Annotated in this window: 146 protein-coding genes and 2 pseudogenes (2 of these 148 only partly in view); 65 read left to right on the top strand and 83 right to left on the bottom strand. The window is 57.9% G+C overall.

Annotated elements, in window-relative coordinates; all coding sequences use genetic code 11:
- The 3 genes in view from HFP54_RS16280 to HFP54_RS16270 are tightly spaced (at most 54 nt apart) and all read left to right on the top strand, a layout consistent with a single transcriptional unit that may run on beyond the window.
- A protein-coding gene (locus HFP54_RS16280; RefSeq protein ID WP_168565919.1) for a prenyltransferase/squalene oxidase repeat-containing protein crosses the window boundary here: on the top strand, positions 1-549 show its end. Its footprint begins 1584 nt before the window's first position; only the last 549 of its 2133 coding nucleotides appear in the window; its start codon lies off the left edge, out of view; its stop codon occupies positions 547-549.
- Positions 550-603: 54 nt separating this feature from the next.
- Positions 604-2757: a DUF116 domain-containing protein gene (locus HFP54_RS16275; RefSeq protein WP_168565918.1), complete on the top strand. Its 2154-nt coding sequence runs from the start codon at positions 604-606 to the stop codon at positions 2755-2757.
- A 12-nt stretch (positions 2758-2769) separates the two neighbouring features.
- A complete protein-coding gene (locus HFP54_RS16270; protein ID WP_235951893.1) occupies positions 2770-3372 on the top strand; it encodes a hypothetical protein in 603 nt (200 codons plus the stop codon).
- A gap of 13 nt (positions 3373-3385) precedes the next feature.
- Here HFP54_RS16270 and HFP54_RS16265 read toward each other — a convergent pair whose 3' ends face one another.
- Together HFP54_RS16265 and HFP54_RS25700 are read right to left on the bottom strand one after the other, a co-directional pair.
- Complete coding sequence (locus HFP54_RS16265) at positions 3386-3595, bottom strand: hypothetical protein (protein WP_168565917.1); 210 nt, start codon at positions 3593-3595, stop codon at positions 3386-3388.
- Positions 3569-3981, bottom strand: a pseudogene (locus tag HFP54_RS25700) (transposase); the annotation flags it as partial. The gene HFP54_RS16265 and the pseudogene HFP54_RS25700, both read right to left, overlap by 27 nt.
- A gap of 140 nt (positions 3982-4121) precedes the next feature.
- On the opposite strand from HFP54_RS25700, the gene HFP54_RS16255 reads away from it, so the two are divergent.
- Positions 4122-4523, top strand: coding sequence for an integrase core domain-containing protein (locus HFP54_RS16255; protein ID WP_168565915.1), 402 nt, complete (start codon positions 4122-4124; stop codon positions 4521-4523).
- 210 nt (positions 4524-4733) lie between these two features.
- Here HFP54_RS16255 and HFP54_RS16250 read toward each other — a convergent pair whose 3' ends face one another.
- Both HFP54_RS16250 and HFP54_RS16245 read right to left on the bottom strand, forming a co-directional pair.
- On the bottom strand, positions 4734-6374 hold the full coding sequence (locus HFP54_RS16250; RefSeq protein WP_168565914.1) for a hypothetical protein: 1641 nt from the start codon (positions 6372-6374) through the stop codon (positions 4734-4736).
- The gene (locus HFP54_RS16245; protein WP_168565913.1) at positions 6371-7993 is read right to left on the bottom strand and encodes a YopA family protein; all 1623 of its coding nucleotides are present in this window, start codon (positions 7991-7993) and stop codon (positions 6371-6373) included. The genes HFP54_RS16250 and HFP54_RS16245 overlap by 4 nt, the downstream gene beginning before the upstream one ends.
- 541 nt (positions 7994-8534) lie before the next feature.
- On the opposite strand from HFP54_RS16245, the gene HFP54_RS16240 reads away from it, so the two are divergent.
- Positions 8535-9026, top strand: a complete 492-nt coding sequence (locus HFP54_RS16240; protein ID WP_146413382.1) for a thioredoxin family protein — start codon at positions 8535-8537, stop codon at positions 9024-9026.
- A 31-nt stretch (positions 9027-9057) separates the two neighbouring features.
- On the opposite strand, the pseudogene HFP54_RS25695 reads toward HFP54_RS16240, so the two are convergent.
- The 8 genes and pseudogenes from HFP54_RS25695 to HFP54_RS16205 form a co-directional block, all read right to left on the bottom strand.
- Positions 9058-9558 (bottom strand): annotated as a pseudogene (locus HFP54_RS25695) (ISL3 family transposase).
- A gap of 405 nt (positions 9559-9963) precedes the next feature.
- Positions 9964-10128 carry a transposase family protein gene (locus HFP54_RS26440; protein ID WP_197136973.1) on the bottom strand — a complete coding sequence of 55 codons (165 nt, stop codon included), beginning with the start codon at positions 10126-10128 and terminating at the stop codon, positions 9964-9966.
- 308 nt (positions 10129-10436) lie between these two features.
- On the bottom strand, positions 10437-13430 hold the full coding sequence (locus HFP54_RS16230) for a DUF4838 domain-containing protein (protein ID WP_168565912.1): 2994 nt from the start codon (positions 13428-13430) through the stop codon (positions 10437-10439).
- A 251-nt stretch (positions 13431-13681) separates the two neighbouring features.
- A complete protein-coding gene (locus tag HFP54_RS16225) occupies positions 13682-14023 on the bottom strand; it encodes a transposase (RefSeq protein WP_168565911.1) in 342 nt (113 codons plus the stop codon).
- A 36-nt stretch (positions 14024-14059) separates the two neighbouring features.
- Positions 14060-14167: a transposase gene (locus tag HFP54_RS25980; RefSeq protein ID WP_168565910.1), complete on the bottom strand. Its 108-nt coding sequence runs from the start codon at positions 14165-14167 to the stop codon at positions 14060-14062.
- Between the two features lie 341 nt (positions 14168-14508).
- Positions 14509-15534 (bottom strand): DUF6807 family protein, encoded by a 1026-nt coding sequence (locus HFP54_RS16215; RefSeq protein WP_235951891.1) that lies wholly within the window; start codon positions 15532-15534, stop codon positions 14509-14511.
- A gap of 154 nt (positions 15535-15688) precedes the next feature.
- Entirely contained in the window at positions 15689-16999 is a 1311-nt protein-coding gene (locus HFP54_RS16210; protein WP_168565909.1) for a Gfo/Idh/MocA family protein, read from the bottom strand.
- Between the two features lie 117 nt (positions 17000-17116).
- Positions 17117-17965, bottom strand: coding sequence for a sugar phosphate isomerase/epimerase family protein (locus HFP54_RS16205; protein WP_168565908.1), 849 nt, complete (start codon positions 17963-17965; stop codon positions 17117-17119).
- Between the two features lie 222 nt (positions 17966-18187).
- Here HFP54_RS16205 and HFP54_RS16200 point away from each other — a divergent pair, with 222 nt between their 5' ends.
- The 3 genes from HFP54_RS16200 (at position 18188) to HFP54_RS16190 (ending at position 21361) form a co-directional block, all read left to right on the top strand.
- On the top strand, positions 18188-19396 hold the full coding sequence (locus HFP54_RS16200; RefSeq protein WP_168565907.1) for an AraC family transcriptional regulator: 1209 nt from the start codon (positions 18188-18190) through the stop codon (positions 19394-19396).
- A gap of 28 nt (positions 19397-19424) precedes the next feature.
- Positions 19425-20414 (top strand): DUF6807 domain-containing protein, encoded by a 990-nt coding sequence (locus tag HFP54_RS16195; protein ID WP_168565906.1) that lies wholly within the window; start codon positions 19425-19427, stop codon positions 20412-20414.
- A 215-nt stretch (positions 20415-20629) separates the two neighbouring features.
- The gene (locus HFP54_RS16190) at positions 20630-21361 is read left to right on the top strand and encodes a haloacid dehalogenase type II (RefSeq protein ID WP_390657584.1); all 732 of its coding nucleotides are present in this window, start codon (positions 20630-20632) and stop codon (positions 21359-21361) included.
- Positions 21362-21410: 49 nt separating this feature from the next.
- Here HFP54_RS16190 and HFP54_RS16185 read toward each other — a convergent pair whose 3' ends face one another.
- The 6 genes from HFP54_RS16185 to HFP54_RS16160 form a co-directional block, all read right to left on the bottom strand.
- A complete protein-coding gene (locus HFP54_RS16185; RefSeq protein WP_235951887.1) occupies positions 21411-22211 on the bottom strand; it encodes an SDR family NAD(P)-dependent oxidoreductase in 801 nt (266 codons plus the stop codon).
- The gene (locus HFP54_RS16180; RefSeq protein WP_235951885.1) at positions 22208-24094 is read right to left on the bottom strand and encodes an alkaline phosphatase D family protein; all 1887 of its coding nucleotides are present in this window, start codon (positions 24092-24094) and stop codon (positions 22208-22210) included. The genes HFP54_RS16185 and HFP54_RS16180 overlap by 4 nt, the downstream gene beginning before the upstream one ends.
- 534 nt (positions 24095-24628) lie before the next feature.
- On the bottom strand, positions 24629-26122 hold the full coding sequence (locus HFP54_RS16175) for a DUF1501 domain-containing protein (RefSeq protein WP_146413371.1): 1494 nt from the start codon (positions 26120-26122) through the stop codon (positions 24629-24631).
- Positions 26123-26127: 5 nt separating this feature from the next.
- Positions 26128-29043 (bottom strand): PSD1 and planctomycete cytochrome C domain-containing protein, encoded by a 2916-nt coding sequence (locus HFP54_RS16170; RefSeq protein WP_168565905.1) that lies wholly within the window; start codon positions 29041-29043, stop codon positions 26128-26130.
- Positions 29044-29192: 149 nt separating this feature from the next.
- Complete coding sequence (locus tag HFP54_RS16165) at positions 29193-31553, bottom strand: DUF4347 domain-containing protein (protein ID WP_168565904.1); 2361 nt, start codon at positions 31551-31553, stop codon at positions 29193-29195.
- A gap of 287 nt (positions 31554-31840) precedes the next feature.
- Complete coding sequence (locus HFP54_RS16160) at positions 31841-32617, bottom strand: class I SAM-dependent methyltransferase (protein WP_168565903.1); 777 nt, start codon at positions 32615-32617, stop codon at positions 31841-31843.
- A gap of 654 nt (positions 32618-33271) precedes the next feature.
- Between HFP54_RS16160 and cimA the strand changes: the two genes are divergently transcribed.
- From cimA to HFP54_RS16140, 4 genes are all read left to right on the top strand, one after another.
- Positions 33272-34927 carry a citramalate synthase gene (gene cimA, locus HFP54_RS16155; protein WP_168565902.1) on the top strand — a complete coding sequence of 552 codons (1656 nt, stop codon included), beginning with the start codon at positions 33272-33274 and terminating at the stop codon, positions 34925-34927.
- Positions 34928-35061: 134 nt separating this feature from the next.
- Positions 35062-38151: a valine--tRNA ligase gene (locus HFP54_RS16150; RefSeq protein WP_168565901.1), complete on the top strand. Its 3090-nt coding sequence runs from the start codon at positions 35062-35064 to the stop codon at positions 38149-38151.
- Between the two features lie 326 nt (positions 38152-38477).
- Positions 38478-41294, top strand: coding sequence for a PQQ-like beta-propeller repeat protein (locus HFP54_RS16145; RefSeq protein ID WP_168565900.1), 2817 nt, complete (start codon positions 38478-38480; stop codon positions 41292-41294).
- Positions 41295-41509: 215 nt separating this feature from the next.
- Positions 41510-42361, top strand: a complete 852-nt coding sequence (locus tag HFP54_RS16140) for a hypothetical protein (RefSeq protein ID WP_146413364.1) — start codon at positions 41510-41512, stop codon at positions 42359-42361.
- A gap of 279 nt (positions 42362-42640) precedes the next feature.
- Here the strand turns inward: HFP54_RS16140 and HFP54_RS16135 are convergent, their stop codons facing one another.
- The 14 genes from HFP54_RS16135 to HFP54_RS16070 all read right to left on the bottom strand — a co-directional run bounded on the left by HFP54_RS16135 (position 42641) and on the right by HFP54_RS16070 (position 56064).
- Positions 42641-43417 carry a C-GCAxxG-C-C family protein gene (locus tag HFP54_RS16135; protein ID WP_168565899.1) on the bottom strand — a complete coding sequence of 259 codons (777 nt, stop codon included), beginning with the start codon at positions 43415-43417 and terminating at the stop codon, positions 42641-42643.
- Positions 43418-43428: 11 nt separating this feature from the next.
- Positions 43429-44193, bottom strand: a complete 765-nt coding sequence (locus HFP54_RS16130; protein ID WP_168565898.1) for an aromatic aminobenezylarsenical efflux permease ArsG family transporter — start codon at positions 44191-44193, stop codon at positions 43429-43431.
- A 5-nt stretch (positions 44194-44198) separates the two neighbouring features.
- The gene (locus tag HFP54_RS16125) at positions 44199-44621 is read right to left on the bottom strand and encodes a nitrophenyl compound nitroreductase subunit ArsF family protein (protein WP_168565897.1); all 423 of its coding nucleotides are present in this window, start codon (positions 44619-44621) and stop codon (positions 44199-44201) included.
- Positions 44622-44691: 70 nt separating this feature from the next.
- Positions 44692-45318, bottom strand: a complete 627-nt coding sequence (locus HFP54_RS16120) for a nitrophenyl compound nitroreductase subunit ArsF family protein (RefSeq protein ID WP_168565896.1) — start codon at positions 45316-45318, stop codon at positions 44692-44694.
- A 40-nt stretch (positions 45319-45358) separates the two neighbouring features.
- Complete coding sequence (locus tag HFP54_RS16115; protein WP_168565895.1) at positions 45359-45592, bottom strand: thioredoxin family protein; 234 nt, start codon at positions 45590-45592, stop codon at positions 45359-45361.
- Between the two features lie 50 nt (positions 45593-45642).
- Positions 45643-46971 carry a permease gene (locus HFP54_RS16110; protein ID WP_168565894.1) on the bottom strand — a complete coding sequence of 443 codons (1329 nt, stop codon included), beginning with the start codon at positions 46969-46971 and terminating at the stop codon, positions 45643-45645.
- A gap of 177 nt (positions 46972-47148) precedes the next feature.
- Positions 47149-47475, bottom strand: coding sequence for an ArsR/SmtB family transcription factor (locus HFP54_RS16105; protein WP_168565893.1), 327 nt, complete (start codon positions 47473-47475; stop codon positions 47149-47151).
- 181 nt (positions 47476-47656) lie between these two features.
- Positions 47657-47968: a hemin uptake protein HemP gene (gene hemP, locus HFP54_RS16100; protein ID WP_168565892.1), complete on the bottom strand. Its 312-nt coding sequence runs from the start codon at positions 47966-47968 to the stop codon at positions 47657-47659.
- A gap of 355 nt (positions 47969-48323) precedes the next feature.
- On the bottom strand, positions 48324-49094 hold the full coding sequence (locus HFP54_RS16095) for a 3-keto-disaccharide hydrolase (RefSeq protein WP_168565891.1): 771 nt from the start codon (positions 49092-49094) through the stop codon (positions 48324-48326).
- Between the two features lie 219 nt (positions 49095-49313).
- Positions 49314-50729, bottom strand: a complete 1416-nt coding sequence (locus HFP54_RS16090; RefSeq protein WP_168565990.1) for a metal ABC transporter permease — start codon at positions 50727-50729, stop codon at positions 49314-49316.
- A gap of 8 nt (positions 50730-50737) precedes the next feature.
- Entirely contained in the window at positions 50738-52258 is a 1521-nt protein-coding gene (locus HFP54_RS16085; protein WP_315853911.1) for a metal ABC transporter permease, read from the bottom strand.
- 91 nt (positions 52259-52349) lie between these two features.
- A complete protein-coding gene (locus HFP54_RS16080; protein ID WP_168565889.1) occupies positions 52350-53207 on the bottom strand; it encodes a metal ABC transporter ATP-binding protein in 858 nt (285 codons plus the stop codon).
- Positions 53204-54238, bottom strand: a complete 1035-nt coding sequence (locus tag HFP54_RS16075; RefSeq protein WP_168565888.1) for a metal ABC transporter solute-binding protein, Zn/Mn family — start codon at positions 54236-54238, stop codon at positions 53204-53206. Before HFP54_RS16075 ends, HFP54_RS16080 begins: the two co-directional genes overlap by 4 nt.
- 2 nt (positions 54239-54240) lie before the next feature.
- Entirely contained in the window at positions 54241-56064 is a 1824-nt protein-coding gene (locus HFP54_RS16070) for a phospho-sugar mutase (RefSeq protein ID WP_168565887.1), read from the bottom strand.
- Positions 56065-56411: 347 nt separating this feature from the next.
- Between HFP54_RS16070 and glmM the strand changes: the two genes are divergently transcribed.
- Together glmM and HFP54_RS16060 are read left to right on the top strand one after the other, a co-directional pair.
- Positions 56412-57761 (top strand): phosphoglucosamine mutase, encoded by a 1350-nt coding sequence (gene glmM / locus HFP54_RS16065; RefSeq protein WP_168565886.1) that lies wholly within the window; start codon positions 56412-56414, stop codon positions 57759-57761.
- A 400-nt stretch (positions 57762-58161) separates the two neighbouring features.
- Positions 58162-59514 carry a hypothetical protein gene (locus tag HFP54_RS16060; protein WP_206036243.1) on the top strand — a complete coding sequence of 451 codons (1353 nt, stop codon included), beginning with the start codon at positions 58162-58164 and terminating at the stop codon, positions 59512-59514.
- 56 nt (positions 59515-59570) lie between these two features.
- On the opposite strand, the gene HFP54_RS25975 is transcribed toward HFP54_RS16060, so the two are convergent.
- Positions 59571-59699 carry a hypothetical protein gene (locus tag HFP54_RS25975; RefSeq protein ID WP_261346938.1) on the bottom strand — a complete coding sequence of 43 codons (129 nt, stop codon included), beginning with the start codon at positions 59697-59699 and terminating at the stop codon, positions 59571-59573.
- A gap of 250 nt (positions 59700-59949) precedes the next feature.
- Here HFP54_RS25975 and HFP54_RS16055 point away from each other — a divergent pair, with 250 nt between their 5' ends.
- Entirely contained in the window at positions 59950-62355 is a 2406-nt protein-coding gene (locus tag HFP54_RS16055) for a dockerin type I domain-containing protein (RefSeq protein WP_168565884.1), read from the top strand.
- 109 nt (positions 62356-62464) lie between these two features.
- Here HFP54_RS16055 and HFP54_RS16050 read toward each other — a convergent pair whose 3' ends face one another.
- Together HFP54_RS16050 and HFP54_RS16045 are read right to left on the bottom strand one after the other, a co-directional pair.
- Positions 62465-62998, bottom strand: a complete 534-nt coding sequence (locus HFP54_RS16050) for a hypothetical protein (protein WP_168565883.1) — start codon at positions 62996-62998, stop codon at positions 62465-62467.
- Between the two features lie 254 nt (positions 62999-63252).
- Positions 63253-64317, bottom strand: coding sequence for an acyl-CoA desaturase (locus HFP54_RS16045; RefSeq protein WP_146413346.1), 1065 nt, complete (start codon positions 64315-64317; stop codon positions 63253-63255).
- 465 nt (positions 64318-64782) lie between these two features.
- Between HFP54_RS16045 and smc the strand changes: the two genes are divergently transcribed.
- A complete protein-coding gene (gene smc / locus HFP54_RS16040; protein ID WP_168565882.1) occupies positions 64783-68406 on the top strand; it encodes a chromosome segregation protein SMC in 3624 nt (1207 codons plus the stop codon).
- Between the two features lie 126 nt (positions 68407-68532).
- Here the strand turns inward: smc and HFP54_RS16035 are convergent, their stop codons facing one another.
- The 4 genes from HFP54_RS16035 to HFP54_RS16020 form a co-directional block, all read right to left on the bottom strand.
- A complete protein-coding gene (locus HFP54_RS16035; RefSeq protein ID WP_168565881.1) occupies positions 68533-69495 on the bottom strand; it encodes a hypothetical protein in 963 nt (320 codons plus the stop codon).
- 332 nt (positions 69496-69827) lie between these two features.
- Entirely contained in the window at positions 69828-70229 is a 402-nt protein-coding gene (locus tag HFP54_RS16030; RefSeq protein ID WP_168565880.1) for an ester cyclase, read from the bottom strand.
- Positions 70230-70334: 105 nt separating this feature from the next.
- Positions 70335-71792, bottom strand: a complete 1458-nt coding sequence (locus tag HFP54_RS16025) for a DUF1501 domain-containing protein (protein WP_235951883.1) — start codon at positions 71790-71792, stop codon at positions 70335-70337.
- Entirely contained in the window at positions 71789-75082 is a 3294-nt protein-coding gene (locus HFP54_RS16020) for a DUF1553 domain-containing protein (RefSeq protein ID WP_168565878.1), read from the bottom strand. The genes HFP54_RS16025 and HFP54_RS16020 overlap by 4 nt, the downstream gene beginning before the upstream one ends.
- 180 nt (positions 75083-75262) lie before the next feature.
- Here HFP54_RS16020 and HFP54_RS16015 point away from each other — a divergent pair, with 180 nt between their 5' ends.
- Positions 75263-76036 (top strand): AraC family transcriptional regulator, encoded by a 774-nt coding sequence (locus HFP54_RS16015; protein WP_146413340.1) that lies wholly within the window; start codon positions 75263-75265, stop codon positions 76034-76036.
- 12 nt (positions 76037-76048) lie between these two features.
- Here HFP54_RS16015 and HFP54_RS16010 read toward each other — a convergent pair whose 3' ends face one another.
- The 3 genes from HFP54_RS16010 to HFP54_RS16000 all read right to left on the bottom strand — a co-directional run bounded on the left by HFP54_RS16010 (position 76049) and on the right by HFP54_RS16000 (position 82717).
- On the bottom strand, positions 76049-77575 hold the full coding sequence (locus tag HFP54_RS16010; protein WP_168565877.1) for a DoxX family protein: 1527 nt from the start codon (positions 77573-77575) through the stop codon (positions 76049-76051).
- 551 nt (positions 77576-78126) lie between these two features.
- Positions 78127-81378 carry a protein kinase domain-containing protein gene (locus HFP54_RS16005; protein WP_168565876.1) on the bottom strand — a complete coding sequence of 1084 codons (3252 nt, stop codon included), beginning with the start codon at positions 81376-81378 and terminating at the stop codon, positions 78127-78129.
- Between the two features lie 55 nt (positions 81379-81433).
- Entirely contained in the window at positions 81434-82717 is a 1284-nt protein-coding gene (locus HFP54_RS16000) for a DUF8689 domain-containing protein (RefSeq protein ID WP_146414354.1), read from the bottom strand.
- A gap of 275 nt (positions 82718-82992) precedes the next feature.
- Here HFP54_RS16000 and HFP54_RS15995 point away from each other — a divergent pair, with 275 nt between their 5' ends.
- From HFP54_RS15995 to HFP54_RS15980, 4 genes are all read left to right on the top strand, one after another.
- Positions 82993-84114 (top strand): EAL domain-containing protein, encoded by a 1122-nt coding sequence (locus tag HFP54_RS15995; protein ID WP_146413337.1) that lies wholly within the window; start codon positions 82993-82995, stop codon positions 84112-84114.
- Positions 84115-84469: 355 nt separating this feature from the next.
- A complete protein-coding gene (locus HFP54_RS15990) occupies positions 84470-86020 on the top strand; it encodes a sialate O-acetylesterase (RefSeq protein ID WP_235951881.1) in 1551 nt (516 codons plus the stop codon).
- A 219-nt stretch (positions 86021-86239) separates the two neighbouring features.
- Positions 86240-86842 (top strand): CDP-diacylglycerol--glycerol-3-phosphate 3-phosphatidyltransferase, encoded by a 603-nt coding sequence (gene pgsA, locus HFP54_RS15985; RefSeq protein WP_168565875.1) that lies wholly within the window; start codon positions 86240-86242, stop codon positions 86840-86842.
- Entirely contained in the window at positions 86842-87948 is a 1107-nt protein-coding gene (locus HFP54_RS15980; protein ID WP_168565874.1) for a CPBP family intramembrane glutamic endopeptidase, read from the top strand. The genes pgsA and HFP54_RS15980 overlap by 1 nt, the downstream gene beginning before the upstream one ends.
- 68 nt (positions 87949-88016) lie before the next feature.
- On the opposite strand, the gene aroB is transcribed toward HFP54_RS15980, so the two are convergent.
- Entirely contained in the window at positions 88017-89180 is a 1164-nt protein-coding gene (gene aroB / locus HFP54_RS15975; RefSeq protein ID WP_168565873.1) for a 3-dehydroquinate synthase, read from the bottom strand.
- Positions 89181-89420: 240 nt separating this feature from the next.
- Here aroB and HFP54_RS15970 point away from each other — a divergent pair, with 240 nt between their 5' ends.
- Positions 89421-90020 carry a hypothetical protein gene (locus HFP54_RS15970; RefSeq protein ID WP_206036242.1) on the top strand — a complete coding sequence of 200 codons (600 nt, stop codon included), beginning with the start codon at positions 89421-89423 and terminating at the stop codon, positions 90018-90020.
- A 36-nt stretch (positions 90021-90056) separates the two neighbouring features.
- On the opposite strand, the gene HFP54_RS15965 is transcribed toward HFP54_RS15970, so the two are convergent.
- Positions 90057-91322: a nickel-dependent putative hexonate epimerase gene (locus HFP54_RS15965; protein ID WP_168565872.1), complete on the bottom strand. Its 1266-nt coding sequence runs from the start codon at positions 91320-91322 to the stop codon at positions 90057-90059.
- Between the two features lie 105 nt (positions 91323-91427).
- Here HFP54_RS15965 and HFP54_RS15960 point away from each other — a divergent pair, with 105 nt between their 5' ends.
- The 3 genes from HFP54_RS15960 to ilvE are packed head-to-tail and all read left to right on the top strand — an operon-like array spanning position 91428 to position 93619.
- Entirely contained in the window at positions 91428-91895 is a 468-nt protein-coding gene (locus tag HFP54_RS15960) for a 3-hydroxyacyl-ACP dehydratase FabZ family protein (RefSeq protein WP_146413333.1), read from the top strand.
- Positions 91888-92718 (top strand): enoyl-ACP reductase FabI, encoded by an 831-nt coding sequence (locus HFP54_RS15955; protein WP_231604608.1) that lies wholly within the window; start codon positions 91888-91890, stop codon positions 92716-92718. Before HFP54_RS15960 ends, HFP54_RS15955 begins: the two co-directional genes overlap by 8 nt.
- A gap of 40 nt (positions 92719-92758) precedes the next feature.
- Complete coding sequence (gene ilvE / locus HFP54_RS15950; RefSeq protein WP_168565871.1) at positions 92759-93619, top strand: branched-chain-amino-acid transaminase; 861 nt, start codon at positions 92759-92761, stop codon at positions 93617-93619.
- Positions 93620-93633: 14 nt separating this feature from the next.
- Here ilvE and mnmL read toward each other — a convergent pair whose 3' ends face one another.
- The gene (mnmL, locus tag HFP54_RS15945) at positions 93634-94719 is read right to left on the bottom strand and encodes a tRNA modification radical SAM protein MnmL/YtqA (protein WP_315853910.1); all 1086 of its coding nucleotides are present in this window, start codon (positions 94717-94719) and stop codon (positions 93634-93636) included.
- 127 nt (positions 94720-94846) lie between these two features.
- Between mnmL and HFP54_RS15940 the strand changes: the two genes are divergently transcribed.
- The 8 genes from HFP54_RS15940 to hemW all read left to right on the top strand — a co-directional run bounded on the left by HFP54_RS15940 (position 94847) and on the right by hemW (position 103658).
- Entirely contained in the window at positions 94847-95302 is a 456-nt protein-coding gene (locus HFP54_RS15940) for an FHA domain-containing protein (protein WP_145298911.1), read from the top strand.
- Positions 95303-95581: 279 nt separating this feature from the next.
- Positions 95582-95902, top strand: a complete 321-nt coding sequence (locus tag HFP54_RS15935) for a Dabb family protein (RefSeq protein WP_146413330.1) — start codon at positions 95582-95584, stop codon at positions 95900-95902.
- 86 nt (positions 95903-95988) lie between these two features.
- On the top strand, positions 95989-96549 hold the full coding sequence (gene tsaE / locus HFP54_RS15930) for a tRNA (adenosine(37)-N6)-threonylcarbamoyltransferase complex ATPase subunit type 1 TsaE (RefSeq protein ID WP_206036240.1): 561 nt from the start codon (positions 95989-95991) through the stop codon (positions 96547-96549).
- Between the two features lie 66 nt (positions 96550-96615).
- The gene (locus tag HFP54_RS15925; RefSeq protein WP_168565869.1) at positions 96616-97752 is read left to right on the top strand and encodes a phosphotransferase; all 1137 of its coding nucleotides are present in this window, start codon (positions 96616-96618) and stop codon (positions 97750-97752) included.
- 103 nt (positions 97753-97855) lie between these two features.
- On the top strand, positions 97856-100042 hold the full coding sequence (locus HFP54_RS26215) for a protein-disulfide reductase DsbD family protein (protein ID WP_315853909.1): 2187 nt from the start codon (positions 97856-97858) through the stop codon (positions 100040-100042).
- 88 nt (positions 100043-100130) lie between these two features.
- Positions 100131-101513: a tRNA modification GTPase gene (locus HFP54_RS15915; RefSeq protein WP_168565868.1), complete on the top strand. Its 1383-nt coding sequence runs from the start codon at positions 100131-100133 to the stop codon at positions 101511-101513.
- Positions 101514-101667: 154 nt separating this feature from the next.
- Positions 101668-102507 carry an MBL fold metallo-hydrolase gene (locus HFP54_RS15910; protein ID WP_146413327.1) on the top strand — a complete coding sequence of 280 codons (840 nt, stop codon included), beginning with the start codon at positions 101668-101670 and terminating at the stop codon, positions 102505-102507.
- 5 nt (positions 102508-102512) lie between these two features.
- Complete coding sequence (hemW, locus tag HFP54_RS15905; RefSeq protein ID WP_168565867.1) at positions 102513-103658, top strand: radical SAM family heme chaperone HemW; 1146 nt, start codon at positions 102513-102515, stop codon at positions 103656-103658.
- Here hemW and HFP54_RS15900 read toward each other — a convergent pair.
- A complete protein-coding gene (locus tag HFP54_RS15900; protein ID WP_235951879.1) occupies positions 103644-105023 on the bottom strand; it encodes a CCA tRNA nucleotidyltransferase in 1380 nt (459 codons plus the stop codon). The two genes, hemW and HFP54_RS15900, sit on opposite strands and share 15 nt — an antisense overlap.
- A 121-nt stretch (positions 105024-105144) precedes the next feature.
- Between HFP54_RS15900 and HFP54_RS15895 the strand changes: the two genes are divergently transcribed.
- Entirely contained in the window at positions 105145-105594 is a 450-nt protein-coding gene (locus tag HFP54_RS15895; RefSeq protein WP_146413326.1) for an NUDIX hydrolase, read from the top strand.
- Positions 105595-105658: 64 nt separating this feature from the next.
- Here the strand turns inward: HFP54_RS15895 and HFP54_RS15890 are convergent, their stop codons facing one another.
- Entirely contained in the window at positions 105659-106063 is a 405-nt protein-coding gene (locus HFP54_RS15890) for a hypothetical protein (protein WP_168565866.1), read from the bottom strand.
- A gap of 63 nt (positions 106064-106126) precedes the next feature.
- On the opposite strand from HFP54_RS15890, the gene HFP54_RS15885 reads away from it, so the two are divergent.
- From HFP54_RS15885 to HFP54_RS15865, 5 genes are all read left to right on the top strand, one after another.
- Positions 106127-109585 (top strand): PVC-type heme-binding CxxCH protein, encoded by a 3459-nt coding sequence (locus HFP54_RS15885; protein ID WP_235951877.1) that lies wholly within the window; start codon positions 106127-106129, stop codon positions 109583-109585.
- A gap of 407 nt (positions 109586-109992) precedes the next feature.
- Positions 109993-110325, top strand: coding sequence for a hypothetical protein (locus tag HFP54_RS15880; protein ID WP_146413324.1), 333 nt, complete (start codon positions 109993-109995; stop codon positions 110323-110325).
- 388 nt (positions 110326-110713) lie between these two features.
- Positions 110714-111025 carry a hypothetical protein gene (locus tag HFP54_RS15875; RefSeq protein WP_168565865.1) on the top strand — a complete coding sequence of 104 codons (312 nt, stop codon included), beginning with the start codon at positions 110714-110716 and terminating at the stop codon, positions 111023-111025.
- A 494-nt stretch (positions 111026-111519) separates the two neighbouring features.
- The gene (locus HFP54_RS15870) at positions 111520-112533 is read left to right on the top strand and encodes a DUF1559 domain-containing protein (protein WP_146413322.1); all 1014 of its coding nucleotides are present in this window, start codon (positions 111520-111522) and stop codon (positions 112531-112533) included.
- A 10-nt stretch (positions 112534-112543) separates the two neighbouring features.
- Positions 112544-113020, top strand: a complete 477-nt coding sequence (locus HFP54_RS15865) for a peptidase associated/transthyretin-like domain-containing protein (protein ID WP_235951875.1) — start codon at positions 112544-112546, stop codon at positions 113018-113020.
- A gap of 24 nt (positions 113021-113044) precedes the next feature.
- Here the strand turns inward: HFP54_RS15865 and larC are convergent, their stop codons facing one another.
- Entirely contained in the window at positions 113045-114259 is a 1215-nt protein-coding gene (gene larC / locus HFP54_RS15860) for a nickel pincer cofactor biosynthesis protein LarC (RefSeq protein WP_168565864.1), read from the bottom strand.
- 276 nt (positions 114260-114535) lie between these two features.
- Positions 114536-115387 (bottom strand): glycosyltransferase family 2 protein, encoded by an 852-nt coding sequence (locus HFP54_RS15855; RefSeq protein ID WP_206036239.1) that lies wholly within the window; start codon positions 115385-115387, stop codon positions 114536-114538.
- A gap of 415 nt (positions 115388-115802) precedes the next feature.
- Between HFP54_RS15855 and HFP54_RS15850 the strand changes: the two genes are divergently transcribed.
- The 5 genes from HFP54_RS15850 to HFP54_RS15830 all read left to right on the top strand — a co-directional run bounded on the left by HFP54_RS15850 (position 115803) and on the right by HFP54_RS15830 (position 123803).
- Complete coding sequence (locus HFP54_RS15850) at positions 115803-117656, top strand: cation:proton antiporter (protein WP_168565863.1); 1854 nt, start codon at positions 115803-115805, stop codon at positions 117654-117656.
- Entirely contained in the window at positions 117653-118321 is a 669-nt protein-coding gene (locus HFP54_RS15845; RefSeq protein WP_146413319.1) for a hypothetical protein, read from the top strand. The genes HFP54_RS15850 and HFP54_RS15845 overlap by 4 nt, the downstream gene beginning before the upstream one ends.
- Positions 118322-118458: 137 nt before the next feature.
- A complete protein-coding gene (locus HFP54_RS15840) occupies positions 118459-119802 on the top strand; it encodes a protein kinase domain-containing protein (RefSeq protein WP_168565862.1) in 1344 nt (447 codons plus the stop codon).
- A 427-nt stretch (positions 119803-120229) separates the two neighbouring features.
- A complete protein-coding gene (ligA, locus tag HFP54_RS15835; RefSeq protein WP_168565861.1) occupies positions 120230-122308 on the top strand; it encodes an NAD-dependent DNA ligase LigA in 2079 nt (692 codons plus the stop codon).
- 190 nt (positions 122309-122498) lie between these two features.
- On the top strand, positions 122499-123803 hold the full coding sequence (locus HFP54_RS15830) for a GspE/PulE family protein (RefSeq protein WP_197136898.1): 1305 nt from the start codon (positions 122499-122501) through the stop codon (positions 123801-123803).
- Positions 123804-123836: 33 nt separating this feature from the next.
- Here HFP54_RS15830 and HFP54_RS15825 read toward each other — a convergent pair whose 3' ends face one another.
- From HFP54_RS15825 to ychF, 3 genes are all read right to left on the bottom strand, one after another.
- Positions 123837-124199, bottom strand: a complete 363-nt coding sequence (locus HFP54_RS15825) for an amidohydrolase (RefSeq protein ID WP_168565860.1) — start codon at positions 124197-124199, stop codon at positions 123837-123839.
- Positions 124200-124223: 24 nt separating this feature from the next.
- Entirely contained in the window at positions 124224-124853 is a 630-nt protein-coding gene (locus tag HFP54_RS15820; RefSeq protein ID WP_168565859.1) for a DMT family transporter, read from the bottom strand.
- 85 nt (positions 124854-124938) lie between these two features.
- Entirely contained in the window at positions 124939-126030 is a 1092-nt protein-coding gene (gene ychF, locus HFP54_RS15815) for a redox-regulated ATPase YchF (RefSeq protein ID WP_146413313.1), read from the bottom strand.
- A gap of 260 nt (positions 126031-126290) precedes the next feature.
- Between ychF and HFP54_RS15810 the strand changes: the two genes are divergently transcribed.
- Positions 126291-127163 carry a hypothetical protein gene (locus HFP54_RS15810; RefSeq protein ID WP_168565858.1) on the top strand — a complete coding sequence of 291 codons (873 nt, stop codon included), beginning with the start codon at positions 126291-126293 and terminating at the stop codon, positions 127161-127163.
- 45 nt (positions 127164-127208) lie between these two features.
- Here HFP54_RS15810 and rlmN read toward each other — a convergent pair whose 3' ends face one another.
- On the bottom strand, positions 127209-128285 hold the full coding sequence (rlmN, locus tag HFP54_RS15805) for a dual-specificity RNA methyltransferase RlmN (protein ID WP_315853915.1): 1077 nt from the start codon (positions 128283-128285) through the stop codon (positions 127209-127211).
- 174 nt (positions 128286-128459) lie between these two features.
- Here rlmN and HFP54_RS15800 point away from each other — a divergent pair, with 174 nt between their 5' ends.
- Together HFP54_RS15800 and HFP54_RS15795 are read left to right on the top strand one after the other, a co-directional pair.
- Positions 128460-129641, top strand: a complete 1182-nt coding sequence (locus HFP54_RS15800; RefSeq protein ID WP_146413310.1) for a M20/M25/M40 family metallo-hydrolase — start codon at positions 128460-128462, stop codon at positions 129639-129641.
- Between the two features lie 50 nt (positions 129642-129691).
- The gene (locus HFP54_RS15795) at positions 129692-129940 is read left to right on the top strand and encodes a (2Fe-2S)-binding protein (RefSeq protein ID WP_146413309.1); all 249 of its coding nucleotides are present in this window, start codon (positions 129692-129694) and stop codon (positions 129938-129940) included.
- Between the two features lie 62 nt (positions 129941-130002).
- On the opposite strand, the gene HFP54_RS15790 is transcribed toward HFP54_RS15795, so the two are convergent.
- The 3 genes from HFP54_RS15790 to HFP54_RS15780 all read right to left on the bottom strand — a co-directional run bounded on the left by HFP54_RS15790 (position 130003) and on the right by HFP54_RS15780 (position 136511).
- The gene (locus HFP54_RS15790) at positions 130003-134277 is read right to left on the bottom strand and encodes a sulfatase-like hydrolase/transferase (RefSeq protein WP_168565856.1); all 4275 of its coding nucleotides are present in this window, start codon (positions 134275-134277) and stop codon (positions 130003-130005) included.
- A 146-nt stretch (positions 134278-134423) separates the two neighbouring features.
- Positions 134424-135107: a nitroreductase family protein gene (locus tag HFP54_RS15785; RefSeq protein ID WP_168565855.1), complete on the bottom strand. Its 684-nt coding sequence runs from the start codon at positions 135105-135107 to the stop codon at positions 134424-134426.
- A gap of 45 nt (positions 135108-135152) precedes the next feature.
- Positions 135153-136511 (bottom strand): BamB-related PQQ repeat family beta-propellar protein, encoded by a 1359-nt coding sequence (locus HFP54_RS15780; RefSeq protein ID WP_168565854.1) that lies wholly within the window; start codon positions 136509-136511, stop codon positions 135153-135155.
- Between the two features lie 398 nt (positions 136512-136909).
- Here HFP54_RS15780 and HFP54_RS15775 point away from each other — a divergent pair, with 398 nt between their 5' ends.
- The 4 genes from HFP54_RS15775 (at position 136910) to HFP54_RS15760 (ending at position 140887) form a co-directional block, all read left to right on the top strand.
- Positions 136910-137641: a PEP-CTERM sorting domain-containing protein gene (locus HFP54_RS15775; protein WP_168565853.1), complete on the top strand. Its 732-nt coding sequence runs from the start codon at positions 136910-136912 to the stop codon at positions 137639-137641.
- 51 nt (positions 137642-137692) lie between these two features.
- Positions 137693-138706: a DUF1559 family PulG-like putative transporter gene (locus HFP54_RS15770; protein ID WP_168565852.1), complete on the top strand. Its 1014-nt coding sequence runs from the start codon at positions 137693-137695 to the stop codon at positions 138704-138706.
- The gene (locus HFP54_RS15765; RefSeq protein ID WP_168565851.1) at positions 138700-139125 is read left to right on the top strand and encodes a hydroxyisourate hydrolase; all 426 of its coding nucleotides are present in this window, start codon (positions 138700-138702) and stop codon (positions 139123-139125) included. Before HFP54_RS15770 ends, HFP54_RS15765 begins: the two co-directional genes overlap by 7 nt.
- A 145-nt stretch (positions 139126-139270) precedes the next feature.
- Positions 139271-140887, top strand: a complete 1617-nt coding sequence (locus tag HFP54_RS15760) for a tRNA wybutosine-synthesizing protein 4 beta-propeller domain-containing protein (protein WP_235951871.1) — start codon at positions 139271-139273, stop codon at positions 140885-140887.
- Positions 140888-141054: 167 nt separating this feature from the next.
- On the opposite strand, the gene HFP54_RS15755 is transcribed toward HFP54_RS15760, so the two are convergent.
- Positions 141055-141438, bottom strand: a complete 384-nt coding sequence (locus tag HFP54_RS15755) for a carboxypeptidase-like regulatory domain-containing protein (RefSeq protein WP_168565849.1) — start codon at positions 141436-141438, stop codon at positions 141055-141057.
- 1370 nt (positions 141439-142808) lie between these two features.
- On the opposite strand from HFP54_RS15755, the gene HFP54_RS15750 reads away from it, so the two are divergent.
- Positions 142809-144695 carry a sulfatase-like hydrolase/transferase gene (locus HFP54_RS15750; RefSeq protein ID WP_168565848.1) on the top strand — a complete coding sequence of 629 codons (1887 nt, stop codon included), beginning with the start codon at positions 142809-142811 and terminating at the stop codon, positions 144693-144695.
- 168 nt (positions 144696-144863) lie between these two features.
- A complete protein-coding gene (locus HFP54_RS15745) occupies positions 144864-145472 on the top strand; it encodes a trimeric intracellular cation channel family protein (protein WP_146413300.1) in 609 nt (202 codons plus the stop codon).
- Between the two features lie 3 nt (positions 145473-145475).
- Here HFP54_RS15745 and HFP54_RS15740 read toward each other — a convergent pair whose 3' ends face one another.
- Positions 145476-146783, bottom strand: a complete 1308-nt coding sequence (locus HFP54_RS15740; RefSeq protein WP_235951869.1) for a glycoside hydrolase family 117 protein — start codon at positions 146781-146783, stop codon at positions 145476-145478.
- 268 nt (positions 146784-147051) lie between these two features.
- On the opposite strand from HFP54_RS15740, the gene HFP54_RS15735 reads away from it, so the two are divergent.
- From HFP54_RS15735 to HFP54_RS15720, 4 genes are all read left to right on the top strand, one after another.
- Positions 147052-148446, top strand: a complete 1395-nt coding sequence (locus tag HFP54_RS15735; protein WP_168565847.1) for a sulfatase-like hydrolase/transferase — start codon at positions 147052-147054, stop codon at positions 148444-148446.
- A gap of 63 nt (positions 148447-148509) precedes the next feature.
- A complete protein-coding gene (locus tag HFP54_RS15730; RefSeq protein WP_168565846.1) occupies positions 148510-150654 on the top strand; it encodes a DUF1549 and DUF1553 domain-containing protein in 2145 nt (714 codons plus the stop codon).
- Positions 150655-150668: 14 nt separating this feature from the next.
- Positions 150669-151997, top strand: coding sequence for a DUF1501 domain-containing protein (locus tag HFP54_RS15725; RefSeq protein WP_168565845.1), 1329 nt, complete (start codon positions 150669-150671; stop codon positions 151995-151997).
- Complete coding sequence (locus HFP54_RS15720) at positions 151994-152953, top strand: WD40 repeat domain-containing protein (RefSeq protein ID WP_168565844.1); 960 nt, start codon at positions 151994-151996, stop codon at positions 152951-152953. The genes HFP54_RS15725 and HFP54_RS15720 overlap by 4 nt, the downstream gene beginning before the upstream one ends.
- A 25-nt stretch (positions 152954-152978) precedes the next feature.
- Here HFP54_RS15720 and HFP54_RS15715 read toward each other — a convergent pair whose 3' ends face one another.
- From HFP54_RS15715 to HFP54_RS15695, 5 genes are all read right to left on the bottom strand, one after another.
- Positions 152979-153893 (bottom strand): SDR family oxidoreductase, encoded by a 915-nt coding sequence (locus tag HFP54_RS15715; RefSeq protein ID WP_168565843.1) that lies wholly within the window; start codon positions 153891-153893, stop codon positions 152979-152981.
- 100 nt (positions 153894-153993) lie between these two features.
- Positions 153994-154962 carry a galactofuranose ABC transporter, permease protein YjfF gene (yjfF, locus tag HFP54_RS15710; RefSeq protein WP_168565842.1) on the bottom strand — a complete coding sequence of 323 codons (969 nt, stop codon included), beginning with the start codon at positions 154960-154962 and terminating at the stop codon, positions 153994-153996.
- Complete coding sequence (locus tag HFP54_RS15705; protein ID WP_168565841.1) at positions 154959-155978, bottom strand: ABC transporter permease; 1020 nt, start codon at positions 155976-155978, stop codon at positions 154959-154961. The genes yjfF and HFP54_RS15705 overlap by 4 nt, the downstream gene beginning before the upstream one ends.
- Positions 155965-157512, bottom strand: a complete 1548-nt coding sequence (locus HFP54_RS15700) for a sugar ABC transporter ATP-binding protein (RefSeq protein WP_168565840.1) — start codon at positions 157510-157512, stop codon at positions 155965-155967. The genes HFP54_RS15705 and HFP54_RS15700 overlap by 14 nt, the downstream gene beginning before the upstream one ends.
- A gap of 25 nt (positions 157513-157537) precedes the next feature.
- Entirely contained in the window at positions 157538-158518 is a 981-nt protein-coding gene (locus tag HFP54_RS15695) for an ABC transporter substrate-binding protein (RefSeq protein WP_168565839.1), read from the bottom strand.
- A gap of 342 nt (positions 158519-158860) precedes the next feature.
- Here HFP54_RS15695 and bioA point away from each other — a divergent pair, with 342 nt between their 5' ends.
- Positions 158861-160156, top strand: coding sequence for an adenosylmethionine--8-amino-7-oxononanoate transaminase (gene bioA / locus HFP54_RS15690; RefSeq protein ID WP_235951867.1), 1296 nt, complete (start codon positions 158861-158863; stop codon positions 160154-160156).
- A gap of 35 nt (positions 160157-160191) precedes the next feature.
- Here bioA and HFP54_RS15685 read toward each other — a convergent pair whose 3' ends face one another.
- The 9 genes from HFP54_RS15685 to HFP54_RS15645 form a co-directional block, all read right to left on the bottom strand.
- On the bottom strand, positions 160192-161112 hold the full coding sequence (locus HFP54_RS15685; protein ID WP_168565838.1) for a sugar phosphate isomerase/epimerase family protein: 921 nt from the start codon (positions 161110-161112) through the stop codon (positions 160192-160194).
- A gap of 870 nt (positions 161113-161982) precedes the next feature.
- The gene (locus HFP54_RS15680; protein WP_146413288.1) at positions 161983-162483 is read right to left on the bottom strand and encodes a DUF6960 family protein; all 501 of its coding nucleotides are present in this window, start codon (positions 162481-162483) and stop codon (positions 161983-161985) included.
- A 125-nt stretch (positions 162484-162608) separates the two neighbouring features.
- Positions 162609-163640, bottom strand: coding sequence for a DUF4272 domain-containing protein (locus HFP54_RS15675; RefSeq protein ID WP_168565837.1), 1032 nt, complete (start codon positions 163638-163640; stop codon positions 162609-162611).
- Between the two features lie 6 nt (positions 163641-163646).
- Complete coding sequence (gene phoU, locus HFP54_RS15670) at positions 163647-164375, bottom strand: phosphate signaling complex protein PhoU (protein WP_168565836.1); 729 nt, start codon at positions 164373-164375, stop codon at positions 163647-163649.
- Positions 164376-164492: 117 nt separating this feature from the next.
- Positions 164493-165287 carry a phosphate ABC transporter ATP-binding protein PstB gene (pstB, locus tag HFP54_RS15665; RefSeq protein WP_197137644.1) on the bottom strand — a complete coding sequence of 265 codons (795 nt, stop codon included), beginning with the start codon at positions 165285-165287 and terminating at the stop codon, positions 164493-164495.
- Between the two features lie 59 nt (positions 165288-165346).
- Entirely contained in the window at positions 165347-166576 is a 1230-nt protein-coding gene (locus HFP54_RS15660; RefSeq protein ID WP_390657580.1) for a PstA family ABC transporter permease, read from the bottom strand.
- A 23-nt stretch (positions 166577-166599) separates the two neighbouring features.
- Positions 166600-167550, bottom strand: a complete 951-nt coding sequence (gene pstC / locus HFP54_RS15655) for a phosphate ABC transporter permease subunit PstC (RefSeq protein WP_145299058.1) — start codon at positions 167548-167550, stop codon at positions 166600-166602.
- Between the two features lie 52 nt (positions 167551-167602).
- Entirely contained in the window at positions 167603-168670 is a 1068-nt protein-coding gene (locus HFP54_RS15650) for a PstS family phosphate ABC transporter substrate-binding protein (protein ID WP_146413284.1), read from the bottom strand.
- Positions 168671-168945: 275 nt separating this feature from the next.
- On the bottom strand, positions 168946-169461 hold the full coding sequence (locus tag HFP54_RS15645; protein WP_231604607.1) for an acyl-CoA thioesterase: 516 nt from the start codon (positions 169459-169461) through the stop codon (positions 168946-168948).
- 204 nt (positions 169462-169665) lie between these two features.
- On the opposite strand from HFP54_RS15645, the gene HFP54_RS15640 reads away from it, so the two are divergent.
- Complete coding sequence (locus HFP54_RS15640) at positions 169666-170346, top strand: DOMON domain-containing protein (protein ID WP_197136850.1); 681 nt, start codon at positions 169666-169668, stop codon at positions 170344-170346.
- Entirely contained in the window at positions 170343-170525 is a 183-nt protein-coding gene (locus tag HFP54_RS15635) for a hypothetical protein (RefSeq protein ID WP_168565834.1), read from the top strand. Before HFP54_RS15640 ends, HFP54_RS15635 begins: the two co-directional genes overlap by 4 nt.
- Before the next feature lie 27 nt (positions 170526-170552).
- Here HFP54_RS15635 and HFP54_RS15630 read toward each other — a convergent pair whose 3' ends face one another.
- From HFP54_RS15630 to HFP54_RS15585, 10 genes are all read right to left on the bottom strand, one after another.
- Positions 170553-171530, bottom strand: coding sequence for a sugar phosphate isomerase/epimerase family protein (locus HFP54_RS15630; RefSeq protein ID WP_197136849.1), 978 nt, complete (start codon positions 171528-171530; stop codon positions 170553-170555).
- Positions 171531-171647: 117 nt separating this feature from the next.
- Positions 171648-173849 carry a sulfatase-like hydrolase/transferase gene (locus HFP54_RS15625; protein ID WP_168565833.1) on the bottom strand — a complete coding sequence of 734 codons (2202 nt, stop codon included), beginning with the start codon at positions 173847-173849 and terminating at the stop codon, positions 171648-171650.
- Between the two features lie 587 nt (positions 173850-174436).
- On the bottom strand, positions 174437-174958 hold the full coding sequence (locus tag HFP54_RS15620; RefSeq protein WP_168565832.1) for a transposase: 522 nt from the start codon (positions 174956-174958) through the stop codon (positions 174437-174439).
- Between the two features lie 551 nt (positions 174959-175509).
- Positions 175510-177375 (bottom strand): sulfatase-like hydrolase/transferase, encoded by a 1866-nt coding sequence (locus tag HFP54_RS15615; protein ID WP_315853908.1) that lies wholly within the window; start codon positions 177373-177375, stop codon positions 175510-175512.
- Positions 177376-177736: 361 nt separating this feature from the next.
- On the bottom strand, positions 177737-179512 hold the full coding sequence (locus HFP54_RS15610) for an ArnT family glycosyltransferase (protein WP_146413280.1): 1776 nt from the start codon (positions 179510-179512) through the stop codon (positions 177737-177739).
- On the bottom strand, positions 179509-180450 hold the full coding sequence (locus HFP54_RS15605) for a DUF1559 domain-containing protein (RefSeq protein WP_168565978.1): 942 nt from the start codon (positions 180448-180450) through the stop codon (positions 179509-179511). Before HFP54_RS15605 ends, HFP54_RS15610 begins: the two co-directional genes overlap by 4 nt.
- Positions 180447-181508, bottom strand: a complete 1062-nt coding sequence (locus tag HFP54_RS15600) for a hypothetical protein (RefSeq protein WP_168565831.1) — start codon at positions 181506-181508, stop codon at positions 180447-180449. Before HFP54_RS15600 ends, HFP54_RS15605 begins: the two co-directional genes overlap by 4 nt.
- A gap of 473 nt (positions 181509-181981) precedes the next feature.
- On the bottom strand, positions 181982-183070 hold the full coding sequence (locus HFP54_RS15595; protein ID WP_168565830.1) for a hypothetical protein: 1089 nt from the start codon (positions 183068-183070) through the stop codon (positions 181982-181984).
- A 205-nt stretch (positions 183071-183275) separates the two neighbouring features.
- On the bottom strand, positions 183276-201617 hold the full coding sequence (locus tag HFP54_RS15590; RefSeq protein ID WP_168565829.1) for a tandem-95 repeat protein: 18342 nt from the start codon (positions 201615-201617) through the stop codon (positions 183276-183278).
- 119 nt (positions 201618-201736) lie between these two features.
- Positions 201737-220615 carry a S8 family serine peptidase gene (locus tag HFP54_RS15585; protein WP_168565828.1) on the bottom strand — a complete coding sequence of 6293 codons (18879 nt, stop codon included), beginning with the start codon at positions 220613-220615 and terminating at the stop codon, positions 201737-201739.
- Between the two features lie 711 nt (positions 220616-221326).
- Here HFP54_RS15585 and HFP54_RS15580 point away from each other — a divergent pair.
- The 5 genes from HFP54_RS15580 to HFP54_RS15560 all read left to right on the top strand — a co-directional run bounded on the left by HFP54_RS15580 (position 221327) and on the right by HFP54_RS15560 (position 228968).
- Positions 221327-221896, top strand: coding sequence for a rhodanese-like domain-containing protein (locus tag HFP54_RS15580; RefSeq protein WP_168565827.1), 570 nt, complete (start codon positions 221327-221329; stop codon positions 221894-221896).
- A gap of 229 nt (positions 221897-222125) precedes the next feature.
- A complete protein-coding gene (locus HFP54_RS15575) occupies positions 222126-223673 on the top strand; it encodes a sulfatase family protein (protein ID WP_168565826.1) in 1548 nt (515 codons plus the stop codon).
- Positions 223674-224083: 410 nt separating this feature from the next.
- Positions 224084-224734 (top strand): sigma-70 family RNA polymerase sigma factor, encoded by a 651-nt coding sequence (locus HFP54_RS15570; protein WP_145299087.1) that lies wholly within the window; start codon positions 224084-224086, stop codon positions 224732-224734.
- 95 nt (positions 224735-224829) lie between these two features.
- Positions 224830-227481 (top strand): serine/threonine-protein kinase, encoded by a 2652-nt coding sequence (locus tag HFP54_RS15565; RefSeq protein WP_168565825.1) that lies wholly within the window; start codon positions 224830-224832, stop codon positions 227479-227481.
- Positions 227478-228968 (top strand): hypothetical protein, encoded by a 1491-nt coding sequence (locus HFP54_RS15560; protein WP_168565824.1) that lies wholly within the window; start codon positions 227478-227480, stop codon positions 228966-228968. Before HFP54_RS15565 ends, HFP54_RS15560 begins: the two co-directional genes overlap by 4 nt.
- 65 nt (positions 228969-229033) lie before the next feature.
- Here HFP54_RS15560 and HFP54_RS15555 read toward each other — a convergent pair whose 3' ends face one another.
- Positions 229034-230686: the 3' portion of an alpha-amylase family glycosyl hydrolase gene (locus tag HFP54_RS15555; protein WP_235951865.1), read on the bottom strand. It continues 258 nt past the right edge of the window; 1653 of the gene's 1911 nt are visible here — the last part of the coding sequence; its start codon lies off the right edge, out of view; the stop codon is at positions 229034-229036.

Here is a 230686-nt window from a genome sequence, read left to right as displayed (position 1 = left end):
GCCGAACCGAACCGGCCCACGACGCCGCGGATGGGGCTGAAAGAATTGACGTCGATGCTTGCCAAAGGCACCCGTTGGCTGATCGACCACCAGAACGCCGATGGAGGCTGGGGGGGCGGCAAATCCGTCGGCCGTTATAACGCAACCGATTGGAACCATCGCGGCGACGGGAGATCGGTCCGGCGTGACGTCACCGATTCGACCGTGCCGGGGGCCGTCGAAAGTTCGGTCGAGGAAACCGCCCAGGCCGTCGAAGCCCTCGGACGGGTGCTGATGCAGACCGCCGAAATCGGTCAAGACGGCGAACCACGGCAATCCGCTGGAATTGACCGCAAAGCTTGCCTGGCCGCGATCACCCGCGGCGCCGGTTTCCTGGTGGACCGATGGCGGGCCGACACGACGCCGGAGCCCTGGCCGATCGGCTTCTATTTTGCAAAGCTTTGGTACCACGAGCGACTGTATCCGATCGTTTTCAGCATCGCGGCGTTGGCGACTTTCCTGCGATCAATTGCCCCGGATTCATCGGAAATGGGCCGCAAGCCGGGCTAGGCCTCGATAGAATGGTCGCACCCGGCGAAGCCTGTTTCAGGTCGCCGTACATGAATGACCCGCCATCAAACACCGGCCAAGGTTCCCGAATCTTCGACCGCCCGCCTGTCACCCACGATCACCGCACCGATCAACATCCGCGGTTTGTCCACGTCGGACGCGGTCGGCGCACCACCGGATCGCCCGCCATCGGGTTGGCAGACGATTCGCCCCGATGATCATTTGGTTTTCGCTTCCAGAGTTCACCAACAAAAGGAAATCGGTTTGTCCACAGGACTCCGCCCCAGCGAAGTATCTGGAGCCGCGACGACCAGTCCGGTTGCTCCGTCGAACGAGCCCAAAGGCCGGCGAAAAACCAGTCATTTGAAAGAAGTCCCGCCGACGTTGGAATTGCGGGAAAGCTTGCGTGCGCGCTGTGCGGAGGTTGCTGCCCGGTTGCCACGCGACGTGCCGCTGTCCAAAGACGAAATGGAACGCGTCGCCCGACAAACGTTGCTAGAAGCCGACCTGCCGGAATCCTACGTCGGCTGGATGATGGTCATGCTTAGCAGCGAATTTTGGCGGGACCAGTTGGCATCGGTCCCACCGGAACGCCGACTGTTTCTGCTGCCGCACTGCTTGAAACACGCCGAAGGCTGTCCGGCGGATTACGACCAGTTCGGCATGAATTGTAAAGAATGTGGGGCCTGCAGCATCGCGGATTTCCGCGGACTTGCCGAAGACATGGGCTATCGTGTGTTGGTCGCCGAAGGTTCACCGGTGGTGATGAAAATCATCGTCGGCGGCTATGTCGACGCGGTCATCGGTGTGGCCTGCTTGAACGTTTTGGAAAAGGCGATCGATAAAGTCTTGTTGGCCGGGATCCCGTGCATGGCGGTTCCGCTGTTGTCCAGCGATTGCCGGAACACCAAAGTCGACGAACCGTGGGTCGATGCGATGATTCGCACGCCCTATCAACCGGCCAAGGCAAAGACACGCAGCTATGTGCACTTGATGCGTGCGGCCAGCGAATTGTGTGGTCCCGAATCGTTGAACCAGTTGGCCCCCCGCTTGCGCGGCGACTTGAGCCTGGGCGAACAGGCGGTCAGCCGTGAACAAGTTCAAACGATCGACCCGATCGCCGCGACCGAACACATCGCGTACGACTTTTTGCATCGCGGCGGTAAACACTCGCGTCCCTTCATCACGTTGGCTTCCTACGACGCGATGACCGGCGGCAAATTGACCGAGGCCGCCGACCACGATGACGTCGATGCCGATGATTTGCCAAGCGATGCGCAGCGAACGCTGAATTCGATCCCCGAAGCCGTTCGACGCGCCGCACTATGTATCGAAACCTTTCACAAAGCCAGCTTGGTCCACGACGACATCGAAGACGATGATGCGTATCGATACGGCCAGTTGGCCGTGCACCGACGGTTCGGACTGTCGACGGCAATCAACGTCGGCGACTATCTGATCGGCTTGGGCTATCGACTGCTCAGCCGACGCGGCAACGATGACTCCGATGCATCGATCGATGACGCGGCACGATTGGACGTGCTGGACAACTTGGCCGCCGCACACACGCGGTTGTCCGAAGGCCAGGGTGCCGAATTGCTGTGGCGGGACACGATGGACCGCAGCCTGGAACCGATCGATGCGTTGAAGGTTTATGCCCTGAAGACTTCACCCGCGTTCGAAGCCGCCCTGTTCAGCGGAATCCGCTTGGCCGGCGATGCCACCGAGTATGTCGAACCAATCCGCAGGTTTTGCCGAAACCTGGGCGTCGCTTTTCAGATTCTGAATGACATCGGCGATTTCAGCGACCCGGACAACAAGGTCGTCGGTGGCGGCGACGTGTTGGGCGGCCGCCCGACGTTGCTGTACGCATTGGCACTGCAATCACTGGATGACCGCGATTCGCGGCGGCTGATGGAACTGGCCACTCCGCGGGAAGACGCGACGGAGAAAGAAAATTCCGAACGTCTTGCCGAAATCCGGCGGCTTTACCATCGCGGTGACGTTTTCAGTACTGCGATGACGCTGGTCGACAAGCACCAAGCACGTGCCGAACAGGTCGCCGATGAAATCAGCCCTGACTCGTTACGCCGTTTGTTGTATTTCTTGGTCGATACGGTTTTGCAGCGGCCCGATTTGCCGTCACCCGACGTCGTATCGTTGGGCTCGCTGCCCGTCACCGCATCCGGAAACGTTTCCACGACCTGATTGGGTGTTTGCATGACCAACGGTACCGCCACACCGGACGACGATTCCAATTCCGCGGGTCGGTCCGCTTGCCCGACCATCGAGCTGACCGAGTTACTGGCGGAGTTCTACGACTTGGATGCTGTGGGTTCACAGCTGGGCGACTTCAGCAATGCCGACACGATTCCCGAACCCTACAACGGGATCCTGAATCACTGCGAACACATGACCGAGACGGTGGAGGCCTATCACGGCGAACCCGTCGATGTTCATGTGCAGCGTTGCCACAAACGCGACAATTGGTATTGCCGCGAGATCCTGTTGGCCACGCGTCAAAGCCATCGCATCGCGCTGTACGGAATCGTTCGTCTGCGGATCGATGCGTTGCAACCAGAATGCTGGCGTCGTATCGAAGAACAGTCCACGCCGCTGGGCAAGGTGCTGATCGAACACAACGTGCACCGTGACGTCCAATTGTGCCAACTGTGGAAAGTCCAAGCGGGCCCGTGCCTTTCAACGATGATGCGGACCCAAGTGGGCGACACCATGTACGGTCGCACCGCGTTGATCTTCTACAACGGTGAACCCGCGATCCAATTGCTGGAAATCGCCGGTGCGGCACTGCCCGAATCATAAGCCGCGATGCGTCTTAGACCGCGATGCGACGAGGGGCCTGCCAGAACCCAACGTCCACCGCGACGGCACCGCCGACCATCGGACCGAGCACGATCTCTTCCGCCGCGGGAAACTCCCGATCGTTTGCCTTGTCAACGATCGCGTTGTCCGCCGATTCGAACTTATCGAATGTCTCACCTCCCGCCGACACAAATCCGACCAACTCAAGAATTCTTTTCGTCAACCGCGCGCCTTCATCCTTGGGTTGCCCTACCTATCGCTGGCTCGATCGCGGCTGATCGAGCACGTTGCACGCACGACGCTCCGAGACGGAGAACTTCCGCTAGAGCGTCTGCACAGCATCGCGACGCGATTGAGGGCTGGTCAATTTCCCTGGGTGATTTCCTTGAGCATTTGGATATCCAACGCCTGATCGCCGCTGATCTTCTTGAGTCAACGGTTCTCTTCTTCAAGCTTCTTGAGTCGCCTGGCTTCCTCGCTGTTGATCCCACCGTTCTGGCTGCGCCAGCGTGACAACGTCGCCTCGCTTACCTCCAGCGATTGCAGAACCTCGCCGACAGTCCTGCCGGCCGCCAGCATCGCATCGGCATCGCGCAGCTTCTTGACGATCTATTCGGGTGAGTGTCGTTTTCGCTTCTTCATTGAAAGTCCTTTCGCCAATCATGGCTGATGAGCTTTCGTAACGCCTGGTACAGCTTTTAGGGAGCATTCCAGGTCGAAAGTTCACCGGCGACGATTTGGTGGCGCTGTTGAGCGACCTATTCGTCAGCCGCGGCATCCCGTCGTTCATCCGCAGCGACAATGGCCCGGAGTTCATCAGCAAGGCGGTCCGCTCCTTTCTGGACTTCATTGAGGTGGGGACTTCCTACATCGAACCGGGCAGTCCCTGGCAGAACGGCTACGTCGAAAGCTTCCACAGCAGGCTTCGCGATGAGTGTTTATCGTGCGAGCTGTTCAGCTGCTTGTCCGAGGCACAGTCGATCATTGAGTCATGGCGTCAAACGTACAACCATCGACGTCCGCACAGCGGCATCGGTGGCATGGCCCCAGCGGATTTTGCTTCACAGTGGGCTACTTCCGCTTCGTTCGCTGCGCTCCCTTCGCGGAAGCAGCCCACTGTGGAATCTTTTAACCAACCCGTACTCGCATAACCGTGGATCAGGAAATGGGGGCATTCCATTCCTGCTCGACGTCCGAATCTGAGAATACAGAACGCTTTAAGACTTAATGATAGTTCGAGTGATCGCAAGAAGCGTCGGCCGATGAAACCGGATGCACTCAATAGACGGTGGAGTCCGCCCTTGCGGCGTTCTTGGTAAATCCGAATTCAAAGAAAAATGACAATGGAAGCTGTCGTAGATTCAGTGATGCCAGCTCGTTGTATCTCGCGAGTCTTGCACCGCCAAGCTGTCAACCAGTGGTCGAATGCCATACCAAGTCAAGGTTTTCCCTGCGACTTCGTGTTGCGTTGGAACAGTGTCGAAGTGCTTGCCCTCGATTGGAAGATAGGCTCGCGATTCCAGCCAGTCGCAGGTCGGCGCGATTCCGCGTGTCCGGAGAGAGTCAATCAAATGCGAGGCTCTGACAACGGGAGTTGACACATCTTGGACGTTCCCGGTGCCGATTGAGTTTTGGCTGACCACGGCGAAGCTGATTCGATACTCAGCATCAATATCGAGCAGTTGACAGAACTCACTCTCGTGACTGGCCGCATACTCTCGCAGAATTTTGATTTGGCTCACGCCTTTCGCGATCTCGCTGGAACGATCAATGATTTCTCGTGGCTCTGCGGGCTGGATGAACGACTTGAGTTCCAAAATCAAAGCGATCTTCGATGCTGAATCGACAAGCACAAGATCGAAGTCCGGTAGGTCAGGACGACCTGGCACGTTTCCACTCCAGAAACGCAAGAACAACGAACTGAGTTCATCTCGGAGCATACGGTCAAGTAGCTTGGAACGGTCTTCGCTCATTCCGCTATAGGCATCCCGCGCAGACGGTACGCGATTGGCAAGTACACAGAAGTTGCGTTCGATATCCAAATTTATCCATAGTGCTGGTGAAATCGCCAGTTTTTCGTTGCTAAGCGACAGCAACGGTTGCAACGCCGGATCAAGACTTTTCTGACCAGACGAACCGTAGGTGAGCGTTTCGAGAATGTCATAGACCGTGTCGCTTTCAAACGCCGTATAGCGGCAGAGTCGCGAGACAAGATCATCCCTACCCTCGACAAAAACGGAATCACGTAATCCAAGCACTTCGCAACCCTTGTATGCCGCAGCTGATCTCGCCATTTGATGAATCATTGCGATAGCACGAATGCATGACGTGACATCATAAAATTGCCCTAATGTGAATCTAGGAAACTTCCATCCTTGCGGTAGTTTCGTTGCGGATGAAGTGATGGGCAACATCGTCTCACGTGCGAATTCAACTAATCCCGGTGTGAGCGAATAAGAAAACCGATCGCGTTTAACTCGAACCATTACGGCAATGCGATCAAACAGGCTTTGCGGATCAGTTTGCTCACAGAGCGTACCTTCATCGGTCAGATGATCGTAGGCTTCACATTGCATATTCTCAGTCCAGCCGCTGTGGACGAGTTCGGCTCCGTTTGCGGAGAGGTTGAGGAAACCGGCCCTCGCAAAAATGTAGACGGTTTCAAACGGTTCGTATTCGTCAGCCAGCTTTGATAAATCCCAAGCTGCCGCGTATCGTTGTTCGTTGTGTTCACGGCTCAGGTGACCATTCGGATTGCAATTCTCCCAAATCCATCTGATTGGGTATTTCATTGTATTGACGAGCCGATCTGCAAACATTGCAGATCGTTTCGGCCCTTGCGGGTTTTGGTTAAGCTCCTTGAACAGCATGTCCTCACAGAATGCCAGATACGTCCAAATCGCGAGGTCGCGACTGCATTTCATCAGTGGATTGCTCAGGCACGCAGAATCAATCGTTTCTTCGATGAGTGCGACCTCCGGATCAAGTTCAATTCGACTCATGACTCTGTGCCCGGCGTTGCTGACGAACCGCTGGTCGGCGCAGATGGCATTGACCAGGGCACATGTCTTACTTCGCCACCTTTCCATCCACCACTGACAAGTCGGCTTGAAAACTCACCATTGAAATCAAACAGGTATAGCAAAATCAGCTCCAAGTAGTACATGGCTAGAACCCATGCCTGATATTGAGCTTGGGGATCCGTCCGGTCGAGCCGTTTCCGACTGTTGGGACTTGGATGAACGTAGGCATTACGCAATAAGGCCAGTGCATCCGACGCGTCCTGACAGTTCTCACCCTTCGCAAACGATTTGAACGAAGCCAGTTCGGTTGGAATCTGCAACGGTATTTTGGCTTGAGAAAGCAAGAGACGCAGTTTGTCTGAAGCATTGATTTTGTCGTAACCGTTCGACGACAGCGACTTCAAATCTTCAACGAGGAGCGTCCATCCGAGAGTTTCAAACGCAATGTGGGCCAGCACCACGCCGTTCTCGATAGATACACCGGATGAGGTGGCAGTTAGATACCAATAGATGACATCGCGAATCGACTTTTGCCAAACAACATCCTCGAATCTCTGCATGAAACCGGGAAAGCAGTCGGACAGATTGTTGTCGACTGCATCGCTAAACCAATTTCGGATATCACGATATCCGTCAACCTTCGGCATTTTCCAGATGTGCGAGACCTGGGAACCCTCGTCGTCCAAGCCAACGACAATCGACACGCCACAACGCTGACCACGCGCAAATGAAGCAAAATTGTCCAACGCCTCAATCAGGTCTTTGGTGTCCTTCAATTTGAATGGTGCCGCATCATTCCTCGAGATACGAGCCACATGGGTTATCGCGTGCCCTCTAGTCGCTTTGAGCTGTTTTTTTGAATCTCCGGCGTAAACCTCATCGAGATGCACCGTCCACTCCCGTGAAAGCAACTCCGCCCGGCCGCAGAATGCAGCCAAATCGTTCTTGATGACGTCGCCTTTGAAAAAACAGAAGTTGACCAAGTGCGCAATTGCACTCGTGACCGGAATTTCATCGCCACAACTCCATTCCGAGACGCTCCCTGATACAGGAATGCGATCCTCCATTGACATAACGGCGGTTGACTCTGGATGGACATCCACAAAAACTCCAGGCCAGCAGTCTACCATTTCGATTGCAGCATCGTTATCCAGAAAGTCGAATCCGGACCGCGCGACGACCGTTGTATGAAACCGAATCGCTGGATAGGGTAACCAACTCATTTCAACTCGGCCTTCTCCATCCATAACCTTTCCATGAGAGCGAAAGTGCAGCTTTCCCTCATACAACGTCACGGCTGCATTAACGGTACGCGTTGGAACGAGGGCTTCAACAGCGTCGGGATAATCTTTGAACTGGTTGTCGTGCATTTGTGGATTTGGTTTCAAAGTCCTGCAGGCGATTGGTTGACTGAAAAAGACATCGTGCGCCAAGTTGAGGTTCGCACTGAAACGCGCCGACGAAAGCTGCATTGAAGCACGACATGTCACAGCAATGGACAGATCATCCAAGTCGATGTTTGGTTCATCCATTTTGCCTGGTGCATGCCACTTGCGGAAGCCGAGGCCAGCGCCAGCAGATTGAGGTACGAGTGACACAGGCATCACTGCCCTATGACGACAACTAGGATTATTTCGCTCAAGCTGGCTAACCCCAACGAAGCCTGGAGGACTTTGAGAACGCACCATGGTTTTCGATCAGCAAGTTGCCTGAAGTACTCATTTAGCTTCGGTGAGCGCGTCCAGCGGCTTTGGTCTTTGTTGACGCCTCTGTCGCTACCGTCGTGGATACCGGCGCCGATGTTGCCTATAGACGCTAAGAAGAATATGGGCGAGAAAATGTACGCGGAGTTTTTGCGTGTCTTGGACGGCAGTATCATGCTCCGGTGGCCGACACCGGTGTCCCCAGTTTTGGACAGCCACGGCGGAACGATGCTCCAAGTCTCGTTGCCTGCTTCCGATTCGCCCGCCATTCTCCCTCGCAAATGGGTGGAGTGCGGCAAAGCTTTGGTCGCTGAACTGCGGGCGAATATGGACCCGCAGTGGACGAAAGATTTTTTTTGCAAATCGGTGTCGGGCTGCGAAGAGAAATCGCGGGTGTCAGGTAGAGGACTTACCCGACCGTCAATCGAGAACATTCATGAGCGATACCGAACCTGACCTTCCATCCGTTGAGACGATGGCCCCGCGCCCGCAGCCAAAGCCGCTGTTTCATTTTTGGCGTTGCTTCTGGCTGACATTTCTTGTGGCGTCGCTGGGCTATGCTTGGCATTGCTTCTACGTTCCCGCGAACGAGATCGCTTGGGCAACTGACTACGCCTCGGCGAAGCAGCAAGCGGCCAAGGCTGACAAACCGATTCTTCTCTATTTCACTGCCAACTGGTGTGTTCCCTGCCGCGTCATGAAGCGTCAAGTTTGGGCCGATTCGCAGGTGAAGGAATTGGTCAATGCGGAGTTCGTCCCCGTGGCGATCGACGTGGGCGATCCGGAAAACGCTGAGGTCATGGCGGCTTACGCCATTCAAGGTCCGCCGGTCACCATCGTTTGCGACTCACAAGGGAAAGCGTTGGATTGGCGAGCAGGACGAATCAGCAAACCGGTCTTCCTCGAATTGCTTGATTCGTCGCATTAGCTGGGAGGGAGAAGAAAAGGTCCATCCGAGTTTATTGTGGGTAGAGATCGAGTCCGCCGCAGTAGAAATAGATTGCTGTTTTGAAATTCTCACGATTGCGGTAACCGCCAACGCGGCGTTTGATCGACATGATCTTGCTGTTGATTCCTTCGGCGACGGCGTTGGTGATTTCGTGCGTGCAGTAGCTCACGACGTTGGCTTATCGCTCCTTGATGATTCGGGCAACCTTCTTCAGCGGATCCAATTTTGTAGGAATGACGCGTCGATACCAATCATGGAAAAACTCCGTTGCAGTTCCGGCGTCTCCGTGGTGCCAAAGGTCGCGAAGCATTTCTTTGTATGACCAGGCCTTGCCAGTCTCGAGTTCTTGCTTGTAGACCCGATTTAATCGTACTTTTTGGTCCTCGGTCAGATTCTCCTGGCTGGTCAGCCAAAGATAGCGAGTACCGGTCAAACGACCGTCACCTTCTTGTTTTAGCTGACGGTGATCGCCACGACGAACCTTGTCGACTGCTTCACTTGCCAACTTCATGACATGGAAGCGATCGTGAACGATCTTGGTCTAGGCCAGAGGAATATTCTGCTTGGCACTTTTGACGAAGGCCGCACTCATGTCCATCGCGATCGCCTCGACCGACTCGCTTGCTGTGGAGAAAGCTGAGAAAAACAGGCGTTTCCGATCTCGGTGTCATTTCCATCGGAGATTACCTCGACGGTGCTGCGGTCGAGATCGTAGATCAGTGTGATGTAGTTCTATCCTTTGCGGAATGCTTTCTCGTCGATCCCGATTCGTGGCATCGGCTCTCGCGTCTTGCGTGCCTTGCCACGAGCGACCGCCTTTTCAAGGATGTGCCACGTTTCGTCCCAACTCGTTCGCAGGATGCTCTGCGCGCCCTTGACGGTTCGGCTAGCCAAGCGGACATCAATCGCGAATCGTTCAAAGAACGATTGTAAATCGACTGTATTTCTCTGCCCAAGGTAAGCGCGGTTGTTTGACTCCGTGTTCGGAGTATTTCATGCGAGGAGGTTGGGCATGCAGGATTGTCCGGAATTGCATTGTGTCCAGATGTCTCCAACGACGCGTCCCCGTGTGGTCATACACTGCACATGGCTTTCCGCATTCGGGGCACTCAAAGGTCGTGTCGTGCTTTCCGGATGCTCGACAAACACATCAACTTGCTGGGATTCGGTGTCCTGCTTGACGTTCGCGACGAACCACGGTTCTTCAAGACCGAGAATCTGGCGGTAGAATTCTGTTTCCCGCATCGGTGTTTTCCTTGCCGGAAAATTCTACCGACCCCACAGACTTCCCGGATGGACCTTTTCTTCTCCCATGGCAGTCGGTCTGCCAATCGCGATCTGCCTGCCATCCGGCGAAGTGCAGGTAGGCTCCCGCGATCGCGCGCCCCTCTACAAATCCTCCAATCGCACTTCGTCCAACCAATATTCGCCCGCTCGGCCAAAAAATATCGTCAGGCGTACGCGAGCGGTCTCGGGCGGCGTCGTGAACACGTGAGGCGTCACACGCCATTGATCCGGATCCTGAAGTGCCGCGGTGCCGTCCCACGAATAGCCGGTTGTTGGCGTGACGGATTTTCCGGATTCGTCTTCAAAGATGACTCGCGTGCGAGGCGCCTTGTCTGTGGCCCCGGGACCATGACCGGTGACGTGGTTGTAGTGCGTGATCAGCGCCCGATACCCCGTCTCGCCCGTGACATCCGCCCGCAGAGTCACCGATCCAAGGCTGCCCTCAGGCACCGTGATGTGCGCCGCCTTGTTCCCGGCATAAACACGGTCTTTGACAATTTCTACGTTCCCGCTGGCATTCAATGTCTGATGAGTTTTTTCGCCGCGGACGTCGTCCATGGTGCCGTAGGCGAACGCCGGAACGCTAGACGCTTCAGCGAAGTCCAACGGCGCAAACCGACTGCGAACATGATAACCTCCGAACGTTGGACAGACGGCAGTGTACTGGTCGGGATGAACATTGCCCCGACGCGTCCGGCAAATGTTCATACGCCAAGTACCGTCCTGCCGGCCCGCCCCCAATGCTTCCAGGGGGATCGCAAACTCAGCCGACCACGCTTTGTCTGTGATGCCAACCTCGGCCTTCGCTTGAGAATCCCAAGCCAGATCGGACTCACCGGAATTACCCTCGGGATACCTTGCGTCAAACACACCCCCGCCAGCTCCCAATGTTAATTGGTAGTACGTCTCGCCGCCTGGAGGTTGCAGGAACACTTCGACCGTATCGCCATCAAACACGTCGCCCGAATCACGTTCAGTGCTGTCTGCCAATAGCTTTTTGCAATCTTCTTCTCGTCCGTCCACGAACACGAAAAGGTGCGTGTCATCGAACGCGACCCGGGCTCTTGCGCCTAGGTCGGTGGACGCGGCGTTCTCGGTCATCAAAAAATAGTGCAGCGGTGCCTGCTGCCACACGGCATCATCACCCACCCCATCGACCGTCGGAGTTTCTTTCGCCCTGATAGAGATGAACCGCAACGGCTTTTGCGCCTGCGTGAGTTGAAAGTATGCTCCCCCAGGGGTGACGATGGCGGTCTGGTCTTGGTCACGCGCCTCGATAGATCTCGACAGCGTTGGGGCAAATTCCGCAATTCTGGTCTTGGCCGACTCCCGCAACTCCACCGCTTGCTTGAGCATTTGCACATCCGCAGGATTGAATTGGCCCTGCACACTCATACGGCCCGCTGCCACGAACCCCCGCACCGTGCCCAAGAGCAAGTCATGCTGAGCGACGAGCCGTTCCAGCCGTCGACGCTGCAGATCAGAGAGCTTCCGCTGTTTCGCCTGATCGATAAGTGCACTCGCTTGGTCCAAAATCGGCCAATACGCGGCGAATATTCGATAGCCTCGAGGCTTCTGCTGAGTCACCACGGGCTCGTCGGTGTCGATGCCCTCCAAGTGGACCTTGCGCAGACGTCGTTCCAAAAGATGATAGTATTGAACAACATCGGGGCCCGCCGGGCCATAGAGACCATGGTAATACGTCCGCTCCAATGTCGGAACGTCAGCATCTTTGTCCCACATCAGTTTGGCCATTACATAATGCCCGGCTCCGAGTTGCTCATAGCTTTGCCCCATGTACTCATATGCGCCGTACAGGCCAATCGCGTGTTCGGCTTTGAGTTTCTCGCCAAGGTGGGCTGTCACCGGAGCTATCAAGTTCAAGGAGGAACGTGAATAGTAGGGGATGTCATACTTAACGAAGTTCTTGGTCAAGGCCAGCCATCGCTTCTCGTGCTCATGCTCTGCCTCCCAGCCCCGCCCCTGATTTTCGGCGCTGTTGGTGGCGTGGGACAGCCAGAGATTGGGGTGTACTTTTTCTCTCTGCGGCGAATGCTTGTAGTAACTGTACACATGCGTTGCCAGCAACTTATCAGGGTGCACCCTCGCAACACGCTCCGCGATCGCATTGAAAAACACCAGCAAGCGATCCGTCAACACAGGCTTCTCCGGATCGTCGGCCAGCATCTCTCCACCATCAAGCGCCCGGCACGCCTCACACTCACAAAACCCGCCCCCGTCATTGGGCGAGATAGAAAACATCGTCTTGGTCGGATTCTTATTGAAATATTCAATCGCCGCGTTGGCAAAGATCTCAATGACCTGCTCGTTACTCGTGCAGACCTGCCCGCCGTTGTGCCCCAGGTAGTGGCTTGTCTGCCGCTTACCGTCCACTAGAGCAAAATACTCCGGATGCTCCGCTGCGTATTTTTCGACGGGCAAAATTCTGAACCACGCATGTCCGTATCTCGTGTCACGAATGGAGCCCAGACGCAAGTGTCGTCCGAACAGTTTGTACTCATGGCCTTCGGGGCCGTAGGCTAGCTTTCGGTAGTGCCAATCCGGCGCGTCCGTGATATCCAGATCCGGAAGGACAATCTCGTCCCGGTGCGGGACCACGGTGCCCAACTCGCTGTGCCACGCGAACAACACGCCGACATGCCTTTCTAGCAACTCATAGACCCCGTTTATCGTGCCACATTGAACCGGGTAGTTGCTGCTGATGATCTGAGGGGTCCCGTGAGTATCCGCGCCGACGATGTGGATGTCCCGCCCAACGGTTCTTAGATGAAAGCCTTCGGGCTGGAGATCGTCAGGCGTGATCCCCAACGCCTTCGAAGCCGGGTTCGCGCCGACAAAGACGCGCCCTTTCTCCGGGCTAGCTGCCTTCACGATCGGCAAAGCGACCCCCGTGGACTTCCGAATAAACTCTTGCAACTCACTGGCGGCTAACCGAACGACCGGGCCGGGGTTCGGCCCCTGCACAATCTCGTAATCGCTGGCATGATCCCGGACAAGCACGATCTCTGCCCACGCCTGCCCGGCAAAAGTCCATGCAATTCCAAGAAGTACGGCGGCCTTGGTGGTGTAGCTCATCGTTTCGAAAATTGAAGAGTGGGGATAGCGTTTCCTGATCGGCCGTGATCCAAAGCAACCGGTCCGGACAATACTAATACCTATCAATCCCATGATTCCCCCAAGACGGTTCGGCCGCAGCTCGCAGCCTGATCCGCGATGTGTCCGGATTCGTTGAAACCACCAACATTGTCAGCCAAGGCAAAAACAATGTGCCAGGCTGGCGGCTCCTCTTCAGCACAGTCGCTTTAGTGCTCTGGTGCAGCGAAATTTTAGGGTAGCGGATGCGAATCGATGTGCGCGTTGAGCGAATGATTATGATACTTATTGTCTGCCCAAATCGTCTGCAAACGCGGCTGCGCCGAACGGTCAAGTTGCGGGATGACCGACCTCGCCGCCATGGCATCATCGACGCTCGCAAGCGTGACGCTGACAGCCATCAGCAGGCCAAGCGTATCGACCACGATGTTCCGCTTTCGCCCCGTGATTTTCTTGCCGCCGTCGTATCCGCGGCCTTCACGTGCCTGCGTGCTGGGAACCGTTTTGGAATTGAGGCTACCGGCACTGGCGAACTCATCTCGCTCAGTCGAATCGGCTCGGCGGACCAACTTCACGACATGGGCGTTCAAACGATCCAACCTGCCTTCGTCTCACCACCGTTTGAAGTAATCGTAGACCGTGCTCTTGGGCAACAGGTCATGCGGCAGCATGTCCCACTGACATCCGGTGCGGGCTTGGTACTGAATCGTGTTATACACCCTCTCGCAGATCAACTTGACGAGGTTGGCCGAGATGACTTGGCGGTGTCAATCGCACAGGCTCGGGGCCAATGAATTGCCATTGTTCGTCGGAAATGTCAGATTTATAAGCCCGTCGTTCGGTATTCATCGCGATCCACTCCGTTGCGGCGAAATCCAGATTGTCCGCTTTTACGGCGTTTCCGCCATCAGGCATCTCGGATAGTTTCTCATTCGATGAGTCCAGGATTCTGCAAGTCTGTGGATTCAAACTTGTCAGATGTCTCATTTCCCCTGAAGTGCTACACCACCACCCTGTGCCCTTAACCCCGTGACCATCCACCGTCATTCAAGTTGGGTGATTACAACCGACCATCGCAATAATCTTGGTATCGTTGGTCGACTCGGCCACTTTGCGAATCACCGTGATGGACCAAAAGGCCGACACGCTGATCGTAGGATTCTCCCTTGGCAATCGTGAACGTTGTCGCATGAAAGGCTTTGGGCGCACGTGGCCCCCAAGTCCCATAGTCACGCGTCAGCCAACGGTGCGGCGGGCCGGTGGATGGATGCAAAAAACAAGCCAAACCTTCGCGATCACCACCGTCCACTGGTGCGTGGTAATCGACCCAATTTGCGATTTGTTTATCAGTGCCCTCTTGGTTGATGCCGCCTTCGCTGTTGACGATACGACCACCGCCCGATTCCACGTTGAATGAGTCATTCATGCGAATGTAGGGAATCGCATAATGCGACGTGTCCCGCTTGACGGTGACATCGCCGTAAGCCGCCGTCAGTTGAAACGCGAAATCCAAGAAGTATTCGCCATTACCCAGCGCACGTACACGATACTGACGATGTTCGTCCAGAACCGGCGTTGAACCGTGATACCACGTCAGCTTCTCGCTGAACGTCGCGTTGTTCCCATCGATTTCCAAATCACCGAACGACACGTGTGTGACGCGATCCCGAAACGGAGCGACAGCACGCTTTGCGTCAGGTGATGCTTTCACGCCGGAGTACAGCGCGTTGTAGACGTCGGCGTGCTCGGATTGGCCGGACAACTGCACATGCTTTTCGCCAACCCAGAACGATCGGTGATGCGGATACGGATCCGTCATCTTCACCGTCATCGGGCGACCGCTAGCACTGCAGAAGGGATCAAAGTGTGGCAGATCCACCGAATCGTCATAGCAATAGACGATCTTGGGTTCACCATCGACACGAATGGTCAGACGTCCCGCTTGGTCATCGATCGATACCGCGACACGTGCCTTTGCGGTGGTCGCCGGATCTTCGGAAAGGGCTTTGCCGACACTTAGGGTGCCCGACAGGCATGTCGCGGCCATCATCACCATCAACCAGCGTTCACAGATACGCCGCATCATCGTTTCCATTTCGCCGCGATCAAGAATGAACAGGAACCGCCGGATTCCAACCCATCCCACCGATCGCGTCTGTGGGAGTTGTGGGAATAGAAGACACCGTCGTGAAGATTGCCCGATCGACAATCACGCGTCACACGCAAATGCGATGATCGTGTCAGACCGTCGGCCACTCAAAGCCTTTTCGCATGGGCCGGGTCAACATTCCGTTGGCTTCGTCGTCACCGACGAACTGTTCCGCATCCGGATCCCATTTCAAATTGCGTCCCAACAAGCGCCCAATGTTCAACAAGTGGCAAATGGTGGCGCTTCGGTGTCCGATTTCGACGTCCGCCACCGGCTGTTTGCCAGAGACACAACAATCCAACCAGTTGCCGACATGCGAACGACTCTGGCGCGGATCGTTCTTCAGCAATTCTTCGGCCATTTCCGACGGGTTGGAAGCCAGGCGTCCACGGAAGACTTCCATCTTCGCCTTCTCGCCGACAAAGATCCCGCCTCCGCGATTGCCCTTGTCCAAGTGGACCGTGATTCCATTGGCGAATCGATAAGCCAATTTTGGCGTTGAACAAAGTTCGTTGCCACGAACATTGGATTCCGGCTCGGAATAGGTCGGCAATTCCAAGGCCGGACCATCGACTAAGATTTCCGTTGGCCCGGTGTGGTCCAGCCCCAACGCCGATTGGATTTGATCGAAACCGTGAGTTCCCCAGCCCGTCATTTCGCCACCGCTGTAGGGACGAAAAGAAAGCCAGCCTGGATTTCCGCGCGGAACATACAGTTCTTTGTGGTACGGCACCATCTCGGTGGGTCCACACCACATGTTCCAGTCCAGCCCCGACGGAACCGGTTGGGCGGGCAGATCGCACAACCAGGGACTTTCGTAATTCGCCGCGTGAACCTCTTTGACTTTTCCGATGCCACCGTTGCGGATGAATTCACAACCGATGAAGTTTTCTCGTTGCGACCTTTGATGCGATCCGACTTGAAACGTGATGCCCGTTCGCCGGGCCGCTTTCACCATCAAACGGCCTTCGGGAATCGTCAGCGTCAGCGGCTTTTCGGCATAAATATGTTTTCCGGCCAAGGCCGCGTTGATGCAAACGTTGGCTCGCCAGTGTTCCGGGGTCGCCGTCAAGATTGCGTCCACATCCGAACGATCCAGAACTTCGCGATAGTCCTGGGACACCTCCGATGCATTGTGTTGCTTGGCGATCGATTCCGCACGCGGTCGATTCACATCGCACACGCAAACCACGTCCGTTCGAGGGTCTTTCGCCGCGGCGCTAAAGATAGCCGAACCCTGACGCCCAACACCGACACCCGCAATCGCAATGCGATCGTTCGCACCGGGGCGATCTCCCTGGGCCAACGCCGAACGCGGAATGATGGTGGGGACGGCAAACACCGTCGACGCCGCCGCAGCCTTCTTCATGAAACCGCGGCGGGATTGTTTGGCTTTGGACATCACGAACTCCGTGGGTGACCGATGGTGGGATGGGATGGGGTGGGAAGGTTAGTGATCGGCCGCCGAATCGCTGCGTTACCGACATCGCCGTGACGCAACTGAACCTTGGCCACTGATTCACACGGTGACAGGCTCCGTTTCGCTGATGACCGAACGCAAGTGCTCGATGCTGCGTTCCGCCTGATCCAGCGTCCCGCATTCAACGCTCAACACAATGTCCTGCGGTACCGATTGGCAAGTCTTCACGATCCGTTTCCAGTCGATGACGCCTTCGCCACAAGCGCATCCGACGGCCGTTCCCATGACCTTGCCTCGCTCCGCATCGGACTGTTCGACACTAATGTCCTTGGCATGCACGTGGATCACGCGATCCTTGATTCGCTCGATCCACTCATGAGGATCTTCACCGCCCAAGTAGGCGTTTCCGGTGTCAAAGTTGGCACCCAAGTTGGGTGAATCGACCAAGTTCAAACAGCGATCGTACAAGTCCGGCTTCAGCGAATACGTCTGATGCATTTCAAAGCCGATCTTAATATCACGGCGTTCACAGACCTTCAACGCTTCCATCAACGAATATCGGATCAGCACAAAGTCTTCTTCCATGGTGGTCCATGGTTGTTTGTGCCCTTCGTGCGTGTTGATGATCGGTGCGCCGGCTTCCTTGGCAAACCTTGCCGCCTGCTTGAGATACTCGACCGCGATCTCGGGCTTCGATGCCTGGCTGTGCGATGACAGGGCCGACAGTTTCAGCCCATGCTTTTCGACCATATCGCGAACGCGAAACGGATCGTCCAACATCGAAACACTGTGGAAGTAACGCGCTTCGCTTAGCAGTTCACGGCCCCAATGGACCATCGGTTCGATGTACTCGTACCCCAGATCCGCAGCAAACTCCACGCCCCATTCGAAGGACTTGTGCGATGTCCGGACGGCTTCCAAATTGAGGCCGATTCCTACCTTTCCCATAAACCTTTGTCCCTTTGATGTCGCCTTTGGAAGGCATGTGTTTTTTGGGGCGATGGACACGCCGGCAACGACGCCGGGCCGACGTGGTGACAGCGATCAAACTGTCGACGCGTCCGATCATATCCGTGCTGCTGGCCCGATGCACTGACGGAACTTGCCATATTTCTGGTAGTTTTTTATCACAGGGCCCCGGCGGACATTTTCATCGAATACGCTTCGAACATGGCACAGCAGAAACACGTTCTATTGCTCGTCGAAACTTCGCGAGTCTTCGGTCGCGGCGTGATCGAAGGCATTTCGCGATTCGCCAAAGAACAGGCCGATTGGATCTTCCACTTCCAAGATCGTGGCATCCTGGAAGGCCTGTCGCCATGGCTGCGCAATTGGAAAGGCGACGGGATCATCACGCGTAGTGCCGTTCGATCACTGGCAAAAGAGTTCGACCGTCTGAAATGCCCCGTGGTCGAGTTACTGGGCGACGGACAAACCTTGATCAGCGAAGTCCGCACCGATGAAATGATCACGGCGGAGCATGCGATCGACCATCTGATCAAGCAGGGCTATCCACACGTCGCCTTTTACAGCCATTCCAATTCATGGTGGTCCGACGCACGCTTGAAAGCGTTCGAAACGATCGTCCGACAACGTGGACTAAGCGGTCATGTCTATCCGGGCGCTTTCAAGGGTGACCGCCAGCCCTACCCGCCATGGAAGCCCGCCTATGAAAAGCCCACCCTGCAGTGGCTGGACCAGTTGCCAAAGCCCGTCGGCATTTGGGCGGTCGCTGATTCACAGGCCGTCCGATTATTGGAATCGTGCTGGCAGATCGATTTGCGCGTTCCGGTGGACGTGGGGATCTTGGGCACATCGAACGACGAATTGGTTTGCCGTCTGCTTTCCCCTTCGCTGTCCAGTATCGATTTGGATGCATCCCAGATCGGGTATCACGCCGCCGCGCTGCTGGACCAAAAGATGAACCGGCCGACGCCCAAACGCTCCGGATCGAAGAAACACCCAAAGCCGCGGTTCATTCCACCGGGCGGGGTCGTTTCGCGTGGTTCCACCAATCCGATTGCCATCCATGATCCGGAACTTGCCATGGCCATGCAGATCATCGCACGTGACGCGATGCATGGCTTGACCGTCGAACAGTTGGCCCAGGAAATGTACGTGTCACGAAGCACGTTGGAACGGCGTTTCCGGGCCTATTTCAAACATTCCCCGGCACACGAAATCAATCAAACACGCGTTGAGCGTGCGAAAACACTGTTGCGTGACACCGCTTTGCCTGTGCATGCGGTCTCGGACAAGGTCGGCTTTGCTTCGCCTGAAAATTTCGTTCGTTTCTTCCGTCGAATCGTTGGCAAAACGCCGCGACAGTATCGGCTGCAATTCTTCCACAACATCACCCGTGACGTCGCCACGGACTGATCTTCCCCGTAACCACCAAACGATCTTGATGTTTACACCAATCACTCCGTCGTCCGTCACACGGTATTCGCATAGCGTCGGTACCGCATTGATACTACTTTTCTTATCTGCGGGCCTTTCCATCACCGAACAGCCAATTCTTTTTGGTCAAGACGTTTCGCAGGATGCCTTTCAGTGGCAAAGAACCGAAACCACGTTATCGCTGCACGCGGATGACGAAACGGTATGGAAATTCTGTTGGGGATCAGACGCCAGTAAACCTTACTTTCATCCGATCGCCGTTGGCGGAAGAACCCTGACCTGGAATCAGCCCGCCGATCACATTTGGCACCACGGATTGTGGTTCAGTTGGAAATACATCAATGGCGTAAACTATTGGGAATTGGATCGCGAATCCGGATTGCCCGCTGGAAGAACCGTTTGGGAATCCCCAGATGTTGAGACACACAACGATGGGTCGGCAACCATTCGGATGCAATTGCGGTATCAGCAAGGCGATGCCCCGGTCACGGTGCTGACCGAAGATCGAAAGATCCAGGTATCCGCACCTTCGGCCGATGGATCGTTCACCATCGATTGGCAATCGACTTTTCGCGCAACGATCGATGTGACGTTGGATAGGACACCGCCGCAAAAGAACTATGGCGGATACGCCGGTCTGTCCGTTCGGTTTGCAAAGGACTTAACGAACCGAAACGCAATTGGAGTTGCCGGACCTTTGAAATTCGATGACAACAACCGACATCGTGGTCACGGCAAAGCGGTCGATTACCAAGGCACCATTGACGGAACCGCCGTCGGCTTGGCGGTCCTGGACCATCCCGACAACCCCCGCCACCCGACGCCGTGGTACATCGTGCGTTCCGGCCAGATGGGCTATATCAATGCGTCGTTACTGCACGACAGTCCGTTAAAGATGAAGAAGGGTGAACATCTGACATTGCGGTATCGATTGATCGCGCACCTTGAAAATTGGACCAACGGGCAACTACGTGCGGCCTGCGCTCAGTGGCGGTAAACCGACGGCTTTGGACATCGCCAACCATACCACTGGCGATCGCGTGATGATGGCTGTTGGTGGCGACGATCGCCCCATTCGGTGGCGGACATCTTTGGCACGAAATTTTCAGCATGGCCGTCGACGAAGTTCCGCCGCACTTTGGATTCGCCCAATCCCCATCATTTGACCACATGCTAAATCCACGCCAGTCGATCGTTGTCACTTCGGCTCTGATGCTGTTATTGCCGATTGCCAAACCCATCTTTGCCGACCCACCGAAGGCAGAATCAATGTCGCGCCCCACCGTTCTGATCTTTGACGTCAATGAAACGTTGCTGGACTTGAAACCGCTCAAAACGTCGGTGGGATCCGTGCTTAACGGGCGGGAAGATTTATTGCCGCTGTGGTTTTCAACGATGCTGCATTACTCGTTGGTTGAAAACTCGATCGACCAGTATCACAGCTTTGGCGACATCGGCGTTGCGGCCCTGCAAATGGTGGCCAATCGTGAGGGGATCTCTCTGTCGCCCGAACAGGCCCGCGAAGCCATCGTTCCGGTGATCCGATCGTTGCCGGCGCATCCAGATGTGATCGAAGGGCTGCGAGCGTTGAAAAAACAGGGCTATCGATTGGTCAGCTTGACCAATTCGTCGACCGCTGGGGCCGAAGCTCAGCTACAAAACGCCGGGCTGACGGACTTATTTGAAAAGCGATACAGCGTTGAGGCGGTCCGCAAGTTCAAGCCGGATGGTGCCACCTACCGAATGGTTCTGGATGACATGGGCGTGGCTCCTTCGGATGCCATGATGGTCGCCGCTCATGCCTGGGACCTCGCAGGCGCCGATCACGTGGGACTACAGACCGCCTTCATCGCTCGCCCCGGCGCATCGCTGTATCCGAATGCGAACAAGCCAGACGTCATCGTTGATAATCTACATGAACTGGCGAATCGATTGGCTCGGTGAAGACGGTCCGTATCTGCGAAGCCGGCTGAGAGTTTTGCACCAGCGTTCTCTACTGAAACCGACGTGAAAACCCACCGTTGACGTTGATCGTTTGGCCGGTAACGAATGTGTGTCGTGCGGTGGCGAGGTAACGGACCGCGTCGGCGACATCTTGAGGGGTTCCCCAACGTTGCATCAACGACTGTTCCCGGGCCCGGCGGTCCCAGTATTCGCTGGTGCTGTCGCCCCAGCTGGTGCGAATCCATCCAGGAGCCACAGTATTGACGCGAATTTTCGGCGCAACTTGCTGGGCCAGACTATTGGCAAACGCACGCACGGCAGCTTTGACAGGACCAAACATCTGCCCCGCATCCATCTCCATTCCCTCAATCGCTTGATCCCAACTGATGAAAGTTAGCGATGGCGGAGGGTTGCCGGTTTGCTTCTGCAACCGGTCGATGACGTGTCGCGACAAGCGAGCCGTGCCGACAACTTCAACGCGCAGCAAACGTTCCAGCTTTTCCTGAAACGTCCACTGGGCCGCATCGCCGGTCAGCACATCGACGCCCGCGTTGTTGACCCACGTGTCGACATGACCGAGACGTTGAAAGGCTTCCTGGGCAAAACGATCGATATCGTCATCGTGTGCGAAATCCGCGGACAGGCACAAAGCATCGGCCCCTGCGGATCGAACCATGTCCGCCGTTTCGTCGGCCCCCGGCTCGTTGGTGCGATAGTGCACCAGCACGCGTGCGGCCCCCGCGGCGGCCAAGTCGATCGCGATGGATCGCCCGATGCCCGATGAAGCACCGGTAACGACCACATTCGTTCCTTGCATGGGAAGCAATGCGTCACGATCACTGCCGGTCATCGGTCCACCGAGATGGCTTCGGCATAGGACAATTCACCGGTCCAACCGTCGTAGTATTGGAACACGACCTGTGGATGCGGATACGCCACCAAGCGTTTGTCGCCACGCTGGACCGGCATGTTGAACACGTTGTTGATTTGGACCACACAGTAGTGCGGGTACAATCGCTGTAATCGAGGAACGTCTGCCAGAATGTAGCTGCTCCAGCGGATATCGCATTCACGCGGTCCGAACTTGAACTTGCCGGTCGCCGGACGATCACTTTCATCCAATTCCGGCACGTGATTGACGCTGTTGTGCGGCCCGCAACAAAACTCCCAAATGTCATCGGTGATCTTGATGGCAAAGCTGTTGTGCAAGTCTCCGGTCATGACGAAGACTTTCTTACCCAGGTCTGACCAAGCATCGATCAGCCTTTCACGTTCGTCAAAAAATCCAGTCCAAGCTTCTTCCTTGTTCGCGGCATCAGCTTCGAAGCCGCCCGCGCCGCTGTGCGGAATCATGAATGGAACGGTGGAAACAACAAAGAAGAAGTCCGCGTCGCTGGAACGCATCGAATCGATCAGCCACTGGTATTGGTCGTCGCCCAACATGGACACCCCCGCCTTTCCACGATCGGTCACATCGTGCATGTCACGGTTTCCCCGCGTGTCCAGCAGATAGAAATCGCAGTTTCCGACGCGAAAGCTGCCATAGCTGCGACGTCCGATCGAATAGCTGACGCGTGGATCATCGACCTTGGCCGGCATGTGCAAACGCAGCGTGTGTTTGTCGATCACCTCAGCGATGTCGTAGACGTACGAATTTTGGTTGCCCGAATCATCGTCGAATTGCATGTCATTCACGCCGGCCGCTGCGGTGCCCCAATGCACGTGCAAATTGCCCATCTGATCCAGCGGCAACGCTGTGAAATCCGCTTCGGGATCGACCAGTCGGTCGCTGCCCGCCTTCATTGAAGCAAACCCGAAGTGGACGGGGTGATCAAACGCCATCGGGTTGGCCCAGCCTAGGTAGTTCATCCAGGCCTTGGTACCGATATCCCGAAACACCGTCCGGCGGTGACGTTTGCCCGGCTGGCCACTGCCCCAGATGTCGTTGACCAATTCGTGGTCATCAAAGGTGAAATAGCTGGGAACATGACGGTGCCACTTCGCCAGTTCGACACCGCGTGAAAGATAAAGCTTGTAGTTTTCCCAAACCCCGGTGATCGTCGGCATCACTTCAGTGACTTTGGGGTGCTGCGGTGCACCTTGAACCAGTCGCCAAGCCTCGGCCGGATAGTCACGAAGTTCTTCGTACAACCAGTCGCCGTTCATGATGTGAAAGTGAACGTCGTCGGCCCAATCCCGATTCAGATGCTCGTAGGTCGGCGTGCGGTGCCCGATACCGTGCAACGGATTTTGATTCGCACAAGAACCGATCTGGAATCGAAAATTGAACAAACCGTCCGGGTTGTATTGCTGGTTCCGTGATGCATCGGCGCTGGGCAACGTTCGAAATGATCCGGGCAAACCATGGGGGCGATCGTTTACGACCAATTGATAGTGATAGCGCGTGTCTGGCTTCAAACCATCCACGGTCACTGAACCCGTATTGTCATCTTCCAATCGTGTTGTGGCCGGCCGACTTACCATCGTTAAATGATTTGGGTCTTTACCAAAACGCACGACAAACTGGCCGGGATCCGAGGTGCGGCCCCAAACACGAACGCGATCGTGCCGCACGTGCCCCAACATGGGACCGTGAGTCAAGCGGATCGGATCGCGAGCACGCGCGTCGGCAAAATCAGTGTCTTCCGCGGACAAACGTTGCGCAGGTATGACGGCGCCGAACCAAAGCGTACCGATAAGCAATGCGACCGCGCGCATCGAAGTGGATGCCATGACTGTCTGGTGGGCTGAGGCGATGAAGTAGAAGCGTCGGAGCGGGCTGGGGCGACGTCGGCAGATCAAGGTCAACCGACATGGCAACGCGGATCATTGTAAACCCGCATCTTCGCACAAGCGACACGGCGTTGAACGGCGGTGACTTTGTCGATCGCTCACCCGCTGCGTCATTCACCGCAAGTTGACAATGTGATCTGCAAGCGAAAAGCGGCTGTCATGTTTCTCTAGTCAGCGGCGAGGCGCTAGCCGCCGGTACCGGATTCCTGGACCGGCGGCTAGCGCCTTGCCGCTCAAGATATATGCACCGGCGGCTAGCGTCTTACCGCTCACGGAGGACACATCGGCGGTTGGCGCCCCGCCGCACAAAATAAACATACCGGCCGCTAGCGCCTTGCCGCTCACTTGAGAAACACCGGCGGCTAGCGCCTTGCCGCTCAAGATATATGCACCGGCGGCTAGCGCCTTGCCGCTGAAAAGGGACACATCGGCGGTTGGCGTTGTGGCGGTCGATAGACAGGTCGACGGGTCGGACTAGGCGACGATGTCGTGGATGACTTTCGCCGGCTTCACGCCTGTCAAACGTTGATCGAGCCCCTTGAAACGCACACTCATCGAATGGTGATCAAATCCCAGCAGATGTAGCAGCGTGGCATGAAAGTCGCGCAAGTGGACCGGGTTTTCCGCCGCCGTGTAACCAACCGGATCCGTTTCACCATAGGTCATACCGCTGCGCACACCCGCGCCGGCCATCCACATCGTGAAAGCTTCCGGGTTGTGATCGCGGCCGACGAAGGTCATTTCGCCACCGCCACGATTCTCTCGCATGGGTGTCCGTCCAAATTCGCCGCCCCAGATGACCAGTGTTTCATCCATCAAGCCACGTTGCTTCAAATCTGCCAACAACGCCGCAATCGGCTTGTCGGTCTGCTGACACTTGTCTTGAAAGCCATGGTTCAGCGCTTCGGACTTGGCCGCACCGTGCGAGTCCCAACCCCAGTCGAACAGTTGGACATAGCGGACCCCTTGTTCGACCAAACGTCTCGCCAGCAAGCAATTGTTGGCAAACGATTCTTTGTCGGGATCGGCACCGTAAGCCTCCAGGGTAGCCGCCGTTTCGCTGCGCAGATTCATCACCTCCGGTGCAGCCGCTTGCATCCGATAGGCCATTTCGTACTGCGCGATGCGGGTGACCGTTTCCGGATCACCGAACCGTTGCAACGACTGGCGGTTCATGTCCTCCAGTGCATCCAAAACTCGTCGTCGGGATTGACGCGTCACGCCTTCGGGATTCGCCGCACACAATACCGGTTCGCCTTGACTGCGGCACTGGACGCCTTGATAAACCGATGGCAAAAAACCGGATCCCCACAACGCTTTGCCGACACGAGGCAATCGTCCACCGGACAACAGCACGATGAAACCGGGAAGGTCGGCGTTTTCGCTGCCCAGTCCCCAAGTCACCCAGGATCCGATCGACGGCGAACCCATCGGCGCCGCACCGGTGTGCACCATCAACTGGGCCGGACCGTGGTTGAACTGTTCGGTCTGCATCGTTTTGATCAAACACAGATCGTCGGCATGTTTGGCCAAGTGCGGCAGCCGATCACTGACCCAAGTGCCGCTGTCGCCGTGCCGAGCAAACGGATACTGCGGCCCTAGCATCATGGGGCGACCGTTGATGAAGGCGAATCGTTTTCCTTCCAAGAAGGAATCGGGGCACGGCTTGCCATTAAGCCGATCTAAATCCGGTTTGTAATCGAACAGTTCCAGCTGGCTGGGCGCGCCCACCATGTGCAAATAGATCACGCGTTTGACCTTCGCCGGCTTCGGCGGTTCCAGCGGGCTAAGCGGATTGTCGGGCGCGTGATTGATTTGAATCTTCGACGGATTTGCCTGCGACGTTGCGGCCTGACTGGCCATCCAGATCGCACCCAAGCCGATGGGACAATCCATCAAGAAACGCCGTCGCGTCACGTCGTCGATGCGACGACGTTGAAATGTCTGGGAAAGGTTTTCGCGTTGCATCGTCATTACTTGTTGGTAATCTCGTCCAGATTCAACAGCACGGTGGCCACATCGATCATCGCCGCTTCGGCATCGCCGCCATCCGCCAACACTGCTTCGTACAAGCGAACCAAACGGCCACGTTCATCGCGATCGGGCGGGCGCGTGGTCACCGCTTCGAAACCCCAAGCAATTTGGTCTGATGTTGGTCGATTCAGATGTCGCATGGAGCGTGCCAATGCGCTGGCACATTCAACAAAGGTATCGTCATTCAGCGTGACCAATGCTTGCAGCGGAGTGTTGCTGCGTAGGCGTCGTGGCGTACAAAATTCTCGCGACGGTGCATCGAATGTCGCAAACATGGGATACGGGATGCTACGTTTGGTATACGTGTAGATCGAACGCCGATAACGATCACCGCTGTTGACCGGTGCAGTGTCCCATTTGTCACCACCCTGAAACGGTTTCCACACGCCTTCGGGGATCGGCGGATGAACCGGTGCGCCGCCAATTTCGTTGGACAACAGACCGCTGGCGGCCAGTGCGGCGTCACGGACCATTTCCGCCGTCATGCGGAATCGCGGTCCGCGTGCCAAATAACGATTCGCGGCATCCTCGGCCCGCCGGTCGTCGCTGCAGTTGGCCGATTGACGATACGTTGCCGACAACACAATGTCACGCACCAATGGCTTCAGCGACCAATCGTCGCTGCCGCGAAACCGAGACGCCAGATATTCAAGCAATTCCGGATGCGTCGGCGGATCACCGCTGCTGCCGAAATCCTCCTCCGTGGCCACCAACCCCATTCCGAACAGCCGCGCCCAAACACGATTGACAAAGACACGTGGCGTCAGCGGATTTTCATCGCTGACCAGCCACCGGGCCAAGTCCATACGATCGGCCGGACCGCCATCGGAGGCCGTGTTCAAGTCCGGCAGTACCGCTGGAACATCTGGCTGAACCCGTTGCCCCTTGGTCAAAAACAACCCGCGATCGAACACGTGGGTCGGACGTTTCAAATGATCCGGACGTTCCGCCAGGACGGGAATCCCAACACTGGGTATTTGCTGTCGCTGACTGATCCGATGATTCAGATCGCGGTGAAGTTGCAGTAATTCTGGATCATTCAAACGATCGGAAATCGTCGGATCACCCGACAGATCCAACCGCCCGCGTCGGCTGACCAATGGGAACGCGGCCAACAATTGGACGTTGTGTTTCAGACGCACCTCGATCCGCGCGTCGCTTTCCAGCTTGACGGGCTGTTCCAATATCAGTGCGACACGTCGCGAATGGTGAATCCGACTGTAGGCTGCGAAGCCCTGTTTGCTTTTGTCATTCAGCGAATCACTGGGACGCATGAAAGGATCCGGATCATCGACCACCAGCCTTTCGATCGGCAGTTCCGTTGCCTTGCCCTCCGCGTCGATGGAACGGACCTTGATCGACGACAGCACGAACCCCCATTCCGAATCGGCCAAACCGCTTTCGGGATCACGCGGCCGCAGCGTCAGCCGGATCGCCGACAATGCATCCATGGCGTCATCCGGCTGGGCGGTCAATGTAATTGTCGTACCGCTGGAAAGCGTATCGACCGTCACGAACTCCTGTCCCGCTGCGGCACGCGGGTCGTCTTGGACGATGACCTCGGTTTGCTTGTCGGCCGTTGCATCGAATTGCACCGGAGCCCGCCAGTCGATCACGTCGTCGTTCAGGATTGCTGATTCGGCCTGGAAAATTTGCTTCCGAAGCGATTCGATCTGGCGATCCAATTTGCCCGCCCGACTTTCATCGGTCTCGTCCAGCGGCACCTGCAACAGCGGATAATCTTCGTTCAAGTCACAGTCGGCCGTGTTGTTGAAGAACGCGACGAACTGGTAATACTCCTCGTGCTGAATCGGATCGTACGGGTGACTGTGACACTGAACGCAACCGAAGGTGATGCCTTGCCAAGTTTGCCAAACCGTATTGACGCGATCCAGCACCGCCGCGACACGAAATTCCTCGTCGTCCGTACCACCTTCTTCATTCGTTTGCGTCAAACGATGCGCCGCGGTGGCCAAGCGATCGTCGATCGACGGCTGATCGACCAAATCGCCCGCAATTTGCTTGATGGTAAATTCGTCAAACGGCATGTCGGCATTGATCGATCGCACCACCCAATCGCGATACTTCCAAATCCGACGACGTCCATCCAGCCCCAGCCCGCGTGAATCGGCGTAGCGAATCTGATCCAACCAAGCCGACGCCCAGCGTTCGCCGAAACGGGGATCCGACAGCAAGCGATCGACTTCCATGGCGTACGCGGCTTCGCCGAAACGATCCACTTCATCCAAAAACCGGCGACGATCGGCGACCGAAGGCGGGATTCCGGTTAGATCAAACGTCACGCGTCGTAGCCACAGTGACGGATCTGCAGCTTCGTTGGGTTTCCAGCCGATTGCTTCCAATTGGGACAAGACATACGCGTCGATTTCGTTGTTGCACCAATCGGGATCATCGGCGGAGGGCGCCGATGGCCGACGCACCGGTTGATAGGCCCATGGCAACGCCCAATTCGCACCCTGTTGAATCCAGGTTCGCACCAACTGTTTTTCGTTGTCGGACAGCGGGGCCCCGTGTTCCGGTGGCGGCATCACGTAGTCGGGATCATCGGATTCGATGCGTTCGACCATCATCGAATCATCAGGCTGTCCCGGTTCGAAGGCCCAAATGGCGGCCTCGCGACTGGCAAAGGACAGATCGGCGGCCGCTTTGACCCCGCCATGACAGCCGGCACAGTGCTCGTTCAACAAAGGCCGAATCTGTTTGGCAAAATCGACCTTCGATGAAACTTCAGAGCGTGATGGCGGCGTGGCCGAATCGTCGGGATTCGAATCCGCCGCGAAACCGACGTAGGGACAGAGAGCGACAACCAGGAATCGCAGAATCGTTCGCAGCATGCGCGATTGGAATCGGGGCAAGACGGGACGGGGCGGGGAATCAAGGGGATCGCCACTAGGTAATACCGAGCAGCGTGTTCTCCAGTCTAACCGCACCACGGGCCCGTCGTCGAACATCCGACGAAGCCGAAAATTTCGGCCCCGTCGACTCAGGCGATGACTTCAAATGTTCCCAGCGTTCCGGGAATATTCAGGTTATCGCCACCGTCAATCACGTAGTCCCCCGTGATGGACACCGTGTAAAAACCCGGCAATACCACATAATCGTCGCGGAACCCCAGCAATTCAAACAGCGTCCGTGGATCGGGTCCCGGTCCACCGGCGATCCCACGCGTCGGAACGATTTGGCCGGAACTGTCGGTCACTTGAACGACACCAAAATTGTCGGGGACGAACCGGATTTCCGATTCCGTGTCGCTGGATCGCAGCACAAATTCCGGTGGGCCGTCAGTCAACGAAAGTTGCGTGGTCAGCAATTCCACCGCCGGTGGCGTTACGTCATCGGGGTTGTCCGGCCCATCCTGGATCTCCAGACGGAAAGTGCCCAGGTCCGCCGCTTCGCTAAGATTGCCCGCACCGTCGATTAGGTATCCACGTCCCGCGGTGACGGTGTAGACGCCTTCGACAAACCCATCGGGTCCGGGTTCAATTTCGCGAACCACGAACACGCCTTCGCCTGGCAGATCGCCACCAGTGAAGGTCACCGATCGCTCAAACTGTCGGCCGTTTGGATCGGTCACGACTAATTGACGGTTATCGTTGACGCGAACCGATCCCGTCCCCGGTTGGGCAAACGAATCATCGGTCAAGTTCAACACGAATGACGGTGTGTTGCGACCGTTGTAGGTGAAGGTTTGCCCCGCCGGCAAACTAGCCACTGGCGGTGTGGTGTCGTCCGACGTGCTGATGCGGCGGACGCGGAATTCATCGACCACGACTTCTTCGACGCCCGCTGTTTCCGAATCGCTCATCCAAATCCAAAAGGTGGCTGACCTCGTCCCCTCCGGTGCACTGCTTGGCAACTGATACGTCTCGCTTGCGCCCGACGGCATGGTGATGAAGAACTCGCCGATTTCATTGTAATTTTCGTCAAAGTAATCCACGCCGAACGTGACATTCCGTTCGTCTGCGTCACCGCTGCGGCTGATCGACAAATCGATCTCAATCGTTTCGAAACCGTCGACTTGGAACTCCGTCCACACCGCCGTTTCTTGGCTGCCCAAAATCACGAGGTCATCGTTCAGGGTATCGAGCGACAGTTCCACTCCACCGCCATCGCTGCGCCATTCGGAATCCGCAAATATCACTGGTTCTGGCGACGGTGGACCGGCGTACTGAAAGAATCCGTCGGTGTGCAGCACATCGCCACGCCCAAAACCTGAAACGATTCCATCGCCGGGCAACCAAGTCCCGCTGCTGAAGGTGGAACTGGATTCCGATTCGATCGACACGCCATCAATGATCACCTTGTCGACCTTTAGGTTTCGATCGAATCCTTGATCGGGCAGGTACAAATCGTTGGTAAAGCGAACTTGAACACGTGACGGATCGATCGCACCGACATAGCCGCTGGTATCAAAGTGGTAGGACTGCATCTCGGTCGTGGCCACCCAGGAAGCTACGACTTCGCCGTCGACCAACAGTTCAAAGATCTCTTCGCCCGTTGAACCGGCCGCTTCCACCGTGATCGCCGATTCCGAGGAATCGGCCAAGCTGTATCGATAACGGGATTGGACATCGCGGGTCACGATCAATTCAGATTCGATCGCCCCGATCTGGCGTTCCAAAACCCAGTCGGCCGATGCGTCCGGATCGCTCGAAAACCCCGTCACATCGTCGGATGCCGAAACGTCACAACCGGCAAGTGACGCCATGGTTCGGATTAAATGCAAACCATCATCGCCGGCCGCCGATCGACATCCGTAAACCAGGACATCGGCGCCAGCGGCAAACGCATCGTTCCACTGACGCAATTGATCCGCATGGTCCCGCAACTGATTCGCGTCGACACGCTGGTCGCCCAGTCGCAACACGCCCACGTCGCCATGAGTGATCAGGTGCACCGTCCTGACATCGCGGCGACCCGATAGTGCCGTGGTCACTTGGTCGATCAGCGAAGCCTGAGAATCCAACAGTTGGATTTCCGCGGAAGGATCGACATCGGCCAACAGCAGATCGATGTCGGCAACGTCATCAGCAACCAACACCAACGTCTCGCAGACTTCACGCGACGCCGAATCAGGGCAGGGCGTCTGTGCGATGGTGGCGGCGGGTGCTTGCGGCGCCGCGACGGCGATTCCTGCATCGGCCGCCAGCATCAATCGAGGTTCCAGATTGCTGACCGACCAACCGAGAGGCTGTTGATATTCCGCCGCCACTCGACCGCATCGTCCGTCGCCGCGGGCTAGGATCGCATCGGAAAGATTCTTCCGTGCTGGTTTTTTCTGCGCGGGCGGCTCTTGGCGAGGGTTCGTGTTGGCGGTGAACCGACGCAACGGCGAGAACGACATGATGCAAGCCTCGGAGAATCAAATAACGTCAAACCACAACAAAACATTGCCCGCGGAAAGCTTGCGGCAATCAAGCAAGCCGACCGCCGATCTTAGCCGGATGCTAATCGGTGGCCGGGACGCGTTGGGATGAAGATTCGCACAATGGGTCGATTCCCGTGGCTTCGGCTGATTTCCGCGATCGAACTGATGACGAAGTCGCCGACTCTTGGCTGCCATGGGCGGGATTTCGATCGATCGCAAGCCGTCCCGATCTAGCATCGTTTCCAAAACTTTGCCCGCGGCGTTCACCCACCATCGCCGGGGCGACGGAAACGCAGGAAGTAGTTCTCCTCGAACTCAGGAATCTCGACCTCTTCGACGAATTCGAACCCCGCGTCTTCGATCTCGCTACGGAAGACCTCTTTGCCAGCACGGACGTGATCCAACAGCCACGGACGTGATTCGCCGGGGATCCGATTGAAATCGATGATCACAAATTGCCCGCCGGGGCGAACGGCGCGGAAAATCGAATACAGCGACTGGCTGGGAAATTCGAAATGGTGATAAACGTCGCAAACGAACAGCACGTCGACGCTGTTGGGCGGAAGCCGCACGTCGTCTTGGCCGGACAGCACCGCCGTCGCGTTGCTCAGCGATTTCAATTCGATCAGCCTTTCGACCCGTTCCAAAAATTTCGGTGCGATGTCCGTGGCAAACACCCAACCGTCCTTGCCGACGGCTTCGCTGAACGGTTCGACGAACAATCCCGTCCCGGTGCCCACGTCGGCGATCCGATCCCCGGGTTTCAGCCCGATCGCATCGACGATGCTTTGTCGTGCGCGAAAGATCTCACGCGATTCCGCTTCGAAGCGATCGACGAAGGACTGGACATCCAAGTCTTTGCTCAAAAACGACTTGTTAATGCCAGGCTTGACACTTTTTGTGGGTGCGTCGGCGGTGGCCACCGGTTCCGAGGAATCGGTGGTGACGTCGGATTGGGCAACGGCGGGGACGGCAAAAACGGCGACCAGTGCCGCACCGACGAAGCCGCGGTGGCAATAATTTCGGCCAAAGGTGAACATGAGATACCCGGGGATGGTCATTGGGTGGGTGAAGCAAACGACGATGGCATGACAATGACGTTACCCCGACGTCGATCCGCCGTGGTGCGACCGTCGGTCGCGATGCCAGCGTCGGAAACGCCCAGTTTATCACCTGCGATTGCCCGCACGTGACGCGATCGACCGGTCAAACGGCCACGATCGACGGAGTGTCGTGGGATTCACGACGCGGGTGTCCGGACGATCATTGACACCCACGCGGCAATGCTTATCTTTTCCGCATCGAACGAAAGTCCTTTGATTACCAGCGAGTTTTCACGCGTGTTTCGCAGCGTCCTGATTATTCGCCGCGTCACCGGCCTGATTTGCCGGCAGTGACGCGGGGTTCAACGACACCGACCCGAACGGCCGATGTGGCCGCAACGGTTGGAATTTCGTTCATACGAATTCAGCTGATTGACCCCCACGGCCCTAGGTTGCTTTGGGGGTTTTTTCGTAGGCTTACCCCCCAGCGGCGATCACCCGCGGGCTGGTCAGGCACAGGCTGGGACACGACGTCGCGGCTCGACCGAAACGATCCGTTCACCGCAAAAAACCTACGCACCACCATTTCCGCAACTTCGGCCGGCCGACCGGCTGGGACCGAAATCCACGAAACACCGCACAGGCTTTCTGATGAACGCGACGACCGGCCAGCCGATCTTGATGTACGACACCACGCTGCGTGACGGCAGCCAGGGGGAAGGCGTCAGTTTTTCGCTGCAAGACAAGATCAATGTGACGCGTCGCCTGGCCGAAATGGGCATCGATTTTGTCGAAGGCGGTTATCCGCTGTCCAACGAAAAGGACGTCGCGTTCTTTCAACAGATCCGGGACATCGATTTGGGCGGCACCAAGGTCTGTGCGTTCGGGATGACCCGACGTCGGGGAATGAAGGCGGCCGACGACCCCGGAATGAAGGCACTGGTCGCGGCCCAGACACCCTGCATCACGCTGGTCGGCAAGACTTGGGACTATCACGCGACGGAGGTATTGCGTGTCAGCCTGGAGGAAAACTTGGCGATGATCGGCGAGAGCGCCGAATTTCTGGGTCGCCACAGCGATGTGATCTACGACGCCGAACACTTCTTTGACGGCTACAACGCCAACCCGGACTACGCGATCGAAACGCTGCGGGCCGCCGCCGCATCCGGTGCCAAGTGGATGGTGTTGTGCGACACCAACGGGGGCACCCTGCCCGAACAAATCGCGGCGGTCACCAAAACAGCGATCGAAAAACTGGCGGATTTCGACGTGCGGTTTGGAATCCACTGTCACAACGACGGCGACTTGGCGACCGCCAATTCGCTGGCGGCGGTCGATGCGGGGGCCCTGCAGGTCCAAGGAACCATCAACGGAATCGGCGAACGCTGTGGCAACGCCGACCTGGTCGCCGTGGTGTCAAACCTGGCCCTGAAGAAGTCGGGATACGAAGTCCTGGGCGGCCGGTCGCTGAAGCATCTGACCGAACTGAGTCGTTATGTCTATGAAACCGCCAACCTGCAGTGGCGAAATGGCCAGCCGTTTGTCGGGCAAAGTGCGTTCGCTCACAAAGGCGGCATGCATGTTCATGCGATCAACAAAGCGGCGTTGACCTACGAACACATCGACCCGGCATTGGTCGGCAACGAACGTCGAATCCTGATCAGCGAATTGTCGGGCCGCAGCAACATCGCCGCGGTCGCGGAGCAACACAACATCGCCGATGACCGTGAAGCGATGGACAAGATCCTTGCGGAAGTGGTCCGCTTGGAAAACGAAGGCTTCCAGTTTGAAAACGCCGGCGCTTCATTCGATCTGCTGGTTAAACGTGTCACCGGTTCCTTCACGCCCCACTTTGACACGATCAAGTACCGCGTCGTCGCCGGTGACCGTGACAGCCGCAGCCACACCGTGTTCGCCGAAGCGATCATCAAGCTGATGGTCGGCGACGTGTTGTGGTTCGACGCGGCCGAAGGCCACGGTCCGGTCAACGCGTTGGATGCCGCACTGCGAAAGGCTCTGCAAGGCACGTATCCTTGTCTGACGGAAATGCACCTGATCGATTACAAAGTCCGCGTGGTCGATTCCGGCGCCGGCACCGCCGCGTCGATCCGTGTGAACATCGAAAGCAGCGACGGTAACGAGTCTTGGGGCACGATCGGCGTCAGCGAAAACATCATCGAAGCCAGCTACAACGCCCTGGTCGACGCCGTCGAATACAAGCTGCACAAAGAAAATGTGCCGCAACCGGTCGCCGATGCCGATTCCAACGATCAAGCCGACCTGGCCGAAAGTGCTTCGGCAAACTGATCCGTTTCTCCGATTCTTTCGACTGCCTCAATTGCGGCTCGGCTCCGAAGCGTTTGCCCGGGCGATCCCCGCACCGAACCTGAATTGTCCTACCGACACCCCGGTCACCCTGTCCACCTTTCACCGACATCACGATGACAATCCCCACACGATTCGATCATGCCAACGCGGCCGATCAGATTTCACAAGCCTGGGAATCGGCAAAGTGTGGCCACGCCACGGTCAATCCGGACAAACCGCCGTTTACGATCGTCATTCCGCCGCCCAATGTGACCGGCGCGTTGCACCTGGGGCACGGGCTGAACAACACGCTGCAAGACATCGTGATTCGTGCCAAGCGAATGCAGGGCTTTGAAACCTTGTGGATGCCCGGCACCGACCATGCCGGGATCGCCACACAAGCGGTCGTCGAACGGCGATTGAAAGAACAGGAAAACAAAACCAGGCATGACCTGGGCCGCGAAGCGTTGGTCGACCGAATTTGGCAATGGAAAGACCAGTACGAAAATCGGATTTTGTCGCAACTGAAACGGATGGGCTGCAGTTGCGATTGGCAGCGGACCCGATTCACGCTGGACGACACGTGCGCCGCGGCCGTGCGGGCGACGTTCTTTGATCTGTTTTCACAACAGAAGATTTATCGCGGAAAGCGACTGGTCAATTGGGACACGTTCCTGCAAACCGCCGTCAGCGATGACGAGGTGTTCAACGAAACTCGCAAAGGCCATTTCTGGCACTTCAGTTATCCCGTCATCGATCCCAAGCCCGGTGAACCGGACCAAGTGACGATCGCGACCACACGCCCGGAAACCATGCTGGGCGATACCGCGGTGGCCGTGCACCCGGATCCGGCCGCCGCGTTGGACAAAGTGGAGGCCGAGCTGCAGGAAAAACGAAAGGCTGCACCGGAGAAGGAGTGGCCACAGATCGACGCCCAACTGGAACAATTGCAAGAACGTCGCAAGACGATGCTGCCGCAATTGATCAAGCTGCGCGACATGGCGGTAGCCGGACGGATGCTAAAATTGCCGTTGATGGATCGCGAAATCCCGTTGGTCGCCGATCCATGGGCCAAACCGGAACTCGGATCCGGATGCGTGAAGATCACGCCGGCACACGACCCGAACGATTACGAAGTCGGGATCCGGCAAGACTTGCCGATGATCAACATCCTGAATCCCGACGGCACGATGAACAGCCTGACGGGCAAGTACGAGGGTCTGACGATCCCGAAGGCCCGCAAGGCGGTGGTCGAAGACTTGGATGCGCTGGGTTTGTTGGGCGACATCGAAGACCGCGATATTGAGTTGCCCCACAGTGATCGCAGCAAGACGCCGATCGAACCCTATTTGGCCGATCAATGGTTTGTCGCCATGGATCAGTTGGCCCAGTCGGCGATGGACGCGGTGACCGACCAGCGTGTCAAGATTCTGCCGTCACGATACAGCAAGGGCTACCTTGATTGGCTCAGCGAGAAACGTGACTGGCCCGTCAGCCGCCAGCTTTGGTGGGGACACCGTATTCCCGTCTGGTCAATCGTCGGTTTGGATCAAGCCGACGCGAAGAAGATCCACGAAAAGCTGGAAGCCATGGCGGCCGAAGATGCCGGCCGTCTTAGCGTGCGTGTCGACCAGGCCGACGATGCGACCTTTGGCGTGTTCGCCTGTTTGCGTAACGAAGACGACCCATGGGAATCGACACTGGAATCGATGGGGCTTTCACGCGATCCGGACGTGCTGGACACATGGTTCAGCAGCGCGTTGTGGCCGCACAGCACATTGGGATGGCCGGAAAAGACGCCGGAACTGGACTACTTTTATCCCACCAGCACTCTGATCACATCACGTGACATCATCACTCTTTGGGTGGCCCGCATGGTGCTGATGGGTCTGAACAACGTCGGCGAAGTCCCGTTCAAGGAAGTCTACATTCACCCCAAAATCTTGGACGGGCAGGGCGAAACGATGTCCAAGTCCAAGGGCAACGGCGTGGACCCGATCGATGTGATCGACAAGTTTGGTCCCGACGCCCTGCGATACGGACTGGCACGTCTGGCCACCGAGACGCAAGACGTTCGTATGCCGGTGCAGTACGAATGCCCGCATTGTGAAAAGCTGATCGACCAGACCAAGAAGAATCGGTCGCTGCCTGTGGTGGCATGCCCGGCCTGTGACAAATCGTTTTCGACCCAATGGGCGGAAACCGACGAAGACAAGGCGCACCCACGCGGGGCGGTGGTCAGCGAGCGTTTTGAAACGGCGCGGAACTTCGTCAACAAGCTCTGGAATGCGGCCCGTTTCGTGTTGATGAACATGGACGGATACCAGCCCAACTATGTTCGCATCGCGACCTTGCCGCTGGAGGACAAATGGTTGCTCAGCCGGCTGGCCACGGTGACCCGGCAAGTCAGCGACGGCATTGAAAACTATCAGTTCGCTGAGACGTCTCGGATCCTGTACGACTTTGCCTGGGACGAATTCTGCAGCTTCTACGTTGAAATCGCCAAGCCGCGTTTGTCCGACCCCGACCAGCGTGACACGGTCCAGGCGATGATGGCACACGGCCTGGACACGCTGCTGCGTCTGCTGCACCCGACGATGCCGTTTGTCACCGAATCGATTTGGAGCTTCTTGAATGTGGCCGCCGGTCATCGCGGCGTCCCTCATCCCGCCGACCCGGGCAAGTTTCTGATGCAAGCGGCGTGGCCCGACGCCGACGAAAGTCACTATGACGAAGCGATCGAACGTCAGTTCAACGAGTTTCAGCAAGTGGTCGGTGCGGTCCGCCAGATCCGTGCCAGCCAGAACATCGCGCCTCGCGAAACGGTTCCGGTGTCCATCCGTTGCACCGAGTCGTCGCAAGAGTTGTTGCAACCGATGGCCGACTACTTTGGTCAGCTTTGTGGCGCCGATGTCACCGCGTTGGGTCCGGATGCCAAGCCCTTTGATGTCGACGCGCCGCTGAATCTGCCGTCGATCGACATCGACGTTCACGTGGACTTGGACAAGTTCATCGACGTCGACAAGGAATTGTCACGTTTGGAAAAACTGCTCGGCCAGATCGTCAAACAGATATCGGGCAAAGAAAGCAAACTGTCCAACGAGAATTTCGTCTCACGAGCTCCCGAGCAAGTCGTGGCCAAAGAACGAGAATCACTTGACGACTTGCGCAAGCAACTAGCCGTTGTCGAAGGCGACATCCAGCGTCTGAAATCACGCGGCTAAACATCGTCGCCTTTCGCTCCCGCGCGAGTGACGCAACTGCCAACAGCAACCACGCCACGAAAGCGGCCCCATCGTCGCCTTTCGCTCCCGCGAAAGTAGCGAAACAGCCAACAGAAACCACGCCACGAAAGCGGCTCCATCGTCGCCTTTCGCTCCCGCGAAAGTAGCGAAACAGCCAACACGATCCGCTCCGCCAATTGAGCGTCACCAACCCTCCTGCGGCAAAAGAGCACCGAAATAACTGGCAGATTGCCCGGCTGATCACAACCGCGGCGGGAATATAACGGTGTCCAAACATCGCCCGTTTTCCCGCCCGCCATGGTCCCATGCCCCAGCCCCTCCACACATCTCTCATTCGCTTGCTTTTCCTGCCGGCGTGTCTGATCGCAATCATCGGCAGTCAAGACCTGTCCGCCGGCGATGCGATCACCAGCGTCGACACCGGCCGAACGATCACCAAGGTCCGATCCGCTCACCATCGCGACGGCCCACGAATCATCGCCAGCACGTACGAAGGCGATGTGATTGCCGTCGATCATCAGGGCGACGTGATCTGGACCTGTCCATTGTCCGGTGTGATGAACCACGATCTGTGGGTTGCGGACCTGGACGGTGACGGCAACGACGAGGCCTTGGCCGCCAACGCCGATGGACACGTCTACTGCATCAGTGACGACGGGCAGCTTCGCTGGCGATTCAAAGCCAACGACGCGCCGATGTATTCAGTCTGTGTGATTCGACACCAGGGAAAGCCGGTCGTTGTCTGCGGCGGATTTGACAATCAAGTCCGTTATCTTTCGTCTACCGGCGAACTGCTGGACACCCTGCATTCGTCGACCTATTCGATCGCCAAACCTTGGGGAAAAGACCCAAGCAAGCCGCGTCCGCCGGCCAAGCTGCACGTCGCCAATTTCTTGCGACCGGTCATCAATCCCGATGACCCGGCCAATGATCGATTGTTGATCCATGGAACAATGAACGGCATGCAGGATCGCGGTGCGTTCTATTTGTTCAAGCCGTTTGCGTCACAGCCCAAATGGTTGATCCGTTCGCCGTCGCCCACGGTGGTCGGTCATGTCCAAGTCATTCCCGCCGACGATAAAACGCCACCGCGGATCTTGGTCGGGACGTCGGGACACAGCAGCAACATGGCCGTGTCCATTTTGACCACCGAAACCGATCACCAACAAACGTGGCAGATTCCTCGCCGGCATCCAAAGATTGATTCTTTCGGCTATCGCGTGGTCCAGCCGATGGTGATCGACGCCGACGCTAGCGACCTCGTGATTTTGGTGGGAAACACATTGGTGCGGATCTCCGCTGACTTGGATGAAACCCAATCACGTCTGTACCAAGCCGATTACAGCTTTCACGACGCGTGGATGGATCATTCCAACGGCCAACTGATTCTGGCCAGCGCGCAGAGCGGCGGAAGCTGTATCCATTTGATCGATGTCAGCCAACCCGGTTGGGAACAAGTTTTCCAGCAGATCGCACCACCGGGAAAGATCCAAGCCATCTTGGATGGATCAAAGGCTATCTGTGAACAACTGACCCATTTCCGTCGGCCCGCTTGGGAACGCGAACCGTTGCCGGTGTATTTGATGACCGAATCACGCACCGGTGTCGAATCCACCATCGATCAATTACAGGCTTCTTACCCCAGCCCCGTCTTTCTGAACGGCCACCATACCGGACAGGCTGAAACGTTTGACCGTTCCAGCATCCCCAGCGAAAAGTATCGCAATCGACGCGATCGCCGACGCAAGTACTCGTTGTCGCAACAGCAAGCGTTGGATGAATTCATTCCGCTGTATGACAATCATCCGGGCATCGCATTCTGGGGCGGACACGGGAACGATCCGTTTATGTTTCAACCGGACACGATGATGAAGGTCATCGATGCGGCGGGTGGCAAAAAGACCGTGCTGATCTATCCCGAATTGGAGGATCACAGCGATGAATTCGCCGCGGTGACCGAACATTTGATCTATCCGCTGGCGGCACACGCACAACCCCGCAACGCCAATCTGTTTCTTCGCTGCAAGCACAATTTTTGGAACGGCAGCATTTATCAGCCGGCATGGGATCGGCTTCGAAGCGGTGAATTTGCCGACGTCTTTGTGCCTGCGATGGAAGAAACCAGCGACAAGTCGATGGAGATCAGCCTGGCATCACGACTGGGCATGTGGACCAGCGGGGCGGTCAATCAATGGGGTGCACGAAGCGTTCCCGACAACACCAGTTTTGATCGATCACGCCAGCATTCGCACCAACGGCTGCCCAACCATTTTCTGCGAAACATGGTTTACAACATCAGCCTGGGTGCAACCTATATCAATAACTTTGCCGTCGATCAGGAATACATGAGCCTGTTGTGGGAAATGATCGCCAAAGGTGCCTTGTATGTTCCCAAGCGGGACGAAATCGTCAGTTTCAACCCGGTGCACCTGAGCATGGTGTCGCCCGACCACGAATTTTTAAACGAAGGCAACAACGTCAAGTGGTGCACATTTTATGACGCCGACATCGAAGCCACCCGCAAGATGGTCTTCAGTCGACTGAACGGCACTTGGCCCGGCGCCCCCAATACGCCATGGGATTTTTCAACCTATGCCGCCGGTGTTAAAGACCGCCGGTTGAACTTTTTGCCGCCTTATCCCAACGGCCTGGTATTGATCACACCGCCGCAAGATGCGTCAGACGCACCGCTACCGCGCGGAAAGCTGATCGAACACCTGCATCCAATTTATCGTGATGCCATGCAAGAAATCCGGACCAATGGTAAATCGTATCTTGATCGCAATGGTCGGCCGACATTGGCGGCGGATCAACACGCCGATGTCGTCGCGGACAAGATTCGAACCGCAGCCGATCAGCTTCCGTTGACGGTCGACGGGCCGGTCGCTTGGGTCGCGGCCGAATCGTCGCCCACTCATCTACGGTTGACCATCGTCGATGGCGGTTACTTGAACCCCGATGACCAAGTCGCTACGGTCCGTTTCCATCGCGCCGATCCGGTGCGTGTCACCGATTTGCTGACCGGGCAAGTGATCGACGGGACGGATGATCCCACGTTGTCCGTGAAGGTTCCTTGTGGTTTGTTCCGGCTGCTGGACGTGCAGTTAAAGAACCCGCTGTAAATCGGAACCAGCCGGCGTGATCCCTTCAATCCCGTTCTGCGGCATGCACAGCCGTGCCGGCGGCGTCCCCCTTCATTTCGGCTATCAACCGGGCGTTCCCCCACCGGCCGACTCGACTATCATCTTGGTTGGTCGACGGCGCCCACGTGGCGTTCGTTCTTTTCCGCCTCGTCGCGGATGATGATTCTGCCACTGATCTGGATTGATTCGCTGAAATGCCCATTCGCTTGAAATGTTCGTGCGGCAAGGTGCTGTCGGTGAAAGACGAAATGGCGGGCAAAGCGGTCAAATGCCCGGCATGTAGCAAGCCGATTCGCGTCCCCAAGCCGAAAGCGGCCGCGGCGCCGGCGGCACCCGAGGCACAATCGGAGTTGGACGATCTGTTCAGCGAAGAAGGCTTCGATCGTGTGGTCGCAGCCGCATGTCCCGCCTGCGGCGTGGAGATGAAGGCCGGTGCGGTGCTTTGCACCAAGTGTGGTTTTAACAAACAGACCGGCGAGTACATCGAAGGACACAAGGTTGCCGGTGTCGACGTCGACCTGGGAACGCTGCAGCTGCAGATGGCCGAAGAATCGATGGGCCGCGACAGGCAGACGCAGGACGAAATGCTGAAGCGATCGGGGATGCCCTGGTGGATGCTATTGGTCGTGCTGTTTGTCGTCGGCAGTGGTGCGACGCTGGCCGTGCTGACCGTCAACGCTGCCAACCGCGAAGACGATTCGCTGAACTTCAGTCCGATGAAGACGTTCTTGGCACTGGTCGCCGCACTGTTTTTCATCCTAGGCGGAATGGCGTATTTGTCGATTGTCATCAACGCATTCAAGAAATCCGCCAAGGATGGGCTGCTAACCCTGTTCATTCCCGTCTTGTACATGTTCGTATTCGCCATCCAGACCCGAGGCGAGAATCTGAAACGCTTCTTCCTGGCGTTGATCGCATTCGGACTGGGCGGATATTTGGCGTATCGTGCCGACCGCTACGTGCCCAGCAAGAAGAAGGCGAATGATTCCGGCAACACCGTCGTGACCCAGCGGATCGAAGATCCTTGGATGCCACGGATCTTATAGCATCCGTCTTTTGACGCTTGACCAATTGTTTGACCGGCGTCCAAACCACAAGGCATCGGCCCCTCACGATCCGCCGCTGTTTCTTGACGTTCGCTTCCAGCGAAGACGTTGTCGCTACACATTGGCGTCGAAATGATTATCGGCCGACGACCAATCGTCGGTGTGGTCATCGGCATGCGACGCGCTGGTCCAACCATTGAGGCTTATCAAGCGGCGATTCAATCCTTCCACGATGGACGCTGCGCACAACACGTGGCGACCGCGGGTGGCGGTGAAGCCTTACGGATGACCGTCGCTCAGATCGTGGCACGCGGCACAGTCCATTTTCACTCGTGCGTTGCTCATGTCATCCGGCCCATGACATTCCATACAGGAGGATCCATTGGTCTGACGCACGGCCAGAATCTCCGATCGCTGAGATTCATGGTTCAACATTTGGGCCACCCTCATGGCACCATCCGCCGCCAATCGTCGACATCGTTCCTTTCGGTCCAGACTGTCGATCGGACAGCCACTTTCACGACACCAACGAGACGTCGAAATGTGGCACAGCACGGATCCGGAAACACAAGCCACCGCCTGGTCCGCCCATTGCGGTTCGTTGGGCTCGAACATCGGCAAAACGCTGGATTCATACCAACCCGCCAGATCGGAAATCATTGCGGCACGTTCCTCCTTTGGTCTTTCGCTATGGAAAAGGCCGATCAACGCACACGCGCCGTTGACGACGCCACAGAGTGATCCGTACCCGCCAACACCGCCTTCGCCAAACCGCATCATTGCAATTGGAAAACCGTCATACGGGGATCCAAATCGATCAGCCAACGTGCCGACCACGCTGCCAACCACCGCATACATGCAACCGCCCTCCGGATAGATTCGATAGGCTCGGTCGCCGACCTCCCGAGCGTCCAACGGCGAATACGCCCACCCCGAAGTCGACGCGATGGCAGCGGGCAACGATTCCAATTGCATCGGGTCCCCAGCCACACCCATGGCGGTTCCTGTTAACAATCCCAACGACGACAATACGGTGCGTCGCGATACATTGGACATGATGATGATCCTTAAACCGAGACAGTTGAAACCTCAAAGACGTATGCGAGCGAAAAATAGACGCCCAGCAAAATGAACAGCCATCCGGTGCCCTTACGGGCCCACCATTCCATCTGCGTCAGCACTTGAAACGTCTTTCCGACCGTCTTCGCACTGAACGCCAACAAAAAGGCCAACACCAGAACGGGAAACGCGGTTCCGATTCCATAAACCAGTGGCAAGAGCAATGCACCACCCGGCAAGCTTTCCTGAGGCAACTCAATTCCCACGTTCGACGTGACACTGGATATCGCTCCAGAATCCGCACCGAACGTCAGTGCTAACAACCCAAAAAACCAAGCGGCGGACGTTGGGCAAAAGGAAATCGCGAACAAAATCCCGAGCGGAAAAGCCGCCCAGATCCCCATGGCATCCACTCGCTTTTGCAGTTTGTCGCTCATCATGCCGCCTCCGAATGAGACGACCACGACACCGGAAAGCAACATGCCTAAAACAAGGAACACGGGTCCCAACGCAAAATGCATGTACTTCTGCAACCATAAGGAAACCGTTGGCATCGAAAGGCTGCCCAGCGCCAACACACCGGCCAAAACGATGTACAACAGGCACCGCCCAAGTGTGTACAACAAGCCGGCATGAATCACGTGGCGTGAATCATCAACCTTGCTTCCGATATAAGAAATCGCTGCGATGTTCGTTGCCAGCGGACAGGGACTGATCGAGGTCAGAAACCCCAAATACAACGCGGCAACGGTGTAGGTCAGAAAGACAATCATCTTGGTCAATCCATGTAGTCTTTGACATTGGATTGAACGTACGCTGTGAACTTGTTTTTGACGCGCACAAGACTCCAGATCTTGTTCAAGTCTTTGTATTGCCTGACCTTGTCCGACCTGATCTGTGCCACGATCAACGCCGGTCCCTTGACGTTGTACGCTTGGGCAAGTCCAGCGTTTTCCTTCTTTTCATAGTCAATCATCCGAAACTCCACCGTTCCATCCGCCATCTGCTTGGCGAAACCTTTGGTAACCGCTTGTTCCGAATAACCGCCCATCATTTTGCAAGTCGGACAACGTTGGGTGCGGTGGAAGTACATCGCGATCACTCGATCCGATTGCAATTTCACCGGTGTCTGGGACATCGCGTTATGCGTGCCCCACGAAGAGATGACCAGCAGGCCAACGACTAAACCGTTTCGACTCATTTCGTAACACTCCGTGATCGATGATCGCATCGCCGTTTCCCACTGGGCGATATCGCGATGCGATCGGGTTTCAAGATTCTGTTTTCTTGGTTTCCATATCGGGCAATGGAATCTCCACCGCCTGTTCGAGAACTGGCGTTTCCATCGGATTGGATAGCATTCTTTCGACTTGATTGACGATCAATTGCTCGAATCCGTCGGTGTCACCGACCCGCCCCCAGACTTCATCCAAGCGTTTCCAGTCGACGATTTCACCGTTCTGATACTTTGCCAAAACGACAACCGGCATCATGATTTCGAATCGATCAGCCCACTCGGCATTATCGGGATCTTCATAGTTCAGCGTTTTCCAAACAACGTCGCCGTCGTCCAACTGCGTCGCAAAGCTGTGCTTCAACACCTTTCGTGTTTGTTCTTCGATTGCACGACACGTCACGCAGCGTGTGTTGCTGAAGAAGTAGTGCACCACCAAAGCGTCGGTGGTCACCAAGGCGTTTGAACTTTGAGTTGCCGCCACCGGCAATCGGGCTCCATCGGCATCGGCCAATTGAAGTGTTTCCAACTGATCGGCGATCCGCGTCAATTGCTGTTCGATTCGTCCGGCGGCCTGGTTGTCCAGCGATCGAGCGATCAGCATGACCAGAGTCGCCGCGAAAAAGGAAATCACACACACGCCAAGTGCATTTTTCAGATCCATCGGTCTACCGTTTCGTCAAATGGCATCTTTTATCCAACGATCAAGCCAATAGCTTTGCGATCTCGTCGGGTGAAGGAACTTTGCCGACGACTTTCACTTCGCCGTTGATCGCCAGTGCAGGTGTCATCATCACACCGAAGCTGGTGATCTTTGTAATGTCGGTAACCTTTTCGACTTTGGCGTCTGCATTCGATTGCACGACCGCCTGTTCAACGTTCTTTTTCAAGCAATCGCACTTCGAACACCCCGTACCCAAGATTTGAATCAACTTCATTTCCGATCTCTCCAAATGTGAATGAAACGACAAAACAAACAGGTGTTGGCTTACACAAAGAACCACCCGAAAATCATTCCGACGATCGTGCTCATCAGAACGGTCAATACGACAAACGCGATGGTCTTCTTTCCGCCGATGACGCTGTAGATCACTGCAATACTGGGCAGCGACAACGCCGGTCCGGCCAACAATAGTGACAACGCCGGGCCGCGCCCCATGCCTAAACCCAATAGAGCCTCCAGGATCGGGACTTCGGTCAGAGTGGCGAAATACCACATGCCGCCGATCATCGATGCGACCAAGTTGGCGCGAAAACTGTCGCCACCGACCCAACTGGCAACGATGTGTTCAGGAATCAGGGCTCCAATGAATCCTGTTGCCAAAACGCCGCCGAAAAGCAGCGGGATGATGGACTTTGAAAAGCTCCATGTCTCATTCATCCACGCGGCAATCTCATCGGCATCGAACCACGCCCCAACCATGACCAAGGTTGCAACGAACAGCGTCGCGGCGAAGTACCAGCGGTGGTGATAGACCCATGCAACCCATTGGTAGCTGGCTGGGGTCAGATCGGTTTCTGATTCGATCTGGTCAATGTTCAAAACCAGCTTCGTACCTTTGGGATGATCGCCAAGCGGTTGTTCCAGCTGGACACGATAAGTTTCGCTGGTCCGAATCAGCACCGACACGGTCATCTGTCGGCCATCGGTTGTATTGATCACTGTTTGACTGGGGTTGGCCCAATCGCTGAATACCAAGAACAGAATCATGCTGGCGAAGAACAGGACCGTTTGCCAGCCTTTGCGTTTGGCCGGCGGCGGATCAGGAAGCTGCATCGCCGCGGCGCTACGCTTCTGTTCATCGGTGCGAAAGATCACCGCCATGATCAGGCCGATCACGATTGCGAACACAATCGACCCCACGACGCGGGCAAGGCCCAGATCCAACCCCAGCACACGTGCGGTCAGAAAGATCGCCATCACGTTGATTGCCGGTCCGGCGTACAAGAATGCGGATGCAGGGCCCAAGCCCGCGCCGACGCGATAGATTCCCGCAAACATCGGCAGCACGCTGCATGAACACACGGCAAGCACGGTGCCGGAGGTGGAAGCCACGCCGTACGCCTCTACTTTATTTGCCTTCGGCCCCAGATGCCGCAGCACGGCTTCCTTGCGAAAGAATGTGGCGATTGCACCGGCGATGAACATGGCAGGCACGACGCAGGCCAACGTGTGATAGCGGACGTACCACTGCAACATATAGAACGCTTCGTGCATCGCGTTCTGCACTTCCGGGCTGGTGAAGTTCACGAAATAGGCGAACAGGAACACACCCACCAACGCCGCTAAGATTCCCAGTTGTTTTCGGTCCATCATTCCAATCCTACGGCAACCCGCACACAATTTGCCATTTGGCGTTTTATGCAAATACAGGAGACAAAGAAACGGGCGACACGCCGGACGCCCCATTTTTCAATTCGAATTCAATCGCTGCTTTGTTAGCTTGATGAACCAACGCGAAGCCGATGGCGACGGTCAAAAACCATCCCGTTGCTACGCCTTCAATGCAGCCTGTTGTTGTTTCACGTTGTTGTTCAAGACGTTTTCCACACACTCGGTAAAGCCGGTCAGGCAGCATACCGTCGAACGATAGAAAACCATCTGCCCGCGCTTTTCGGTACCGACCAATCCGGCGTTCTTCAGAACGGACAGGTGCCGTGAGACGGTCGACATGTCAAACCCGACGACTTCGGTCAGGTCACACACGCACCGTTCTTCGTGCACCGCAAGTTCGTCCATGATCTTCAACCGCGCCGGATGGGCCAGCGCTTTGAACACCTGAGCGCGGGCTTCGTATTTGGCAATTTCTTTCTTCTTCATGACCGTATTCCTATCGACCAACATTACTTGGCAGTTTAGCCAAATACGCAATCCTCATCAACGCAACTTTGCCCGGCTTTCGCAGGCTGCGACACTTTGTACATCGCGCAAACATGCGGCGAAGTAACCCGTCAAATCGGCGTCGCGATCAGACGACGACGCGCCGACGTTGCACCGAAGCCTACTTGTGCAGAATCAGCTTGTTGTTGCGTGTCCGCTTCAACGTGTAAACCTCATCCTGCAGACAGATGAAGACCTGATTGCAACCACCGGCAAGTTCGGCGAAGTCCAGAACGTGGCAATTGCCGCCATGGGACTGCAACGCGGCACGGCCGGAACTGGGCACCGGCGGCTTCGAACTGCAAGACGCACAGACGTCATCGCTGTCGGATTGATTCCCATACCGAGCCTTCGTCGGACAGGGCTCGCCCGTCGCGTCACTTTTCAGCGGCAGCGACACGGGTCGTTTCGGCTGTTCGGTCGGCTCGTTCATTGACATTGTTCACCCTGCGGCCATAAATCCCTGCCGCTATTGAGAATCGCTTGCAACAAGCGTGAATGATGTGGCGATTTATGTCAATGCGGGCTGTGAAAAAACTTTCGATCGCGGGATCGCGGTTGGCATCGCGTTTTGCGGCAAACTGCCGCTGAATCTCCAGGCCGCTTTGACGGGTCCAGCGAATAGGCCGCCTGTCGGAGACGCCTGCTCTGCACTTCGCGCACGAAAAAAACGGCGATGGTCTCGAGATGTCTCGAAACCATCGCCGTTTACGATGAACTAGGTGCGTCCGGGCCGCGGCAGCGCTTTTCCCGCCCGCGACCTGACCGCCACTGGGCGACGCTGGGGTCTAGAACTGGGCCAATCGGACGTCTTTGAATTCCGTCCACATTGGCTTCCCGCCGTGAAGCTGAAGAGCCAAAACGCCTTCGGACAAGGCCTTTTCGGGATGCTTGTCGGTGAAGTCCAACACCAGACGGCCGTTCAGGTAGTGTTTGATGTTGTTGCCTTTGGCGATGATGACGACGTCGTTCCAGTCGTCGACCTTCATCAGTTCTTTGAACCCGGCTTGGTCGATCAGATCGTCACGCAACACCTTTTTGCCGTCGGCATCCCAGACGGCGACTTCGCCGACCATGCACATGCGTTTCCGGCTGCCTTTTTCGTCGTAGATGAAGCTGGGAACGTTCGGAAAGTCTTCTTCGTTGCGGACTTCGTGCTGATAGCCTTTGACGACCCAATCATTGGTGGCCTGCTTGCCTTCGGTGACCCGAGTCGACCGGTACTGGATCCCGGAATTGTTCGTCACGCTGCAGCGGAACGACAAACGCAATTCGAAATCGCCAACATTGCCGCCTTCCCAGATCAAGAACGTGTTGCCCTTGGAGGGATTTTCGGGGGTGGTCTCGCCGTGGATCACTCCGTCGCGGACGGACCACAATCGAGAATCGCCATCCCAGCCGGACAGATCTTCTCCGTTGAAAATCGGCTTCAGCTCGGGCGACGGCGATGGGGCGGCGGTGTCATCGGCCGATGCGACGGTGAAATGGGTAACGGTGACGGCGGCCAAAGCCACGGCAAGGCCGGCAAAAATGCGGCGGCGGGAAATCGAAAGGACCATCAGGCAGGTTGCTCCTGGAGATGCAAAAGGAAGGGGTGGGGCAGTACCAAAAGGTGTGCTTTACGGCGGAATCAGAATGCCATCCGCCGGGCAGGGACAGCAGCAGTATGATCGCCCGAGCCGGCCGGCTCAATCAGCCAAGCTGACGCACTGATCCGAAACACCAGATCGCAGCCGTCCCGGCGATGGCCGCCGGCAACGCCGCGTCGCCAAGCCTAGCTACTCGTTCGAACGCATCCGATCGTCGGAGGTCCGATCGTTACGATTCTGGCTTTCGGCCTCAGCCGGCTCTTCACCACGATCTTCGGCTTCGACCCGTTCATCGGGAATTTCTGCACCGTGTGGGTCCAGGGTTGGTCGGTCCGTTTCGTCATCCAAACGTGACCGCAGTTCCAGATCCGTGAAGTGTTCCAGACGCTCCGCCTTGTCGTGGATTCTTTCCTGGTCCAATCCCGCTCGTTCGACCAAGTACTGTTCCCACAAACGGTGCGAACGCACCAGCTGTTGGGCTCGCGAACGACCGGAATCCGTCAGACGAAACGAGTCGCCGTCACGCGATACTTGTCCGTTGATCCGCAAAATCGTCGTGGCCAAGTGCAACGGCAATTTGCCGGTCAACAGATTGGCCGCCAGTTCACCCGCACCGGCAGCATCCACCGTTTGCCGTTCCCCCAATCGAAACAAATACGCACAAACATCGTCGCACAAGATTCGCAACGCCAACAACCGACGACGCACCAAACGGACCAGGATGCCGTGTCGCGGTCCGAACAACGCGGCGGCGGCCAACAAAACGCCGGCGGACACCGCCATCATGCCGGCGGTCGATGTGCTGCGGTAACCAAAACCTGCGGGAACCGCGATCGCACCGATGTGCCCCGACACCGCGCTGATGATCGCCAACACGGTGCTGATCGCGATCATTCGTCCCAGCCGATCGGTCAATAGGAACGCGGCCGCCGGCGGAACGACAAACATGGCGACAACCAAGATGTTTCCGACGCTTTCAAAACTGGCCACCGCCGTCACGGCTACCAATACCATCAACACGTAGTGGATCAGGGTCGAACTGAACCCCATGGTCGTGGACAGTCCCGGGTCAAACGAACTGACCTTCAGCTCTTTGTAAAAGAACAGCAAGAACGCCAGGTTGACCAACATCACGACAGCAAGCACGACCACCGCACGAGGGATCGACCCGAAAACAGTGTCCAAGCGATCCAGCGGCGTCAGTTCGATGGCCCCATACAACACGCATCCCGGATCCAGATCCACGTGATCGGCGGCCTGAACGACCAAGATCAAGCCTAACGCGAACAACGATGTGAACACCACGCCCATCGATGCGCCTTCATCCACGCTGCCGGCTCGGCGTATCCATTCGGTGAACAAAGCAGTCAGGACGCCCACGATCACCGCGCCCAAAAACATCGGCACGCTGGAACGACTGTCGCTGATGAAAAATGCGACCGCCAAACCGGGCAAAACCGCATGGGTAACCGCGTCGCCAAGCAGGCTCATGCGCCGTAACACCAAGAAGTTGCCCAACAGCGCGCAGGACACGGCGCAAAGCACGCCGGCGACAATGATCCAGCCGTCCAGTTCCCACGTCAGCGTGTTCAGCGGTTCGATCATGTCACGAATCACGGCGACGTCTCCCGCGAATCGGAGACGGAATCATCCACGCTAATCTTTGCACCGGAGCCGGTGGCTTCAGCGCCGCCGTGGTCCAAACGGTGCGGGCTTTCGGGAACCTGCACACGACTGGGCGAATGTTGCAGAAGATCTTCCAGTTCCGCGACCACTTCGGGTTCCAACACGTGTTCGATCGCATCGGCGTCGCGATCAACGCGTCCCGGTGCGATGTCCGCGTAATTGATCAGATACAGTTCCCACAGGCGGTGCTGACGCGTCAGCCGAGCCGCCTCATTGACCCCGGCTCGCGTCAATCGGACGTGCTGGTCGCGGTCACGGAACCGAACCAAATCGTCGTCTTGGGCACGATCAATCGTGCGTTCCAATTGCCGCGGCGTCCAACTGCGGACCGGCAACAGCGTTTGCATCGACAGAAATTCACGGAATCGATCGGGAACCCCCGACGCATCACGTTCCAAGGTTTCGTAAATCGCCCGCAACAAATGCTGGCGTTCAATTTTGCGGTTCAAGCGCAAACGTCGCAGCGTCCGTCCCAGGATGCCCTTCTGTGGCCCCAGGAACATGCTGAAAGCAAAGAATGCCGTGCAAACCAGGACAATCATCGCGCCCGATGGCAGCTTGGAAAACAACGCACTCATCGCAGCGCCGATGATTCCGCTGATCGCGCCCAACGTCGCCGCGATCAACGTCATCGGGGCCATCCGCTGAGTCCAAAACCGCGCGGCCGCAGCGGGGATGACCAACAACGCAATCATCAAGACCAATCCGACCGCTTGCAGACCAACGATCGAAACGGCGACGACCAGCGACATCAACGCGATGTCCAGCAACAACACGGGCAACCCACGTGAAGCGGCAAAAGATTCGTCGAAGCACAACAGCTTGAATTCTTTGAACAGCAACACGCACAGCGTGACCGCGACACCGGAAGCCGCGATGATCCACTTTGCATCGGCCAAACCCATCGATGCGGTTTTGCCATAGATGAAGGCTTCCAACCCGGCGGCGTGTCCCGTCTGAGTCTGCTGCACGATCCCCAACAGCGCGATGCCGGCGCCGAAGAAAACACTCAGCACGATCCCCAGCGCGGCGTCTTCATGCAATCGAGTCAGATTACGTATCAACAGGATCACGGCCACACCGATCAGGCCGCTGATCGTCGCGCCGAACAACAACGTGGGCAGCGACTTTCCATCCAAACCGGCCGCGCTGGCAATCAAAAACGCCAACGCGATCCCCGGCAAACTGGCGTGACTGATCGCATCGCCCAGCAAGGCACGCCCGCGCAGCAACGTAAAACTGCCGACAAGCCCGCCGGCGCAACCCAGCACCGCGGTACCCAAAATCACCACACGGCTGTTGTAATCGCGAAAGGTCAGAACGCGTTGCCACTGCGACCAGGTCGGCCAAGTCACACTGCGATCGGTCAACGTCGACGTGCCTTCGGCGCCAAAAGCTGTCGGTCCAGACGCGACCGATATCAGCAACACCAAAATCACCAAACCCACGGCCGCCGAATTGAACGGACGTCTGAGAAACCCACGTAGAAAACCACCGATAAACATATTCTTGATGAAGTCGCGAAACGTCGCCGACGAATCACAGACTGCGTTCCCTTCGCCGCATCGCTTCGGTGACTTCGTCCAACAGCGTCAGACGTCCGCCATAAGTCTTTTGAAGATTCTCCGACGTGAACACTTCGTCGACCGGACCATGGGCAACCACGCGCATGTTCAACAGAACGACGTAGTCGAAAAAGTCCGCCACGGTTTGCAAATCGTGATGGATGACGACCACCGTCTTTTGCAACGCCTTCATCTGTCGCAAGATCTCAACAATCGCTCGCTCGGTGGCCGCATCGACCGCCGCGAACGGTTCGTCCATCAAATACAGATCCGCGTTTTGGACCAACGCGCGAGCCAAGAAGGTCCGTTGTTGTTGTCCGCCGGACAGTTGACTGATTTGACGTTTCGCCAAATGCGGGATGCCGACTTGTTCCAGTGCATCCATCGCCGCCCGACGATGTTTTTTGCGTACCGGCATGCACCAGCCGATTTGCCGGTACAGCCCCATCGTGACGACCTCCAACGCATCCACTGGAAAATCCCAGTCGACCGTTTCGCGCTGGGGAACGTAACCGACGCGACTACGCTGATGCTTGTAAGTGTCACCGAACACGCGAACTCGGCCCGACGCGCGTGGCACCAGGTCCATGATCGCCTTCAACAACGTGCTCTTACCCGCCCCGTTTGGACCGATCACGCCGACCAGCGATCCGGCGGGCAGATCAAACCCCACATCCCAGATGACCGGTTTGCGGTGATACGCCACGGTCAGGTCATCCACCGACAAGGGAACCGACGTGTCGGCGGTCACCGCAGTACCGCTGGATGACGTTCCATTTGAAGATGATGCGCCGGACGACGCTGCGTTGACGGTGGAACCGGTGGCGGTCATGACGATGGGTGTTCTTTGACGGAGTTCAATTTGCCCTGCATTCCCGATTCTGGTGCCTGGCCGCCTAACGCACGCGCGACGGTCGTCACGTTGTGATCCAGCATGCCAACGTAGGTTCCTTCGTAAGTCCCTTGCGGCCCCATTGCATCGGAAAACAAAACGCCGCCCAACCGAATCTCGAACCCCTGTGCGGCGGCACCTTCGATCAAGGCCTTGATGTTTTTGGGCGACACACTGCTTTCGGTAAACACCGCCTGTACTTTCCGCTGCACCAACAAATCGACCAATTCATTGATCTGCTGCAGGCCCGCTTCCGATTCGGTCGAAAGGCCTTGCACGCCCAAGACTTCCAAATCGTAGGCACGACCAAAATAGTTGAACGCATCGTGTGATGTGATCATCACCCGGCTTTCCCTGGGAATCGTCGCCAAGGTTTCCTTGGCATACTGGTGCAATTCTTCCAATTCCGACTGATACGCCGACGCATTTTGCCGGAACGCTTCGGCATCGTCGCCCGAAAATTCGGCCAAGGCTTCCGCGACAACGTCGACGCACTGCGACCAAGCGGACGCGTCCATCCACACGTGTGGATCGGCATGCCCCGCAGCGTCATCTGGCATCAACAAGTATTCCTTGTCGATCCTCTCGGTGACCGCATAAACGGGCTTGCTGCGTCCGACCTGGACCAGGGTGTCCGCCAGTTTTCCTTCCAGCATCAATCCGGAATAAAAGATCAGGTCACCCGACATGATCAACGCCACGTCGTCACGCGACGGATTGTACAAGTGCGGGTCAACGCCGGCACCGATCACCTGGACCACGTCAACGCGATCCCCGCCGACCGCACGGGCCAAGTCAGCCACCATGCCCGTCGTCGCAATGACACGGATCATTGCACCGGAGCCGGTCGTTTTCGATTGACTGTCAGACGGTTTACCGCACCCAATCCAACAAGTGATGAACACCAAAAAACCGATACCCAAGCATCGCGGCGGTGCATTAACGGTGTGCGGCGTGCGTCGCGATGACATCGCTAGACCTTCTGTGCGAAAGCACGGATGTCGGCTTCCAGACTGGCGACGCGTTCATCCAAGGTCTTACCCGCTTGGTCCAAGTCTTGGGACTGTTCGGGCGAAAGACGCGTGAACATATAGAACTTCACTTTCGGCTCGGTGCCGCTGGGACGCACCGCGACATAGTTTCCTTCGTCGGCCAAGTCCATGATGATCAGATTGCCGTTCGGGCCGGCCAGCGGGCTGGTGCTGCCGTCGGCAATGCTGGTCGTCGTGTTCGCTTGGTAATCACGCACCGCGGCCACATCGATCGAGGCCAACGATTTCGGCGGGTCGTTGCGGAATGCGGCCATCAGCCGCTGCATCGCAGCCATGCCTTCGCTGCCTTCCATGAACACGTTGACCAGACTTTCGCGGTGCAACCCATGTTGGCGGTACAGATCATTCAAGTACTCGTGCATCGACTTTCCGGCCGCTTTCAATTCCGCCGCCAGTTCGCTGATCAACATGCAGGCAACGGCACCGTCTTTATCACGGCAATATTGTCCGACCAGATAGCCGTGCGATTCTTCGGTGCCGAACAGAAAATCATCGGGGCCTTCGCGATCCACGACTTCGGCGATGTACTTGAATCCGACCAACAGATCGCCTTCACAGCGAACGTCGAACGATGCGGCAATGCGACGAATCAGCTCCGTCGTCACCAACGTTTTGATCACGTACTTTTGTGGATTCAGCTTGCCCGCTTCCTTGGCTTTGGAAAGCACGAACTGGGTCAGAATTGCACCGATCTGGTTGCCATTGAAGGTCGCCCATTCGCCTTGGACGTCCGTGGTCAGCGGCGCCGCCACGCCCAAACGGTCGCAATCCGGGTCGGTCGCCAGTACGACATCAAATCCGCCAGCCTTTGCCGCTTCGATCGGCTTTTCAAACACGGCCGTGTTTTCCGGGTTGGACACGTGTCCCGGGACGTTCGGAAAATCGCCGCTGGGTTCGGCGTGCGGTTCATACACCGTCACATCATCGAAGCCGTCGCGTTTCAACAATGGAACGACAGCCGCCGCGCCCACACCATGCAGCGGTGAATACAGAATTTTGGCATCCCGCGGGCCTTTGAACCGGCACGCCGCAGCGGCGTCGATGAATTTCGTATCGATTTCGTCGGTGATGATTTCCACACGACCATCGGCCAACGCTTCATCGAACGGCGCGACGCGGATGTCTTGGCACGACATCACCTTGTCGATGATCGCCTTGTCGTGAGGCGGCAAGACTTGACCGCCAGTCGACCAATACACCTTCACCGCGTTGTCACTGGGCGGATTGTGGCTGGCGGTCACCATGATGCCGCAATCACAGTTCTTTTCGCGAACCGCAAACGACAACTGAGGCGTGGCTCGATAGTCGTCCAAGAAGTAGACCTTGAATCCCGCGGCCACCATGATGCCGGCGCACAGTTCGGCAAAGTGACGTGATTTGTGTCGCGTGTCATAAGCGATCGCACACGACAGGTCATCGCCGCCGACATGTTGGACGACATAGTCCGCCAGACCTTGGGCACTTTCGCCGATGGTTCGGTCGTTAATGGCGTTGCTCCCGATTTCGTACATCCGGCCGCGACGGCCACCGGTGCCGAAGGGAATGATGGTCCAGAACACGTCGTCCAGCTTTTGCCACTTTTCATCGCGGATGTGTTGGGCCACGACGTCGCGATAATCGGCATAGCGATCTTCGGTCAACCAAGCGGTGATGTTTTGGACCGCCGATTCGGTCAGCTTGCCGTCTTTTTGCGCCTTGTCGATCGCTTGCAGCAATTCGGGCTGATTCGTCTCTGTCGTGCTCATGTTTCGGAAAAATCGGTGGCGTGGAAGATATCGACGGGGCGGAGAGAGAGGTGTTTCCGACGCGAAGGTTGGGGGAACGGGTCGAACGCTCCGGATTCTATTTGTTTTGCGGGGGCTTTCGCAACGAGGCAGCGATCGGCCCCGATACAGCACCATGCTTCGGCCGGACCACCAAATACGTTCATAACGGAGCACTGGCGTACCGAACGGCAACCTCGCGGGGTATCAATTTCACGGTGGCGGTTGTCGGCAAACGTTTCGGCGATTTCAATTGGCGAAAACTTGGCCGACGGTTTCATCCGAACCCAGCCATCTTCTCAGCTCCTTCCTGGTTTTTTAGCGGACAAATGGCCGACCTTATCATCAGCGTCAGCGGACTGCGTGGCATCATCGGCGAAAACTTGACGCCCGAGGTCGCGGTGCGGTATGTCGCCGCGTTTGCCGCACAATTGCCGCCGGGCCCGGTGGTCGTCGGTCGCGACGGCCGTGACAGTGGGCCGATGATGAAATCGGCCATCATGGCGGCGCTTGCGGCCAGCGGTCGCCAATGCATCGATGCCGACGTCTGTGCGACGCCCACGATCGGCGTTCTGGTCAAGGCACGGGGTGCGGCGGGCGGTGTTCAAATCAGCGCCAGCCATAACCCGCCCGCATACAACGGCATCAAGCTGTTTGGTGGTGACGGACGCGTTTTAGATGCCAGCAAGGGTGCCGCGGTTCGCCAAGCCTACCTAGATGGCCGATCCGCCTTCGTTTCCCACGACGCCTTGGGCGAGATCACCGTCGACGAAAATCCGCATGCCGATCACTTGGCTGCGGTCTTGGCGACGATCGACCGCGATCGCATTGCCGCCGCAAAGCATCGCGTGCTGCTGGATAGCAACCACGGGGCCGGCGGCGTGCTGGGCGAGCGTTTGTTGAAGGAACTCGGGTGCGACGTGGTGTCACTGGGCGCAACGCCCGACGGCCAGTTCGAACACACGCCGGAACCGACCGAAACGAACTTGCGTGACGTTGCCAAAGCCGTGAAGGAATACGGATGCAGCGTTGGGTTTTGCCAAGACCCTGATGCGGATCGCCTGGCCTTGGTCGATGCCGATGGCCGCTATGTCGGCGAAGAATACACGTTGGCGTTGTGCGTCCAGCGTGCGATGAATCAACCCGATCTGCGTGGCGCGATCGTCATCAACGGCGCGACCAGCGGGATGAGCGAACGAATCGCCGCCGCGGCCGACCAGCCGTGTTTCCGCAGCGCCGTCGGCGAAGCCAATGTGGCCGACATGATGATTGCAAAGAATGCGACGTATGGCGGCGAAGGAAACGGGGGCCCGATTGACCCGCGTGTGGGATACGTCCGCGACAGCTTTGTGGCGATGGCCCAAGTTTTGGATCTGATGACCACGACCGACCAGACGCTGGCCGAATTGGTCGACCAGATTCCACGGCTACACATCCACAAGTCAAAAGCGGAAGTGTCTGCGGACCGTTTGCCAGAACTGTTCGATGCATTGATCGAGCTGCACGGCGATGCCGAAGCCAGCACCGGCGACGGTTTGCGACTGGCTTGGCGGGACAAATGGCTGCTGGTCCGTGGCAGCAACACCGAACCGATCGTCCGCATGATCGCCGAAGCCGAATCCGAGACGACGGCGCAGCAGCTGTGCCAGTCCGCAGCCGATCTGTTGCAGAAACCCTGAATCTGTTCCCCACCGTAACACCGTAGGTCGCGCTGTGCGTGAGCGGCCCCAGACCGGAAAAGACCTCCGTCCCCTTAAAGCGATTCATACGACACCGAAGTCGATCGCTCGCTCATTGAGGCCTGTTGCGGTGGAGCCTGGGCGTGATGTACGGGACCAACGGAAGGGGCGGTGCCTGGAAACCTGAGGAGGCCAAGCCCGAAAAAGACCTCCGTCCCCTTAAGCCGAGCCTGACCGACCAGCGGGCAGCGTGAATGGTGCCTGCGGATGCATCTGAAAACTGGCGCTGCCTTGCGGTCAGGAGTTTCAGTATTCTTCCAAGCGACTGGCGTCCTGTTTTGATAAATGCATCCTTTGAATCCCCGAGTCCTGCGTCGTGTTTTTTAGGCCGAAAGCGAATTTGTCAGATTCCGCGAAGTCGCGGCTCGAGTTTTGCCTGCAGCAGATCGCAGAATGCATCGGTTTCGATCGGTTCACATTGCCGGTGCTGAGCCGAGAGACGTTGTTTCAGGTGTACGAGGCCGAGCGAACGCCGCAACAGGTGGTTGCATTCGTTGGCAAACACTTGGGGCATGATGTCGAGGGGATTCAGGTTCGCTTTGGGTTGCCGCAGGCACCAAGCACGGGAGGCGGATGTTGTGGTGGGGGTTCATGCAGCGGACCCAGCGAATTGCCGGGCCGATACGACGCGACCAACCGATCGATCACACTTGATCAGCAGATCGACAACGATCCCGCCCTAGGAATCGCCACACTGATCCACGGCGTCGTTTGCGATCTGCTTTCACAGAACAAATTCGCTGGGGCACACTTGCCCGAACTGGTTGATTTGGCCGTCGTGGGAACGGGGCTGGGCATGATTCGAAACAGCATCAGCCTGGTTGCCAAACATCCAAATTCTTGGGATTCAACGCAGTGGGAACTTAGCCCAAGACCTTTCTTGGATGGCCCTTCAATTGCCTACACCAATGCGATCGCCGCGTGGGTTCGTCAGGAGCCGTCGCCAGCCTGGGCCAAGGAACTGCCCGGCGATCTCAAACGGCCGATGCAAAAGTCGTTGAAGTTCTTGTTGAAAACCAACGACTGCTTTTTTCAACCAAGGTTGAAACAAACGCTGCTGTCGCAAACGCAGAGTGAATGGTGGCAGCTGGCCGCCAGCCCGACAACATCCAACCAGGTGATCGCGCTTCGGCACTTGCAATCGTCCGTCATGCCGGATGATGAACAGGAATCCTTGATCCTGGACAAACTGCGGTCGCCGTCCGCTGCGATCACACTCAATGCAATCGCCGCAGTTGAACGCATGGCGGCACAGGAACCTTCGATTGCCGGTGAAGCGATCGTGACTGAATTGCGCACGCTGACAGATCATCGCGACGATGAAGTTCGCGCGAAAAGCATGTGCGCGCTTGCTGGACTCGGTGCATTGGACGAAGCAACCGTCGAGACGGCAACGGACATGCTGGATGACCATCAAAAGCACCTCGTCTTCGCCGGCTTGTTCGCGCTGTGCACCCGCGACTCGGTGTCGGAAGAATCGGTACAAGCAGTGGACCGCTGTTTCGTTCGACTGTTGCGAGCTTGCGACTACGACTTCGCTGACTTGATTACGGCCGGTTACCGGCGTTGGCTGACTGATCCTGAATCCCACTTGCAGGATTTGTTTCAGAACAGCCCCGAGCACCTAACCATTGCCTTGGAAACGCTGCAAAACGTCCCACAACGACTCGTTCCACTTGGCCGCATCGCCTGACGAACCGATTTCCGTCCGCTCAGTGGCTTTGTCATGCGGAGCATGACCTACAAGACTCAGCCGTAGGTCACGCTGTGCGTGACGGGATCTTTTCCGCCGATCTCGATCGCGTCGTCCCTGTCGTGCCGAGCAGGACCTGCGGGCAAGCCGTCGCTGGATGCGCCAGCATTCAGTGGCTTTGTCATGCGAAGCATGACCTACATGACTCAGTGTCCCGTCATGCGGAGCTTGACCGATACAGTTCGATCGGGCGATTTTCTAGCTTTTCCCGACACGGGCGGTTGGTTTACGCTGGTCTCGGGTGAACATTCGACCGTCGGCATCGGTAATCTTCTGGCCCGCAAGTTGCTACCAAACCTGCGTCGATGGTTCGTTGCCACACCGACGGCCGATTCGCCCCTATTCCTTCTTTTCGCATGTTGGAAGCTCGATCTGATGACATGGACCCGTCGCCATCGCAGAAAACGCAGCACAAAACGACGGCCGCTGAGCGTCCAGCCGCTGGAGATGCGGCGTCTGATGGTGGCCGAGGGCAGCCCGTTTGCGTTCACCAAGTCGGTGGATACCGCGGGACTGTCCGGTTCGATTTCCGCGCAGATCGATTGGGGCGACGGCACCACATCGACCGCTGCCGTGTCCGGGGGTACGTCGACCGGCCCGCTGAAGATCCGCTTCGATTATCGCTACGACACCGGTGGGTTCTTCACATCTTCACGGCGAAGCCTGCTGCAAACGGCCGCCGACGCACTGGTCAAACGACTGACCGACGATCTGACCGCGATCCGACCATCGGGCACCAACAAATGGACTGCCAAATTCACACACCCCGGTAACGGATCCAACGCGACGCTGAACAACCTGAGCGTCAACGCCAACGAGATCTTGATCTTCGTCGGCGCCCGTGACCTTCCCGGTGCATCGATCGGTTTGGGAGCGTCCGGCGGCTGGAGTGCGTCGGGATCTCAAGCTTGGCTGAACACGGTCCGCGGCCGAGGTGAATCGGGTGCACTGAATACGTCGGCGCCGACCGACTTTGGCCCCTGGGGCGGATCGGTTTCGTTCGACAACCGAGCATCGTGGTACTTCGGCGCCGACCCGGACGGTTTGAAATCGACCCAGAACGATTTTCTAAGCGTGGCCACTCATGAATTGGCGCACGTTTTGGGATTCGGAACCGCATCCAGTTTCCAACGATTGCTCGGTGGCGTCGGTTTCGGCGGTGCGAAAGCCAAAGCCGTTTATGGCCAAGGTGGCAACGTCCCCATGGCCGACGCGGGACATTTTCGTGGCGATTTGGTCAGCGACGGACAGCAACCGTTGATGAGCAACACCATCGTCATGGGCACACGGAAACTGATGACTCCCCTGGACTTTGCGGCCATGGACGACATGGGCTGGGGCGTGCACAGCACCAAAGGCACCATTTCGGCCAGTCATGACTATGGCGATGACGGGTCGTACCCGGTCAGCATCGTGATGCAGGGCAGTGGTGCGGGCGAAAAGATGTACGAACGGTCCGCGACGGTCACCAACGTCGCCCCCGATTTGACCGTCGTCGGTAACCAAACGATTCTGGTCGACAAGTCGCTGTCGCTGACGGACCTGGGCAAGATCAGCGATCCTGGTTTCCGAAACACCAAGGCATCGCCGGCGACCAACGAAACATTCACTTACACCGTCGATTGGGGCGACAACACGACGCCGACGACGGGCACGGCGACGATCGATCAATACGGCAACGCCAACCGAGTAACGTTGGCCAGCTTCAACGGCAGCCACGTTTACAAATCGACGGGGAACTACACCGTGACGGTCACCGTTACCGACGATGACGGAGGCAACGACAGCGCGTCGTTCCGCGTCAGCGTCACCGCACCGCCACAGTTGATTCTGGCGCTGGACCAAACGACGATCGCCGAAAACGCGGGAACGGGGGCGACGCAATTGCGAGTCAGTCGTCCGGCATCGGCAACCGGGTCGGCTGTCACTGTGTCGCTACAATCCGATGCATCGGAGATTTCCATCCCCGCTCAGGTCACCATCGTTGCCGGTGAGACCACGACCGTGGTACCGATCGATGCGGTCGACGACCAATTGTTGGATGGAACGCAGATGGCCCCGATTCGAGCCACCGCCGCCGATTACTTGGCCGCATCGATCGATTTGGCGGTGACCGATGCCGAAGCGATTGATGCCGCGTTTTCGTCGGGCTCCGTGATCGAAGGCGGCAACCCCGTTCGGCTGACCGTCACACGCAGCAACACGGATACCCAACAACCGCTGACGGTCAACGTTGGCGGAACCAACCGACGGCTTTCATTGCCAGGGCAGGTCACGATCCCTGCCGGTCAGGCATCAACGACGATCGACGTCACCGCGGTCGACGACGACCAGGCGCAACTGACCGCTTCGTACAACATGACCTTTACGGCCACAGGCTATACGTCAGATTCGGCCGGCTTATCGGTTCTGGACGACGAGCCGCCCAAATTCCAGAACCAGCAATCGCCGACCGACGTGGATGACCAGCAGGGCACAACCGCGCTGGACGCATTGTTGGTGATCAACGAACTTTCACGCCGTGGCGAAGACGAAACACTGGACCCACAAACCGATGCATTCAGTGGTCGATATTACGATGTCAACGGTGACTACTTGTTGACTTCGTTCGATGCACTTTTGGTCATCAACGAATTGAATCGGTCGGCCGTCTCCGGCGAATCGAACCCTGGACCTATCGTCACGTCAGTGGCAGGCCCGGCCGATTTTCCGAATGAAGATGAGTCGTCCATTTTCGGCAACGATTCCGCGGCGGATGCTGCGATCGCGGAACTGTTCTAAGTCGCTTGGCATTCCCATCGAATCCATCATTCCCGTCGAATCAACAAAGACGAGTGAATCCAGGGTTCGGGCTAGATTCACTTGGCCGGCAGAGTTCAGCGAGACGCGATCAAACCGATTCGGTCACCCCGACTTCGCCGCGGTCCGCGGGCAAGGCCACATGGCTGGATAACGGACGAACACCCGCCGTTTCGGAATGGGATTCGGAATCTGCCTGGTCGTCTCCGTGCGGCTGGATCGCATCGGTCAGCGATACATCGGCCAATCGCGAAACGCCGCCACCGTTTCCACCGGCCCGTCGTCGCAACATCATCAGGCTGATGAATACCAAGGCCAAGCAGGAAGCACCCATCGCACCGGCCAAGCGAACGGCAATCACGCCGCCGGGATGATCGGCCGCGTGGCCGAACCAACGCAGCGACAAACCACTGCTGAACAGCAAACCGACGGTCGCCAGGCACAATAAGAACCAGCCCATGCGTCGTCGGCGGTGTGGATTCAGCGACACGACGCCGACGAACAAGACCGGGATTCCGACAATCATCGGAATGAATTCAGCGGGATACTTCGCCGAATTGACGAACAACGCGAACACCGTTTGGATGCACAGCAGCACACCCAAAAAGATCGTCAGTTGTGCCATTGATTCCTACCGCCAAGTGAAAATCGTGGTCACAGGCCAATCGTCGCTTCGAACGCGTGCAACACCTTCGCCTGGACCGACGCTACCGCGGCCGACGTCGTATCGGCCGCCTCCCTAGTCTAGCCGCCCGAGACGCCGCGTCACCACCGCAACCGGCCGATCCGTCGCGGCGCCAATTGCAGCGAAACCAACGCCGCAAGCAGGTGCTCAATGACGCTTAGGCCGGCACAAACAGCCACCCCCAAAAGGTGGCATCACGCGGCTTTGTCAGCTTGGGCCGCCGCTCGGGCACGTTTTTCGGCCGCGTTCTTGTAATCGACCACGTCCCAGACCAGCCCCATCTTCTTCAACAACACGATCATCATCCACGTCATGTCGAATTCCCACCACTTGTGCCCGTGCTTGGCCATGCGTGGGTAGGCATGGTGATTGTTGTGCCAGCCTTCGCCGTAGGCAAAGATCGCCACGATCCAGTTGTTGCGGCTGTCATCGGAGGTTTCATAGTTCTTGTAACCCCAGATGTGCGACGCACTGTTGACCAACCAGGTCGCGTGCAGGACCAAGACCAGCCGCAGACAGAATCCCCAGATGAACAGTGACGTGGCCAGCGAAAGGCCGCCAAAGGCGTACCCAATGCCGAACAATCCGGCCCCCAGGGCCAAGTTCATCGGCAAGAACATCTTGTCCAAAATCCGCATGCCGCGGTCTCGCATCAGATCGGGGACCCAGTGGTTCAAATAGTCTTTGCGGTCGCCGTCATGGGTGTGATAGGCCAACCAGAACACGTGGCTCCACCATCCGCCGTCGTGCGGCGAGTGCGGATCGCCCTCTTGGTCGCTGTGGGCGTGGTGTTTGCGGTGATCGGCCACCCAGTCCAGCGGGCTTCCTTCGCCGGCCAGCGATCCGATGCCGCCGAAGAGGTACCGCACCCAGTTGTGCGTTTTCATGCCGGTGTGCGTCAGCAGCCGGTGATAACCCAGGCAGATCCCCAGGCTACCGGTCAGCCAGTGCAGGCCGATCAGGGTGAACAGCCCCGCCCAAGTGAACGTCATCGGTGCGAACAGGCATCCGATGTGGGCCAGCCCCAGCCAACCCAGGGCATACAGACTCAAGTTGTCACGGCGGCGTCGTTCTTGGGCGGTCGGCTTGCCATGATCCGGCTTCGCCATTCCGGTCGCGTCGGTTTCCATCTGTGGGATCGCCACTTCGCCGGTTTCGGCATCCCCGTGGTTGGGATGCTGGTCAAGGCTGGGCGATTTCGGCGAATCGGCCTTCTTCGGATCCGATTCTCGGGTGGGCGAATCAATGACGGTCGACATGCAGTCTGTATCCTGGAAAAAGTCCGTGGTGAACCAGCGGCCGGGTGTTCAAGATGCGCTGTCTCGATCCACGCCGACCGCCGCTTGTGGAGAATCTTAGCGATCGATTGAAACAGCCCTGTCACAGACCCGACGCTGCGTGTAACGGCCGTGTAAAATCTGTTCAGGTGTCCGGGCCAATCCATCAACTTTGCCTGTCCCGACCGCCCATGACAGCGTTCCGAACCGGGCCCCACAGAGGGGGCATCTGGATTTGCCGGCCCGTCCGAACCTGGATCGGACGCATCCCCGGTGGACCGTAGGGGTTGTAGCGATGATGCGGTTCGATCCGATGGCCAAATCACCGCCTGTGCGGGTACGGCGGACCAGTCGCCCTAGGCCCGATCGCACGTTTGATCTAACCTAAACCGGTCCGCATCATCCCCGTTTTTCCGCCTTTTTCCGAAGCCGTCGACAGATCCTGGCATGCTGAAAGCGCTCGAACTGTCCGGATTCAAGAGCTTCGCCGATCGCACTCGGTTCGACTTTCCCGATGGCATCACCGTCGTCGTCGGCCCCAACGGTTCGGGCAAATCGAACATCGTCGACGCGATGAAGTGGGTCTTGGGCAGCCAGAGTCCGAAGAGTCTGCGCGGCAAAGAAATGGCCGACGTGATCTTCAAGGGCTCGCAAACTCGCGGGCCCTCGGGCGCTGCCGAAGCGACGATCATCTTCGATAATTCCTCGGGGAATCTGCCGGTCGACGCCCCGGAGGTCCACGTCACCCGGCGCGTGTATCGCAGCGGCGAAGGCGAATACCTGATCAACAAACAGGCGGTTCGCCTGAAAGATGTCCGCGATCTGATCCGCGGGACCGGCATCGGTATCGACGCGTACAGCCTGATCGAACAGGGCAAAGTCGACCGGATGCTTCAGGCCAACGCCAAAGAACGCCGCGCGATTTTCGAAGAAGCGGCAGGCATCAGTCGTTTCAAAGCCAAGAAGGCGGAGGCCGAACGTCGCCTGGGCCGCATCCAACAAAACCTGACCCGTCTGGGCGACATCGTCGACGAAGTGGCGTCGCGATTGAAAAGCTTGAAAGGTCAAGCGTCGCGAGCGGAAAAGTATCGCCAGGCGACCGAACGACTGCGTGAACTTCGCACCCAGGTTGCGTGGACCGACTGGCAGGAACTGACCCAGCAATTTGAGACGGCCGAGATCGAACTGGCCGAAGCGATCAAGCAACAAGAACAGCTGGAGATTCAACAACAGGAACTGCAACAACAACGCCAAGCCGCCGAACTGGAATTGCAATCGATCGCCGATGTGGCTCGCCAAGCGGAAGAACAACGTGGTGCATGGCTGGGACAAATCGCTGAATTGGATGGCCGATCCGCCGCCGATCGATCCACCGTCGAAGACCTGCGAAAGGCTCAAGCTTCATCGCTCCGGCGCATCCGTTTGTTACAGTCCCAAGCCGGATCAGCCGCCGCACAATTACGCTCCGCCGGCCAACGCTTGGCCGAGTACCAGGCGGACCTTGACCGCGCCACGCAAAGGCATCAAGAAGCGGAAAAGCAGCGTGACGAAATCGGCGCCGAAGTCGCCGACGTCCAAACCAAACGGACCGAGAACCAACGTGAACACCTGGTCCAGGTTCGCCGCGTCGCCGATTTGGAAGCCGACCGACAACGACTGACACAGAAAAGTACCGAACAAGAACGTGCACTGCAGTCGCTGAAACAGCGTCTGGGCGAATCGCGTGAAGCCGTCGAAATGGCACGCCAGGATGCCAAGGCCAAAGCGGAACATGTCGCGCAGTTGGACCAGTCGATTGCCGAAAGTGCCAAGCAGATCGAATTGGCCGACGCGAAGCTGCAAGACAACCGCCGCAACGCGCGTCGCCGACGTGATGAGGTTGCCGCACTGCGCGGGCGTTTGGAAGGCGTTTGCCAGCGGTTGGACGTGTTGCAAGATCTGCAGAAACGACAGGAAGGCGTTTCCGGCGGCGTCCGCGCAATTTTGGATCGGCTGCGAGAACTGTCGACGCAGAAGAACGATGCCGCACGCCACAAGTGGGCCGGCACGGTTCGCGGGATGGTCGCCGATTGTTTTCGCGTCGACGTCAATGTCGCGCCGCTGATCGACGCCGCCTTGGGCCAGCGTAGCCAGTACTTGGTCGTTACCGGCGATCTGACCCAACAGGCGATTTTGAACAAAGAGGTCGAGGTCAACAGTCGAGTCGGACTGATCCGGATCGATGAATTGCCCACCCGACGACCGGGCGATCGCATCCGCTTGGATGGCATCAAGGGCGTCGTGGGCCGCGCCGATCGCATGCTGCAGTGCGACGAAGAAGACGAACCACTGGCACGACACCTGTTAAGCAATACGTGGATCGTCGACAGCCTGGCGACAGCATTCAACCTGCGAAAGCTAAGCGGTGCGGGGCTACGTTTTGTCGCCACCACGGGTGAACTGTTGGAATCCGACGGCACCATCGTTGTCGGGCCCGGCGGTACCGACACGGGTCTGGTCAGCCGCCGAAGCGAATTGGACGCGGCCGCACGTGAACGTGACCACTATCAATTTCAATTGAACGAGGCGGTCGCCGAAGCGGATCGCTTGGACAAAGTCGTCGACGAGTTGGCGGCCGAACTGGGCCGATTGGAACAAGCCCATCGTGGCGACGTGACCGCTCGGGCCGCCGCCAAAGCCGAATCGCGTCACGCCGAAGAAAACCTGAACCACCAACAACGCGAACTCCGACAGACCGAACAACTGCACGAAGACACCGCAGGCGAACTGACGGGAGTCCAAGACGAATTACAACGCATTGCATCGGAGATCGAACAGGGACGCCAGAGTATCGAGACCCTGGAACTGCAGGGTGCCGATCTGGACGAGGCCCTTTGCGGTGCCGAAACCGCATTCCAAGACGCGACCAAACACGTGATGGCCGTCTCGGTCGACGTTGCAAGGGCCGAACAGAAACACGAAGCCCTGCAAGCGACGATCCAACAACAACACCGCGACCAAAATCAACGCGAAGCGGCGGTTCAAGAAGTTCGCGACCAGGCAAACGCCACACAAAAGCGAATCGACGAAGCCAACGCGCGATTGTTGGACGCCGACAGCCGCCTGGCGATGCTGCATTGGCAGTCACAGGAAAAGCAAGCGGAAATCCGTCAATTGGCGCAAGCGGCTGACGAAGTTCGCACGACCACGAAAGCCGCACAAAAGGCAAGCGACGCGGCGATCAAGGAAGCTGCCCAGGCGGGCGGTCGCGTCCATTCCATCCAATCCGCGCGGGACAACGCTCGGCTGCGTCGCGACACGCTGGCCGATCGCTTGTTGGAGGATTACGAGATCGATCTGCGCGGCACCGAACCGCCCAAAGACTTGCAACCGCCGGAAGACCGCGAAGCGGTGGATCGCGAAATTAGCCAATTGCGAAACCAGCTTCAAAAAACCGGTTCGGTCAACTTAGAAGCGTTGGAAGAACTGGAAGAACTGCAAACCCGATACGACGAACTGCACGATCAGTACCAAGACCTGACCGCGGCCAAGGATTCACTGCAGCGGATCATCGGACGGATCAATGCCGACAGCCGCCGTTTGTTCATGGACACGCTGGAAGCGATCCGCCAGAACTTTCGCAAGCTGTATCGCAAGTCATTCGGCGGTGGTAACGCCGATCTGATTTTGGAAGAAGACGAGGATCCGTTGGAAGCCGGCGTGGAGATCGTCGCGACGCCGCCTGGCAAACCCAGCTTCAGCAATTCGCTGCTGTCCGGGGGCGAAAAAGCCCTGACCGCCGTCGCACTGTTGATGGCGATCTTCCAGTACCGCCCCAGCCCGTTTTGCGTGTTGGACGAAGTCGACGCGCCGTTTGATGAAGCAAACATCGGACGCTTCGTCACCGTGCTGAACGAGTTCTTGGATCAAACCAAGTTTGTCGTCGTCACGCACAGCAAGAAAACGATGACCGCCGCGACGACCCTGTACGGTGTCACGATGCAAGAATCCGGCGTCAGCAAGCAGGTGTCGATCCGCTTCGAAGACGTCAATGAGAAGGGCGAAATCGAAAGCGAAGGCGAAGCCGCTTAGCGGTTCAACCGCAATCGGCACGAACGCTGATCGTCACCGCTCAATGGTTCCGCGGAAGAAATCACGACGATCAACGGAAAGCTTTGGAGATGATTCTGCCTGACCGCACGGAGTGCATTCAATCGGTCAGGCGATCGACTTGCGTTTGTTGCTTTTGCGACGATAGTTCCGCACCACGCCCACGCCTGCGATCACGCCACAGGCCAACAGGGTTCCGGGCTCGGGAACGGCGGTGACGGAAATCGTGCTGATCGACAACGCTTGCCCCTGATACTCGGTCTGTCCGACGTAGTCATTGATCTCATTGACGTAGCCGCCCAAATACGTGACGTAGTTCAGGTACACCCCTGATGTATCGGTCGGGCTGACCCCGGTTTGAATTCCGCTGTTCAATCCGGCAAGCACCAATTGACCGCCCGCCCACGTCAAAGTGGTGCTTCCCGAATCGCCGCCTTGCAGACCAATCTCATCACTTGATGTGCCGCGTTCGAAAGCGAATTCAATCGAATTAGTGATTTGCCCCGTGTTCAGTTCGACGTTGGATGCAACCACGCTGACATCGTTCACCCCGGCGACTTGCATGCTGGTCCCTTCGACGTTGCGTTTACCAAACACGTACAGATTTCGGTCCATCCAATCGGGGGCGAAAGGTGCCGTCGCGATGCTGAGCGGTTTGACGCCGTGCGCCGTGGGGATCGGGTACGCTAAGGTGTAGATGCGAATGTCGGTATTGTTCCCGCCTCGTGCGATCGTGGTGAAACCGTTGCTGGCGTATTGCCGAACGATCCCGTCGCTGCCACGAAACTGGGCAACGCCCGTCGCGGCATGATCCGCCGTCACGTAGTGCTGGGGCGTGATCAGGGCCACGCTGTTGATCCCCACACCGCTGATCTGGTTGTGATCAATCAAGAATCCGCTGTTGACCGGCAACTCCGATCCGACGCTGATCGCACCGGTGGCGAACCGCACATGTCGGTCGGGATCAAAGGAATCGAAAACGGCAGCCTCGGTGACTGAACCCGCGAGGGAAACCAACAAGGCCACGCACGCAAGCGATGGCGTGCGGCGAAAGATGAGGGAGAGAAACACAGATGAGGGATCCGGATGAGAAAATCGAAAAAGTCGTCCAGCGTCTGCGATGGCCGGGTGGCCCAAAAAAATCGATGCCGTGGCGTGGGCTCCAAGTGAGACCACATGCGCAGACAATTGGCAAAGCCTCGGCAGTCTAGTCAAAATACGCCGGAATATTCGTCACACTCATCAAAAAACAGCGCCCTCATCGTTGGGAATTCACACCCACCCGGGATTGAAACGGCGTGATCACGCCCCTTACCCCCTCGGGAAGCGAAAGAGAATACACCACAGGCTGGGTTGGAAATCGATGCCAGGTCCGCGGCGACGCGGCCGCATGCCCCACGTTCTCAGGCCAGCCCCACCGAGCGCTGAAATTCGACCGGGTTCCAATAGTCGACGATCCGATGAATCGTCGGCCCGGACATCTGGATGATTGACGCGGCACGGACCTCAAATCGTTTGCCCGTCGCCGGAAATCCTGGCAAGTCGCCGCGGTGCGTCCCGCTCATCAACCATGACGCAGCCGCCTTGTCACCATCGACCATGACCTCCGTCGGATGGACTTCGAAGTCCGGTGCACCGGCGTAGGTCAGTTCGATGAAGGACCGGATCTGATCAAGTCCGTCGAACTTGGCGGCGAAGGCCAGGTCCTCGAACGATGACTGATCATCAAAGAACTGCAGGACCGCATCCACGTCTTGCCACGACCAAGCGGCATAGTAGTCACGAAGTCGTTGCGGCGTCGTCATGCGAACATCTCCTGGGCGACCTAGCGAACGTTCCGATGCGATGGTGAGTCCTTCTGAAGAAAGACCAACGCCCATCGATCGTGCACATAAGGCGATCCGCGAATGCTAGGCAATCAACGGGTCAACCACGTGTCCGTGCACATCGGTCAAACGAAAATCACGGCCCTGGTATCGGAACGTCAGCCGTTCGTGATCGATTCCAAGCAAACGAAGCACGGTGGCATGGAAGTCGTGAATGTGCACACCGTCCTTCACGATGTTATAGCTGAATTCGTCGGTTTCGCCGTGGGTGTAACCGCCACGGGCGCCGCCACCGGCCATCCACAAACTGAAGCATCGCGGATGGTGATCCCGGCCATAGTTCTTTGGTCCGATCTTGCCCTGGCAGTAACTGGTCCGTCCAAATTCACCACCCCAGATGACCAGCGTGTCCTTCAACATGTCACGTTGTTTCAGATCCTGGATCAACGCGGCGGTCGCCTGATCCGTGATCCGACACTGATTGCGGATGCCGCCCGGCAACCCGCCATGGTGATCCCATCCGGGTTGATACAGCTGAATAAAGCGGACGCCTTGTTCGGCCAAACGTCGGGCTCGCAAACAATTCGACGCGTACGTTCCCGGCGTCGTAACGTCGTCGCCGTACATTTTCAGCGTCGCTTCGGTCTCCCCCGATATGTCCGTCACCTCGGGTATCGACGACTGCATACGAAACGCCATTTCATATTGGGCGATCCGCGTTTCCAAGGCAGGATCCGACGTGGCGTTCAATTGCAACTGATGCAGTTCTTGCAGACGTTCCAGTGCCAATCGTCGGCCCTTTCGATCCACGCCGGCGGGGTTCTTCAGATACAGAACGGCGTTTTCATCCGGTCGCAAACGCACGCCGTCATACTTGCCTGGCAGAAAACCGCTGCCCCACAACCGCGAAACCAGGGGCTGCCCGCCACGCTTGGTCGAGACCATCACGACGAATCCGGGAAGATCTTGACTTTCACTGCCCAGCCCGTACCACAACCACGATCCCATACTCGGTCGGCCCGGAAACTGGCTACCGGTTTGCATCATGGTCACGCCCGGTCCGTGATTGATCGCTTCGGTATTCATGGACCGAATGATGCACATGTCATCGGCCACCTTCGACGTGTGCGGCAACAGTTCGCTCAACCAAGTTCCGCTTTGACCATGCTGCGTGAACTTGAACGGCGAACCGACCAGCGGCAAACTGGCCTGGTGCGCACTCATGCCCGTCAAACGCTGGCCCATGCGGACCGACGCCGGCATTTCGGTACCGTGCAACTCGTTCAACATCGGCTTGGGATCAAACAATTCCATCTGGGACGGCGCCCCCGATTGGAACAAAAAGATCACCCGCTTGGCCTTGGGTTCGAAATGCGGCGTGATCGCACCGCCGGCAGAAGCCCCAGGCGAAACGGTGGCTCCATCGGCATTTAACAAGTCCGCCAATGCGATCGAACCAAGGCCGTAACCGAATCGCGATAGAAACGTCCGACGTGTCGTCAGCCCCGTATCATGTCCGGTGCAAAGAGTTGACGGATTCATTGATGCCTCACACATTCATCTAGGTTCATGACCGCGTTGACCATGACGGCCACCGCCGCCCATCGTGCGGTGTCCTGTGGCGGCGTGTCCACGTGCGACGCCGACTGTACAAACTGTTTCGCCAGATCGGTTTCGGATCGATAGATTTCGGTCTGTTCGTCGACCATCTGACTTAAGATTTCCTGTTCCCGCTGGTTCGGTTCACGTCCGGTCAACGAACGAAACGCCACGCGGATGATCGTGTCAGTATCACCGTCAAATTCCGCCAACCAATTCGCCGCAGCGACCAGACTGGCTTCGGTGAACTGTGGACCATTCATCAACACAAGGGCTTGCAGCGGAGAAGCAGTGACCTCACGCCGCACCCGACAGACTTCTCGCTTGCTGGCGTTCATCGTCATCATCACCGGCGATGGCGATGTGCGTTTCCAGAATGTGTACAGACTGCGTCGATACAGCTTTGCACCCTCGTCGACCGGCAACGGCGTGTATGCCAACGCCACGTCGTACGGCTTGACCGGCGGACCACCGACGTCACGCACCAGCAATCCGCTGACCGCCAACGCGTTGTCGCGGATCATTTCCGCCGACAATCGTTGATCCGGCCCGCGAGCGAGCCAGCGATTCTCCGGATCCGCTTGACGCCTTTCCGGATCGACCACGGACGTTTGACGATACGTCGATGACAGAACCATCATTCGCAACAGACGGCGAAGGTCCCAACCGTGGTCGACCAGGTCGCGTGCCAGCCAGTCCAGCAATTCCGGATGCGTCGGCGGTTCACCCTGATTCCCAAAGTCTTCCGGCGTGCGGACCAATCCATTGCCGAACAACAGTTGCCAATACCGATTGACCACCACACGAGCGGTCAAAGGATGATCCGGGTCGGTCAACCAACGGGCCAGCCCCAAACGATTGCGAGGTTCCGAATCTGGAAACGGCGGCAAGAATTCAGGTGTGTCGGCGCTGACCTGATCGCCACGCTGGTCATACACTCCGCGGTTCAAGATATACGCGGGTCGCGGTTCGCTTTGTTCCCGCATGATCGTGATTGCTTCGGTCGCGTCCATCGCCGCGCCGTATTCCTCTCGCGCCGCGGTCAACTCGTCCATCGCGGACCGGCACGACGGATCAATCGCAGAAACGAAATACTGCAGCATCTGCTGACGATCATCGGCCGACCACTGGTCGGGGGACGTCGCCAATCGATCCGACAATGACCGCCCGTCGAAACACTGGCGGACTTCGATCGGTGACAGACAGCGCTGGAACAACGCAAAATCGTCAACCATGCCGTCTTTGAAACCACGATCGCGATAACGTGAACCGATCGCAAAATCGTTGTACCCCTGACGCCACTGGGTGATGTTGCGAGTCAGATGGTCTTGAACGACCTTCGTGTCGGCGGGTGATCCGTCGATGAAGATCTTCAGCCCCGACGCCTTGGAGGATCCGTCGTAAGTGACCGCGACGTGGTACCAGCGGTCGGCGGCAATCGGTTCGGTCGTCTCCACACAAATGGCATCGCCGGGCCAAAAGTGAACCAGTTTGGCACTCAGCTTGTCACCCAACTTGGTCAATTCGTATCCGATCGATCCCGCATCGTCCCAACCGCGAGATCGACGATAAATGACCGCACGCTGGTCCGTTTCGGAAGATCGGATCCACAACGAAACCGAAAACGGTTGATGGCGTTCGTAATGGCCCATTCCAGGCAAAACCACAGCATCATCACCGGTCAAACGAATGGCTTTGCCGCGGCGTCCGTCGACCAGTTGATTCGCATCCGGCGTCACGGCACGGTGATCGGCGTCCACCTCGTTGGGCATCGCCCGCATCGAGTCCGCTGAAACCTTTTTCCCCGTCTCGTTGACTGATTCCTCTTCGGTGGCCGGCACCCATTGGTCGAATGACAACGCCGCTACTTTGTCCGGGATCGATTGGGTCTGGGATTCGTCGCCGTCGATCTGATCCAACCACTGTTCGAATCGCACGTGAGCCGCTTTGATGGCTGCGTCGTATCGATTCTGGGCTGCTGCAACGTCTTTGCCCGCCTGTTCCAAACGTTGACGCTGTTCGTCGGTCGGAAGCGGCATCGCCGGGGTCGGGACTGCATCCGTGAAATACGAGATCAATCCGCGTTCGTCCACATTGGCAAAAAAGGACGACAGAGAATAGTAATCCTTCATCGTGATCGGGTCATACTTGTGGTCGTGACACCGTGAACATTCCAGCGTCAAACCCAAGAACGCTGCCGCGAAGGTTTGTGTCCGGTCGGCGACATTTTCAATCCGAAATTCCTCCAACGCTACGCCGCCTTCCTTCTTGTGCGAGTGCAGACGGTTGAACGTCGTCGCCAAGACCTGCTCTTCTGTCGCATCGGGGATCAAATCGCCGCCGACCTGCCACGTGATGAACTGGTCATAGGGCATGTTTTGTCGGAAGGCGTCGATGACCCAATCACGGTACGGCCAAACGTAGCGTGCATCATCACGCTGGTATCCGAACGAATCGGAATACCGAGCGACGTCCAGCCATTCGCTGGTCAAACGTTCGGCACATGCGTCGGAGGTCAACAACCGATCGACGACCGTTTCGAATGCGGTCTGCGAATCATCGGCGATGAAAGCGTCTATCTGATCCAGTGTCGGCGGCAACCCCGTCAAATCAAACGTCACGCGACGCAACCACTTTTCCTTGCTCGCCGGATCGGCTGGCGCAACATTCTGTTGATGCATCGCAGCCATCACGAATCGGTCAATCGGGTTGGTCACCCAAGGATCGTCGATCGGCGGGACTGCAACACTCTTGGGCAGCGTTTCGAAAGACCAATGACGTTCGTAGGGCGCGCCCTGCAAGATCCACTGATCCAGAATCTGTTTTTCCTTCTTCGACAGCCCGCGAAGCGAATCAGCCGGTGGCATCACCAAGTCTTCGTCGTCGCTGTGAATCCGCAGGTAAAGCTCACTGGCCTCCAGATCTCCAGGAACGATCGCCTGGTATCCGCCCAAATCGGCAACGGCGTTTTCGTGCGTATCCAGTCGCAGATCCGAATCCTGGTTTTCTGCATCCGGTCCATGACACTTGAAACAACGGTCCGACAAAATCGGCCGCACGTCACGATTGAATGAAATGGTCGGCGTCAATTCGCCCGTCGTGCCATCGTCTTTGCCCTCGGATATCGCTGTCGCCGCTGCGTCGGACGCGGACGCCGCGCCGCCATCGCAGACCACGATAATGGCGGCCAGGAAGCAGGCAGGGATCGAAACCGTATTGGTAGGATTTATCATTTAGCCCGAATGAAGCTACTGGGGAAGGTTCGTTTCGCCACCGCTAAAACCGTATTATCGAACAATTACGTCACGGGTCTTGTATTGCCAAACGACACTTTTGGTATGTTTTGACGCCATCCGCCCTCCCGCCTTCCGGTCCGCCGCTCTCCGATTTTTTGTCTCCCGGACACGCCACTATTGACGAAACCACCATCGCCCAACGGCCAATCCATTCGCGAATCCTTTTTCGCTCACCATCCGGACGTGCGTCACGTTTTGCGGTTGTTTGACCATCTGCCGGGGACGTTGTTTTATGCCAAAGACACCCAACACCGTTACGTGGACGCTAATCAACGGAACCTTCGCGACGTGTTCGGCCTGGAACGATTGGACCAGCTGTTGGGCAAAACCGACTTGGATTTTCAACCGGTCGCTTTGGCCGAAGCCTATCACGCCGAAGACCGCCGCGTGTTTTCCAGCGGCCAGATGGTCGCCAACCAGATTTGGTTAGTTCCCCACGTCGCAGGCGCCCCGCGATGGTATGTGTCAACCAAAACGCCGGTGGTCGATTCACAACAGCACGTGATCGGATTGGCCGGAGTGATGTATCCGATCGAAACCCCTGAGGAACAAGCGTCGTTCTTTCGTGAACTGTTGCCTGCGGTCCGACACCTGGATCAGCACTACGCCGAATCGGTGTCGATGTCGGAATTGGCGGCGATGTCCGGACTGTCTTCGACGCAGTTCAACACACGTTTCCGAACACTCTTTCGGATGACGCCCAGCGAGTACCTTTTGTCACGACGCATCCAAGATGCGCAGGATCGGTTGATCGGGTCATCCCAGTCCATTGCCGACGTCGGCCTGGCGGTCGGCTTCTTCGACCAGAGCCATTTCACGAAACGTTTTCGCAAGTACACCGGCATGACGCCCAAAGCATACCGGAAACGTTTTCGCGGCGATCGATCGTAGCGACTCGTCGCATCACGCGATCCAGCGACGGCGACGATTTAACTTGGGATCATCCAAGACAGCCGTCAGAATGTTGGCGTCTTCGATGATCTGATAATCGAACATGCCCACGCAGATGAAGTCGGCACCGTTTTCGAAAGCGTATCGGAACCCTTTCTTTGGATGCACCGCACCGGCAGCCAACGTCTTGAATGCGATCCATGGCTTGTCGATGCTTTCCATGTACTGGATCGTTTCTTCGGGCGTGCGTTCCCAATAGTTGTCAACGGAATAATTGTCGATGATCAATTTGTCCTTCTTCTGCTCCGGCTTCCACGACCAGTAATCGCGGCAGTGCAGCGTCTTCATATAAAAATCGGCCCCGCATCGGTGCTGTTCAGCGCCCTGAACGGTTGCCAATTCATGCCCGGCCAAACCCGCCGGTACCCCACGACTTTTGATGTAGTCGATCGTTTTGGCCATCAAGTCGTACTTTCCGGCTCGGGCCCAGCGGTCGCCCACGTTCCCCATGATCATGGCCGCCGAAGCACCATTGTCGATGGCGAAATCAATGTTGCTGCGATAATCATCGTCTTTGGGATACACCGGCGCGATCCATTTCATCGTCCCGCCGCGTTTCCAGTAATCCTGAAGCAAGGCGACCGGCTCGGGCCGAGCGCTAACCGCAGTGGTGTTGATACCGCATTGTTCACACAACCAGAACGTGTCCAGAACCTTGTTCGACGTAAAGTAGTTCTTCAGAAACTGTGATACATAGATCAGGTCTCGGCTGTGGGCGAATCCGCTGATCAAGTTACCTCCGCAGATGATACGTCCGATTTCGATGTCACCGATCTTGCCGGCAGGGATAGGCCTTTTCAACTGGCTCAAATCCGCCGCCTGTGTCACCTTGACCGTTGGTTCACTGTTGCCATCGACGTGTCGACGCAAATCGTCTTCTTCGTGGCTTTGCCATCCGTGTTGTTTGGCGATCGCAAATGCCATCGTGCCAATCACAGGGATCGAGATTAAGTTTTTGACAATGGTTCGCCGCTGTGGCGAATCGGCGGGCGCATCGTGATTGACACTGGGTGGAACACTGACACCGGCCGCGTATTTCGCTAACGACTGTCGCACCAGTTGCCAAATGGAAAAGGACCATGAACTGGGCGTTGCAGCGATCAGCCCCAACACCATCGCTTCGACCAAGGTTTTATTGATCAACAAATAGTGGCCTTCCGATGCAAACCCGACGTCGGTGGCGGTCCACGGTGGACGGACAGAGTAATACATCAATAACAAGACCATGCCGACGGTCGCTGCCAGACGCTGGGCGAACCCGGTCATCAAGCACAGTCCGATCAAGATCAAAGCGGCGATGTTTAAACCATCGATCCAGGCGACCCAACCGGATGACTGGGCCAAACGCTGCCACGTTTCTGCCATCGGTCCCGATGCCGATTCCAGATAGCCGGCCGATGTCCATCCCGGCGCCAACCATTTGGCAATGCCTTCATAGGTCAAGTGCCAGCCGACCATCAATCCGAGCGCTGTGAACATCCAACGCTGCGCGACAGAACAACGGGGTGGTGCAGCGGCGGGTCGGCTGGGCGCGGATCGGGCCGAGACTGCGCCAGAGTCTGTCTCGTGTTCGGCGGCTGACGGACAGCAGGGCGGGGCGGTTTGGTCAGAAGCGATTGCCATCGCATCACCTGGGATACCGGGGTCGGGCGGGAACGCCGAACCGTGCAGGCTTCGCAGCCCTGGTGATGCCGACGTTCCATGGGGCGGGGACCGATCCGACATCGCGCGACAACGCCGAACCGATGCCAGACAGTATCGGTGCGACGAACGCACGCCGCGACACGAAAGCGGCGGTGAAGATGTCGCCGCGACAATACGCCCGCCATCGCTGACGAATGGCAAGAATCATCATCGCCCTGGCAATTGGAGTCGCGAAAAGATGTAGACGCAGAGACGCCATGTCGCAAAGACGCAAGGAAAACCGCTCCGACTCGGTTGGCTTTCCTTCGCGTCCTTGCGTCCTCGCGACTTTGCGTTGAAGTCGACTTTAGCCAGTCGCAAAGTCTTCCGAGACAACTTGCCGCCGATCAGTTGCTCCAGTCCACGTCGGCGCGGCTTCGCAGGCGATTGCTGACACTGGGGTCGCCCGCGGCAACTTCCAGACGTTCCAAGACACGTTGCATTGGGACCTGTTGCGCCTCGTGAATCAACATCGGCGTGATGCCGGGAATGATCACCGACGTTAGGCTGCCGTCGTGAGCCTGCTTGACACGCGTTTCCAGTTGTTGGAGCTCCGCATCGCTGCCGACCAAGAGCATCAGTCGCTGCATCCCACCACAGTCCAGCAAGCCGGGGCGGACCTTGGCGACCATCGTTTCGGGCCGAACCTGCGCGTCGTGCGAGACGTTCGATTGTTGTGCTGTGAAGCTGGCGGTTCGCGTCGGCGACACCAGATCCGAATCACCCAATGCGTCTTCATCCTGCAAGCGATTCGTTTGCGACAAAGCCAAAGTCGCCGGTGTGGTCGTGCTCAACGCCGGTGACAGCGGCTCCTCTTTGGCCGTCGATTCCGTGGCATCCACCGCGTTTTTGACCAACGGCAACGCGGCATCGGAAAGCTTGGACACCAGCGTGTCGGCATTCATTCCGGGTTGGTTTGATCGCAGCATCGCCAACAACGTTTGGTCGACCATCGACTCGTGTAATTCCGCCAACAGCGGTTCGAATCGCACCTGCAGTTCACGCGGCATTTCCGACCAGGCGTTCGCATCGGCTTTTCCGTCGGTCGACGTGGCTTGGATTCCTTCGGCGATCAACACCGCGCGGCCCTCCAGCCTGGCCCGCATCGTCTGCAATTGTTTTGCCAACTCGACAAAGAACTGATTGGTCAACGATTCTGCTTTGGTGGACATGATTTGGCGACCGATTTCGCATGCCATGTTCACCCGTTCGGTGATCGGGTCGTCTCCGGACAGGCCGACATCCATCGCATCAGCGGAACTCTGCATCAGATGATCGGCCGAATTCGTCGTTGAAAGCTCGTTGCACCGGTCGATCAACCGGGCGGTGACTTCGATCGCCGAAGTGATGTCCAATCGTCGATCATGCAGGCGGACGATAAATTCACGAGAAATCGCAACGACGTAGCTGGCGACCAACCGGGACACCGCATTCGAAATCGTCGCATCGGCAATGCTGGGTTCCAAGAAATTCCTGATGGCCTGGTCTGACTGCAACGCTTCCTCTGGTAACCGCCGAATCAAGCTCATCAGCCATTCGCGGCGCGAATCATCATCGGCGCGATACATGCCCAGCATGGCATTGCGGATCGCTTCGCGTGTCATCTCGCTTCGTTTGATCAATCGGTCGATCACCGGTTTGGCAAGCTGCTTTGCTTCACCGGGCCGCCCCAGCCATGACAACAGCAAGTGTCGAATCAAAGCGGGCGCCAGCAACTTTTCCTCCAAAGCCCGGACCGTTCCCAGTCGGACCGCCCCGACCGAACGCAGAAGTGTCGCCGGCATCCCCGCGGTGGCGTCTTCGGTTCCCCGGCGGGCGGCTTCCAACAGATCGTGCGCGCCGTTTGCGGCGGCCCAAAGGTAGTTGACGATCGTTTCACGGGGATCAATCCCCTCCGCTTCGTCCGCCGGTCCGGTGATGACATAGGCATCGCTTAGCGGTGATCGAGCGGCGGGCAGGCTTTCGAATCCCGCTCCCGCATCACCGGGATAACTGTTGCCCGGCTTCATGAAGTGTTGCATTTCCTGCAACGTTGCCTGGGTGTCGTGCAGCAGCAACGGATTGGCGGGGTTGCCGCGCATCGCTGCGGCCGACAGCAAGGAAACGATTTTGCTGTTTTCCAAACCGGCTTGATCCAGCAGATTGCGCAGCAGATGGACCACGTCCAGGTACATGCCGCCTCCGGTCCCGCCGGACACCGATCCGATCACGTAGACCATTGGAATGCGCTCGCCACAGACCGCCGCCAAGTGATCGATCGCCTCGACCAAAGTCCGACGAATCGTTTCGCCATGATCGACCAGTGCCAGACGCCCGAGCGGACGCATGCCTTCGGTACGTCCGTTTCGCGGCACGTTGTAGATCCAGCGACGCGAAATGGAACCGAATCGTTGGTGCTGTTCACGCCGATAGTCCATCGCAGACTTCAACGGCGTGTGCACCAGATGGCACTGTGGAATCAGATCAGATATCTCCGCCAACTTGGTGGCCTGGATCGTCGCGGCATCGGTATCGATCAGTACCGAATGCAAATCCATCGGGCTGGCGGAATACAGCTTGGCGATACGCGACCGCAAATCATGCAGACAGCTTGCTCCGGTGCCTCCCAGCGCAACGACCAACGTATGGCTGGTGATTCGGCCGGAGATCGACCGAGCCTTGGAATCCAATTGCGGCAAATCTTGAACGCTGGCTGGTTGATTTTGCCCGAAGGACAATGGATCGGTTTGGGCCGAACTGCCTTTCGTGGGCATGCCGGATGCTGTCGCCGAACGGCTTTGAACGTGGCGTAGTGCATCGACGAAATCGGCACACGAATCGAAACGTCGCGTGGGATCCTTTTCCAAAGCCCGTGCCACGATCGGTTGATCGCAGGCCGGCAAGGCATTCAGGTTGGGCGAACCATGAACGTGCTGCGTTGCCAATTGTGCGATCGTCCGTCCGTTGAACGGACGCGCCCCGGTCAACATTTCTTGGTACATCACCCCAAGACTGTATTGATCGCTGTGCAGGCTGGGACGTCCGTCAAACACCTCCGGCGGCGCGTACGTCGGCGTCAGACCGCCCACGATGCTGCAATCCGCTTCGCGCAGGTCTTTCAATAAGCCAAAGTCGGCGACTTTGACGTGACCGCCGACCAACAGCAGATTACCGGGTTTGATGTCCAAGTGTTGCAGTTGGTATTTGCTGTGCAGGTAATCCAGCGCATCAGCGGCGTCGTGCAAATAGGCCAACAGGGCTTTCCGCGGAATCCCACAGGATCCCCGATCGCAGTGCCGCTTGAACACTTCTTCCAAAGACCCATCAGCCAGTTCCGTCACGATGACAAGTTGATCGTTGACGATGCCGAATCGGTCCAACGTTAACAGGAACGGATGGTGAACGCCTTTGATTCGTTCCAACGATTTCAGTTCGCGTGACCCGCGGTTCTCGTCCGTGGCACCGAACACAAATTTGACGGCCTTTTTGATACCTCCGGGCGCATCGGCACGCCAAACCTCGCCGAAGCCGCCTTCGCCGATCTTTTCTTCCAGGACGTAGCCCGAAAACGGCTCGTACCCGGGAGCGATCAAACGAGTGGAATCTGCAGTCTTGGTCATGAGAGCGACTTGAAATAGAAAACGGGGATCAACATTCACCGATCGGGACGATCGACTACAGTTCGCTGAAGTAGCTCTTGCAGGCCTGGTCCAAGTATTCCGGACGCAGGGTCAACGGAATTTTTCGATAGCGACAGAAATTGGCGACCTGCGTCAGCAAATCGCGGGGATGGCATCGACGGGGCGGCCGGCTGCTGCGTTTGTAGTATTCCAGCAGATACTCGGCGGCTTCCGGTGTTTCGGGGAACCCCAATCGTGACGCGACCGTCTTCATCAAGATTCGCATCTCTTGGGCTGACGGGTTGTCCACAAAGATCTTGTAGGGGACGCGACGCAAGAAAGCCTCGTCCACCAGATCATCTGGATTGATGTTGGTTGAAAAGATGATCAGCTGTTCGAAGGGGATTTGAATCTTCTTTCCCGTCGGCAGAGTCAAGTAATCACACTTGTTTTCCAGCGGAACAATCCAGCGATTCAACAACTCCTCCGGTGCAATGCGTTGTCGCCCAAAGTCGTCGATCAACAGACAACCACAATTGCTTTTCATCTGCAGCGGCGCTTCGCAGATGTTCGAACGGGGATCATGCCGGACTTCCAGGTTGTCCATCACCAATTCACCACCGACCACAACGGTCGGCCGCTGGATTCGCATCCAACGCCGGTCCCATTCGTCCGCCTTTAAAATCTGCCCGTTGCCTTCGGGCACGGGAGCTTCGCGATGGAAAGCGTCGTCTTGCAGTTTGATCAGGTTGCCGTCATCTAGGATCGCATGGGGAATCCAGATCTCTTGCCCCAGACATCCGGTCAACGACCGCGCAATCGTCGTTTTGCCGTTGCCGGGAGGTCCGTACAGGAACAGACCGGTGTTGCTGTTGACCGCCGGGCCCAACTGATCCAACAAACTGTTTTGGTACGAAATATCCGCCATCGCGGCGGCCAGTTGATCGCGATCAATCGGATCCAATCCGGCCGCCTGAGCTTCCACACTGAGGCAGTAATCCTGCAGCGGCACCGGCGCCGGGCCGACATAGCTGCAGTGTTGCAGATGAGCTTGCGTCTGCTTTTGTCCCTGTTCGGTCAGCGAATAGTAGTAGTCGTTAAATGGTGCCGGTCGGACGTGCGCCACCAGCTTGCGTGTTCGCAACAGATCCATCAGCGGTTCGACGATGCGAAACGGCAATCCCATTCGCTCGGCCGTATTTCGACCGCTGACTGTACCGGCGACGTTGATCGTTTTCAGCGCAAGCGCTTCGATAAAGCTTTCGGACAACCCGGTTTCGGCCAGGCTGGTCGGTTCGGCGGGCCAAAAGGTGTCGTCGCAGAGCAGACTGCCCAGCATCGACGGCTCGAACGATTGCGTTTCTTGGACTAGCACAGGATCGTTGGGTTTGTAGCGAATGTGCGGCTTGTTTGGCGTCGCGCCGACGAGGGCGCAACGCGGGCTATCGGTGAAAGCTAGCTCGCGAATCCAAGTCGCAAGAAAATCTTTCCGATTGACGCTTGTCCACAAACTGCAACCTAGGATTCAGCGATGTGGTCACCCGCCGGTTCGTTATCGAACCCCCTCACGTGCCCCCTGGGTTGGCCCAATACGCATTTGCAATAACCGTCAACATGTCATCCGTTCACAATGCCGCGTTTGATCGACTGTGCCAAAGCACAGCTTGCATCGACGACGTTTGGTTCCTTTGCGGACCAACCAGCGTCGGCGATTCAGTCCGTCATATCGCGATTGACGACGAACCGTTTGTGATCGGCCGAAAGGCCGGCACCGCGCTTCGTCTGCAATTTCGGACGGTCAGCGGAAACCACGCATCACTGTCGGTGGTCGATGGACGGTTGATGGTTCGCGATCTGGGCAGCACCAACGGAACGTACCTGAACGGCAAACGGCTGGAATCCGGATTGGAAACCCAGCTAAAAGACGAAGACCTGGTTCACTTTGCCGAAGCGCCCTTTCGTATTCGCCGCCAGTCACCGACGGGTGTGACCGCCGGAACAATCAGTGAAAACGTTTGCGACCAGGCCCTGGCCCTGGTGCAGTTTGATCGGCTGATGAGTCAACGTTTGGTTCGTCCACACTTTCAACCGATCGTCAAACTCCAGGAAGACGACCAAGTCGGTTTCGAGGTCTTGGGACGCGGCAGCGTGTTTGGATTGGAATCGGTCGGCGCAATGTTCCGCGCGGCCGAGCAATTGAATCTGGAAGTCGAACTTAGCCGCTTGCTTCGCTGGGAAGGGCTGCGAATCGGACGCGACATTCCCGACGACCCTACGCTGTACGTCAACACGCATCCGAAAGAACTGGACAACATCGAAGCCCTGATCGCTTCGCTGCCCGCGGTTCGTGAAATGGCGGGCGACATGAACCTGGTGCTCGAGATTCACGAAGCGGCGGTGACCAATCCCACAGCCATGCAACACTTGCATGCCAGCATGAAGGACTTGGGAATCCAATTGGCCTATGACGACTTCGGCGCCGGTCAGGCCAGACTGGCGGAATTGATCGAAGCACGTCCGGAAGTGGTGAAGTTCGACATCTCGCTGATCCGCGGCATTGATTCGGCGGACGATAACCGATTCAAGATGCTGCAGTCGCTGGTCACCATGGTCCAAGACCTGGACATTCGCGCCCTGGCCGAAGGCATTGAAACGCCGGAGGAAGCCCAAGCGTGTCGCGAGATCGGGTTTGAATTGGCCCAAGGCTATCACTTTGGCCGTCCATCGCCTGCCTAAACGACGACCATCGCCCGAGTCGGTTTCTTTTCGATCGGGCGATTTCTTTCACGGGAACAAACGCTTCCCTCTTCATCGGTTCCCATCTTTTTGGTGACCGGGCCTGGCCTGAAAGACGGCCGGGTGACGCTCGGTTGCGCCCGACACCAACACGCATCGGCCAGCGGTTAGAATGTCACCGCCCCGATGCAGACAGGCGGTGCTGTGCGGGGCCAGCCCCACTTCGCGGGCGATCCTTGACCAGGGCGGTCGACCGGCATTTTCCTGTTCGCGTCGCCCGACTTCTATCCACCGCCATTGCCCTCCCTGATTCTCCCTCCCGATCCCCATTCATTGCTGTGCAGGTGTAGTACTCATGTTGAGTTTCCCGACTCGTTGGCTGATGTTGTTGCCTTTGTTGGTCGCAACCGTTTCGGCATCGGCCGAGATTTCCGTTTGTTCTTTGTTCACCGACCACATGGTCGTCCAGCGTGACAAGCCCGTCCGCGTTTGGGGCTGGACCGACGCCGGCGCCGAGGTGACCGCTTCGCTGGGCGGACACGATGCCAAAGCAACGGCCGGAAGCGATGGCCGTTTTGTAATGGAACTGGCGGCTCTGCCCGCCGGTGGTCCACACGAATTGGTCATCCAGTCGGGCAACGACGCCAAGACGATTTCCGATGTCTTGGTGGGCGAAGTCTGGATCTGCAGCGGCCAGTCCAACATGGCTTGGGCAGTCCAAAGTGCGAACGATGCGGACTTGGAATCGTTATCGGCTAACTACCCGCAGATCCGTTTGATCAGCGTTCCTCAGGTTGGCACCCAAGAGCCGCAAAAAGACTTCAACGGTCAGTGGTCAGTGTGTTCGCCCAGCACGGTCAAGGATTTTTCCGCCGTTGGCTATTTCTTTGGGCGTCAACTGCACCAGACCCTGGACGTGCCGATCGGTTTGATCGACAACGCTTGGGGCGGTTCAGCCGCGGAAGCGTGGATCAGCCGCCAGCGATTGGAGAAGGCCGGTGAGTACGAAGACTTGCTGAATCACTGGGACGAAATGGCCCGCAACTATGACTTCGCGAAAATGAAGAAGGCTTATGAGGAGCGTCGTCAGGCATGGATTGATGGCGGTCGCAAAGGCAATGCACCGCGTGCGCCGCGAGATGCGATGTCGGGCAACCATCGTCCGGCAAACATCTACAACGGCGTGCTGAAACCCACGATCGGATACTCCATCCGCGGTGCAATCTGGTACCAAGGAGAATCCAATTCCAGTCGCGCTTACCAGTACCGCAACTTATTCCCGCTGATGATTCAGTCTTGGCGTGACGAATGGGGTCAAGGCGACTTCCCATTCTATTGGGTCCAGTTGGCCGATTTTCGTGCCGAAGTCGACCAGCCGGCCGAAAGCGATTGGGCGGAATTGCGTGAAGCACAAACGATGACGATGGACAAGCTTTCCAACACCGGACAAGCCGTCATCATCGACCTGGGCGAAGCGTCTGATATTCACCCCAAGAACAAGCAGGACGTCGCCAAGCGTTTGGCCCGTTGGGCGCTGGCAAAGGACTACGGCATTGATGTGCCCTATCAAAGCCCACGATTTGATTCGGTGGAATTCGACGGGGACAAAGCGATCGTCAAATTCAGCCACACCGGTCGTGGGTTGGACACTTTTGACGTTCGCGAAATGATCGGATTTACAATCGCCGGTGACGACAAAAACTTCGTCCACGCCGAAGCCAAGTTGATGCCGGGCACCAAAGACACCGTGGTCGTGTCCAGCCCCGAAGTCAGCGATCCAGTGGCGGTCCGCTACGCTTGGGCCGACAATCCGATTTGTAACGTTCAATCGGCGGACGGTTTGCCGCTGACTCCGTTCCGCAGCGACGATTTCCCGGGCGTTACCGCCGGCAGAACCGCTCCATAAGCTGACACACCGAAAGCCGACACACCGTTTGATCGCAACGTTCAGCATCTTGCTGCTCTTACCAGGCCGGGTGAATCCATGTCGATTCGTCCGGCCTGGGTCGTTGATGGCTCGTGTTTCGCCGACGCCGGATCCGAAACAGCCCCGATACGATCGATCCCGGTCGTGGTTTGGTCAGTCGGTTTCCGCGACGCCCAATTTTCTGCTATCACTTGGGGCATGCCCGCAGAAACGTCCAAGTCGATTTACAACGTCCCCAATCTGCTGACCTCGATCCGCCTGGTTTTGGCAATCGCGGTCATTGTGTTGATTCCGTTGGCGATGTATGTCCCCGCTTTGATCGTGTTTCTGGTTGCCGTTTCGACGGACTGGATCGACGGTTATTGGGCCCGGAAATACGGCCAAGTCACAAAGTTGGGCCGGATCTTTGACCCGTTCGTGGACAAGATCATCATCTGTGGCAGTTTCATCGCATTGGTGGAGATTCGTGACAGCGGCGTGGCCGCGTGGATGGCAATCGTTGTCGTCGCTCGCGAATTGCTGGTGACCAGCTTGCGCGGCATGATCGAAGGATCGGGCGGCGATTTTTCCGCCAAGTCACTCGGCAAATGGAAGATGGTGTTGCAGTGTGCCGCCGTCGTCGCCGTCCTGCTGGTGCTGATCGCACAGCCGGCGGCTCCATGGTTGAAATGGACATCGTTGGGTCTGCTGTGGGCGGCCGTTGGATTGACGGTCTATTCCGGATACGACTATGCCTGGGCCGCGGCAAAGATGATGCAGGATTCACCCGACGCGTCGACACCACCGAAGGATGGCGTTTGATGGGATCGGTCGTCCAAACTTTGTTGGGCGGACTGTTGTTGGCGCTGTTTCCCGCCAGCCTGATCGCCTGGATCACCCTGTTGAAACGTCGCATCACGTCCGGCCGCTTGTCGGCGTTGTTGCCGTATCGTCCGCGACCATTGCCGCACTGGTCACCGCTGACTTTCTTGGTGCTGATGGGGCTGTTTCTGGTTGCCGGCCCGTTGGTCCGACTGGCGTTCGCCTCGGTCGGCTTGGTCGATTGGCCGGAAAGCGGAGCATCGTCATCGTCGGCCGCGCCCCAGCGTTCGGCAGAACTGATGATCGGCGCGACCGTGTTTTTGGTGTCCTGTTTGCTGACCGGCGCTTACATCTATGTGATGGCTCCGAAGCGGTTCGGTGTCGTGGGACTGCGTCCGACCTGGTCGGGTGTCCGGCTGGGATTGATTGCATCGGTCCTGGTGTTGCCGCCGCTGATGATCTTGATGGCAGCCGTCAGTTGGCTGGTGCCGTACGAGCACGAAGTCTTGGACGTGATGGAAAAGCAATTGTCGCTATCCAGCTTTTTGAAGCTGTTCTTTGTCACGGCGATCCTGACGCCGATCGTCGAAGAATTCTCTGTGCGGGTTGTTTTGCAAGGTTCGCTGCAAGGTCTGGCTGATGCCGGGAAAGTGCGTCCTTGGCACGACGACGGCCAAGCGGAATCAAACAACGCGGCGGCCGAATCCAGCCCGGCGACACCGACCGTCACCGACACGCCATCGTCCGATGCCGGAATTGCATCCGCCGAAAGCGTGTCAAATGCGCCGGAGCCGACCGATCCGACGCCGACCAATCCCGTCCAGTGGGTTTATCAACCGATCCCCGGACGACCGGAACCACCACCGCCGCCGGCCGACGCGGGTGGGTTTCGTCCGGCCGATTGGCCGATTGTGGTGACCAGCCTGTTTTTCGCCTTACTACACTTTGGCCAAGGCTTGGCACCGGTGCCGTTATTCTTTTTGTCACTGGCGCTCGGATATCTGTACCGTCAAACGGGCAACATCACCGCTTCGATCGTCGTGCACATGGTGCTGAATAGTCTGACGATGATCGTCACCTTCGTCACGCTGATGACCGAAGCCTAAACGACGCTTGAATCGCAACGGTTGCGGTTCGGGCGGTGCTTTCGAGGAGCGAAAGACGACTTTGGCGGCTAAGCCTTGCCGATGGTCTGTTCGATCGACGCGATCACATCGTTGCGATCGATGTCGCTGACCAAGTCCACGTGACCGATGCGGCTGGGCAAGATGAAGCGAAGCTTGCCGTGCGCGACCTTCTTGTCACGCTGCATCACCGTCAACATCGCTTCGATGTCCGCGGTGTCCATGCTGATCGGCAATTGGCAAGCGGCCAGCAAATCGCTTTGGCGTTCCAGTAAGTCCGCATCACACATGCCGATTCGGATTGCCAACCTAGCGGCCATCTGCATCCCGATCGCGACCGCTTCACCGTGCAGCCAAGTCCCGTAACCGGTGGTGGCTTCGATCGCGTGGGCGAAGGTGTGCCCGTAGTTCAAGATCGCACGGCGGCCCGATGTTTCGCGTTCATCGGCGCCCACCACGCGGGCCTTCGATTCACAACTGGCGGCAATCGCATAACGCAGAGCATCGGCATCCCGCCGAACCAACGCATCCGCATTGTCCACCAGCCAATCAAAAAACTTCGCGTCATCAATCACGCCGTACTTCACGACCTCGCCGAGGCCGCTGCGATAGGTGCGATCCGGCAGCGTTGCCAAGACATCGGTATCGATCCACACCGCTTCGGGTTGCCAGAACGCACCGACCATGTTTTTTGCCCCGGGCAAATTGATGCCGGTTTTGCCACCAACACTGCTGTCGACCATGGCCAGCAACGTCGTGGGGACTTGAACGAATCGCACCCCACGGGCAAACGTTGCGGCGGCGAACCCGGCCAAGTCACCGACCACGCCCCCGCCGACGGCGACGACGACGCTGCGACGATCCGTGCCCAGGTTCAGCATTTGATTCCAAATCCCACCGATCGATTCCACCGACTTGCTGGTTTCGCCGGACGGGATGTTGATGACGTCCACGCGGACGGCATCACCGATTGAGTCCAAAGCCTTAGCGATCGGCGTGGCCCAGCGCTTCGAAACCGCTTCATCGACGATCAAGACCCAGTGCGTCACATCGGCAGCAGCATCTGTCAAAAAACGCACGTCGGCGGCACGACCTTCTTTGCCACAGATGCAAGCTGACGTGATTCGAATCGGATAACTGCGGTCATCCAACGGCACCGTGACGGTCCGATTCGACGAGTCGTCTGTCGTGGGGGCTTGGGGGTTGGATACCATGAAACTGAATCGCCAAGGTCGGGTTCGGCCGGAATCCACTGGGTCACAGACCGCGGGGTCGATCCGGTGTCGCAAAACCAAAGCTTAGCCCGATGCGATCGGTCGTGAACCCGCCCTGTACCGCTGCGGTCAATCGTTCATGCTGTGTGACACAGCCGGCGTCGATCGTCCGCGGGATGCCGCCCACGACTCCGACCCTTTCCGTCCGCGTTTCCCCAAACCGCTGATCGACGTTCGCCGATGAACGCAACCGACACCGCCATGCCAGCCGCGGCCGACACACCCCAATCGATCGATCCGCACGCCGCGGCGCCCACCAAAATCACGCGACGCGGCATTTGGATCGGTGTCGGTGTGGTCGTGTTCGCAATCGTTTTTGCATTTGCCAGTATCTACGCTCGGCGGACGCGTCTGGAGCAGACTCGGCAGTTTTTCGGAGCCCCGTGGATCACGGCAGTTCAGTTGGCCGACCAAGTTCAACTGTTACCAGGTCCGGACGCCGAGTTTGAGCCTGTCAAGCTGACCGCCACGCCGGGGCTGGGTCATTTGCGACGCGCCCTGCTGGATGAACGCCACTATCAATGGGACACCGTCACCGACGGATCGGTCGCCGACATTTCCGGCGAAGACGCGATCCACATGACGTTGCAGTTTTCCGATCCCATCGGTCGCCGAGTTGAAAAGACGACGATCCCGATGGAATTGTCGGAAGGTTGGATCGGTACCGGCGATGGGCGGCAGCGAGTCCGCGTGAAGCCACGCGTCCAGACGGCGTTGGAATTTCAGCTGAAGATCATGAAAGACGTTTCCCAAAAGACGACCGACCAACGCGATTCGTAACGCGCCAATCGCGTTTCGATCGAAACGGCGAAATAATCAGCGTGGAGCACTCCACAGACCCAGGGCCGGGTTTTGAATGAAATAGAATCGGCTTCCGTCGACGTCGTCGTGCCAGCCGTCTTCCATCTGTCCGTTGTTGTATCGCTTCATCAACGCGTCCAAGTCACCCGGTGTGTACCCGACGCCGCGAATTTCATCATCGGTCAACTTGCCCGCTGCATACACGACTTCGAATCGATTTTCGGGCGACCCGTGGATCAGGTGAGCCGCGGCCGACGGATCTCCCGCCAAGTCTTCGTTCTCCGCAACCATTCGCAAGACATCTTCCTTGGGACGATACCCATAGCGCCGGATCAATTGGTCGATCGCGGGGTCTTCGCCGAACTCTTCGACCGCCGGTCCTAGCACGGTCAGTCGACCACCGTCGGCGATGGCAAGTCGTGTGCGATAGATCGACTTGTTCCCCAGCCACGTACTCTTGAACTCTTTCGGATCCAGGTAAGCCACCACGTGCTTGGGGGCTTCGTCCAAGTGCGTGATGTTGACTTGTCGCGCCAATTCGGCCGCTTCGTAAAACGTTTCGTGATCGTCGCCGATGTACAGCCCGCGGGTGTGCAGCGATCCGTCCTTCATCTGCTGGACCACCGTCAAGGCGTACAACAGGGGCATGTCGGCACAGAAGTGATCTTGGGCGTAGTTCAGGATTTCCCGAAGCGGCGTTTTGGCTTGGCCCAACGTGCGTTCAATGCCGTACACCGCACTCAAATAGTGACTCTCGTTGATCCCGGTGACACCACCAGTGCCGACGAAGACGTTCTTGTTGTAATTGGCCATCCCGATCACTTCGTGCGGAACGACTTGCCCGATCGAAAAGATCAGATCGTGCCCGCCGTCGACCAACATCTTGTTGACCTGTGCGGGCCAAGGCTTCTGGTAAACGCCTTCGGTGACCTCGGAAACGAAGTCGGCCGGGACTTCACCCAAGGTTCGCACGTCGCTTCGCCAACGGTGCACGCGAAACAGGTCCAGCGGAACGCCGGGGAACATTTCGGCCAGCTGTTCATCCTTCATCGCGCTGTGCGTGCCCAGGGCCGGCATGATGTCGGCGACGCCGTCCCCCAACAAATCGTGACACAGGGCGGTGATTTCCCCGGCGCGGCTGAACATCCGCGTCGCATCGGGCGGCAGCAACAATGCCTTTTTCGGCCTGCCGATCGCCTGGAAAACCTCCTGCAATGCCTGACGCAGGTCGTCGCTTGTCAACGATGTCGTCGGTGATCCGGTGGCGAAATGAGTGGTCATGCGTGAAAGATTCGTGTCGGGGATGAACGTTGGTCGGGGCGTCGATCCAGTCTAGACCGGGTCGCCGTCTTGACGAAGCCCGGGAGGCGTTTCCATCATGACGCGATGAGTGTCCAAGAGATTGAAAATCGTATTCCGCACCGAGCCCCGATGCGGCTGGTCGACGAAATCGTCAGCGAAGATGATAAGCGGATCGTCTGTCAAAAGACGTTCCGCGACGACGAGTCGTTTGTCCAAGGCCATTTCCCCGGCTATCCGCTAGTGCCGGGCGTGATTCAGTGCGAATGTTGCCTGCAAGCCGGCGCGATCCTGCTGCAGAAGTTCACCCCCGAAGGCGACGACGTGATCCCAGTGGCGACGCGGATGGACAACGTCAAATTCAAAAACATGGTGCGTCCCGGCGACACCGTGCAGATCGAAGTCACCCTGAAAGAACAATTGTCCAATGCGTTCTTTCTGACCGGAAAGATGACGATCGACGGCAAAACCACCGCACGCTTGGATTTTGCCTGCAGCGTGACCACGCCACGGGAATCGAATTCAGCCGCACCGAAAAAGGAATCCGGTGTCTGACGAACCTGTACAAGACTATTTGGGTCTATCCGGCAAGACAGTGTTGGTGATGGGTGTCGCCAACAAGAAAAGCGTGGCGTATCGCGTCGCGCTGCAGTTGAAACAGGCCGGCGCCCGTGTGATCTATTCGGTACGCAGCGAAGCACGCAAGGAAAGCCTGGCAAAATTGCTTTCGGGTGAAGACGTGTTTGTTTGCGACGTGGAATCACAGGACGAGATCGACAACCTGGCACGGCAATTGGCCGATGCCGATGTCCGTTTGGACGGGTTGATTCATTCGATTGCGTTTGCCGATTACAGCGACGGGATGAAGCCGTTTCACGAAACGACGCGGCGACAATTCTTGCAAGCGATGGACATTTCCGCTTTTTCGTTGGTGGCGGTGTGCAACGCGTTGCGTGATCGTTTTTGCAATGACGCGTCGGTGGTCACGATCGGCATCAGCACGACGCGGATGGCCAGCGAAAGTTATGGTTTCATGGCGCCGATCAAAGCCGCCCTGGAATCATCGCTGGCGTTTCTGACCAAGTCGTTCAGTAAGTTCAGCCACGTCCGCTTTAACGCGGTCGCCGCGGGGCTGCTGAAGACCAGCGCATCGGCGGGCATTCCGGGTTATGTCGATTCGTACTTGTATGCCGAAAAGGTCATCCCGCGTGGCGAAGCCGTCACGACCGATGAAGTCGCCGCGACCGCAACGTTTCTGGTCAGCCCCCGCAGCAGCGGCATCACGGCCCAGTCGATCGTCGTCGACGCCGGAATGTCAATCAACTATTTTGATGCCGCCGTTGTCCAAGCCGTGACCGACGCCGACACCACGGCCTGACGATTGCCCGCCCCCATCATTGCTTTCCCCGCGTCCTAACATGCCCCAGTCGATTTACATCAACGGCGAGTATTTCTCTCGCGAAAACGCAAAGATCAGCGTTTATGACCACGGTCTGCTGTATGGCGACGGCGTGTTCGAAGGCATGCGGATCTATCACGGCAAAGTCTTTCGGTTACGCGAACACCTGATCCGCCTGTGGGAATCGGCACGAGCGATCGCGCTGGAGATCCCCATGTCGATCGACGAGATGACCGCCGCGGTTAAAGAGACGGTCAAACGCAATGAGTTGGAGGAAGGCTACATCCGCTTGGTCGTCACTCGGGGCGGGAACCAACTGGGACTGGATCCGTTCCGCTGCGAAGACCCCCAGGTCATCATCATCGCGGACAAGATCTCTCTGTATCCCGAACAGTATTACACCGATGGACTGGACCTGGTCACCGCGGCGACGATTCGCAACCACCCGGCGGCACTGAGCCCGCGGATCAAATCGCTGAACTATTTGAACAATATCATGGCCAAGATCGAAGGCTTGCGGGCCGGGTGTATCGAAGCACTGATGTTGAACCATAAAGGCGAAGTCGCCGAATGCACCGGCGATAACATCTTCGTCGTCAAAGATGGCGTGTTGATGACGCCGCCGATCGATGCGGGCATTCTGGAAGGCATCACTCGCAACGCCGTGATTGAATTGGCGGAAAAGGCGGACATCGAGGTCCGACAAATACCGCTGACGCGTCACGACATCTTTGTCGCCGACGAATGCTTCCTGACCGGTAGCGCGGCCGAAGTCATTCCCGCGGTGAAGCTGGACGGTCGTCACATCGGCGACGGCAAACCAGGTCCGGTCACCCAGCGTTTGAATGCTTTGTTCAAAGATCTGGTGAAAGAGGAATAGGCGGCAGGGTCGATTCAATTCATCTTCAACACGGGCAAGCGTCCGCGCTGTTCGATTTGCTGACGGATCGATTCGGGCGTGTTGTCTTGGGGGCGTGGACGCAAGTGCGGTGACACGGCGGGCGGTCGATAATGGCTGCCTTGAACCGTTCGGCGTCGACGAAACTCCGATTCAATTTCGCGCAACAGACGTGATTTGTCCAAACACCACGCCGGTTCGACCAAGAATCCTTTGGGCGCTTCGCCACTGACCCTTTCCACGATCATTTCCGGTGGCAAACGCTCCAAGAAATCCACGACGGTTTGGACGTACGTCTCGCGGTCCATCAGACTCAGCGTTCCCGCACGAACCTGATCCGCCAACGGCGTCCCTTCCACCACGTACAGGTTGTGGATCTTCACACTGTCGAATCCCAGCGCCGCGACCTCGTCGGCCGTCTGCATCATCATCTCATGCGTTTCGCCGGGGATGCCCAGAATGATATGCACGCCACATTCAAACCCTCTCCCGCGGGCTCGATCGATCGCGTTGATTTGGTGACCGTGATCGTGGGCCCGGTTCATCCAAACCAGACCGTCGTTGTGCATCGTTTGCATGCCGAATTCGACCGAGACGTCATGGTCGGTGGCCAGCATTTCGAACAGCTCCAACACGCTGTCGGGAACGCAATCCGGTCGCGTCCCGACGGCCAGTCCTCGAATTTCCGGCCCATGCGATAAGGCCAGTTCGTAGATCTCCCGCAGCTGTTCGACCGGCGCATACGTGTTCGTCGCCGGTTGAAAATAGGCAAGAAACCCGGTGACCTTGTCGTACCGTTTGCGAACCGTCCGGATGCCGTCGGTCAGCTGGTCCGCCACGCGTTTCAGCCGCACTCGGCGTGACGGGCTGAACGACCGATTGTCACAAAAATTACAGCCTCCGCGGGCCACCGCACCGTCGACATTCGGGCACGTGAATCCCGCGTCGATGCTGATTCGCTGGACTCGACCGCCGTAACGTCGCCGCAAGGCGGCGCCAAAAGCGTTAAAAACCAAACCTTCCGCACGCCAGGACGGGACGGCCGGCGAATTCGATTCCGGGGGGGTGGGATCAGTTGCCACGAAGATTATTCGGGTGAAAATGGGAACATTATTCGGCGTATTGCCGTTCAAAGGTCACAGGTACGACGCATTGGTCGCATCTGATGGCCGCCCCTGTTTTCATGCTTTTCATTCCGAGACGATAGCAGTGCAAGACCGAGAGTTTCCTGAATTCGCAGGGAAATTCGGCCAGCTGACGCCTTGCGGCGGCGGCGATCCGATTCCCCTGGTGAAAGAACGTTTGCTGGTCGGACGACGCCCGTCGTGCGACATCCAGCTGAAATTTCCCAATGTGTCCAGTAACCACTGTCGGTTTTCGCTGGAATCTGGCTACTGGTTCATCAAGGACCTGGGCAGCCGTAACGGCACGAAGGTCGACGGCCGCCAGATCATGCGAAAGCGGGCCGATCCCAAGTGCAAGGTGTCGATCGCCAAGCACCATTACATCTTGGAATACGAGCCTCAAGCCCTGGGTGCGTTCGGTCCGCCGCCGGCCGATGACGATTACGTCGAAGAAATGCTGAAGAGTTCGCTGATGGACCGCGCCGGACTCAGCCGCCGAGATGGCAAGAAGAGCACCAATCGGGATCCGCTGGCCGATTGATCGATCGGTCCGCGATGCGTCGCGAAGTGACGCTTTGAATCCAGACGGCCGTCCCGGGCATCGCCCGGGGCGGTCGTTTTTTTGTTTCGCGTTCGGTCGAGGCAACGAGCCAGGCCCAACCGAGATCGATTTTGTCTCTGCCTCGGCCCTGGACGTCCGGGCGGTGTTGGGTTGTGATGTTCCGCAACCGCGAGACGAAAATGCACGTCGCGGTTAAACAGATTCCACGGTTCCCCACCGTTCGCTCCACCCTCCTTTGACGCCCAGGACGTTTGCACGATGGCCCGACTTGCCCACCACGTTTTCTTCACCCTGAAAGACCGCAGCGAAGAATCCGTCGCACGACTGGTCGCCGCCTGTCAGAAATACTTGGGCGGACACGACGGCATGGTGGGTTTCGAAGTCGGCACCCGTGAATCCGACTATCAACGTCCGGTCAACCAAGACTATGACGTGTCGCTGTACACCGTATTCGTCGACCGTGCCGCGCACGATGCGTACCAGCAAGCCGAACGGCATTTGCAATTCATCGCCGAGACCAAGGAGACGTGGGCGGAAGTTCGTGTGTTCGACAGTAATCTGACCGAGATGTCGAATTAGGCAGCGGTTCCGGTGCGCAAACCTGACGCCACATTGCCCCAGTGCTAACGGCGACGACGGTGAACTTGAACGGTCGACCGATCCGAATGACAGACGGCAACGCTATCACTTGGCACCGATTGGACCTGCACCGGATGTCGGTTTTCGCCAACCGGCTTGCCGGCGTCTTAGCCGATCGAAGGGAAACCACGGCCATCGGCTTGGTCGGCACACTGGGCGCCGGAAAGACCCAGTTGACCACGCTGATTGCCCGATCCATCGGTATTGCTTCGGACGACGTGACCAGCCCGACGTTTACGCTAGCCCAGCACTATCGTGGTTTTATCGGCGGCGATGCGCCAGTCACGGTGGACTTGCACCATGTCGATGCGTATCGGATTGCGGACGAAGACGAGTGGTTCGAAGCGGGCATGGAAGAGCTGCTGGACACCGCCGCTTCGGAAAACCATCGCGTCTGGATTTTCGTCGAATGGGCGGATCGTTTCGCCGACTGGATGCCCGACGACACACTGTGGATCCGCATCGACTGGGACAGCCATTCCGCGTCGCCCGGTGACTCGCCCGGTGAAAATGATCAGCCACGTCGAATCACGATCACCGGCAACGAATTGCCCGCTGGACTGGCCGACGATGAATCAGCATCGTGATGATGCAGCAACAAGCACGGGCTGTTTCGGTGATCTGACGGGCAACGTGACAACTTGGGTGTATCGATGATTCCCGCCGCCGCACGACACGCCGCACGGTGTTTCGCAGGCTTTGCCGATGCACCAGTGCTGCCGGATTTAAATGGCTGGTCACAAATCCCCGCCGGCTTCAGCGGGTCGGCGGTGTACCGTGTCATCGATCCCCGTGGCAGTGCTTGGTCGCTGAAACAATTGACCGCATCGGCGTCCGTCTCGCACGTCAAGGCGATCCATCAGGTGTTGGTGCATATCCGTCGCGCCGGATGTGACTGGGTCTCCGGCCCAAACCATTTGGTGGGCAATCCGTCGGAAACGGTTGCCGATTTGGGAACGCATGGATGCTGGGAAATGACGCAGTGGATGCCGGGCCGGTCGTACAGCGACATCGATCGGTTGGCGGGCAACCTGGACGAAGCCGTCAAAGTCCTGACGGCCGGATGCCGCGCGATCGCGTGCTTCCATGATGCCGCCGCGTCGATGGTGCGGCAGAACGGTCCGGCCCCATCAGTGATCGACCGCATCAAGCGTTTAGACAGCCTGTCTTCATCGATCTTGTCGACATGCGATGACGCGGGCCCCAAGATCCGATCGTTGCATCTCAGGCAAAACGTTGCACCGGAGCTTCTGCGGGCTTGCCATCAGATCACCGCGGATTGGCCAATCTTTGCACGGCAGATCCGCAACGACTTGGAACAGCGGGCTGGTGAAGTCACGCCGATTCAATGGGTCGCGCGAGATGTCCATCGGGGCCATTTGTTGTTCACCGATGATGCCGGTTCGCTGTCAGCGGCGGCTAAGCCGACGGTTTCGGGGATGATCGATTTCGACGCGATGCGGTTGGACACGCCGGCGGCCGACTTGGCACGCTGGATCGGCGATTTTCTGTTCTTGGCGATCATCCACGGCGACGCCGCAGCGGACATCGCGACACGATTCTGGCAGGCCGGATTGGCGGAATATCGTCAGATCCGCTCATTTTCCGAACAGCAACAGACCTTATGTTGGACGCTTGTCCGGTCCAGTTCCCTGATTTCTTTGGCAAACTGGGTCGACTGGATTCTGCAGCAACGACGCCGTTTTTTAGCGGCCGATTCGGCAATCGCCCAGCGTTTGGTTGCCCTAAATCAACAGTGGACAATCGTGCGCCAGGCGACGGATCGTTGACGATTCCGCCGTGTCCACACAGAATTTCGAGATTGCGGCGATGTCGGGGGCATTTGATACGATTTTCGACGCATGTTTTCCAGCGGATCGGAGTGAATCGACGGTGCGAAATCAATCAATCAATTGGCGATGGTCGCTGATGTTCGCGTTTGCCATGGTCGGCATCGCGGCAACGACGTCCTTGGCACAGGAAAAATCGTCCGGCGATCAGGCGTCTGCCGGATCGGTGCCGATCGAACAATCCATCCAATCGGATGACGCGGCCGGTGGTGGTCGGCTGACTCAGGATGCCGCCGAATTGTTTCCTCAATTGGCCACGCCCGATTTTGGCGACCAGCTGTCGGCCGGTCCCGATGGTTTTTCCGACTGGCAGTTGACCGGGGCGTCGGATGATGCGGCGGAATCCGACCACGGCGATGCGGGATCCCCCGCACCCAAGGAAGCCGAACCGTTTCGTGACGGTGACTATGTCGTCCAGTGGCAGGCGTGGATCGATGCGGAACCCGAATCCGATCAGGCGATTGCGGAGCTGGTATTTCGTGCCGTCCCCGACAAAGGATTTCACGTTTACGCGTCTTCGGTCACCGGCGAAGAATCATCGACGGCGTTCGCATTGACAGACAAATCGGACATGGCCGTTGGTGCCCCGAACACCAAGAACGAAGTCGTCAGTAAAGTCTTGTTCGAAGGCTTGCCACCGATTCGTTTTCATGAAGGCACCGTCACGTGGCGATTGCCCGTCCGCATCAACGCCAACAGTCAAACCGGCACGGCCGAATTGAAGGGGCTGATCACCTATCAAGCGTGCACCGACACCAGTTGTCGACAACCCGTTGCACTGGAGTTCGTTGCGCCGATGAAGATCGACGTGGCGGCCAAGAGTGCGGCAGCAGCCGGCCCCATTCGTTTGACATCGACCGCGTTCGGCCCGGCCGCCGACCAAGCGGCTTCGTTGAACTGGGTCGACAAAGCGATCGACAGCGAACCGGTCGACGCAGCCGCACCGGTGCCCAGCATTGACCAACCGGAAGACGAGTACTCGTTCGCGACCATGCTGTTTTTCGCCTTCATCGGCGGCATCATCCTGAACGTGATGCCGTGCGTGTTGCCGGTCGTTGGTTTGAAAGTGATGAGCTTTGTTGAACAGGCCGGGGAAGATCGCAAACGTGTTTTCATGCTGAACATGGTGTATGCCCTGGGCATTTTATCCGTGTTCGCTCTGCTTGCCGTGCTTGCGGTCGTCGCAGGTCTTTCTTGGGGTGAACAGTTCACGTTCTTTCCACTGAAACTGGGTTTGACGCTGGTCTTGTTTGCACTGGCACTCAGTTACCTGGGCGTCTGGGAAATCCCCGTGCCCGGCATGGCTTCGGGTAAGGTTTCACAGGATTTGCAGCAACGCGAAGGATACGCCGGAGCGTTTTCCAAAGGCATTTTTGCAACGATTCTGGCAACACCCTGCAGCGGCCCGCTGTTGGGAACCATTTTTGGATTGTCGATCTTTCTGTCGGGACCGGAAAAGTTCCTGGTCATGATGACGGTCGGATTGGGAATGGCTGTGCCGTACCTGTTGATCGGATTGAATCCGAAGCTGGTCGCTTGGCTGCCCAAGCCCGGCGGCTGGATGGAAACGTTCAAGGAATTCCTAGCGTTCTTGTTGCTGGGAACCGTTGCGTTTTTCTTTGCCGGCTTTGCCGACGATCTGAAACTGCCGGTGTTCGTCAGCCTGATCGGCGTTTGGTTCGGATGCTGGATCATCGGTCGCGTTCCCAATTGGGAAACCGTACAGAAGCGATTGTTCGCTTGGGCGGGTGGATTGGCCGCGGCCGCAGTGATTGGCATCGGATCGTTCGTAGCATTGGCGCCGGTGGACGACGAAATGGGCTGGGTGCCTTACAGCGAAGCCCGTTTGCAGGCGTTGCATGACGAAGGCCGCACGGTGATGCTGGATTTCACCGCCAGCTGGTGTGTGAACTGCAAGATCAACAGCAAGTTTGCCATCGACACCGAAAAGACGCGTGAGTTGGTTGACGAGCTGGACGCCGTTCCGATGTTGGCCGACTGGAGCGACCGGAACGATCAAATCAAATCCAAGCTGGCGGAACTCCGCAGCAATTCGATCCCGCTATTGGTGGTCTTCCCGGGCTCCGACCCCACCGAACCGATCATCTTGCGCGACTTGGTCAGTCAGACGTCGGTTTTGGATGCCTTGCGAAAAGCGGGTCCGAGCGTGGATTCACAAATCGCCAAGGGATCCGGCGACACGTCACGCCAATTGGTCACGACCCGTTGAAGCGGCGGCCGTCGAACTGGCGACCCGCCATCGCCATGCTTGCGGTTCCGTATTTGTTCTTCGACGTGCCGGTTTCTGGGAGTCGGTGATGTTCAATACCGACGACACGATTGTGGCCATCGCATCACCGCTTTGTCCCGCCCCGCGAGGCATCGTGCGACTTTCCGGCGATGATGTCATGGACGTCCTGGCGGGACTGATGGGTGGCCCCGTGGACTTGACTGCCGGCCGGCGCCAGCGAGCGGCGATTGATTGCGGCGCCCCCATCGGCGAAATTCACGCTGACGTGCTGATCTGGCCCGATGGCCGCAGCTACACCGGGCAACCCTCGGCGGAAATTCACACGATTGGATCGTTGCCCGTGCTGGAATCGATGGTCCAGCGGGCCATCCAGTTCAAGGCTCGGGCGGCGCGTCCGGGCGAATTCACGCTGCGGTCGTTTCTGGCCGGACGTTTGGATCTGACTCAGGCCGAAGCCGTCTTGGGGGTGATCGACGCGGACCAAGACCGGTCATTGGACCAGGCGCTGCAGCAGTTGGCTGGTAATTTTTCGCGGCCACTGTTGCTGTTGCGTGATCAATTGCTGGACCTGTTGGCGGATGTCGAAGCCGGCTTGGACTTTGTCGACGAAGACATTGAATTCATCCAGCCGCACGAACTGCGGCGGCGATTGGATGTCATCGCCGCGACGCTGGAATCGACGTCGGCGACGCTGGAAAGTCGTGGCGAGTCGAATGAAACGCCGAAAATCGTTCTGTGCGGGCAACCCAACGCGGGAAAAAGCTGTTTGATCAACGCGATCAGCGGTCATGATGCGGCCTTGGTCGCCGACGTTCCCGGCACGACGCGTGACACCGTCAGCGTTCATGTGACGGTCGGCGACCGGCAATTGGAATTGATCGATACCGCTGGCTTCGAAGCGGTCGCTGGCCGGACCGCCGCAACGTCAGATTCCCAAAAATCGATTTCCGAAATCGCACAGCGGATGACCGCACAAGCCATTCGCAGGGCCGACGTGGTGCTGCACTGCGTTGACGTCACACGTCCGAGTCAAAGCGATGATCGGCCGATTGATTCGGCCGGTCGACATGTGATTGGCGTTTGGACAAAAGCCGATTTGCAATCGCCCAACGATACGGATACCGATGTTTCCGCCGGCGGCTGTTTGACCAGCAGCGTGACCGGCCAGGGCATCGATGATTTGGTCGATCGAATCTTTTCAGAACTGGATCGAACCGACCGGACCGATTCGGTGTCCGTGTCCGGTACCGCGGCGCGATGTCGTCAATCACTGGCCCAGGCCGCCGGGGCCATCCGAACGGCGATCGGACTGTCGGAGATTGACGAGGGCCAGGAATTGATTGCCACGGAGATCCGTACCGCCGCCGACGCCTTGGGCGAAGTCACCGGGGTCGTGTACACCGACGACATTCTGGACCGGGTTTTCGGCCGATTCTGTATCGGAAAATAGCGACGGCCCGGTGCCAGCGCAGCTTCGGTCCACGTCGACGCATCGTCGAACCGCGTGTTTTCTTTTGTCCAGCCCTCTCCCAGCGCCGGGCATTTTCCACCAAGCTTGTGGATTCCCATCCAGGCAGATTTCCAGGCACACGTCACCCGTTCCCATGGTTGAGAACATTCCCCTGCTTCGCCACGAACACGGCGGACTGACCATCGAAGGTTATTCGCGCGCCGCGGTGCAAACGTGTTGGCGGGTCAACGAGCTGAAGTTGCTGTTCGACGTGGGTGTCCAGCCGTGGGATTTCATGGGCACGTCGACCATGTTCATCAGCCACGCCCACCTGGACCACATTGCCGCGTTGCCCGCCTACGTGTCGCGGCGTCGCATGATGAAGATGGACCCGCCAATCATTTATCTGCCTGATTCGGCCGTCGATCCGGCTTGGAAGATGCTACAGGATTTTCGCACGCTTGACCGCGGCGCGATGCCATGCGAATTGGTCGGTCTGTTGGGCGGCGATGAAACGGAGATCGGACGCGAGTATTTGGTCGAAGCGGTGGAGACGCGACACACGATCGATTCGCTTGGTTTTGTCGTCTACCAACGTCGCCACAAATTGAAACCCGAATACACCGATCTGTCGGGCGAACAAATCCGCGACCTGCGAATGTCGGGCACCGAGGTCACCGCCGAAACGCGTGTGCCCGTGTTCGCGTACACGGGCGACACCAATCCGAAAGGACTGGACCAGAATCCGCAGTTCTACGATGCGCGAATCTTGATCAGCGAAATGACCTTCGTCGCGCCCGAACACCGCAAGGAAAAGATTCACAAGCACGGGCACATGCACGTCGATGACTATCGCGACCGATCCGACAAATTCAAAAACGAATTGGTCATCGCCGGCCATTTGTCGACGCGGTACAACGAATCGCAAGTCAAACGTCTGGTGCGTCGGGCATTACCCGATGGGCTGGGCGGACGATTGAAACTGTGGCTGTAGACGCGATGTCGGTCGACTGGCCGGACCGGACCGCGCCACCTCGGGCGGCTTACATCCATGTGCCGTTTTGCCGACACCGGTGTGGTTATTGCAACTTCAGCGTGGTGGCCGGTCGCGATGACTTGATCGATCGATTCTTGACGGCGATCGATCGTGAAATGCAAACGTGGGACCAACCGACGTTGAACACACTGTTTGTGGGTGGTGGCACGCCGACGCATTTGAACGCTTCGCAACTGGATTGGTTTTGCCATTCGATTCGCCGCCACGTTCGCTTTGCCGATGATGCCGAGATCAGCTTTGAAGCCAATCCGGAAGACATCGACGCCACCAAGGCCCGGCAGTTGTCTGACCACGGCGTGAACCGAATCAGCTTGGGCGTTCAGTCGTTTGATGCCGACAAGATCCGGCGTCTGGAACGTGGACATACAGCGGCCGAAGCAATCGCCGCGATCGAAACGGCGGCGGCCGTCATCGGCAACGTCTCGATTGACTTGATCTTTGCCGCGCCCGACGAAAGCGTGGCGATTTGGCAGCGTGATTTGGACCAAGCGTTGAAATTGCCGATCCGCCACTTGTCGGCTTATGCGTTGACCATCGAAAAGGGCACACCGTTTTTCGCTCGCCATCGCAAAGGGGAACTTCGTCCGGCGGGCGAGGATGACGAATGGCAGATGTACCAAGATTTGCGTGATGCGACCGCAGCCGCGGGCATGCCACAGTACGAAGTCAGCAATTTCGCACCGCCGGCGAACCGTTGCCGGCACAACATCGCATATTGGCAAGGCCAGGCTTGGCTGGCGGCGGGCCCCGGCGCGGCGGCTTTCCTGAATGGCCGGCGCACCGTTAATCATCGCAGCACGACCACTTATTTAAAGCGGATCGAATCGGGGCACAGCCCCATCGCCGAATCGGAACCTCTGGACGCTGACCAGTATGCCCGTGAATTGATGGCTTTCGGCGTTCGAATGATCGACGGCGTCGGCCTGGCATCGGTCGGCCGTCGAAGCGGCTTGGATTTAGATGAAAAATTCGGGGCCACTTTGCGACGGCTGATCGACGACGGGCTGATTCGGCGAAACGGCGATCGTGTGCAATTGACCCCACGTGGGTTGCTGTTTGCCGACACCGTCGCGTCAGCCTTCCTTTGAAGCCCGACCGTCGGCGTCCAAGTCGCCTTGCTCGCGGTGCTGGGTTTCCAACCATGCTTCCGCGTCGTCGCGGCTTTTCATCCGGCCGTCCAATTGGTCGCGGCGAATCTTGGTCAACCAGTGTTTAAAATGCGGCCCCGGTGTCCATCCTCGTTTCTTCAGGTCTTTTCCGGTCACCAGCGGCGGCGGATCCAGTTCAGCCGTCGGCAAACGCAACGCGTCTTCGCACCGCCGGATGCCCGATCGGTCCGTTCGGTCGCTGCGAACCACGGCGGCGGCGACGGCCAGCGTCGTGCCGATGTCTCGGTCCACCAAGCACGGTTGCAGATCCGACCATGCCGCATCGGCCGATTTGGCCAACATCGAATGGTCTTTCAAGGCCGTCGTGGTGGCGCGAATTTCTTCGGTCGACAAACGCCAGCGGTCTTTTAAACGCTGCAGCACCGCGTCGGGATCATCGAACGTCGTTACCGTGACCGCCAAGGCGACCACAAACGGCGACAAAGCCGACGGAAGATCGTCCGGCCCGCGTTCGATCGACGCCAATCGCTGCCGCCACCGATCGGATCGGGCCGCCGGCAATTCCGGCCAAACTTTGGTCGCCAAACCACTATCGATCAACAAGTCCAGCCCCATCGCCGCGCGATCGCTGGCCAGCGTTTTTCGCATCTCCGCGCCGATCCGTTCGGCCGAAACATCGCCGACTTCGCCGGCGTGCAGGCGGACCGCGTCCATCGTCGATGCGTCGACGTCAAACCCCAGCGTGGTGGCAAACCGGACCGCCCGTAACATCCGCAAACGGTCTTCGGCGAATCGTTGTTCCGGGTCCCCGATCGTTCGCAACCGGCGACGCCGCAGGTCCGCCTGGCCATCGACGTAATCGATCACTTGACGGGTCTTGGGATCGTAAAACAATCCGTTGATCGTGAAATCACGACGCGCCGCATCCGCGGGGGCGTTGCCGTAATGCACGCTGTCGGGACGTCGGCCGTCGCTGTAACTGCCGTCGCTGCGGAACGTCGCGACTTCCGTCGGTTCGCGCGGTACCGCGCCAGTCGACGGCGGATCGGATTCATCCTTGCGATGCCCGGGCAACACACCGATCACGCCGAACGACGCGCCGAAGGCCAGCGTGCGATTTCGGCCGAACACCTTGCGGACCATCGGCGGGGTTGCGTCGGTGGCCACGTCATAGTCTTTGGGACGAATGCCCAGCAGCAGATCGCGGACACAGCCGCCGGCCAAATAGGCGACGAAACCGTGTTCGTCCAGCGTTCGGATGATGCGAATCGCTTCGGCGGCGCGGGGGCAGTCCAGCGGCAGTGCCAAAGTCGAGGGGGCGTTCTTGCTAGCGGGATCAGTCAATCGTTCGCGACCAAGTAAAATTTCGTGACCAAGTAGAATCTTGAAGACAGAACCGACGACCCCGTGCGGATCGTCTCAATCGCGATTGTCCGTACCGCCCGGTTGTTGTAAAAGCCTAGTTATGAATCCCGTCGACGTTCGCAGCAGCCTTGGCCGACCTCAAACACGACGCAAACGCGGCGTCGTCGGCGTTATTTTTCGTGAAGACCGCTTGTTGATCATCCGCCGTGCTTTGACCGTCACGGCCCCGGGCAAACTGTGTCTGCCGGGCGGTGGCATCGAAGAAGGCGAAACGGAATCGCAGGCGCTGGTTCGCGAAATGCAAGAAGAATTGGCGATCGATGTCGTGCCCCAATGTCTGTGTTGGCGCAGCGTGACGCCCTGGGGCACCAATCTGGCTTGGTGGTTGGCGGAACTGGACCACGCGATCCAGCCGATTCCTAATCCCGACGAAGTCGCCGAAGTCTTCTGGATGACGCGACCGGAAATCGAATCCGCCCCAGACATGTTGCCAAGTCTGCCGACGTTCTTACAGGCTTTGACCCGCGGCGAAGTCGACTTGGACTTCTAGCGACACGCCGCGATTCGGTCGGAACGCCGACGGACCATAGGCCCTTTTTTTCCGTCCTGGCCGATTAGATTCCGGCCGCCATGACGGTTTGTTGGAAACACGCGGCGAACAGCCCCAGATGCAGCAACAGCATCACGATGGACGTTTTGGTGCGTGGCGAAACGGTGCCCATCGCCGCCAGCAAAGCCCCCAGCGGGGCAACCAGCATTCCGCCGCCCGGGAACAGCCAATAACACGCCGCAGCAAACGGGATCACGGCGATCGACGCGGCAACCGCTCCCAGCGCCGTCGCCGGCAACACACCAACGTCCAACGGCGGGGATGAATCTCCACCCCGTGTATTGGCGTCTGTATTGCCCCGTGTCTTAGCAAACACCACCGGTTGCTGTTCGGCGAACGGCGAACCACGACGCGGGGACGATTCCTCGTTCGCGGCCGCGGCTTCAGCATCCTGCGGGTGATTCGTCATCACGCCCATCTCACGTTGTCACCCCAAAAACCGGTCCGCCAGACCTTCCGACGAATTTTCGTGATGCCGGAAAACACCGACGCCGGTTATCTTAGCATTAACCGTCCGCCCAACACTCGCCGCCAAACGCCTATGACCTCGCCAGCGCAGGATCCCGCATCCACGACGATTCGATCGACGCCACCACGCCTGTTCTTCATGGCCTTCGTTTTGGGCCTCTTTTCAGCATCCAGCGGACTTCGCGCCGCCGATCCTTTGCGTGGTCAGCCGCTGCAGCCCGACGTGGCAGCCGCGTCGGAAGAAGCGGAACAAGCGGTTGCATCGATTCGCATTCCCGATGGATGGTCGATCGATCTGTTCGCCGCCGAACCTAAGGTCGCCAACATCGTCGCGATGGCCATCGACCCGCATGGCCAAGTTTACGTGTGCGAAAGCTATCGCCAAAGTCGTGGCGTGACCGACAACCGGGCCCACGACGAACCCTGGTTGCTGGCGGATTTGGCTGCCAAGACCGTCCAAGATCGAATCGACTATCACCACCGATTGTTGGGCGACGCGGCGATCACCTATGCCCAGCACGACGACCGCATCCGCCGGCTGACCGACAACAACGGCGACGGTCGGGCTGATATCAGCGAAGTCATCGCCAACGGATTCAATGGGATCGAAGAAGGCACCGGTGCGGGAATCTTGGTCCGCGGTGATACGCTGTACTACACCTGCATTCCACGGCTGTGGCGTTTTGACGATGCCGATGGCGACGGCCAGTTCGAAAGCAAGAAAGCGCTGTCCGACGGCTATGGCGTCCGCGTCGCATTTCGCGGACACGATTTGCACGGCATCGTCAAAGGCCCCGATGGTCGGCTGTACTTCAGCATCGGTGATCGCGGCTATCACATCACGACCGCCGAAGGCAAAGTCTTGTCCAACCCGGCCGTCGGTGCCGTGTTTCGCTGTGAAGAAGACGGCAGCAACCTGGAAGTTTTCTGCAACGGCCTGCGGAACCCTCAAGAATTGGCGTTCAACGACCTGGGCGACTGGTTCACCGTCGACAACAACAGCGACAGCGGCGACAAAGCTCGGATCGTTCATCTGCTGCAGGGCGGTGACAGCGGATGGCGGATGTATTACCAGTACCTGCCCGATCGCGGACCGTTCAATCGTGAAAAGATTTGGCATCCCTATCACAACGAACAACCGGCGTACCTGAATCCGCCCGTCACGAACTTTACCGATGGCCCCAGCGGCCTGGCGTTCTATCCCGGCACCGGTTTCGGCGACGCCCTGAAGAACAAGTTTCTGATCTGTGACTTTCGTGGTGGGCCGGCCAACAGCGGCGTGCGTTCCTTTGAACTAGCCAGCAACGGTGCAACGTATCGGTTGGATGCCGACGACCAACCGATTTGGCAAGTCCTGGCGACCGACATCGAATTCAGCCCCGACGGTTCGATCTATGTCAGCGATTGGGTCGACGGTTGGGAAGGCTTGGGCAAAGGCCGGATCTATCGCATCACGTCCGATCAACAAGACCAGGATCTGACACGGCAGGTCGCGGAACTTCTGGCCACCGACTGGACCCAACGCGACGCCGATAAGCTGGTCGCCGACCTGGCCCATGTCGACCGGCGTGTTCGTTTGGAAGCCCAGTGGGAACTGGCCGATCGCAAATCAGTGGACCATTTGATTGGCGTCGTCGGCGACCAATCCGCCGAGCGCATCGCACGTATCCACGCATCGTGGGGGCTGGAAGAAATCCTGCGGCACAGCCCCGATGACGATGCCCTTCGCCAACAAGTCTGGAAAGCCACCCGGCAATGGTTGCAAGACAAAGACGGCGTTCTACGCGCCGCCGCGGTCAAGTTTGCCGGCGAAACGCGTGACCGTGAATCGTCCAGCCGACTGATCGATTTGCTGGCCGACCCGTCACCCCGCGTGCGGTACTTTGCAGCGATGGCGCTAAGCCAGATGAAGATTCCAGGTGGTTTTGCGGGCGTTGTCGTGATGCTGGAAAAGAACGCCAACAAAGACCCCGCGTTGCGGCACGCCGGCGTCATGTTCTTGGCCAACGCCGTCGATCCCAACAAAGTCACCAGCCTGGCCAAGCATCCCAGCGTCGCTGTACGTCGCGCCGCCGTGGTCGCACTTCGTCGCATGCGTAGCGAACGTGTCGCGGACTTTCTGGACGACGCCAATCCTTTGGTGGTGACCGAAGCGGCGCGTGCGATCTATGACGCCCCCATCCCGGTCGCATTGCTGTCGTTGGCCGAGCGAATTGTTCATCCCATGACCGACCCCGCATTGGTTCGTCGTGTATTGGCGGCGAACTATCGCATCGGTGGCGCTGAACAAGCCGAAAGTCTGGCTCAATACGCGTCGGACGAAACGGCCGCGACGGACATGCGAATCGAAGCTCTGCAGATGCTGGCGTCTTGGGGACGGCCCGATCCCCGGGACCGCGTGCTGAACGACTATCGTCCGATCAGCCCGCGATTGCCAAAGATCGCCGCAGACGCGCTGCGTCCCCACGTCGATCGCATGCTGAAATCGCATCCCGAGATTCGTGATCAAGCGATCAAGTCGGCATCACAGTTGGGCATTCAGCAGATTGCACCGGAGCTTGCACGACGCATCCAAGACACCGGTCGCAGCGACGACCAGCGTGCGTCGGCATTGTTGGCGCTGGCTCGTTTGGATTCACAACAAGCGGTGCGGATCGCGACGGGAATCCCCGACGAACCGGCCGGGCGCATCAACGAAGCCGCGTTGGAGGTCCTTTCGCGGCACGCGGCCAAGAAATCGGTGCCACGATTCATCGAAGCCACCAAGTCGTCCAGTATGAAAGTTCGACAACAGGCTTGGGATGCACTGGCCAGTTTGAACGATCCGACCGCCGCCGAAGCGATCCGTGACGCCGTCGATCGGTACTTGGCCGGTCAACTGGATGCCGTGGTGGAGCTGAACGTCTTGGAAGCAGCACGAAAGCGTTTGCCGCCGGAACAGATGGCGATGATCGACCAGCACATCGAATCACTGCAATCCGACGAACCGTTGGCTCGCTGGTGGTCAGCCCGCGATGGCGGCGATGCGAAATTGGGCCGCCGATTGTTTTTTGAAAAGACAGAATTGTCGTGCGTCCGATGCCACAAGGTCGATCGCACCGGTGGCGAAGTCGGCCCCGAATTGACCGACATCGGACGGACCAAAGACCGACGCTACTTATTGGAAGCCATCTGTCTGCCCGATGCGCAAATTGCCAAAGGGTTTGAAACCACGGTGGTCGCCGATATCGATGGCCACGTGCACACGGGCATCGTCGTTTCGGAAACCGATGACAGCTTGGTCATCCTGGGGGCCGACGGACGGCGGACGGTGCTGCATCCCGACGATATCGAGTTTCGTAAGAAAGGCAAATCGTCGATGCCCGCCGACCTAACACAGTCGATGACGATGCGTGAACTACGCGACCTGGTCGCCTATCTGTCCACTCTGGAGGCTGTCGAAGATCCCGACCGCATCGAGTAGATGCCGTGGGCTCCCGACGTGATTTTCTTACTGCGACGGAAATCGCACAGCGGCACCAACACGCAAAGACCCGGGGATTCCCCACTCAACTACTCTCCCCTCGGTGCCTTCGTGCCTCCGTGAGAGACCTTCTTCGATCGGGTCGTCGCTTGACATCCATTTGTCGGTGAACATCGGTTTGTGCGTGCCCGGTTTGCCCGGACTCAAAACGCAACCTAGGTTTCTACCGAGGGGCAGAACGCGGGGCAGCAATGTTGGCCGTCGGTCCAATCCGATCGACCATCACGATTCGCCAAGTCGGTGAATCCCGTTCCGCCCAATCACCAAGCCATTCGATTGACAGACTTCCGAATCACGAGTGACCACTTGCGTGTCACCTGTTTCGTGATCTGTCCGACACCGACACCATGACTTGTGACCAGCTCGCATACCGACTGCAACAACTACGCCCAGAACTGTCGGCGTGCGACATCGCGCGTTTGTGCGTTTTGATCCTGACCACCTGTCCCGACCTAGGCCAGCTGGAAACGGACGAGGGCTTGGACAAAGCATGGCGTAACGCCAGCTTTCGACTCGACGCCGCATCCGATCAACACGCCGCCGTTGCGGATGAATTGGCATCGATGTGCGACGACGGACCGATACAGTTTTCTCCTGACCAACTTTGGACACTGTTGCGAGCGGTGAAGGTGCAAAGCCAAATCTTGGAGTTGTACACCGATCAACCCGCGTTGGCATAAGCCGAGCGTTCCATCGTCGGCTGTATCCGAATCGGTATCCTTGGTGATCTGATGACGTGCGATAAGCGTCGCGTCGTTGCACAACGTTTGCAACGACGTATCGGAACACTGCGATCGAATCGTCACAGAACAAATGATCCGTATCGCACAAATCGCGCCGGATTGATTGATCTTACGTTAAGCAATCGATAGCGATTTCGACGTGATCGTGACCGTTGTCTTGGCAAACACGGCCTTTGAACGACCATTGACGGGCTGCGTCGAATTGACCAAGGCATTTCTGATCAGGCTGGTCCGGCTGATGCATCCGCACCCACTTCAATGACGCGGTGTTCCCTTCTGTGCCGCGAAGGTTTTGGTTCATTGAGTTTGGAAAGCGAGGATAACGATGCGTCGGATCATGTTGCTTGCCGCCGTGATGGCGGCGTCCTGTTACCTGGGTGGTTCCCAGGCGAATGCAGGCGGATTTTTGTCACGCATGTTTAACTGCGATCGTGATGTCTGCTGTGTGGAAGTGTGCTGTGTCCCCGTGGTGACGTGCGAAACGGTGTGCTGCGAAACCGAAGCAACCACGACCGTGTGCTGTGACCCATGTTGCTGTTGTTGTGACCCATGTTGCTGCTGCTGTTACACCTATCGCAGCTATTACTGGGATCCGTGCCGCTGCTGCTACGTGCCCGTTCGTTGTTACTGTCGCTGATGACGACCGAGGGTCACCACGACCTTCGCGGTTCCCGGCACAGTCCCACAACAGACGACGCACATGACACAGTGCACTTGAACGTGATGTCGCCCATGTGGTCATCGGACCGAATCAGGACAGAACGTTCGTAACGCAGACTTTTCTAGATCCGTGTGACCGGCTCGCTAACGCCATCGAATGTTTCATCTTGAGTGGCGAGCCTCACGCGGATCGTTTTTTAGTGGCTACTGGTTCTGCGTCGTCTCTATCCCGTCACAAACGCCGCGCCACCTGCACACGGGGTGCTTGACGTTCATTTGGCGTCTCCCGCTAGCGTCCGAACAACGGGAATTTGTGGACCTTCCGGCCGGAAGTGCGACAAATTCTCACCTGAACAGGTTTTGAAGGCCCCGCTTCGGTGTATCCTGCGGACCGACCCACAGGACTGGTGGTAAACCGCAGTCCATCGTCGGGTTGACCGCAAAAATCCGGATGCAAAGGGCAATTGAAGCATGTGCAGGAAAGGTGACGGTGAAGATCGCCGTGGCGGCTTTACGTTGGTCGAACTGTTGGTCGTGATCGCAATCATTGGGGTGTTGGTATCGCTGCTTCTGCCCGCGGTGCAGGCTTCACGCGAAGCCGCCCGCCGCATGGATTGTGGAAATCGCACACGACAAATTGCGTTGGCGATCCACAACTATCACTCCGCTTTCAAGTACCTGCCGCGTGCTTGGTGGTTGGAAACGCCGCCGGACCGACCATTCAACGGTGGCAATTGGATGATGGCCATCCTGCCGCAAATGGAACAAGAAGGTTTGTCCGACCAACTGGATCGACGATTTCTGTCGGTCGACCAACTGAGTCCCGAAAACGTGACGTTGTTGCAGACGACGATGCAATCGTTCCTCTGTCCATCGTCGCCAGGCAACCCGGATTCGCGTCGTTACACCTTCAATTCGACGCCTGCTGGATTGCCTTTCACGGCGACCGACTTGGCACCGTCGGATTACACACCCACGACCGGCGTGCGCGGCACCTATGCAAACTTTGCTTATGGCCCCGAACTAAAAGGCAACCGCGAAGGTGTCTTGCAAGTGGTCAGCGAAGCATTCGGTGGTGAACATGACGGCCGATTCGCAGACGTGATCGATGGGTTGTCGCAAACCATCATGTTTGGCGAACGAACCGGTGGGAACGTCGTCTACAGCGGACGCCGAGTCGATCCGGTGGCGACCGAAAATTTGATCGGCTTGGAAGGCGGCGGTTGGGGCGACCTTTTGAACGGAGAACATTGGTTGCAAGGATCGTTGCAGGGCGGATTGAGCTGGCCCCCACAGGGCGGACCTTGCGCAATCAATTGCACCAACGCTCGCGGCTTCGGTTTTTACAGCTTTCATCCCGGTGGATGCCACTTTGCCAAAGCCGATGGATCGGTCGGACTGATCGATGCAAACGTCGACCCCGAGGTCTTCGCGGCCCAAATCACGCGTCGCGGTGGAGAGGTTTTTGCGATCGATGGAAACTGATGGCCAGTTGATGAAAGCCGACCAAGAACAAAACCGATCAACGCATTCGGCCCATTGGTTTCCAGGGGCGGCCCATGTGTTCACGTTCACTCTTTTGGTCGCGATGCCTTTGTTCTGCGCCGGCTGTGGTCCTACCCGGCAACCGGGTGACTTGGTACCGATCACAGGACAAGTCACCGTCGATGGCGATCCGGCCCAAGGCGTGGTGATCCAGCTGCATCCGCCTCAGCCCGATCCACCGCTGGCTCAAGCCATCACGGACGCCGAGGGTCGCTTCGCAATCAGCACGCGGACCGCCGGCGATGGCGCGACCCCGGGAATTTACGACGTGACGTTCGTTTGGAGCACGTTCAATGCTGTCACGCGATCCCAAGAAGGCGACAAGCTGAACGGTCGCTATGCGGATCCTGAAAGCACGTCCGTCCACTGGGACGTCCCCGATGCGGATTCTTGGGACGCCGGAACGATCGCGTTGTCGACCGAATAACCAGCCCGAACCGCCGTCGCGGTCTTACTTGGCTTGATCGTCCGAAGACTTCTCGGCCCAGGCCTGTTCAGCGGCACGCCGGATTTCGGCCAGATCGCGCCCACTGGCATCCGCGATTTCCGCGGCATCGTCGTGTTCCACGGTGAAGCGTTCTTGACCATCGGGCAATTGAACCACTTTGCCGCGAACCGGGCCCCACGCGGTGTCAACGTTTTCGGCGCGTCGAACCAGCTTGCTGCGGTTCATCGTCTGCTTGCGAATGCCGATCGATGTGGTGTGCCGAAACAGAATGGACTCCAACACGCCGACGCGGCTGGGCGGTGCGATGACGTTCAAGATGACCGCCGCGCGTCCCTTTTTCATGGTGCAAGGAATCTGGAAAACGTCCAGCGCGCCGGCGTCCAGCAATCGCCGACAAGCATCAGCAACTTGTTCGGCCGAACAGTCGTCCACGTTGGTTTCCATCACCGCGACTTGATCAAACTGCGTTCCAGCCGCCGCCAGCATCGCGTCGTCCTGTATCTGGCCTTGATAGACACGCAACACGTTTGCTTGAGCATCCAAGTCCATCGTTCCGGCACCATAGCCGACCTTTTGAATCGCCATTGACGGCAATGGACCAAACCCACGCGACGTCGCTTTCAAAATGGCGGCCCCCGTCGGCGTGGTCAGTTCGGCGCGGATCGACGATCCGGCGATCGGGACATCACACAAAATTTCGGCGGTCGCTGGTGCCGGTATCGAAACGCGTCCGTGAGCGATCGTAACTTCGCCCGTCCCGGTGGGTACCGCTGATGCCATCACGGCATCGACGCCCAACTGTGTCATCGCAACCGCGGTGCCCACGATATCGGCGATCGAGTCAATTGCGCCGACTTCGTGAAAATGGACCTTCTGCAGGGTCGTTCCGTGCACCTTGGCCTCCGCCTCGGCAACGACGTGGAAGATCTTCTTGGCCAAGGCCTTTGCATCGTCATTGATTTTGTCGCCCGCATCGATCATTTCTTCGATGTGGTGCAGGTGCCGGTGAGCGTGTTCCGGCGGATGTTCGATATTCACATGGACCGCTCGAAAGCCCTTCTTTTTGACTTCATCAGCGGTGATCGAAATGTCGGGCAGGCCCATTGAACGTACGGCGTCTTGGATTTCGTTGACGTCGACACCCAAGTCGATCAACGCGCCCAAGGTCATGTCGCCACTGATGCCACTGAGACAATCAAAATACAGAACGCGAGCCATCGGAATTGCCAACCATGTTCCGGCGTGGGGTCGCGGCCGCCGGATCTTGCCGGAGCCCGCGGGACCACTGCGTCGGGATGCGGGGGAAGTGGGGTGGGGATAGGTTTGACGCCGAACGCACCATCGTGAACGATTCGAAACCGACCGATGTGTTCCGGCGTCTATGGCCCAGCTTTACGCCCCGCTGCGTCTTTGAACAGACCCGCAAAGGATTGGAAACGATGATGTATCCACCGAAGCGATCTGGCTGAACCGGCGGCTCGACCGCGGACCTAATCACCCGCGACGATAGCGCCACATGCAACGCAGCGCGCTGACCGCGTCACGCCAACCGATCTTTTTCCCTTCGTCATAACCACGCGCCGTGTAAGTGGTCGGCACTTCGATCACTTGACCGCCCAGGGCAGCAACTTTCGCGGTGATCTCCGGCTCGAAACCGAACCGGCATTCCTTCAGCGCGATGGACCGCAGAAACTCCCCGCGAAAGGCTTTGTGACAGGTTTCCATGTCGGTCAGTTTCAGACCGGTCAGACGGTTGCTGATCGCCGTCAGTGTTCCGTTGCCCAAGCGATGCAGGAAGTGATCCTTGTTCCGCGAATCCAAATATCGCGATCCATACACCGCATCGGCTTTGCCTTCCAAGACCGGCCAGATGACTCGCAACAAGTCGGCGGGATCGTATTCCAGATCGGCGTCTTGGATCGCCACGACTTTACCGCGACTGTGTCGAATGCCCAGCCGAACGGCGGATCCCTTTCCGTGGTTGCGACGTCGAAACAGGACCCTGCGATTGCGACGCTGGGGCAATTCCTTCAGCCAATCGGTGGTCCCGTCGGTGCTGGCATCGTCGATGACGACAATTTCGGTCGCCGGCGGCATGACTTGGTCCAATCGATCCAAGACCTCGGGCAACGAATCGCGTTCGTTGTAGACGGGAACCAGGACGGTCACGTCATACTGATCCACCGCTTCGGTGTCTTGGGCGATGCAGTTGGCTTGGGCGATCAGATCCATCGCATCGTCGATCCGCTGCAGCATTTGGTCTGGGTCGACGACCAGTGTGTCGGTATCCAAGTCGTCAAAGACGTGCGGTGCGTCGACATCCAAGGCAGACAGTCGGTTTCCCATCGGGCCGTTATCCATTGGGCGGCTGTGCATCGGGGCAAGCCCTTCAAATTTGCAACAATGCGATCGACCGTCAAAACCGGCCGATCGTTGAACAAGATATGGGCACCACGCGTTGCCCAAGCAAACATGGGTCGGAAACCAAACGGACGCCTCATTTTGTTCACTTCCCGGCCAACCGGGTGCCCCTCGGATGTTCAATTGCAACGGCTGTGGCGAAACTGTGGGATCCACACCGTGGGGCCGAATCAACGCCATCGGGTTCTTCCGCCCCGGGAATCATCTGGTGCTGCCTAGCGTTGCGGGGCGATAGCAACAACAATTCCACTTCCGGCGACGTCCGTCGCTACTGGGCCCCCGTGTGGCCCGGACCGATGACCTTGTTCACTCGTTTGTCAACGCGTCGACCCGGCGGCCCATGGATCTCCTTTTTTATCTCGCTCTGGTACCTTCACTCGGCAGCGCCGCACAGTGGCTGGCGCACCGGACGAATCTGCCCAGCATTCTGTTGTTGCTGCTGTTCGGCGTCGGCCTGGGCCAATTCATCAATCCCGATGATTTTCTGGCCGAACTGACCGGCGGTGACGCCACGGCCGGCCCCAAGCTGCTTTTCCCGCTGGTTTCGCTGTCGGTGGGCATCATCATGTTCGAAGGCGGACTGTCGCTGCGACTGGAAGAACTGCGTGAATCCGGCAGTGCGGCATTGCGATTGGTGACAATCGGTGCGGCCGTCACCATGGCGGGGGTGACGATCGCGGCCCACCAGATCCTGGACTTCCCCTGGCGAATGAGCCTGTTGTTGGGGGCGATTCTGGTGGTCACCGGTCCGACGGTGATCGGGCCTTTGCTGCGTCACGTCCGTCCGTCCCGTCGCGTCGCATCGGCGCTGAAGTGGGAAGGCATCGTGATCGACCCGATCGGCGCGGTCTTGGCCGTGCTGGTGTTCGAACAAGCGTTTCTGCATGGGGACGATCCGTCGCTGCGAATCGCCCTGGGCATGCTGGCCTGGACATCGCTGGTCGGTGTGGTGTTGGGCGTGCTAAGTGGTTGGCTGATGACGCTGGTGCTGCGGAAGTTTTGGCTGCCCGACATGCTGCACGGCGTCGCCGCGTTGTCGTTCGCGTTGTTGATGTATGCCATCAGCGATCAGCTGGCGCATGAATCCGGTCTGATCACGGTCACCGTGATGGGCATTTGGTTGATCAATCAAAAACAGGTCGACGTCGAACACGTCGTTGAACTGAAGGAGAACTTGCGGACGCTGCTGATCGGATGCCTGTTCGTGCTGTTGGGGTCACGAGTCGACATCAACAACGTGATCGAAATCGGTTGGCCCGGCCTATTGTTCTTGGGCGTTTTGATTTTGGTGGTGCGTCCGCTGTCGGTGTATCTGTCGCTGATTGGAAGCCCACTGAATTACCGCGAACAAACCTTCATCGCCGGCCTCGCGCCGCGTGGGATCGTCGCCGCGGCGGTCAGCAGTATCTTTGCGTTGGAACTGCAACGTAATGCGGTCGAAGGCGACGTCGCAAGCGCGGATCAACTGGTCACCGTTACCTTCCTGGTCATCGTCGGTACGGTCGCCGTCTATGGCATGTTGGCTTCCCCGCTGGCCAAGTTCTTGCAACTGGCCGATGAAAACAATCACGGGGTTTTGATTGCCGGTGCCGATGCTTGGGTGCGTGAATTTGCCGGTGAATTGCAAGCCAACCAAGTCCACGTGATGCTGGTCGACACGAACTACAACAAAATCTCGCAAGCCAAGATGGACGGGCTCAGCGGCGTGTGCATGAACATTTTGAATGAGCATGCCCGCGAAGAATTGAACTTGGCGGGCATCGGTCGCATGATGGCCATGACCCCCAACGATGAGGTCAACACGTTGTCGCTGCGTGAATGCCGCACGTTGTTCGACCGATCACGCTTGTATCAGTTAACGTTCAGCCTGAAAAACTCGCACGGCCGACGTGGGTTGACCAAAAATTTGCTGGGCCGCGAATTGTTCGGCGAAGGGATGACATTCTCGGCGATCGCGGCGATGCACCAAGCCGGCGCGACGTTCAAATCCACCAAGTTGACCGATGCATTCACCTACGACGACTTCATGGAACGGTACGGTGAAGACACGGTGTTGCTGTGTGTCATCAAGGATGACAACAGCTTGTCGATCAACACGGTCGGCGATCCTTTGCGTCCCGTGTCTGGTCAAACCGTGTTGGCACTGGTCCATTCGGTTCCCGTCCCGCCCGATCACGCGGTGATGCAATCGTGAATTTGCCCGATCCCTTTTCGTTGTGCGTGGCATTGATGCCGCTGGCCGGTTATCTGTTGCTGATCGGCGGTTTGCGTCTGTCGGGACGCCCGTTCGTGACAACGTCGGCGCGCGAAGCGGCATCCCTGGGCATCGCGGTGGCCGGTTTCGCTGCCATCGGTCCCGCCCAATTGTTTTTCCCCTCCGCCGCCGGTGCCCTTTTCGGATGGCGCGTTTGGTTCATGCTGGCCGCGTTCTATGCATTGTGTGTGGCGCTGGTTTCCCTGACGACGCGACCACGAATTTGCATTCACGGCTTGTTGATTGACGAGGCTTTTCCAGCGGTTTGTCGCGCCGCGCGAACGATGGACGCGGACGTGCAAACCGATGCCCGCGGCTTTCAGATCTTCTTTCCGCACCACGGCTTTCGATTCCGACTGGATTCCCATCCGGGCGTCGACCACGTCAGCGTGATCGCGTTCGAACCGAATGTGACCGTCGGCTTTTGGTTCCAATTCTTGAAAGCCATCCGGGGCGAAGTCGCTAAAACGCCCGTCGTGGCGGGCTCACGCGGCGTTGCGATGGTGGTCGCCGCGGTGCTAATTCTCGGTTTCTTGCTGTACCAGGCCGTTCCAAACCAGGAATTGCTGGTCGAAGGTTTCCGGCATTTTCTATACCGCGAATAGCGTCGTCAGTTGCACCAACGCGTCGGTCCGGCGAGCGACGTGGAAGGAAAGGTCGGTGATTTTGTCGGGCAATTCCCCCTCATGGGGCTGCCGGGTTCGTTAGACTGAACGAACGCGAAAGCGAATTGAGGTTACCGATGGACGCATCGAGCGAAAATCTGGGGCACTCAGACGATCCGAGGGGCCAGCGGCGAACAGGTGCAGCGCGGCGAGAATCGCTGACCACCGATTTTTCGCTGCCGCATTCAGATGAAACGATTTGTGACGAAACGCCACCGGTGCTGGACAGCCCCCGGTACGAAATCTGTGGCCGCATCAATCGTGGCGGTATGGGCATCATCTACCGTGCCCGCGACCTGACCTTGTGCCGCGACGTTGTCGTCAAGGTTCTGCGGCAGGACCGGAACGATCAAGCCGGCGGCCTGGAAGATTTCCAAAACGAATCGCAAGTCATCAGTTACCTGTCGCATCCCGGTGTCATTCCGATTTACGACCGCGGACGGTGCGATGACGGTCGACCCTACCACGTGTTGAAACTGGTCGACGGAAAAACACTGGGCGATGTGCTGCGGCAAAGAACGATGCCGCGATTCCAGTTGCTGAACGTCTTTGCCGACATTTGCGAAACGATGGCGTTTGCGCATTCCAAAGGAATCATCCACTTGGATCTGAAGCCGTCCAACGTGATGGTCGGACCGTTTGGCGAAGTCCATGTGATGGACTGGGGATTGGCACACTACCACAGCGATCAGCCGAATCCGCCGGAACTGAGTTGCCTGAGCAATGATTTTGAAAACCGTTCGCGGGTCCGTGGTACTCCGGAATACATGGCGCCCGAACAAGCCGGTGGTGGTCAGGTCGGGCCGGCGACCGACGTGTTCGGTTTGGGCGCGATTCTTTGCGAGATCTTGACGGGGCATCCGCCATACGAAGCGGACCATATTCGAATCGTCTACCAGATGGCGCTGGACGCTTCGCAGGGCCAGTTCAAGGATCGCTTGCGGAACTGTGATTGTGATCCGAATTTACGCCGGTTGGCCATCCGGTGCATGGCTTCGTCACCCGAAGACCGTCCGGCCGACGCGTTGGAGGTGGCTCAAGCGGTGGCGGATTATCACGAAACAGCTTTGGAACAGCTGCGAAGCGACATGAACCGCTTTTTCGAACTGTCGCTGGACTTGTTTTGCATTGCCGATTTTCAAGGCTTTTTTCAGCGGATCAACGGCAATTTTTCACGGCTCCTTGGCTACGACGACCACGAGCTAAAGACGCGTCCCTTCATCGACTTTGTGCACCCCGAGGACCGAGAAAAAACGCGGGCCCAGATGAGTGTGCTGGATCGTGGTAAGCCCGTCGTACGATTTCGAAACCGGTATCAACGCCGCGACGGTCGGTACGTTGTGCTGGAGTGGACCGCCAAAGCGATCCGCAGCGAAGGCGTCATCTTTGCTGTCGCGCGCGATGTCACCGAATTGGCTTGACGCCGGGTACTGGGGTGCACGCAAATGTCCTCCGCAAATTGGCGGAATTTAATGGCGATCGGTGTCGCCGGAAACCGAAAGTTGCTCTTGCTGGCTCGTTGCTCGGGCCTAAGATGACAAAGCGGGTCGAAGAAACCCGCACCGATTTTGGCCGTCTTTTCGGCAGAGGGATCATTTTTAGGGTTCGCCCTCGTCACCAAAGGCTTGTGCAGTAGCACGCTGAGACGAGCGCGTTTCTCCCAGCGGCTCCATTTTGCCGCCGACCGGTCAAAATCATTTTGCCGATGGGAAGGGTTAACGCCCGACTCGTCGGTTTTTTTTTGCGCCGCTAGAATCGCTCCGCCGTTCCCAGCGGGGCCCGCTCGGACGCGTCTTGGTTTTGCCACCGGCCCCGTCCCGCCATTCTCTTTTCAACAAGACAACGGGCATGACAGACAAGTCGGTCGCCGAGGAAGTTCAGTCGCTGCGCCAGCAGATTCGACATCACGATCGACTGTACTACGTCGACGCGACTCCGGAAATCAGCGATCTGCAGTACGACCGCCTGCTGAAGCGTTTACAGCAACTGGAACAGGATCACCCCGATCTGCGTGATCCCGATTCGCCCACGATGCGGGTCGGCGATCAACCGGTCGCACACCTGGACCAGGTCGCCCATCGCGTGCCGATGCTGTCGATCGACAACACGTACAGCCGCGATGAATTGCAAGCCTATTTTGAACGCACGGAAAAATCGCTGGACGGCCAACCGGTCCGGTGGGTGATGGAATACAAAATCGATGGCGTCGCGGCGTCGGTGCGATACGAAGCGGGACGCATGATGCTGGCGCTGACCCGTGGCAACGGCGAAGTCGGCGATGACATCACGCACAACATTCGAACCGTTCGCGACCTGCCCCTGATCCTGCACGACAACGGATCAGTACCGGATGTTTTGGAGATTCGCGGCGAAGTCTACATGACCAACGCGGACTTGGCCGATTTGAATGTCCGTCAAGCCGAACGCGGCGAGCCGCTTTACAAGAACACACGCAACGTGACTGCGGGCACGATCCGATTGCTGGATCCCGCGATCGCCGCCCAACGAAACCTGCGTTTCTTTGCACACGGCATCGGCGAAGTGTCGGGCATGGACGCCGACAACCACATGGAATTCCTAAAACGACTCGGGGATTTTGGCATCCCGCCGACACCCGACGTGATGGTGTTCGACCATTGGTCCGAAGCAATGAAAGCGGTCGCGGCGTTGGAAGACGAGATGCCTGACTTGCCTTTCGAAGTCGACGGGATCGTTTTTAAGGTCGACGACTTTGCCAGCCGCGAAAAACTTGGCATTCGCAGTAAGAGTCCACGTTGGTTGGTCGCGTACAAGTTTGAACGCTACGAAGCCACCACACGACTGAACCAGATCACGGTCCAAGTCGGCAAGACGGGAACCGTGACACCGGTGGCTCATCTGGATCCAGTGGAGATTGCCGAAACCACCGTGTCCCGCGCTTCATTGCACAACGCCGACGAGATCGAACGACTGGATGTCCGCGAAGGCGACGTCGTTGTGGTTGAAAAAGCCGGCAAGATCATCCCCAAGGTCGTGCGTGTCGAAAAACACCTTCGCACTGATGACTTGAAACCCTACGTCTTTCCAAAGCAATGTCCCGAGTGTGATACCGAACTGGTTCGGGATGAAGGCGGTGTCTACATCCGATGCCCCAACCCGGCCTGCCCCGCTCAGTTACGCCAAAAGTTGATCTACTTCGGCAGCCGCACGGGTATGGACATCGATGGTTTGGGCGACGAACTGGTCGACGTTCTGCTGGACCGTGGTTTGGTCAAAACCTATGGCGACCTTTATCGTTTGACCGCCGATCAAGTCGCCGAATTGAATTGGATCCGATTGCGGAAAGGACGCGACAGAAAAGAGATCGAAGTCCAGGTGGGACAGAAGAATGCGGACAGCTTGATCCAAGGGATCGACGCCAGCCGTGATCGTGGTTTGGCACGAGTGCTGGCATCGCTTTCGATCCGTCACGTCGGTCCCAGTGTCGCGCGGATCATCACGGGCAAATACCACACGCTGGATCTGCTGCGCGACGCGTCCCAAGAAGATTTGGCCGACATCCACGAAATCGGTGACCGGATCGCCGGCAGTCTGCACGAATTCATCCACAGTGATGGCGGCCGCCAAACGCTGGATGACTTGGCCGCGGCCGGCGTCAAGATGACCGATCCCGAACCGGTGCCCGATGATGACGAGCAACGGTGGCTGTCGGGCAAGACCCTGGTCGTCACGGGCACGCTGAAACACTTCAAGCGTGACGAAATCAAAAAGGCGATCACCGAACTTGGCGGACGGGCCAGCGGCAGCGTCAGCAAGAACACGGATTTCCTGGTCGCCGGGGAAAAGGCCGGCAGCAAGCTAGACAAGGCCAAACAATTGGGCGTTCGGGTCGTCGACGAAGACGAATTTCGCGCATGGTTGGCCGACAATCGCATCCATGACGCGTGACCACGACCGGTGGCGGATTTGCTAGGATCTTCCTTCTGCATGGGATCGACATCACGCCGACCCGTTTTGTCGGATTGCCCCCCAAAGTCGCCCGCAGGACGCGGTCGTCACGGTGACGGGCCAGCACGGCACACACGGGACACGGTCGATCCGGCGCGACATCGATCGATCGTGCTCGATGAAGGGATCAATGATCCAGCCTTCCTGCCGGGACACCGAAATGGGATCCACCGATTCGTCATCCGCGACCGACGCGGAAATTGATTTTCAAGCCGCTGACGCCGGAATGGAATTGGCACCAGCGGAAACTTTCGCGTTAAATCTTTTGGAATGGGCGGTCGAACGACACGCCAGCGACCTGTTTATCAGCGACGCGGAATCTTGCGTCATCGTGTCGGTTCGCCGAATGGGCCGCATCGAACAAGTTCGCCGATTTGCGCGCAGTTACGGACGACGGCTGCAAGGATTCCTGCGGGTCGCGGCAAATTGTGACGCCGGCGATGCGATTCGCCCGACCGAAGGACGCGGCGTGGTGCAAACGCCATGCGGTCGTGAAATCGACTTGCGGCTCAGCACGATGCCGACGCTATTCGGAACCGATGTCGCCGTACGCTTGTTCGATCCGGAAAGCGGATGTCGCGACCTGAATCAATTGGGCATGGATGATTGCGATGTCCAGCAACTGCGCGAACTGTTATCGCACCGCGGTGGACTGATCCTGGTGTCCGGCCCGGTCGCCAGCGGCAAGAGCAGCACGATGTATGCTGCGGTGAAACACTTGAACGACGGCCATCGCAAGATTCATACGCTGGAAGATCCGATTGAACATGCGATCGACGGTGTGATGCAAACACAGGTCAACGCGAAAGCCTGTTTGGACTTTGCCGATTTGTTGACCGTCGTTTTGCGTCACAGCCCCGACGTCATCATGATCGGTGAAATCCGTGACAGTGTGACGGCAACCACCGCGGTCCGCGCCGGTGCCAGCGGACAGTTGGTGCTTGCGACGATCCACGCCAAAAGTGCCGCAGAAGCGATCGATTCGCTGTTGCATTACGACGTCCCGCCAAAGTTCGTTGCCAACGCCCTGGTCGGCGTCATTTGTCAACGACTTGTCCGGCGACTGTGCAAGGAATGCCGAAGCCAGAGAGAGGTTCATGATCCACTGCCCGTCAGCCCCGCAGTCGCCGGCCGTTTGGGCGACCAATCGCCGGGACTTTGGACGGCCCAGTCGTGTGACGCCTGTTTTGGTGACGGCTATGAATCACTGTTTTGCCTGGCGGAAATCATGCGTGTGGAGGACACGATCACGCAGTGCATCGAGCACCGTGAACCGGCATCCGCGATTCACCAGACGGCCAAAGAACAAGGCATGCTAAGCCTGGCCGACAACGCCGCCTTGAATATTTATCGCGGCGAGATGACGGCCGATGACGCGATTCGAATCATCAATAACGGCACGCTGGCAGAACTTTCCAGACGCTGTCGTGATTGACCCGCTGGTTCATTCATCGCGGCCGAATCGTCTTCAAGACGCGGACCGTTCCAATATTTCCGCGATCGCTTCGGTGGCAATCTGCAGCGATCGAGCAGCCATCACAAAATTCGTGTGACCGGACACCTCCGGCTGGATTTCCACGTACAAATCGCACGCACGTCGCAGCCGACGCAACTTCTTTTTGGCCATCTTCACGTAAGCGGCCGGATCATCGACTTCGTCAACCGGCCCGACGGCCAAGATGAAATCATAGATGTCGCGAACGATGTCGCGCAGATCTTCGTCGTCTTCGGCCTCGTCGCAGTGCTTTAAGAACGTACGGACCATCCACAGGTGCGCGACTTGACGATCAATCGCTTGCACCTGAGCGGTCAGCGTTTCGGCTTCACTCATCTTCGTGATTATCCGCAGCAGCGATCAGCCGGCCGCTTCATCCGTGATCGCACCCTCGTTGTGCACGACGGCATCACCCGCCGGTGCCGCGTCGGACGCCGCGTGATCGGCGGCACCGTGACCTTTGGCCGGCTTGGTGGGTGCATGCCCGTGCGGAGTGTTACGTGCGACGATCACCACGCCGATGAACGTCAACGCCATCCCCATCCACAGCATCGGGCTGATTTTCACACTTTCGTGCAAACGCAACACCGAAACAATCGCGGTCACGGTCACCGCGCCCCCGAAAACAATCGGCATCACCAACAACGCGTTGCCGCGACTGGTCATCATCGCCGTGGTCAAACAGCAAGCGCCAAGCGCGCCCAGGGTGCCCGCCAAAAACCCCCACTTGGCCGTTGCGAAATGTGCCCCCGTGTACGTGAAGCTGTCTCCTTTGACCTTCATCATCGCGATGCCGCCGATGATCGCGATGACCAGATAAGCGATGCCGATGAAGACGTAAGGTTTGAACGGGGACCAGCCTTCGGGCGGCAACAACGGTTTGCCGTCGATGCCGCGCGGCGTTGCCGCATTGCCAATGGTCGGTCCGTAACAGCCCCAAAACAACGCGGTGCCGATGGCAAACAGGATAGGAATCAACATTTTGTTCATGAACGCCTCAGTCGGAGGAAAATGTGGTCGGGTCAGGGGCGGAACAGAGTTTGATCGAAAGCGATGCCGTCGGCACCGCGGTGGTTCAGACGTTGAACAGGAAATGACAGATATCGCCGTCCTGCATCACGTAACTTTTGCCTTCCACGCGTAGTTTACCGGCCTGTCGAATCTCTTTTTCGCCACCGTGTTCTTCCAGATCGTCAAGAGAATAGACTTCGGCGCGAATGAACCCACGCTCGAAATCACTGTGAATCACCCCTGCCGCTTGCGGCGCGGTCGCACCGATGGGTACCGGCCAAGCACGGACTTCCTTTTCGCCGGCGGTGAAGTAACTTTGCAAACCCAGCGTGTGATAGGCGGCTCGGGCAATCTGATTCAGCGCCGGTTCGGCCAGCCCAACGTCGGCCAGCATTTCTTCGCGGTCTTCTTCATCCAATTCCGCGATCTCCGCCTCCAGCTTCGCACACACGCAGGCAACGTCGGCACCGACCTTGTCGGCATGTTGGCGGACCTTGTCGACCAGCGGGTTCTTGCCGTCCAAGTCGGTCTCGTCCACGTTCGCGACGAACAGGATGGGTTTGGCCGTCAGCAATCCGAAACTGGAAATCGCGGCATTTTCGGCCTCATTCAGATTCAGCAATCGCAGCGGCTTGCCTTCGTTTAAATGCTCGCTGCATTTTTCGATCACCGTGACGCGCAGTTTCGCTTCCTTGTCGCCGCTGCGAGCGGTCCGCTGGGCTTTGCCCAACGCATTTTCCAACGACTGTAGATCGGCCAGCATCAATTCGGTTTCGATCGTGTCGATATCGGCCAGCGGATCCACCGACCCGGCGACGTGGGTGACATCGGGGTCTTCGAAACAGCGGACGACCTGCAAAATCGCGTCGACCTCGCGGATGTGACTCAGGAACTTGTTCCCCAAACCTTCGCCTTCGCTAGCACCTTTGACGATGCCGGCGATATCCACCAGCTTCAACGTCGCGGGAATCAACTTCTGCGGCACGATGTACTTGGTGATCCGGTCCAAACGCTGGTCCGGCACGCTGACGATGCCTTCGTTGGGCTCGATCGTGCAGAACGGATAGTTTTCGCTTTGCGCGGCCTTGGACAGCGTCAAAGCATTGAACAACGTGCTTTTGCCGACGTTCGGCAAGCCAACGATTCCGGCTTCCATGTGGATCTGGGCGGGGCAACGGGTGAAGGAATGGGAAAAAGCGAAACGGACGCCTCGGCGTCGGAGCGGAAAAATCTATCAGTCCGAATGGTTTTCGTCGAAGGGCGTCGGCGAAGAAGGTGGGCTGAGTCGAATTTTGGAAAATCTTTGAAATTTCATTGATGCATTGCTCTCGGTGGTGCCGATGCAGATCGATGAGCATGAAGCTCGCCTGACCCATCACGGACGACGCCACCCCACCTTCGTTGCAGGTTTCGTCCGTGCGAGTCTTGAATCTTGCCGTCGTCATTTGCGTCGGCGGCGTCTTGGCGGCATTGCCTTTCCGCCTTCACCAAAAGTCGTCTCAGCCGACTCAGCCACCCGCCAGGGCCACCGGTCCGACGGCATCGCAGAGCCATCTGTTTGGTGAAACCGGCCATCTGTTCGGTGAATCAGGCGACCTTTTCACCGCGCCTGGCCCTCGTTCGGAACAGGCCGGCCCGGCAGCAAGCGATGATCTAAAGTCGCTGACCGATCTGGTCGCTTACGATCCGCCGCCGCCCCCTCCGGGGCCTTCAGTACGCCGTCCGCCGATGAATTTGCCGCTGACGTACGAGGACCTGGCCGTCCCGGTCCAACCCACCGAAACGATGCGACAGCGATTCGACGCGGTTGCCAAGTACGCCCAGCCGACCGCCCAGAGCCCCCAGGGGCAAACCCAGCGACCGGCCGATGCACCGCCCCGCATGCCGTTTGGTGGATCCCTGGCCGGGCTCGGAACGAATCCATCCGGCGCCGACAACGCGCAGGGCAACATCAACCAGAATGATGCCGCCCGCCCGCAAACCGCCGCCGCCGAAGCCACCGGTGTCCAAGGCCGAACCGCGGCGACTCAGTTGCGTCCAACGGTTTCCGACGTTCCGCTTCCCTCCGGCAATGAACCGACAAACGCCGGGGCGACCTTTCGCGATGCGATGACGATGCAGATGGGGCCCAAATCCGTCGCACCGTCGACACCGATCCCCAGCCTGAACGGATCACCCGAAGACGCGCTGGCCGCGTCACCCTTTGCAACGTCGAAGTCGTCGGCCGCAGGCGCTGCTAGTCGTCCGAACAACCCCGAACGCGAACGTCATTGGATTCGACAACCTTAGGACGACGACAGAATCGCCCCTCAGGCAACGACCGGGAGCAAACGCTTAGCCGGTCGTCTGTCGATTCCGACGCAGTTGACCGCAAGCGGCATCGATTTCGCCGCCCTTGCGTTGACGAAACTTCACGGTCACGCCGCCTTGTTCCAAGATTTGGCGGAACTTGGCGATCGCCGTCTTGGTCGGCTCCAGGTACGGCAAGCCCGCAACCGGGTTGTACGGAATCACGTTCAGCATCACGTTCCGCGTCTTCAACAACTTGACCAGTTGTCGGGCGCATGTTTCGTCATCGTTCACACCGCCCAACAAGACATATTCAAACGTCAAGCGTCGACCGTTGGCGGCAAAGTATCGATCGGCCGCTTGCAGCACCGCTTCCATGCCGACCTTTCGATTGACCGGCACCAATTCGTTTCGCAACGCTTCGTTGGGGGCGTGCAGGCTGACGGCCAAATTGAATGGCACATCGGCAGCCGCCAAGCGATCGATGGCTGGTGGTAATCCGACCGTGCTGATCGTGATCCGTCGCGGGCTGATGCCCAGCCCCTTTTCCGACTTCGCGACATCCAATGCCGCCAACACGTTGTTCAGGTTTGCCAGCGGTTCCCCCATCCCCATCATGACGATGTGGCTCAAGCGTTCGTCTTGGGGCAATCGTGACTGCAAACGCAGCATCTGTTCCAGAATCTCGCCCCGGGTCAGATTGCGTTCCACTCCGTCCAAACCACTGGCACAGAAAACGCATCCCATCGCACATCCGACTTGGCTGCTGACACAGATGCTGCGGCGGATTCCGTCACGCAACAGCACGCACTCGACTTCGCCCCCACCGGCCAGCCGTACCAACAGTTTTTCTGTCCCGTCGGAACTGGTTTGACACGCGGCTTCGTCGGCTTGAAAGATGACAAAGTCTTCGTCGAGCCGTTGACGCAACGCCGCCGGCAAATTGCTCATCATCTGGAACGAATCCGCACGACGCTGGAACACCCAAGACCAAACTTGGCCGACGCGAAACTTGGGCTGTCCCTGCTGTTTCATCCACTCGGCCAGATCGGCGTCGGTCAAGTCCAGCAGGTGCCGCTTGGACGCGCTGGTCTGGTCGGGTGGGGTGACGGTGGGAAGCACGGTGGTCAATTCTGTTGGTCCATAGATGGTGTTAGACTGCCCATCATCGAAGACTTTGCGACGCCCACCAAGCCCTACCGCGACGAAGCCGGCGAAGTTTTCTGGCCACCGCCTGAATCGACAATGCGTCGTGACCGGCAAAATGGCATTTCGTTTCCCCCAAGCCACCCAACAATGAGCCCCACGCTGATGAACGCTGACGCCGCCCTGGATCGTTTCGTCGAACTGACCAAGATCCCCGGAAAAAGCGGCGACGAAAAAATGGTCGCTCAGCAGATCGTCCAGGCTCTGCTAAACGCGGGGCTGGACGGGCAACAAATCGCATTCGACGACGCGAACCAGCGGACCCGCATTCCCGGCAACTGTGGGAACCTGATCGTCCATCTGCCGGGCACCGGTTCGGGGCCGACCACGATGCTTTCGGCTCATATGGACACGGTTCCGATCTGTGTCGGCAGCCAGCCGGTTCGCCAGGGCGATGAAATGACCAGCGAAACGCCGACTGGCCTGGGCGCCGATGATCGCTCCGGATGCGCGGCGATTTTAACTGCGGCCATCGAACGCTTGAATTGCGGGCGAGTCGATCTGCCGCCCGCCGTCATCGCGTTCTTCATTCAAGAAGAAGTCGGCTTGGAGGGCGCACGTCATTTGGACAAGGACCTGATCGGCAAAGTCGACCGCGCTTTCAACTTCGACGGTGGTTCAGTCGACAAGCTGACCAACGGTGCGATCGGTGGCGAACGCTTGGAAATCGAGATCACGGGGATCGCATCCCATGCCGGTGTGGCCCCAGAAAAGGGAGCCAGCGCGATCACGATGGCGTCCCTTGCAATCGCGGATTTGCACCAACGCGGTTGGCTGGGCAAAGTCGTCAAAGACCAGGGCGTGGGAACCTCCAACGTGGGTGTCATCAACGGGGGCGAAGCAACCAACGTGGTCACGCCTCAATTGACCCTGCGTGCCGAAGCCCGCAGCCATGACGCCAACATGCGGATGGCGATCGTCGCGGAAATTCGCCAAGCATTCGAAAACGCAGTCGCCAGTGTTTGCACCGACGCCGGCCAGTGTGGCCAGCTGAAGTTTGATTCGCACGTCGATTACGAAGCGTTCCGGTTGCCCGAAGATCATCCGTCAATCACGGCGGCCGACGCTGCGGTGCGCGACCTGGGACGAACCCCCTTTATCGAAGTCGCCGGCGGGGGATTGGACGCAAACTGGTTGTTCATCCACGGGATCGAATCGGTCACCATGGGCTGTGGCCAATGCAATATCCATACGGTCGACGAACGTTTGAATATCCCCGACTACTTGGATGCTTGCCGGATCGCCACCGGTCTGATCACCGGCAAGTATTGATCGGAACCGATCGTTTCCTAGATCCACCGCGTTTGGGTTGATTCGCCGCCATGAATGACGACGACATGGTCTGTCTGTGCTTTCAAGTCACACGACGAAAGATCGTTCAGTTCATCCGAGTGGAAAAACCAAGACGGCTCAGCCAACTTTCGCAGTGCTATTCCGCGGGCACCGGATGCGGATGGTGCCGACCGTTCTTGCAGAAACTGATGGAACAAACCGACACGGACTTGCCCGATTCCAACACTTACCAGTCCGGCCGACGCCGACACATCCGCGACAAGAACGACACACCATAACGCAGCGGCGCCTTCAACAAAGGTCGCATTTCGCCGATGGCGTATCCCTCCAAAGGCGCAAATCATTCGTAAACCAGCTGTGCCGTTGCCTTCGTATCCGTGTCGGAAATCAATCGCACCCAACACGCGGAAAACCGATCTGGAAAACGATGGGTGATTTCTTGGTTGGCGGGGCAAGTCAAACGGACGTAATCCACCCACAAACCAGTGCCATCCACGTCGACTTGGACCGTGAACGTCACATCACTCTGATGCTCGTGCGACACCGTCATCGTCTTCTGGTCATATCCAGTCATCAAATACGCATCCGAAGCCACGTCGGCGACGACGGCGGATTCGTACCAGGGGCCACCGTGTCCGACCGGCTTGCCCAATTGCCAAAGATCGTCCACGCCACCGAACCACAATCCGACGGTCCGATCCGCATTTAAGAAAACGTGCGAATCGCCGACGGCATCCGGCGCCAAGCCCGCTAACACCAGCAAGCCGTTCCACGAACAGAAGTCGGAAATCCACTTGCGATGACTGGCAACCGGACGGATCCGATTCCATGCCGGCGGCGCACCATTGGTCACCAAGGGCAGCTCATAAAAGGTGCCATGCAGGTTCGCCAAGTGCCGTTCGGACTCCACTTCCCGCACCATGCGACACGCCGGATCAAGCATCGTGCGATCAAACGCCGAATCCCCCTTGGGCAATCGATACGTCTGGCCCTGGTAGTGCACGACCACCGATGCACGGTCGACCGACGCTTCTGGTTCAACATCCAACAAACCCTGTAGACGCGGGTCTGGTGAATCCGCCTGAAACTCAAATCCCGCTTTGCTGAATTCGAAAAAGCGGTCGCCCTCGGTGATCACTCGCAGGTTTCGATTTCGCTTCGCCGGATAGACTCGTGTCATCGATGCATCTTCGTCAGCGATATCCGCTAGCCCGGCGAACAACTGTTGCGCATCCTTGGCCTGGCCATCGTGCGACGACGCATCGACCTGATGCAAGAACGCGGTGACCACACAGTCTCGGTCCACCGTCAGCCGCAACCACTGTGCGTCGAAATTCTCGGGGAACAAGTAGGGCAAATAGCCGTCGGCGGGAACCGTGACCGAATCAAAATGTTCCCATTGCCCAAGTCCGCCGCGATCCACTTCCAAAGTGAAAGTCACCGGAGTCGGATCAACACCCGGCTTTCTCGCCGATTGTGGCACCGCTGCGGTGGCCGCGTCCAAGGGTCGAGCCTGCACGATCGAACCGTCATTGGCAGCAACGAAAGCCAAGTGTGGCATTCCAAAATTGCCCGGCTTGTGTTCGCTGGCATTTCCAGGGATCGACACGACACCGGCGGGAAAACTGCGGCGGTACACCTTGTCCGTGAACCCTTTGCCCCAACGCAGCGACATCGGTGTCGCCTGCCAAGAATCAGCAAGCTTGGGATTTCCACGTTGATCGACCGCCAAATAGACGGTCACCGGAACGTCAACTTCAAACCGAAAGCCCGGGGCAGGGCGATGCCAGTCGCCACGTGGGATGGCGATCCGGGTCAAGCCGGCAAGCTTCGACGGAACTTCATGGATCGTCTGCTGGTCGCTGGCCCGCGTCATCGACGGGACCGGTCGCTTCTTTCTTCCCACACTCAGGTGCAAGCATCGGTCATCAAATCCTGCGACCAGGAACGGATCGGACGGAACCATCGCCTTAACCTTGTCTTCCACCCACGGCCCACCGTACGCCGTCGCCGGGCCCCAAGAAGACAGATCTTCGTACTTGCCAAACCACAGATTGCTCTGAGGCTGCCCGGCAAGTGGGTTGCCCTGGATGCTGGTTTCGTCACTGGCCAAAACCAATTGACCGTTGAAGTCACAAAAGTCAGGGACATAACGCAAATGGCTGGCGATCGGACGAATGCCCGCCGTGTTGTTCGCCGAAAATGTGGGCGGAAAGTCAAAGAACATCCCGTGCATGTCCATCATCCAGCGGCCATCTCCGATCTGCCGAATTCTGGGCCATTCGGTATACCAACCGTGACTGGCGTCGTTGCAATACGCCGCTTTCGGCAATAGGTAGGTCGACCATTGCCCGTCGGTCAAAACCTTTAGACGCAAACTACGACGATCCCAACCGATGGCCCAGACCGGTTCATTGCCGTCACTGCCCCCGGCGATTCCTTGTGGGCCGGTGACTTCGGTGTATTGACGGCGTTCGACGATCTGCCATTGCTTGCCGTCCCACTGGGCCAGCACACCGCGTTCTTCATCGGTCTTTGCCGTCCCACCGACCAACACATCGTCATAATTCCCAACGTGCAGTTCGCCATTGTTGGAGACGACCAATCGTCCCTGCGATGTATAGCCGCCCTTGCCATGCCATCCGGGAACAGGCTTCTTGAAAAGTCGCTTCACATCCAGCGTATGTACGTTGGCTTCCCAAATCGAACCTTCCATGTCGACGTAGTAAACCATGTTGGCTGGATCGGTCAGATGGCGTGCAATCGCGGTCACACGGATCGGCATCTGCTTGGGTGAAATTGCACGCACCTTACCCTCGCGATCGATCGCGTAGTGTGCGATCAATAACTGCTGCGACTCCGCATGAATCATCCGGCCCGCCGGAGTGCCCCCGACACTTTCCGGGTGCACGGTCATCGGCTCGGTCAGGTCTGCGTCCACCGAATACAGTTTGTGTTCGCTGCCTCGCGGCATATGGGGCGCATAATTGACCATCCACAATTTACCCGCCCAAGGCACCACTGCACCGATGCCACATTCGTTGTGCCCCGGCAATGTATGCGCACCGTCCTGGCTGTAAATTCCGTACGTCGTCAGATGTGGATAGACGCCACTGATGTGGATGTCGGTTCGAACGGGCTGTTGAGTCCGCGTGGGGCGGGTGTTTTGATCATCAGAGTCTGACGGCGTCGTCGCATCCGATTGTTCCGTCGACGTCAGCGCAATGGCCTGCCGATGGTTCATCAGTTCTTTGGCAAACCTCTCCACACGTCCTTGTTGCTGATCACTCAAAGCCAAGTTATTGGCCTCATTCGGATCCTTTTGCAAGTCATACAACTCCGCAAAGGTCGTCGAATCGTCCAAGACCGTTTCGATGTATTTCCATCGTTCGTCGCGAACCGCCCACAACGGCCGACTGCCCAACTGTGGCGTGGGGGCTTCGTACAAAATGCTGGTCCGCCAATCGTCGACCTTCTCATCCTGGACCAGGGGTAACAGGCTGCGACCGTGCAACCAAGGCGGGGATTCAATCCCAGCCAGCTCATAAATCGTGGCGGTCAAATCGATGTTCAACACCAACGCATCACAAGTCGCTGCACCGGTGTTTGGACCGGCAATGGCCATCGGAACGCGCATCGATTCTTCATACGGCAGAACCTTGCTGGTCATCCCGTGTTCACCCAGCATCCAGCCGTTGTCACCCATGAAAATGATCCAAGTCGGACGCGTCGACGACGAAGATTCCAATTCATCCAAAACACGCCCCACGGAGCGGTCCATTTGTTCGACCGCGGCATAATAGTCCCGATGATGTGACCGGATTCGGTCCGGGTCGTCATAGCCGTACGACAAAGCCTGTGTCCGACTGCGTGACTTCGAAAGATACTCCGGCTTTCCTTTCAGGTCGTCGTCCCATGTCGCGGGTAAAGGCATCTCGGCGACTTCACGCCGATCTAGATACTGCTGCTCAGCGGGCCAGCGGAACCGGTGATCCATGTGCGGTACCTGAGTGTTCATCCACAGCACAAACGGCTTCGCTTGCTGTGCACAATCGCGAATGAACCGGATCGATTGATCGGCGGTAACATCGTCGACAAAGCCCGGCATTACCTGCGTGTCGCCATTGATGTCAAACTTGCGGTCGTACCAAGTCCCGTTGGACCAACAAGTCGCCGCAAACTGGAACCCGCAATCGCTGGGCGAATTTTTTAGATGCCACTTCCCGGTGACTCCGGTGCAATAGCCTGCATCCCGCAATACCTTCGCGAAGGTGGGCTGGCCGTCGCGAATCTTCGCTGTGCCGACCTTGGTCACGCCGTTGACACTGCCGTAACGTCCGGTCAGACACGCGGCGCGACTGGGCGAACAAATTGCCAACGTCACAAACGCATTGGTGAATCGTGTTCCCCGTTGGACGATGCGGTCCAAATTAGGCGTGGCGATTTGCTCGTTGCCTGCCGCCGACCAACAGTCCCAACGCTGGTCGTCGGTCAAGATGAACAAGACGTTCGGGGACTCCGCGTGGGCGGCGAAGGCGGACCTAGGTGCAATAGCATTCGCGAAGGCGAGCCAAAACAGCACGATCCAAAGCTGACAGAACTTTCCAGAAAACATCACGATACGGTGGGATGGCGAGGGGCGGGGCAGAAGCCTTGGCGGGAAAACCTCAGTATGGCGAATCCCCAACGTGCCTGCCGAACGTCTCTCCGTTTCCTCGACCCAATCTCAGCCACCTGACCAACCGGCTAAAGACGGAACGCTCAGCCGTCCGAAACAGACGCCTCTCGAATCCAAGCGGCACCGCGTTTGTCACGGTGCGCTCCAGGCTTCTTGGTGACTTCGCCCTGGGTATCGGCATAGTCGACGAAAACGGCGGCAATCAACCGTTCCGATGCGGGGATCCCCAGCAGGTCGAACACCACCGGCTTGCCCAGGTTCCCGCCGCTGGACCAGTACGTCCCCATCCCCGCCGCGGTCAACAACAGCAACAGGTTCTGGACCATTGCGCCGGTCGCCGCCAAGTGTTCTTCGTCGCGGGCCGCGGATTTCTGGATCGATGTGCAATCGCCCTTTTCGAAAGCCATCGGATCCGTTTCCGGCAACCAGGTGACCAGGACGACCGCGCCGCATCCACACAACAGCGGCGGAACCTTGGTCGCGTCACCGTGCTGGTGTTTCAGTAGCTTACCCAAGGCTTGGGCTTGATCCTGCCACAGGATGTTAGCCCGCCACGGTTCGGCCAAGTCATCAACGCCACGGACGAAGTGAAACGGCGCCCACCCCGCATCCGAAACACACTTTCGCACCACCGCATCGAACTGCGCCCGTTGGTTTTCAGGCGTTTGCACCGGAGCATCCACGTCACCGAGAATCTTCTCGGTGCGGCGACGCATCAAGACTTCGCGGACGGTCGTCAGAGGATCTGAAACAGGGGGTGAATTCATCGAAGGAATGTATTCCAGTGGGCAACAAACATGGCTGAATCAATACTACGGCTGGTCAGTGTCGGCGATCGCATACAACTTGTCGCCACGTCGCAAGACCAACATCGAATCGACCGCAACGGCGGCATAAATCTTGTGGCCACCGAGACTGCTCTCAGCATCTTCGGCGTTCCAAACGCGGTTTTCGGAAACCGTATCACCACTGGTCCGATCGATGACCACCGTCGTGCCTTTATAGCCGAACAAATACAGATGCTGGTCGGTGACCAACGGGGTGGCCCAGACGCCGCCGGCTGCGGTCCGGTCGACGCTGACTTGTTGCCCGGTCTCTATGTCCAGCCGATACAGCACGCCGGCACGATTCACGAAAGCCGCGGTATCGCCGACCACGACGGGGCTTCCGAAGGTGCACGTGGCCTTCTTCGCACGCCAGCGATAGTCGACTTGGTACTGATCGCCATCACGAGTGATTTCAATCAACCCGTTGCTGGCCGCCGCTTCGCCCGCCGCACCGGCATCACGCCCGTCGGATGCACCAATGACAAACCGACCGTTGCCGGCAGGAATCGGCGTGCATGAACTGTTGTTATCGATCTGGTCAAACTGCCACAGCCGTTCGCCGGTCGCGGGGTCCAATCCAACGATGGTTCCGATCGCGCTGCACACCAGATGTTGCGTATCGCCGACATCGATCAAGCGAGGCGATGCCCATGCGGTCGCGCCGATGCCCGGTGATTTCCAAATCGTTTCGCCTGTCGAAGGTTCGATCGCCAACACATACGGCTCCTCCGATCGTTCCACCCAAACGTAGACCCGTTGCTGATCCACTTCCAAAGAGGATGACAAACCGTGACGCGCGGTGATCGGTCCATACTCGGCGACCAAATCCCGCTGCCAGGTTTTGCCGCCCTTGGTGTCGATGCCGATCAACACACCGCCTTCGAAAAAGGCAACGAAGCCTTCGTCGGTGGCCACCGCGGTGGGTGCAGCCCGGCTGACCATCGGCGTGTTCTTGAACGGCGACGGATTGGCCGCGTCGACTTGCCAAAGACGACTGCCGTCAGCGGGATCGAATGCCGTGACGTGATAGTTGTCCTTCATTTCACCACTGGTCGATGTCACCACGATCTGATCGTGCGCGACGATCGGCGTCGATTGGCCATAGCCTTCAATCTCGGCGGTCCAAACGATTCCAGAATCGGGCGACCAAATCGTCGGAAGACTTCGTTCAACGACCGCGATGTTGCTGGATTGAAATCGCGGAGCATCGGGCGTTTGGCCGGCGACGAAAGCAACACTGCAAACATTGCCAAGCGAGATGATCAAGCCAAGGCAAAACAAACACCGTCGCAAAGCGTGACTCGCAAGCCCGGCGATCAACCATCGATGGAAAGACAAAGACATCAAAAACGCACATCGGATTGAAGGAAGAAACCTGAATTGGCATCAGGGCGGGGCGTGAAGTTTACGGGGTCAACGCGCCTCGTCCAGCGGATCCAACACGGGGGGCGCGGCATCGACTGGAATGCGGATCGGACCGGCATCGAGTCGCCGAAGTCTAAAAAAATGCCGTGTTTCCCGGTTCCAGATAGCGCACAGATTAACACATGAAATTTTGCAAAAATTCGCTTCGAACCACTTTCCAAGCGGCCTGCCTTTATTGAGAATCAATCGCATCAACCGCCGGCGCTCTAGCCAGCCACACCGCAATTGACGGCCTCAGCCAGCCAACTTGCCGACGGTTTGTTTCTCGAAAACCAGAAGAGATTTCTACACAGGCTGAGGCTATGAATTTGACTTTGATGCGCGCGGTGTTGCCGTGCGCTGTGGCAGTGCTCGTACTTGCATCCGCGGCATCCCAATCCAGCGGTGCCCTTATCGTTCCAACCGCTGGCGATGAAAGGTTCGGTTGGGATGAAGGATTCTCCGGATCTGTTTTCGCCAGCTGGGATGTGTTCAGCACAACCACCAATGCTACGCCCGAACTTGGTTCATTCGGTACCGACGTCGACACGAGCACAGTCACCGAAACCACCGGCATGGCTTTTTTGACCGGTGGTGGAAACATCTACAACGCGAGCGTCGCTACCACTCTATCCGTAGTCGTTCCGACTACTTCCTTGTCGGGCACAAACACACGTTTTGTTGCCCAGGTTGGAACGTTCGGAAGCGTGCTTGATATTTCCAGTCTTCTACTGAACGGACAATCTGCCAGTATTGCTGGACTGACGGAAGAAATGCTGGTGTCAAGCGGTTTCGGGGCTGCCTTCGACAACGAATACATGGCCATTTGGGACATTGGCTCAGCACCGGAGTCTGAGTACACGCTGACGTTCAGTGGTGCCGGCCCTCACATGTCTCTTGAAGCGGTTCGCATCGACGCTTTCGCCAGCGACACCGCATTCGTCACGCCGGCATCGGTCACGGCGGTTCCCGAACCGGCATCCATTGGTTCCATGTTGGCATTGACCTGTGGTGGCGGAATCCGCTGGCTGCGACGCCGCAAGTCGTCCATTGATGCGAAGCGATCTTAAGCTTCTCGTTGGAATCGACCGTGAAAACCTTGGGGGGAAAAGAGGATGACGGTGACCACATTGACACGAACTCGATCGGCCGTGGTGATCGATCGATCAGAATTGCCTTGGCGAAAAACAACCGGACGAAGACGGTCTTCACCCACCGGCTTCACTTTGGTTGAACTGCTGGTGGTGATCGCAATCATCGGCATCCTTGTTTCGTTGCTATTGCCCGCTGTCCAATCGGCACGCGAAGCCGCCCGCCGGATGTCGTGCCAAAACAATCTGAAACAGCTGGCGCTCGCGACGCACATGTACAACGACGTGTATCGCAAGATCCCCGCCAGCGTGATCGGTGTGACGGTCGGCCAATCCAATGGACAAGCGGTCAATCAAGCGGGCCTGAGCGGATGGGCGGCGTTATTGCCGTTTCACGAACAGGACGGTTTGTTTGACCGTTTGGACTTATCCAAAACAGCATGGGATGCCCCCAACGACGAATTGGTCAAGCAAACACCATCGATCCATCTATGTCCGTCGATGCCCGTGCCCGAAGAAGACAGCGGTTATTCCAGCTATGCCTTGTCGACCGGCACGGAATACTATCGGAACCAGACGCACAACGGCGCCTTTGTCGACGCGATGAACGTGTTTTACGGCGAACGGGTTCGAGCCGGAGTCTCGGAATCTCAAGCCCGAATGCACTGGACCAGCATCGGCGACATCAGCGGTCTGGACGGCACGTCCAACACATTGTTGATGGGCGAATTTGGGTTGCAAGAACGTGATGATTCGGACCTGCCATTCCCATACCCGGGCGGCGGCGGTTCGAGCGCCGCACAGTGGGCGGTCAGCTATCCCTACAGTTCCACCGGAACCGTTCGCGGGATCTTCAACGGAACCAAAGTGCCGATCTTTGATTTCCATTCATGGGAATGCTTCCGCAGCCAACACCCCGGCGGCGTTCATTTCGCACTGTCCGACGGCAGCGTGCGATTCCTTAGCGAATTTGTCGACTCCGTCGCACTAGACCGTTTGGCCAATCGCCGCGACGGTGAAGTGATCGAGCCGTCGCCATGGTAAGTCGTCGGATCATCCCGCCAATCGTCATCGGCCTATTGGTCATCACCACGCCCGGGTGTGAATCACAACCGACGGGCCTGACCGCGGCCGGCGAAGTCACGGCCAAAGAAAAACCGGTCTCCGGCGTCGTCATCACGCTGCAACCGGTGCCGCCGACCCAAGGCCCCAAGGCCACCGCACTGGTCTTTGACGGCCGATTCGAATTTGGCCCAGACGCGGGACTGACCGCCGGCCAATACCGCGTTCGTTTCAGCTTGCTGCCGCCCGAGTTTCGACAAGCGGCACCCGAAGAACAGCGATCCAAGTTTCCGCCGGAAGGATCCGTGATTCCCGCGAAATATGATTCGCAAAGTAATGAAATCTGGGAACTGAAATCCGACCAGGAGAACCGTTCCCAGTATGAGATAACGATCCGGTGATACGCCAGATTTGATCCAACGCCATTTTCCCTTCCTTTCCAGATATCAATCCATGCGTCGTATTGTTTCCATCGGCCGGTCTTTCGCCGCCATTGCATTTCTGTCGTCCCTGACAATCACAACGCCATCGATTTGTCACGGTCATATGTCTTGGTTGGCATCCGACGACGAAGGACACGCGGTCTTTTGGTTCGGTGAATCCCCCGCCGACCGGACCTACCATTTGCCCGATGCAATCGCGGGCATCGAACTGAAACTAGACCAAGGCACCGAAGCAAAATCCATCACCACCGCCCCGGTGGATACCGACGACTTGGTCGGTTTGAAAAGCAACGGCACCTTGGGTGAAACGGGCGAAGTATTCGGCAGTGTGACCTACGGCCTTTATCATGGCACGCGGCTGACCTATCACGTCGAACATTTGTTGTCCGGTGACGCAACGCAGTGGCCGACCGCTCCGCGGGCCAATTCACCACTGCAAACCGTGATCGTTTCCGCACCGTCCGGCGGTGTTCTGGTGACCGTTTTGCAAGACGGCAAACCGACCGCCGACGTGGAAGTCAAACTGTACGACGCGGAGGGGACCGAGAACGCATCGGCCACCACCGACAGTGCCGGAATCGCGACGTTCAAAGCGGAATCGCTGTCGTCCGGTTTGAACGCGGTCCTGGTCGGCGTGCAGCAATCCGATGTCGAAGGCGAATTGGACGGCACGGCCTACACCAACACCGCCGACTATCTGACATCGACTTTCATTCACGCGAGCGATGCCGACCATGCGAAAGCGACCCCGGAGCGTCCGACCGTCGACGAATCCAGCAAGGTGAGTATCGATGATTCCGGCTTGGATGCATTGCCCGAAGAACTGACCAGCTTCGGTGCCGCCATCAGTGGATCGAAACTGTTTGTCTACGGCGGACACACTGGCGAAGCCCACTCGTATTCGAACGAAGAACAATCCAACCGCCTGTGGTGCTTGGACTTGGAAAAGGTTGACCAGTCCAAGTGGCAACAAGTCTGCACCGACCATCGTCTGCAAGGTCTAGCCATGGTGCCCTACGACAACGGGGTGATCCGTATCGGCGGATTCACGGCGATGAACGAAAAGGGCGAAGACCGCAATCTGAAATCGCAAACGTATGTCCGTCACTTCGACGCAGATTCCGGCAGTTGGACCGATCTGCCGGCCCTGCCCGAACCACGATCGTCCACCGACGCCGCCATTTTAGGTGACACGATCTATGTGATCGGAGGTTGGAAACTGGACGGCGAAAGCGACAACAGCGTCTGGCACGAAACGGCTTGGAAAATGGACTTAAGCGCCGACCAGCCTGCTTGGCAACCGATCGCTTCGCCCCCGTTCCAGCGTCGCGCGTTGGCGGTGGCCGCGTTCGATGGCAAGATCTACGCAATCGGCGGGATGAAGTCCGTGGGTGGCCCAACGACTCGTACCGATATTTACGATCCGTCATCCGACACATGGACCGAAGGCCCGTCGATGCCGGGAACCGGAATGGCTGGATTCGGCGCGTCCGCCTTCGCCTGTGGCGATCACCTGTATGTCAGCACGATGGACGGATTTTTGCATCGACTGGCAAGCGGCGAAGCCGAATGGACGACCGTCGCCAAGATCGATCCGGCTCGTTTCTTTCATCGCATGTTACCGCTGGACGATCACCGCATGCTGATGATCGGCGGAGCCAACATGGAGATCGGCAAGTTTACCGACATCGCCCTGGTCGACGTCCGCAGCGAAAACTGATGAAGTGCCGCGGCAAAGCTTCAGCGTTTCAAAACCCATTGGACGACCGTTTCGTCGCGTTGATTCAAGATTGCCGTGAAGGCCTTTTGAAATCCCGTCACCGGGTCGCGCACTAGGCACTGTTTATCAATTGGTAACCCGAAGCGTCAGCGAGGGGCCGAAGTTATTCATTCATCAAGAGTCCCTCGCTGACGCGTCGGGTTACCGTTTTCATTGGCTTTCGTGTTGAATTGATAAACAAAGCCTAAGGCGATCACGAAAGCGACATCGGAATGAATGCCATGGATGGCAAACCTTCCCCGTTCATTGGTCGTCACCTTGGGCTGGTAGCCGTCGATACCGGCCAGCGCGACCGACAGATCCGGCCATGGAACCAACACCTCGGCGGCATGATACCCATCGGCGACGACATGAACGCGGGTGGCTATCGGAGAAAGATGGCTGATGGAGACCTTCCCTTTAGCATCGGTTGTGTTTGCCATCCGCACCGTCCCCTTCCAGATCGTTGCACCGGAGATGGGTTGTCCCGATTCGGCATCGAAAACGCTCATTTCCAAAGGCACGTCGGACAAAAGACGCAACTTCTGATTTGATGCGGTCCGATGCCGCCAAGCGATTTGCTTTTGCATGGATTTCAGGCCCTCACCGCCGACGGAAACCTGCAACGCGGCAGGGTTCTGCTCGTTGCGAACCGACTGGCGCAGAAACGCCGTGTACTGGGTGAACGCTGACTTGCGGTCTCGCAAGCCGCTGCAACGCAACTGGCGCAGTTGGCCCCCATCGCGACCGAGCACCCGAATGTCAGCGACGGGCAATCGTGTCGGATCGCCTGGGTAGCCATTGCTGAACCACAGGGATAGATCAGGCGGACGCTGGTCCGAACCGGCGGGCAGAAAACGAGCGGCCGCCTCCCAATTCCCGCCCCGCATCAACAATCGGTTCACTCCCTGAGCGGCAAGGCGCTAGCCGCCGGTTCGATGGCAACGAGTCTATCGTGGCGTTAAGACACCCGCGGCTAGCGACCAGCGGCTCATGAATCCCAACAGCATCCTCCCCATCAGCGGCAAGGCGCTAGCCGCCGGTTCGATAGCAACGAGTCAAACGTGGCGCTATGGAACCCGCGGCTAGCGCCGTGCGGCTCACGAATCCCGACCGCATCCTCCTCTTAGCGGCAAGGCGCTAGCCGCCGGTTCGTTGCCAACCAATCAAAACGCGACGCCCCGACACCCGCGGCTAGCGCCGTGCGGCTCACAAACCCCAATCGCATCCTCCCCTGAGCGGCAAGGCGCTAGCCGCCGGTTCGATGGCAACGAGTCAAACGTGGCGTTAAGACACCCGCGGCTAGCGCCGTGCGGCTCATGAATCCCAACCGCACCCTCCTCTGAGCGGCAAGGCGCTAGCCGCCGGTTCGATGGCAACGAGTCAAACGTGGCGCTCAGGCACCCGCGGCTAGCGACCAGCGGCTCACGAATCCCAACCGCAGCCTCCCCGTCAGCGGCAAGGCGCTAGCCGCCGGTTCGATGGCAACGAGTCAAACGTGGCGTTCAGACATCCGCGGCTAGCGCCGTGCGGCTCACGAATCCCAACAACATCCTCCCCATCAGCGGCAAGGCGCTAGCCGCCGGTTCGATGGCAACGAGTCAAACGTGGCGCTCAGGAACCCGCGGCTAGCGCCGTGCGGCTCACGAACACCAACCGCATCCTCCTCTGAGCGGCAAGGCGCTAGCCGCCGTTTCGATGGCAACGAGTCTATCGTGGCGTTAAGGCACCCGCGGCTAGCGCCGTGCGGCTAACGAATCCCAACAGCATCCTCCCCATCAGCGGCAAGGTCGCCGAGACAGCGCTGGCATGACATCGCTTATGATGTCGCATCACAGCATATGTGGCGAAACATCGTTGAAACGAAAAGCGGAACGCAAACATGAGACTTCTGATCTTCGCTTGTCTAGTCGGACTTGCGGCAGTAAACGGCATCGCGGACCAAGACCGTCCGAACATTCTTTGGCTATCCTGCGAAGACATCAGCCCGCATCTGGGATGTTACGGCGACCCGAACGCCATCACGCCGAATATCGATCAGTTGGCAAAGGAAGGTGTGAGGTACTCCCACGCGTTCACCACCGCGGGTGTGTGTGCGCCGTGTCGCAGCGGGATCATCACCGGCCTGTATCAAACGACCCTTGGCACGCACCACATGCGTTGCACGGCAAAGTTGCCCGACGACATCAAGCCATTCCCGATCTATCTGCGTCAAACGGGTTACTACTGCACCAACAATTCCAAAACGGACTACCAGTTCGACCACCCCAAAGACACGTGGGATGAATCATCCCGCAAAGCCCATTGGCGAAATCGTCCAGAAAAGTCCCAACCGTTCTTTTCCGTCTTCAATTTCACTGGATGTCACGAGTCAGGAATCGCAAGTTCGGAGAAGTACAAGTCCGTGACAGAGGGGTTGGCTCCTTCGGAGCGTCAAGACGCCGACGCGTTGACGCTTCCTCCCTACTATCCCGACACGCCGACCGTTCGCGAAGACTGGAAACGCAACTATGAACTGATCACGGCGATGGATCACTGGGCCGGTGATTTGATCGATCAGTTGAAGGAAGACGGGCTGTACGACAACACGATCATCATGTTTTGGTCGGACCATGGCGTCGGATTGCCTCGGGCCAAACGTTGGCTTTATGACTCCGGAACCCACATCCCACTGGTGATCCGGATTCCGGAGCGGTTTCGTGATTCCGATGAAGAACGGCCTGGAACAACAACCGACCGGCTGGTCAGTTCGATCGACTTTGGCCCCACCGTGCTGCGGCTCGCAGGCATTGAAGTCCCCCCCCATGTCCAAGGTCAAGCGTTTCTTGGCAATGGTGCCGCGTCGCCACGCGATTACGTCTATGGCGGACGCGACCGGATGGATGAAAGGTACGACATCATCCGAACGGTCCGTGACAAAAGGTTCCGTTACATCCGAAATTACGAGCCGCTGAAGACGTACTACCAGTACATGAATACGCCGGAAAAGGGCGCGACGATGCGGGAGCTTCGACGACTTCACGAAGCGGGAGAGTTGCCTGCTGAGGCGGAGGCTTTGTTCGCGCCGACCAAGCCGGTCGAAGAGTTATACGACTGTGTCGCCGACCCCCATCAAGTCAACAATCTGGCGGATGATCCCGCATTTGCTGACCAGCTGAAACGTATGCGTGATGCGCACCTTCGCTGGGTCAAGCAGACTCGGGATATCGGATTGATTCCCGAGCCGATCATTATCGAACGTCGAGAAACGCTGGGCAACGAATACGCGATCCTTCGACAACCCGGGCAGGAATCCACCGTAGCTCGAATCGCCGACACCGCCGTGTTGGCATCATCCGGACCGTCGGCTTTGCCCGATTTGGTCCGTGCAACCGATGATCCCGACAGCGCCGTGCGCTACTGGGCGGCGGTGGGCATCGGCAACATGGCGGATTCGGCAAAGGGTTCCGCCATTGATGGGATGCAAAAGATGTTGCACGACGAATCATCGGCCGTTCGTACTGCCGCGGCACGAGCGCTTTGTCGGATGGGCGCTCCGGAGCAAGCGTTGGGTGTGCTGATCAACGAAATGACGACGGGACAGCAGTGGGAACGCTTGCACGCGGCGATCGTGTTGGACGAGATCGACGAACAGGCTCGACCCGTCATCGATGACATGCGGCAAGGTCTTCAGTACACCCCCGGTTTCAACTCCGAAGGCAAGTATCGCGTTCGCGTGATCAATCGCGCGCTCAACGAACTGGAAGGCACCAACAACACCGTCAAATGATCTGGGCGGGGTGCCGGTTCGGGTCCATCGGTGTGGATTGGTCCGTCGAACGTTCGGTGGCTGTTTTGCCTGTGGAAACGTCGGCCGGATGGAGCCTGAAATGATGGTCCCGCTTGGAACCCGGCTGATCTACAATCCCGGCTTTTTCGGGCAAAGGGTTCCCGGCCGATGGATCAGATCATTGAATTGTTGGCGGTGATCGCCAGTGCCATCTTTGGCGTCTCGCTGGCTCGACGGCACAACATGGACTTCGCCGGCGTGTTCAGCATGGCATTGATCGTCGCGTTTGGCGGTGGATCGCTGCGGGACATTTTTCTGGATCGACACCCGCTGTTCTGGATTGAAAAGCACCACTACCCGGTGATCGTGTTTTTCCTAGCTTTGGTCACATCCGTGGTCCCGCGATTTCCGAAATCGATCGAAAAATGGCTGATCATTCCTGATGCCTTGGGGTTAGGGCTGTTCAGCGTTGCGGGCACCGACGCGGCGTTGGAATCGGGTACGTCGTTTTTTGTTGCCGCATTGATGGGCGCGATCACCGGAACCTTCGGCGGCGTGATGGCAGAGGTGATCTGTAACCAAGTCCCCAGTCTGTTTCGCCCCGCCCCCATGTACGCGACTTGCGCGTTCACCGGTTCGTGGTTTTATGTGTTGTTGCAGCAATGGGAACCGGCGCGCCCCATCGCCGGCCCGGTCGCCATCATCGTGATCGTTGTCTTTCGACTGTTGGCGTTACGCTTTCAGTGGATTTTGCCGCAGACCGAGGCGGACGAGTGAAACCTAGCGTTTTAATTCCGCCCGAGCGTTCGATTCGATGCGTTCACGCTGTTGTTCAGACAGACCAAATTTGAAATTGATTTCCGGGTCGTTGAAGATATCGCTTTCCTTCATTTCGATATCGTGCACGTCCAGGCTGAGATCACAATCGAATCGTGCAAGCATGCTGTGGCTTTTGCCTTCGTCACGTTTGATGTTTCGAAAGTGGCAGAGTCCCCACGTGATTCCGCGTCCGTCTTTGGTATCGGTGAACGCATCGGGAACGTAGGCACCCGGCGCGATCGGCATCAGTCCGGTGATCGCCGCGACTTCGAAATTGACTCCATCGGGCGCGTACTGGATGGTGTTGTGTTCCAGCCCATGTCGGCTGACGAGTGCCGCCAAACCTTCTTTGAATGGAAACAACGATGTTTCGTGGCCCGAGTTGATGACGGGGTTCAGCGGGTGTTTGCGAAACGGACCAAACGGATGATCGGCGATCGCCAAACCCTGGGCACGCACCGGTGGGTCGCCGCCCATTTCACCCTTGTAATAAAGATAGATTTTGCCGTTTCGCACCAAAGGATACGGATCATGGATCACGTATTGATCCCATGATCCCGGCGGTCCGTTGTCGACAACGATTCTGTTGCACGGGGTCCACGGGCCATCGGGTGAATCGGCCACCGATGCGGACACGGGACAGTCGTCGCCGTTGGTCGCACTGCTGGTTCGGCTGCCCGGCATCGCCAAGTACGCTTGATAGTAAAGGTAATACTTGCCTTGCCAAACCAGGATGTCGGGTGTGGAGACGGATCGCCAACCTGGATTGGGTTTCTCGTTTTGCTCGATGGCCACGGCCTGCTCTTGCCAAGTAAAACCGTCGGTGCTGGTCGCATACCAAATCTCCGCTAGGTCCCAGTCGCGTGACGGGATCGTATCGTTGGCTCCGCCGTCATAGTTGGGCGGCGTCGCAGTGTGACGCTTGGTGTACCAGACATAGAACTTGCCATCGTGCTTGATGATCTTGGTTGCATCACGCCGGGAAACGGTCCCGTCGCCGTTGGAATAGTCCAGGCCTTTCAATGGCGTGTACTTGAAACGACTGAACAGTTCGTTGCGTGCGCAGTCCAGTCCTGCATAGGTTCCGTCGTAAACTCGCTGCATCGCGCGGCTCAGCGGAATGTCAGGTTTCTGTTCGGGGACCTCGCCGTAAGGAAAGGCTGGGACAGACTTTGGATCCGTCGGTTCGTCGGAGACGCAGCACATGGCCGACATCAGACCGCCGGTCAGCACGCAGGTGGGGATCAGCAAGCGGAAAATAGTTCGCATCGAGGGGGACCTGAGCGGGGGAACAGTGTGGGGACATTGGGCGGAGTGCCGCCCCGGAGGCGGCCTGGTTGCTGATTGTAAACAATCGCAGGTGCGGTCGTGATGAATCGGGCAATCGGCTGATTCGGTCGCGACGGTCACGGTGGCTTCGCTAAGATGGTGATGGCTTGACGGCGAGCGACTACCCCAATCGCTTGCCCGCTGTCGGGACATCCCTCCCAACTGATCTTGTTCATTCCCACCTGTCTGATCGAAAGGTTCGCCTGCCATGCGATCCGTCATTTTTACCGCTCTGGTCTGTGCAGCTTTGTCACCACTGCGGGCCGACGAACGCCCCAATGTCTTGGTGATTTTGTGTGACGACATCGGTGCCCATGAATTGTCGCTCTATGGTCACCCCAAACATCAAACACCAGTGTTGGATGAACTTGGAAAGACTGGGGTGTGGTTCACAACGGGGTATTCGACACCGATTTGTCATACGACCCGATTCGAAATCATGACCGGTCAGTACGCGCATCATAATGGTGTGTACCATTTTCCCAATCGTCCGGGTGGTCCACCGGCGAACACGGGGCCGGATGATATCGGCAGCCATTTGACGTTTGGCAAGCTGTTTCAACAGGCCGGCTATGCGACCGCCCATGCGGGGAAGTGGCAGTTGTCCGGAGAGCATCCGACGTTGATTCACGAATGCGGCTTTGATGAGTATTGCATGTGGGCCTACACCCACAATCTGCCCGAAGGCGTGACGCACGACGGCGCTTGGGAAGGCAAGCCGGGCGGCAAGACCTGTCGTTATTGGCATCCATCGATCGTTCAAAATGGAAAGTACTTGGATACGGACGACGACAGTTATGGACCGGATATCTATTCCGATTTCATTTTGGATTTTGTTCAGCGACATCCCGAAGATCCATTCTTTGTCTACTATCCGATGGCTTTGACGCACGGCCAGTTTTTTACGACACCGGACACCACCGAAACGATCAAGGATCGCTTTCAACATAGTCCGCGAAAGAACTGGCAGGCCAATGTGCAATACACCGACAAGATCATCGGCAAACTGATCGATGGCTTGGAATCCATGGGACGCCGAGAAAACACCTTGGTCATTTTCGTTGGCGACAATGGCTCCAGCGGCAATGGAAAAGCCAAAACGACCGAGATGGGCTGTCGCGTGCCCTTCATCGTCAACAGCCCCAACCTGGTGAAACCTTCGGGCGAGTGCAGAGAATTGGTGGACCTGTCGGACATTGTACCGACGATCTGTGAGGTTGCTTCGATCGAACTGCCTGAAGATCACATCATCGACGGCGTTTCATTTGCGCCGTACTTGCAAGGTGACATGACGCCGTTGCGCGATTGGATTTATGCTCCGCTGGGTGGAAAACGCGTGGTGCGAACGAAACGATATCTGTTGGAAAACAATTCACCCACCAACTTTGGTCAACTGTACGACTGTGGTGAATCCCGCGATGGCAGCGGCTACGTTGATATCACCGAGGACGAATCCGCCGAGGCGAAGCAGGCTCGCCAAATGATGCTTGAAATTCTGGCGGACAAACCGGTTCCCAACGTGGCGCAAAAGAAACCGGCCGCCGCGAAGAAGAAAGGGAAGAAGGCAAAGTCCACGTCCAGTGTCAAAGCGGCCGCCAAGTGAATGCTGCGAGGTCGTGTTTCGATGGGGCCAGTGTAGAAGGATGCTTTCGCGGGTGAACCATTGATGAATTGTTGGATCCGATCGGCATTGGCATTGGGCATGATGATCACGATTGATGCGCGTTTGTGCGCGGACGATCGAATCGACTTTCGCGCCGACGTGCTGCCGATTTTGACCAAACACGGTTGTAACGCGGGCGCCTGTCATGGGGCCGCTTTGGGGCGGGGCAATTTCAAACTGTCATTGTTCGGCAGTCGACCTGCCGACGACTACGATGCGATCGTGCGGCAAGTCGGCGGGCGTCGGGTCAACGGCGTCCGTCCAGAGAACAGTTTGTTGCTGCTGAAACCGACCGGGCAACTGGCCCACGGAGGCGAACAACGGTTCGACATCGATAGCGACGCGGCGCGAACGATCACGCGATGGATCGCGGCAGGAGCCCGATTCGAAAGCGATCGACGCTTGGTCGACCTTTCCATTCATCCGCAACAGGTCACCGTCGATGCGGTCGGCCAATCGGTTTCGTTGAAGGCAATCGCCAAGTTTAGTGACGGGATGACCCGAGACGTCACCGCGAACACCATCTTGGCACCGGATGATCCCGCCGCATTGTCGGTCCAGGAGGACGTTGGATCAGTCCAAGTGTTGCGGCCGGGCAGCCATGTTTTAGTTGCTCGCTTCATCAATCGCGTCCAGCCGATTCAGATTCGTGCACCAATCGGCGATGCGGCTTTGGAAGTCGAATCGGATGACCGGGAGAATGAAGCGATTGGAATGATCGATCGCAGCGTCAATCGAATACTGTCGGATCTGCGGTTGCCGGCGTCGCCGAAAACCGACGACGAAGCATTCTTGAGAAGAGTCACGTTGGATTTGACGGGACGCTTACCGACGCTTGATCAACGACGTTCGTTTCTGGAAGACCACCGCGACGACAAACGTGAACAGTGGATCGATCACCTGTTGGGATCCGAAGCGTTCAGCCGTTACTGGACGTCCCAGCTAGCGGAGTGGTTTCGCGTACGCAGTCAGAACAACGACCAGAAAGCGACGGAAGCATATCGCGATTGGCTATATCGATCGATTCAGGATCGAGTGAGTTTCGACGATTTGGTCCAGCAAATGCTGACGGCCAGCGGCGACACGCATCAAGTCGGGCCGGCAAACTTCTATCGGATCGCACCAGGTGGACGACCCACGGCAGAATTAGTTAGCGAAGTTTTCATGGGTTCGCGAATGCGATGTGCGAATTGCCACGATCATCCGCTGGACCGCTGGACACAGGATGATTACCACGGCTTGGCGGCAATTTTTGCGACCGTCCAATCGGGTCCCGTCGTTCGTTTGGATTCCGCCGCCACAATCACGCATCCGGTGACGCTACAGCCGGCCATTCCGCGAATTCCGGGCGGACGCCAGCTGGCAACCAACCAGCCCATGGTGCAGACGTTTTCGCGGTGGCTGGTCGACGACGACAATCCGTATTTTGCCAAGGCGGCCGTCAATCGCATGTGGAAACACATGATGGGGCGTGGACTGGTCGATGCCGTCGATGATTTCCGCCAAACGAATCCCGCCAGCCATCCGGAATTGTTGCAACACTTGGCGGATGATTTTGTGGCCAACGGATACCAAATTCGCAAGACGCTGCGTTTGATCGCCAACAGTGATGCGTATCAACGCGACAGTGTGGCGAATTCTCAAAACCAGCACGACGACCGTTTTTATTCCCACGCACTGCGTCGGCCGTTGTCGCCGTCCGTGCTGGCCGATGCCATCAGCGATGTCATTGGCATTGCCGACGACTATTCGGCTTGGGGCGATATCGATCGGGCGATTGATTTGGTCGACGGGGCGGTGCAAATTCCATCTTTGGAGGTTTTGGGGCGATGCGATCCGAAAGCGATTTGCATGGCCGATGATACGGCGTCGACCGGCATGTCAACGATGCTGCACCTGTTCAACGGTGAATTGCTGAACGACCGAATCGATGCAACACGTGGGCGGTTAAGGTCTTGTCGTGATGCCAACATGACCGCGATGCAGACCGTCGAACAGATTTATGCGGCCGCGTTATGTCGAGATCCGACGGAAAATGAAAAGGCGTTCTGGGTGGATCACTTGGAAATGGCCGATGACCCGGCGGATTTCCTGGAAGATGTGATGTGGGCGATGGTGTCCAGTCGCGAATTCGCAACCAATCATTAGCGAGCCAGATGTCGATGAATTCGTCTTTGCGTTGCGACGGTGTCAGTCGCCGAAACATCATCCGCGTGGGAGGCTTGACCGCTTTTGGTCTCGGCATCGGTGGATTCCATCACTGTCGACGCGCCAACGCCGATCATCAACCGGTTGCGAAAGCCAAATCCTGCATCCTGGTTTGGCTGGATGGCGGACCGAGCCACTTGGAGTCTTTTGACGTCAAACCGGATGCGGCGGAAGAGGTGCGTGGGCCTTTGGGTTCAATCCCAACGTCAATTTCTGGCGTTCGAATCGGCGAATGCTTGCCGCGATTGGCCGGCTTGCTTCACAAGATGACGATCGTTCGTTCGATGACGTCGCCGCTGGGCGAACACAACTTTGGCACGCACTACATGATGACGGGCTATCGTCCGTCGCCGGCCTTGGACTATCCCGCGTTCGGGTCCACTTTGTCGATGCATCGCCCGGCGTCCGGTGTGCTGCCGCCGAATGTGGCGGTTCCTCAGTTCACCGGCAATATCCAGGATCACGGTTTCTTGCCGACCGAAACCGCAGCCTTTGAAGTCGGCGGCAAGCCCGACCAAGCTGATTTTCGGGTCAAAGATTTGGACTTCTATCGCGGTTTGGATCTTCAACGATTGGATCGTCGACGCCAGTTCGTTGACGCGATTGATCAGTTCAGTCGCGTGGCGGATGCAGGCGGTTTGAAACCGAACGAAGATTTGCGGCGTGCCTATGATTTGATTGCGTCCGCCGACGCCAAGGCCGCCTTTGACATTCACAGGGAACCAGACGCTGTACGAAAACGGTATGGTCGGGTTGGCGGCAACGGAGTGGGGCAAAGTTGTTTGCTGGCGCGGCGTTTGGTCGAACGAGGCGTTCCTTTTGTGACGGTGAACAGTCCGGGTTGGGATACGCACCAAGACATCGTGAATTTGAAACAGCGATTTCCCAACGACCAGAACGCTCACCTACCGGCATTGGATCGTGCGGTTTCTGCATTGGTGGAAGATTTGGACCAGCGTGGACGGCTGGACGACACGCTGGTCATCGTGATGGGAGAGTTCGGTCGGACGCCGAAGATCAACACTCGCGGTGGTCGCGACCACTGGCCCAACTGCTTCAGCGTCTTGTTGGCCGGCGGCGGGATCATGGCAGGCAATGTTTATGGGGCCAGCGACGCACAGGGGGAATTGCCCGCCGATCAACCGGTGACACCCGCGGATTTGGCCGCCACGGTCTATACCCTGTTGGGCATTGATCCCGCCGGTGTGCTGAAGACGTCTGACGGTCGACCGGTACGAATCACGCCGGACGGTTCACAGGCGATCCGCGGAATCATGGCATGAACGCGTGGCGAACTTTGATTCTGGTTGCGTCCTTATCGGGATCGATGCTGTCGATGACCGGGACCGCTGCCGATAATCCGCCAATCACCGATGTCGCCTTTTCACCGGATGGGCGGTTCTTGGTCTGCGTCGGTCAAATGGGAATCGTTTCACGGCGCTGGCCCGATTTAGAAACCGTCGCGGAAATCCAAGTCCCGCTGGACAACCTGCACTGCGTCGCCTTTTCGCCGAATGGCGACCATTTGGCGGTTGGTGGCGGCAATCCCGCCGACTTTGGCGCGGTCGTGACGTTGAGGTGGTCTGACGGCTTACTCGAAGAAACCTTCGTTCATCAGTATCGGCAATTCGATGACAGCGTCGTCGATGTGCAATGGACCAGCAATGAATCTTGGCTGGCGGCGTCGATCGACCGAACGGTTCGGCATGTCGATTTGAATCAGTCCGACGTAACGGTGATGCAGGGACATTCTCGCGCCGTAACCGCCGTCGAGGCATTCGCCCAGTCGCAGTGGATTCTTAGCGGCGGTGACGATCAGCGATTGCGGTTGTGGGATTCCACAGATTTCAGAACGGTACGCACGTTGAAGCAGCATACCGGATCGATCGTCGATATTTCTACGGCGCCTTCGAACGACGGTTTGCCCGTTGTCGCGTCCGCATCCGAAGACCGAACGATACGGCTTTGGCAGCCGACCATCGGACGGCTGATTCGTTTCTGCCGATTGCCACAACAGCCGCTGAAGATCGCCTGGTCCCCCGATAGCCGGACGATTCTGGCCGCATGTCGTGACGGCAATGTGCGATGGATCGATGTTCCTTCAGTCCAAGTGGTCCATACCCGTCAGGCGATCGACGGTTGGGCGTACGCCATAGCGATCCATCCCAGTGAACCGTCATTCGTCGTGGCGGGTTCGGGAGGACAGATCCGACCATTGCCTCTGAATCACACAAATTGATCGCCGCAGGCTGGTCGGCACACGATCACGCCGGTGACCGCCCCCCGGTGCAGCCGAAAACTTCGCCGGTCACATAGCTGGCGTCCATACTGGCCAACCAGACATACAGCGGTGCCAATTCGATCGGCTGGGCGGGTCGCCCGAAGACCGTGTTGTCGCCGAAGTTTTTAATTTTGTCTTCCGGCATGGATCCAGGAATCAGTGGCGTCCAGACGGGCCCCGGCGCGACCGCGTTGACACGGACGCCACGGTCAATCGACAGTTTTGCGAGTGCCTTGGTCATCCCAATCAACGCCGATTTCGTTGTCGAATATGGCAACAGATACGGCGACGGATCGTAGCCCTGGATGGACACCGTGTTGATAATGCTGCCGCCCGCCGGAACTTGTTCGACGGCGAACTTGGACAACCAGAACGGCGCGTACACGTTCGTCTTCATGATGCGATCGAAAACTTCCGTGGAAAAGTCTTCGATGTTATCTTCGGTGACTTGAAAGGCGGCGTTGTTGACCAAGACGTCCAAGGATCCATGATGATCGACGTGCTGCTGGACCAAGTCTTTGCAGAACGCCTCGTTCCGCAGATCGCCCTTGATTGCCACGGCTTTGACACCGGCGGATTCCACCAGCACTCGAGCCTCTTCCGCATCGCCGTCTTCGGACAAATAGTTCAGCGTCACGTTCGCGCCTTCCCTCGCATAGCACAATGCAATTGCGCGACCGATTCCGCTGTCGGCACCAGTGACCAGTGCGTTTAGTCCTTTCAGCTTTCCGCTGCCGCGATAGTGTTCTTCGCCGTGATCCGCATCGGGAACCATGTCCGTTTCGCTACCGGGCATGGAAGTGGTCGACTGATGTTCAAAAGGCGGTCGCGCGTATAGGTCGCGGGGGTCTTTGAGTTCAACGTCAGGATAGGTGGTGATTTCTTGAACGGTATCCATCGCGGTTCTCCGGTGACTGGCTGGTCGATTCATCGCGTTTGCGACGGTTCGGTGGTACAGCACAGAAACCGGTGCATCTGGTGTGCCAGAGCAGCGGCGGTCAACGTGCGCGGCTGAGCCAACGCTGAAGAATGATAAAACCCATCAGGAGAACGCCGATGGAGATTCGGGCCAAGGAAGCCGGCAGATTGGCGAAATAGGTGATCTGATAGATCGTCGAATAGATCAACACGCCCAACAACGTACCCGGCACGAAACCGATTCCACCGGTCAATAAAGTGCCACCGATGACGACCACGGCGATCGCGTCTAATTCCAGTGACATGGCGTTGGCGGGGTTGCCAGAATCCATGTAAAGCGTCATCACGATTCCGGCCAGCGAAGCGCAAAACCCGCTAAACGTATAAACACCGATCTTGGTTCTGGCGACGGGCAAACCCATCAAAACGGCCGACGATTCGCTGCCGCCGGTGGCATACAAGTTTCGCCCGAATCGGGTGAAGTGGGCGATCAACACCGTCACCAGAAACATGCCCAGGAAGACCAGGGCACCGAAGCTTAATTCTGCGCCGCCGCCGATCGGCAACGTGATGTCGTTCAGTCGGTCATACATCGGATGGTTGATTTGGACCGATTGCTTCTTGATGGCAAAGGCCATCCCGCGGGCAAAGAACAGCCCGGCCAAGGTCACCAGGAATGCCGGCAATCGGAAAACCTGAATCAACATTCCCATCGCGCCACCAAAAGCAGTGCCGATGCCGAGGGCCGCGATCCATGCGGCGACCGGTGACCAGCGTCCGTCGCTGATCAGGGTGGCAACCAGAATGGTCGTGAACCCGATCATTGATCCTACCGACAAATCGATACCGCCGGACAATATGACCAGAGTCATTCCCAGTGCGGCGATCCCCAGAAACGCATTCTCCGACACCAAGTCGGCCATGACATAACTGGACGCGAATCCATCGAAGCTTGCCGATGCACCGCCCAGCAATAAAACGAGCACAAGCGCGGTCGTCAGCAGCGGAACGACCTTTGGCGATAACCGCAGCAATCCGGTGACTTTCATGCCTCCGCCCTCCGGAAAACCATGCGGCGAAAGACGTCGGACTGCAAAAGACACACAAACAAAATCACGGCCGCTTTGGGGACCGGGGCAACATCCGGCGCGACCCCGAAGGTGTACATCGTCGTCAACAGCGTTTGCAACAAGATCGCGCCGATCAACGATCCGGTCAACGAAAACCGACCGCCCGACAACGCGGTTCCGCCAACGACGACGGCAAAGATCGCGTCCAGTTCGGTGAACACGCCCGCATTGACCGTGTCCGCCGCATTGATATTGGATGCATCGATCAGTCCGGCGATCCCCGCACACAACCCCGAAAACATGTACACGGCGATCTTCACCCCGTGCGCGTGGATGCCGACGGCTCGGCTGGCATTCGGGTTGGCACCAACCGCTTCGATAAACAATCCCACCGCGGTTCGGCGAACGATCAACAGCGTGGCCACGAACAACAGAACGAACAACGTGACGGTGAACGGCAGCCCCAGAAAGTGTCCGTTGCCGATGAAATCAAAGGCGGGACTGAATTGATCGTCCACCAACGCGATGACCTTTTCGCCAGTGATGTAACGCGCGATCCCGCGACCGGACACCATCAAGATCAACGTGGCAACGATGGGTTGGATGCCGACGATGGACACCAGCACCCCGTTGATTGCGCCGGCGATCAGTGACGCGGATAATGCGGCCACAATGACAACCGGAAAAGGCAGTGATGTTTCCGTCAACAGCAACGCAGCAACGGCACCGGAGATTGCCATGATGGATCCGACCGATAGGTCGACGCCGCCGGTTGCAATGACTAGCGTCATTCCGATGGCCAAAATGATTCCGATCGACCCACGATTCAGCACATCCACCAGGCTGCCGTACAGATGTCCGTCACGTACCTGGATGTCAAAGAACGATGGTGAACTGAACGCGTTGAAGATCAACAAGGCCGCCAATGCGATCAGCGGCCAAAAAATCGTGTTGTCGACGAAACGTCGGTACCAAGGCGGATCATGCGTCGTCATGATGTGCGATCCGTTGCATGATGTTGGATTCGTTCAAATCATCGCCGGCCAGCATGTCGATCAACCGGCGGTCACGCATGACGGCCACCTCCTGGCACGTTCGCACGACTTCATCCAATTCGGATGAAACAAAGACGACGGACATTCCGTCACGACGTAACGATTCGACCAACGATTCGATCTCCGCTTTGGCACCGACATCGATGCCCCGTGTGGGTTCGTCCAGCAGGATCAACTTGGGCTGCATCGCCAGCCATCGCGCCAGCAGCACCTTTTGTTGATTGCCACCGGAAAGGTTCCCCACGGGAGTTTCGGGGGAAGGCGTTTTGATGCCCAGACGTTCGATGTAGTGTTCGGCCAACGCGTTCTGTTTGGCTGACGATAGTGTCCGCCACGCACCAGCGCGGGCCTGCAAGGCGACAACGATGTTTTGGCGGACGGACAAGTCCAGGAACACACCGTCACGCTTTCGGTCCTCTGGACAAAACGCCAAGCCGCGACGAATCATTTGACGTGGCGATGGGTGGTCCACCGTTTCGCCATCGATCGACAACGTGCCTTCGCCGGCACGATCCAGTCCGAATAGCAATCGGATCACCTCAGTTCGCCCGGATCCCAACAGCCCCGCCAGACCGGTCACGCGACCGGGATACAGTTTCAGATCAAAGGGTTGGACCGTGTTCTGTCCCGCTAGGCCGTTGGCCGATAGCAATGGCGTGTCGGCACCCGCGGACGTATCCGACTGGGCATCAACCGGTCGCGACCCCGGCATTTGCGTATTGGCGACTTCATCGGGGTCACGGCCCAGCATCTTGGCGACCAATTCCAGTCGCGGTAATTCACTGGTCGGATACGTTCCGACGTGTCGACCGTTTCGCAGCACGGTGATGCGGTCGGCCAGGCGATAGACCTGGTCCAGAAAATGAGTGACGAAAATGATCGCGATGCCTTCGTCCTTCAAACGCTGCAAGACCACGAACAACTCGTCGACCTCGCGTTCGTCCAAGCTGGATGTCGGTTCGTCCAGGATCAACAACTTCGCCTGAACATCGACCGCACGAGCCAGGGCGACCAATTGTTGGACGGCAAGGGAACAGTCCGCCAATTCCCGCTGAATCTTGACGTCCAGTCCGATGCGGCGAACGGCTTCGGTCGCGCGGTGGCGAATCTGTTTCCACGACAGCAATCCGAAGCGCTTGGGTTGGCGGCCGAGCATGATGTTTTCGGCGACGCTGAGGTGCGGGATCAGGTTCACCTCCTGGTAAACCGTGCTGATCCCCAACCTTTCGGCGTCCGATGGGCTGCGCGGTGCGATGGTTTGCCCGTCGAACCAGATTTGTCCTGAATCTCGGCTGTGAACACCAGTCAAGACTTTGATTAGTGTCGATTTGCCCGCACCATTTTCGCCCATCAAGGCATGGATCTCGCCGGGACGAATGGTTAGATCGACTTCATCAAGCGCGCGAACACCTGGGAACGTTTTACTGATCCCTTCGATTCGCAACAGCTCGTTGGTTGTCGGCTGATCAGGCATCGTGTCGGATCGCCAAGGGGGAAATTCAATACTTGCGTGATTCGATGACGTCGGCGGCCTGTTCCATCTCGAACACGGAATCTTCGATCAAAGTCACCTTGTCCAGTTGGTCGGCTTGGCCGCTGAGAATCTTCTCAACCGCTTCCATTGCCAATGGACCCTGCAGCGGATTGCATTCGACGGTGCAATTCAGTTTGCCATCGACCATCGCTTCGAATGCCGCGCGGACCCCGTCAACACTGACGATCACGATGTCTTCGGCCGGCTTCATTCCGGCGTCTTCGATCGCTTGGATGGCGCCAATCGCCATGTCATCGTTGTGCGCGTAGACGGCGTCGATGGCGTCACCGTATTTCTTCAAGAACGCTTCCATGACCTCTTTGCCTTTGCTGCGTCGAAACTCACCACTTTGCGAGGCGATGATTTCGATCCCGCTCTGATCAGCGATGGCTTCGCGAAACCCGTTGAAGCGATTGATCGTGGGGGAAGCGCCGGGGTTGCCCTGCAATTCAACGACCTTGGCTTGGCCGCCCATTCTTTCGGCCAACCATTTGCCCGCCTTTTTGCCTTCGGTGTAAGTGTCAGCACCGATGTAGGTCACGTACAGCGATTCGTCGTCGGTTTTGACTTTGCGGTCCAGGATGACGACCGGAATGTTTCGCTTCTTAGCCTTTTCCAGCACGTTGTCCCAACCGGTTTCGACGATCGGGGCCAGGATGATCGCGTCGACGCCTTGATTGACGAACGAGCTGAACGCCTTGATCTGGTTTTCTTGTTTGGATTGGCCTTCGGCAAAACGCAAATCATAGCCCTTGTCCGCCGCGGCTTCCTTGACCGAAACCGTGTGAGCGTTTCGCCAATCGTTGTCGGCACCGGTTTGGACGAATGCGATGACCGGCGTGTCGTCGTCGCCGCCGGCGTTATCGCTGGATCCGCCACAGCCGACGATCAGCATCAGTGCTGACAAGAACGTCAATTGGATCAACGGAAACGACTTCATACTCATTGCGTCCTGTTTGAAAGGCGTGGGGATGGGTGCTGGGGGGACGGGTGCTGGGGGACGAAGGCTGACGGCGGCGTCGTGACGTATCCGCTGCAACGCCTGTCGCTGTGCGGGCCGACAGAATTCGGAATCCGGACCACGGCCCAGGAGGCAGGCGAAATCGAATCGCCAGCGTTCATCCTGTCGAATGTTAACAAGGATAACGCAAGCCGGTTCGGCTGGCATCATCGGTCGACCAGCTGCGCCCCGGGTTTGGCGTGATTGGCGTTGGTATCGCATGATTGCGGATCCGCGAGGCAGATCGGAAGATACGCCTGCCCGATGTTCCCCCAACATTGCCAAACGATGCGAAGCTCCATGTTACAACCGTCACGACCACCCGAGTGGCAGGAAGCCGCTGCGGATCATTTGTGGATGCCGTACTGTCAAATGAAGACGGCGCCGAGCCCGTTGCCGGTCGAATCGACCGAGGGCGTTCGGATCCGCTTGTCGGACGGGCGCGAATTGATTGACGCCATGGCATCGTGGTGGTGCGCCTGTCACGGATACAACCATCCTCACATCGTGGACGCGATGGTTCAGCAAGCCCAGCGGATGCCTCACGTGATGATGGGCGGCCTGCAACATCAACCGGCCGCCGACCTGGCGCGTCGCCTGGCTGATTTACTGCCCGGTGATCTCAGTCGCGTGTTTCTTTGTGACAGTGGCAGTGTGGCCGTTGAGGTTGCGATGAAGATGGCGATGCAGTTTCATCGACAGACCGAACAGCCCAGACGCAAGACCTTCATCGCCTTTGATCGCGCGTATCACGGCGACACGACGGGCGCGATGTCTTTGTGCGATCCGGTCCGCAGCATGCACGCGGAATTCAGCGGCGGTTTGTTGGAACAGATTCATCTGCCTATCCCCGAATGCGATGCCAGCCGATCCGCCCTTCGTGACACCTTGCAGCGCCATGGATCGACCATCGCGGGCGTCTTTATCGAACCCACCGTGCAGGGTGCCGGCGGGATGCGTTTTCATGACCCCGACGTGTTGACGTTTCTGCGTTCGCAGTGCGACCAGCACGGCGTGTTGATGATTGCCGACGAATTGGCGACCGGATTTGGTCGGACCGGCGTCATGTTTGGCGTCGATTCGGCCGACGTGACTCCCGACATCATTTGTCTGGGGAAATCGCTGACCGGTGGCGCGATCGGACTTGCGGCCACGGTCGCCACCGATCGCGTGTTTGGTGCTTTCTGGTCCGATGATTCGCAGAACGCTTTCATGCACGGGCCGACTTTCATGGGCAACCCGCTGGCCTGTGCGGCCGCCTGTGCATCACTCGATCTGTTTGCCCAGGAACCACGACTACAGCAAGCCAAAGCGATCGAGGACCAGCTTTCCACCTGGTTGAAACCAGCCGAGTCGATCCCACGCGTGGTCGACGTTCGCTGTAAGGGCGGAATCGGTGTGATCCAGGTCGACCGTTTAGATCACTTGGACCGACTGCGTAGCCGATTCGTCGAAGAAGGCATCTGGATTCGACCGTTCGGCGATGTGATTTACACAACGCCCGCACTGAACATTGCATCGGAGGACCTGAAAACGATTGCTGATGCGATGGTCCGTGTGACCGAGCAGTGGTCGACCTGGTGAATCTCTGGCGACAGAACGCCCAAGGTCACCGAAGGTTAGTCGTTCTTGGGCAAGTAGTTCCGCAGAAACGTATGGCTTTGCCGAAGCGACAATTCGATCGTTTCGTCGGAACCTTCATACGCCCGATCTTCGACTTCCACACAAACCGGTCCGGTGTAACCGGTGCACGTCAGCGTAGAAAAGAACTTGCCCCAATCCACATCACCCATGCCGGGCAGTTTGGGGGTGTGATAGAGATTGGGAAACGCCAGCGTGCCGACATCGTTCAGCTTTTCGGTGTCCACGCGCACGTCTTTGGCATGGACATGGAAGATGCGGTCGGCGAATTCACGCAGCGGTGCCAGATAATCCATTTGTTGAAACACCATGTGCGACGGGTCATAGTTCAGACCAAAATTCGGATTCGGAATGTCTTCGAACATGCGACGCCAGATCGCCGGACTGTGTGCCAGGTTTTTACCACCAGGCCATTCATCAGCGGTGAACAGCATGGGACAGTTTTCGATGCCGATTTGGACGCCCAAGTCTTCGGCTTCTTGAATGATCGGTCGCCAGGTTTCCAGAAAACGTGGCCAGTTGTCGTCGACGTTCTTGGTCCAGTCGCGGCCAATGAACGTCGTCATTTTGCCGATGCCCAGTTCCGACGACGCGGCGACAACCGCACGGATGTGTTCGACCGCGGTCGATGATTCATCAGAATCCGGTGACAACGCATTGGGGTAATAGCCCAGCGAGCTGATGCTGATTTCGTGTCGTGCGCACAAGTCTTTGATCTGACCGGCGTCGTAGTCCAGCACATTGATGTGAGTGATGCCGGCGTATCGACGACTGGCTTTGCCGGGTGGCCAACAGCAGACTTCCAAACATTGGTATCCGATGCGTGAAGCCATCTGCATCACGTTTTCCAGATTCATGTCGGGAACGATGGCGGTGACGAAACCAAGAGGACGAATCATCGCGGCATTCTTTTAACAGGGTTGGGTGGAGGTTCAACTTTGGTTTTCTCTAGCGTATCACGATGATCCGCCGCCTGGTAACTCGCTGGCGGTTGATCCAGATCACGGGATCGCGGGGAGAATTGAAGGCTCAGTGGGAAGATCGAGTGTTGCCGATGTTTTCGCAACCATCAGTCTTAGGACTCCCACTTCGCCCACTACAACTCCGTGCCTTTGTGCCTCCGTGCGACGCCCCAGTACGACCGCGGGAAAAGTCTCTCACAGACTCACGAAGGCACGGAGAAAAGAAAGAGTGCGGTCGTGCCGCTCGATAAAGTTTGTTGACTGACTGACAGCGCCAACACGCCCGCTCCTGCCCCCCAAAAACTTCCTGCCCCCACAACTCCGTGCCTTTGTGCCCCCGTGCGAGGCCCCAGTATGACCGCGGGAAAAGTCTCTCACAGAGTCACGGAGGCACGGAGAAAAGAAGGAGTGGGGTCGTGCCGGTCGATGAAGTTTGTTGACTGACTGCCAGCGGCAACACGCCAGCTCCTGCCCCCTAAAGACCTCGTCCCCCTACAACTCCGTGCCTTTGTGCCTCCGTGCGAGGCCCCAGTACGACCGCGGGAAAAGTCTCTCACAGAGTCACGGAGGCACGGAGAAAAGAAAGAGTGGGGTCGTGCCGGTCGATGAAGTTTGTTGACTGACTGCCAGCGGCAACACGCCCGCTCCTGCCCCCTAAAAACTTCCTGCCCCTACAACTCCGTGCCTTTGTGCCTCCGTGCGAGGCCCCATCGTCACTGCGGAAACAACTCTCACCAACCCGTGGTCAAGACAGTGCCGTGCCGAGGGCAGACGAACAACACAGGCTGCGATGGTGCATCGTCGGAATCAGCGGTCGTCGGTCGTCTGCCAATTGGCCAGCGTTTCACCGGCCCCGGTCCACTTGGGATGCGGGTGTTTGGTCATTCCGGGTCGGACCTTTTCCTTCACATCCAATCGCTTCAGTTGATCGGCGGTGTATAGGTTCGGTACGACGCTGTCGGCGCGACGCAGACGATAAACGATGCAGCCTTTACGTTGGACGAAATGCATGCCCCAAACGGAAGCGACGAACAAGTCACGCTGCATCCCCACGCCGGCGACTTCGACTTGGTCGCCAATATCGATCCCGTCAGGCCTGATTCGTAGCCAAAGACACGGACGCAATCGGAAGCGAACGGCGCCGTAGCTGTAGTGATAGTACGAACCGTCGAATGCGAACCGCTTCAATACACGTTCACTGGGCAGACAACGATTCGCCGCGGCGATGTCCGATGGATGAATGAACGATTGGCCGTCTTCCGGCCACCGGGCGATGATTCCGTATTGAGGCAGTTCAGGTGCCAGCATCGGTGCAATCGGGTTAATCAATGAATCAGAGACACCGCCGATGGAATTGCATCGTCGGTCGCACCATTATGACAAACCGTGAACCCCGGTGGATATCGACGCAAATTGTCCGATGACGCGTTAATTCAAGTTGACGTATCCACGTCGTCCCAGGCCGGCCCCTCCGCAGCGATCAACCAATGCAGTGCGTGTTGTCTTTCGACCAGCACAAAACCGTCGATCCCGGCCGGGGGATCTTTTCGGCGATTGGCGGCATCGCGAGCGGCCCAAAGCAGCCGCAAATTCAAATCAGTGGCGTCCAAGATCTGTTCGGTCGGACGCAGTTTGGCCGTAGTCACGAAATCCGATTCCGTTCCGGCGAAAATCAGCCTTGCGACCGTGGGAACGTCACAAATCTTGTCGGCGAATTCCAGTTCCGGATGCATCCCCAACGCCCACTGCAGAGCGTACAGCGATTCGTAACGCCAACAATGCTCGGCGGCCTGATCCGGCGTTGGACGGTCGAGTTGCAGGAATGACTTTTCCGCGGTGGTCAAAGCGTGCAGCGCAAGCGGATGGCGACGTTCGATGGCATCCAGGGGAATCGGACGACCGGCCATGACCGATTCGGCGCGAGCGGCGACCAAAAACAATGCGAGACATCGCCAGGCAACGTCATCAGCACCGCGAGGCTTGACCTCTTGCATGCCCGGGATCGGTGGCAGCACTTCCGGCGGATCGATCAACCGATTCCGCATCACCATTTCGCTTTGCAGTTGACGTTGGCGTGCATCAGCGGGAAACGGCAATTCCGCATCGGGATGTGGTTTACCGCTGGCGGGATCCATCAAGATGCGGCCGGACGGATCCCGGACCGTCCCATCGGCGAAATACAGGATCGCATTGTTTGCCCACGCCCACTTGGACACCGTCGCGAATTCCGCGTCGTCAATTTCGAAACTGAAATGGTGCGACGTGCGATCGATGTGCTGCAACAGGTTTTGGATCGCGGGCGTATCCGCCGCGTCTTTGGCCGTCGTGACACAGTAATCACGCAAACGATTCAGGTCGTCCGACAGGTTGTCGGTGCGGCGGCTTCGTCGTGACGCGGCGCGGTGTTCGAAGGCCAAATCCTGAGGGGCTTCCAGGGTGCTGTAGGCATGAATTAACAGATTCATGGACCTTCAATACTCGTTCGGATCTTCAGAGTCCATCGGCGAAGAACTTTTCTGCCGCTTGCTTCGCGGCAATTGAATGTCGCCGTGTTGATGGCGAACGATTTCGCCTTCGGACATGTAAATGACTTCTTCGGCCAACGATTCGGCGATGTCGGCAATTTGTTCCAGCAATCGTGCGGCGCTGAAACAGTGCATCGCGGGAATGATGTAGTCTTTGTCTTCCAGCATCAAGTCTTCCAGCAGGTCGATCACAATGCGGTTCTGTTCGTCCACCTGTTCGTCTTGCTTGATGACTTCGGTCGCACGGACGGCGTTGCCCTGAACGAATGCGTCGACGCTGTCACGCACCATTTCCAACGCGTTGGTGACCATCGATGAAAGTTCGTCGGGAACCGGGAACAACGGGTACAAGTCCAGCGATTTGGCGCGTTCGGCGATGTTGCACGCCAAATCCGCCATCCGTTCCAGTTCATCGTTAACCTTGATGACCGTCACCACCCACCGCAAGTCTTCGGCGACCGGTTGATGCAGTGCCAATAGCTTCAGACATTCTTCTTCGATACGAATGTCCGTCATGTCGATCTTCGTGTCGGCTTCGATCACCTGATCGGCGATATCGCGGCGGCGCTCGACCAACGATCGCACCGACAACTGAACCATCTGTTCGACGTCGGCGAACTGTCCCAACAGATCGATACGCAATTGGTCCAGCGCACGTCGCAGGTGCTTTGACATGTTTACATCCGTCGGGTCGGAAAACGCGAACAAGCCTAGGTGCTTGACAAGCCTTGCAACCTACCAAGAAACGCCGCTGAATGTCAGCGTGGTGCGGATCCCCAGCGTTGGGCGGGATCAACCAAAGCGGCCGCGGACGTAATCGTCGGTCTGCTTTTCTTGCGGCTTGGTAAAGATCGTTTCGGTGTCCCCCGATTCGACCAATTTGCCGTTATAGAAGAACGCCGTCTGGTCGCTGCAGCGGGATGCCTGCTGCATGTTGTGGGTGACCATGACGATCGTGTACTGCTGACGCAATTCAAAGATCAAATCTTCGATCGCCAGAGTGCTGGCCGGGTCAAGTGCACTACACGGTTCGTCCATCAGCAGCACGTCTGGTCCGACCGCGATCGCGCGGGCGATGCACAATCGTTGTTGCTGGCCGCCGGACAAGCCCATGGCCGGTGAATGTAGTCGGTTTTTAACTTCGTCCCACACGGCGGCTTTTTCCAAAGACCACTGGACCAGTTCGTCCAGCTGGTTCTTCGTCAGCTTCATGTGCAGCCGAGGACCAAAGGCGACGTTGTCGTAGATTGATTTGGGAAACGGATTGGGCTTCTGAAACACGATCCCGATTTGTCGACGCAGCCGAACCACGTCGGTGGATTTGGCCAGGATATCCAGATCGCCCATCGTCAATGTGCCGCGTGCATGAGCACTGGGGACGATGTCGTTCATGCGGTTGATCCAGCGAAGCAGCGTGCTTTTGCCACAACCGCTGGGCCCGATGAAGGCCGTCACACGATTCTTGGGAATGTGCAGCGACAGGTCATGCAGGGCTTGAAAGTCACCGTACCAGGCATTGAAGCCTTCGATCCGAATCATGGTTTCGGTCGGCCCTTCCGATTCGGCGTGGGGCATGCTGCTGGTCATTACACGGGGACTGGATGAGATCGACATGTTGTCTGCTGACGTTTCGGTGTTGGAATGCATCAGGATTGCTGCATCCGTTGTCGAAGATAGATGGCGATCCCGTTCAGCATCAGCAGAACCACCAACAACACGATAATCGCCGCGGCGGCGAGTTCTTGGAAAGTCGCCTGTTGCCGACCCGCCCAATCGAAAATCAACAGCGGCATCGTGACAACGGTGTCCATCAAATGATGGGGGCCCGAATCTTTGGAGATCGCGGCCCCCAGCACGATCAGGATAGGCGCGGCTTCGCCGATCGCCCGCCCCATGGCCAAAATGACACCTGTTAGGATACCCGGTATGGCCACCGGAAGCGAAACATGGCGGACCGTTTGCCAAGTCGTCGAACCCAGGCCGAGCGAGGCTTCACGCAGCGCCGGCGGCACGCTTCGCAGTGCTTCTTGCGACGAAATGATCACGATGGGCAAAATCACCAAACCCAGCGTCAGCCCACCGGCCAGGAAACTCTGTCCGAACGGCAACCGAAAGAAATACCAACTGCGGTCGGAATAGATACCGCCGGTCGCACCCTTTCGGACGGTGCGCCGTTTGACATCCGGGTCGGTCGGTTTCGGAGTCCCTGGTTCCCAGATTTCCACCTGCACCTTTTGGCCGGTTGAATCGATGCCTTCGGTCGGTTCGTTGACTTTGATTTTCGATTCTTCGCGGTCACCCTGCGGGATCAGCACCGTTTGACCGGTTTCCAGCGAAAGCACTTGATAGAACTTTTGTTCGCCGGCGATGACCCAGGCGGTCGATTCGTTGACTTGGATCTGGCCGAAGATGTTGAACATGTAGACGAATGCCGACAGACCCAACAGCCCGTAAACGATCGACGGAACGCCGGCCAGGTTGGCGATGTTCAACTGGATGAAACCGCGAAACCACTGCAACACTTTGGACGTCGGTTTGAATTCCTCCAGGTAGACGGCCGTCGCGATGCCCAGCGGAATGGCGAACAAGCCACAGACGCCCAACACGAAAAAGGAACCGATGATCGCCGGCCACATGCCGGCCGCTTCGGGGTTCAATTCGCTGTGTGCGTTTTGCAGCAAACTGGGCGTCAATCGACCGCCCCCCTGCACGCCGATCGACGCCAACAGGACAGCCAACACGGCAACGCTTAGCAGTGCGATCAGGACGCAAACCACATAAAAGATGCCGCTGTTGCGCCGCCGGCGATCGGAGTTGGCCGATTGCTGGGCGCTGTCAATGTTCGTCAAGGCTTCGGGAACCGGCGACCTTGCCAGATCCGTCGTCGGTACAGCAGAACTCAATGGTAGGTCTCCTGATAGCGCCGACGGATCAGTTGGCCCAGCAGTGTCATGACGAACGTGATCAAGAACAGCGTGATCGCGACACCATACAGACTGTAATACTGCACGGTCCCAAACTCGTTCTCGCTTTTGATCATTTCCACAATGAAGCCCGTCATCGTCTGGGATTGTCGGGTCGGGTCGGCCGAGAACGTGGCGCGAGTCCCCGCGGCCAGCGCGACGACCATCGTTTCACCGATCGCACGACCGAAGGCCAGCAAAAATGCGCTGACGATCCCCGAAAGCGCGGCCGGAACGACGACTTTGATCGACGTTTCGAACGGGGTGCATCCCATGCCGTAGGCACCCTCTCGCAAACTGCGTGGCACCGCTTGAAGCGCGTCTTCGGACAAACTGCACACCATCGGCAGACAAAGAATGCCCACCGCGATGCCCGCACTGGCGGCGTTGAAGGTGTCGAAGGCGCCGCCGCTGACGAATTGCAACGACGGGCTGATCACTAGAATTGCAAAGTAACCCAGGACCACCGTGGGGATTCCCGCGATGATTTCCAAGGTCGGTTTTAACCAAGATCGAATCCGTGGCGATGCGTATTCGCTCAGATAGATCGCCGTGATCAACCCCAGCGGCAACGCGATGATCATCGCGATCAATGTGACCCGGAACGTACCGCTAAGCAGCGGCATGATGCCGAATTCGGCCTGTTCCAGGTCGGGCGATTGCAACGCGGTCCACTCGGTGCCGGTCAGAAATTCCGACGCGGTCACGTAGGGGCTGCTGAAGAACTGATAGCTTTGGGTCAGCAACATGCCGACGATTCCGATTGTGATCGCAATCGTCAACAATGCGCTAATCGCCAACAGAAACACGATCAGCTTTTCACGCAACAGCTTTCCAGCGGTCGACGTGAATTCGCGTTTCGTCAGGGCAACCGGTGTGGTGCTCATCAGGGCAATCGCCAATCAATCGTAAGCGGACCAAGACGCCCGTCGTGCTCACTTACTTGGTCAGGTTTTCGGCAACGAAGATGTCGGCCAGGGGACCGCCACGCTTTTCGCCCGATTCATCAACGTAGTGCGTGCCCAACACGACGTTTTCGTAATTTTCACGTGCACGTGCCAGCAATTCTTCGGGCAACTTCACGTAGCCGACCTTTTCACAGGTTTCCGGAACGTTGGTCAGATAATAATCAACGAACGTCGCGACTTCCGCCTTATCTAGCGATTCGGCGTTCACGTAAATGAACAGCGGGCGGCTGAAGGGGGCGTACTTGTTACCGGAAATGTTCTCGGTCGTCGGCATGTATGCGGTGCCGTCTTCCGGATTGACGATCGGAACCGCCTTCAGCTTGTCTTGGTTCTCTTCGAAGTAGGCGACGCCGAAGAAGCCGATGCTGTAGCGGTTTCCGGCAACCCCCTGGACCAGGATATTGTCGTCCTCATTCAGACTCATGTCCTTACGAAGCCCGATCTCATCGGCCAAGACTTCTTTGGTGTAATCGTAGGTGCCCGAACCGGTTCCCGGTGCGAAGATATTGATCGTTTCGTCCGGCCACGATTCGTCGATCTCGTTCCACTTCGAAACGGGATTGTCGTCCGCAAAGATCTTGGTCAACTGCTCAACGGTCAGGCTTTCGACCCAATCGTTTTCGGGGTGAATCACGAAGGTCAAACCGTCATAGGCGACCGGTAGTTCGACGAACTCAACACCGGCTTCGCGGCAAGATTCCAATTCTGATGGCTTGATCGGTCGCGATGCACCACTGATGTCGGTTTCTTTCAACGCGAAACGCTTGAACCCGTTTCCGGTGCCTTTGCCCGACACGGTGATCGAAACGCCGGGGGCGACGTCGCGGAATTGTTCTTGGACCGCGTTGCTGATCGGTTGGACGGTGCTACTGCCGTCGATTTCGATGTTGCCGACCAGATTGGATTGGGCTTCGCCCGTTTCCGCCGTCGGCGTGGTCGTGCTGCTGTTACAGCCGGCAACCGCCAGCGCCAACGCGGCCAAGCCGCAGGTCAGGCCGTTCGTGCGGCGCTTCAAAACCGAAACAAAAGTTGTGGACATCGGAGTGGTTTCTGCGTCGTGATTGATTGGGGACAAAGGCAGTGAAAGCTCGTCGGGCCCGGCCGGGGAATCACTCTCGGTCGGACATCCTTCGGCGATGACCACGTCGGACACCGCACGAACTTTCACTCGTGGGGCCGGTCAGGCTAGCACGGGCGAAAAAAACTGGCGAGTCTTTGAAGTGCGGCGAAAGTGTGAATTTTATGTGAACCCATGTCCGCCCCGGCTGACTTTTGCATCTACGCCTTTGGTGACGATCCGGACGCCCAGGATCGCTAGGGGGACTGGTCCGCCGAAAACGCCGTCCGAAGGAATTCGGGAACACGTTGGATCTGACCCTTGCGATCAATCACCGCCAGCGTCACGTCGGCTTGGACCAGCAGTTCCTGGTCACGGTACAGATGATATTGGTGCAAGATTTTTCCGGCCGTCACGCCGGTGATTTCCGTCTCCAGCCGCAGCAGATCGTCGTAGCAGGCGGGACGACGGTACCGACAGTCAACGCGGACGACGACGACCAACTGGCCGGCTTCTTCCATTTCGCGATAGTTGCCACCGGAAGCCCGCAGCAGTTCCGTTCGCCCCATCTCGAAATACTGTAGGTACCGCGAATGGTGGACAAACCCCATGGGATCACATTCGTCGTAGCGGACGCGAATTTCGATCGAATGCTGACGCAGCATTGGCGTGCTTTCCTTCCAATGAACCGGCGGATTCGGTTGCCACGTTGCCCCGACGGAGGGGGCGACGGCGAAGCGGTGCAGTTGATTGTAAAGACACAAATCGATCACAGCGGATGGCGTCCGATCAGCGGGCGTTTGCATCAGCCGCACAGCGACACGTAAGGTGACGGTTTCGCATCGGCCCGCAAGCCCGCGAAGTCACCGGCCGCGCTCGGCGAATGTCCCGACGGCGGCCCCGGCGACAACAACATTGAAGCCCGACCGATCCGCACCCAGGTAGGTGTCCGGTCGAAAGATGGACCAGGATTTAATATGACGGACGAAGCATCCGAAGCGACCGCCCGGTTGATCGACCCGAGCTTTCTGTTTCGATTCGAGCTGGAAATTCCCCACGTGCCGCTGCAATGGAAAGCAGCCGGGGTCAGCTTGCCAGAATCGTGTCGGCTGCCCGATTTGGGACAACTTGGCGAACACCCTAGTTTCGCCGACGTCCGAATCGGCTGGGACGAAACCGGGATCGGTATCGCCGTGATCGTTTCCGGAAAATCATCCGTCCCGTGGTGTCGCGAAACACGACTGGAAGACAGCGATGGCGTGCATCTGTGGATCGACACACGGTGCAGTCCCAACATTCACCGTGCGACCGGTTTCTGTCATCGCTTTCTGTTCATGCCGGCCGGCGGCGGTCCGTCACGCGACAAACCGGTCGCCAGCTTGGTGCCGATTCAGCGAGCCCGAGCGAATCCGAAACCGATCAAACCTGGCAGCTTGAAAGTGATGGCGATCGCACGACACGACGGCTACAAACTCAGCGGGTTCATCCCCGCCGCGGCGATGACCGGATTCGACCCATCCAGCCAAAGTCGCTTGGGCTTTTTCTGTTCTGTTGTCGACCGTGAACTAGGATGGCAAACATTGTCGCTGGGACCGGAATACCCCGTGGCCGATGATCCCAGTTTGTGGTGCCAAGCGGTCTTGAAGCAGGGCGAATGAAAAAGCTTCCCAAAAAAGCCATTTGCAAATGGAACAAAACAACGCTGGAAAAAGCGTTACCGATTTTGCTCCAACAAGCTGACCAGGCGCAGTACGTTTGCCGCAAGTGCGGACGCATCGCCGCCGATCCCAAAAATCTGTGCAAGGCGATGCATCGATCGGACTTTGACGAAAGCTGACGCGGTGGTGGTCCACGTCCGCTGCGATCAAGCGATCGCTTGCCGCAATTCGTCCAACGCTTGTGGGACGTGTTCGTAGGGTTGTTCTTCTTCGTATTCCAAATTCACAAAGCCTTGGTAACCACCGTCGCGCAAAATCGCGGCGATTCGCTTCAGATCGGCCGGTGACTTCGTACGGTCGGGCGATCGCATGACCACTTTGACTTGAACGTTGACGGCATAGCCGACGCACTTTTCCAAATCGCCGTAGGGGTCATCGGAAAAGAAGTTGCCTGTGTCCAAATTCATGCCCACCCAAGGGCTGGACACGCGTTGCATGATCGTCAGCATCTGGTCGCTGGTCAGATTGCCGTGATTTTCCACGCCCAGCATGATGCCATGGTTCGCGGCGTGCTCGGCACACTGTTCCAGTGCCTCGATTGCTTCGTCGATCCGTGCGGGTTCCTTTTCGATCTGAGCGCCCGTCCCGGCAAAGAATCGGATGTGGGGTGCACCCAAAACGGCGGCGTGATCGATCCACTGTTTGGCAGCGGCGATTTCCGATTCCAATCGCTCGCCACGCCCCACGGTGAAGTTGTTGCCGATGGCGGTTCCGCTGATCGCAAGACCTTTCAAAAACGCGGATCGTTTCAAGTCCAAGAAGTAGTCGCGGTCCGGATCGTTGCGGAAGAAGTAACTGGTCAATTCCGCGCCATCACACCCGTGATCGGCACAGTATTGCAGAAAACCTTCCATATCCATCGCCGGCCCGTCACTCTGTGGCTGCTTCTTCTTGCCCTTCATGTACGAAAAGTACTGGCGAAACGAATACGCCGCCAAAGCAAGCTTCAGCCGTGACGGACCGGTCCGCTGGATCGGTTCTCTTGCGATGGCGGTCGAAACGGTGGTGGCGGGAATCGCCAGCGCGGCGGCTGCGGAACAAAGGACTTGGCGTCGTGAATAGGTCATCGTCTTGGGCGGGTCTATGGTTGCAGGTGGGAACGTCATCGCGAATCGCTTCGACATCGTCGGCGGCCATTGTAACGTCGCGCATACGATGCCAGCGGATCAGGCGCGTGGCATTCACTTGGCGCTGTGACGTTTGCAAAATGGCACGTTTTTAGAATTGGACGGTTTGCAAATTCATTCGACGCCCGACGGTGCGGCGTACTTCGGGGGCTGCCAATCTTTGGGAAGCCGACCTTGTGGCTTCACGCCCAGCGATCCTTCGGGAATGGTAACGTCGCCGGCGTGAATCAAGGGCAGGTTGTCGGGCAAGTGCTTGATGCGAAAGTCCTTGTACTGGATCTTCATGGCCGGTCCGACATGAACCTGCACGGCCAAAACTCCTTCCAGTGATCGCCCGGCTTCATCCAGATCGATCACGTCCGATGTCATGTGATCATCGATCCAATGCTGATGATGGTTGCCTTTGACCAAGACGCGGTATTCGTGCCACTGGTCGGGTTCAAAATCTGCAATCGGAAACTCGCCGACGATCCAGGGCTGGCCGTCGGTGTCGATGACAACTTTCTGGCCCGTGCGAGCGATGATGCGGCGGCCTTTTTCGTCGTATAGCATTCCGTTGTAATCCGGGCGATCCGCCACCACGTCACACTGGTATCCCGACACGACATCCAGACCAAGATCCGGTCGCATCGTTCCGCGATACTGAATGCCGCTATTGCCGCCGGCGGTCACCTTGACCTTCACGCGTAGGTCAAAGTTTCGAACGGTCGAATGCTTCCATGTGATGAATCGATTCATCTTCAGGGTCCCGTCGGCGACCCCCGTCAATGCACCGTCCTGGACCGACCAATACTTGGAATCGCCCGACCAACCACGCAGCGACTTTCCGTCAAAAACGCGAATGAATCCATCGGCATCCGGCTTGGCACTCACATTTGCCGCCGCAACGGGCATGGGATCGGTCGATTCGTTGAATTGATCCAGTGGCTGTAAAGGCCCACCCAATTGTTGCACCCGAGCATCCGTTCGCTTCCGCATCTGTGCCAAAACATCGGCGTAATCTGGGTCATCGACCAAGTTCGTTAGCTCTTCAGGATCGTTCTGCAGATCGTGCAGAAACTCGTACCCGCCGTGGTCAAAATACCTAACGTACTTGTACTGGTCGTTTCGTAGGCCTTCGAATGCCGGGATGCGATTCCGTACTGCAAAGTGTTCATGAAAGCTCTCGGTTCTCCACTCATCCACGGCATCGCCCTGAACGATCCGGCGGATGCTGTTTCCTTGATAGCGTTCGGGAATTTCCACCGATGCGTAATCAAGAAAGGTCGACGGAAGATCCAGATTCAAGACGGTCTTCTGTGATACCTGGCCTTTGGCGTCCTCGGGCACTCGAGGATCCATGACGATCATGGGGACGCGAAGAGCATCGTCGTAGTGCGACCACTTGCCGGCGAAACCGCGGTTTCCCATGTAGTACCCGTTGTCCGCGGAGTAGACGATGATCGTGTTGTCCGCCATGCCCGCGTCTTCCAGCGCTTTCATAAAGCGGCCGATCGCCCCGTCGATCCCGCTGACCATGCGATAGTAAGCACGCATGTTGGTTTGATATTTCTGCGGCGTGTTCCAACGCCAAAAATAGCGTTCGCGATTGATCGTCGTTTTCAAAAAATCGGGTTGGCTTTCAAAGATGCCAGGCGACGCCAAACGTGGTTCGGGGATCTGGACGTCGTCATACATGCCGTCCACCGATCGCGGCCAAGGGAAATGACCGATCCCTGGCCGGCGGTCGCTGTCTTCGGCGTGGCAAGCGTTGAACCACAGGTTTAGTGCGAACGGCTTGTCGGGGTCATGTCGCTGAATGAAGTCGATCCCGCAATCGACAATCACTTCGGTTTCGTGCCGCAGGCTGCCGTCGGCTTGTCGCTTGTAGAAAGGGTTCCGTCCGATCGCTTCAAACTCATCGAAGTGGTCTTCGCGACGAAAATCCTTGGGCATCTTCGCATGCCACTTGCCAAAGTATCCGGTCCGATAGCCGCTGGCACGAAGGCGATCGGTGTACAGTTCTCGGACGGCATCGGCGGTTGCCAACTCGGGATTACCCGGCGTTCCATAGCTGCGGCCCGTCAAGCCGGTCAGGATCGTGGTACGGCTGACCCAGCAAATGGCCTGACTTACAAAAGCGTTTTCAAACCGAGTTCCCTGTCTGGCCAGTTGATCAATGTTGGGCGTCTGGATGATCGGGTTTCCGTAGCAACCCAGCGTCGACGTTGTTTGATCGTCGGTGAAAAAGAAGACAATGTTCGGCGGTTGTTGGGCCGGTGCGCCACGAGATAGCAAAACAAGTAAAACGACCAGGATGGCAGACGGTTTCATCATCGAAGAATTTCGGCGGGGGAATGACTGGCAGGGATCGCTTTTTCACATCAGATCGACGTTTGGATCACGTCCGCCATTGTAGTCGTCCCGGACCGCCCCCGGTTGCTGGCTTTGTTGTGCCGCCGAGCAACAGCCTCGAATGCCTCAGCGCCATGTTTGGTTCGTTGCCATCAAACCGGCGGCTAGCGTCTGGCCGCTAATTCGTGAGCCGCATGGCGCTAGCCGCGGGTTTTGCAGCGCCACGGTTTGACTCGTTTCCATCGGACGGGCGGCTAGCGCCTGGCCGCTAATTCGTGAGCCGCAGGGCGCCAGCCGCGGATTATCCAGCGCCAAGTTTTGATTCGTTGCCAACCCAACCGGCGGCTAGCGCCTTGCCGCTGATTCGTGAGCCGCACGGCGCTAGCCGCGGGTTTTGTAGCGCCACGGTCTGACTCGTTGCCAACCCAACCGGCGGCCAACGCCTCGCCGCTGATTCGTGAGCCGCATTGCGCTAGCCCCGGGTAATGCAGCGCCACGTTTGACTCGTTGCAAACCCAACCGGCGGCTAGGTTCTCGCCGCTGATGAGATTGATACTATCGCGTCATCCCTACTTTCCGCGGTCCATCCGATCTTGGGCCTCGGATACATAAATCATGACCTTCTCCAGATCGTCATCCGTGACTATGAATTGAATATCACCACCTCTGGTCCAGACCTTCTCGTTCACAACTGGATTTTGCCCGCGCCGCAAAACTCGCGTCGCGTTCGCCTTGAACTGGTCGCGAACCCGTTTAACTCCATCGGACATGCGAAAGTCCGGATTGCCAATGCTGGGTACTACAGTGACCAAGATATGAACATGGTTAGAACGTGCTGAAACCGCATGCAACTGCCAACCGCGATGCTCAGCATGTTGACGAATGACCTCTTCAACGCTGTCACGCTGACTGGAATCGAGCAGTACGGCATTCTCCTTCATCCGGCCTTTGCACCAGTCTTCCAATACGGGCTGCGGCTGTTGCTCGCCCTGTTTCCATCTCGTCCAACCACGGGCATCACCGGGTAACCAGGAGCCATAAGTGGTCCATGTAATGAACAGGGTTACTGGATCACAAAAATCGTTCGGCATGTTGGCTGTATACCCGTGGCGATAAACCGGCGGCTAGCGCCTTGCCGCTCAGAGGAGGATGCGGTTGCGATTTGTGAGCCGCATGGCGCTAGCCGCGGGTGTCGTATCGCCACGTTTGACTCGTCGTTACCGAACCGGCGGCTAGCGCCTTGCCGCTCAGAGGAGGATGCTGTTGCGATTCGTGAGCCGCATGGCGCTAGCCGCGGGTTTTGCAGCGCCACGGTTGACTCGTTGTCACCGTACCGGCGGCTAGCGCCTTGCCGCTCAGGGGAGGATGCGGTTGCGATTCGTGAGCCGCACGGCGCTAGCCGCGGGTATTGTATCGCCACGTTTGACTCGTCGTTACCGAACCGGCGGCTAGCGCCTTGCCGCTCAGAGGAGGATGCTGTTGGGATTCGTGAGCCGCATGGCGCTAGCCGCGGGTGTTGCAGCGCCACGGTTGACTCGTTGTCACCGTACCGGCGGCTAGCGCCTTGCCGCTGATTTTTGAGCCGCACGGCGCTAGCCGCGGGTGCCACTGCGCCACGTTTGATTCGTTGCCACCGAACCGATCAACGCTTCGAACCGACCATCCTTGGTTCGGGAATGATCTCCGGCGGAATGTCCAGCTTCTTGTCGTCGGCCCCAAGGGCAAAGTCACTGATGTGAAACGTGTTTTCCATCGACCAATCACACTCCGCCCGACGGTCTCCCAACACAATCCTTCCCAGCTTTTGACGAAACCACTCGGCAAGCTCTCGATACTCCGACTGACCGGCAACGTTTCGCCGTTCCAGCGGATCGACGGCCAAGTCGTACAGCATCAAGTCCACTTCCTCCGCTGGTGCGTCCAACGCCCAGCGTAGATCCTGGCCCAACTGGTTCTTGTTCACCAAGTTGTCGAAGGGACGCGTCCGCATCGAGAATCGAAAACGATCGGTGTGCAAATAAGCTCGCGGCCCCACGATCACGTTGATCTCGCCCACCGCGTATTGCCGTTCCGTTCGCTTGCCGTCGATCACGTCAAACAAACTGTATCCGTCCAGATAGTCGAAGCGTTCACTCTGGATATCTAAACCGGCGGACGCCAACAACGTGGGCGCGAAGTCAACATATTCCACCAACTGGTCACAAACCGTTCCGGGTGGTACAGCGTTTTTGTCCGACGACACCAAGATGACCGAATCGCATACCGATTGTCGCCACGGCGTGAATTTGGCTTCGATCCCTTGTTCCCCCAAGTGCCATCCATGGTCGCCGATGGTGAATAGAATCAGATAGTCTTCACCGCGTGATTCGCAATACGCCTTGAATTGGTCGACCGCGTCGCCGATCAGTGCGTCGCCATAGGCACAAAACGCATAGTAATCTTGAATGGCCGTTTGTTTTTCCGCGGGGGTCAGATTATCAATCTTGGTCGCCTGATACATCCGCTGCATCTGCGGCGGCAATCGTTCCACGTCGGACTTATCAAACTCCGGAACCTTGTACGAATACTGTGCAAAGCGATCGCGGAATGATTTGGGCGGCAACACGGGGGTGTGGGGCAGGTGAAAACTGAGGTGGATGAACACGGGGCGATCGGTATCGACACCCCGCTGTGCTTTTCCCCAAGCGGTCAGATATTCGCTGTCGCGGTTCGTCAGATATCGAGTGTATTCATCGACCACGGCCGCATCGACCGTCTTCCCGGCCGGCTTTGGGTTGACGCCACCGATGATCAAATTCGGATTGGATCGCGTGTAGCTGCGAAGCAGATCAAACTGTTGATCGACTTCGCGACGGGCCGCCAAGTCCTCGGGTGTTAGGTCTTCACCCACGCGACTGATGAAATATTCCTTAGTTCGGCCATCGGGATACAAAACCTTTTCGGCGGTTCCGACCACTTGAGTGCGCCCGTCGCGTTTCCCGAAACGCACGCCGGTGAAGATTTCGCCGATGCCGTTTTTCTGCAGGTCGTGTTTAAAGTCGACTTCGGTGTCAAACAAACCTGCATCGTTGTATCCCTGCCCAGGTCCCCACCGGAAAATGTAGTGACCGGGTTTGCCAAACAACGCGGTTTGATACCCGTGATTGCGAAGAGTTTGCGACACGGTGGGGCGCACAAAGTCGGGGGCTTGGTGCGTGATTTCGAACGCATAGTGACCATTGCGAAACGGGTAACGTCCCGTATGCATCGATCCGCGTGAAGGCGCACAAACAGGCGCGTTGCAAAACACTCGTGTGAACAAGACGCCTTCGCTCGCCAAGCGGTCGATGTTGGGCGATTCCACATGGCCCAGCGGGCTGTCGTCCTGACCATGGACCGCACGGTTGTAGGCCTGAATCGAATCGGACCGATGATCATCGGTGACGATCCAAAGCAGGTTCGGTGCCCGCGTTTGCGCGGATTCGGCACGGACAACCTCGTCGCCGAAGAGTCCAATCGCAGCAAACACGATCAGCCCGCCAACCATCCGGCATTGCAAGGAAGTATGAATTGGATGCCCGGTGGAAAAACGGTCCCTGCGCTTTGGTTTCATCTCAGTGCCGCTGGTGTGTCTTGAATCGAGCCTGGCTGGACGCCCGAATTCGCATTCTGACGCGTCTCAAAATAGCAATTCCCTGATTGTTAACAATCACAGCCAATCGCGACAGTGCCAAGGGTTTGCTCCATGACACGAACACAAAATGTCTTGACCGCAAGACTACGCCAGTCTTTGCGAGCGGATCGCTTCTTGTCCATACATAAGCGGACGAACGTGATAGACGCAGTGGTTTCGACCGGACAGAACATTTCCAGAATGCGACAGAAAACCGCTACAACGAATCGTTCAAGCGCAGCTCGTACCAGATATCCATCGGGTCATCACGCACGACCTGATCGGCTAGATAAAGCCCCAGGGAAAAGGCAAACGTTTGGATCGGCGGCGTAGGTTCAGCTGAGTGATTCTGTTCGACCGGAATTGGCTCCCAAAGCCTGACCACAACGAAAGCGTTCGAGGATTCTCGCAATTCGCTGTTTCGGATCTCGACGGCCTGCATCCCCAAACAAGACACCTCCATCCATCGTGGTCGACGAATGAACAACCGCGCATCAGGATTGTTGGCTTGGTGCTTGCCCCACCAATCTTTCACCGCAATCCAACCGTGATCCCAGTCCACATTGCTGTGAGCCAGCCAACGATGACACTGACTTGGACCTCCAAAGGCTAAATTCGCAAAACTGATCTGATAGGGGTGGCACGGAATTGATTCCGCGATCCCAACGGCAAAGACCAGAACCATCGAAACGAGACCCAGCGTTCCTGCTATCGATGTTGTCGCGAGTGACGCAATCTTTTGCCACAGCCAGACACAGCCGACCGCAGCGGTCAAATAGACAATCGGCAAAAGAACGATGATGTATCGCCCATGGCGATTCAGCGCGTGATGCGAACTGATCCAAGCAAACAAGACCACGGCAAAGAAGATCAGAACCCAAAACGGCCTTTTCCGGACGCCATACCCATCGCGATCAAGTATCAGGCGAAGTAATCCGATGGACGCCATGACCAAAACGATAATTCGCGTCTTCACCAGCAACACGAATGCATAGTAGTGATACCAACCGCCGGTCTGCCACTGTCCCGCCATCATCGCGGGACCGGGCACGGCCAAGTCACGTGATTGCCAATCGACGCCCTTCCAAAGTGCAGGCACCAAAGACGGCAGATCCTGCAAAACAGTACCAGCAAATGTGTAGTGGTCGGCCACGGTGTCTTCGTCGCCACCCAATAACCGACTATCAAAAGGCAGATCGCCCAAGGGACGATTCCAAGCCCCACCACCATAGCCGGCAACAACGACACACGCGGCAACAACCTGCACCATGATGACCGCGGGAATCCATCTTCGCCAAGACGCCCTACCGGCCAGCGGGAACATCAACGGGACAAGAATGATCAATGACAGCCAAGTGAGCTTTGTCATGATGGCGATCCCTACCCACAGGCCACAGGTGACAACCGCGGGCGCCCACAAGGCCGGACCTTGATTCATGTTTCTCGCAGCGATCAGCATGGCCAACAACGCGAAACACCCGGTCGTCGCGGCGGGAACGTCGGTCTGCACGAAGATCCCATACCCCAGAATCCAAGGGCTGGATGCCCACAGGATCGTGGCGATGATCGCAACGCCCTTCCCAGCGATCTCCCGACCCAAAAGAAAAATCCCGACCGATCCCAGCGCGGCGAACAGCGACACCATCCGCCGGCCTGAGACCAATGCCGCCATCGCGTCGGTTTGATGCATGGATGCAAACCGACGCCCCAGGTCCCATTCGATTCGGCGGAGGTCTGGATTCTCTGTGTACGAAGGGATGCGAAAGCCCCGGCCGACTGGAATCCATGCCGCCAAGCGTTTGACCAAAGGCGGGTTCACGCAATAGATGTCATGCCTGCCATTGACGATCGAATCCAATCCGCCAACCAATAGCCCAAACTCATCCGGCGTGGGGCTGGCTTGGTCAATCGCATGCCACATCAGGGCAACCTGAGCGATCAAAATCGCCGATAGCAAACCGCCCGTTGCGACCCGGGATCGGATCACGTTCATCGAGTCCGTGAACCCACGGTGTATCGGGTCCCTTGGCTGCGATGGATTGCCGGATCAATGCTGTAGCTCAGAAATTTCACGGACGCATCGCAGAAGGCCATCGAAAACCCGGCCGCGTGAACGCTCCCAAACCGGCGAATCTCGCTGGCCCCCGAATCTCGTTTCGGCAATAGGTGTGTCCATCGCACCAAATCCACATCAATTCCACTGAGAGCGCTCTGGTCATAGCCCAAATCGTCGGATGAAAAGTATTCGGATTGTCTGACATACTTTTCGCCACAAAAATAAGTTTGCGATTGTCCGTCTCTGATGTCCCGAAACCGAACCATTGAACGTTGGAAACAAACACCGTTTGCCGCGGAGGTGTCGGCCCACCGATATCGCTGAATCGCCGACGGCGACAAATCGTCGGGGCCAGCCTTGCTGTCGGTAATGATGTCGCCTTCACACGCGGCATAGTCCGTCCTTGCAACATCACCAAGCGGATGCGAGTTCACCGGCATGGGTTTCTTTGCACACTTCACCACGGCGGGCCCTGGTCGCGACGGGCATCGCACCAGAGGCAATTCAACCTGAAGAGGCTGTGCGGGTATCAAGCCATCGTCAGTCGGTCGTATTCGATCGAACAAGGCTTGTTGTTCTAAGAACGGCAGGCAGTTGAAGATCCAACCGCCCGGCTGATTTTCGCCAACACCGCGTCCCGCGATACCGACCCAACGATATCCCCAGCCTCCGGTGGGTAAATGCTTGAAAGCGTTGTGATGATGATGAGAAGCGAGAACCAACTGACGCAAACGATTTTGGCAAGTATTGATGCGCGCCCGCTCACGTGCCGATTGTATTGCCGGTAACGAGATGCCCGCCAATAGGGCGATGACTGAGAATACGACCAGCAATTCGATCAGCGTTACGCCCAAGCGTTTCGGCAAGCCTTTCATGTCGTTACCCGCGTCTCGCGAATGGCAAAGTATGCCGCGGCCAGCAGTCCTAGTGCCCCCAACAAGATCAAGACCCGAGCCATGGACCACCCGGATTCCACGACCAATGACGCGCCACCGCATTCATCAACGATCGTCATCCCCGACGTCAGTTTTGGTTGAAACATTTCGACCGAAGACGTTTCCATCCACTGGACATTAATGTCCGATAGAACGTCGTGTCCCCAGGTCACAGGTGGTCGATCATTCTGCGTCGAGGCCTCGATCAAGCTAAAAACCCACTTATTGGGAAGGTCTGCTTCCGCATCCGCATACTCACATTCAATGGTTCGGTCGGTGCGACTGGTTCCTAAAGTGCGGCGCACCATTCGTCTGCGAAGCCGAGGTTCATCACCGGCCTCAAACTCCAATCGAATGTCGACTGTTCTTGGTCCGCGTCGGGTCTGCCACTGTATTTCTAAAGCCTGCCCACCCTGCAGATCCATCCACCGCGTCTTCGTAATCGGATGATGCCGAAGAAGTTCCAACAATGAGCAGAATTCGATGATCGCCGACGGATCTTCGCCGACGCTGCGATTCGCTATGAACCATAGGATTTCGGATCCCAACGGTTGCGAACGATCCGGGATCCCATCACACAGGATGCGGCAATAGTCAAACTGCGCCCCGCCGCTTTGACTATGTAGCAAATATTGACGATCCCCATCGAACCATTCCGCATTTTTCCGAATGGCATGGTCTTTTTCGGAATATGCCCCTCCTTCGATTCCGAAACGCCCATGACGATCCGCGACAATTGAAAACGGAAAGCGGGCCTGGACCAGCGTGCTGTTGCTATCAGAGTCGTCCGGGCCACCGGACAGTGGACTCGGGGGACGCTGTCGGACCACGGCCTGGGCGTCCAGTCGGAAAGCCGAACTTTCAAATCGTTCGGCAATGGCCTGGTAGTGCGTCGCAATCTTTTCAATCTGCTCTGCGGTGCTGATGCAGTAGGCCGGTCGCGTCAAGGAAGGTAGAAGCGAGACCAAGCAAATCATCACGCCGAAACAGGATTTCATCAGGTTCAAACGGATCTCAATTCTCCTGGATAGAAGTCGGGTCGACGATCATTCTTCGGATTCATCTGGGCACTCCCAACTCCAGCTCATGTTTCCATCGTATACAACGCCGTAGCCATCAACCGTGGCCTCAACCAAAAAGAAACTCATGGCATTGCGATTCAGTCCGCTGCAAACTGGACTACACTCACCATGCGGCCCATAGTCGTAATCTATAACCACGGACTCACCTTGCTGAAAGCTATCCGCCCCTGAAGTTGTCAATGCCCACAAACTAATCGCGGACCTAAACTCGCGACACTGGTTCGCTACGTAGAGCCCATCTCCGTCGGAATCGGATCCGCTAATTGCGGCAGTGGCACTTTCAACACACTTTTTGACGCAGGGACCTCCCGCGAGATCGATCGTCAATCCAAACACAGATACCAACAAACTGACACTAAAGATAATACGTTTCATCATAGCACCGGGGTTTAGGGAAGGATCAACAAAGAGAATCGTACCGGATAGGTGCCCTTGGATTGACCGTTCACGATTTGAACGTCAATCGTACTGGGGGGCTCATCCTCGGTAAGCTTCGAAGAGAGTGGTTCCGCTTCGATCAATTGAAGCTTTAGCCATTGATTACCCGAGTCGATCAACTTAACACCGCTGGGCATTTTCAGCGTTTCGGGTTGCACCGTCAGTTTGATGCCTTCGGTTACCGCAACAAACCGAACCATTGTCTGGGGATGGCTGGGGGAAAGCACCGCGATTGCCGGCGTGACTTCGACAGGGACCCGAGATCGAATGTTGATCGCCATTGGAAACACCAGTGTCTGCTTGGTGTCCCGATCCGTATGCCCGGTCCAATGGACCTTTGCATGAACCGTATGCGAACCGAGTTCGCTTGACAGCGGCGGATGGAACGTGATTTCCCCCGTGCGTTTTCCCGGTTGCCAGTTCACGTTTGATTCGATCTGTTTGGTCTCGAACTGGCAGATGATCTTTTCGGTCTTTCCGACACATGCAAAAGGAATCGGATGACCTTCGGATTTGCCATCTAGCAATTTATCCTGGCCCGGCAAGAAAACCGATTCGACTTGTAAGTCTTGCGCCGCGATGAACATCGGGCGTTCGACGTCCGCGCGGACTTCGCCAGTGATCACTTGATGGCTGACGCGATCGATAAACTCGATCGTCTGCGACATCGGACAGACGCCGTAGTCGCCCAGCATCGGCGTCCCGATGGTCCAGCGAAAAGATGCGTCATGCACCGTACCCGGCTGAACATCGATACGGTCGCCGGATGTGCTGACGCAGTCGCACGCGGTCCTCGGCACGATCGTGGCCTGACGATCTGACGCGTTTTGAATCGCGAACGTCACGTCGACGCGATCGCCGGGACGATGACGTCCCGCGTCAATCACCTGTGTCTTTAGAAAAAGCGAGGCTTGCTGTTTTGATGAAGTGGTGGACGACACTGGGTGCCACCACATCGTCAGCATCAAACCACACGCGACAAACGCCAGAACCGGTCCGACAAATGATCGCGTGACATCGCTCGATCGAAGCCAAGACATGGCCACCCCCAATTGCCCTTTAAAGCCCGTCGCAATCTTACAAGATTTACGGGGGGGCAATGGCCATTAAGTGAATTTTGGGGAGTTTTCTTTCGCCGAAAGCGTTTGCTTCACGGTCTTGCGCGTATCCGCAAACGAAAAACAGGGGCGTCCGAATGAACTTCGGACGCCCCTGCGTCATGGATCGTCGGGGTGATCGAACGCTTTACAGCAGATCCGCCAACGCAGCATCGATCGCGTCGACCGAATCTTCATCGTCATCGTCGGAAGCGACAGCAATCAAGCCCAACACCGAGTCTTCGACGACGTCGTACTGGGCACTGCCGACGACGCGGTCGGTGACCGTTTCAGTGGTCGCGGCGACGACATCGCCAACCGGTGCCGTGACGGACTGGGCCGAATCGACTCGCAGCGGGGCGACCGAAGCGGATGATTCGCCTTCGCCGGCAACGGATCCGCCGCCGGTGCGATTCAAGTGGTTGATCACCAACAGTGAATCGAACGCGGTGATAAAGCGATCTCCGCTGACGTCATAGTACGGCGGTGGCACGTCGTCGGGTTCGACGGCAATCGGTCCTCCGCCCGCACGTTCCAGTTCGTTGATGATCAACAGAGCGTCAATGGCGGTGATGAAACCGTCGTCGTTGACGTCGTTGAATTCCGTCTGGTTCTGCAACCGGCTGGCGATCACCTGGACGGAAACCAACGCGGTGTTGCTGACAAAACCGGCTTCGTCGGACACGGTGTACTGGAAGCTGTCGTTACCGACGAATCCATCGGCAGGGATGTAGTCCACCGTTCCATCGGTATTGACGCTGACTTGGCCGAACGCCGGTGACGTGACAATCGAAAGACTTTCGGGATCGATCAATCCGTCGTTGTCCACATCGTTGTCAATCAGATCGATGTTGATCGTCTCGTTCCAGTAGGTCACCGCACGATCGTTGTTAGCGATCGGCGCGACGTTCAGACCCAACGTGATCGTCGCCGGCTGGCTTCGCAGACCCGATTCGTCTGCCACGGTGTACGTGAAGGAATCGGTACCGCTGGTTCCCGCAAACGGCGTGTAGATGATCGTACCGTTGGGTCGAACTTCCAGACTTCCAAACGACGGCTGGCTGGTAATTTCAATCGACGACGGGTCGATCGCACCGTCAATGTCGAAGTCATTGACCAATGGCGTGATCACGGTCGGTCCATCTTGATTCAGCGACGGGTTGTCGGGGACCAAGACGGGCGCGTCATTACGACCTTCCACATCAATCGTCACCGTGACCGGTTGGCTGGTCGCACCGGCACTGTCGATCACTTGATAGGTGAAGGTATCGAACAACGTTTGGCCTTCGGCCAATTGCTGCAACAGGCTCGCGTCGGTCGGGTCGTAGGTGATGTCACCGGTGGTGCTGTTGTAAGTCAGCTGTGCACCGTTGGACGTGAACGACGATTCGGGCAAGACCACCGTCAATGTGTCCGTCGGATCGACATCAATGTCGTTTGCCAACAGCACCGACGACGGGATCGTCAGAATCGAATCTTCGTTGTGATCCAGTTCATCGGCGACCGCGATCGGAACATCATTCACCGGAGTGATTGTGATCGTCAGCGTGGTCGAAGCCGCCTCGGCACCATCGGAATCAATCGCTCGCACGGTCAAGTCGACCACACCCGCAGCATCATCGGCCGGAGTGAATTGCAACGTTCCGTCAGGCGATATCTGTGGCAGCGATGCGAACAGCGACTGCGATTGCGTGGGCGTTTCGACGACGAAGCTGACCGTCTGGCTGCTTTCGTCGGCCGGTCCCGGAGAAATATCCGTGGCCCACGGTTCGTTGTAAGCACCGCTGTCTTCATCGACCGTGACATCGGTTCCAGGCGTGTAGGTCGGCGGGTCGTTGACCGGATTGACCGTGATCGTGAAGGTTCGCACCTCCGACGTATCGATACCGCCGTTGTCGGTGCCGCCATCGTCCGTCAGCTTGACTTCGAACGTTGCCGTACCGCTTTGATCATCGGCGGGGGTGAAGACCAGTTCGCCGTTGGTGCCGTTGACCGTTGCGGTGACCGAACCGTTGAACAGGTTCTCGTTGGTCGTGCTGACCTGCGTGATCATGAACGAGACGACTTGTGGATCGACGGTCGCCGTTCCATTGACTTCGTCGCTGGCGCTGGTCGGGCCGGCCTGGACGTTGGTTGCCCAGTCGCTGACCGTCACCGTTCCGGCGTCTTCGTCCACGACGATATCATCGCCCAGGCTGAACTGTGGCGGGTCGTTGATCGGATTGACCGTCAGCAACACGTTACCGGCAGCAATACGCGGATCGTCCACCACCGGACCACCGGCGACAGCCGTCTGGCCGTCGTCGGTCACGGTGTAGATGAAGGAATCAGCACCGGTGAAGTTTTCACGCGGGGTGTACCGCAGGGCAACGACTTCATTGCTGCCGTCCAAGACAGGCGTCAGCGTTCCACCGGCCGCGGTTGCGATCGGATACGGACGTGCCAAGGCCAGCGTTTGATTGCCGCCGACTTCGGGTGCGATGTCAGCCGCTTCGTTGGCCGGTCCGACGACGAATTGGTCCAACATGCCCATCGTGATGCCGTCGCCACCGACCGGAATTTCGATCGATCCGTCTTCGTCCACCATGTAGGACAACGGTTGATTCGGATCCACTAACATCGGCGGGTCGTTGATCGGCAAGATTTCGATCGTCAACGTCATCGCGGCCGACCGGTTGATGTCACCACGGCTGGGATCGTCGGCACCATCGTCGAACAGCACGACGTCGAAATCAAAGCTGCCGAACACGTCGGCGGCCGGCTGGAAGACCAGGTCGCCACCGGCGGAAATCATTGGGGCTTCGCTGAAGAAGTCCGCCATGTCCGCGGTGTTGAAGTCCAGTGGCGTCAATTCGAAGAACACGTTCTGGCCGCTGATCGCGTCGATTTCATCAAACGCGGTCACAGGCGATGCCGCGGCAATGCCGGTCGCGAAGTTGTTGAACACACGACGTGTGCTGTCTTCTTCGACCTGGACCAAGCCCTGCGGAAGATTGAACTGCGGCGCGTCGTTGACTGGGTTCAAGACCAACAAGACGGTGTTGCTTGCGGTCAGCCGGTCCTCCACCAACATTCCCTGATCCAGCGAATAGGTTTCGCCGCCATTGGGATTGTCGTCGATGACGTCATAGGTGAACTGGTCGAACTGGACCACATCGGAATTCAAATCAACCGGTGGGACGTAGTTGAAGCCGATGATTTGCCCGCCGTCGGCAACCGGCGTCAACGTGCCGCCACGTGCGGTCGTCAAATCAATCCGATCCAATTCCAAAATCTGGTTACCACCGGGCAGATTCGCCAACTCGTTGGGCGGGCCGGCGACAAAGACGTCCATCAGACCGATTCGGGCGTATCCGGCGGCAGAGCCGTCTTGCTGAAGCGGAATGAAGAAGCTGTCGGAATTCGGGTCGGCCGAATTGTCTTCGCTCAGGGTGTAGGTGATCGAACCATCGACCGCCGACACGCTGTACTGATCGTCCGGACCGGCCATGTCCGACTGGCCGGCGACCGACGGATCGATCTGCGGCGGATCGTTGACCGGCTGGACCACCACGGTGACCGTCGTCGTCAGGTCGACAATGCCGTCGCTGACTTGGATCACATACTCCGCGGTGCCGTAGGCGTTGGGTGCCGGGTCGACGATCAAATCGCCGTCTTGGGTGATCTGCGTCGCCGTCTGCATCAGTCCCGGCGTTTCGGTCACACCGACGATCGACAACGTCACCGTCTGGTTGGCCAATTCGTCTTCCGCAGTGGGAGGACCGGCGGCCGCATTGGTGATGACGCCGGGAATCGTGATCGTGTCGTCCGCGACGTCACGTTCCAGCAATTCCAACATCGTTTGTGCATCGAACACCGGATCGTCGTTGACCGGTTGCACGTCGATCGTCACCGTCGCGGTCGGGGAAGCGGCCAAGACCGCATCACCCACCATTTCTTGGGTGCCCAAGCGATAGGTGAAAGTGTCCGTGCCGTTGAAGTCCTGGTTCGGTGTGTAGCGGAACGTTCCGGAAAACGGATCGATCATCTCCACCACCCCGTTGGCCGGCTGGTCGACGATGAACGCACCGACGGGCAACAATTGCGTGTCCAGGTTGGTGTCGTTGATCAGCAAGCCGGACGCTTGGTCGGTGATCTCCAACGTGTTGTCTTCGTCCAACATGCCCAGATAGGAATCGTCCACGGGCATCGCCGGTGCGATCGATCGCACGGAGACTTCATAGTCTTCGACTTCGCCACCGACGCTAACGCCGTCCGGCCCCAGGTTGCCGCTGTCGCTGACACGCAGACGCATCCAAGTTTCGCCTTCGATGGCTGTCATCGGGACTTGAACGGTCAGCGAATTGACACCGGTGGTCACAGGTTCGCTGCGGAAGATCTGTTCGCCGTCGTCATTGAAGTCGCCGTCGGCGTTGAAATCGATCCATCCGTCCAACAAGCCCGTTCCGGTGACCGTGATGGCGATCGGCGTACCGGCCGAGTCGGCCTTGTTCAAGAATCCGACGACTTCATCCGCGGTCAACGTGCCGCTGGATCCCGGCGTCGCAAAGACCGTCAACACGTCGCCGTTGAGGGCGGTGAAGGTTCCCGTTGATACACCGTCTTCGTCGTCAATTGCAGTCAGACTGAAGATCGCATCATCGGGATCGCCGATGCTGCCGACGACGGATCCGCCGAACGAATCCAGTTGTCCGCGGATCACCGTGAACGTCTTCGTCGCAATGCTGCTAAGCGATTCACCGTCGGCAAAGACAACCGGCAGGTTATTGCCCGTCGGGTTATCGACCACGCGGATGAATTCCAACGTGAAAACCGTGCCGTCGATATTGACAGTCAATGTTTCGCGTCCGGCGGGTGCTTGTACCAATTCCATTTCGGTTGTTCCGTCACCCAGATCGGTGATCGCGAACAACGAATCGGACTGCGTCACCGCCACCGGCAAACGATCATCGTCGGCACCCGGCGATGGCTGGCCATCCGGTTCGCTGTCGATCAACGATCCCAAGATGACCGAGGTCGTGTTGGTCAAAGCGTGACGTGCACCGTTGACGTCCAACATCGTCGGATAGGACAGGCCGCCCGATTGCGGCGCGTCGCCGAAGTCGAATTTGACTTCGGGCATGATGATCGTGAATCGCGTTTCCTGGTTGTCCCGGTTCGGCGCTACCGGATTGCCGGCAAGATCCGAAACTGCGGGAACAATCGATGCCACGTCGACCGGCTGGCCGTCGGAACCGATACCAATGATCGATTCGGTTTGGCTGAACAGAATCGTTCCGCCACCGGGCGAGAACGTTTCGCTGTCCAGCGGCGACAAACGCACCGCTTCGACCAGCGTGGCGGCGACCGCCAGCGGACTGAAATCGGCCGTCGGCAAGAACCGGACCGGGATCGCGCCACCACTGACACCGTCAACCACCAACGCACTGGTGCCGACGTCGACCGATGCGGACACCTGCGACTGACCGGCCGGCGGGATCGCGGCCTGTTCACCCAGTGCAATCACATTACCGTTGGCGGTCGGTGAAAGCGTTCCGGTGAATGCGATGCCGATTTCGCTGGCGATGACCGACGCGATTTCGTTGGCCGTCGCCGCCGCATCGAAGGTCACCAAACGGTTGGCGGACGTCGCGTTCGGATCGGTGTTCAACTGGAACGTTTCGGACAAAGTTCCGTTGGTCACGGTGAAGGTTTGACCGTTGACCGCCGAACCCGTCGTACCCGAGGGAACGGTGATCATCAGCGATCCCGTGACACCGGCCATGCCGATCGTCTGGATCGCAATGTTGCCGATCGACAAGCTGTCTTGGGCGGTTCCGCCCAACAGGATCGATCCGTCGCCGATAGCCTGGGCACCGTCCAGTCCCAAAGGCTGGGCGGCAACGACCGCGGCAATCTTGGCCGCCATTTCGTCGGGCGTATCGGTTCGTTCCAAGCGGACCGCAACGTTGGTGCCGGCGACCGGATCATCGTCAAAGGTCAGTTCGAAGTTGACCGTGTTGCCGTTGCCGGTGTAGCTGAAGATATCGCCGTCTTCGACCGCTTGGTCGGAACCAAAGATCGTCAACCCGGCAACCGTTCCGCTGATCGCATGGTTCGACGTGAAGCCCAACTGGATATCACTTTGACCGACCGCCACCGGGGCGATGTCCAACATCGAGATGATCGCGGGATCTGACAAAGCCGCAAGGATCGCGTCACGCACGCCGACCACGGTACCAGCGGTGGAGATGTCGATTTCCACGTTGCCGGTTTGTACCGCACCGGCTTTGTTGAACTCAAATCGCTGGCTGGTGCCATCGGGTGCCGTGATGGTGAAGAAATCACCGTCTTGGAAATCGGCCGGTGCGCCGACCGACACCGATTTCGGCGTTGGAATATTCAGCACATACCCGGATTCGAACTCAAAGACCGACTCGTTGCCCGACGCATCGGTGATGACCAACTGGTCGCCATCGGTGATCTGATTTCCGGCGGGCGCGTCGTAGGCGATCCGTTCGCTATTGTTCAGCGTGATTTCATAGACCGCATCGGGATTCCACAATCCGGCCAACGGGGTCAAACGAATCGTACGACTGTTGTCGCTGTAGCCGAACGTAAAGTCGACTCCCGGGATCAGCCGGCGACCGTTTTCGGTCAACAGCACGCTTTCCTCGGTGATGGTTGCTCCATCGGGACCGGTGCCGTTTTCATCCAGCAACTGCAGCTCAAAGAACTCAACCGTTCCCATCGCCAAGCGAACGAATGATTCGTCGGGGTCACCATCACCATCGGGGACGATCGAACCGATCGCGTCTTGCGGCGTGGTCAATACTGCGATGGGTCGCGTCGAATCCGACCGGTCGATTGCACCACGATCGATGAACACGTTGCCACCGACACCGCCCGGCGACGAGACCGTCGGGTCATCGATACGGGGCTGGCCATAGGCGTCAAAGCCCGGGGCGATGATGGGCGACGGCGAAATGCCCGACGGTTCCTTGACCGTCAAGAACAAATCGCTGCGGTCGGCCAATTCGGCCACCGAACTGTCGATGATCTGCGATCCCATTGCCGGGATGTAGATTTCACGGGCCGGGTCGGCAAAGACCGGCGTGCCCGACGGGATCACGATCGACTGCGCCGACAGCGGAACCGTCGCGTTGTTCCCGTTGTCTTGGAAAGCGTTCGCACCGATCACCGTGCCGGCGTTTTCGCTGGAAGCGTCGACGTCGATACCGGTCGCAAAGTTCGTCACGACATTGTTCAGCAAGGTCGGCGCGGCGGAGCTTTCCACCGTGATGCCGCTGCCGCTGCCGTTTCCGACAACCGTGTTGTTGACGATGCGTCCGTAAGAAACCGGTGCGGGGCTTTGACCCGCATTCTGGGTTCCGCCGGCGAACAAGATGCCGCCGACACCACTGTCGTAGACGACGTTGTTGGTCAAAACAGCGCCGGGAATTTGCGATTCCGGATTGACGTTTCGACGGAGTGCCGCCGATCCCGGTCGCGCCAGATCATCGGCCGCTCCACCGGCAACCTGTGCTTGGCCACGATCGCCCGCGGTCGCGCTGATGCCGTAGTTGGCTGAATGGCTGATGAAGTTGCCGCTGATCAGGATTTGCCCCTGATCGCGCTCTCGATTCTCGTCCGTTTGACCGGTCTGGTAGTCGACGATCAAGACGTCGCGATCGGGAATCAGATCGTTGGTCGCGGCATGCGGGCGAACCGTCAACGCGTATTCGCCACCAACCACGTCGACGCTCGCCACCTGGATGTCGTAGTAGCCATCGGCGGGCGCCGTAAACGTCAAGAACACGCCCTGCTGTGATTCGCCCGGAGCGAATCCTGAATTGGCAGACGCCAGTAACGTTTCATCGCCGTCGAAGACGGACAATTCAGCCGAAAAGAACGAATTGTCTTTCGTGTACCCAAAGGTATCCAAATCGATGTCGATCACTTGGTTCATCGACAAATAGATGCGAACACTGTCGGTGTCCAAAACCGGCGTGGCTCCGAAGGCGGTCGCATTGATCGCTTCGTCGACACGATCACCAATTTTGCCAGTGGCGACCAAGACATCGGTATCGCCATCGACGTATCCCGAAACGGCCGAACGTGCCAGTGAATCACCCACAGTGACGTAGGTCACCGTTTGCGTGTCGTGGTCGACCATCGGCATCGTGCGTGATGTCGCACGACCTTGATAGGTTTCCTCGGCCACCAGATCCATGCGGATGAATCGGCCACCGCCCGGGTTGACCTGGATGTCTTCGCCGAACAATTCGACCCGATTTCCGGTCGTGATGCTTTCACCCGGAACGTTGTTGCTGTCGTCGCTGTCATAGGTCGCCGCGACGATGTCCAAGACCTCTTGCACCTGTGGCGAATTGATCGCATTGCGAATGGCAACGGCGATGTACTGTGGTTCGTCTTCGCTGGCGTCGAACACCACACGAACATTTCCGTCGGCGATGCCAGGCTGCAGAACGTCGTCGAATTCAAAGGTCAGCGAATTGGTACCGTCGTACAGCACGAACGTGTCACCGTCCTGCAGATACTGGCCCGCTTGGGTGAACAGTGTCACCGCGCCTTCGGTCAAACGGTCGTTGGTATCAAAACTGCGTCCGGTTCCAGCGGGCGTTGTCAATCCCAACGCGACAGCAGCGTCGGTGGGCACGCCGAACTCGTCAGAGGCGCGGATTTCCAGCGAGTATTCACCGACCAAAATCTCATTGGGTCGTTCCGGCTGGGTCGAACCACGTGTGGTTTCCGGGTTGTTGATGAAGTCAAAGACGTTCGTTGGTGCATCCAGGACCATTTCACCGCGTTCGGCGAACCCGATGATGATGTCGTCGATGTAAACACCTTCGACTTCATTGTTAGCCGCCCCCTGCGATCGAATCTGATTGGTCGCAGTGAAACTGGTGGAAACGGTTTCACCGAATTCGTCACCGGGCAGCGCGGTGCTAAGCCCGTACGGTCCGACACTACTGAACGAGGTCTGGAAAATACGAATCCGATCGCCACCGACCAACGCATATTGGTCAATCGTTGCTTTGCTGATGCCGTCGTCGGCGGTCACCGCGCCGAAGCCTTCGGCGATCGAAATCCGCAATTGGTCGGCGACCGCGAAGCTGTTCATGGTCGAATCAAGCTGAACCGCGATCGCGCCGGGTACTGAAGGCGAGAACGAAACAATTGCGGATCCCGCTTGGACCGAAGCCGAGCGACCATAGATCAAGTACAGCACATTGCCGGTGCTTTGCACGGCCTGGAACTGCGGATCAATGACCTCCCACAGGGCTTCTGCGATGTCCGCACCGGTGTCGGTTGGCAAGAACAGGACCTCATTGGGTCCCGCCATGGTCATGCCATCGTCTAACACAAACGTGATCGTTTGGGCGTTGGCCGCGGTCGGATCGTTCTTGGCAACCAGGGTGATAGTTTCACCATCGACCAATCGATCACCACCGGGCAACGTGATTGGCACAACACTGGTGTCGACGTCATCGGTATCCAAGGCCGTATAGAACGGATCAGTGGAAATGAAAGCGACTGGTGGGTCTGTCAGTCCGAGATCCGGGGCGGGATCTACCACAACATTGACGCCCAAGCCATCCGGCGACTGATAGGCGTTGATATCAGCGCCACGCAAGAGCTGAATGACTTGGTCGAACAGGTCGGCACCCGTTTGACTGTCGTCAAAGTAGACCAGATTGAAAGCAGTGGGAGGAATTTGGCCTTGTTCGACGAACGTCAGAGTTGCGAAGTCCGTTCCGTCGCTGACCAACAATTGTTCGCCGGAGCGAAGATCCACCGCATCAGGAATTTGAATCTGCAGACGGCTGTCGGTATCCGTGACGGTTGCATACGTGAACTGTGAATCTTCGTCCTGAGTGATCGACGTGGCGAAAACTGAAACGGTATCACCGTCAAGAATTGCACCAAGCTCACCGGTCACATCCAGACCATTGATCGCGTTGAACAGTCGTTCTGCGACTAGAAGTTCATCGCCATTTTGCTTGTAGACGACTCCCGGCTGATTAAACGGAAAATCATCGTCTTGAAAATCGATGACATACTCTGTCCCTGAAGGACCGGTGATCCGCAAGAATTCGTCATTGTTGATATCCGCAGCCGGATCGGCAGGGATTTGAACCGTCATTCTGCCTTCGCTAACGGTCAATGGATCGACCACAACGATCTTCGTGGTCGACGGGTTCACAGTTACCGTCACTGGTTGCGTAAAGACCACTCGTTCCGCATCCAGGTAGGCTCCCGTCTCAAACGGTAGGGCTGCATAGATCGCAGATGCAATGTCCTCGGCGGTTTCTGTGCCGTCAAAGATGATTTCGCCAGTCGCACCAGTGCTTTCGGCTGCAGTCACGAAAGTGATCGTCGTCGTATTGCCACCGATGGAAACATCAATCGACTCGCCACTGGCCAGTCGTTCGCCGCTGGCCGCAACAATTGAATCGAACGTGTTATCCAACTTGACGGTCGTGTTCAGCCCGATCGGGGCGTTGCCCACCGGGACGACGTTCGTCGCCGCCAACAAACTGACGCGACCACCACCATCGTTGTACGGACGCAACAGTTTCGGCAGTCCGGCGACAACGGCTTGAGCCACCTCGTCGGCGGTCGATGTCGGCAGGAAGACGATTTCACCCGGCAACGGGTCGGTTGCCAGCGGGCCTTCACGGAACGTCGCAGTGACATTCCCAGTTGGGCTTTGAACGATGAACTGATCTCCATCGGTCAGTTGTGAACCATCCGGAACGATGATGTCTTGGCCGACGATGTTTTCCAGCACGACCGTTTCGGTGCCGATACCGGTTTGCGTCGTGGCGACCACCGTGCTGTTGTCCGGGATTTCGTCGCCCGGCACGGCCACCAGTTCGACCGAACCCGCGTGAGCACGCATCGTTCCGTCGGTGCTGAAATCAAATCGCAGCCGAACATTCTCGTTGCCGGCCAGCGGCGAAATGTCGATGCGAGCCTGACGCCAGGTTCCGCTGTCGTCAAAGATCTCTTGAACGGGAATCCCCGAGGTCGCGAAGTAGTCGTACTCATCGACCCCCGAGGCACTTCGATAATTGTCGTTGGTCGCCAACAAGTGCCAAACGCCATCGTCACCGGAAGCGAACACGCGAAGTGCATCGTTCTGGTTGCGAGAGTTCGGAACGTAATCATCGTCCGCTTCCACTTCCAAGAAGTAATTGAAGTAGACGGTCGGCTTGTCGTTGCTGCTGTAACCTTCCAGGCTGAACGCATTGGAGATGATCGTGCCGTGAGATCCACCGGGTGCCAATTGCCCCAGCGGGTCACCCTCGGGACGTTCCAGCGTGTTGTTGGCTTGGTTATTGTCGATTTCAAAGCCGTAATAGAAACTATTGCCGGCATTGTTAACTTGCAGACGGCTGTTGTCGTACGGCGCGTCGCTGAAGCCGTGACCGCCATCGTTGCGTCGGTCGGTCGTCGTGTGCCAGGGTGCCGCTTCCAGCGTGCTGAAAGCCAGACCGGTCGTGGTCGGGGATGCGATGCCCGTGGTCGTCACCAACGGAACCGCGCTGCGTCCGTTGTAGAAGACGTATGACGGTACCAGTGACTGTGTCACGGAATCCAATTCAAAGGCATACAACCATCCATCGGCGGTGGTGGCAAACAGCACATTACGCAGTTCACCATTCGCAACACCCCGAGGTCCGAATTCCAATCCCGAAAACGTCAGCGTGGTGACGCCATGTTCCGGATGCGGTTCCAGTTGACCGTAGTACTCGGTCGGGATGACTTCGTTGTACCCGACAAGGTCGCCGAACAATGCGGGCTGATTGACGGTGTAGTCAAAGACGTGAACGCCACCGTTGTCGGTGACCGCGACCATTTCGGTAGACGGACCGTCGGGCAAATAATCGACCCCGGTGATGATCCCGCCATCGCCGTTATTCCCCAGATAGTTGCCGGTATCCACGATCCCCATCTCCGGACGGTTTTCCGCGGCACCGTATCGGATGTTGTATGGCGATTGTCCGTACTGGATGTCTTGACCATTGAGTGAACCCCGCCGTGTCGCTTGTCCCGAGGTCGTCTGCATCAGATACAGAATGTTTTCGGTCGCACCCACGGGAATGGTGGGGTCGCGAGCAATGCGTCGGTTACCAATCGCAACGAAACGATCATTTTGATTGATCGCCGCGGTGTTATTGATGCTGCCGTTGCCCAGACCATTGTCATTGGCTCGGAACGCCATCGCTTCGACGATGAACGTTGAATCGTCGCTGTTTTGGCCGGTGTCGACTTCGACGCCGTTACCGCCCTGGTTGGTGCGATAGAAGGTCAGGCTATCGTCACCAATGTTGGTTTCCGATGCATCGGTCGTACTGATCCGCAGATAGTTACCGATGTTGCCCGATTGATAATTGCTGCCTTCTGGCGGATCCGTCGTGTAGGTGTAAAGGGTTCCGTCGCGACGCATCGCGATGTCACCGTGTGCCTGATCCCAGTCGCCGATCAACCGATCAAGCGTTCCAGTGAACGGGTTGAACGAAACCAGCGTGCTGTCTTCTTGACCGCCACCGATGTTGCTTTCTAAACCGACGAACAGCCGGACATCTTCCAGCGAATATTCGACGATGGGCGAGTCACCAATTCCACCGGTATTGAACAGAGGAACGACCGGTTCATCAGCTGTCCAGCCGAGCGTGCCGTCCAGATTGTCATCGGCGATTCGCCGCAGCGAATTGATCGGCTGCAACCGCACGTTGGTGTGGGCCGAATCGGGATCGAAGAACTGTCCCAGAGCCTCTGGCACCGCCGACGCGTTACTGACGACGACGTAATAGGTGCCTTCGGGCAATTCAACAGGACCAATGTAGGCATCGGCGGTTCCCGCCGAACCGGCGGTCAGGTTTTCAGTGTCGACGCCCGCGGTGGGTTGCCCCTGGTCATCGGCAACGTTGCTGTCGCGGCTGTGCAGGATCAGACGACCGGTGGAATCATAGACCGCCAACGACGTGTTGACGCGGCCCAAACCATCGGCATAGTCGATGTCGAAAGTGGCTTGAACAAACCGCTGTTCGCTGTTGAAGACGTCCGGTTCCAGTTGCTGGTTGAACAAGTCGACTTGATAGACGTCCAAATCGTTGACGCGCGCGGCGGCGGTGACGTTTTGGCTGTTACCGATTTCACCATTGACGACCAACGATCCGCGATCGGACGTCATCAGGTTGCCCAGTTGGTCGGCGATCGCAGGGCTCCAGTTCAGCACCGTCGCGTTGGCGTCATAGCCTCGGCCGCCGCCCGTGTAGACCAATGATTCGCTGGCATCACCGGCCAAGGGCGAATGCAGCGGCGCGCCGCTGACGGTGATCGCGTCGGTTGCATAGCGGATGTCGGCCAACTGGATCGTTGAACCGGCAATCTCGTCGGCTTCACGCAATCGGATCGACAGTTGGTATTGTCCCGACGACTTTCCGTCGGCGGTGCGAACGCGAACGTAGTAGCTGTTGGTCGTGCTGGCCGAACCGTCCAAGACGACGCGGAATCCGGCGTCCAGAATGTTCGGAGATTCCGTTTGGCCCGTGCCGCTGCGATAAAGCGGTTCGACGGCACTTTCAGGCAGAATGCTGAACAGCTGCGACGGATCGCTGATTTCTTCGAACGAGTTGTCACTGCTGGCCAAGACGCGATTGTTCACATCAATCAGCTCGACAACCGTGTCCAGTCCGAACGTGGTGTCATCGATGTCGATGAAGACTTCGGTGCCACCGGCGGCATCAAATCGGTAGACGTCTTGATCATCTGGATTGGCCAATGCACCCCGGATGTTGAATCCCAACCGGGCGGTTTCATCGCCTGATTTTTCGTCACGTGCCAGCAACCCGACGACTTGCGCGTCATTGGCTGCGGCGTTGTCGTTGATCGCCGCATCGATCGCACGTTCACTTTCGGTGATGAAGGCGACGTTGCGATCGTTGACGTACGATTCCAGTTGCAAGCCGATCCAGTCGCCAGGTGCCGGCGTTGCGGCCGCATTGTCCGTATCGGTTTGCGCGATTCCGGCCGGCGTGAACCCGGCACCGACGGTGTCATCGGCCAGCGAGGTCATGATGACGGGGAATCCGCCTTGCCCCAAGACTTGCAACGTTCCGCCGACGCGATCGGTGATGTCCAGCGGCCGTCCGCTGCCGACCAACGTGCCGTTGGGGCCGAACTTCACCACCAGACTTTGGTTCGCGTCACTCTTCAGCCGCAGTCCGCTGCGGATGTGATGCGTCATGCTGATGATTTCACCGTTGACGATGTGGACGATATCGGTGTCGTCCCAAACGCTTTCGGTGGTCAAGATCTCGCTGCGAACCAACAAGCCGTTCAAACCGTTATCGGCCAGGCGGTTGCCATCGATCAGCGGGCCTTGGTTGTCATGATCGCTATCGACGATGTCGACCGGGCCCGTCGATCGACCGTGATCCAAACGATCGGTGTAGTCCAGGGCGTCCGGGTTGATGCTGATCGCGGCACCTTCGTTATCGATGATCGTGTTCGACACGATGATCGGCTGGCTGCCGCGAACAAAGATGGTCGATTCATCATTGAATCCACGACCGTTGCGTGTGCTGCTGGTGGTGAACCCGTCGGCATTGTCGCGGATGGTCGAATGAGCGATCCGGACGTCAGCTTGAAGAATTTCGATCGGGTTGAAATCGACCACGTCGCCGGCGACCAACGACAGACCACCGCCGTAGGCGACTTGCGCGTAATCCAGGCTGGCCGATGCGTCTTGGCGGAACACCAAGCCGGACCAATCGCCCGGCTGGGGTGTCAGCATGCTGCCGTCGTTGTTGCTGTCGAACGTACCGCCGGCACCGTAGGTATCATCGGCGCGGCTGGTGAAGATCACTTCGCGGCCGTCAACGCCTTCGGCAATGAAATCGGCGCCGAAGGTGGCTTCGATACGTGCGCCCAGCATCTTGACCACGATGCCCGGATCAACCGCCAATCGGGCGTCGAATCGTGGCAACAGCGTTGTGTCGTTCATGCCGTTACCCGGCAGGACACCACCACGGGTTTCGCCGGTATCCAAGAACGACGTGGTCCCGCGATCCAACGAGGCCACGAATTCATATTCCATGGTGCCCGGATTCAACCGATACAAACGGCGTCCGGCGAATGACGACGGCGCGGTCGGCAGATTGCGAATCTCAATTGCACCGCCCGCATCGGCCACTGCCATCACGGTCGGCAAACTGGCCAACGATTCGGTGCCGTCGGCGGTCACATAGGTGACGCGATAGTCATATGCGGTCCCATCAACCAGGGTTCCGCCGGTGGTTTGCGTCAACGTCACGTTCAAGACGTCGGGGCGGTTTTCCAGCAGTTGCGGTCCACCGGGTTGCCCTTGAATCAACAGCGATTGCGACAGCAGGTGAACGATGTCGGTGTCGTCCAAGCGTCCGCTGACGGTCATCGGTTCGGTTTGACCGCCGGCAGGTGTATCAATGCGAATGTTCAATCCGTTGAACGTGTTGTCCAGCAACAGGTTGCCCGACAATTCCGGACCGACACGGTCATAGTCGCTGGTGAAGCGATCGACGCGTTGGAAAATCGGACCGTGGAAATTGGTTTCCAGGAAGCTGTCCGGATCCGCGCTCATCGCGGCGTCGGCGGCAAACTGGATCGTGTTGTAGATCAACGTCGGCCGGCTTTCCAACATCGTGAACGTGTTGACGACCGGACGGCTGGCCGAAACGCTGCCCCCGCCGTACTTCATATCGGCGTGCGAAGCGTAATCCAGGAAGATACCTTCGTTTTCCCAAACCGGTCGGCCTTCGCTGTAATCAAAGTCGTTGCGGAATTCGATGCCGGCCCAGTTGCCAGGTTGTGGGCTGGTCGGCAACGGATTGGTGTCCACGCCGATCGATTCATCGTTGTACGCGGTGAAGAACACGTTGCCCGCAGCGTCCAACAACGGTTGCCCGTCATCGTCGGTCGGCAACGGAGTTCCCAAAATCTGCAGCGACGCCAGCGAACGGTCTTCGTCCACCGATTCACTGCCCACGCTGATCTTGGCCGATTGCAATTTCAAAATCGCACCGGCGTCGATCATCACCGTGACGCCTTGAGGGACCTCAAATTCCGATCCGTCACGCAGCACCGAGTTGTTCGTGCCGCCGCGACCGATTTCGTAGGTCACATTGTCGTCGACGGTTTGGATCAGGTTGTCCGCACCACCGTTGGGCAATAGACGCACGATGTCGCCAGGCCGTGCCGCATCGAATGCTGCGCTGATCGTTTGCAACGGCGCGCCCAACGTTCCGTTGTTCGTGTCACGTCCCAGCTTGTCGACGTAAATCACGCGAGCTTCATCGGCCGCCGGGCTGGCGGTATCGCGTGCGGTTTGGAACCAGAAATTGAAATCACCACCGGCGACGCCGTCCGCGTCCCCGTCCAATTCCGTCCCGGTCGTGTCCGTGATCGTGGTCCCGCCCTGGCCTTGGAACGTGACCCGCAATTCGTAACGACCTTCGCTCAGTCCGCCCAGACCGCTGTTGGCGACTTCGCCGTTGTAGTTTTCGTTACCCGCGGCGCTGACACCAACGATGTAATCGCCCGCTTCGACGTCCAAAGCGATGTAGCTGTCGTTGCTGAAGAAGTCGCCGTTCTGCGCGACCAGTTCATACGCACCGGTGGCCGGATCGACACGGTACAGTTGCAGGTGAGTGTCCAGCAGGCTGCTGCCGTCCAACCGTTGGGCAAATGTTTCAATGCGGACTTCGCCGTCGACGTTGGCGCTGAACGAATAGAAATCGACGTCGTTGCTTTCCGGTCGGTGCAACGCCTGGCCCAAGCTGACATCGCTTTGGCTAAGGAATTCCGGTTCGACAGGAAGATTCGGATAGAAATCGCTGAAAGTCGTCGACCGAACTTCGTCCGGCGACGAACCGCCCGCGCCGACCCCTTCGGGCAGATGGAACAGGTGACCGATGCCCAACAGGTTGCCGACGCCGCGAACCGCTTCGACAAAGAAACTGGGACGTGCATCGGGAGACAAACCGTAATCATCGAACCATGATTCGGCACCGTCGAAGACCAACACGCCACGCGACGGATCGGCTTCGTTGACACGGAACAGACTGTACGACGTGTCCGGGCCGCTGCCCGTTTCGGCGTTGATGATGATGGCCCGCAAGTCACCGGTGACGATCTGCAGACCGCTGTCTTCGGTTTCGATGAACTGCACGCCCATGCGTTCGCTGTACAGATCCAAGACTTCGCGGATCCGTTGCTTCTGCGCTTCGGTGATCGCGTTGTTTCGCTGTTGACCTTGCGGGTTCAAACCATACAGGTCAGCGAAGTTGTATTCAAAGACATCGATCCCGGTATTGGTGTCGATTCGACCGACGATTTCAGGGTCACGACGCGTGTCGCGGCTGCCGACCGTGTCGCCGGCGGCGGGCCATGACGGCATGATGTCGTTGGCTTGGATGATCGCGGCATCGGATACCACGACGCTGCCGGTGCCGGTACCAAAGTTCACGCCCAGCGACGTCGCGCCGCTGAACAAATCACCGGCATCAGCACTGCCGTCGACCGGGGTCGGCGCGGCAGGCAACGGTTCGCCGCTGCCGATTCGCAGACGATACGTTGCCGATCCGTTGTTGGCGGCCGCATCGGTCAATTCGCTCAGGTCATCGCTGAACGTCAGCACGGCGCGATTCAGCAACGGGTCGTATTCCACCGACGTCGGCAAGGTGACCGAATCATCGGTGTTCTCCACCGTGTCGGACGTGAAAATCAGCTTGTAGAACTGCGGATTGACCACCGGCAGCCCACTGGTGGCGCTGTTGACCGGTCCGCCGGCAGGATTCGACAGTGGGTCTTCGTTGAAATAGACGTGGATTTGGTCGCGGTGTTGGACGCGCGATGCACCGACGCCTTCGATCGGTTGCGGGACCACGGCGGTGACGCGGGGACCGACTTCCACTTCAAAGCGGATTTCTTCCATCGGCCGCAGGGTGTCCAGCGGATCGTTGGGCTGGAACAACACGCCGTCGGTATTACGCAAGCCCACGATGCCGGCGTTGGTGTCGTCGAAGCCGGCGATTTCAATCTTATAGATGTCATCGGGCAACGTTTCGGCGAACCGGGCCACGACGATACGGCTGCCACCGTCATCGGCGAATCCGACATAGCCGGGCGTGATCGGCGTGTCCTCGGCGTCAAACGATCCGTCACCGCCGGACGGGATGAAGCGAATCGCGCTGAGCGTGGACGAATCCAATTCTTGTCCGCCGTCAAAGCGGAACGTCAGCTCGCTGGGGGCAACCGACAGGACGTTGTTGTCGTCCAGTTCGAAGTTTTCGCCGCTGTTGGCCGCGACCGCGACCAAACGGGGTGCCGCTTCGCCAAGGTCGGCCGCCAACAATTGACGCTTTTCCAACGTCTGGTGGGCAAGTCGGCGGGAAGGGCGACGGAAGGCAGATTTCTTGACGTTTCTTCGTACGGTCATGGTGACCCGGTCCGCGGAGCTGAAGAAAAGGATGGGGAATAATGCAGGGACCCGAGCGTCGGGATTCGTCCCGACGCTCGGCATCAATCAAAGGGGGGGGAAACGATTTTCTGATCACGTCATAGCAACGGCTCGTCCATGATGGTCGAAAGGGCCTGATCAATGTTGTCGCTGTCGACCGAACCGGCGTCAGCGTTCGATGTGGCCAATCCATCAGCGGCGTCGGCCAACGGGGCCGAATCGACGCCTTCGAATCCGGCCAACACGGCGTCGCTGGCCGCGTCGCCACTGATCGTCGTTGCCGGAGCTTCGTCCGAAACGATCGATGCTGCGACGTTGCGAGTCGCCAGGTTTGGCGTGACCGAGGCGTAGGACGTCGTGACGCCGGCCGCCGGGCTTTCGCCCTCCGGTTCAGCGCCGCGTCGGTTCAGTTCGTTGATCACCAACAGAGCATCGAACGCGGAAATCACACCATCGCCGTCGACGTCGACATAGTCCGGCGGGTCGTAACCAAGTTCGCCGGTCGGGATCTCGTTCACACCACCGGCGCGGTTCAGCATGTTGATCACCCGCAGGGCGTCCAACGCGGTGACAAAGCCATCAGCGGTCACGTCGGTGCTCATTTCAGCGATCGGGTTTTGATACCGCGATCGTGACAGCGTGATCGTCACCGTCACCGGATCGCTGAAGCGTCCGGTCGAATCTTCGATGCGATAGGTGAACGAATCCGTGTCACCGGCTTCGCCGCTGTTGTTGACGTACTGGAACGTTCCGTCGGCATTGACCGTCAGGTCGCCGTGTGCCGGGGACGTGACCGTGGCAACATCAACGGTGAACGTGTCACCATCGTTGTCGCTGTCATTACGCAGCAAGCCGCTGGATACGCTGGTGACTGCCAAAGTTCCGCGAACCGGAACGACGTAGCCATCGGCCACCGCGATCGGGTCTTCTTCGACCGCTGCGATTTCCAGTGTGAACGAGTCCGTGACCGGGAACACGCCGTCGAAGGCACGCAGATCGATGTCGATCGATCCAGTCGCATTCGGCTTCAGCTGGATGAACATCGTCTCACCGCTGAAGGTGATGTTTTCGACCAATGCGTTCTCGGGGAACGGTTGGCCGGCAACCACGGCGGAACCACCGATTTGCGTGATCAAGTAATCCAGATCGTCGTTGTCGCGATCCCGGAACACATCGGACAGATCGACTTCGACGGTCGTGTTTTCATTACCGTTGACCGTCCCCAGCGGATTCAGCACCTCGGGGGCATCGGGCGTGTTGGTCACAATGACCGGAACCACTGCGGTGTCGAACAAGCCGTCGTCATCGGTCGCGGTGATCGTCAGATCGGCTTCACCGAACGAGTACGGCGGCAGGGTCAACGTCATCGTGCTGCCGTCCAGTTCGACACCCACGATCGATCCGTTGGACGTGTCAACCGTGTATTGCAGCGGATCATTTTCCGGATCGTCGAACCAGGTCGACAATTCCAAGGTGACCGTCTTCGGATCGTCTTTGCTTTCGGTGTACGTCAGCGACGTTTGATCCGGATTGCCGTCGACGCCGACGAAAACCGGTGCACCGTTGACGTCGTCGACGTTGATGCGAACCAACCCTTGGCCGGTGGCGTTCAGCGAATCGATCAAGCCATAGGTGAATTGATCGGCACCGCTAAATCCGGTCGGCGGGGTGTAAGTCAGTGTGTCGCCCGATTGCGTGACCGTGCCGCCTTCGCGAGTGGTCAGCGGGAACTGGGCGGCCATCAGACTGATCGTCTGACCGGCATCAATTTCGTCCTGCGGTCCCGGTGTGTCATTGGACAACAGGGTCGCCACCGAAATTTCCACCGGCTCGTTTTCACCAGTCTGCACAAAGTCGTCACCGGCACGCGGGGCGTCGTTGACGGCGTTGATGGTGAATTCCACCGTGCCGATTTCGCCCGCGATCAGGCTGGTTTGGCCGTCGCCCGGGATGTCGGCAACACGATACGAGAACCGATCAACTTGGGTGGTGCTGTTGAAGTCGGCCGGAGGCGTGTAAACGACCTCGGTACCGTCTTCGGACAGCGTCAACATTCCGCCTAATTCGGTAACGAATTGACCAGCGTTGCTGAAGACTTCTTGCAGGATCAGCGACTGATCCATTTCATTGGCCGGACCGGGCACGTAGAACGGATCGATCAGTTCGGCCGTGGTCAGCGTGATCACTTCGTCTTCGTCGATCGTCAATTCGACCGGCGTCGGTGCCGGCGATGCGACCGGCGGGTCATTGACCGGCGTGACATCGATCGTGACCGTGATCGGCGTGCTGGAAACGATCTCCGTTTCCGGCGCCCCCGGCTTGCTGTCGCTGACCCGTGCGGTGAACGTCGCCACACCGTTGAAGTCCGCGGTGGGAACGAAACTGAACGTTCCGTCGCTTTGCAGATTCAAGGTACCGACGACGGTGCCACCCGGGGTGGTCAGCGTCCGCGTTCCGACGTCACCATCGAAGACCTTGACCGGGTCCCCATCGGGATCGGTGATACCAGCCAAGATGCCGTTATCGTTGGGTGACGTGGTCAGATTGCCGTCTTGATCCAGTGCCTGGAGATTGAAATCTTCGGCCACCGTGTACTCCAACATGGAGTTGGCCTCGTCCACGGTCGGCGGTGCACCTGGAACGATGGTGACAACGTAGTCTTCCACTTCACCGGACAACGCCAAGCCCGAGGCATCCAATCCGCCTTCGCGGGAGACACGGAATCGAGCGTACGTTTCAACCGGCGTCGGTCGCGTAGCCGCGATGCCGGGAACGGTGATGTTGAAGGTCCGCGTGACCGGGGCACCGGTGTCGCTGAATCGAGCCAGCGGGTTGCTGCCATCGATGATGCGTTCGCCCGGGTCGTTCCAGTCGCCGTCGGCGTTGAAGTCGATCCATGCTTCCAGGACGCCTTCGCCGACGACCGTCACGGTCACCGGAGTGATGACACCCTTGTTCAGCGAACCGACGGGGTTGATGTCACTGACGAAGGAAACGCCGTCTTCATCGTTGCTGAACACCTTCACGGTGCCGCCATCAATGCTGACTTCGCTCGGTCCCAACGGGCTTTCGGCGATCGCATCGGCGATGGCGGAACTGATCGAAACCGGATCAGTGGGATCAACCGGTTGGATCGCAAAATGTTCCTCGGCAAAGATGCCGTCGATGTCGAATTCCAACGTCACCGTTTCGCCGCCCAGTGCGATCGTGATTGTGTCACCATCGCGGGTCGTCGCGTCAACGCCAACGACTTGATCAATCTGGGCAAAACCGTCGGCGATCGACGTCGTGAACAAGGCACCGGACGATGCGATGTTGATGACCAGATCATCACCATCAGCTTGCGGCGTCGGCAACGCATCGGGTTCGGCGTCGACGCGGGTACCCAAGGTCAAATCGGGTGTCACGACGTGGCGTGCACCGTCGTTGGCCAAGCGGGTCGGCAAGCGGCCGGGCACGTTATCGCGTGGGTCCGGTGCGTCACCAAAGTCCAGTCCGATCGTCGGCAACAGGATGGTGAATTGAGTCGTGTTGTCGTCACGATTCGGTTCCAGCGGATTGCCCGCCAAGTCCTTGATGGCCGGCAAGTAGAACGAATCCAGGTTGCCGTCGATCAGCTGGCTGTTTTCCACAAAGAATGTGTTTCCGCCACGATCCTCGGCCACCAAGCTGGTCGGGTTCTGGTCCGAATTGATCGCCGCGATCAAGGCTTGCTTGATTTGCACGGCGGTGAACGACGGCAGGATCGGAACCGCGATTGCACCACCGGGGACGCCCGAGACCGACAAGGTCGGCGATAGCGACACGTCGACGACCGTTCCCGGGATGTCGTTCAGCTTCACGCTGCCGGTCGGGTTGCCGGCCGAATCGGTTTCGGCAACCGCGCTGATGGTCAATCCCAGCGGGTTTTCGTTGATCGCCGCGGCCAAAGCCGTTGCGATGTCGCCGGCGGGACTGTCGGGCAAGAATCGAACCGCGACATGACCCGCGCCGACTCCGCCACCACCAAGGATCGAATCGAATTCGTACGTCACGCTGACACCGCCTTGGGTGATCGTGACTTGTTCTCCGTCGCTGACCGACCCGCGCACCTTCTGCATCTGCGGGATACTGCTGACGTCCAACCGGTTGTCGGTCACATACCCAAAGCTCAATTCGCCGGCGCCGTTGTTAACGACCGTCACGCCGGTGCCCGCCGCGTTGATGGCCGCAACCATCTTATCGCCCAGCGTGTTGAAATCGTCGAACGTGTTGAAATCGATCACCGTCGCACCGGCGACCGTTGCCGGTGTTCCCGCGACATTCATTTCGAACACGACGTCGTTGCCATTGTCGTCACGCACGATGAACGTGCTGCCGTCGGCAATGCCGGCACCGCCCACGCCGGGCAGACGCAGCAACAGCGGCCCCATGATCGCGATCGTCGACGAACCGGCGACCGATGGCGAACCGACCACATCGATGGCCGATCCCGTTTCGGTCAATCCCAGCCCGTCCGAACCGCCGACATGGACGATTCCGCCGTCGCTGGCTTCGATCACGTTCGGATCCAAACCACCGATGTCCAAGCCTCGCAACGCCGTGGCAATCTGCTGTGCCAGCTCGTTCGCGGTGGTCAGACGCGTGATGTTCAGCGGGATGTTCGGATCGGTCACGCCGTCGTCGGCCGGATTTCCATCCAAGTCGACTTCGTCGCTGCGATTGATTTCCAGCGTGGCACTGGTCGAACCATCGACGGATGTCACGGTGATCGAATCCGCGTCGACCGGAGTGCGACTGATACCGATGATCGTTGCACGACCGGAAACGACCGACGCCGAACCTTCCGACGGCAGATTGAAGAACACCTTGTCGCCACTGGACGTGCTGGACAGAGCCAACAGCGAATCATTCACCGCGGTGACCACGGCGTTGGCGGCCGCATCGGCGGTCATGCCGTTGCTGACGATCACCGGGATGTTGGTCCGAGCGGTCAGGTTGCCGTCGGTATCAAATTCAAAGGTTTCGGTCCGCAGTCCGTTGGACAAAACAAACGTGTCGCCGTCTTGGATTCCCGATGCACCGACACCGCTGCCGGGAATTTGCATCGACAGAGTCCGAGCCGCCTGGGACAAGCCACTGTTGCTGGCATCGACCGTCGCACCCGCTTCGGTACCGATCAGGATCTTGGTTCCGTCCACCATGATGTCGGCGTCGATACGTCCGCCATCGACCTCGGCTTGCAACGCGTCTCCGATGCTGGTCGCAATGCCTTCCAAGAAGACCTGCAGATCATCTGGATCGATCGGGGTCGGCGTCGTGGGGATGGAAATCGGCGTGGTGCCGGTCAGCGTGATTCCGTCGTTGTCCAATTCGAACAAGATCGGACCACGGACCCCATCGCTGACTTGGAACACATCGCCGTCGGACAATCCACCGGCATTGGTGCCTTCGACCGGAACGGTCAGCGTCAACACCTCCGGTGCAAGGATCTGATAGCCCGTGTCGTATTCGAAGATCACTCGACCGCCACCGACTTCGGTGATGGCAACCTGGTCGCCGTCGACCGCTTCGTTGATCCCCGGGGCAATGACGACCGTGCGGTCACGGTTGTTCAATGCGATGCGGTACGAATGGTCGTTGGACCAGATTCCGGCCAGTGGACGCAACGTGATCACGCCGCGGGTTTCGTCATAGCTGAACGTGTAATCGATGCCTTCGGTCAACAGCCGATCATTTTCGAACAGCGTGACGTTGGCTCCGATCGGACGCAGGCCCGGAATTTCGGCAACCATCACGGTCGAATCGTCGATTCCGCTGCCGACGAACGGGTTCGAATTGTCGCCCAAGTCTTGGACCAGGACGCGGAATTCGTTGAACACGCCGTCGGTGCGACGAACGAAGCTGTTGGACGGATCGCTGTCCAGTTGGGCAAAGTCATTGTCCAGCGGGTTTTCCAAACTTGCGATCGGTCCCACAAAGTCCGCCGTGTCCAATGCACCACGATCCTTGAACACGTTCGCACCGATACCACCGGGCGGTGACATCGTCGGTTCGTCCGCACGCAGTTGACCGCTGTGATCACGGGCAGGGCTGACGATCAACGAGCTGGGGATTCCCAACAAGTCATAGATTTCCGTCAGCGCCACATTTGGATCGATCGAATCGACCGCACTGTCGACGATCGGCGCGTGATCCGCAGGCGTGAAGTTCCCGGCGGCCGCATCGACAAACAAATCACCGCTGGTCAGCGTGATGAAATTACCCGGCGTCTGGCCGGTTTCGCTGGCGGGACGTGCGACGAAGTTGAAATCGCTGTTACCACCGCTGATGTTACTGGGACCGGTCCGCAGGTCGGTGCTGATGCTTGTATCCAGCGCCGGGTTGCGGTTGATCAAGCCGACACCATTGTTGATCGACCAGGACAGATCCGAACGCAACTGCGTGTTTCGCGATTCGTCGTATTGAATCGCATTACCGGTTTGCGTGATCTCGCCCTTCTTGACACTCAGATCGGGGTTCAGTTCATCGATGCGGGCACCGAACCCGAACGCACCCGATTCTTCTTGAACGATGCTTTGGTGAGCATTCGTTATCACATTGTTCAAAATCGCTGCGCTGGCACCGCTGCCGACGAAGATGCCGTTTTCGACCAGCACTTGGTCGGCTTCGCTGGCGTATTCGGTCGACCGTTGATCGCCGTTGGCCAAGGTGCTGTTGTCCGGCCCAAGCTTCAGGCCGGCTGCACGTGCCTCGGGGCTCAATTCGATGTTCGCGGCATTCATGATTGCCACGTACAGTTCGGTCGTTCCGCGGCCATCGGTGAACGTACCGTCGGGAACGATCGAGACGGTTCCACCACTTTCGCGACGATCGTGTCCAAAGCCGGTCGTGAAATCGAACCCGGTCAAGTAGCCCGTCAACGTCGGCGGGTCACCGCCATCGGTCGTGACGATACCACCCAGCGGGGAGCCCTTCTCACGGATGAAGTTGTAAATGCCAACGTTGTCCGTTTGGGTTCCGCCCAATGCTCGGGCTTCCACGCGGCTGATCGGGCCGTTGGTGCCGTCAGGGCCATTGTTGACCTCGTGGTTCGGCAACGCCGGGTTGTTCAGGTAACCGTTGATCGCATTGCTGATCGCCCGCATGATATCCGGCACGCGATAACCGCCACCGTTCATGAAGTCGGTCGTCAAGATCGGCACGTTGATGTTGCCGTTGGGCAGCACGATCGTGTTGGTACCGCTGGTGAATTCGAACGTCACACGGTTTCCGTCCGCGTTGACGTTGGCATAAGCATCGCCGGTGCGGGTTGGGATCAGATAATCCGGGATTTGCGTGATCGTGAACGTGGTTCCGACCAACGTTGGTGCACCGTTACCCGGTCCGCCTTCGGCCAGCGTTCCGTTGATATTGCCCGTGGTACGTTCGGCGTCGAACGGAGTCAGCGGATGGCTGTCCAGCGACAGAACGAACGATCGCGGGGCGTAGGTTTCGATGGCGATCGAATAGTCGCCTTCGCCACCAGTCGGATCGGTCCGATCGGCCAGGCTCTTGGCGTCATAAGTTTCGTTGCCTTCGCTGCTGACACCGACGTAGTACGTGCCCTTTGCCAGGGCCGTGTAATCGATGTAGCTGTCGCGTGCGTTGGCGTCATCAGTGACGGGGAATTCAACGCTGCTGCCAGGGTTCAGGTATTCCGGCAACGCGCCCATTTCACCGGTCGCCAATTCTTCGCCGCCCGGGCCGAACAGTCGCAGGTAACCGGTCGGTCCACCAGCGACGGTGTCCAAGTCGACAATCAATCGATCGCCGACGCCCAGTTCGACCTTGAAGAAATCGACGTCTTGACCCGACGGCAACGGTCCCACATGGTCGCCGATCGATCCGTCGGCAAAGTAGGCACCACGATGGCTGACTTCCAACTTCGTATCGACCGCTTCAGCGATCACGTCGTTGGATTCCTCGGTCGCACTGCCCACGGCGCCCGACAGTGAACCATCGGCCAGGAACGCACCCTCGGTTCCGTCCGATCCGCGGACGGTGTTGTTGATCAACTTGGCCAACGGTTGCGGGGCCTCGTAGATCGGCATCAACGGCGACGGACCGTTGAATGTTTCGCCAGTGACCGGATCGAAACTGGTGTAGCTGAAGAACGAATCCAGGCCCAAGTTCAGATTGGAATCCTCGATGTCCTTTTGGAAGTTCATGGACATGTAAACTCCCGTGACGCCTTCCAGGTACAACGCCGGATTATCGAAATCCAGGACGTCGCCACCATAGGTCGCGCCGACGGGGTCTTCACCGATCGTTCGCAAGATCGGCGAAATCGGACTGGTCAACGACGGTCCCAACGTCGGACGAACCAATTCGACCAGACCGTTGGTGACCAAGATGCTGCCTTGGATCGATTCGTACATGGCCATCAGCAATTCGTGCGCTGAATAACCGAAGTTACGGATCGGGTCCGGACCGCTGGGGTTGTAAGTCGTCGACCCGCTGCCCAATCGGTAATAGATCGGCACGTGTCCGTCGACAAAGCCATCACCGCCGACCTGGCCGCTGCCGCCTTGGTTGGTCGGTGCACCGCTGATGTCTTCGAATTCAAAGACGACTCGTGTTCCGCCGGCATCGATCGCCATGATCGCACCGTCGGGAACCAGAATGTCACCGCGGTCCTGAAGCAGCGTGTTGCCGTTGGCGTACCAATCGTTCAGGCCGTCCCATTCGATCACGAAGGGACGTGTTTCGCCGTCGACCTTGATGCCGGTGTATCCGGCCTGGTCGACGATGTTGTTGCGAACAACCACGCCGGCGGTCAGGCCGCCTTCGACCGAATCGTTCAAAATCGGCAGGTTCTTCACCGCACCCAGCGGCGAATTGCCGACCGGTGGCAGCTGCAAGAAATCGTTGCCGGCCGGGATGCCGATCAACGCCGGGTCACGGTTGTCTTCCGGATCGGTGCCACGATGCCCGGTATCGGACCAGATTCCGATCGCATGGGCCTCGGTGACCGTGTTGTTTTCGATGATAAATGCACCCTGCAGTCGCTGGGCGTTCTGATCGCCAAGGCCGTGATGGTAGATCGCCGAAAGCTGCACGGTTCCATCACCGGCCACCGGCAACGGATCGCTGCTGGTCGCATCGCCAACGTTTTCAACGGCGACGAATTGGCCGACCGCGTGTCCGTGCAACGCGACGCGACCGTCGGTCGGCAACGCGTCCGGTGCGGTCGGGTTGCTGAAGTCCCAGTCGCCGGTTGAGGTCGACGCACGCAATTGCAATTCGCCTTGAACCACACCGGAATTGATCGCACGAATGATCGCTTCGGCGATGTCGGTTGGCGTATCGGCGGGAGTGAACCGGATGCCGATCGAGCCAAAAGCGACGGCCGAATCGGTGGTGAATTCAAACACGACGGTGTTGCTGCCGTCGCTAAGGGTGAACTGGTCACCGTCGCTAAGCTGGCTGCCCGCGGGTGCCACCAAGGTGATCGCTTCGGTTTGACGATCGTTGGTGTCAAAGGACTGCGTGGGCTGTGAATCCACACGGCGAACACCCAGAATCGCGACGTCGGCAACGCCCTGGATCGCGGTGATCACCGAATTGGTGACCGAGGCGACGATCAAACCGGCGTCTTGCGGTGCGTTGACCGAATAAGGCACGGCGATCGCATTGGGATCGACCAACGACGGGTTCTGCCGCGTCGCTTCGGTCGGCTGGTACTGGAACGTCAGCGTCACGTCGGCATCGGCGACACTGTCATAGACTTCGAAGCTGAACGTATCGTAGGGCACCACTTCTGGGCCGCTGGGAACGCTCAGGTAATACGGAACGCTCAACTTCGGATTGTCTTTTAACCCGCGTTCGATCAACAGGCCGCCGTCAAGCTGCTGGCTGTACTCGTTGCCCGGCCGCACTTCCAACTGGTATTGGCCGGAAACCGCACCGAACGATGCCGTGAAGTTACCTTGACCAGGCGTTGCACCGGAGACCATTTCACCGCGTTCGGCAAAACCGACGATGAAGTTGTCCAGATACAGACCTTCGGCCGACGTGTCGGCGGTGTCCGCGTTGTACAAGAATTCGATCACAACATCGGTGTGACCTGCGAAAGCGTCCAACGATGCAATGCCTTGTCGCCATGCACCAAAGTTCACGACGTTGTTCAGGTCCACGTCCAATTCGATCGGCGTGGTTTGTTCATTGCTGGTCGCTTGAACGGTGATCGTGTCACCATCGGCCGCATCGACGAAGTAGTCGAAGTAGAACCGGGGCAGATCGCCGGCACTGTAACCGGTCAGATCGAAAGCGGTCGATCGCAGGCTGCCGTTGACCACACTACGATCGAAGAACATCGATTCGTTGTCGATCGAACGAGCCGTCAGAATCGCCAATGCGTCCTGGGCACCATTGGCGTTCAATCGGGCGCCGGTGACGCTGGTTCCGGTCAGGTTGGCCAGCGGATCGGCACCCAACAGGATCGCCGTACGATACTGGTCCACGCTTGCGGTCGGGTCTTGGCCGGCCAACAACGCGTAGACACCGGCGACGTGTGGCGACGCCATCGACGTACCACTGTTCAACCCGTAACCACCGCCCAGCGTAGTGCTGAGCACGTTGGTCCCCGGTGCAGCCACATCGACGCTGAAGGCACCAAAGTTACTGAACGTCGACAATTGGTCGTTGTGATCGGTCGACGCCACCGTGATGATTTCTTCGATCGGATACGACGCCGGGAACTGCGGCGTGAAATCGTTGTTGGTGCTGTCGTTGCCCGCTGCGGCCACAAAGCCAATGCCGGCGTCGATGTTCGCTTGAATCGCAGCCATTTCCGCCGCCGATGCAAACGATCCGCCGTAACTGTTATTGCTGACGACGATGTTGATCCCGAACTGCGTCTTCATCGTGACCAGATAGTCCAGCGATTCGATGATCGCGGCGGTGGACAGCCCGACGTCGCCGACACGCAGCGCCATGATCTTGCTGTTCCAATTGATCCCGGTCACACCCGTGGCATTGTTACCAACGGCCGCCGTGGTACCGGCGACGTGCGTTCCGTGACCTTGCGCGTCTTGCGGATCGGTATCACCGGCAAACGCATCGATGCCGTTGATATCGTCGATGTATCCGTTCCCGTCGTTGTCGATTCCGTCACCGGCAATTTCACCCGGGTTGACCCACAGGTTGTCCACCAAATCGGGATGCGTCAGGTCGACACCACTGTCGATGATCGCAATGACCGTTTGGTCGCTGCCGGTGAAGGTGTCCCAAGCCTCGGGCAAATCGATATCGGCATCGGGTGTTCCGCCCGTCTGGCCGACATTGTTCAAATGCCACATTTGGCCGTACTGCGGATCGTCCGGGGTCAGAGCGATCGTACGCGCGACATTGCGTTCGGCGTATTCGACTTCCGGTACCTCTTCCAGCGATGCGATGACTTGCCCCAACCCGTCGCCGGTCTCCGCCGACTGCACGTGAACCGCGTTGATGAAGTCGAACGACTTCAGCACGGTCAGATTGTTCTGGGACAAGATCTGGTCCCGACGCGTCTGCGTGACGTTCTCGCCGAAACCGATGATCAATTCGTGTTCGAACGAATAGGCGACGTCTTGTTCCGAATCAGATCCAAAGTCGATCTGACCGATGTCGCTTTCGTCGTACTGGTTGGATGTCGTATCGATCGCGGCAAAGGTCTGACCAAAAGTGCCGCTTGCTTCGATGTTCGAATCCACTCGTTGGTGACCGACATCGGTCGAACGATCCGTCGTGACGGACCAACCGCCGCTGACGGTATCAACGAAACCGCCGTTGACCGGCGTCTGGCCGTCGACGCCACCGATCACTTCGACAGCGTCGTCGAAGATACGGACGGTCGATTCGATCGGAACACGGCGCAGTCGCGAGTTGCTGTTCAACTCCGTCGGGACCGCACCGGCTTCGGTCACGGCGATGAAGTAGCTGCCCTGGGCCAGATTGATCGGCCCGATGAAGGCGTCTTCTTCGGTGCGTGAACCCCGATCCAGAAGTTCGCCCACCAATTCGCTGTCCAGCGGGCTGGAAAGGTCGTCCAGGATGCTGCTGGATTCACCGAACAGCACCAATTCGGCGTCATTCGGGTTGCCCGTGGGCGAGAAGAACACGCTCAGATTGGTGTTCGGTCGATCGTAGCCGTCGGCATAATCAATGTCGAAGACCGTCGAACGGCTGACGTCGCTAAGCGATGCGTCGCGACCGACATCGATCTGATAGAAGTCGACATCGTTGCTGGTGGACAACGAACCGCCAACGCTGATCGCACCGTCCTTCGAATCGATCAAGTCGCCCAAGTTCTGCGGGCGGGCGTTCAGGACCGGGAAGAAATCATTGCTGAAAAACCCGCCATTCAAATCGTCATTGCTGGCGTAGATATCGGTCGGATACTGCGGTTCACCGTCGATGAAGTAACCACCGGGCTGTGCGGTGTTGAACACCGACGAGAACTCCGGCGAAAACGGATCGGCGGATTCGTTTTCCTGGGCGTCGCCCAACAGCGGTGACGATCCCGGCAACGCTTGGACGTGGATCCCGTGGTTGGCATAACGGATGTCGGCGTGGCGAACGACGCTGCCGGCAAATTCCTGGGCCTCGGACAAACGAATTTGCATCCGGTACGAACCTGACGTTTGACCACCACCGATGTCCTCGGCGTCCACCGAAGCACTTCGTACGCGGACGAAGTAATTGCTGCGGGTTCCGGTGTTGCCCGGCAAGGTCAAACGCAATCCGGCGTCACGGACGTTGGTGGAACCAAAGTCGTAATAGTTTCCGTCGGCCTGCAAGTTGGCTTGCGGATTATCGACGTCACCCAATGGGCCGGCCAACAAATCGCCGCCCACACCGGTGCCGTTGTTTTCGATCAGGCTGGGGTCAAAGAATTCGGTATAGCCGTTGTCCGATCGCGCCAGCACTTGACCCGAGTTGTCGACGATTTCGATGACCGTGTCCAAGCCGATCGAAGTCTTGTCGATGTCGATCCAGACTTCCGCGCCGCCCACACCGGTGAAGGCATAGGTATCAACGTCGCTGGGCGTGCTGATAAACCCTTGGACATCAAAGCCCAAGCGTGATTGATCGTCACCCGCGTAAATGTTGGCGGCCAAGTCACCCAAGTTCTGGGCATTGATCGTCGTGTCGTTGACCCCGGGAGGTGCCGCGGTGGGCAATTCCAGTTCCGTGGTCACCGCAACGTTGCGGTCGTTGCTCAAGTTGTCAAATAGCAGACTTCGCCAGTCATTGCTGGACGGACGGCTGCCGTAACCGTCGCCGCCGGTGTCGTTTTGGGCCGAACCGTCGATCTTACGACCGGCACCCACCGTGTCGTCGTTCAAACTGGTCAACACGACCGGTGCACCCGGCAAACCGATGACGTGGACCGTACCGCCGATGCGATCGTTGATGTCGCCGGTCGAACCGGTTGCCGTGATCCCGGTTCCCGCCGTCGCACTGTTGGGCGTGCCTTGGCCCAACATCTTGACGACCAGGCTTTCATCCGGACGGCTTCGCAATTCCAAAGCCCCACCGGAAACTTGGTTGCCGACCACCACGGAATCGTACAACACGTGAACGATATCAGTGTCGTCCCAGACGCTGCCGCTGGTCAAATCACCGCCGCGGATCCGCAGACCGTTCAATTGGCGCAGTCCCAGGACGTCGCCGGCGGTACTTTCGGTCGTGTTCTGGCGGACCAACGGACCATGGTTATCGTCCAAGCCCACCACGCGATCCGGTGATCCGGTTTGCCGGCCGATGTCGGTCAGCAATTCATCGGTCATCGACGCCAGATCGATGTCGATAATCGATCCATAGTTGTCGACGAATTCGTTGCCCACGATGATCGGCTGGCTGCCGCGGACAAAGATCGTTGCCGGCGTGATCGCCAGGCGTCCGTTGCGACCGATCGGGCCAGACCCGTCCATCGCATTGTCGTTGTATTCGAATCGGCTGTTGGTGACACGTGCGTCGGCTTGTTGCAATTCCAACGCCGCAAAGCCGCGTGACTGGCCGCCTTCGATCAGGCTGACGCCGCCACCGTAAGCGATCGTCGCATAGTCCAAACTGACGTTTGCACTGGGGCCCGCGTACAAGCCCGACCAGTCACCGCGTTGCGGTGCCGTGGGACCGCCGGCAATGCCCGCGTCATTGTTGGTATCGAATGATCCACCCGCACCAAAACGATCGTCCAGTGCACTGGTGAAGATCACCGGTTTGCCCTCGGTGCCTTCGGCGATCAATTGCGTGTCATGGTCCAGTTCGATGCGTGCACCGCGGAACTTGACCACCATGTTCGGATCCACCACCAACGATCCGTCCAAACGTCCGCGGATTCCGGCACGGCTAAGATCCAACGTCGCTCCGCCCGTCGCCACCGATCCGTTGTCGGTGAAGGTCGCATCGCTGCGGTTCAGCTGTGCGACCAACTCGTATTCGCCCGAAAGCGGGTTCAGCCGGTACAAACGACGCGACAGATAATCGCTGCGTTCCGGAATCACGGGCAGGTTCAACAACTGGGCCGTGCGATTGCCGCCGCTGATCGTCACCGCGTCAGACGCGTCGCTGGCCAACGATTCAAAGCCGGCCGCATCGACAAACGTCATGCGGTATTGATAGGTGCCATTAACCAGCGAACCACCGCCGGCGGTTTGCGTGGTGACCGAACCAAAATCAGGCGCAAAGCCGTCTTGAATCGATCCGCCCGGTTGGCCGGCGATCAAGATGTTTTCGGCGATGTAGTGGACGATGCCGACATCGTCAAAGCGTGCCGACACGGTGATTTCGCGCGGCGGCTGGTTGGCTTCCGATTCGGTGCGAATGAACAAACCATTGATGCTGTTGTCGGTCACCAAGTTCATCTTGATGTCCGGCCCCACGCGGTCGTAATCCGCGGTGAATGCACCGGCTTGTTGGAAACGCGGCGATTGGAAACTGGTTTCCAAGAAGCTGTTCGGCGTCGCACTCATCGCCGCCGAAGCGTTGTGCAACAATTCGTTGAAGGTGATCGTGGGACGCAGGTCGACGATCTGAATCGGATTGACGGTTTTCTGAACCGAGTTGATCACGATGTTGCTGCCGCCGCCGTAGCGCAGTTCCGCGTGATTGACGGTTTGCAGGAAGATCCCTTCGGATTCCAGGTTCGCACGGCCCTCGGCCGCATCGAAATCGTTCTGGAAGATCAGACCGCCCCAGTTGCCGGCCGCCGGAGCAGGGCTGTTGCCCGACGACGCCGCATCGACACTGCGGTCGCGTGTGCTGGTAAAGACGACGCTGCCCGAATCACCGATCTGGGTGATTCCGGTGTCAGTCACTTCCACGCCACTGATCGCCGGATCGGCCAGATTCACCAAACGCGGTGCTCCCAAGACCTGCAAGGCACCACCGCTGCGGTCCGAAAGCAAACTGTTGCTGCCGACACTGACCGCGGCCGCACGCAGTTTGAACACCGCACCGGCATCGACCATCGTCGTCACGCCCTTGGGCACATCCATATGGCGACCATCGGGCAGCACGTTGCCGCCGATTTCGCTAAGCCCGAATTGGTAGCTGAAGTTGTCAGCGGTCGTCGACAGATCACCGTCCTGTCCGCCGTTACCGACGATCCGCACGATGTCGCCCGGCAACGCCGCGTCAAACGCACCGTCTTCGAACGGGTTGTCGACGTTGTTGAACGGTTGGGCCAAGGTTCCGTCGGCCACAACACTGGACACCTTATCGACAAAGATGTTTCGTCCGAGTGCCTCGACACCGGTGAAGCTGTTGCCGAACGACAGCACGCGTTCGCCCGACAAGACCAGTTCGTTGCCGCTGGTGGACAACGACGAAGACACGCCGGTTTGACCGCTGACCGAGTTGATCGCCGTACGAATCGCCAACGCCAATCCACTGGTGCTGGTCCCGGTTCCGCCGACCGTCGCGTTGTACAGAATTGGAACGTTGCCCGGCTGCGCGGTGCCGCCGACCGGAACAAATTCGAAGCGTCGCGACACACCGGTCGAACCGCTGATCGTCATCGTTTGGCCGGGAACGATTCCCGCACCGGTCGATTGGACTTGCAGAATCCGTTCCAGCGGACGCGTTTGGAACCAGAAGTTATTCACGCCGCCGGGCGTACCGTCCAAGTCGCCGTCGATTGCCGTTCCGGGAACGCCCGAGCGGGTACCGTCGGTATCCCGAATGACATCGCTTTGACTGACCTGAGGTTCAAACTTCAACAGGACTTCGTAATCGCCCTGGGTCGTTCCGCCCGAACCACTGCCGGACAAATTCGGGTTGTAATCGCCGTTGCCGCTGGCGGTCACGCCCAGATAGTAGACGCCGCTTCCCAGTTCCGCGGTCAGGAACGAATCTTCGCTGAAGTAGTCGTCGTTTTGGGCCAGTTCGACCGTACCGCCACCACCCAAGGTGATCGGGGCAAATTGGGCCAGTTCCACGTTGCCCATGTCGGCTTGTCGCGACAGAACGTCCGCATCGACGACGAACAGGGTGCTGGCAAATTCGTCATTGTTGATCGCATCGACGACTTGGCCGACGGTGACTTCGGTGATCTCCGCATTCAAACGCGGGATGTCCACGCGAACGGCGTTGGGCAACGGGTTGCCGTCGTCGCCGATGATTTGGGTCACGCGAACTGCGGTGTCACCGGTCGCGCGATCGGTTCGCAAGAATTCGATGCGTGATCGGTTGCCCGCACTGCCGGACAGTTGCGATTGAATGTCGACCGATACCGAGGTACCCAGACCGAAATCGCTGGACGCCGACGCGGAAACTTCTTGGTACAACGCCAGCGTCGTGTCCAGCATGCTGGAATCCGCCAACCGTTCGGCGAACGTTTCTGCCGTCAGCGTGCCGAATTCGCGGCCCTGAGGCAAATCAACTTCGAATCGATACAGATCGACATCGATGCTTTCGGGCCGGTGGAGGTACTGGCCATGCAGGATGTCTTGGTTGCCGGGGAATACCGGTTCCGGACCGTCCAACGCATTGGGAATCGGGTCATCGATGGTTTGCGCATCGATGTTCGGGTTGATGGTTTGTTGCTGAGTCGTCTGCGTCCCAAAGAACGGGTCTTCCGGGTGCATCAGCAGGTCCGGATCGATCGTCGCGTTCAAGAACGTCGGATCCAACGCCATCAAAGTCTGGGCGGTGACCTCGTGGTTCTGATCCAAGCCCAACAAGAACCCGATGCCGGCCATCGTCTTGCGGAAGAAATCTTCGCCATAGTCCAAACCGTAATTGACTTGGCTGCTCATCACCAACGCCGCATTGTCGAACGTCGGGTCGATACGCAGCGCGGCGTTCAATTCATCCACCGAACGAAGCTGCGTGCCAGCGGCAGACAACAACGCCGATCGTTCGCCGACGGCAAACGTGATACCTTCATCGACCGTTTCGCGGAACTGAACGCCCAGGTACTTCGACCACAGTTCCAACGCTTCGCGGACACGACGCTTTTGCACGTCGGTGATATTGTTCAACTTCGCCGGTGCGGTCGTGCCGTCACCGCCGCTGATCACGCCGTCAAAGTTGTAGCTGATCTCGGTAATGCCGTCTTGGACATCGGCACCGAACAGGTCGTTGATCGCATCGGCCAATGCTTCGCGTCCAGGATCGTTCGGTGATCCCGGCAACTGGATTCCATAAGACTGCGGCGTGATCGATTCGCGGATCAACAGGCTGGACAATTGCTGGCCGGCCATGCCGAAAACGCCGACGTCGGTTGCGGTCGACAGAGTGTCCCCCGCTGCAACCAATTGCACCGGAGCAAAGTCGACGATCGATGCGGGCAAGACCAAGGTGCCACCGGCACCGGCCACACCGCCCTGAGAAAAGCTGACCGCGATCACGGCGTTGACCGCCGGGGTTCCCTGGACGACGGTCTGCAGATCTTGGACCTGGGGCGTCGTTCCGCCGAGGTCGAAGATCACGTCGCTGCTGTCGGGATCCAAGGCCACGGTCAAACCGCCGGCACCGGTGTCGACGAAACGCACCGCACGGCCGCCGCCGGCTTCGCTGAAGATCTTCGCGTCGAACTGAACCGCCAGATCGGACGCCAGGCCCAAATTGGTGGTGGCCGTCGGGGCGACTGCGATCGGGCTGGGTTCGACGATCAAATCCGTCGGCGAATCCACCGCGGTACCGATTCGCAATCGGAACGTTCCGCCACCCAGCGGGACGCCGGGCATGGTGTTGATGTCGTCGCCTTGGAAAATCAACCGCGCCGTGTTGGTCGGCGCGTCGTAGATGACGCGTTCGGGCAAGTACAAAACGTCATCGGTCGTGCGAACCGATTCTTGAGTCAACAACAGTTGATAGAAGCGTGGGTTTTCGGCGGATCGATCAGTCGGCAAGCCGGTCGCCGGGTCATTTTCGACGAACAGTTCGTCTTCGTTGAAATAGACCAGAATTTCGTTGCGCCGCTGTTCCAATTCCCCACTATCAAGACGGACAACCGGTTGCGGAACGATCGCTTCGATTTGAACGCCCAGCTGCAGTTCAAACTCGACACGTTCGGACGCATCCACGCCGTTGCGTGCCTGCAGGAATTCACCAGCGTCGTTGCGGATCCCGACGATTCCTCGGGGTGCGTCGTCAAAGCCGAACACGTCGATGCGGTACTGGTCATCGACCAGCGTTTCGGCAAAGCGAACGACGACTTCGTTGCTGCTGTTTTCCCCCAGGGTGACACTGCCCGGCTGGATCGCCACATCGTCCGCCGTGTCGAACACGCCGTCACTGCCGGCACGGCGAATCTGAATGCCGTCCAACGTCGTGGGGTCGATGCTTTGGTCTTGGTCAAACCGGAACGTCAACGAACGCGGTGCCGTATCACGGACCGTCCCGTCAACGATCAATTCACCTTCGTTGGGCTGGATGCCGATCAACTGGGGGCCGGCAAGCAACCGGCGATCTTCCAGTTTTTCCACCAGAGCGCCGCGACGCGCCAGGCGGTCGGCCGATGACATCGACGAACGCGATGCACCGCGGCTCTTGCCAGCGGCTTTGCGTCGTCGGGAGGGGGTGGAGGGAGAGTTCGAGGAGTGATTTCGCTTACGCGTGGTCATAGACCAAACCTTCCAAGGCGAATGGCCCCGCCGAAGATGCGAAATGGGATCGCGCCCTTTGGCGGGTGGTTGAGTTAACGTCGTGGGAGTGCGACCGCCGCCGACGGATCGGCAAAACAGTCAGGGAAAAGCGGTCGTTGCGGTGGTGACGAAAAGCAGTCGGAGTCCGAACGGGCGGGCCGGGGTAAACCCGAAGCCGAGTATAGTTAGGGCCGAAAAACCCGCAAACAAATGCGACCAAGGCGTCACAAGTAGCCTGAATCCAAGTCTTCACGTCGTGGGGATCGTGTCAGTCGTACCGGTCAATCCACCGCCGCCGGCATCCGCAAAGGCCGATACGCAGCAGATTTCCATCACCAGATGACCAAGCCCATCCTCCCCGTCCGGGCGGGACCTGCCATCCAGCGGTGTTTGGATAGCAATTTGTTCATGAAAGTTCCCTACGATCGCTGCGATCGGCCCCAAAACGACCGAAAGATCGGTTCGATCACATCGGTTATGCTGTGGTGTCGCGTTTCAGGTCCCAATGGACATCAACCCTTGGACACCTGTGGTCATCCGTCTCGATCGCGGACGACACTCCGGCGTCCTTTTCCCGGTCGATCCGCTTCCTTGTTTCCCTCGTCTCAACTGTTCATGAAATACGCGTTCATCGTTGCCTGCGTGGCGTCGGCCTGCGTAGCGTCGGTCTTCACCTTCGGTTCGGTTTCCCCCGCCCACGCACAGTTGGGCGGTCTGCTGGCCCGACGCGTCGATGTGCCCGAAATCAGCGTGGCCCAAGTCCGCAAGATGCAGCTGGAGCACCAGAAACAGGTCGACAGTGCCAAGAAACAGGAAATGCCAACACCGGATCCCGCGTTTGTTTTGGTGGATGCCCGCAGCCCCGAAGAAACCGAGGTGTCGGTGATCCCCGGTGCGATCACCGTCAAACAGTTCGAAGCCCAGCAGCAAAAGTTTGCCGGCACGACCGTGATCGCTTACTGCACGTCCGGTTACCGCAGCGATCGATACGCCGCAAAGCTGATCGACAAAGGCATCAAAGCGAAGAACATGAAGGCCAGTATCCTGGGCTGGTGTGCCGCCAAGTTGCCGCTGGAAACGCTGGAACGGAAACCGACCAATCGCGTTCACACGTACAGTTCGCAAAACACGGTCCCGAAGATCTACGAAGCGGTCCACTGAAAAAACGCTCCTCCGGGATCGACTTCGCTTCGGATCAACCCGCGTTGTAACATCCCGCATCGGGCCACCCGCTTCGCCGCGGCGATACTCCGTCCATCGCAGTCATTCTTTGCCGCATCGACCGGTCAAAAACTCTGGCCACCCTGTCGTCCGGACCGTCATTGTTGCGCCGATTTTCGGCTAAATTGTGGGCTCTCTCCCAACGTCCCACCTTTCACGGTCCACATCGATGACAACGACGATACACCATGCGCCACGTTCCCCTTGGGGACGCTGCGAAATTCTATTGGTCTGCGGCTTGATCGCCGCCGCAATTCTGCGCGGCCCTGCACTACAAGCCGAAGATCACTCGGCCCCCCAGCGCCCCAACGTCCTGTTCATCTTGACCGATGACCAGCGTTACAACGCGCTTTCCTGCATGGGACATCCCCATCTGAAAACGCCCCACATCGATCGCTTGGCCGGCGAAGGCTTGTTGTTCAAAAACCATTTCTGCACGACCAGTCTCTGTTCACCCAGCCGCGCTTCGATCCTTAGCGGGTTGTACGCCCACACGCATGGCGTTTCGAACAACTTCACCGAATATCCGACCGACATGGTCAGCTTTCCGATGCGATTGCAACAGGAAGGTTACGAAACCGCCTATGTCGGCAAGTGGCACATGGGCGAAAAGAACGATAACCCTCGCCCCGGCTTTGATCACTTTGTCACTCACAAAGGCCAAGGCCAATACTTCGACACGACGTTCAACTTCAACGGCAACGACCGACGCGTTGTCCCCGGGTATTACACCCACGTGGTCACTGAAATGGCGACCGATTGGATCGGAAAACGTGACGGCGACCAACCGTGGATGCTGATGCTGGGCCACAAAGCGCCGCACAGTTTTTACTATCCCGAACCTAAGTACGAAGACGCTTTTGACAGCGTCGATGTCCAGTACCCGCGGACGGCATTCATGCTGGACGACAAACCGGCGTGGTTCAAAAAACGTTTGGACACATGGCACGGCATCTACGGTCCGCTGTTCGACTGGCGAAAAGACTTTCCTGATCGTAGCCCCGAAGCGGTGGAAGACTTTGCCAACATGGTCCGCGCCTATTGGGGCACCCTGTTGTCGGTCGATGACAGCGTCGGCGTGATCTATGACTTCTTGAAAGATCGCGGCGAGCTGGACAACACACTGATCATCTACACCTCCGACAACGGTCTGTTGGAAGGCGAACACGGCATGGTCGACAAGCGGACCGGACATGAACCGTCGATTCGCATCCCATTGGTGGTTCGATATCCCGGTTTGACGCCGACCGACCAGCCGCAGGTTGTCGAACAACTGGTGTCCACCATCGATTTCGCGCCGACGATCTTGGATGTGTGCAACGCCAAACCTCTGGATCACGTGCACGGTCAAAGCTGGAAACAGCTCGCACAAGGCAATGATTCGGATTGGCGTGACAGCTATTATTACGAATACAACTACGAACACCAGTTTCCCTACACGCCCAATGTGCGTGCACTGCGCACCGATCGCTGGAAATACATTCGTTACCCGCATGGCGACGGCACCCCCGATCGACACATGGCCGAACTGTATGACTTGCGGGAGGATCCGGAGGAATCGGTGAACCTGATCAATGACCCCGCACATGCCGACACCGTGGCCAAATTGCGTGCGGAATTGGACCGGCTGATCAAGCTGCACAGCGACGGCAAACCCGATTCGATGCCGATCGACCAGGGAATCCAATCAGGATTGCCCGAAGAATCGATTCGTTGATGGATCGTCGGTGATGCGTTCGACCCTCTCCCAATCGGGAGAGCCGGCGTTTGCGGAATGAATCTCGGGAAGGGCAGGGGCGGTGCGTTACTTTCGCGGGGCGATAGGCGACTTCGGTTTGCCGTGTCACTCTTCCGCATGACAACAGCTTCGGGGGGAAAGCGAATGGCGAATCGGCCACTCGCCCCCCACTGCACCGCTCATTTCGCAACTTTTTGGGCGAAAGTGTCCCTCGAGTGTCACAAATTTTCGCCCGAATCGGCCCTACAAGAGAAGCACTGGGTTTTCCGGGGCGGCCAGACGCTGCCGTGCGATCATTCGGATGACTTTCAGGTTCCGGTGGGCGTAGGATGCGTTCCGGGCCGGCCCGATCGTCTTCTCCTCCTTCTCTGCCAACGGTCACCGACACCATGCCGACGCTTTCGCCCGACGAATCGTCCGACACCGCCGTTTCGGTTCCCCAGCTGATCGGCCGCGTTCGTCGCGGCGACGCGGATTCGCTGGGTGCCCTGCTGCAATTGTATCGCGGCTATCTAAGCGTCCTGGCGGCCACCCGATTGGATCAGCGATTGCGTCCCCGACTCAATCCGTCGGACCTGGTGCAAGAAACCATGCTGGCCGCCCATCGCGATTTCCCCAGCTTTCGCGGAAACAGCGAAGGCGAATGGCTGACTTGGCTACGTCAAATCCTTTGCAACTGTGTCAGCCACGCCGTCGAAGCCCACGTGCTGGCACAAAAACGAGACGTCCGCCGAGAAGTTCGCTTGGATCCCCAGATCGACGTCAGCGGTGACGGTCCGATCGGGCTGATCAACGTTCTGGCCGCCGCCGGCGATACCCCCAGCCGCGACGCTGGCCGCAAAGAGATCGCGCTGCGGCTGACCCAGCAACTGGACCGGCTGAAACCCGATTATCGCCAAGTCATCGTGTACCGAAACTTGGAAGGGCTGTCGTTCGACGACATCGCACAGCGGATGGGCCGCAAACCGGGCACCGTCCGGATGCTGTGGGTCCGTGCGATCGAACGATTCAAAACCGTTTGTGATTCACCAGCGTTTTGACCGCCGATGCCGTTTCCGCCCTCGCGGTCTCTGGACGAATTCGGCGTCGCCGCTAAATCAAATCAACGACTTGTCACCCCCACGACGAAGGCTTGATGATCGAATCCATTCCCCCCAAATCGTCGCCGCGCTCGTCTTCATCGCAATCGCTGGGCGACGAGCCGACCGGGTCACGTTCGCCCAACGGTGAATCGGTCGCCGCGCAGTCCATCGATTCGTCCCGGCCGGAATCGCGGATCCCGCCGGACTCGGCATCGGTGCACCCCGGCGACGCGTTGGACGGATTGAACGAAGACCAACAGCACCGCTTGTCGTTGTTGCTGGAACAGTATTTGTCGGCAATCGAGTCGGGGAAATCCGTGGACACGCGGACGATGGCAGCCGATGACCCCGCCCTACTGGCTCCGCTGCAACGATGTGTCGACGGATTGAAACATCTTCAACAGTGCTTGGTCGGATCCGACAGCCATTTGTCTGATCTGGCCGCCCCCAGCCACTTGGACGACTTTCGTCTGATCCGACCGATCGGCCGTGGCGGTATGGGCATCGTTTATGAAGCGTTGCAGGAATCATTGAACCGGGTGGTGGCCGTCAAACTGTTGCCGTGGACATCGACGCTGGATGAAAAGCGATTACGCCGCTTCCAGAATGAGGCCGAAGCCGCGGGACAATTGCAACACCCCAATATCGTTCCGGTCTACGCCGTCGGATGCCAGCGAGGCATCCATTACTACGCCATGCCGCTGATCGACGGACCGTCGGTGGAAGAACGAATCGGCGATCGATCAATCAATCCCGACTGGCGCTGGAACGTCAGCGCGGTCGCCGATATCGCCGACGCACTGCAGTCCGCTCATCAATGTGGCGTGGTGCATCGGGACGTCAAACCGTCGAACCTGATCATCGATTCGCGTCAAAAACTTTGGATCACCGACTTTGGCCTGGCCCGGTACGCGACCAACCCGTCTTTGACCCAAACCGGCGACATCGTCGGTACGGCCAAGTACATGAGCCCGGAACAGGCGTGTGGCATGACCGCACTGGTCGACGGACGCAGCGATATTTTTTCGCTGGCCGCGACGCTGTATGAAATGCTGACCGGCGAAGACATCCACCAAGGGATCTCGCCGACGTCACGATGGACCGCCACCGACGCCAAGCCGATCGATTCGGTCCGTCGCCGACGTCCGGAATTGCCACGCGACTTGGACACCGTTTTACAGAAAGCCATGTCGGTCCAGCGTGACCAGCGTTATGACACGGCGGGCGACTTTGCCGATGACCTGCGACGCGTCGTGGCGGGCCAACCGACCAACGCTCGCCCGCCGTCAGTGGGCGACAAGATGATTCGCGTGGCGTCCCGGCACCGGCGTGCCTTCGTCGGATCCATCGCCGCCGCCTGCTTGATCTTCATCGCCATGGCCGCCGGCATTGCCATCATCACGACCCAAAAACAGATCGCCGAAGACCATCGACGCCGGTCCAATCGTTTCGAAAATCTGTCCCGCATCGCCGTCGACAGCCTGGGAACACAGATGGCCGACATGCTGGCGGATGTCCCCGAAGCCTCCGGTGCAAGGCGCCGTTTGCTGGATCAAACCATCAATTACTATCGACGGTTTGTGGCCGAAGCCCAACGTGATTCTTTACGCCAAAGCGACTTGGCGGAAACCCAAGCCAAGATCGGCCGCTTTCAAATGGAACTCGGGCGTCCCGAACTTGCCGCCGAAGACTTTCGTCACGCCTGCGACACCTACACGGCTTTGGTCCGGCAAGATCCGGCTGACATTCGCACACGTTTGCAATGGTCGGTCTGCCAAAACAACTTGGCCGAATCCCTGGCCCAACTGGGGCACACCGCCCAAGCGGCCCGCTGCTTCACCGACGCGATCGAAAACCAACAATCCGTGATCGAATCGGCCGTCGCCGACACCGACGGTTTGCAAAGGGCAGCTCGGCGGCACCAAGCTCGAACGTGGAACAACCTAGGTTGTCTGCTGGCACGACAAAACCGAATCACCGAAGCCCGACGTGCTTTTCAAATGGCCATCGACGGTGTCGTGGATGATCCCGAATCATTGACGGCAAGCACGCCAAAGTCCGGTTCGCCATCCACCGCAGCCGATCTGCGTGCATCGATACGCTGTAATTTGGGACGTGTGTTGCTGGAAACCGATCCCGCCCAAGCACACACTCACTTGGCGGCGGCGACATCCCATTACGCCGATCAATCCAAAGCCAACCCGGGTGATCGCAATCTGGCTTACCAACACGCGGTCGCACTGGGCATGCTGGGATCGGCGTGTTCGCGGGCGGAACGACCGGTCGATGCGTACCGCCACTTCGTCCGGGCCCGCACGATGCTTCAGACGCTGGCACCGCACTTTGCCGACACCGACAGCGACGACCGTGAATTGGTCGCATGTTGGAACCAAAGCGGTGTGGTGTTGCAGGAAATCGGCCGCGATACCGAAGCCGCCGACGCGGTTCGCCAAGCGGTTCAGATCCAAACCGAACTTGCCAAACGGTCTCCTGATGACCCCGCGACGCAACATGAACTGGCACGATTACTGGTAAATTTGGGACTAATCCAAGCCAAAATTGGCCAGACCCGCGCGGCCCGCACCACGCTGACTCGCGCGGTGGACACCCAGAACGACGTCGTTCGATTGACAGGCAGCAGTGAAGATTCACAGGCTGACTTGGTGCGTTTCCGACGTTCGCTGCAGGAGGTTGCGTCACGATGAAGATGACCCGTTTGTCAAAATCGGCGTCCCGCCGACAACGCCCCTTGCGTGTGGAACGACTGGAACGTCGCGAACTGCTCGCAGCCTCCCTGAGCCCCGTTGAAAGCGGATTAGGTTTTATCGGCGCGTTATCCACACCGGATTCCGATTCGCAGCCTCGCCAGATTGCCCCGGCACAGGGCGGACAGCATCAGGCAACGCGTCTGAACCCCAGTCAAATCATCCACCAGCACAACGCTAGTTCACGCCAGCGTCCGCACGACCAAGACCGTGATTCCACGCGAACATCCGTTCGATCGTTCAGCTATTCGGTCCCCGTCGCGTTGTCTTTCGCCACACAGTCGGACACCTCGTCGGCCCGCGATCGTGCAGCCTCCACCCTCACACCGTCGTCCAATGTCCATTTGATCATCGACGTCGTGATCTTCCAAACCTTCGGTGACGGCCTTTCGAATTCCTCATCGACCGGGTCGTCCACGATCGACCTAGCATCCGGTGGTGTGAACTCGGGCATTTTGCGCGACAGCCAGGCACCATCGGAGCCGCTTTCACTGTTGTCACAAGCCGCCGCAAACAGCCGAAATGGCACCAGTAATCTCAGCCGCCAAGCGGAAGGGGAATCAACCGCCGCTTCGTCGCAACGCAATGTTGCACCGGAGTTCGAATCCTCGATCAACTCAGTTGCCAAAGATGGCGATCGCACCGTCGCGGAGGTGACCGATGACGCTGCCGCGGACGTGGATGCGACAGTCGATACCTTGATCGACATCGATGAAAGCCGGCAACTGCAGGATAGCGTTGACGATTCAGTTGACAACGCATCAAACGAATCGTCGTTTGACGACGGTTTGCCTCCGTCAACCGAATCCGACACGATCACATTGGTATCGCACCGGCTATCTTCGGACGCCGACCACACGGATCAGCAGATCGGTGCCATCGACGCCGTGATGCGCGGCCACGCATTGGCTTGGGATACCCTTTCGAATTCATCTCCTCAGCCGACGCGAGAATCCGCCACACAAACCTTCTTGCGAGGCGACGCCGACATCAGTGTTTCGCAGTCCGGCCATGAAACGTCCGACATTTGGGCGGTTGCCACCGACAACCCATGGCGTTTCCGTGATCCACCACCCGGTCGCCCGGTGGACACCGACATCCAGCCATCAAACCACAGCGGACTGGTCAGCCTGCTGACAACCCTGGGGCTGGCGGACGATCTGAGCGGCACACCTGGTGACGGTCAAAACGAAAAACTGGACGCCGTGATGCGTCGCTTCCAGTGGCTGATCCCACAAGACGCGGATCTGCCGGGACCGAACGAGGGTGCGGTCGCGCCCAGTTCACTGGATCTGGGTGCGGCGGCGATCATCGCGACCGCTTCGGTGACTTGGATCCATCGCCGCGGACATCAACCCGACAGCCGCACACAAACGAAACCGCCGATGGTTGCCAAGCATGATCCGGTCGGTCCCATGGTCGGCTGAGGACTCGATTTTCCCGGTTGCGACGGTCGCGTGCGGCAAAGGCAGGCTGAATAAGGGTTTCCGCGTCAAACGCGTTTCAACCACATCAGCTGATAACCGTCCAAGTGGATGTCGTGGCTGGTGCCGATGGTTTGACCGCTAATCGCGTCTTCAAAGAAACGTCCGATCCCCGCGGTCCGCAACAGATTGCCGCTGACGGTCTGCGGTTGCTCGGAAAAGTTCGCCAGTACGATCAACCGGTGACTGTCACAGTGCCTTACAAAGCTCAGCACATGCGTGTTGTTCACGTTGACCAGTTCCATCGCTTGTCCGGCCAATGCCCGCAACGATTTTCGGGCCGCAATCATGCGTTGCAATGACAGGAACACACGACGGCGAATGGAACCGCCCGATGCCTCCAAGCTATCGTCCAACTCCGCCAAGAATTCCCACTGCATCTTGGGTCGGTGAACCCATCGCGTGTCGCCAGCCTTGGCCGGGTCTTTGACGAATTCGTAATCGTTCAGCATCGCCCATTCTTCGCCCAGATAGATCAGCGGAATACCGCCGATGCTTAGCGTGATGCCTTGCAACAACAACATCCGCTTGATCGCCAGGTCCTTGCCCTCTTCGTCATCCTCTTCGATGGCTTTTTCCAAACCCGCCAACGAAGCCAAAGTTCCCGCAATTCGCATGTCGCCGGTGTCCAGGTTTTCCTGGAACGGAACGCCACGCGCAAAGGAACCTTCGAACTGTCCGGTATAGAACCGATTCAGGAATTGGCGGTGATCGTACGCATTGATACCGATCTGCGCCGCGTCGGCATCATCGAACGTCCAACCGATATCGTCGTGACACCGCAGATAATTCACCCAAGCCGTGTCGGAGGGCAAACGATGTCGGTGGCTTAGCGATTTGACCAACAAGCGACATTCGCGGGTCGCCAACGATTCCCACAACAACGCCATCAGCGTCGGGTTGTAAGAAATCTGGCACTCTTCGGGACTGATGTAACGCACCACATCATCCGGATGCACGATCGCTTCCGACTTGAACACCATTCCCGGCGTCGCGATCCTCGCCAGGCGATTGAACGCCTGGATCAGCTTGTGGGCCTTGGGCAGATTTTCACAACTGGTGCCCATTTCCTTCCAGATGAACGCCACCGCGTCCAAACGCAAAATGTCGACGCCGGTATCGGCAATGAAGAACATCTCCTCGGCCATCGCGCGGAACACGGCGGGATTGCCGTAGTTCAGGTCCCACTGAAAGCTATTGAAGGTCGTCCATACCCATTGCCGCATTCCGTCGTGCCACGTGAAGTTGCCGCGGCGGACCGTCGGAAAGATCTCGCGCAATGTCTGTTCGTACTGATCGGGCAGCGTGCGATCAGGGAAAATGTAATAGAACTGTTGATACTCTCGGTCGCCCGCCTGTGCCTGCTGTGCCCATTGGTGATCGTCGGAGGTGTGGTTGAAGACGAAATCCAAAACCAAGGTGATCCCGGCTTCACGCAGGGCATCGGCCAGCAACCTTAAATCATCAATCGTGCCCAGCCGCGGATCCACGCTGCGATAATTGCTGATCGCATAACCGCCGTCATTGTCACCGGGACGGACCGCGAACAAAGGCATCAGGTGCAGGTACGTCAGCCCCAGTTGCTTGAAATAGTCGATCGACTCCCGCAGCTTGCCAAGGTTTTCGCTAAACAGGTCGACATACAACGCTCCACCGACCAC

Origin of the sequence: Crateriforma spongiae (assembly GCF_012290005.1) — a bacterium.
In the GTDB taxonomy this organism is placed as follows: domain Bacteria; phylum Planctomycetota; class Planctomycetia; order Pirellulales; family Pirellulaceae; genus Crateriforma; species Crateriforma spongiae.
The sequence above is the reverse complement of the archived record's forward strand: the minus strand, read 5'-3'. Positions and strand labels throughout refer to the sequence as shown.

Bases quoted from the DNA above. Each gene is read 5' to 3' on its own strand.
- larC (WP_168565864.1), bottom strand. From the start codon at position 114,259: ATGGCTCGCGTTCTGTATTTTGATTGTCTCAGTGGCATCAGTGGCGAC.
- HFP54_RS16205 (WP_168565908.1), bottom strand. From the start codon at position 17,965: ATGGGAAAGGTAGGAATCGGCCTCAATTTGGAAGCCGTCCGGACATCG.
- HFP54_RS16115 (WP_168565895.1), bottom strand. From the start codon at position 45,592: ATGAAGTTGATTCAAATCTTGGGTACGGGGTGTTCGAAGTGCGATTGC.
- HFP54_RS15785 (WP_168565855.1), bottom strand. From the start codon at position 135,107: ATGAATTCACCCCCTGTTTCAGATCCTCTGACGACCGTCCGCGAAGTC.
- HFP54_RS16170 (WP_168565905.1), bottom strand. From the start codon at position 29,043: ATGCTGCGAACGATTCTGCGATTCCTGGTTGTCGCTCTCTGTCCCTAC.
- HFP54_RS15870 (WP_146413322.1), top strand. From the start codon at position 111,520: ATGTGCAGGAAAGGTGACGGTGAAGATCGCCGTGGCGGCTTTACGTTG.
- HFP54_RS16195 (WP_168565906.1), top strand. From the start codon at position 19,425: ATGTTTACACCAATCACTCCGTCGTCCGTCACACGGTATTCGCATAGC.
- HFP54_RS15890 (WP_168565866.1), bottom strand. From the start codon at position 106,063: ATGACGAATCACCCGCAGGATGCTGAAGCCGCGGCCGCGAACGAGGAA.
- pgsA (WP_168565875.1), top strand. From the start codon at position 86,240: ATGCCCGCAGAAACGTCCAAGTCGATTTACAACGTCCCCAATCTGCTG.
- HFP54_RS15700 (WP_168565840.1), bottom strand. From the start codon at position 157,512: ATGCCTGATCAGCCGACAACCAACGAGCTGTTGCGAATCGAAGGGATC.
- HFP54_RS16150 (WP_168565901.1), top strand. From the start codon at position 35,062: ATGACAATCCCCACACGATTCGATCATGCCAACGCGGCCGATCAGATT.
- HFP54_RS15725 (WP_168565845.1), top strand. From the start codon at position 150,669: ATGAATTCGTCTTTGCGTTGCGACGGTGTCAGTCGCCGAAACATCATC.
- HFP54_RS15595 (WP_168565830.1), bottom strand. From the start codon at position 183,070: ATGTCTTGGCTTCGATCGAGCGATGTCACGCGATCATTTGTCGGACCG.
- yjfF (WP_168565842.1), bottom strand. From the start codon at position 154,962: ATGAAAGTCACCGGATTGCTGCGGTTATCGCCAAAGGTCGTTCCGCTG.
- HFP54_RS16270 (WP_235951893.1), top strand. From the start codon at position 2,770: ATGACCAACGGTACCGCCACACCGGACGACGATTCCAATTCCGCGGGT.
- HFP54_RS16130 (WP_168565898.1), bottom strand. From the start codon at position 44,193: ATGATTGTCTTTCTGACCTACACCGTTGCCGCGTTGTATTTGGGGTTT.
- HFP54_RS16175 (WP_146413371.1), bottom strand. From the start codon at position 26,122: ATGCAACGCGAAAACCTTTCCCAGACATTTCAACGTCGTCGCATCGAC.
- smc (WP_168565882.1), top strand. From the start codon at position 64,783: ATGCTGAAAGCGCTCGAACTGTCCGGATTCAAGAGCTTCGCCGATCGC.
- HFP54_RS15800 (WP_146413310.1), top strand. From the start codon at position 128,460: ATGAGCCCCACGCTGATGAACGCTGACGCCGCCCTGGATCGTTTCGTC.
- hemW (WP_168565867.1), top strand. From the start codon at position 102,513: ATGTCGGTCGACTGGCCGGACCGGACCGCGCCACCTCGGGCGGCTTAC.
- HFP54_RS15775 (WP_168565853.1), top strand. From the start codon at position 136,910: ATGCGCGCGGTGTTGCCGTGCGCTGTGGCAGTGCTCGTACTTGCATCC.
- HFP54_RS16045 (WP_146413346.1), bottom strand. From the start codon at position 64,317: ATGTCGACCGTCATTGATTCGCCCACCCGAGAATCGGATCCGAAGAAG.
- HFP54_RS16075 (WP_168565888.1), bottom strand. From the start codon at position 54,238: ATGTCATCGCGACGCACGCCGCACACCGTTAATGCACCGCCGCGATGC.
- HFP54_RS15830 (WP_197136898.1), top strand. From the start codon at position 122,499: ATGATCCAGCCTTCCTGCCGGGACACCGAAATGGGATCCACCGATTCG.
- HFP54_RS15740 (WP_235951869.1), bottom strand. From the start codon at position 146,783: ATGCGAACTATTTTCCGCTTGCTGATCCCCACCTGCGTGCTGACCGGC.
- HFP54_RS15865 (WP_235951875.1), top strand. From the start codon at position 112,544: ATGAAAGCCGACCAAGAACAAAACCGATCAACGCATTCGGCCCATTGG.
- HFP54_RS15925 (WP_168565869.1), top strand. From the start codon at position 96,616: ATGATTCCCGCCGCCGCACGACACGCCGCACGGTGTTTCGCAGGCTTT.
- HFP54_RS16055 (WP_168565884.1), top strand. From the start codon at position 59,950: ATGACATGGACCCGTCGCCATCGCAGAAAACGCAGCACAAAACGACGG.
- aroB (WP_168565873.1), bottom strand. From the start codon at position 89,180: ATGGTATCCAACCCCCAAGCCCCCACGACAGACGACTCGTCGAATCGG.
- HFP54_RS15895 (WP_146413326.1), top strand. From the start codon at position 105,145: ATGAATCCCGTCGACGTTCGCAGCAGCCTTGGCCGACCTCAAACACGA.
- HFP54_RS15995 (WP_146413337.1), top strand. From the start codon at position 82,993: ATGTCATCCGTTCACAATGCCGCGTTTGATCGACTGTGCCAAAGCACA.
- HFP54_RS15850 (WP_168565863.1), top strand. From the start codon at position 115,803: ATGGATCTCCTTTTTTATCTCGCTCTGGTACCTTCACTCGGCAGCGCC.
- phoU (WP_168565836.1), bottom strand. From the start codon at position 164,375: ATGTCAAAGCACCTGCGACGTGCGCTGGACCAATTGCGTATCGATCTG.
- HFP54_RS15790 (WP_168565856.1), bottom strand. From the start codon at position 134,277: ATGTTTTCTGGAAAGTTCTGTCAGCTTTGGATCGTGCTGTTTTGGCTC.
- cimA (WP_168565902.1), top strand. From the start codon at position 33,272: ATGAACGCGACGACCGGCCAGCCGATCTTGATGTACGACACCACGCTG.
- HFP54_RS15585 (WP_168565828.1), bottom strand. From the start codon at position 220,615: ATGTCATCGGCCGACCGCCTGGCGCGTCGCGGCGCTCTGGTGGAAAAA.
- HFP54_RS15875 (WP_168565865.1), top strand. From the start codon at position 110,714: ATGCGTCGGATCATGTTGCTTGCCGCCGTGATGGCGGCGTCCTGTTAC.
- HFP54_RS15675 (WP_168565837.1), bottom strand. From the start codon at position 163,640: ATGAATCTGTTAATTCATGCCTACAGCACCCTGGAAGCCCCTCAGGAT.
- HFP54_RS15970 (WP_206036242.1), top strand. From the start codon at position 89,421: ATGAACGCAACCGACACCGCCATGCCAGCCGCGGCCGACACACCCCAA.
- HFP54_RS15915 (WP_168565868.1), top strand. From the start codon at position 100,131: ATGTTCAATACCGACGACACGATTGTGGCCATCGCATCACCGCTTTGT.
- HFP54_RS16080 (WP_168565889.1), bottom strand. From the start codon at position 53,207: ATGACCGCCACCGGTTCCACCGTCAACGCAGCGTCGTCCGGCGCATCA.
- HFP54_RS16140 (WP_146413364.1), top strand. From the start codon at position 41,510: ATGCCCATTCGCTTGAAATGTTCGTGCGGCAAGGTGCTGTCGGTGAAA.
- HFP54_RS15965 (WP_168565872.1), bottom strand. From the start codon at position 91,322: ATGACCACTCATTTCGCCACCGGATCACCGACGACATCGTTGACAAGC.
- HFP54_RS15990 (WP_235951881.1), top strand. From the start codon at position 84,470: ATGTTGAGTTTCCCGACTCGTTGGCTGATGTTGTTGCCTTTGTTGGTC.
- HFP54_RS15980 (WP_168565874.1), top strand. From the start codon at position 86,842: ATGGGATCGGTCGTCCAAACTTTGTTGGGCGGACTGTTGTTGGCGCTG.
- glmM (WP_168565886.1), top strand. From the start codon at position 56,412: ATGGCCGACCTTATCATCAGCGTCAGCGGACTGCGTGGCATCATCGGC.
- HFP54_RS15570 (WP_145299087.1), top strand. From the start codon at position 224,084: ATGCCGACGCTTTCGCCCGACGAATCGTCCGACACCGCCGTTTCGGTT.
- HFP54_RS15685 (WP_168565838.1), bottom strand. From the start codon at position 161,112: ATGATTCGTCCTCTTGGTTTCGTCACCGCCATCGTTCCCGACATGAAT.
- HFP54_RS15735 (WP_168565847.1), top strand. From the start codon at position 147,052: ATGCGATCCGTCATTTTTACCGCTCTGGTCTGTGCAGCTTTGTCACCA.
- HFP54_RS15620 (WP_168565832.1), bottom strand. From the start codon at position 174,958: ATGCCGAACGATTTTTGTGATCCAGTAACCCTGTTCATTACATGGACC.
- HFP54_RS15560 (WP_168565824.1), top strand. From the start codon at position 227,478: ATGAAGATGACCCGTTTGTCAAAATCGGCGTCCCGCCGACAACGCCCC.
- HFP54_RS16025 (WP_235951883.1), bottom strand. From the start codon at position 71,792: ATGAATCCGTCAACTCTTTGCACCGGACATGATACGGGGCTGACGACA.
- HFP54_RS15730 (WP_168565846.1), top strand. From the start codon at position 148,510: ATGAATTGTTGGATCCGATCGGCATTGGCATTGGGCATGATGATCACG.
- HFP54_RS16005 (WP_168565876.1), bottom strand. From the start codon at position 81,378: ATGACCAAGACTGCAGATTCCACTCGTTTGATCGCTCCCGGGTACGAG.
- HFP54_RS25975 (WP_261346938.1), bottom strand. From the start codon at position 59,699: ATGACAAAGCCACTGAATGCTGGCGCATCCAGCGACGGCTTGCCCGCA.
- HFP54_RS16185 (WP_235951887.1), bottom strand. From the start codon at position 22,211: ATGACCGGCAGTGATCGTGACGCATTGCTTCCCATGCAAGGAACGAAT.
- HFP54_RS15605 (WP_168565978.1), bottom strand. From the start codon at position 180,450: ATGAAAGGCTTGCCGAAACGCTTGGGCGTAACGCTGATCGAATTGCTG.
- HFP54_RS16020 (WP_168565878.1), bottom strand. From the start codon at position 75,082: ATGATAAATCCTACCAATACGGTTTCGATCCCTGCCTGCTTCCTGGCC.
- HFP54_RS15640 (WP_197136850.1), top strand. From the start codon at position 169,666: ATGACGGACGAAGCATCCGAAGCGACCGCCCGGTTGATCGACCCGAGC.
- HFP54_RS16070 (WP_168565887.1), bottom strand. From the start codon at position 56,064: ATGAGCACGACAGAGACGAATCAGCCCGAATTGCTGCAAGCGATCGAC.
- HFP54_RS15630 (WP_197136849.1), bottom strand. From the start codon at position 171,530: ATGTCGAAGCGATTCGCGATGACGTTCCCACCTGCAACCATAGACCCG.
- HFP54_RS15910 (WP_146413327.1), top strand. From the start codon at position 101,668: ATGGTTGAGAACATTCCCCTGCTTCGCCACGAACACGGCGGACTGACC.
- HFP54_RS16190 (WP_390657584.1), top strand. From the start codon at position 20,630: ATGCTGTTATTGCCGATTGCCAAACCCATCTTTGCCGACCCACCGAAG.
- HFP54_RS15635 (WP_168565834.1), top strand. From the start codon at position 170,343: ATGAAAAAGCTTCCCAAAAAAGCCATTTGCAAATGGAACAAAACAACG.
- HFP54_RS15565 (WP_168565825.1), top strand. From the start codon at position 224,830: ATGATCGAATCCATTCCCCCCAAATCGTCGCCGCGCTCGTCTTCATCG.
- HFP54_RS16275 (WP_168565918.1), top strand. From the start codon at position 604: ATGACCCGCCATCAAACACCGGCCAAGGTTCCCGAATCTTCGACCGCC.
- HFP54_RS15750 (WP_168565848.1), top strand. From the start codon at position 142,809: ATGAGACTTCTGATCTTCGCTTGTCTAGTCGGACTTGCGGCAGTAAAC.
- HFP54_RS15935 (WP_146413330.1), top strand. From the start codon at position 95,582: ATGGCCCGACTTGCCCACCACGTTTTCTTCACCCTGAAAGACCGCAGC.
- HFP54_RS15695 (WP_168565839.1), bottom strand. From the start codon at position 158,518: ATGAGTATGAAGTCGTTTCCGTTGATCCAATTGACGTTCTTGTCAGCA.
- HFP54_RS15680 (WP_146413288.1), bottom strand. From the start codon at position 162,483: ATGCTGGCACCTGAACTGCCTCAATACGGAATCATCGCCCGGTGGCCG.
- bioA (WP_235951867.1), top strand. From the start codon at position 158,861: ATGCGAAGCTCCATGTTACAACCGTCACGACCACCCGAGTGGCAGGAA.
- HFP54_RS16135 (WP_168565899.1), bottom strand. From the start codon at position 43,417: ATGTCCAATGTATCGCGACGCACCGTATTGTCGTCGTTGGGATTGTTA.
- HFP54_RS15650 (WP_146413284.1), bottom strand. From the start codon at position 168,670: ATGTCCACAACTTTTGTTTCGGTTTTGAAGCGCCGCACGAACGGCCTG.
- HFP54_RS15755 (WP_168565849.1), bottom strand. From the start codon at position 141,438: ATGAGCGTTTTCGATGCCGAATCGGGACAACCCATCTCCGGTGCAACG.
- HFP54_RS15610 (WP_146413280.1), bottom strand. From the start codon at position 179,512: ATGAACGTGATCCGATCCCGGGTCGCAACGGGCGGTTTGCTATCGGCG.
- HFP54_RS16165 (WP_168565904.1), bottom strand. From the start codon at position 31,553: ATGTCGTTCTCGCCGTTGCGTCGGTTCACCGCCAACACGAACCCTCGC.
- HFP54_RS16210 (WP_168565909.1), bottom strand. From the start codon at position 16,999: ATGTCCAAAGCCAAACAATCCCGCCGCGGTTTCATGAAGAAGGCTGCG.
- HFP54_RS15795 (WP_146413309.1), top strand. From the start codon at position 129,692: ATGAATGACGACGACATGGTCTGTCTGTGCTTTCAAGTCACACGACGA.
- HFP54_RS15745 (WP_146413300.1), top strand. From the start codon at position 144,864: ATGGATCAGATCATTGAATTGTTGGCGGTGATCGCCAGTGCCATCTTT.
- HFP54_RS16120 (WP_168565896.1), bottom strand. From the start codon at position 45,318: ATGGATCTGAAAAATGCACTTGGCGTGTGTGTGATTTCCTTTTTCGCG.
- tsaE (WP_206036240.1), top strand. From the start codon at position 95,989: ATGACAGACGGCAACGCTATCACTTGGCACCGATTGGACCTGCACCGG.
- HFP54_RS15885 (WP_235951877.1), top strand. From the start codon at position 106,127: ATGCCGGAAAACACCGACGCCGGTTATCTTAGCATTAACCGTCCGCCC.
- HFP54_RS15855 (WP_206036239.1), bottom strand. From the start codon at position 115,387: ATGGGAAACCGACTGTCTGCCTTGGATGTCGACGCACCGCACGTCTTT.
- hemP (WP_168565892.1), bottom strand. From the start codon at position 47,968: ATGAACGAGCCGACCGAACAGCCGAAACGACCCGTGTCGCTGCCGCTG.
- HFP54_RS15715 (WP_168565843.1), bottom strand. From the start codon at position 153,893: ATGGATACCGTTCAAGAAATCACCACCTATCCTGACGTTGAACTCAAA.
- HFP54_RS16050 (WP_168565883.1), bottom strand. From the start codon at position 62,998: ATGGCACAACTGACGATCTTTTTGGGTGTGCTGCTGTGCATCCAAACG.
- HFP54_RS16090 (WP_168565990.1), bottom strand. From the start codon at position 50,729: ATGATCGAACCGCTGAACACGCTGACGTGGGAACTGGACGGCTGGATC.
- HFP54_RS16200 (WP_168565907.1), top strand. From the start codon at position 18,188: ATGGCACAGCAGAAACACGTTCTATTGCTCGTCGAAACTTCGCGAGTC.
- HFP54_RS16030 (WP_168565880.1), bottom strand. From the start codon at position 70,229: ATGACGACGCCGCAACGACTTCGTGACTACTATGCCGCTTGGTCGTGG.
- HFP54_RS16000 (WP_146414354.1), bottom strand. From the start codon at position 82,717: ATGCTGGGCAGTCTGCTCTGCGACGACACCTTTTGGCCCGCCGAACCG.
- ychF (WP_146413313.1), bottom strand. From the start codon at position 126,030: ATGGAAGCCGGAATCGTTGGCTTGCCGAACGTCGGCAAAAGCACGTTG.
- ilvE (WP_168565871.1), top strand. From the start codon at position 92,759: ATGCCCCAGTCGATTTACATCAACGGCGAGTATTTCTCTCGCGAAAAC.
- HFP54_RS16095 (WP_168565891.1), bottom strand. From the start codon at position 49,094: ATGGTCCTTTCGATTTCCCGCCGCCGCATTTTTGCCGGCCTTGCCGTG.
- HFP54_RS16105 (WP_168565893.1), bottom strand. From the start codon at position 47,475: ATGAAGAAGAAAGAAATTGCCAAATACGAAGCCCGCGCTCAGGTGTTC.
- HFP54_RS16240 (WP_146413382.1), top strand. From the start codon at position 8,535: ATGAGCGATACCGAACCTGACCTTCCATCCGTTGAGACGATGGCCCCG.
- HFP54_RS15840 (WP_168565862.1), top strand. From the start codon at position 118,459: ATGGACGCATCGAGCGAAAATCTGGGGCACTCAGACGATCCGAGGGGC.
- HFP54_RS16110 (WP_168565894.1), bottom strand. From the start codon at position 46,971: ATGATGGACCGAAAACAACTGGGAATCTTAGCGGCGTTGGTGGGTGTG.
- pstB (WP_197137644.1), bottom strand. From the start codon at position 165,287: ATGACCAGCAGCATGCCCCACGCCGAATCGGAAGGGCCGACCGAAACC.
- HFP54_RS15780 (WP_168565854.1), bottom strand. From the start codon at position 136,511: ATGTCTTTGTCTTTCCATCGATGGTTGATCGCCGGGCTTGCGAGTCAC.
- HFP54_RS16250 (WP_168565914.1), bottom strand. From the start codon at position 6,374: ATGAGTCGAATTGAACTTGATCCGGAGGTCGCACTCATCGAAGAAACG.
- HFP54_RS15960 (WP_146413333.1), top strand. From the start codon at position 91,428: ATGAGTGTCCAAGAGATTGAAAATCGTATTCCGCACCGAGCCCCGATG.
- HFP54_RS16125 (WP_168565897.1), bottom strand. From the start codon at position 44,621: ATGAGTCGAAACGGTTTAGTCGTTGGCCTGCTGGTCATCTCTTCGTGG.
- HFP54_RS15575 (WP_168565826.1), top strand. From the start codon at position 222,126: ATGACAACGACGATACACCATGCGCCACGTTCCCCTTGGGGACGCTGC.
- pstC (WP_145299058.1), bottom strand. From the start codon at position 167,550: ATGAGCACCACACCGGTTGCCCTGACGAAACGCGAATTCACGTCGACC.
- HFP54_RS15820 (WP_168565859.1), bottom strand. From the start codon at position 124,853: ATGAACAAAATGTTGATTCCTATCCTGTTTGCCATCGGCACCGCGTTG.
- HFP54_RS15600 (WP_168565831.1), bottom strand. From the start codon at position 181,508: ATGAAATCCTGTTTCGGCGTGATGATTTGCTTGGTCTCGCTTCTACCT.
- HFP54_RS15720 (WP_168565844.1), top strand. From the start codon at position 151,994: ATGAACGCGTGGCGAACTTTGATTCTGGTTGCGTCCTTATCGGGATCG.
- HFP54_RS15765 (WP_168565851.1), top strand. From the start codon at position 138,700: ATGGTAAGTCGTCGGATCATCCCGCCAATCGTCATCGGCCTATTGGTC.
- HFP54_RS15760 (WP_235951871.1), top strand. From the start codon at position 139,271: ATGTCTTGGTTGGCATCCGACGACGAAGGACACGCGGTCTTTTGGTTC.
- HFP54_RS15880 (WP_146413324.1), top strand. From the start codon at position 109,993: ATGACTTGTGACCAGCTCGCATACCGACTGCAACAACTACGCCCAGAA.
- HFP54_RS16180 (WP_235951885.1), bottom strand. From the start codon at position 24,094: ATGGCATCCACTTCGATGCGCGCGGTCGCATTGCTTATCGGTACGCTT.
- HFP54_RS16160 (WP_168565903.1), bottom strand. From the start codon at position 32,617: ATGTTCACCTTTGGCCGAAATTATTGCCACCGCGGCTTCGTCGGTGCG.
- HFP54_RS16145 (WP_168565900.1), top strand. From the start codon at position 38,478: ATGCCCCAGCCCCTCCACACATCTCTCATTCGCTTGCTTTTCCTGCCG.
- HFP54_RS16010 (WP_168565877.1), bottom strand. From the start codon at position 77,575: ATGTTCACAGCGCTCGGATTGATGGTCGGCTGGCACTTGACCTATGAA.
- HFP54_RS15625 (WP_168565833.1), bottom strand. From the start codon at position 173,849: ATGATGAAACCGTCTGCCATCCTGGTCGTTTTACTTGTTTTGCTATCT.
- HFP54_RS15590 (WP_168565829.1), bottom strand. From the start codon at position 201,617: ATGACCGTACGAAGAAACGTCAAGAAATCTGCCTTCCGTCGCCCTTCC.
- ligA (WP_168565861.1), top strand. From the start codon at position 120,230: ATGACAGACAAGTCGGTCGCCGAGGAAGTTCAGTCGCTGCGCCAGCAG.
- HFP54_RS16215 (WP_235951891.1), bottom strand. From the start codon at position 15,534: ATGATGCGGCGTATCTGTGAACGCTGGTTGATGGTGATGATGGCCGCG.
- HFP54_RS15825 (WP_168565860.1), bottom strand. From the start codon at position 124,199: ATGAGTGAAGCCGAAACGCTGACCGCTCAGGTGCAAGCGATTGATCGT.
- HFP54_RS16230 (WP_168565912.1), bottom strand. From the start codon at position 13,430: ATGAGCTACACCACCAAGGCCGCCGTACTTCTTGGAATTGCATGGACT.
- HFP54_RS15705 (WP_168565841.1), bottom strand. From the start codon at position 155,978: ATGACGACGCATGATCCGCCTTGGTACCGACGTTTCGTCGACAACACG.